This window comes from Solihabitans fulvus (assembly GCF_008386585.1).
Classification (GTDB): Bacteria; Actinomycetota; Actinomycetes; order Mycobacteriales; family Pseudonocardiaceae; genus Solihabitans; species Solihabitans fulvus.
Genome location: NZ_VUOB01000010.1, coordinates 1 through 229,033, shown reverse-complemented (window position 1 = coordinate 229,033; position 229,033 = coordinate 1). Strand labels below are relative to the sequence as shown.

Here is a 229,033-nt window from a genome sequence, read left to right as displayed (position 1 = left end):
CGCCGCCCTGAGGCGCAGCACCGAGTTGGCGCTGGGCCTCCTGGAAGCGCAGGAACTCCTGGTACTGCTGGAACTGCCGGAACTGTTCCGCGTCGATCGCGGGTTCCCTCGGCTGTTCGGTGTCGGCCACGTCACCATCATGCCGTGCCTGGCGTGCCGCGATTTGGTCCGCCGGGCGGTGTCCCGTACTCTTGACCCCAGTTCCACCAAAGACCGCTGGTTTTCTCGTGCCCTGGCAACCGGGCAGGAGAACGAAGGTCCCGCTCAGCGGGCGGCCCGCGCAGGAGGACGAGGCAGAAGCCAGTGTGCCGTCGAGCACCTGATCTCTACGCCCCGCGCCGACTGCGCCGGGGCGTTCGTCGTTTTCTGGGCCTTCGGTCGATCAGCTCCCGTACCAGCCCAGAGAGGAGGCGACCATGGCGAAGCCAGTCAAGGTGGAGGCCGTCGCCGAGATCGCGGAGAAGTTCCGCGGTAGCTCGGCCGCTGTCGTCACTGAATACCGCGGCCTCTCCATGTCGCAGCTCACCACGCTGCGTCGCGCTCTCGGCGCGGGCACCACGTACACCGTCTCGAAGAACACGCTGGTCAAGCGTGCCGCGCAGGAAGCCGGTCTACAGGGTCTCGATGACCTGCTCGTCGGCCCGACCGCCATCGCCTTCGTTGAAGGCGAGCCGGTGGACGCGGCGAAGGCCCTGCGTGACTTCGCGAAGGACAACAAGGCCCTGGTCATCAAGGGCGGCTACATGGATGGCCGCCCGCTCACGATCGACGAAGTCAACAAGATTGCTGACCTCGACTCTCGTGAGGTGCTGCTCGCCAAGCTGGCGGGCGCGATGAAGGGCAACCTGGCCAAGGCTGCCGGCCTGTTCGCCGCGCCGGCCTCCCAGGTCGCTCGCCTGGCTGCTGCCCTACAGGAGAAGAAGCAGGCCGCGCAGGCGCCTGCTGCCGACTCCGCCGAGAGCTGACCAACCCCCACGCACTCCGCGCCCGACCTTCGGCCGGGCGTTGTAGCCAGAAAGGAACGCCACCATGGCGAAGCTCAGCACCGACGAGCTGCTCGACGTCTTCTCGGAGATGACCCTTCTCGAGCTCTCCGAGTTCGTGAAGCAGTTCGAGGAGAAGTTCGAGGTCACCGCGGCTGCTCCGGTCGCCGTCGCCGCCGCCGGCCCCGCCGGCCCGGTTGCCGCCGAGGCCGAGGAGAAGGACGAGTTCACCGTCGTCCTCGAGTCCGCTGGTGAGAAGAAGATCCAGGTCATCAAGGTCGTTCGCGAGATCGTCTCCGGCCTGGGCCTGAAGGAGGCCAAGGAGCTCGTCGAGGGCGCCCCGAAGCCGGTCCTGGAGAACGTCGCCAAGGACGCGGCCGACGCCGCCAAGGAGAAGCTCGAGGCTGCCGGCGCCAAGATCACCCTCAAGTGATCTAGCGCGGCGTCCCTAGGACGTCGCACCGCGCCTCTCGCGCCAAAGCGGGGCGGTCACCCACACGGGTGGCCGCCCCGCTTTTTTCGTCGGGACGGAATCTTCCGAACCCGCGAGTAACCCATACGCAGCACGCTCGTTGCACCTGTGTGACGCCGGTCGCGCCGGCGTTGTTGACGTTGCGCGAGCGGAGCTGCCCCCTGGAGGTGCGATGGGCGTCGAGGTGGTCGTCGAGGATCTGAGTAAGTCCTTTGGCCGGCAGTCCATCTGGAAGGACGTCTCGCTCACGTTGCCGCCCGGCGAGGTGAGCGTGATGCTCGGGCCGTCGGGCACGGGCAAGTCGGTGTTCCTGAAGACGCTGGTCGGCCTGCTCAAACCCGAGCGCGGCCGGATCGTCATCAACGGCACCGACCTGGTCCGCTGCTCGGAGCACAAGCTCTACGAGATCCGCAAGCTGTTCGGGGTGCTGTTCCAGGACGGCGCGCTGTTCGGCTCGATGAACCTCTTCGACAACGTGGCGTTCCCGCTGCGCGAGCACACCCGCCGCAGCGAGGCGGAGATCCGCCGCATCGTGTTGGAGAAGATGGAGATGGTCGGCCTCGTCGGGGCCGAGCGGAAGCTGCCAGGCGAGATCTCGGGCGGCATGCGCAAGCGCGCTGGCCTGGCCAGGGCGCTGGTGCTGGACCCCGAGATCATCCTGTGCGACGAGCCGGACTCCGGCCTCGACCCGGTCCGCACCGCCTACCTCAGCCAGCTGCTGATCGACCTGAACGCGCAGATCGACGCGACCATCCTGATCGTCACGCACAACATCACCGTGGCCAGGACGGTGCCGGACAACCTCGGCATGCTGTTCCGCCGCGAGCTGGTCATGTTCGGCCCGAGGGAGGTGCTGCTGACCTCGGAGGAACCGGTGGTCGAGCAGTTCCTCAACGGCCGCAGGATCGGCCCGATCGGGATGAGCGAGGAGAAGGACGAGGCCACGATGGCCGCCGAGATCGCGCACCGCGACGCGGGGCACTCGGACGGCTCGCCGGACGAGGACATCCGGGGCATCGTGCCGCAGCTGGAACCGACCCCCGGCCTGCCGGAGCGGATGGGCGTGCGCCGCCGCAAGGACCGCGTCATGCGCATCCTGCACACGCTGCCGCCGCAGGCGCAGCGGGGCATCATCGAGAGCCTCACCCGGGACGAGCAGGTCCGCTACGGCGTGTTCGCCGGAGCCGGGGTCGGCGGCCAGGGCGCTACGGCCGTGACCGGCACGCTGGTTCAGGAGCCGGTGACCGGGCCGATTTCCGTGGTGCCGCCGCAGCCGTCGCCACGGCCGAGGCCGGTGCCCCAGCAGGAGGTCGTCCGGCTGCCCGACTCGGAGTGGCAGCCGCAGGCCGGCCAGCTCGGCGAGCCCGAGCAGGCGGAGCAGCCCGAACCGCCCTCGGCGGGCAGCCGGCACCGGCGTCGCTGGCTCGGCAGGGGAGGCGGCGCATGAGCAGCCCGACCTCGTCGTTCCCCGGTGCCGGCGCGCTGCGCGAGACCGGCAGGCTGTTCGCGCTCGGCCTCGACGTCACCAGGTCCACGATCAAGCGGCCGTTCCAGCTCCGCGAGTTCATCCAGCAGAGCTGGTTCATCGTCAGCGTGACGATCCTGCCGACGGCGCTGGTGTCCATCCCGTTCGGCGCGGTGATCGCCCTCCAGCTCGGCTCGCTGACCAGGCAGATCGGCGCGCAGTCGTTCACCGGCGCGGCCAGCGTGCTGGCGATCATCCAGCAGGCCAGCCCGATCGTGACCGCGTTGCTGATCGCCGGGGCTGGCGGCTCGGCGATCTGCGCCGACCTCGGCTCGCGCACGATCCGCGAGGAGATCGACGCCATGGAGGTGCTCGGCGTCTCGCCGATCCAGCGCCTCGTGGTGCCGAGGGTGCTGGCCGCGATGCTGATCAGCGTGCTGCTCAACGGCATGGTCAGCGTGGTCGGCGTGATGGGCGGCTACTTCTTCAACGTGATCCTGCAGGACGGCACGCCCGGCGCGTACCTGGCCAGCTTCTCCGCGCTTGCCCAGCTGCCCGACCTGTGGATCAGCGAGATCAAGGCCCTGATCTTCGGGTTCATCGCCGGCATCGTGGCCGCCTACCGGGGACTGAACCCGTCCGGCGGCCCGAAGGGCGTCGGCGACGCGGTCAACCAGGCCGTGGTCATCACGTTCCTGCTGCTGTTCTTCGTGAACACCGTGTTGAGCGCGATCTACCTCCAGGTCATTCCGGCGAAGGGGAGTTAGCCGTGAGTATCGCCGGCGACCGGGTGCGGAAGGTCGCGAACAAGCCGTTGGAGACGCTGGACACCTTCGGGGACCAGTTGTCCTTCTACATCAGGGCGTTGGCGTGGGTGCCGAGGTCCCTGCGCCGCTACCTGCGGGAGACGCTGCGGCTGCTGACCGAGGTCGCCTTCGGCAGCGGCGCGTTGGCCGTCATCGGCGGCACCATCGGCGTGATGGTCGGCATGTCGATCTTCACCGGCACGGTGGTCGGGTTGCAGGGCTTCACGGCGCTGAACCAGATCGGCACCTCGGCGTTCGCGGGGTTCGTCTCGGCGTACTTCAACACCCGCGAGATCGCCCCGCTGGTGGCCGGCCTCGCGCTGTCCGCGACGGTCGGCTCCGGCTTCACCGCCCAGCTCGGCGCGATGCGGATCTCCGAGGAGATCGACGCGCTCGAGGTGATGGGCGTGCCGAGCCTGCCGTTCCTGGTGACCACCAGGATCATCGCGGGTTTCATCGCGATCATCCCGCTGTACGTGGTCGGGCTGCTCACCTCCTATCTTGCGGCGAGAACGATCACGGTCGAGGTGTACGGGCAGTCGGCCGGCACCTACGACCACTACTTCAACCTGTTCCTACCCCCGATAGACGTGCTCTGGTCGTTCGCCAAGGTGCTGGTCTTCGCCGTGGTGATCATCCTGGTGCACTGCTACTACGGCTACCGCGCCAGCGGCGGCCCGGCCGGCGTCGGTGTCGCGGTCGGCCGCGCGGTGCGGACCGCGATCGTCACGACGAGCCTGCTGGACTTCTTCCTGAGCCTGGCGATCTGGGGCACCACGACGACGGTGCGGATCGCCGGATGACCCTGCAACCACGGACCGAGGCGGTGACATGAGCGGCAGGGACACGCTGTCGAAGGCGCGCACCAGGATGCTCGGTGTCGTGTACGTCGCCGTGATCGCGTCCTTCCTTGCACTGACGATCGCGTTGTACCAGAACGCGTTCACGCCGTCGGTGCGCGTGTTGCTGCGCACCGACCACATCGGCAACCAGCTCCAGACCGCCTCCGACGTCAAGGTGCGCGGGCTGATCGTCGGGTCGGTGCAGCAGATCCACACCGTTGGCGATGGGGCCGAGCTCGAGCTGGACCTCCAGCCGGACAAGGTCGGCCTGATCCCGGACAACGTCTCGGCGCGGCTGCTGCCCAAGACGCTGTTCGGCGAGCGGTACGTGAACCTGGTGCTGCCGCAGAACCCCGCGCCGAGGCATCTTGCCGCGGGCGACGTGATCAGCCAGGACCGGTCGGGCAGCGCCATCGAGGTGGAGAAGGTGCTCGGCGACCTGATGCCGGTGTTGCAGGCGGTGCAGCCGGAGAAGCTGTCCACCACGCTCACCGCGCTGTCGCAGGCGTTGTCCGGCAGGGGAAAGCCGCTCGGCCAGACGCTCGTGCAGCTCGACCAGTACCTCGGCCAGCTCAACCCGCAGCTGCCCAACCTCGACGCCGACCTGGTCAAGCTGGCGCAGGTGGCCGACACCTACAGCCAGGCCGCGCCGGACCTGGTGCAGGCGCTGTCGGACCTGACGGTGACCAGCCGCACGATCGTCGACCAGAAGGCGAACCTGGAGACTCTCTACGCGAGCCTGACCACCGCGTCGGGCGACCTGACGGGTTTCCTGCGCGCCAACGAGAACAACCTGATCCAGGTGGCCGCGGCCAGCAGGCCGACGCTGGACCTGCTGGCCAAGTACGCGCCCGAGTACCCGTGTTTCCTCCAGGGCCTCGCCAGCTTCGCGCCGATCATCGAGAAGGCGTTCGGCAAGGGCACCGACAAGCCCGGCCTGCACATCACCATGGAGATCACCAACAACCGGGGCAACTACAAGCCGAACCAGGACGAGCCGGTGTACGGCGACAAGCGCGGCCCGCGCTGCTACGACATCACGCCGAGGCCGACCCCGTTCCCGCAGTACCCGCCGGAGGGCCCGGTGAAGGACGGCTCGAAGGCGCCGCCCGCTGCCAGGTCCGCGAACGACGGCGTGCTGCCGCCCGCAGGAATGGCCACCGCGCCGTCCTCGGCGAGCACGGGCCTCGGCCTACCGAACTCGGTGCAGGAGCGGGACTTCCTCGCCGCGATGCTGGCGCCGTCGATGGGCGTCGAGCCCAAGGACGTGCCCGGCTGGGGCAGCCTGCTGGTCGGCCCGCTGTTCCGGGGAGCTGAGGTGAGTTTCAAGTGAGGAGCCTGGTCGCCCCGCTGGTCAAGCTGGGCGTCTTCCTGGTGGTCACGGTGCTGGCCACGACGGTGCTCGCGGTGACCATCGCCAACACGGGTCTCGGCGACTCGACCGGCTACGTCGCGAGGTTCACCGACGTGACGGCGCTGAACCAGGGCGACGACGTGCGCATCGCCGGCGTCCGGGTCGGGCAGGTGGATGGCATCAGCGTCGTCGACCGCCGCCAGGCCGAGGTGCGGTTCTCGGTGACCGGCGACCGCAAGCTGCCGGCGTCGGTGACGGCGACGATCAAGTACCGCAACCTGGTCGGCCAGCGCTACGTCGCGCTGGAGCAGGGGGTCGGCACGCCGGGCAGCGTGCTGCCGGCCGGCGGGCTGATCCCGTTGGAGCGCACCAAACCCGCGCTGGACCTGACCGTGCTGTTCAACGGATTCAAGCCGTTGTTCCAGGCGCTCTCGCCCAACGACGTGAACAAGCTGTCCTACGAGATCATCCAGGTGTTGCAGGGCGAGGGCGGCACGATCGACAGCCTGCTCGCGCACACGGCGTCGCTGACGACCACGCTGGCCGGCAAGGACCAGGTGATCGGCGAGGTCATCACGAACCTGAACTCGGTGCTGGACAACGTGAACTCGCGTGGTGACGAGCTGTCCAACCTCGTCACCACGCTCCAGCAGCTCGTGACGGGGCTGGCCCAGGACCGCCAGCCAATCGGCGACGCGATCAGCGCGCTCGGCGGCCTGACGACCACGACCGCCGGGCTGCTCGACCAGGCCCGCCAGCCGCTCAAGGACGACATCGCCTCGCTCGGCGTGCTGTCGAAGAACCTGGCGGACAGCTCGGACGTCGTCGAGTCGGTGATCGCGCACCTGCCGCACAAGCTGGAGTCGATCACCAGGACGGCGACCTACGGCTCCTGGTTCAACTTCTTCCTGTGCGAGGGGAGCGGTCAGATCGCCGTGCCACCGATCATCAACAACCCGATCAGGCTGACGGTGCTGCCGGCGACCCAACCGAGGTGCCACCGATGAAGCCGTTCCGCGAGCGCAACCCCATCGTCATCGGCGTGGTCGGGCTGACGGTGATCGTGTTGGCGACGCTGGCCGCGTTCTACTCCGACGACCTGCCGATCATCGGCGGCGGCACCACCTACACGGCGGACTTCAGCGAGGCGGCCGGTCTGGTGCCGAGCAACGAGGTCCGCGTCGCCGGGGTGAAGGTCGGCAAGGTGACGAAGGTCGAGCTGGCCGGCGACCACGTGCAGGTGAGCTTCAAGGTCAAGGACGCCTGGGTCGGCGACCGGACGACCGCGATGATCCGGATCAAGACGCTGCTCGGCCAGAAGTACCTCGCGCTGGATCCCCAGGGCGCACAGGCGATGAACCCGTCGCAGGCCATCCCGAGGGACCGCACGATCGCGCCGTACGACGTGACCGAGGCGTTCAACGGGCTGGCGACCACCGTCGGCCAGGTGGACACCAAGCAGCTCGCGGACAGTTTTCAGGTGCTCACCGACACGTTCAAGAACTCGCCGACGAGCGTGAAGGGCGCGCTGGACGGGCTGTCCTCGCTGTCGAGGACGATCTCCTCGCGGGACCAGCAGCTGGCCACGCTCCTCGCGAACACCAGGCAGATCTCCACCACGCTGGCCGATCGCAACGACCAGTTCGAGAAGCTGTTGTCCGACGGGAACCTGCTGCTCGGTGAGGTGCGCAAGCGCAAGGACGCGATCAGCGCGCTGCTCACCGGCACCCGCAACCTGTCCACCGAGCTGGCCGGCCTGGTGACGGACAACAACCAACAGCTCAAGCCGGCGCTGGAGCAGCTCGGCAAGGTCACCGACGTGTTGCAGCGCAACCAGGACAACCTGTCCAAGGGCCTCCAGCTGATGGCGCCGTTCTACCGCGTGTTCGCCAACACGCTCGGCAACGGGCGCTGGTTCGACAACTACATCTGCGGGCTGCTGCCGCCCTCGGTGAACCTCGGCGTGTTCGGGTTCAACCAGGAAGGCTGCCTGCCACCTGGGGTGCAGAGGGGTCCGCGATGAGCGAGCGTAGCGAGCGAGTCATCAAGCACAGCGCGCTTTGTGTCTCATCGGCGCCCGCAGCGAAGCGAGGACGTCGATGAGTGCAACCACCAAGGCGGGCAAGGATCTTGGGCGGGCGGTGGCGATCGCCTGTGTGTTGGTGTTGCTCGCGGCCGCCGGGTTCTGGTGGATGTTCTCCGGCGGCACCAGCAACAAGGTCACGGCCTACTTCGGCGCGGCCGTCGGCCTCTACCAGGGCTCGGACGTGCGGGTGCTCGGGGTGAAGGTCGGCACCATCGACGAGGTCGTGCCGCAGGGCCAGCAGGTGAAGGTCACCATGTCGGTCGACCGCGGGGTGAAACTGCCGGCGGACGCGCAGGCCGTGGTGGTCTCGCCGAGCGTGGTCAGCGACCGGTACGTGCAGTTCACGCCCGTCTACACCGGCGGGGCCACGCTGGCGGGCGGCGCGGTCATCCCGAGGGAGCGCACCGCGACCCCGGTCGAGCTGGACGAGCTGTACTCCAGCATCGACAAGCTGACCACCGCGCTCGGGCCGAACGGCGCGAACGCCAACGGTGCGCTGTCGAACCTGCTCAACACCGCCGCCGCGAACCTCCAGGGCAACGGCAAGGCCCTCAACGACACGATCAAGCAGCTCGGCGACGCGACCAGGACGCTGTCCGGCTCCAAGGAGGACCTGTTCGCCACGGTGGACAGCCTCCAGAAGTTCACCAGCATGCTGGCCGCCAACGATGGGCAGGTGCGCGACCTCAACTCGCAGCTGACCGACGTGGCCGGCTTCCTGGCGGGCGAGCGGCAGGACCTCGGCTCGGCGCTGACCGAGCTGGCCGGCGCGCTCGGCCAGGTGCAGGCGTTCATCCGCGACAACCGCGACGTCATCAAGTCCAATGTGGACAAACTGGCCGGCATCACCAAGATCCTGGTGGACCAGCGGGCCGCGCTCGCCGAGGTGCTCGACGTCGCGCCGCTCGCCGTCGGCAACCTCCAGAACGCCTACAACGCGTCCTCGGGGACGCTGGACGCCCGCGCCGACATCAACGAGCTCAACCAGCCGCCGATCACGTTGGTGTGCAAGCTGATCCAGCAGGCGACGCCGCCGGCCCTGCCGCCGGTGCTGTCGGACGTCTGCAAGCAGCTGGAGCCGGTGGTGCAGGGCCTGCTGCCGCTGCCGACCCCGGCCCAGACGATCAGCGCGTTCAGCCAGGGCAAGCTGCCGCCGCTGCCGCTCCCGGTGGTTGGCACGCTGTTCGGCTCGCCCGGCGCGGTGCAGGGAGGCCACTGATGCGCAAGGGAATCCCTGTTCTGGTGACGCTGCTGGCGGGCCTGACGCTGGCGGGCTGCGGCGCTGGCGGCTTCGACGGCGTCTACAACATGCCGCTGCCCGGCGGCGCGGACCTCGGCTCCCGGCCGTACCGCGTCAAGGTCGACTTCAAGGACGTGCTCGACCTGGTGCCGCAGGCCGGCGTGAAGGTCAACGACGTCCCGGTCGGCAAGGTCGAGCAGATCGACGTGGCCAAGGACGGCTGGACGGCCGAGGTGACCGTCGCGGTCAACGGCGACGTGTCGCTGCCGGCCAACGCGGTGGCCAGGCTGCGCCAGTCCAGTCTGCTCGGCGAGAAGTACGTCGAGCTGGCCAAGCCGGACCAGTCGACGCCGGCGCAGGGCAGGCTCGCCGACGGCGCGACCATCCCGGTGGACCGGACCAACCGCAACCCCGAGGTGGAAGAGGTCTTCGGCGCGCTGTCGCTGCTGCTCAACGGCGGCGGCATCGCGCAGCTCCAGAACATCACCAGGGAGCTGAACTCGGCGGCCGAGGGCAACGAGCCGCAGCTGCGTTCGCTGCTGGGCAACGTCAACACCTTGGTCTCCGACCTGGACGCGCACCGGGGCGACATCACCCGCGCGCTGGACGGCGTGAACAAGCTGGCCGGCACCCTCAACGCGCAGCGAGACAAGGTCGGCAACGTGCTGGACAACCTGGCGCCCGGCCTGAAGGTGCTGACCGACCAGCGCGACCAGCTGGTCAGCATGCTCCAGTCGCTCCAGTCGCTGTCCGGGGTCGCCGTCGACACCATCGACAGGAGCAAGGCCGACCTGGTCGCCGACCTGCGCGCGCTCACGCCGACGTTGCAGAAGCTCGGCGAGGCCGGCAAGAACCTGCCCAACGCGTTGCAGCTGCTGCTGACCTACCCGTTCCCCGACGCGACGGTCGACGGCGTCAAGGGCGACTACACCAACCTCTACCTCGATCTCGACCTGAACCTCGGGCACATCCTGGACAACCTGTCGCTGTCGCGGCAGAGCCCGCTGCCCAACATCCCCGGCCTGTCCGGGCTGACCGGCGGCACCACCACGGGCAACTCCTCGAACGCGCCTGCGCTGCCGTTGCCGCCGCTGCAACTGCCCGGCGTCGGCACGCAGACCGCGCCGCCGGGTCAGGCGACGCAGGGCAGCGGGCTCGCCGGCCTGCTCGGCTCGCTGCTGGGAGGTGGCCACTGATGTTCACCCGCAGAATGCGGCTCCAGGTCGGCGCGTTCGTGCTGATCGCGCTGGTCGGCATCAGCTACGTCGGCGCAAGGTACGTGGGGCTCGGCAGGGTGTTCGGCGCCACCGGCTACGTGGTGCAGGTCCGCCTCGCCGACTCCGGCGGGATCTTCAGCAACGCCGAGGTCACCTACCGGGGCGTGACGGTCGGCCGGGTCGGCCCGCTGCGGCTGACCGCCGACGGCGTCGAGGTCGACCTCGACATCGACCCGTCGGCGCCGCCGATCCCCGCCGACCTCGAGGCCGTGGTGGCCGACCGGTCCGCGGTCGGCGAGCAGTACGTCGACCTGCGGCCCAAGCACGAGGGCGGCCCGTTCCTGGCGTCCGGCGCGGTCATCCCGCAGTCGGTGACGAAGACGCCGCCGCCGGTGGACAGCCTCCTGACGAACCTGGACAGCCTGGCCACCTCGGTGCCGACCGACTCGCTGCGCACGGTCGTCGACGAGCTGGACACGGCCTTCCAGGGCGCTGGCCCGAACCTCCAGGTGCTGCTGGACAACACCCGCAGCTTCACCAAGGCCGCGGCGGAGCACCTGCCGCAGACCACGAAGCTGCTCGCCGACGGCCGCACCGTGCTGACCACCCAGGCCGACGAGTCCGCCGCGATCAAGTCGTTCAGCGGCAACCTCAGGCTGCTCGCCGAGCAGCTGAAGAACTCCGACGGCGACCTGCGCAAGCTGATCGCCGTGACGCCCCAGGTGTCCGAGCAGGTCAGCGGCTTCCTGCGGGAGTCGGGCCCGAACCTCGGCGTGGTCGTCGCGAACCTGCTGACCACCGCGAACATCCTGTCGACAAGGCGGGACGGGCTCGAGCAGATCTTCGTGACCTACCCGCTGGTGGTGGCTGGCGGCTTCACCGTCGCGCCCGGCGACGGCACCGCGCACTTCGGCCTCGCGCTCAACGTGTTCGACCCGCTGCCCTGCACGGTCGGCTACGAGGGCACCACGATCCGGCCGGCGAACGGCACCTACACCGACAACGCCGGCACCAAGCGCAACGCGACCGACCCGGCCCCGCTGAACACCCAGGCGTACTGCGCGCTGGCCAGGGGCAGTTCCAGCGCGGTGCGCGGCGCGCAGAACGCGCCCTACGGCGGCCAACCGACCACGCCGCAGGGCAACCAGACCGAGCCGCAGCCCAGCCAGGAGGCCACCCACCAGGGCCAGCTGCCCGGCGTGCTCGGGCTGCCCGGCATCGGCTCAGGGCTCAACAGCCTCGCCAAGCTGCTCGGCCTGCCCGGCTAGGCGACCAGCGACACAGCGACCACACGCACCATCCCTACCCTGGAGCACCATGAACGAGCGGGTCAGGTCCGACGGCAGGCCGTCCTTTGCGCACCCCGCCGTGCTGGCGGCGGCCGCGGTCGCGGTGGTCGCCGCCGTGTTCGCGGCCTGGTTCGGCTGGTCCTGGTACAGCGCGGCGCACGACGACTCGCTGCGCTACGCCAGCACCCGCGACGACGTGCAGCGCGCGGGCGAGGTGGGGATCGACAACTTCACCACCCTGGACTACAAGAAGGTCGACGAGGGCCTCGACCGCTGGTTGGCCTCCTCGACCGCGCAGCTCAACGACGAGGTCAAGCAGGGCAGGGACGCGAGCAAGAAGCAGATCGAGGCGGCCAAGACCGTCACCAAGGGGAAGGTGCTCGAGTCGTCGGTGACCGACCTGGACGACCGCGCCGGCAAGGCCACCCTGATCGCGGCGGTGGAGATCGTGGTCACCCCGGACGGCGGCCAGCCAACCACCAAGCGCGACCGCTACCAGGCCAACCTGACCAGGACCGACGCGGGCTGGAAGCTCAGCGCGCTCGGCCAGGTCGCGGTCGGCACGGCGTAGCCGGCCGGCCAGCACCGCGACACTCGAGAGGATCAGGGAAGTGCCACCGACCCGCCGCCGCCCGACCCAGCCGAACCAGCCACCGGCCCGCCGGCCGCGCGTGGCCGGCCTGACCAACCGGCCGAACCCCGCTGGCGACGAGACCGAGCGGCTCGAGGCGACCCAGGAGTCCCAGGAGTCCCAGGACACGGCAGGCGGTTACGCCGCGCCCGGCTACCAGCCGCCCGGCTACCGTGCGCCGCAGCAGCCGGCGAGGCCTCAGGCCGAGGAGCCCCAGGAGCCCGAGCCCGCCGAGCCCGAGGCCACCGAGTCTGAGCCCGCCGAGCCCGAGGCTGCCGAGCCCGCGCCCGAGGCCGACGACGTGATCTCGCCGTCGGTGATCGGCGCCGAGGACGCTGAGGACGCCGCAGCCGAGGACACCGCGACCACCAAGACCGCCAAGACCATCGCGACCACCAAGGTCGCCGAGGACGCTGAGACCCCGCAGGAGGCTCCGGAGGACGCGTCGGACGGCGACTCCGGGACGTCGGTGCGGCCCGTCGACGAGCCGCGCCCGACGCGCAGGCCCCGGCTGGTCACGCTGGCCGCCCTGCTGCTGCCCGCCGTGCTGTTCGCCGGCCTGGCGGTCTGGTTCCACGGCGAGGCCGAGCACCTCACGTCGAACTCGGGGCAGAACGGCGCGCTGGTGGACACCGCGCGCACCAGCGAGGTGACCGGCCAGGTCAAGGACGCCATGGAGAAGGCGTTCTCCTACAACTTCGCCGACACCGCCTCCACCGAGAAGGCGGCCAAGGACCTGCTCACCGGGGCGGCGGTCGACCAGTACAACAAGCTGTTCGAGCAGGTGAAGAAGCTGGCGCCGGAGCAGAAGCTGGTCGTGTCGGTGCGCGTGGTGTCCAGCGGGGTGCGGCTGCTCAACGGCGACCGGGCGGAGCTGCTGGTGTTCCTTGACCAGACCAGTACCAGGACCTCGGACAACCAGAGCAGCGTCGGCGCGACCATGGCGAGCGTCACCGCGCAGCGCACCGACCGGTGGCGGATCTCCGATCTGAAGATCCTCAACTGATCAACACGGTGATCGACTCTCGGTGAGAGCAGTGCCACATTCGGGTCAGTTCAACCGACACTACGGAGTGTCGCCGCGTGGTTGCATCCACGGTGTTCAGGGCGTTTCCCCAGGTCAGCGTGACTACGCCGGGTGATTTGGGCTTCGTCCAGCGGGGTGATCGAGGCGTGGCGTCTTGACTGTCACGCCTGCCAGGGTCACTCTGTCGGTGAGCACGAGACCGGCCGTTCCAGGGGCCTCTCGACAGTCGCCGTCTCTGTGGCTAGACTGCTCCTTTGCGCTGCCCACTTTCCGCATGCCCTTCGCCGAGAGCTAGGATTTGGGCACCACTGCACCCTTGACAGCTTAGTTAGCTGCTTGCTAGCTCGGCTGCGCCAGCTATTTAGTCCCTGGAAGGACGCATCTTGGCAGTCTCCCGCGCGACCAAGGCCACTGCTGCGACCAACTCCATGTCGGGGATCCCGGGAGCGCCGAAGCGGGTCTCGTTCGCGAAGATCCGTGAACCGCTCGCGACGCCCAACCTGCTCGATCTGCAGATCAACTCGTTTGAGTGGCTCACCGGCGACGAGGCGTGGTTCCAGCGCCGCATCGACGAAGGTGACGAGGCCCCCACCGGTGGCCTGGAAGACGTGCTCAACGAGATCTCCCCGATCGAGGACTTCTCCGGCTCGATGTCCCTGTCCTTCTCCGACCCGCGCTTCGACGAGGTCAAGGCCTCCGTCGAGGAGTGCAAGGACAAGGACATGACCTACGCGGCACCCCTGTTCGTCACCGCGGAGTTCACCAACCACACCACTGGTGAGATCAAGAGCCAGACGGTGTTCATGGGCGACTTCCCGATGATGACGGACAAGGGCACCTTCGTTATCAACGGCACCGAGCGTGTCGTCGTGTCCCAGTTGGTCCGTTCGCCCGGCGTCTACTTCGACACCTCGATCGACAAGACGACGGACAAGGACGTCTTCAGCGTCAAGGTCATCCCGAGCCGCGGCGCGTGGCTCGAGTTCGACGTCGACAAGCGCGACACCGTCGGTGTCCGCATCGACCGCAAGCGCCGCCAGCCGGTCACCGTGCTGCTGAAGGCGCTCGGCTGGACCACCGAGCAGATCCGTGAGCGGTTCGCGTTCAGCGAGACCCTGCTCACCACCCTGGAGAAGGACCACACCGCCGGCACCGACGAGGCGCTGCTGGACATCTACCGCAAGCTGCGCCCTGGCGAGCCGCCGACGAAGGAGAGCGCGCAGGCCCTGCTGGAGAACCTGTTCTTCAAGGACAAGCGCTACGACCTCGCCAAGGTCGGCCGGTACAAGGTCAACAAGAAGCTGGGCCTCAGCCTGCCGTTCACCACCGGCGTGCTGACCGAGGACGACATCGTCACCACCATCGAGTACCTCGTCCGGCTGCACGCGGGCGACACCTCGATGAAGGTCGGCGAGACCGAGGTTCCCGTCGAGGTCGACGACATCGACCACTTCGGCAACCGGCGCCTGCGCACGGTCGGCGAGCTGATCCAGAACCAGATCCGGGTCGGTCTGTCCCGGATGGAGCGCGTGGTCCGTGAGCGGATGACCACCCAGGACGTCGAGGCGATCACGCCGCAGACCCTGATCAACATCCGCCCGGTCGTCGCGGCGATCAAGGAGTTCTTCGGGACCTCCCAGCTGTCGCAGTTCATGGACCAGACCAACCCCCTCGCGGGGCTCACCCACAAGCGCCGCCTGTCGGCGCTCGGCCCGGGTGGTCTGTCCCGTGAGCGGGCCGGCATGGAGGTGCGCGACGTGCACCCCAGCCACTACGGCCGCATGTGTCCGATCGAGACGCCGGAAGGCCCGAACATCGGCCTGATCGGCTCGCTGTCCTCCTACGGCCGGGTCAACCCGTTCGGCTTCATCGAGACGCCGTACCGGAAGGTCGTCGACAGCCAGGTCACCGACGAGATCCACTACCTGACCGCCGACGAGGAGGACCGCTTCGTCAAGGCGCAGGCCAACTCGCCGATCGACGACGACGGCAACTTCCTCGACCCGCGCGTGATGGTCCGTCGTAAGGGCGGCGAGACCGACCTCGCGGACCCGAGCGTCGTGGACTACATGGACATCTCGCCTCGGCAGATGGTGTCCGTCGCGACCGCGATGATCCCGTTCCTCGAGCACGACGACGCGAACCGCGCGCTGATGGGCGCGAACATGCAGCGCCAGTCCGTGCCCCTGCTGCGCAGCGAGTCCCCGCTGGTCGGCACTGGCATGGAGCTGCGTGCCGCGGTCGACGCCGGTGAGGTCGTCGTCGCCAAGAAGGCCGGCGTCGTCGAGGAGCTGTCCGCCGACTACGTCACGATCATGGCCGACGACGGCACCCGCCAGACCTACGGGATGCACAAGTTCCGCCGGTCCAACCAGGGCACCTGCATCAACCAGAAGCCGATCGTCAACGAGGGCGACCGGGTCGAGGTCGGGCAGGTCGTCGCGGACGGTCCGTGCACCGAGAGCGGCGAGATGGCGCTGGGCAAGAACTTGCTCGTCGCGATCATGCCGTGGGAGGGGCACAACTACGAGGACGCGATCATCCTGTCCCAGCGTCTGGTGCAGGACGACGTTCTCACCTCGATTCACATCGAGGAGCACGAGATCGACGCCCGCGACACCAAGCTGGGTGCCGAGGAGATCACCAGGGACATCCCGAACGTCTCCGAGGAGGTCCTCGCCGACCTCGACGAGCGCGGCATCATCCGGATCGGCGCCGAGGTCCAGCCCGGCGACATCCTGGTCGGCAAGGTCACGCCCAAGGGCGAGACCGAGCTGACCCCGGAGGAGCGCCTGCTCCGCGCGATCTTCGGCGAGAAGGCGCGCGAGGTCCGCGACACCTCCCTCAAGGTGCCGCACGGCGAGTACGGCAAGGTCATCGGCATCCGCGTGTTCAGCCGCGAGGACGACGACGAGCTGCCCCCGGGCGTCAACGAGCTGGTCCGCGTCTACGTGGCCCAGAAGCGCAAGATCCAGGACGGCGACAAGCTCGCCGGCCGCCACGGCAACAAGGGTGTCATCGGCAAGATCCTGCCGGCGGAGGACATGCCGTTCCTCCCGGACGGCACCCCGGTGGACATCGTGCTGAACACGCACGGTGTGCCGCGTCGTATGAACATCGGCCAGGTGCTGGAGACCCACCTCGGGTGGATCGCCAAGCAGGGCTGGAGCATCGACGGCCTCGCCGACTGGGCGAAGAACCTGCCGGAGGAGCTCTACGAGGTCGACCCCGGCACCAAGACGGCCACTCCGGTGTTCGACGGTGCCAGCGAGACCGAGATCACCGGCCTGCTCGGCTCGACGATCCCGAACCGGGACGGCGAGCGGATGGTCAAGGAGAACGGCAAGGCGCAGCTGTTCGACGGACGTAGTGGCGAGCCGTACCCGTTCCCGGTGTCGGTCGGCTACATGTACATCCTGAAGCTGCTGCACCTGGTGGACGACAAGATCCACGCCCGCTCCACCGGCCCGTACTCGATGATCACCCAGCAGCCGCTCGGTGGTAAGGCGCAGTTCGGTGGCCAGCGCTTCGGTGAGATGGAGTGCTGGGCGATGCAGGCCTACGGGGCGGCGTACACGCTCCAGGAGCTGCTCACCATCAAGTCCGACGACGTGCTCGGCCGCGTGAAGGTCTACGAGGCCATCGTCAAGGGCGAGAACATCCCTGAGCCCGGTATCCCGGAGTCCTTCAAGGTGCTGCTCAAGGAGCTCCAGTCGCTGTGCCTCAACGTCGAGGTGCTCTCCAGCGACGGCGCTGCCATCGAGATGCGCGACGGGGACGACGAGGACCTGGAGCGGGCCGCCGCCAACCTCGGTATCAACCTGTCCAGCCGTCCCGGCTCGGACTCGCTCTCGGTCGACGACGTCGTGAACTGACCTCGCTGTTCGCCTGACGGGGGCTGGCCTCCCGCCATCCCCCGTCGGGCGACACGACCCCTACCCCCAGGCAGCAATCAACGAAGGGGAGAAGAACCGACGTGCTCGACGTCAACTTCTTCGACGAGCTTCGCATCGGCCTCGCAACGGCCGACGACATCCGCCAGTGGTCGTTCGGTGAGGTCAAGAAGCCAGAGACCATCAACTACCGCACGCTCAAGCCAGAGAAGGACGGCTTGTTCTGCGAGAAGATCTTCGGTCCCACCAGGGACTGGGAGTGCTACTGCGGCAAGTACAAGCGCGTTCGCTTCAAGGGCATCATCTGTGAGCGCTGCGGCGTCGAGGTGACCCGCGCCAAGGTGCGTCGTGAGCGGATGGGCCACATCGAACTGGCCGCGCCCGTCACGCACATCTGGTACTTCAAGGGCGTCCCCAGCCGGTTGGGCTACCTGCTCGACCTGGCCCCCAAGGACCTCGAGAAGATCATCTACTTCGCCGCGTACGTGATCACCGCGGTGAACACCGAGCTGCGCCACAACGACCTGCCCACGCTCGACAACGAGATGCAGGTCGAGCGCAAGCGCGTCGAGGCCAAGCGCGACGCCGACATCGAGGGCCGCGCGCAGAAGCTCGAGGCCGACCTCGCCGAGCTGGAGGCGGAGGGCGCGAAGAGCGACGTCCGTCGGAAGGTCAAGGAGGGCGGCGAGCGGGAGATGCGCCAGCTCCGCGACCGCGCCCAGCGCGAGCTGGACCGGCTCGACGAGATCTGGAGCACCTTCACCAAGCTCGAGCCCAAGCAGCTGATCGCGGACGAGCTGCTGTACCGCGAGCTGTACGACCGCTACGGCGACTACTTCACCGGCGCCATGGGTGCGGAGTCGATCCAGCAGCTGCTCGGCATCTACGACGTGGACGCCGAGGCGGAGATCCTGCGCGAGACGATCCGCAGCGGCAAGGGGCAGAAGAAGCTCCGCGCGCTCAAGCGGCTCAAGGTCGTCGCGGCGTTCCAGGCGACCCGCAACAACCCGCAGGGCATGGTCCTCGACTGCGTCCCGGTGATCCCGCCGGACCTGCGGCCGATGGTCCAGCTCGACGGTGGCCGCTTCGCCACCTCGGACCTCAACGACCTGTACCGCAGGGTCATCAACCGGAACAACCGCCTCAAGCGACTGATCGACCTCGGCGCGCCCGAGATCATCGTCAACAACGAGAAGCGGATGCTCCAGGAGGCCGTCGACGCGCTGTTCGACAACGGCCGCCGCGGTCGCCCGGTGACCGGGCCGGGCAACCGGCCGCTGAAGTCGCTGTCCGACCTGCTCAAGGGCAAGCAGGGCCGGTTCCGCCAGAACCTGCTCGGCAAGCGCGTCGACTACTCGGGCCGTTCGGTCATCGTGGTCGGCCCGCAGCTCAAGCTGCACCAGTGCGGTCTGCCCAAGCAGATGGCGCTGGAGCTGTTCAAGCCGTTCGTGATGAAGCGGCTGGTCGACCTCAACCACGCGCAGAACATCAAGTCCGCCAAGCGGATGGTCGAGCGTGCGCGCCCGGCCGTGTGGGACGTGCTGGAAGAGGTCATCACCGAGCACCCCGTGATGCTGAACCGCGCACCAACGCTGCACCGCCTGGGCATCCAGGCGTTCGAGCCGCAGCTGGTCGAGGGCAAGGCCATCCAGCTGCACCCGCTCGTCTGTGAGGCGTTCAACGCCGACTTCGACGGTGACCAGATGGCGGTGCACCTGCCGCTGTCGGCCGAGGCGCAGGCCGAGGCCCGCATCCTGATGCTGTCCAGCAACAACATCCTGTCGCCTGCCTCCGGCAAGCCGCTGGCGATGCCGCGTCTGGACATGGTCACCGGCCTGTACCACCTCACCCGCCACAAGGAGGGTGACCTCGGCGAGGGCCACGCGTACGCGTCGCCTGCCGAGGCCCTGATGGCGTTCGACCGCAAGGCCCTCGGCCTTCAGTCGATGGTGAAGATCAGGCTGACCGACCGGATGCCGCCGAGGGGCCAGGAGCCCGAGGGCTGGGAGCCGGGCCAGCAGTGGCTGGCCACGACCACGCTCGGTCGCGTGCTGTTCAACGAGCTGCTTCCCGCGGACTACCCGTTCATCAACGAGGTCATGCCGAAGAAGCGCCAGGCGACGATCATCAACGATCTCGCCGAGCGGTACCCGATGGTGACCGTGGCTCGGACGCTGGACAAGCTCAAGGACGCCGGCTTCTACTGGGCCACCAGGTCCGGTGTGACGGTCGCGATCTCCGACGTGCTCGTCCCGGCCAAGAAGTACGAGATCCTCGACCAGTTCGAGAAGCAGGCGGACGCGGTCGAGAAGCGCTACCAGCGCGGTCAGCTCTCCTACACGGAGCGCAACAACGAGCTGGTGAAGGTCTGGACCCAGGCGACAGAAGAGGTCGCCGAGGCCATGGAGGCCAACTTCCCCGAGGACAACTCGATCCGCATGATCGTGCAGTCCGGGGCGGCGGGCAACATGACCCAGGTCCGGTCGCTGGCCGGCATGCGTGGTCTGGTGACCAACCCGAAGGGCGAGTACATCCCGCGCCCGATCAAGTCCTCGTTCCGTGAGGGCCTGTCGGTGCTGGAGTACTTCATCGCGACGCACGGTGCCCGCAAGGGTCTTGCCGACACCGCGCTGCGCACCGCCGACTCGGGTTACCTGACCCGTCGTCTGGTGGACGTCTCGCAGGACGTCATCATCCGCGAGGTCGACTGCGGCACCAGCCGTGGCGTCATCCTGCCCGTCAGCCAGGACGGCGGCGGCAAGATGTCGCTGCACGAGTTCGCGCAGACGGCCGTGTACGCCCGCACGCTCGCCGAGGAGATCTCGGACAGCGACGGCAACGTGCTGCTCAACCGCGGCGACGACCTGGGCGACCCGGCACTGGAGAAGCTGGTCTCGGCCGGCGTCGCCAGGGTCAAGGTCCGCAGCGTCATGACCTGCGAGTCGGCTGTCGGTGTGTGCGCGAGCTGCTACGGCCGCTCGATGGCCACCGGCAAGCTGGTGGACGTCGGCGAGGCCGTCGGCATCGTCGCCGCCCAGTCCATCGGTGAGCCGGGTACCCAGCTCACGATGCGCACCTTCCACCAGGGTGGTGTGGCCGGTGACGACATCACGACCGGTCTGCCCCGTGTGCAGGAGCTGTTCGAGGCTCGGGTGCCCAAGGGCAAGGCGCCCATCGCGGACGTCGACGGCCGGGTGCGCATCGAGGACGGCGAGCGGTTCTGGAAGATCACCCTCACCCCGGACGACGGGAGCGAGGAGATCATCTTCGAGAAGCTGTCGAAGCGTCAGCGGCTCGCCAACACCCCGAGCGGTCCGTTGGCCGACGGCGACCACGTCTCCGTCGGGCAGCAGCTGCTGGAGGGCACGCCCGACCCGCACGAGGTCCTTCGCGTGATGGGTCCCCGTGAGGCTCAGCTGCACCTGGTGGACGAGGTCCAGAAGGTGTACCGGGCGCAGGGTGTGGCCATCCACGACAAGCACATCGAGGTGATCGTCCGGCAGATGCTGCGCCGGGTCACGGTCATCGACTCCGGTGCGACGGAGTTCCTGCCGGGTTCGCTCGTCGAGCGCAGCGAGTTCGAGTCGGCGAACCGTCGGGTCGTCGCCGAGGGTGGCGAGCCTGCCTCGGGTCGTCCGGTGCTGATGGGTATCACGAAGGCGTCGCTGGCCACCGAGTCGTGGCTGTCGGCGGCCTCCTTCCAGGAGACCACGCGTGTCCTCACCGATGCCGCGATCAACGGCAAGAGCGACAAGCTGGTCGGCCTGAAGGAGAACGTGATCATCGGTAAGTTGATCCCGGCTGGTACGGGCATCAACAGGTACCGCAACATCCAGGTGCAGCCGACGGAGGAGGCGCGGGCCGCGGCCTACGCGATCCCGTCCTACGACGACGGCTACTACACGCCGGACGTCTTCGGCACCGGCACGGGTGCGGCGGTTCCGTTGGACGACTACGACTTCGGTCGCGACTACCGCTGAAGTTAGCGTGCTGACGGGGGCTCGGGACAACTGTCCCGGGCCCCCGTTTTCTTTGGCGCGCAACCGAAGCGACACCGAAGGCTGCCCCTTCGACTGGAGGTGGCCGGACCTTTGGGTAGACCACGCGGGAAGTGCGCCACCTGGGCGATTGACTTGTTAATTTCTGCGCGTGCCTGATCTTGTGCCGTTCACCGACAACTACCGCGACCTCTCCAACTCCGAGGGCTACCAGTTCGAGTTCCACTGCGAACGGTGTGGCAACGGCTACCGCTCCGCGTACGTGCGGGACAAGGTGGAGATGGGGCGCGGCCTGCTGCGGTCCGTCGGCTCGCTGTTCGGTGGCGCAGCGGAGAACCTGAGCCGCTCGGTCGAGCAGTGGCGCTACGACCGCGCGACGAACTCCCCGGCCAAGGACCGCGCGCTGACCGACGCGGTTGCCGAGGTGTCGCCCCAGTTCCGGCAGTGCCGGGGCTGCGGGCAGTGGATGTGCGCGGCGATGTGCTGGAACGACGACATCGGCCAGTGCCTGTCCTGTTCCCCGGCGGTCGCCGAGGAGATGTCCCGCGCGCAGGCCAGCGCCCAGCGCGAGCAGATCTGGGACAAGGCCAGGAACACCGACTGGACCGAGAACCTCGACCTCGGCACGCGAACCAAGGTCGAGTGCCCGAGCTGCAAGGCCAAGGTCGACGGCGGCAAGTTCTGCTCGTCCTGCGGCGGCCAGCTCGCCATCGAGGTGCGCTGCGGCGGCTGCGGCTCGACCACCAATCGTCCCGGCGCGGTGTTCTGCTCCGACTGCGGAAAACAGCTCTAGCATTCCGAGCGGAATCCGGAAACAGGTCGACGGCACGCCGTGGCGACGGTTGTTGGACTCGATTTCGCGGGGTAGTGGCGCGTCGGCTCGGTTCGGTTTCAGCCGATTCTTCGCAATCCGCCGGCGGGACGGACCCACGACGCGGTTGGCGGCGTCGGGGGAGAGGTTTGCGCAGGTCAGCTAGCTGGTCTTGCGGATCGCGTTGACCAGTCGACCCGTCCAGGGGGTCACGAAACCGATCTGGTCGCACTCGGGCTCGACGAGCGAATACAGCTCTCGGTCAACCTTGAAGGATTGGTTGCCAATGGTGATGGTGTAGACGCCGCGAGATTGGCGCAGTTGCTTGGGTGGCGTCGGAGCGCCGGACATCCGAAGGTTGTATCGGGGGTCCTCGACCTGTGCGTGCACCCAGCCGGTAATCGGTCGTACTCGTCCGACGAGCAGTTCAAGAACAGGCCGCCCCGCCGACCAGAGCGCATACGGCAGGCACACGACGAGCGGGACGAGCAGCACCCACGGATTGGTGTTCCTGGAGATCGGGTAGAGCACCGCCGTCACCACGGCGATGCCGAAGCAGGCCATGCCGGGGCCCGAACCCGCCAGGACGCGCCGCCGCTGGTTGGGGTGGAGCCGGCCGGCCAGGTTCGCCCGGTTGATCTCGTCCTGGTCCGACACGGCTCGTCCTCCACGGCTACTCGTGCTTGGCGGGCTCGGGCTGCCGACTCACTCAGCAGGCCACGAGTACTGCTCGGATCCCGCGTTCGTGTCCTCGACCTGTTCGCCCCTCGGCGCGGACTCGCCTTCCGGGCGCGCCTGCTCGTACGACTTGTTGGCGCTCTCCCAGCGGTCGAACTGCTCGTTCTCCTGCCGCCTGCCCTCGGCCGCGACGCCGATCGTGTCGGCCGAGTTCCACTGTGGACGCTGGAACTCCCAGCCGTCCCTGCGAGTGTGATCGACGGCCTGCTGCCACGAATCGGGCTTGAGGAAGCTCCTGCCGTCCTCGCTGGCCTTCGCCGCCGCGCCCTCCAGCGACTCAGGGGCGGTGTGGCTGGACCAGGATTTCTTCCACTCCTCGGCCTTCTGCTCGGCGGCCGTGCGGACGTGCCCCTCGGCCTTGGCGGCGTTCTCCAGCTCTTCCCTGGTCCTCGCGCCCGCGGCCTTGAGCGTCTTGGCCTTCTCGCTGGTCTTGACGGCCGTCTCGAGGCCCTTGTCGGCCAGCTTGCTGAAGCCCTTGCCGACCTTCTTCAGCGCGTTCGCCGCGGCCTCGATGATGCCCTTGGACTTGCCGGCCGCCTGGGCCAGCTTGCCGAGCTTCCCGACCACCTTGTCGATCTTGGTGGCGATCTTCTCGGCGAGGCTCGCGCCCTCCATCACCGTGTCGGTGATGAACGCCGCGATGCTGGCGCCGAAGGAGCACCACGAACTGGCCAGCGCCGCGAGGGCCTTGACGATCAGCCCGCCGACGAAGGACGAGATCAGGTCCCGGATCAGCCCGCGCTCGGTGCCGACCAGTGCCGCGCCGACGTTCATCGCCGTCGAGGCGGACTGCGCGTGGGTCGACGCGCCGCGCAGCGTCGCCGCGTAGTCCTTCGCCGCCTGCTGGTAGCCGTCCGCCGCCGCGCCCCGGTACGAGCCAGCCAGGTTGCCGGCCGACTGCTCGTAGCTGGTCGCGCTCTTCTCCAGCTGCTTTGAGATGTTGCTCCAGGTGACCGCCTTGGCGGTGACCGCGTCCGGGTTGCCGGCGAGCTTGTCCAGGCCGTCCTTGAGGAAGCTGATGTGCTCGATCAGCCAGCCGACGCCCGCGCTGGCCAGCGTGTCGAGCGGGTTCATCGCCGCGCCGAGCAGGTCGAGGCCGTCGGTGACGACGTCGCCGGCCAGGTTCGCCCAGTCGCCGTTGCTGGCGTCCTTGAAGGTCGCCGCGGCGTCGTTGAGGATGCCGGAACCACCGGTGGCCGACACCGCGGCCTCGCCGGAGTCCTTGCTGAAGTCGCCGAGCCCGACCAGCGTGTCCGAAGAGGACTCGGTCGTCGCGACGAGCGGGTTGCCGCCTTCCGCCATGCTCACACACCCCCGCAGATCTGGTCGAAGTTGTCCGCGTGCTCCTGGTCGGTGCTCTGGTAGGTCTCGCGCGAGTCCTTGAGCCGGTCGGCGACCTCGTGCCCGACGGTGGCCGCCTGCTGGAGGAAGTCGACGGCCGCGTCGACCCACCCCTGGATCGGCAGCGCGAAGATCTGCCCGACGATGCCGAAGGCGTCGATGTCGAACGCCGCTCCGCCGGAGTCCGACGCGCTGACCGCGGTGTCGACGTCAGCCGCGATGCCGCGCACGTCGGTCTCGTGCTGCTTGAGCTGCTCGAGGTCGACCTCGGTGCCTGCTCCGCCCATCACCAACCACCTCTCTTCAGGACCGGCCCGTGGCCCTCGTCCTCGTCGCCGTCGGTCTGCGGCGCCGGGGGGCGAGGCGGGGCGGCGGGGGGTGCGGGGCGGAATTCGGACGCCCGTTCCTCGTTGAAGACCACCCGCTTCTCGGGCTCGGACGCAGGCGACTCCTCCTCCGGTTCCTCCGGGGTCGGAATCTGTTCCTCGAGGAACTTCATGGCGTCGCTGTCCGTGCCGATCAGCGGCGCCATCACGGCGGTGACCTGCCGGGCCGCCGCCGCCTGGGCGCGGTGCGCGGTGGCCACGATCGCGGCGGCCAGCTGGGCGCGCGGGAGCTCGTCGGCCCGCGGCCCGAAGGACAGGTTCTGCAACGCGCCGCTGGCGTTCACCGTCACGGTGACCGCGCCGTCCTTGCTGGTCAGCGTGCTGGCCACGAGTTGTAGCTGCGCCTTGGCCTGCTCGGCGGCCTCGGCGATGTTGCCGACCTCTGCCCCGTAGGAGGCGACCCAGTCATTGGTAGCCACGGTGAAACCCCCGCGTCGTTCGTCGTCGATGTCTGCTCTGGCGATGGTTGCGGAATGTAGTCCGCCCGGCTACGCGACGCGTCGAGATCGGCATTTTCCCGATCTCCTCGGCCGGTTGTCTGCCCGTCGGCACTCGTGCCGACCGTCCTGCGGGTAACCTTGCCGCCGTCGACGATCGGTCCTCCGCCGTGTCCGGCCGGTGCGAGTTCGACCACACTTCGGCCCCTGTTGGCCCCTGTGACCGACCCCGTTTTGACCCGCGAGACAGCGGGAAGGTATCTTTGCTACTCGTGCCCGACCCATGTCGGGCCGCTCCGCGTGCCTGTGAGTGGCAGCTTGTTCGAAGCCGTCACGCCGGTAGGCGGCAGTCCTCCTGAATCCCGCTGGGACGCCACAGGTGCCTACCGGGCCGAGACTTGGGCGACACGCCCGACCTCGGGATACGGAGGGATCAAGTACACAGAGCTCGCTAGTAACGAGACGCGAACGGAAGAAGCAGCCGGTCTATGCCCACGATCCAGCAGCTGGTCCGCAAGGGCCGCCAGGACAAGGTCGCCAAGACCAAGACTGCGGCTCTCAAGGGGAGCCCGCAGCGACGCGGCGTGTGCACCCGCGTCTACACCACCACCCCCAAGAAGCCGAACTCGGCGCTCCGCAAGGTCGCCCGCGTGAAGCTGACCAGCGGCATCGAGGTCACGGCCTACATCCCGGGTGAGGGCCACAACCTGCAGGAGCACTCCATGGTGCTCGTCCGCGGCGGCCGTGTTAAGGACCTTCCGGGCGTCCGCTACAAGATCATTCGCGGTTCCCTTGACACCCAGGGCGTGAAGAACCGCAAGCAGGCTCGCAGCCGCTACGGTGCGAAGAAGGAGAAGAGCTAATGCCCCGCAAGGGTCCGGCCCCGAAGCGGCCGCTGATCTCCGACCCTGTCTACAGCTCGCCGCTGGTGACTCAGCTCATCAACAAGGTGCTGGTCGACGGCAAGCGCTCGGTCGCCGAGAAGATCGTGTACGAGGCGCTCGAGGGTGCCCGCGAGAAGACCGGCACCGACCCGGTCGTCACGCTCAAGCGCGCGCTGGACAACGTCAAGCCGGCCCTGGAGGTGCGCAGCCGCCGAGTCGGTGGCGCCACCTACCAGGTTCCGGTCGAGGTGCGCCCGGTGCGCTCCACCACGCTGGCGCTGCGCTGGCTGATCACCTTCTCCCGGCAGCGCCGTGAGAAGACCATGGTCGAGCGCCTGATGAACGAGCTGCTCGATGCGAGCAACGGTCTCGGGGCGAGCGTGAAGCGCCGCGAGGACACGCACAAGATGGCCGAGTCCAACAAGGCCTTCGCCCACTACCGCTGGTGATCTCGCGCCCGGCCCACCCGGCCGGGCACGTCCAGCCCCAGTGAGCGCGACCAGCTGCTCAAGACAAGGGACGAGACTCGTGGCACAGGATGTGCTGACTGACCTGGCCAAGGTCCGCAACATCGGGATCATGGCCCACATCGACGCGGGCAAGACCACCACGACCGAGCGGATCCTCTTCTACACGGGGATCAGCTACAAGATCGGCGAGGTGCACGACGGCGCTGCGGTGATGGACTGGATGGAGCAGGAGCAGGAGCGCGGCATCACGATCACGTCTGCCGCGACGACCTGCTTCTGGAAAGACCACCAGATCAACATCATCGACACGCCGGGCCACGTCGACTTCACCGTCGAGGTGGAGCGGAACCTGCGCGTTCTCGATGGCGCGGTTGCCGTCTTCGACGGCAAGGAGGGCGTTGAGCCCCAGTCCGAGCAGGTCTGGCGCCAGGCCACCAAGTACGACGTGCCGCGAATCTGCTTCGTCAACAAGATGGACAAGCTGGGTGCGGACTTCTACTACACGGTGAAGACCATCCAGGACCGGCTCGGCGCCAAGCCGCTGCCGATCCAGCTGCCGATCGGCACGGAGAGCGACTTCATCGGTCTCGTCGACCTGGTGGAGATGCGCGCGCTGACCTGGCGTGGCGAGGTCCAGAAGGGCGAGGACTACACGGTCGAGGAGATCCCGGCCGACATGGCCGAGATCGTCGCCCAGTACCGCGAGCAGCTGCTCGAGGCCGTCGCCGAGACCGACGACGACCTGATGGAGCGCTACCTCGGTGGCGAGGAGCTGACGGTCGCGGAGATCAAGGCGGGCATCCGCAAGATCGTGACCAACCGCTCCGCGTACCCGGTGATGTGCGGTTCGGCGTTCAAGAACAAGGGCGTTCAGCCCATGCTCGACGCCGTGATCGACTACCTGCCGTCGCCGGTGGACCTGCCGCCGGTCGAGGGCACGCTCCAGGACGGGGAGACCCCGGCCTTCCGCGCGCCCACCACGGCGGAGCCGTTCGCCGCGCTGGCGTTCAAGATCGCCACGCACCCGTTCTTCGGCAAGCTCACCTACGTCCGGGTCTACTCGGGCAGGGTCGCCGCCGGTACCCAGGTCATCAACTCGACCAAGGACCGCAAGGAGCGCATCGGGAAGATCTTCCAGATGCACGCCAACAAGGAGAACCCGGTCGACGAGGCCATCGCCGGTCACATCTACGCCGTGATCGGTCTGAAGGACACCACCACCGGTGAGACGCTCTGCGACCCGCAGGCGCCCATCGTGCTGGAGTCGATGACCTTCCCCGACCCGGTCATCCAGGTGGCGATCGAGCCGAAGACCAAGGCTGACCAGGAGAAGCTGGGCACCGCGATCCAGAAGCTCGCGGAAGAGGACCCGACCTTCAAGGTCAACCTCGACCAGGAGACCGGCCAGACCATCATCGCCGGCATGGGCGAGCTCCACCTGGACATCCTGGTGGACCGCATGCGCCGCGAGTTCAAGGTCGAGGCGAACATCGGCAAGCCTCAGGTGGCGTACCGGGAGACGATCCGCCGCAAGGTGGAGAAGTACTCCTACACCCACAAGAAGCAGACCGGTGGTTCCGGCCAGTTCGCCAAGATCCTCATCAACGTCGAGCCGCTGGAGAGCACCGACGGTGCCCTCTACGAGTTCGACAACAAGGTCACCGGTGGCCGCATCCCCAGGGAGTACATCCCGTCGGTGGACGCGGGCGCCCAGGACGCCATGCAGTACGGCGTGCTTGCCGGCTACCCGCTGGTCGGCATCAAGGTGACCTTGGTCGATGGTTCCTACCACGAGGTCGACTCCTCCGAAATGGCCTTCAAGATCGCCGGTTCCATGGCGCTCAAGGAAGCCGCTCGGCAGGCGAGCCCCGTGCTGCTCGAGCCGGTGATGGCGGTCGAGGTGACCACGCCCGAGGACTACATGGGTGAAGTCATCGGTGACCTGAACTCCCGCCGTGGCCAGATCCAGGCCATGGAGGAGCGCAGTGGTACCCGAGTCGTCAAGGCTCAGGTTCCGCTGTCGGAGATGTTCGGGTATGTCGGCGACCTGCGGTCCAAGACCCAGGGTCGTGCCAACTACTCGATGACGTTCGACTCTTACGCCGAGGTTCCCGCGAACGTGGCGAAGGAGATTATCGCGAAGGCGACGGGGGAGTGACCCCTAACCGGAGCACCGCACATTAGTGTGGGCTCTCCGGGGTGCCCCCCGGGGTCCGCACAATCGACCCTGACATGTCGTCGTCCGGCACCACCTAGTCGGCTCGGCGGAAGAAAAAGAAGTCCAGGAGGACAATCCAGTGGCGAAGGCGAAGTTCGAGCGGACCAAGCCGCACGTCAACATCGGCACCGTTGGCCACATCGACCACGGTAAGACGACTCTTACCGCGGCGATTTCCAAGGTGCTGCATGACAAGTACCCGGATCTGAACCCCTTCACGCCGTTCGACGAGATCGACAAGGCGCCGGAGGAGAAGCAGCGCGGCATCACCATCTCGATCGCTCACATCGAGTACCAGACCGAGAAGCGCCACTACGCGCACGTCGACTGCCCGGGTCACGCGGACTACATCAAGAACATGATCACCGGTGCCGCCCAGATGGACGGCGCGATCCTCGTGGTCGCGGCGACCGACGGCCCGATGCCGCAGACCAAGGAGCACGTGCTCCTGGCCCGCCAGGTCGGTGTGCCCTACATCGTTGTCGCCCTGAACAAGGCCGACATGGTGGACGACGAGGAGATCCTGGAGCTCGTCGAGCTCGAGGTTCGCGAGCTGCTCAGCGAGTACGAGTTCCCGGGCGACGACCTCCCCGTGGTTCGCGTCTCCGCGCTGAAGGCCCTCGAGGGCGACGCCGAGTGGGGCGCCAAGCTGCTCGAGCTCATGGACGCCGTGGATGAGAGCATCCCGGAGCCGATCCGTGAGATCGAGAAGCCGTTCCTGATGCCGGTCGAGGACGTGTTCACGATCACCGGTCGTGGCACCGTCGTCACCGGTCGTATCGAGCGCGGCGTGGTCAACGTCAACGAGACGGTCGAGATCGTCGGCATTCGCGAGAAGTCGATGTCGACCACCGTCACCGGCGTTGAGATGTTCCGCAAGCTGCTCGACCAGGGCCAGGCCGGCGACAACGTGGGTCTGCTGATCCGCGGCATCAAGCGCGAGGAGGTGGAGCGTGGCATGGTCGTCGTGAAGCCGGGCACCACCACCCCGCACACCGAGTTCGAGGCGCGGGTCTACATCCTGTCGAAGGACGAGGGTGGCCGTCACACCCCGTTCTTCAACAACTACCGCCCGCAGTTCTACTTCCGCACCACCGACGTGACCGGCGTCGTGACCCTCCCTGAGGGCACCGAGATGGTCATGCCGGGCGACAACACCGACATGAAGGTGCAGCTCATCCAGCCCATCGCGATGGACGAGGGTCTGCGCTTCGCCATCCGCGAGGGTGGCCGCACCGTTGGTGCGGGTTCGGTCAACAAGATCATTAAGTGATCTCGCTCAAATAAGTAGTCCCAATTTGGACTGCCACACTCCGGTGTGGCATCCTTAACGGGTTGCTCGGTGGGGCGGTCGGTCGTGTTCGACTCGGCCGCCCCACCACGAGCGGCCCGCGCCCTGATCCCGTTTGGGACCCACAGTTCGTTGCGGGAAGCGGCTCGCGAGAGTCGGGTCAGGGTGCACCGGGTCACAAGACTCATCCCACGGGGCAAGTGCTGTGGGACCGGTTTGTGCGCAGGGCGCGACACGCCCGACCGCGTGGACCGGGCACCGTGACATCTGAACAGGGGCGGAGCGCGCCTGGGTCCCCCAGTGGCCCCCGCAAGGCACCCGCACCGCAGCGGTACGAGAAGAGGAACGGCAAGCCATTATGGCGGGACAAAAGATCCGCATCCGGCTCAAGGCCTACGACCACGAGGCGATCGACGCGTCCGCGCGCAAGATCGTCGAGACCGTGACGCGCACCGGCGCTCGGGTCGTCGGGCCGGTGCCGCTGCCTACCGAGAAGAACGTCTACTGCGTCATCCGCTCGCCGCACAAGTACAAGGATTCGCGCGAGCACTTCGAGATGCGCACGCACAAGCGTCTGATCGACATCCTCGACCCGACGCCGAAGACGGTGGATGCGCTCATGCGCATCGACCTGCCGGCGAGCGTCGACGTCAACATCCAGTAAGCGTGCGGCGCACAGTGTTCGATTCCCTTTGGGGCGGAGAGTAACGAGACCGATGTCTGACAGGCAGATGAAGGGGATCCTGGGTACCAAGCTCGGCATGACCCAGGTCTTCGACGACAACAACCGGATCGTTCCGGTGACCGTCGTGAAGGCTGAGCCGAATGTGGTTACCCAGGTTCGAACCCAGGAGAAGGACGGCTACTCGGCCGTGCAGTTGGCCTTCGGCGCGATTGACCCGCGCAAGGTCAACAAGCCCGTGACGGGCCACTTCACCAAGGCTGGCGCGACTCCTCGCCGCCACTTGGTGGAGCTGCGCACCACGGACGCAGGCGAGTACGAGGTCGGCCAGGAAGTCACCGCTGAGGTGTTCGAGGCCGGCGCTGTGGTCGACGTTGTCGGCACCAGCAAGGGTAAGGGCACCGCAGGTGTCATGAAGCGTCACGGCTTCAAGGGTCTGAGCGCCAGCCACGGCACCCAGCGCAAGCACCGTTCGCCCGGCTCGATCGGTGGCTGTGCCACCCCGGGTCGCGTCTTCAAGGGCGTGCGGATGGCCGGTCGCATGGGCCACGAGCGCGTGACCACGCAGAGCCTGACCGTGCACCGGGTGGACCTCGAGGCCGGGTTGATCCTGGTCAAGGGCGCCATTCCCGGGCCAAAGGGCGGTCTGGTGTTCGTCAAGTCGGCCGCGAAGGGCGGTGCCTGATGACCACGGTTGACGTTCGCACCCCGGACGGCAAGACCGACGGCTCCGTCGAGCTGCCCGCCGAGGTGTTCGACACCCAGGCGAACATCGCGCTGATGCACCAGGTCGTCACGGCCCAGCTGGCCGCGGCTCGCCAGGGCACGCACAGCACGAAGACCCGCGGCGAGGTTCGCGGTGGCGGCAAGAAGCCCTACCGGCAGAAGGGCACCGGCCGCGCCCGTCAGGGCTCGACCAGGTCGCCGCAGTTCGCCGGTGGTGGCATCTCGCACGGCCCGCAGCCGCGTGACTACAGCCAGCGGACCCCGAAGAAGATGAAGGCCGCCGCCCTGCGCGGTGCCCTCTCCGACCGGGCCCGCGCCGGCCAGCTGCACGTGCTGTCCGGCCTCGTCGAGGGCGAGAAGCCGTCGACGAAGTCGGCGCGCAAGATCCTGGAGACCGTGACCGAGGCCCGCAAGGTGCTCCTCGTGCTGTCCCGCGCTGACGAGGTCAGCTGGGTCAGCGTGCGCAACCTCACCGAGGTGCACGTGCTCGCGGTCGACCAGCTCAACACCTACGACGTGCTCGTCAACGACGACGTGGTGTTCACCAGGGATGCGCTTGAGCTGTTCCTCGCCGGCCCGGCCCGTGGCCGCTCGGCGAAGGCGACCGCGCGCTCCAGCGAGGTTGAGGAGGAGGTCAAGTGATCCCCGACCCGCGTGACATTCTGCTCGCGCCAGTGATCTCCGAGAAGTCCTACGGGCTGCTCGAGGAGAACAAGTACACCTTCGTGGTGGCGCCTGGCACGAACAAGACCGAGATCAAGATCGCGGTCGAGAAGGTCTTCGGCGTGAAGGTCGTGAGTGTTAACACGATCAACCGCCAGGGCAAGCGGAAGCGCACCAAGACCGGCTACGGCAAGCGCAAGGACACCAAGCGCGCAATCGTGACGCTGTCCGCCGAGAGCAAGCCGATCGAGATCTTCGGCGGCCCGGCCGCGTAAGCGACCGGCCGCACCGACGACGAGGGACTGCTACAGAGATGGGCATCCGCAAGTACAAGCCGACGACGCCAGGTCGTCGCGGCTCAAGTGTCTCCGACTTCGCCGAGATCACTCGGTCGACGCCGGAGAAGTCGCTGGTCCGTCCGCTGCACGGCCGAGGCGGCCGCAACGCGCACGGCAAGATCACGACGCGGCACAAGGGCGGCGGTCACAAGCGGGCTTACCGCCTGATCGACTTCCGCCGCAACGACAAGGACGGCGTGCCGGCCAAGGTCGCGCACATCGAGTACGACCCGAACCGCACCGCGCGGATCGCACTGCTGCACTACTTGGACGGCGAGAAGCGTTACATCGTCGCGCCGGAGAAGCTGCGCCAGGGCGACATGGTTGAGAACGGCCCCAAGGCCGACATCAAGCCGGGCAACAACTTGCCGCTGCGCAACATCCCCGTCGGCACCGTGATCCACGCGATCGAGCTCCGCCCCGGTGGCGGCGCCAAGATCGCGCGGTCCGCCGGCGTGAGTGTGCAGCTCGTGGCCAAGGACGGCCCGTACGCCCAGCTGCGGATGCCTTCGGGCGAGATCCGCAACGTGGACGTGCGCTGCCGGGCCACGATCGGGGCGATCGGCAACGCCGACCACTCCAACATCAACTGGGGCAAGGCCGGCCGCATGCGCTGGAAGGGCCGCAAGCCCACCGTGCGTGGTGTCGCCATGAACCCGGTCGACCACCCGCACGGTGGTGGTGAGGGTAAGACCTCCGGTGGTCGCCACCCGGTGAACCCGGCTGGTAAGCCCGAGGGTCGTACTCGCCGCCGCAAGCCAAGCGACAAGCTCATCGTCCGGCGTCGTCGCACCGGTAAGAAGCGCTGAGCAGGGAGGGAGTGAAGGATGCCACGCAGCCTTAAGAAGGGCCCCTTCGTCGACGACCACCTGCTCAAGAAGGTGGACGTGCTGAACGAGGCGGGTAAGAAGACCGTCATCAAGACGTGGTCCCGTCGGTCCACGATCATTCCGGACATGCTGGGGCACACCATCGCGGTGCACGACGGCCGCAAGCACGTCCCGGTGTTCGTGTCCGAGGCCATGGTGGGGCACAAGCTGGGCGAATTCGCCCCGACGCGCACCTTCAAGGGCCACATCAAGGATGACCGCAAGTCGCGCCGCCGCTAGAGCGGGCCAGTGACGAGAACTAGCAAGAGCAAGGGGTAGCAGCGATGAACGCCCGTAACGACGCCAGCGGCGCGGAGGAGCTTCCGCGCGCCGTGGCTCGGGCTCGCTACGTCCGCGACACGCCTATGAAGGTGCGCCGCGTGGTCGAGCTCATCAGGGGCCGCAGCGCAAGCGAGGCCCTGGCCGTGCTCCAGTTCGCGCCGCAGGCCGCCAGCGGTCCGGTGGCGAAGGTGCTCGCCAGTGCCGTGGCCAATGCCGAGAACAACCTCTCCCTCGACCCCGACACCCTCTGGGTGAGCCGGGTCTACGTCGATGAGGGTCCGACGCTGAAGCGTTTCCGTCCGCGGGCCCAGGGCCGCGCGTACCGGATCCGCAAGCGCACGAGCCACATCACGGTCGAGGTGGAGTCGAGGCCGACCGAGAAGAAGACGGCCGGCAAGCCTCGTAAGACCAGCGCGAAGGGAAGTGCCCGGTAGTGGGTCAGAAGATCAACCCGCACGGCTTCCGGCTGGGGATCACCACCGACTGGAAGTCCCGCTGGTACGCAGACAAGCAGTACGCCGAGTACGTCGCGGAGGACGTCAAGATCCGCAAGATGCTCGGCCGTGGCATGGAGCGTGCTGGCATCTCCAAGGTGGAGATCGAGCGCACCCGTGACCGGGTTCGGGTCGACATCCACACCGCACGGCCGGGCATTGTCATCGGTCGCCGCGGCGCGGAGGCCGACCGCATCCGCGGTGAGCTGGAGAAGCTCACCAAGAAGCAGGTGCAGCTCAACATCCTCGAGGTGAAGAACCCCGAGTCGGACGCGCAGCTCGTGGCGCAGGGCGTCGCCGAGCAGCTGTCCAACCGGGTCGCCTTCCGTCGGGCGATGCGCAAGGCCATTCAGTCGGCCATGCGCTCGTCGCAGGTCAAGGGCATTCGCGTGCAGTGTGGCGGTCGTCTCGGCGGTGCCGAGATGTCCCGCTCCGAGCACTACCGCGAAGGCCGAGTGCCGCTGCACACGCTGCGCGCCGACATCGACTACGGCTTCTTCGAGGCCCGCACCACGTTCGGCCGTATCGGCGTGAAGGTGTGGATCTACAAGGGTGACGTGGTCGGTGGCCGTCGCGAGTCTGCCGCCGTCGCGGAGGCCCGCCCGCCGCGCCGCGAGCGCAGCGAGCGTCCGAACCGCGCTCGTCGTTCCGGTGCCTCCGGCACCACGCCGACGAGCACCGAGGCTGGCCGGGCCGCGGCCGAGGCACAGGCCGAGTCCGCCACCGCCGCCAGCGAAGCCGTCGCCACTGGCGCGGCCGAGAAGACGGAGGGCTGAGTCGTGCTCATCCCGCGGAGGGTCAAGCACCGTAAGCAGCACCACCCGGGTCGCTCGGGCGCTGCCAAGGGCGGCACGAGGGTGACGTTCGGCGAGTTCGGCATCCAGGCTCTGGAGCCGGCCTACGTCACGAACCGACAGATCGAGTCGGCTCGTATCGCGATCAACAGGCACATCCGCCGTGGCGGCAAGGTCTGGATCAACATTTTCCCCGACCGCCCGCTGACCAAGAAGCCTGCCGAGACCCGCATGGGTTCCGGTAAGGGTTCGCCGGAGTGGTGGGTGGCCAACGTCAAGCCGGGACGGGTTCTGTTCGAGATGAGCTTCCCGAACGAGACCGTGGCCCGCGAGGCACTGCGCCGCGCGATCCACAAGCTCCCGATGAAGTGCCGCATTGTCACGCGTGAGGGTGGTGAGTTCTGATGGCAGCGGGTTCCACCGCTTCTGAGCTGCGAGAGCTCACCGAGGAAGAGCTGGTGCTGCGTCTGAGGGAGGCGAAGGAGGAGCTGTTCAACCTCCGCTTCCAGATGGCCACCGGTCAGCTCGACAACAACCGGCGCCTGCGCACGGTCCGGCATGACATCGCCCGGGTCTACACCGTGATGCGGGAGCGGGAGCTCGGTCTTTCCGTGTCCCCCGATGCGGTTTCCACTGGTGAGGGTGCGGCATGAGTGAGCAGACGAACGAGACGGTGAACCGCAACGACCGCAAGGTCCGCGAGGGCCTCGTCGTGTCCGACAAGATGGACAAGACGATCGTCGTGGCGCTGGAAGACCGTAAGAAGCACCCGCGGTACTCCAAGGTCCTGCGCAGCACCACCAAGGTGAAGGCGCACGACGAGGGCAACACCGCTGGTGTCGGCGACCGTGTGTTGCTGATGGAGACCCGTCCGCTGTCGGCGTCCAAGCGCTGGCGGCTGGTCGAGATCCTCGAGAAGGCCAAGTAAGCTGGAAAGGTTGGCAAGCGGCCTCCGTGCCGCTTGCCGCCTTTCTGTGTAAGCGACCGAGCCTGTCAGGTCGGAAATCTGGCAGGCCATCGATGGTCAGGAGTTGAAGTGATCCAGCAGGAGTCGCGACTCCGCGTCGCCGACAACACCGGTGCGAAGGAAATCCTCTGCATCCGTGTGCTCGGCGGTTCGGGACGGCGCTACGCGGGCATTGGCGACATCATCGTCGCCACTGTCAAGCAGGCGATCCCGGGTGCGGGTGTCAAGAAGGGCGATGTGGTCAAGGCCGTCATCGTCCGCACGGTCAAGGAGAAGCGTCGTCCGGACGGTTCCTACATCCGGTTCGACGAGAACGCAGCGGTGCTGATCAAGAACGACAGCGAGCCGCGCGGCACGCGCATCTTCGGGCCGGTCGGCCGCGAACTGCGCGACAAGAAGTTCATGAAGATCATCTCGTTGGCGCCGGAGGTGCTCTGATGAAGGTGAAGAAGGGCGACACTGTCGTCGTTATCGCCGGCAAGGACAAGGGCGCCAAGGGCAAGGTCATCCAGGCCTACCCGGACACCAACAAGGTGCTGGTCGAGGGCGTTGGCCGGATCAAGAAGCACACGCGGGTCACGCAGACCCAGCGCGGCGCGCAGTCGGGTGGCATCGTCACCCAGGAGGCGCCCATCAACGTGAGCAACGTGATGGTCGTCGACTCCGACGGCAAGCCGGCCAGGGTTGGCTACCGCACCAACGATGAGGGCCGCCGCGTTCGCGTTTCCCGTCGCAACGGGAAGGACATCTGATCATGACCAGCACTGAGAAGGTCCTTCCCAGGCTCAAGACCCGGTACCGCGCGGAGATCACGGCGGAGCTGCAGAAGCAGTTCTCGTACGCGAACCCGATGCAGATCCCGGGTGTCGTGAAGGTCGTCGTGAACATGGGTGTCGGCGACGCCGCCCGCGACGGCAAGCTGATCGAGGGCGCGGTCCGCGACCTGTCCACGATCACCGGTCAGCGGCCCGAGGTCCGCAAGGCCCGCAAGTCCATCGCGCAGTTCAAGCTCCGCGAGGGCATGCCGATCGGCGCGCGCGCCACGCTGCGCGGCGACCGGATGTGGGAGTTCCTGGACCGCCTGCTGACCATCGCGCTGCCGCGTATCCGCGACTTCCGCGGCCTGTCGCCCAAGCAGTTCGACGGCAACGGCAACTACACGTTCGGCCTGAACGAGCAGTCGATGTTCCACGAGATCGACCCCGACTCGATCGACCGTCCGCGCGGCATGGACATCACCGTCGTCACCACCGCCACCAACGACGAGGAAGGCCGGGCGCTGCTCAAGCAGCTGGGCTTCCCTTTCAAGGAGAACTGACGTGGCCAAGAAGGCGTTGATCAACAAGGCCGCCGGTAAGCCGAAGTTCAAGGTGCGCGGCTACACCCGGTGCCAGCGCTGCGGGCGTCCGCACTCGGTGTTCCGCAAGTTCGGCCTGTGCCGGATCTGCCTGCGCGAGATGGCCCACCGCGGTGAGCTTCCGGGCGTGAGCAAGTCCAGCTGGTGACCCAGCCGCGAGGCTGATCACCCGCTGGACCGCTTCTGCCAGATTTCCCACTTCGCTGTAGGCCCGCCCACGACCGTCTCGGACCCTGGGCTGGGGAACCGCAGTGAGAAAGGTTGACAAGGTCACCATGACGATGACCGACCCGATCGCAGACATGTTGACGCGTCTGCGGAACGCCAATTCGGCATACCACGACGAGGTCGTGATGCCGCACTCCAAGTTGAAGGCGCACATCGCCGAGATCCTCCAGCGCGAGGGCTACATCGCTGGCTTCCGCAGCGTGGACGGCGACGTGGCCAAGAACCTGGTTGTCGAGCTCAAGTACGGGCCGAACCGGGAGCGCAGCATCGCGGGCCTTCGGCGCGTGTCCAAGCCCGGTCTCCGGGTCTACGCGAAGTCGACGAACCTGCCCAAGGTGCTCGGCGGACTTGGCGTGGCCATCATCTCGACCTCCGGTGGTCTGCTGACCGACCGGCAGGCCGGCAAGCAGGGTGTAGGCGGAGAAGTTCTCGCCTACGTCTGGTAGAGGGGGCTAGACATGTCGCGCATTGGTAGGTTGCCGATCACTGTCCCCGCCGGGGTCGAGGTGACCATCGACGGTCAGCTGGTGAGCGTGAAGGGCCCCAAGGGCACCCTCGCGCACACCGTCGCTGAGCCCATCACCGTCGAGCGGGCCGAGGACGGCACGCTCGAGGTGAAGCGGCCCAACGACGAGCGGCTCAACCGCTCGCTGCACGGGTTGTCCCGCACGCTGGTCCACAACATGGTGGTCGGCGTCACGCAGGGCTACGAGAAGAAGCTCGAGATCCACGGGGTCGGCTACCGCGTGCAGCTCAAGGGTTCTGACCTTGAGTTCGCGCTGGGCTACAGCCACCCGGTGAAGGTCGAGGCCCCCTCGGGCATCACCTTCGTCGTCGAGAACCCCACGCGGTTCTCCGTCCAGGGGATCGACAAGCAGCAGGTTGGCGAGATCTCGGCCAACATCCGCAAGCTGCGCAAGCCCGACCCGTACAAGGGTAAGGGTGTCCGCTACGCGGGCGAGAAGATCCGCCGCAAGGTCGGAAAGACGGGTAAGTGACATGAGCGAGTCGACTGCTACGAAGCGCAAGCCGGTGGGCAAGGACATCTCCACGAAGCGCCGTGTCGCCAAGACCCGACGTCACTTCCGCCTCCGCAAGAAGGTCGATGGCACCCAGGAGCGTCCGCGCCTGGCCGTGCACAGGTCCTCGCGGCACATCACCGTGCAGATCATCGACGACCTGACCGGGCACACCCTCGCGTCGGCCTCCAGCCTGGAGGCAGACGTCCGGGCGCTGGAAGGCGACAAGAAGGCCAAGGCAGCGAAGGTCGGCGAGTTGGCCGCCACGCGTGCCAAGGGCGCCGGCATCAGCAAGGTCGTGTTCGACCGTGGCGGCAACAAGTACCACGGCCGGATCGCCGCCCTGGCGGACGCCGCCCGCGAGGCTGGGCTGGAGTTCTGAGACACATGCACATCACTGGAATTGAGAGGGACGCCTGATGCCAGGACGCACGCGTCGCGAAGGCGGAGGGGGCGAGCGCGGAGAGCGCCGCGACCGCCGGGACGGTGGCCGCGGCGGGGCGGCCCAGGAGAAGACCCTGAACCTGGAGCGCGTGGTTGCTATCAACCGCGTCTCCAAGGTCGTCAAGGGCGGTCGTCGGTTCAGCTTCACCGCTCTGGTCGTCGTCGGTGACGGCGACGGCATGGTCGGTGTCGGCTACGGCAAGGCCAAGGAAGTTCCGGCCGCCATCGCCAAGGGCGTCGAAGAGGCCAAGAAGAGCTTCTTCCGCGTGCCGAGGATCGCCGGCACCATCCCGCACCCGATTCAGGGTGAGGACGCCGCTGGCGTCGTGCTGCTCCGCCCGGCGAGCGCCGGTACCGGCGTCATCGCCGGTGGCGCGGTTCGCGCCGTGCTGGAGTGCGCCGGGGTGCACGACGTGCTGAGCAAGTCGCTGGGTAGCGACAACGCCATCAACATCGTGCGGGCCACCGTGGCGGCGCTCAAGGGCCTTCAGCGGCCCGAGGAGGTCGCTGCTCGCCGTGGCCTGCCGCTCGAGGACGTTGCTCCCGCCGGCATGCTCCGCGCTCGCGCAGGGCAGGGGGTGTGACCGCGATGGCACAGTTCAAGGTCACCCAGATCAAGAGCACCATCGGCACCAAGCAGAACCACCGGGATTCGCTCAGGACGCTCGGTCTGCGCAAGATCCGCCAGTCGGTGGTGCGTGAGGACACTCCGGTCGTCCGCGGTCTGATTCACACCGTGCGGCACCTGGTGACTGTCGAGGAGGTCAACTGATGACCATCAAGATTCACCACCTGCGCCCGGCGCCTGGCTCGAAGACCGCCAAGACCCGCGTTGGTCGTGGTGAGGGCTCCAAGGGCAAGACCGCTGGTCGTGGTACCAAGGGCACCGGCGCGCGGAAGAACGTGTCGCCGAGGTTCGAGGGCGGGCAGATGCCGCTGCATATGCGGCTGCCGAAGCTCAAGGGCTTCAAGAACCCGTTCCGCACCGAGTACCAGGTCGTGAACGTCGGCGACATCGTTCGCCTGTTCCCGGAGGGTGGCGCTATCGACGTCGCCGCCCTCGTCCTGGCCGGCGCGGTCCGCAAGGGCCAGCTCGTGAAGGTGCTCGGCAACGGCGACATCGCCGGCGTCAAGCTCGACATCACGGCGAACGCCTTCTCCTCCAGCGCGGTGGAGAAGATCGCTGGCGCTGGTGGGACCACCACCAAGCTCTGAAGCTAGTTCAACGAAGCGGCCGGCAGGGTGCCCCCTGCCGGCCGCTTCGTCGTATCTTCGTGAGTGTGTCGCTCAGTCGATCGTGCCTCGTGGGACGACCCACTGGTGTTGTTGCCCGGTCATGTCCGCGATGAGCTCGAAGTCGCGGTCGTAGTGGAGCACCGTGAGGGCGTGTCGCTCCGCGACCGCGGCGATGAGCAGATCGGGCACCTTCCTGCCCTTGAGCCCGTGTTCGGCGAGCGCTCGCTGAACACCGCTCGCCCGGGTGTAGTCCTCGGGCTGCACGGTCACCTGCTGGAACAGTCTGACCGCGCGATTGATCTGATCCCACTCGTCGGCGTTTCGCGCGGAGAAACCCAGTTCCAGGTCCGACATGCCGCAGCGCCCCACGCGACGCTGGCTGAGGAGCTCACCAAGGACCTGCCGCACCGGCGCGGCCTTGAGCCTGGTGAGAACGCTCGTGTCGGCCAGGTGAGTCAGTGCCACGCAGCAGCCCTGTCGTCGAAGTCGAACGAAGCCAGGACGTCCAGGCTCGCGTTGACCTCGGGTCTCTCGACGTCGGATTCCGAGGCGAGTTGCAGCGCGGCGTTCACGGTGTCCTTGATCGTCTTGGTGCCAAGATGATCGCGCGCTGTCGCCAATGCGTCCTCGTCGAGATCCACCAGGTGCTTCATCCGTCGAGTATATATCCTGCGGGTGCCGTATATCCACGGTAGCGTCGGCCGGGTGTCGATCGAGCAGGAGCGGGGTGACCGGGTGACTGACGTACCGGCGGGCGTCCCCGAGGACCAGCGGTGGTTCTGGACGCCGGAATGGCAGGCCGGCGAGCGGGAGGCCAGCGAGGAGCTTGCGCGGGGTGAGGTGACCTTCTTCGCCGACGCCGACGAGCTCTTCGCTTACCTGACGGGCCCGATCGAGGAGTGAAGCCTGCCGCGGTGCGCCCGTTCGGCGGTTGCGGCAAAAGATCGTTACCCGGGAACCATGACTGGCTTCGGGGATGGCCTTCCCTGCTGTTAGAGTCGCTGGCTGTACCCGGGTGCGCCCGGGTCGGTTCTGGCTACCTGCTCGGAACCGCTTCAACCGTCGGCAAGTCGCTCGGCGGCCGGTGACACACCTCCGGCTGACGGGACGGCCATGCTCAGGAGGTCTCGCGTGCTCGGCGCCTTCCGCTCGGCTCTCGCGACGCCGGACCTGCGCCGCAAGATCCTGTTCACACTCGGGATCGTTGTGGTGTACCGGCTGGGTGCCACGCTGCCCGCACCTGGCGTGTCGTTCGCGAACGTCAAGAAATGCGCGGCTGCGGTCGACCAGCAGGGCATTTACCAGCTGATCAACCTGTTCAGCGGTGGCGCGCTGCTACAGCTGTCGATCTTCGCGCTGGGCATCATGCCCTACATCACCGCGAGCATCATCATCCAGCTGCTCACCGTGGTCATCCCGCGGTTCGAGCAGCTGAAGAAGGAAGGTCAGGGCGGGCAGAACAAGCTGACCCAGTACACCCGCTACCTCACCATCGCGCTGGCGATCCTCCAGTCGACCGGTGTGGTGGCGCTCGCGACGCGCGGTCAGCTGTTCCCGAACTGCCAGGACCCGGTGATTCCCGAGCAGGGCACGTTCAACCTGATCGTCCTGGTCGTCACCATGACCGCCGGCACCGGCGTGATCATGTGGCTCGGTGAGATCATCACCGAAAAGGGCATCGGCAACGGCATGTCGATCCTGATCTTCACCGGCATCGCGGCCCGCATCCCCGCCGAGGGCTCGAACATCTGGACCAAGGGTCCGCTGACCTTCACCGCGATCTGCCTGGTCGGCCTCGCCATCATCGCCAGCGTCGTGTTCGTCGAGCAGGGCCAGCGCCGCATCCCGGTGCAGTACGCCAAGCGGATGATCGGCCGCAGGATGTACGGCGGCACGTCGACCTACCTGCCGCTGAAGGTCAACCAGGCCGGCGTCATCCCGGTCATCTTCGCCTCGTCGCTGCTCTACCTGCCCGACCTGGTCTCGCGGCTGGCTGGCTCCAGCACGACGCCGTCGGGCTGGCAGCGCTTCGTGCAGACCTATCTCTCGCAGCAGTCGAGCTGGGTGCACATCCTCGCGTACTTCGCGCTCATCATCTTCTTCACCTACTTCTACGTCGGCATCACGTTCAACCCGGACGAGCGTGCCGACGAGATGAAGAAGTTCGGTGGGTTCATCCCGGGTATCCGACCGGGTCGACCCACCTCCGAGTACCTCAAGTTCGTGCTCGGGCGGATCACGCTGCCGGGCTCGATCTACCTTGGCATCATCGCGATCCTGCCGAACATGTTCCTGGACATCACTGGCCAGGGGCAGAACCAGAACTTCCCGTTCGGTGGCACCGCTGTGCTGATCATGGTCGGTGTCGGTCTCGACACCGTTAAGCAGATCGAGAGCCAGCTCATGCAGCGCAACTACGAAGGGTTCCTCCGCTAGTGCGACTCGTTCTCGTTGGCCCGCCCGGAGCGGGCAAGGGCACTCAGGCTGCCGTGCTCAGCGACCAGCTCGGCGTGCCGCACATCTCGACCGGAGACCTCTTCCGCGCGCACATCAGCCAGCAGACCGAACTCGGCCAGGAGGTACAGCGGTACCTCGACGCAGGCGAGCTCGTGCCGGACACGCTCACCAACGAGATGGTGCGCGAGCGGCTTGGCCAGGACGACGCCCAGCACGGCTTCCTGCTCGACGGCTTCCCCCGCAACGTGGCCCAGGCCGACGTGCTCGGCGAGATCCTGTCCCAGCAGGGCCACAGGCTCGACGCGGTGCTCGAGTTCCGGATCGACGAGGACGTCGTGGTGGAGCGCCTGCTCACCAGGGGGCGCGCGGACGACAAGGAAGAGGTCATCCGCCACCGCCAGAAGATCTACCGCGACGAGACCGCGCCGCTGCTCGACTACTACCGGGACATCCTGGTGACGGTCGACGCGGTCGGCGACGTCGAGGAGGTCACCGCGCGCGCGTTGGCCGCCCTGCGTGGCAGGCAGTGACTCGTGGCGGACTGCTCGATGTCCTTCGCCGGGCCGTGCCTGGCGGGCGTGACCGCATGATCGAGATCAAGAGCCGCGGCGAGCTGGAGGCCATGCGGGCCGCCGGCCTCGTCGTGGCCCGCACGCTCGCCCTGGTCGCCGAGCACGCCAGGATCGGCGTCAGCACGGCCGAGCTGGACGAGCTGGCCGAGCAGAGCATCAGGGACGCGGGCGCCGTCCCGTCGTTCAAGGGCTACCACGGCTTCCCGGCCAGCATCTGCGCGTCGGTCAACGAGCAGATCGTGCACGGCATCCCGGCCAGGACCCAGGTGCTCGCCGACGGCGACCTGATCTCGGTGGACTGCGGCGCGATCCTGGACGGCTGGCACGGCGACTCCGCGGTCACCCTCGCCGTCGGCACGGTGTCCGAGGCCGACCTGGCGCTGTCCGAGGCGACGCGGCTGTCCATGCTGGCCGGCATCGAGGCGGTGCGGCCGGGCGGTCGGCTCAGCGACATCTCCTTCGCGGTCGAGTCCGCGGCCGTGGCGGCGGGCGAGCGGGACGGCGTCGAGTACGGCATCGTCGCCGAGTACGGCGGCCACGGCATCGGCACGCAGATGCACATGGACCCGTTCCTGCCGAACTTCGGCAAGCCGGGCAAGGGCCCGAGGCTGAAGGTCGGCATGGCGATCGCCATCGAGCCGATGCTGACGCTGGGCAGCGAGCAGACCAAGGAGCTGGACGACGGCTGGACCGTCATCACCTCCGACGGTTCGCGCGCGGCGCACTGGGAGCACTCGGTGGCGATCACCGAGGACGGCCCCTGGGTGCTGACCGCCCCCGAGGACTGATCCGGTCCTGCAACGTCTCGAAGGGGCCATCCGGACGCGGGTGGCCCTTTCGTCGTCCTGACCACCACCGGTAGTGGTCAACTAGCCCCTCAACCGGTCGATTTGGGTTGACGGCGCGAACTGCGTACACTGGGGCGGTGGCGCACACGTCGCGCCCGTTCCGTCGTGCCCGTGGTGGTGTCGGTCGACCTTGTGTCGCCGGGCCTGCCGCGTAGCTGAAGCAGGTGGGCATCGGAGTCGGGTCGTCGCGTGCCCACGTCCGGCAGGTGAACCCTCACGGGCCGGGCAGTCGGATGAAATACCACCGTCACGAAACGCGGAGGACATGGGCAAGAAGGACGGGGCCATTGAGGTCGAGGGCCGCGTAGTCGAGCCGCTCCCCAACGCGATGTTCCGCGTCGAGTTGGAGAACGGTCACAAGGTCCTGGCGCACATCAGCGGCAAGATGCGACAGCACTACATCCGCATCCTGCCCGAGGACCGGGTTGTCGTGGAGCTCTCGCCCTACGACCTGTCCCGCGGCCGCATCGTCTACCGCTACAAGTGACCTCCACGGTGTCCGGGGCAGTGGCTCCGGGCACGCGGCCGAGCAGGAGAGCACGACCGTGAAGGTCCAGCCGAGCGTCAAGAAGATCTGCGACAAGTGCAAGGTGATTCGCCGTCACGGCCGAGTCATGGTGATCTGCGAGAACCTGCGTCACAAGCAGCGTCAGGGCTGATCGTCACCGCACTTCGTCGCCGATACGACGACAACTAACAGAAGCCTCCTCGAACCTGCCACGCGGCGTTGATCATTCGATGCCGCGCGGATCACCCCCGGACTCCAGGCCGGGGCCGGGACACCAACCGCGAAAGTGGTTGGAACGGCGATAGCGAGTCGGTCCCGGGATTGGTCGAGGAGAAGACCTGGAGTTACAACAGTGAGGAGCAACCGCCGAATGGCACGACTCGCTGGCGTCGACCTTCCCCGCGAAAAGCGGATGGAGATCGCGCTGACTTATATCTTCGGCATTGGCCGGACCCGCTCCAAGGAGCTCCTGACCGCGACCGGCGTGAGCCCGGACCTGCGCGTGAAGGACCTCTCTGACGACGACCTCGTCAAGCTGCGGGAGTACATCGAGACCAACTTCAAGGTCGAGGGTGACCTCCGCCGCGAGGTTCAGGCCGACATCCGCCGGAAGATCGAGATCGGCTGCTACGAGGGTCTGCGGTGGCGTCGCAACCTGCCCGTTCGCGGGCAGCGCACGAAGACGAACGCCCGCACCCGTAAGGGCCCGAAGAAGACGGTCGCCGGCAAGAAGAAGGCCGGAAAGAAGTAAGACCTCGCGTCACTAGCTAGGAGACCACCCAAGACATGCCACCCAAGTCCCGCACTGGCGCCGGGGTCAAGAAGGTCCGGCGCAAGGAAAAGAAGAACGTCGCGCACGGTCACGCGCACATCAAGAGCACCTTCAACAACACCATCGTGTCCATCACGGACCCGACCGGTGCTGTGATCGCGTGGGCCTCCGCCGGCCACGTCGGTTTCAAGGGCTCGCGTAAGTCGACGCCGTTCGCCGCGCAGATGGCCGCCGAGAACGCCGCCCGCAAGGCGGCCGAGCACGGCATGCGCAAGGTCGACGTGTTCGTGAAGGGCCCCGGCTCCGGCCGGGAGACCGCGATCCGTTCGCTTCAGGCAGCCGGCCTCGAGGTCGGCACCATCCAGGACGTGACCCCGCAGCCTCACAACGGCTGCCGCCCGCCCAAGCGGCGCCGGGTCTGAGGAACGGGGAGGAGTAACCAAAGATGGCTCGTTATACCGGCCCCGCAACTCGCATTTCTCGCCGGCTCAAGGTTGACCTTGTCGGTGGCGACCAGGCGTTCGAGCGTCGTCCCTACCCGCCCGGCCAGCACGGCCGCGGTCGGATCAAGGAGAGCGAGTACCTGCTTCAGCTTCAGGAGAAGCAGAAGGCTCGCTACACCTACGGCGTGCTCGAGCGTCAGTTCCGTCGCTACTACGAGGAGGCGGTTCGTCGCCAGGGCAAGACCGGCGAGAACCTGCTCCAGATCCTCGAGTCGCGCCTGGACAACGTGGTTTACCGCGCTGGCCTCGCCCGCACTCGTCGGCAGGCCCGCCAGCTGGTCGCGCACGGTCACTTCATCGTGAACGGCCAGAAGGTCAACATCCCGAGCTTCCGGGTGTCGAAGTTCGACATCATCGACGTGAAGCCGAAGTCGCTGCCGACGCTGCCCTTCGAGGTCGCCAAGGCCACCTTCGGTGACCGTCCGATGCCGGCGTGGCTCCAGGTCGTGCCCTCGACGCTGCGGGTGCTCGTGCACCAGCTGCCCGAGCGGGCGCAGATCGACACGCCCGTCACGGAACAGCTCATCGTCGAGCTCTACTCGAAGTGATTCGTGCCGGGGTGGCCGCACTGCGCGGCCGCCCCGGTTTCGAGTCTGGTGGCGGCACGCAGGGTGTGCCGTCGCGGCGCCGACAGTTCCAGGGTCGGCGCAATCTGTATGCAACGGCGTCATATAGCGGGCGTCGATACGGAAGGAAGACCCAGTGCTTATCTCACAGCGACCCTCGCTCGCGGAGGAGTCGGTCAACGACACCCGGTCCCGGTTCGTCATCGAGCCGCTGGAGCCGGGCTTCGGCTACACCCTCGGCAACTCGCTTCGCCGCACGCTGCTGTCCTCGATTCCCGGCGCGGCCGTGACCAGCATCCGCATCGACGGTGTGCTGCACGAGTTCACCACCGTGCCCGGCGTCAAGGAGGACGTCACCGACGTCATCCTGAACCTCAAGGAGCTCGTGGTCAGCTCCGAGGAGGACGAGCCGGTGACGATGTACCTGCGCAAGCAGGGTCCCGGTGCGGTCACCGCGGGCGACATCGTGCCGCCGGCCGGCGTCACGGTGCACAACCCCGACCTGCACATCGCCACCCTGAACGGCAAGGGCAAGCTGGAGATCGAGCTCGTCGTCGAGCGCGGTCGCGGCTACGTCCCCGCCGTGCAGAACAAGCAGGCAGGCGCCGAGATCGGCCGGATCCCGGTCGACTCGATCTACTCGCCGGTCATGAAGGTGACGTACAAGGTCGAGGCGACGCGTGTCGAGCAGCGGACCGACTTTGACAAGCTGATCCTGGACATCGAGACCAAGCCCTCGATCACCCCGAGGGACGCGGTCGCGTCGGCCGGCAAGACCCTGGTTGAGCTGTTCGGTCTCGCCCGCGAGCTGAACATCGACGCCGAGGGCATCGAGATCGGCCCGTCGCCGGCCGAGGCGGACACCATTGCGGCGTTCGCGATGCCGATCGAGGACCTGGACCTCACGGTGCGGTCGTACAACTGCCTCAAGCGTGAGGGCATCCACACGGTGGGCGAGCTCGTCTCGCGCAGCGAGGCGGACCTGCTGGACATTCGCAACTTCGGTGCGAAGTCGATCGACGAGGTCAAGATGAAGCTCGTCGGCCTCGGCCTCGCGCTGAAGGACAGCCCGCCCGGGTTCGACCCGTCGGCCGCCGCTGCGGACTACCCCGCCGAGGGCTGGTCCGAGGGTGGCGCGGACGGTCACGACGACGGCCAGGACTACGCCGAGACCGAGCAGCTCTGACACCCTGCCGTCCACTGTGGACGGCAAGGTTGGGCCGGAGCACAGGATCGTTAGAAGTTATCCGAGGAGCAAGCAATGCCCACCCCCACCAAGGGAGCCCGGCTCGGTGGCTCGCCGGCCCACGAGCGGTTGATCCTGGCCAACCTGGCCACGGCGCTGTTCACCCACGGCCGCATCACCACCACCGAGGCGAAGGCGAAGCGGCTGCGCCCGCACGCCGAGAAGCTGATCAGCAAGGCCAAGATCGGTGACCTGCACAACCGTCGCGAGATCATGAAGACGATCCGCGACAAGGACGTCGTGCACAAGCTGATCGCCGAGATCGGTCCGTTCTTCGCGGACCGTAAGGGCGGCTACACCCGCATCACGAAGACTCTCCCTCGCAAGGGCGACAACGCGCCGATGGCCGTTATCGAGCTCGTGAGCGAGAAGACCGTGACGGCGGAGGCCGAGGCGGCGCGCAACACCAAGTTCGCCAAGGACGAGCCGAAGGCCGTCGAGACCGCGGTGGTCGAGGAGACCGCCGAGGTCGAGGCTCCTGCCGAGGACGCGGTGGTCGAGGCCACCGACGCCGAGGCCGAGGAGAAGGCCGTCGAGGACAAGAAGGACGAGTCCTGACGGTTCCGCACCGCATCGACGAGCCCGTCGCTCCCACTGGGGGCGGCGGGCTCGTTCGCGTGCCCTCCGCGCCGACGCGGCGGGTGCGCCTCGACCTCGGTTACGACGGCACGGAGTTCTCCGGCTGGGCGCGGCAACCGGGGCGGCGCACCGTCTGCGGCGTGCTGGAGGACACCATGTCCATGGTGCTGCGCGAGGACGTCCGGCTGACGGTCGCCGGCCGCACCGACGCAGGCGTGCACGCCTCGGGGCAGGTCGCGCACGCCGACCTGCCGTCCACTGTGGACGTTGAAGGACTGTCGCGCAGGCTGGCCAGGGCGCTGCCCGCCGACGTGCGGGTGTTCGCCGCGCAGGTGGTGCCGGCCGAGTTCGACGCCAGGTTCTCCGCGTTGCGCCGGCACTACGAGTACCGGGTCGCCGACGCGGACTTCGGCGCGAACCCGTTGCGCCGCCTGGACACCCTGGCCTGGCCGCGCCCGCTGGACCTGGCCGCGCTGAACGAGGCGTCCGACCGGCTGCTCGGCGAACACGACTTCGTGGCGTTCTGCAAGCGCAGGGACGGCGCCACCACCATTCGCCAGCTCCAGCGCCTTGACTGGACGCGCGGCGCAGACGGCGTCCTGCTGGCCAGGGTCTCCGCGGACGCCTTCTGCCACTCGATGGTTCGCAGTCTGGTCGGCGCGCTGCTGGCCGTCGGCGAGGGCCGCAAGCCGGCCGCCTGGCCCGGCGAGCTGCTCAGCACGGCCGAGCGCTCCAGCCAGGTCACGGTCGCGCCGCCGCACGGCCTGTGCCTGGTGCGGGTGGACTACCCGGCCGACGAGGACCTGGCCAGCAGGGCCGTGCAGACCCGAAACGTGCGCGTCCTGGGCTGCTGACAGGTCCGCGAACGCTACGCGTGTCACACGATCGGGGGACGCCCGGGCTGGGCGGTATCCCGATCCGATCCTTGGGCTCTGACAGGTACGCGAAATCCGCGTGATCGCGGTCGTCCGTCCGACGGCGGCCCTGATCCATTGGAGGTCACCATGTCACAGGACTACTGGTCGTTTCAGTCGGTGAACTTCCCCGACAGGTTCATCCGGCACCGGGACTTCAAGGGCGAGCTGACCGTCAAGGACGATCCGGGCGAGGACTTCGCCTTCGCGCTGGTGCATGGCCTGTCCGGGTCGGGCTACTCCTTCCAGTCGCTCAACTTTCCCGACCACTACCTCAGAAACCTCAACTCCCGCGTGGTCCTGCACGTGCTCCAGACCGACGCGTCGTTCGCGAGGGAGGCGACCTTCCACAAGGTTGCGGGCCTGACGGGCGCCGGCGTGTCCTTCCGCGCCGACGCCCTCTCGGACTTCTACCTCCGGCACCGCGACTTCCAGCTCAGCGTCGCCTGGGACGGCAGGCGCGACCTGGCCGCCGACGCGACCTTCATCCAGCAACAGGCCCGGTGGCGGCCCTACGGGATCATCGGCGACCGGTGGCGCGAGATGGGTGGCGAGCATGGTCCGCTCGGCTGGCCGATCACCGCCGAGTACGACGTCACCGACCAGTTCGGAGTCGTCCTCGGCCGGCGCTGCGACTTCGAGAACGGACAGCTGGCCTACAGCCCGAACCAGGGACAGCGGATGGTGCTGTCCGTCTACCGGCGAGACCACACCGCGGTGTTCGAGTGGGGGCCGACGGACCCGTTCGGCTACGACTTCTTCATCGTGCGGTGGAGCGTCACCGGCGGCCAACCGATTCCGCCCACCGCGCAGGAGAACGTCACCCAGGACTCGCCGGGGCGCACCAGGACCTCGGGGTTCTTCCTGACCGACCTACCCGACAACGCGGCGGGTTCGGACGGGAAGAGCGCTGGAGTCAGCTTCGTCGTCGAGGGGTGTGACGGCGGTCCCGGCTCCTCGACCTGCCGGCAGGGCTGGACCTGTCCGATCGCGTGTCGCCTCTGACCGGCGTCAGCCGGCGCCTCAGAGATCCGGCAGCGGGTCGGCGGGCATCGCGTCGGTCAGCGAGCGCTCCGCGTTGGCCGCGCTGATCACCGCCAGGTACTCCTCGTCGACGTCGTAGTCGATGCCGCCGAGCACGAACCCGGGCACGCCGCCGACGTCGAGCAGCTCCAGCGGCGTGTTGACCGGATAGGTCGCCCACACCGACTTCGGCGCGTCCCGGTCGAGATACCTGGTGGACAGCACCCGCACCGCGCGGTCGGTCACCACCACGACGACGTTCGGGAACACGCTCCTGGCGATGGTGGCAGGGAAGACGTAACGAAGATCTTCCCCGGGGTCGAGCAGCGCCCTGACCCGCTCGCGGTACTGCGACGACATCGGCATGCCCTAATCACCCCGGCGAACGGCCCCGAGGATCTGCTGTTCCCTCGGCGTGGTGACCAGCCGCATGGGCCGCCACAGGTTGCGGCCGAGCGCGATCACCTGGTCGTCCTTGAGCGTGGTGAGCTGCTGCACCATCGGCGGCGGCAGCCGCCAGATCCGGCCGGCGAGCTGCGCCTGGCCGACCGGCAGCCGCTGGAGCAGCACCAGGTCGGCAGAGTTGGCCGTGCCGCCCGCCTGCGGGTGCAGGTAGGGCAGCACGTACATGGTGGTCTGCCACGGCGACCTCGGCGGGAACAGCTCCTGCGGAACGTGGCCGCCGTCGTGCACCACGAGCAGCGGGCCGTCCTCGGTCGGCCTCGGCAGCTCGACCGGGCTGAGCCTGCGGATCTGCACCAGCGGCGACGGCCGCCCGTCCGGGCCCTCGCCGGCGGCCCTTGCCACGGGCTGCCAGGCGGCTGGCCTGCCGGTGGCGATGGTGATCCACGCCCCGGTCGCCATGGCGCGCAGCGCGACCTGGCGGGCCAGGTAGAGGCCGCCGACCATGACGACCCTGGTCGGCGCCGAGCGCAGCACCGAGATGGTCAGCGGCTCGCCCTGCATCCCCGACCCGAGCACCATGCCGCCTCGGTCACCGGACGGGCTGACCACGTCCAGCATCTCCGGCGAGACCAGGAACTCGGGCGCGACGCCCTTCGTCTGCCCCTGAGTGTCGAGAAGTCGACTTCTGCTCACGCGACACCTCCGAGCGGCAGCGTGGCGGCGAGGCCGGCCACCTGGAGGCCGCGCAGCGGGGTCAGGGTCGTGCCGAGCCGCTGGCCCAGCTTCTGTAGCTGGTCGTCGGCCCGCTCGAGCTCGCTCGGGGTCCGCGCGCTGACCCGGACCAGGCCGCGCATGCCGACCTGACCCTCCTCGCCGCTCGGCGAGATCGAGATGGCCAGCGTCGAGGACAGCGCCCGCACGCCGGTCAGCGCGTTGAGGTTGTTGCGCATGCCCTTGCTCGGCCACCCGGTGATCGCGTAGCTGGCGTGACCAACGCCACCCGCCGTGACACCGCCCCACCGCTCGCGCAGTGAGACCGGCTGGTTCGAGCCGGCCTGGCCGGTCAGTTCGGCGGCCGAGATCCCGGCCCGCAGCAGCTCGTCCGGGTCGAGCGGCCGGATCGGCACGCCCTTGGACTCCAGCGCGTTGCGGACGCGGGACAGCGCGCCGATCAGCGCCCGGTGCGCGCCGACGACGCCGCCGCCGCGCTCCCGGATCGCGGCGGGACACCGCTTCGGGTCGAGCCGCACGGCGACCCAGGTGGTGCGCCGGGAGGCGGCCGGCAGCGGGCCGAGCACCTCCATGTACGAGCTGAGCGCAGGCGAGGTGGTCGGCAGCGCCGCGCTGCCGGGGTAGCAGTGCCAGATCATCTGGATGGCGTCCAGCACGACGCCGCGGTCCTCCAGGCACGGCGCGAGCGCGCCGAGCGGCAGGCTCGGCGCGCTGCCGACGGCCGTGACCAGGTCGGGCGTGGGGTCGACCAGCAACACCGCGGTCCAGGCGCCCTGGTGCCAGGCGAGGCCGAGCGGCCGCCGCTCGTGGTCGACGCCGTGCGCGACGACCAGGTCGGGCACCGCCAGCCGCAGCAGCGCGACGCGCGAGTCCTCCGGGCCTGTGATCGTTGTCTCTTCCTCGGCCGGCGACTTCGCCGAGGGCTGCGCGCGCCGGTCGGCGACCCTGCCGTGCGACCGGAAGGTGTACCGGGCGGTGAGCCCGATCCACTGGGTCAGCCAGCGGCCCTTGGACCGGGTGAACGCGAGGATCAGCGCCACCAGCAGCACTCCGGCGGCGACGTACAGCAGGGTCTGCCGGTTGATGGTGAGCAGCACGAGCGCGATGCCGACACCGACCTCGAGCACGACCAGGTTCGTGACCGGCAGCGCGCCCAGGCTCGCGCCAACGGTGCGTCGTCGGGCGCGGACGGCGGGACGCGCCGGACCGGCGCTCGCCGCCGCCTGCTGCGCAGGCATGCCGGGCTGCGGCGGGGCCTGACTCGGCGGGGCCGGGCGTGGAGTGGACACGGACATCCGTTCGGTCTCTTTCCCCTCGATGGTTGCTGCGCCTCGACGACGAGGAGGACACCGACACAGCGCCGAGTCCGACCAGGTCTTGCCAACCCTGCCATGGACCGTCCCCTATGCGGCTATCCTGCGGAACCGTACCGCGACGGGGAGGGCGACAGGCCGAGAATGGCATCAACACCTACCACCAAGTCACAGGTCCAGGCGTATCGCTTCGTCCTGCGCAGGATGCAGTCCGCGTTGGTCCGTAAGGACGCGGTGATGCTGCACGACCCGATGCGCAATCACTCCCGGGCCACCGTCATCGGCGTGGTCCTCGGCTGCGTGGGCCTGCTCGGGTTCACCGTGTTCGGGTTCTTCTCGCCCTCGCCGCAGCCGCCCGACGAGGGCATCGTGATCAGCAAGGAGTCCGGGGCGGTCTACGTCGTCCAGAAGGAACCGCACCTGCTGATCCCGATGACCAACCTGGCCTCCGCGAGGCTGTTCCTGTTCGCCCAGCAGACGCCCGACGCCGCGCAGGCGAACGGGCAGGGCGGCGGCGACGCCCCGGCGGGCGCGGTCGGCAGCAACGGCCCCTCCGGCGGCGCGGTGAAGGTGGTCAGCGAGGCGTCGCTGAGCAAGCTCGCGCGCGGCCGCCTGACCGGCATCGCGGACGGCCCCGAGCTGCTGCCGACGCCGGACCAGCGGATCGGCTCGAACTGGATGGTCTGCGACCAGACCCAGCTCGACCAGAGCCTGCCCGACCCGACCCAGCAGAAGAAGTTCACCACCACCGTGCTGGCCGGCGTCAGCGGCGGCGGCGACTCGCTGGACGGCACCAAGGCGCTGTTGTTGGTGGCGCCCAACCAGAAGGCGTACCTGGTGTACCGGGCGCCCTCGACGTCCGTGCACCCCAACGCCAAGGCGGTGCGGGCCGAGATCGACCTGGCCGACGCGGCGGTGAAGTCGGCGTTCAACCTGACCGGCAAGTCGCCTCGGCCGGCCAGTGCCGGCCTGCTGAGCGCGATCCCCGAGGCGAGCAAGCTCACCGCGCCCACCATCGCGGGCCGGGGCAGCCAGGCGGACTACCTGGCCAGCACCACGATCGGCGACGTCATCGAGGTCGACCGCACCGGCGGCGCGAAGGAGTTCTATGTCGCGCTCCAGGACGGTCTCCAGAAGGTGCCGCAGGCCGTCGGCGACCTGATCAGGTACAAGTACTCCAGCGGCAGCCAGCCGAGGATCGTCCCGCCTGACCAGATCGCGTCCGCCAAGATCACGGCGAGCCCGCTCAAGCTGGAGGACTACCCGACCGAGGTGCCGCAGGTCGTCGACACCACCCCGAGCAACCAGGCGGTGTGCCTGGGTTGGAGCGCGCAGGGCAAGGACGAGCGCACCGAGGTGCTGACCGGCAGCAAGCTGCCGATCTCGGCCGACACCCCGCCGGTGATGATCAACCAGCCGGGCGCGGACGGCCAGACGCTGGCGGGCTTCTTCATCACCCCCGGCAAGGCGGCCGTGGTGCGCAGCACCTCGTCGAGCCAGGACTTCGACCGGGGTCCCATCCAGCTGATCACCCCGCGCGGGGTGAAGTTCGGCATTCCCGACACGAAGACGAGCGCGGCGCTCGGGCTCGGCGACAACAACTTCGCCGCGGCCCCCGACGCGATCCTGCGGTTGTTGCCGGCCGGGACGGAACTGAACCGGAACGGCGCCATCCGCAGCTACGACTCCATGCAGGTGCAACCCGGTGTCCTGGCGAGCAATCTGAACCAGGGACAGGGACGCTGACGGTCGGTCCCGGCCGCCGGAACCAACGGCGGGCCGGGACCGTCTGATCCCTTGCAGGGAAGGGGGACGGCATGAATTCGTGGGTCGAGCAGCGTGGTGGGGTCTCGCCTGTCCGCGCGCACCAGCTTCGGCCGGCCAGGAAGCCAGGAGCGGTCCGCGTGGACCCGGACTGGGTGGTCGGCTACGCCAAGAAGGTCGACGAGGCCGCGCAGGACATCGACACCGCGCGCAAGGCGCTCGGCGAGGCCCCGCTGCGCGCGGAGAGCTTCGGCGAGCTCGGCCGCACGCTGCGCACCGCGGACTCCTACGCGAAGGCGGCCGACGTGCTGCGGCAGCAGCTTGCGCGCGCCGCCGAGGTGCTGACCTCGGCCGGCACCGGGCTGCGCGCGGTCGCGCACCACTACGGCGCGCACGACGAGGAAGCCGCGCGGGCGATCACCAAAGCGGACCACCGGGCGTAGGGGATCGTCGTGCACCCTCACCCGACCGCCGCCAGGAGCGGCAAGGACGGCCACGAGATCGCCAGGGAGGTCGGCGACCACCTCGACTACCTGTCGCGGCTGGCCCGCAGGCTCGGCGTCCTCGACCCGGTCGAGGAGCACTTCGCTCCCGTCCTCGGCAAGTGGAACGACCTGCACGAGGAGGCCGGCCGCTGGCGCGACGCCGCCAAGGCCGCCGAGGACATGACCGACCGGCTGGCCGGCTCGCTCGGCGGCCTCGACGCCGCCTGGCAGGGTGCCGACGCCGACTCGTTCGTCGCCTACATCCAGAAGGCCGGGCTCGCCGGCCACGACATGTCCGACGCGATGTCCGCGATGGCCGACGCGCTGGACCACACCGCCGACGCGATCCGGTCGATCGTCCGCGACCTCGCCGACGTGCTCGCCGACGCCGCCGAGTCGGTGTCCGGCGGGCTGGTCGTGCCGCTCGAGGGCGACGGAAGGGCCCGCCGGTTCCTCGATGACCTGTCGCGGCCGACCAGGGAGCACTTCGAGGCGGCCAGGGACGTGCTGGAGGCGTTCGGCCGGCTGTGCAGCGGTGTGCACGGCGAGCGCGCGGGCGCGAACGTGACGATGAAGCACAAGTTCCCCGAGCAGAACTGGGCCTACCACGAGCCTGCCGCGGCGAAACCGGTCGCGCCGCCGGCCACGGCGCAGCCTCCTGCCGGCGCGCCCGCCGTGCCTGCCGCGGCCCAGCCAGCCGCCGAGCAGCACAAGCCCGACGCCCCGGCCGCGGCCGCGCCTGCCGCCGCCGGCACGGGCAGCGGCCACGCCGGCGGCATGCCGGCCGGCATGGGCAGCGGCTCTGGTGTCGGAGCCGGTGTCGGCGCTGGGACGCCGTCAACGGGGAGCACCGGCGGGAACCTGTCCTCCGGGGCGTCCTCCTACGTCCTGCCGCCGCAGCAGCCCGCAGCGGGCGCGTCGCACGCGGCGGCGGCCGCCGGTGCGGCCGGCGCGCCAGGCGGTGCGCCTGCCGGCGGTGGCGCGCCGATGGGCGGCATGCCGCCGATGGGCGGCGGGCACGGCGGCAAGGGCGGCGGGGACACCGAGCACAAGAGCAAGGCCAGGACGGTGACCGACCCGACGGACCTGTTCGGCAAGCCGGAGATGACGGTCCCCCCGGTCCTCGGCGACGACCGCCGCTGACCGCAAAGTCCGGGAACGACACCGAACATCACGAAGAACGCCCTCGGGACACTGGATGTCCCGAGGGCGTTCTTATGACGTCGCTGGTTAGGACTGCTTAGGCGCGGGCTCCGGAACCCTCGCGCCGGGTGCGGACCCGGTTGATCGTGTGCATGATGAACAGCGTCAGCAGCAGCAGGCCGACGCCGATGCCGGTGCCGGAGAGCGCGACCACCATCGGCATCCAGTTCTTGTCCGGCACCTGGTTGAGCGAGGTGTTGACGGGCGTGGGCCTCGCGGCCGCGACGCCCTTCTCGTCGGGCAGCACGGCGGTCAGCGCGGCGATCGGGTTGACCATGCCGTAGCCGACCTTGTTGTCCCGCCCGCTCGGGTTGCCGGGGTGCTGTGCGGTCCGCTCCAGCCTGGACATCACCTCTCGCGCGCTGAGCTCTGGGAAGCGTTCCCGCACGAGCGCGGCGACCCCGGCGACGTAGGGCGAGGCGAAGCTGGTGCCCTGCAACGCTTCCGGCTTGTTGTTCCGCACCAGGCTGTTGGTCAGCCCGCTGCTGCCGGGACCGGGGTCGAGGCTGGTGATCTCGGTGCCGGGACCCGCGATGTTCACCCACGGCCCCCACACCGTGAAGCTGGCGGGCTCGCCCGACCTGGCGATCGCGGCGACCGAGAGCACGTCGTCGGAGAACCACGGCGGGAGCGCGATCACGTGCACGTTGTTGGGGTCCGGGTCGTCGTTCTGCGCCGGGCAGCCCTCGGGGTCGACGTTGCCGGCGGCGGCCACCACGACGACGTCGTGCTTCTCCACCGCGTCGTGGATCGCCGCCTGCACCGCGAGCACGCTGTCCACCGGCGTGTAAGGCGCGTTGACGCACAGCGTCACCGACATGTTGATGACCTTCGCGCCCTGGTCGGCCGCGTAGTGGATGGCCTTGGCCAGCGCGATGAGGTCACCGGCGCCCGCGGCTGCCGTCCCGTTGGGGGTCTTCAGCGCGAAGTTGCCGCTGGTCTGGCGCAACGCCAGGATCTTCGCGTCGGGGGCCACACCGACGAAGCCGGTCTTCGGGTCGCGCCCCGCCGCGATGATCCCGGCGACCTCGGTGCCGTGCCCGTCGCAGTCCGTCGGCGTGGTGCCGGGCGCCGCGACATAGTCGCCGCCCTGGGTGAGCCGGTCCCCGAAGCGCGGGTGCGGGTTCACTCCGGTGTCGATCACCGCGACGGTCTGCCCCTTGCCGGTGGCGAACCGCTGCGCCTCCTCGATCTGGAGCTGCTGCTGACCCCACGGCTTGTTCGCCAGGTCCGTGGTCACGTTGGAGGTGATGCAGGCGTTCTTCAGCTCGTAGTCGCCCGCCTTGGCGGGCTTCTCGACGGGCGCGAGGGCCAGCTTGCTCATGTCCACCGGCGGCGGGGTGGCCGGGGTCTTCGCGGTCGGGCTCGCCGAGCTGCCGGTGGACGGCTTGCTGCTCTGCGCCATCGCCTGCGGGGTGCCGCCGAGCCCGGCGAGCAGGATCAGCGCGGTGGCGCCGGCCGCGAGCGACTTCCTGCCCCGTGGGCCCGGCGTCATGGCGAGTGCCCTCATCCGTGTGCTGCGCATGTCGTCCTTGCCCGTCAGCTCGGGATGAGCTGGCGCATCACGGTGTAGAGGTCCATCACGCCGAGGGCGAGCGGCAGCACCGCGGCGATCATGAGGGCCTCGAGGACGTCGACCGTGCGGCGCAGCACGGGGGAGAACCGCTGGCCGGGGAAGATCACCCCGAGGACCAGGGCGCCAGCGCCGACGATCACCAGGGTGCCGAACACGAACAGCAGCCGGTTGGCGGCCGGGGTCTCCCACAGCCAGCCGATCAGCACCCCGGCGCCGGCCAGCATGCCGCTGGCGAGCAGGGCGACGGCCTGGCTGCCGTTGGCGTAGGCGCGGCCCCGCATCAGCAGGACGATCGTGACCACCACGGCGAAGATCGGGCCGAGGACGGAGCCGGAGCTGGCGGCGATGATCGAGGCGAGCGCGGTCACCACGCCGGAGCCGACGATCATGCCCGTCATGTACTCGTGCGCGAGCCCGGCGCGGCGTTCGATCACCGCGTAGTCCGGGAAGCCGGTGTCCTCCTTGAGGTCCTCGGCGCTGCCCGGCACGGTCGGCAGTGGGAGCTTGGCCAGCGAGATGGTGAATCTCGGCAGCAGCGAGAGACAGGCGAGCGCCACCGCGGCGGTGCCGGCGGCGATGCCGGGCAGCGGCTCCTTGTCCATCAGCGTGGCCGCGAGGAAGGCCAGCGCGCAGATCGTGCCGCCGGTCGCGGCGGCCACGAAGGTGGTGACGCCGGTGCCGAGCAGCATGATCGCGGCCGAGGCGAAGATCAGCACCAGCACGCTGGCGAGCAGCAGCGAGGCCCTGCCCGGCACGCCGGGGACGATGTAGAGGCCGGCGACGAAGGCCATCGGCAGCCCGCCAGCCGCGGCCACCAGCACGCCGGTGGCCGGCGCGGCGTAGGCCCGCACGATCACCGCGCCCGCGGCGATACAGGCCACAGCGGACACTCCCGCGGTGATCGCCGCCGCGAGCCCGCTGCCGCCACTGATCGGCCCGGCGAGCAGCACGGCAACGGCGGCGGTGAACAGCGCCAGCGCGCCGGCGATGTGGCCGAAGCGGCGGGCGGTCTCCTTGGTCCACGGCCGGTAGCTGTCCGGAGTGGACTCCGCGATGGCGTCGACCACGTCGTCGTACAGCGGGGGCGGCGGGTTCTCGTTGCGGCGACGCAACTGGAGCATGTCGCCGTCGACGACGCCGAGGGAGGCCAGCGTGCGGCTCGGGTCAAGTGGACTGTCGCCAAGCTTGGCCAGGCACCAGCCACCGTGTCGAACGCCACCGTCCGGAGTGGCCTCCTTGGCCATGTCCAGCAGCATCGGCAGCAGGTCGGCCACCGCGACATCGGCCGGCAGCGCGACGTCGATACGCGTCCGCGGCGCTACCACCGTCACCCGGCTGAACACCGTCGTACCGGTCGCCACCAGCGCCCCCTAAGGTCCAAGGTCGGTCGTGCTCGTGTGTGTCGGGCCGCCGGGTCCGCCGTCGGCAGACCGACCCTATTGCGCGCCCACGTGACGGAACCAGTCGGCCGGTATCGGCGAACCGCCCCCGCGTCGGTGGTGAGCGCCCCTAGTATGGCCGCACCGGGTGTGCCGGCACTGCCGGTTCCGGTGAACATGTCCGAACGGGTTTCCTCGGTCAACCGCAGGCAGGTCGGCCACGGGGATCGGGCGGTCGGCCACCCCGTGACGAAGTCCAGACGAGATGAAGAGGTGCCTGTTCGGTGAGCACGCTGCAATTTAAGCGATCGCCGCGCCTTGCTGCCCCGCGCCCGCCGGGCGGTGAGGTCCACCTCGAACCACCGCCCGAGATCCCCAGGGTGATCCCGGGCAACATCCTGATGAAGATGATGCCGATCGTGATGATCGGCGCGTCCGTCGGGATGGCGGTGCTGATGTTCTCCACCAGCGGCCGCAGCCCGGCGGCGATGATCTTCCCCGGCATGATGATGATCTCGACCATCGGCATGATGGCCGGCGGCGGGGGCGGCGGTAAGGGCCAGAAGAAGGCCGAGATGGACGAGGACCGCAAGGACTACCTGCGGTACCTCGGCCAGATGCGGGAGCGCGCCCGCGAGGCCGCCGACGAACAGCGCGCCGAGCGCGAGTGGATCCACCCGGACCCGCAGATGCTGTGGTCCATCGCGACGACCAGGCGGATGTGGGAGCGCAGGCAGGCCGACGCCGACTTCTGCCAGCTGCGGGTCGGCCGCGGCTCGCAGCGCCTCGCCACCCGGCTGGTGCCGCCGCAGACCGGTCCGGTCGAGGAGCTTGAGCCCATCGCGACGCTGGCGCTGCGCCGTTTCGTGCGCGCCCACTCGCTCGTGCCCGACCTGCCGATCTCCATCGCGCTGCGCGGCTTCGCCGCCGTCGGCCTCATCGGCGACATCGAGCACACCAGGGGCCTGGCCAGGGCGATGATCGCCCAGATGGCCACCTTCCACACCCCGGACGACCTGCTGATCGCGGTCGTCACCACCGGCCGCACCAAGACGCTGTGGGAGTGGGCGAAGTGGCTGCCGCACGTGCAGCACCCGACCCAGCTCGACGGCATCGGGCAGCGGCGGATGATGGCGGGCTCGCTCGCCGAGGTCGAGCAGATGCTCGACGACCAGCTGCGGGACCGGCAGCGGTTCACCCGCAACGCGCCGCCGCAGTCCGACCAGCCGCACGTGGTGATCGTCATCGACGACGGCGACGTCACCAGGGAGGAGCAGATCCTCCTCGAGGAGGGTCTGGTCGGCGTCACGCTGCTCGACCTGTCCGAGTCGCTCGGCAACCTCACCGCCCGCCGCGGCCTCCGCCTGGTCGTCGAGGACGACAAGCTCGGCGCCCGCAGCGCCAGCGGCGTCGAGTGGTTCGGCAAGCCGGACTGGCTGTCCGTGGTCGAGGCCGAGGCGCTGTCCCGCAAGATCTCGCCGTACCGGATCGGCGGCCAGGACGCGGGTTCCGGCGACGAGGACCCGTTGTCCTCGAACCCGGCGCTGCTCGAACTGCTCGGCATCCCGGGCGACCCGATGACCTTCGACATCCAGCAGGCGTGGCGGCCGAGGCCGGTGCGCGACCGCTACCGGGTGCCCTTCGGCATCGGCGAGTTCGGTCAGCCGGTCGAGCTGGACATCAAGGAAGCCGCGATGGAGGGCATGGGCCCGCACGGCCTGTGCATCGGCGCGACCGGTTCCGGTAAGTCGGAGTTCCTGCGCACCCTGGTGCTCGGCATGCTCGCGACCCACTCGTCCAGCTCGCTGAACATGATCCTGGTCGACTTCAAGGGTGGTGCGACGTTCCTCGGTCTGGACGCCGCGCCGCACGTCGCCGCGACCATCACCAACCTGGCGGGCGACCTCACCCTGGTCGACCGCATGAAGGACGCCATCGCGGGCGAGGTCTCGCGGCGCCAGGAAGTGCTGGCCAAGGGCAACTACAAGAACGTCTGGGACTACGAGAAGGCCCGTGAGAACGGCGCCGACATCGACCCGCTGCCCGCGCTGTTCATCTGCATCGACGAGTTCTCCGAGATGCTGACCGCAAAGCCCGACTTCATCGACATCTTCCTCCAGATCGGTCGAGTCGGCCGGTCGCTCCAGATCCACATGCTGCTCGCCTCGCAGCGACTGGAGGAGGGCAAGCTGCGCGGCCTCGACACCTTCCTGTCCTACCGGATCGGTCTGAAGACCTTCTCCGCGGCCGAGTCCCGCGCGGCCATCGGCGTGCCGGACGCGTTCGAGCTGCCGCCCATCCCCGGTTCCGGCTACCTCGGCATCCAGGGTTCGCCGCTGGTCCGGTTCAAGGCGCTGTACGTGTCCGGCCCGTACCGGCCGTCCGGCATCCAGACGTCGGGGCCCGCCGCGCCGGTCAGCGGCGACAAGCGGCCGAGGTACTTCGTGCCGGACTACATCGAGATCCCCAAGGAGCCGGTGCGGCCGATCGAGGCGGCCCCGGTGGAGAAGCCCAAGGAGGAGAGCAACGAGCCGAGCGAGCTGGAGGTCATCGTCGGCCGGCTCATCGGCCAGGGCCCGCCCGCGCACGAGGTGTGGCTGCCGCCGCTGAACGAGCCGCCGTCGCTGGACACCATGTTCCCGCCGCTCGGCCCGACCGAGGACCGGGGCGTCTCCGCGCCCGGCTTCCCGGCCAACGGCAGGCTCCAGGTGCCGCTCGGCGTCGTGGACAAGCCGTTCGAGCAGCGGCGCGACCTGCTGTGGGCGGACTTCTCCGGTGCGTCCGGGCACGGTGCGATCGTCGGTGGTCCGCAGTCGGGCAAGTCGATGATGCTGCGAACGCTGATCACCTCGATGGCGTTGACGCACACGGCCGAGGAGGTGCAGTTCTACTGCCTCGACCTCGGTGGTGGCACGCTCGCCTCGCTGGAGAACCTGCCGCACGTCGGTGGCTTCGCCGGCCGTCTCGACCCGGACAAGGCGCGCCGCATGGTCGCCGAGCTCAGCACGCTGATCACCGAGCGCGAGGCCAGGTTCCGCGAGCTGGGCATCGACTCGATGACCGAGTTCCGCAACCGGAAGCGGCGCGGCGAGGTGCCGGGCGACTCGTTCGGTGACGCCTTCCTGATCGTCGACGGCTGGATGAACTTCCGGCAGGAGTTCGAGGCGCTGGAGGCGCAGGTCCAGGCGCTGGCCGCGCAGGGCCTGTCCTACGGCGTGCACCTCGTGCTCGCCGCGAACCGCTGGGCGGAGATCCGGCCCGCGGTCAAGGACCTGCTCGGCACGAGGTTCGAGCTGCGGCTCGGTGACCCGAGTGAGTCCGACATCGACCGCAGGACGGCCGTCAATGTGCCGGCCGGCCGGCCGGGCCGCGGCCTGACCACCGACAAGCTGCACTTCCTCGTCGCGCTGCCGCGCATCGACGGGTCCTCCGACCCGGAGAACGTGGCCGCCGGTGTCGCCGACATGGTCGGCAAGCTCAACGGCGCCTGGCGGGGCAGGCGCGCGCCGCAGGTCCGCCTGCTGCCCGACCTGCTGCCCTACGAGCAGATCCTGGCCGTCGAGCAGCAGCGTCCCGCCGGCAAGCTGGTGCCGATCGGCGTCAACGAGGACGAGCTCGCGCCCGTCTACCTCGACTTCGACTCGGAGCCGCACTTCCTGGCCTTCGCCGACGGCGAGTCCGGCAAGACGAACCTGCTGCGCAACATCGTGCGCGGCATCATGGACCGCTACACCTCCAGCGAGGCGGTCATCCTGTTGGTGGACTACCGGCGCACCATGCTGGGGTTCATCAACACCGACCACCTGTTGGGCTATGCGGTCTCGTCGAACCAGCTCACCGACATGGTCAAGGACGTCCGGGGCTCGATGGTCAACCGGCTGCCCGGCCCGGACGTCACACAGGAGCAGCTGCGGAACCGGTCCTGGTGGAAGGGCCCCGAGTTGTTCGTCATCGTCGACGACTACGACCTGGTGGCGACCCAGTCGGGCAACCCGCTCCAGCCGCTGTCGGAGTTCCTGGCCCAGGCGAAGGACGTCGGCCTGCACCTGATCGTGGTGCGGCGTTCCGGTGGTGCGTCGCGGGCGCTGTACGACCCGATCATCGGCAAGCTCAAGGAGATCTCCAGCCCCGGCATCGCGATGAGCGGCAGCAAGGACGAGGGCGTGCTGCTCGGCAACGTCAAGATGTCGCCGCAGCCGCCCGGCCGAGGCACGCTGATCAGCCGCAAGGTCGGCCAGCAGCTCGTCCAGGTGGCCTGGCTGCAAGAGGAGTGACCCAGGGCGTGTCCCGCCCGGTTGTGAGCCGCGGGGTGCGGTCGGGTAAGCATGTTCGCTGCCCGGTCGCACCCCGTTGGTGCGTTGAACGAACCTGGGGGGTTCCGCTATGACCCTGCGCGTCGCCGTCGACTTCGGCACGTCCAGCACCTGCGTCGCCGTGTCGGTCGACGGTCGGGAGCCGCAGCTCGTCGTGGTCGACGGCGGGGCGCCCGTGATGCCGTCCGCCGTGTTCGCCGCGGTGGACGGCACGCTGTTCGTCGGGCAGGAGGCCGAGCGGCACGCCGCGGTGGACCCGGCGCGCTACGAGCCGCATCCCAAGCGCCGGATCGACGAGGGCGAGCTGCTGCTCGGCAGTTCCGTGCTGCGGGTGCTCGACGTGGTGCGGGCCGTGCTGACCAGGGCCGTCGGCGAGGCCCGCAGGGTGGCCGGCGGCGCGCCGGTCGACCTGCTGGTGCTGACCCATCCCGCCGACTGGGGCGCGGTGCGCACCGGGGTGCTCCGGCAGGCGGGCGGAGGTCTGTCCAGGGAGCTGGCGCTGGTGCCGGAGCCGGTGGCCGCCGCGCTGTTCCATTCGGACGCCCTCGGCAACACCATCCCCGACGGCACGGCGCTGGCCGTGCTCGACCTCGGCGGCGGCACGGTGGACGCCAGCGTGGTGCGCCGCAGCGGCGGCACCTTCCAGGTGCTGGCCACCAGGGGCGATCCCACCTTCGGCGGGGCCGACGTCGACCAGCTGCTGCTCGAACACGTCGGCGGGCTGGTCGGGCGCGAGGACCAGGGCGCGTGGCAGCAGCTCGTCGAGGGCAGGGAGATGAGCGACCGGCGCAGGCGGCGGGTGCTGCGGCAGGACGTGCGCGGCGCGAAGGAGACGCTGTCCAGGCACACCTACACCGACGTGCCGATGCCGCCGCCGTTCCCCGACGCCCACGTCACCAGGGCGGACCTGGAACGGATCGTGGCCGGGCCGTTGGACAGGGCGGCGGCGCTGGTCGCGGCGACGGTCGCCGAGGCGGGTCTGGACCCGCAGCGGCTGGCCGGGGTGTTCCTGGTGGGCGGTTCGAGCCGGATACCACTGGTGGCGAGGTTGGTGCACGAGCGCACCGGCATCGTGCCGACCAGCATCGACCAGCCAGAGACCGTCGTGGCCAGAGGAGCGTTGCGCGCCGTGAGCGTGGACCCGCAGCACACCGGCAGCACACCGATGCAGCAGTACCCGGGCCAGTCCGGCCCGCACGCCGTGCCCGGCACGCCGCCGGGCGGCTTCGGCGGCCAGTTCCCGCAGCCTGCCCCGGTCGGCACGTCCTTCCCGACCTCGTCGTTCCCCAGCAGCGTCCCCAGCAACGCCCCGAGCAGCGCGCAAACGCTTGCCAAGCCGCCGCGCAAGCCAGTCAACCCGTGGCTCGTGGTTGGCGCCGTGGTGGCGGTGGTGGCGGTGGTCGGCGCGGTCATCGTGTTCCTGTCCCGGTCCAACGGCGACCAGCCGCAGGGCAAGCAGTACGCCCAGTACGAGTACAGCTTCACCGCGCCGGCGGACTGGACGCAGTCCGGCGGCGACCCGGCGTCGAGGAAGGTGCAGCTCAAGCCGCAGGCCGGGGGTTCGGACAGCAACCTGATCGCGGTGCAGGAGACGAAGCTGAACTACGACGCGACGCAGGAGCGCACCCGCGCGGTCAGCTACCTCAAGAGCCTCTACGACAAGGGCACGAACCTGTCGGATTACAACGACAAGGCCAGCTACGGCGGCAAGGATGTCGTGTACTACCGGGAACAGTCCAGCGGCGGCACCGTCGACTGGTACGTCCTGTTCCAGGCCAAGACGCAGGTGCTGGTCGGCTGCCAGTACGCCGACGCGGGCCGCGACCAGGTCAGGTCGGCCTGCGAGCAGGTGGTGCGCACGATGAAGATCACGGGGTGATGGGGTCTGATGACCGGACCACAGGGCATGACCGAGGGGTTCGCGAGGTTCCGCAGCGACCTGGACGCGGCCGTCAGCCGAGGCAAGCGGGCCTCGGCGGAGGCGAACGAGCGCACCGAGGCGTTTCGGGGCAGAACGCGTGAGCTGACCGACCAGGTGCGCGCCCGCAAGACCAAACCGGACCCGGGCCAGCTCACCACCGACGACCTCCGCCGCGTGGCCACCGGCTTCCGCACCAGCAAGCGCCTCCCGGTAGAGCAACTGCCCACCGGCGCCGAACTCCTCGCCCCGAGTTCCCCGAGTTCACCCGAAAACGTCGCCAAGGACACCCTCCGTTCCGGCAACACTCCCGGTGTGGGTGGTAGACCACCTCGTCCGGACGACGATGACGAGGACTTTTCGCAAGAGCGAATCCTCTCGTAGCTGCGGTTCCCCGTTCTCGCGTTCACTAGCGCAACTACTTGCGAAGAACTAGCGACATCATGGAACCGACCATGGCAGTGTCGTCGTCACAAGAGGCGTACGAAGCAGGAACGCGTACGACCACGTTTCATCTATGAAGGGGGTCACACCCAATGGCTGACGGTTACTCCACTGGTAGTCAGGAACTTCTCGACCTGGCGAAGAACATCCACCAGGTCGACTCGGACACGCAGGCCACCCTGAAGAGCCTGGCTGGCAAGCTCGAGCCGCTGCAGAGTGCTTGGGGCGGCGCCGCGGCGACCGCGTTCCACCAGCTCATCGAGCGCTTCAACGACGACGCCAACAAGCTCAGCCAGGCGCTGAACTCGATCGGCGAGCAGATGTCGGGGTCGGCCGCGACCTACCTGCAGCAGGAAGAAGAGCACTCGCAGTCGATGTCGACCATCACGAATCGCCTTGGCTGAGTTTCGACTCTTTGTTTCGCCGCAGTACAGCTTGGTTCCGCATCCTTGACTGTTTTGTTTGCTAGGGGAGAACTATGAGTGACATGCAAATTAAGGTCAGCTTCGGCGCGCTTTCCAGCGCTGCCGGCGACATCGCCACCGCCGCGTCGCAGGTGGAGCAGCAGCTTTCCGACCTGAAGTCCAAGGTCGCCCCGGTCGCCGCCCAGTGGGCTGGTGGTTCGTCCGAGGGTTACCAGCAGGCTCAGAAGAAGTGGGACGACTCCGCCGCTGACCTCCGGTCGGTTCTTGCCGCCATCGGCACCGCCGTGCAGCAGGCCGTTGAGTCCTACCAGCAGGCCGAGCACCAGAACACCAACCGCTGGCAGGGCTGATTTCTCCGCACGACCTTCGTGGGCCCTGGGACTCGTCCCGGGGCCCACGTGCGTGTTTGACCGGTAGGTAAGGATTGACCGGTGACGAGCATCGACTTACGGCTGTTGGGTCCGTTGGAAGTCGCGGTCGATGATCGGGCAATCGTCATTTCGCGAGGCAGCCTCCGTGCGCTCCTTGCCGTGCTGGCTCTGCGTGCGAACTCCACCGTCACGGTCGCCGAACTGGTCGAGTGGCTCTGGGGCGAGTCGCCGCCTGCGGATGCGCGTGCCGCCGTGCAGACCTACGTCATGAGACTGCGCCGTCTGCTCGGGCCGGTCGGGGTGCTGATCCGGACGGCCGCCGGCGGATATCTCCTTTGCCTGGAAGCCTCGCAGGTCGATGTTGCCCGCTTCGACCAGTTCGTCGACGAGGCGGATCGAGCCAACGCGAGCGGTGACGCTGCCACTGCCTCGGCTCGATTCGGCGCTGCCCTGGCGCTGTGGCGCGGCCAGCCACTGTCCGACGTGCCGTCGGAGTTGGCACACCGCGAGGTCGTGCCCAGGCTGGCGGAACGCAGGCTGTACGTGCTGGAACGGCGAATCGACGCCGATCTTGCTCTGCACCGCCACGCGGAGGTCGTCGGCGAGTTGCGCGCGCTGACCGCCGAGTATCCGTTCCGCGAACGGTTCTGGGCCCTGTTGATCCGCGCGCTGAGTCGCTCCGGCCGAGCGGCCGAGGCGCTGACCGCCTATCGCGAAGTCCGCGAGTTGCTTGCCGAACAACTGGGCGTCGAGCCGGGCGCCGAACTTCGTGAGTTGCACGAGCGGCTGCTTGCCGAGGATGCCATTTTCGTCGCCCCCGAGCGCAACACTGTTCCTGCTGAGCGGACTCCGCCGAGGTCGGCCGCCGTGCCCGCGCAACTACCCAGCGACATCCCGGATTTCGTCGGTCGCGATGACGCCGTCCGATCCATCGAGTCGTCGGGCGCACCGATCGTGGTGCTGTCCGGGCCGCCGGGCGTCGGAAAGACCGCGCTCGCGGTGCATGCAGCACATCGCCTACGGGCGCGGTTTCCTGACGGGCAGCTCTACGTCGATCTGCGTGGCTACTCTCGTCGATCCGGACTGTCCACTGTGGATATTCTGGCCAGGTTCCTGCGTGCGCTGGGCGTGCCGCCGGAACAGCTCTCGCTGGAACAGGACGAGTTGGCGGCGTTGTATCGGTCGACGTTGGCTGGCCGGAGGGTGTTGGTGGTGCTCGACAACGCCGCCGCAGCCGAGAGCATCCGACCGCTGGTCCCTGGCGAAGCTGGCTGTCTGGTCCTGGTCACCAGCCGCGACACTCTGCGAGGTCTGACCGCCTCGCACGGTGCGGGCCGCGTCGACGTGCCGGTGCTGGACGAGAGGGCAGCCGGTGACCTGGTCGCCGGCATCGTCGGCGACCAACTCTCGCAGGCCGAGCCGGCCGCCGTGGCGGACCTCATTGAGTTGTGCGACAGGTTGCCGTTGGCGCTTCGCATCGCGGCCACCAACCTGATTGATCGCCCGCAGTTGTCGGTGGCGAACTACGTCGACGAGCTGCGCACGGGAGGCCGGCTCGCGGCGCTCGTCATCGAAGGTGATGACCAGGCCGCCGTTCGCGCCGCCTTCGATCTGTCGTACTCGGCGTTGAAGCCAGGGCAGGCGCGAATGTTCCGCCTCGCGGGAGTCGTCCCCGGGACCGACTTCTCGATCGAGACCGCAGCTGCGTTGAGTTCGACTGAGGCCGGTGAGGCTGGTCGGTTGCTGCGTCAGCTCACGGCGGCCAATCTCGTGCAACAGCGGGTCGCCGGTCGCTACCAGTTCCATGACCTGCTGCGCGTGTACGCACAGGAGAGAGCCGAGGCCCAGGAGACAGCAGAGCGACCTGTCTGCGAGCATCGCCTGTTCGTGCACTACCTGGTCAACGTGGAAAAGGCGGTTCGTACTCTCTATCGGGATCTGCTGCCGATGAACGTTGCTCCCGAGGGTCACACTTTCGCAGACGAGTCCGCGGCGTTGACCTGGCTGGATGAGGAGCGGTCCAACGTCGTCGCCGCGATTGACCGAGCGGTTGAGCAGGGTCTGACCTCCATCGCAGCTCAACTGACGCTGATGCTGTTCGGCTACTTCTATGCCTCACGACGAGACACGGACTGGCTCGCGACAGGCACACGAGTGCTCGCGCTGGCCCGACGCGAAAAGGACAGCTACATCGAGGCGAGCGTGCATCGGAGTCTCGCCGGCCTGAGTTTCTGCCAGAGTGACTACGGGGCTGCCATCAGGCACGGCAATCAAGCACTCACGTCATGTCGTGAGGTTGGCTGGACCCTGATGAGCGCGACATGCCTGGCGGATCTTGGGATATATCATGAGTATCTTGGCGAGTTTGACGCTGCTTTCGATGCGTTCACGATCTCACTCCAGATCAAGAGACAGGCCAAGGTGATCGGAGGGGAGGCCACGGTATTGCTCAACCTCGGCGTGCTGTCCTGGATGACTACCAAACTTCGCGCTGCGATCGACTATCTGGAAGAGGCACTGACGCTCTACCGCGCGATGGGTTCGACGGGTGCGGAGGCGATGTGCCTCGCAAACCTTGGCTCTCTGTACGCCGAACTGGCTATGTTCGACGAGTCGCGTGGTGCGACTACCGAAGCCCTCGCTCGACTTACTGGCATCGGTGACAGAGATACCGAGTCGCAGGCACTTGAAACGTTGGCGAAGATCCATTTGGAACGCGGCGAGTACGCGCAGGGTATGGAACTTGCTCGACTCGCCCTCGAGCGGGCGGTTGAGGTAAGCGGGCAACTGAAGGAGACCTCGGCACTGATCGTCCTTGGTGTCATCCTGCTGAAATCCGGGCGCCCGAAGGAGGCCGAAGAATCGTTGGCTAATGCGCTCGCCCTGGCAAGGCAGATCTCCGAGACGCGCGAGGAGGTTGAGGCGATCGTGGGGTTGACGGATGTTTGTCGCGCTTCCGGAGACTTCGTCGAGGCACGCAAACTGGCCGAGACTGCCGTCCGCGTAGTCGAATCGGGAGCCGCTGATCTCCGAAAGAGTGTCGCGTATCTCGCTCTGGCGCGTATCGATCTCGACATCGAGAAGTTCGATGATGCCGTTGTCCACGCCGAACTGGCGCTGGCAACTGCGCGGGAAACCGGACAGCGGCTCGTCGAGGCGAGAGCGCTGCACGTGCTGGGTCTTGTCAGGCAGGCGACAGGGGACACGCATACCGCACGAGACTGCTGGGGACAGGCACTCGCCATCTTCGAGGCAGTCGGAACGTCAGAAGCGGCGGAGGTCAACGCACTGCTTACGTCCTAGTCAAGTTTGGCCCGCACTTTCTGTGCGGCCGGATGCCCCAGTTCATCCAAGATGATCAGTGCCGCACTCCATGCTTCCTGTGCCGCTTCAGGATCGCCAGTCGCGTGATGGACATCGCCGATGTTCGCCAGTACATCCGCCCGCTTGTATCGGTCACGCTGCTCGTCGTACAGCTCGGAGGCTCGTATGAGGCTGGCCAAGGCCTGTGGATGGTCGCCGAAGTGATAGTGAATGTAAGCAAGGCTGTTCATGGCATCGCCTTCATCTCGTCGAAGGCCTGCTGCCCGGCAAGCCTCGATAGCTCTTGCTGCATAGGAGAGTGCACTCTGTTGATCTCCGAGATTGGCGTGGCTAACGCTTATTGCATTAAGTGTGCTACCCACGTCTTCTGTTCTTCCTATGGACTTGAACAAAGCGAGAGCCTGCTTACAGTGTGCCACTGCGCCAGCTGGGTCGTTCTGCAAATCGCATGCCCAACCAAGAGCTCGATGTGCGGACGCCTCGCCAGCGACATCACCGAGTTGACGGGCCAGCTCCAAGGCACTCTGGAGGCTCAGTCGCGCTTCGTCGAGCAGCCTGAGTGCGGCGCACGCGTGACCGAGGATCAAGTGCGTACGCGCCTGTGCCTCACGATCCTGTAGGCGCTGTGCTGCTAGCAACGCGATCCGCTGCGTGGAAACCCAGCTGTTCGGGTGTCCCTGCCAGTCGAGATAGGATGCGAGAGTCCAAGGGATCTGCCACGCATGCATGTTGAATCCGCACTCCAGGGCTTTATCGATGCTCGCGGTCAGCACCGGAAGCTCCGCGTCGAACCAAGCCAACGCCTGTGCGGAGTCACTGATTCGTTCCGTCAGCGCATGGGAGTGCGGCGGAGGCAACGTGATCGGAAGCCGCGTCGGATGCATGACCACGTTGGCGGCGTGACCGGTTTGCAGGTAGTGGTCCAGGGTTCGCGCGATCGCCGCGTGCCGCTCATCCTCGCTGTCGACTGATCGGGCCCGTTCGGTGGCATAGACGCGGAGCAGATCATGGAAGGTGAACCTGCCAGGTACGTGCTCGGTGAGCATGTGGGCTCTGGTCAACTCGGCCAACAGCGGTCCTGTCCGGGCAGTTGGCATGCCGGCCAGGCTTGCCGCTGCCGGCAGTGAGATGTCGGGCCCAGGGTGCTCTCCCAGGAACCGGAACATGCGCGCAGCCTGCGAGGAGAGGTGCGCATACGACCAAGAGAACACCGCGCGCACGTTGGTTTCGCGATCTCCTGCGTCAAGAATGTTGAGGCGGGTTCGAGCGTCTCGAAGGTCCTCGGCGAGCGTACGCAAGGGGAGCTGTGGGTTGAGTGCGGCACGTGCTGCGGCGATGGCCAGGGCAAGCGGCAACCTCGCGCAGTGCTCGATCACAGCCGAGACCGCTTCGGGCTCGGCGGTGACGCGGTCCTCGCCGAGGTAGCGCGCCAGCAGCGCCACGGCCTCCTCGCGGCTCAACACGTCCAGCGTCAGCGGCCTGGCGCCCTCGTGCGCGACCAGGCCGGCCAACTGGTTGCGGCTGGTGATCACCACCACGCAGTTCGGGCTGCCCGGCAGCAGCGGGCGGACCTGGTCCGCGTCGCGGGCGTTGTCCAGCACGATCACCATGTGGCGGTCGGCGACCAGACTGCGGTACAGCGCGGCCTGCGCGTCCGGGTCGGGCGGAATCCGTTCGGGCGGCACCTCGAAGGCGTTCAGCAGTCCCCGCACGGCGTCCTCCGGCCGCGTCGGGGGCCTGCTCGGGTCGAAACCCCTGAGGTTCACGAACAGCTGACCGTCGGGAAACCGTTCGGCGGTCTGACGCGCCCAGTGCACTGCCAGGGTGGTCTTGCCGATCCCGGCCGAGCCGTCGACCGCGGAGATCACCACAGTGCCTCCGCCGTGGGCCGCCGAGTCCAACAGTCCTGTCAACCGATGGAGTTCCTTGGCGCGACCGACGAAATGTGCCGTGTGCGCCGGAAGTTGACGTGGTGTCACGCGATGCGGGACTGCGGGCGTCACGTCGGGCGCGTCGAGTGCCGCGTCGCCGGACAGGATGCGTTGGTGCAGTTCGCGAAGCTGGGCGCCTGGATCGATGCCGAGTTCGTCGGCGAGGATCCCGCTGACAGCGCGGTAGCTGTCCACCGCCTCGGCCTGGCGGCCGGATCTGTACAGCGCGAGCATTCGCTGGGCCCAGAACCGTTCCCGCAGCGGGTGTCTCGCCGTCAGCTCCCGAAGCTCGGTGCCAAGGTGGGCGTGCCGGCCGAGTTGGAGGTCAGCCTCGATGCGGTGTTCGATCGCGGCGAGCCGCTTCTCCGCCAACGGCGGTACGAATTCTCGATGCAGGACGTCGGAGGGGACGTCGGCGAGCGGCTCGCCGTGCCACAACGACAGCGCCCGGCCGAGCAGGCCCGATGCGCTTCCGGCGTCGCCGTCGGCGAGCGACGATCTGGCTTGGTGCGCCAGGGTGTCGAACTCCGTGATGTCGAGGGCGCTGTCGGCGACCGCCAACGAGTAGCCGTCAGGCTGGGTGGTGATCGGGTCGTCGTGTCCTTCCCCGGCGAGGGTCCGGCGAAGGCGCACCACGTGTTTCTGGAGCGTGTTTCGGTTGCCTTGCGGTGTTTCCGGTCCCCACACGCGGGCGATCAGGGTGTCGACCGGGACGTTGCGGTTTGGGTCGACGAGCAGCGCGGCGAGCAGCGCGCGTTGCTTGGCGGCGGTGATGGGCACCGGTGATCCGTTGCGCAGCACCGTAAGCGGCCCAAGAAGCCGGTACCGGAATTCCGTTCTCACCGCTGTCCTCCCCGACAGCTCACCGAGCCGCGCTAACACCGCCGGACACCGAGTGCCGGCCTCAACCCCCTCAGGCACCCTGCCACAGCACCGGGTGAGCGTCGAGTGACTAGTCGACCACCGAGAGTTCACCGGGCCCCATCCCGGGATCAGTGATCGGCCCTGTCCCGCCGGTCAGCGAGATGGCAGCGCTTGGTCAGCGCGGCCTGACAGGGTCTGGACCTCTGAGTGGATCGTGGTACTCGATCGGGGATCCGCTCACGCGGCTGACGGCGGGCCACTGAGGAGTCTGTGGGGTCTGCTCAGCGGCAGAGGTCGGGCGGGGGTGCGTCCGGCGTCGTCTGGCTGCCGCCCACAGGGAGACCCCCAGCTCCTGTCGGCGGCCCCGGCCCATCCGTGGTCGCGGCGCAACCACGGCTGCGGATGGGCGTCTGGGGATTTCGGGGACGACGCGGCGACGCGTGTTGTTGTGGGCAGTATTCCAGGGGAGGACGAAAAACCGTGCAGAAGCTTGCGGCAAGGGATGCGTGGAACTCGGCTCCGGTGCCGAATCCGCGCAATGAGAGAAACGAACGGGACGACAGCCAGATCATGGCTACCAGGGTGGGGCTGCAATTCCCGGACGGCCTTCAGTTCGAGGACTGGCAGGACGCCGGCCCCAAGATCTTCCGGGTCGCGACCTCGTCCGCCTGGTGCCTCGGCGACTGGCTCGTCTACGGCCAGGAGCGATACGACAACCGCTACCGCCGGGCCATCGACGCCGCCGGCCTCGACTACCAGACGCTGCGGAACTACGCGTGGGTCGCGCGGCGCTTCGACATCTCCCGCCGGCGCAGCGACCTGAGCTTCCAGCACCACGCCGAGGTCGCCTCGCTGCCGACCGCCGAACAGGACAGGTGGCTGGACCTCGCCCAGCAGCACAAGTGGTCCCGCAACCACCTCAGGAAGCAGCTGCGCGGCGGACCGGCCGAGGTGGCGGAGCTGCCGCCATCGGTCTCGGCGCTGCCTCGCCTTCAGGTCGCCCGCGAGCGCCTGGACGGCTGGCGCCGGGCCGCGGAGGAGTCGGGCAGCGAGCTGGAGCACTGGGTCCTCGCCGCCCTCGACCGCGCCGCGGCGCAGGCGCTGGAACAGCAGGCGCTCGAACAGCAGGCGCTCGAACAGGGCGTCGACGCCTGAGACCCGGCCGGGCGGGTCGCCGTGGGCCAGCTCACGGCGACCGGCCCTGCCCCCGCCTGACGCTGCGTGCCCGGCCTCCCGTTAGGGTGGTCTCGACCGTTGTCACACTGGTCCCGGCGGGGGCCGTTTTGACCCCGGCTACACCCAACCGGTATCTTCCTACGTTGTTGTGCGGTACCTAGCGCGACGCGTTGTGCCGTATCCCAAGTTCGGCCCACTGCGATCTGGCTGGTGCGGCCGCCGCAATGACACCCCAGACGCAAGCGACGACGAGGTAGACCCGTGCGCACGTACAGCCCGAAGCCCGGCGAGGTGACCCGCACCTGGCATGTGATCGACGCCCAGGACGTGGTGCTCGGCCGGCTTGCCACGCAGGTCGCGACGCTGCTGCGCGGCAAGCACAAGCCCACCTACGCCCCGCATGTCGACACCGGCGACTTCGTCGTCGTCATCAACGCGGACAAGGTGGCGCTCACCGGTAACAAGCGTGACCAGGAGTTCGTTTACCGGCACAGCGGCCACCCCGGCGGCTTGAAGAAGCGGTCGTTCGGTGAGGTGCTCGACACCCACCCGGAGCGGCTGGTGGAGAAGGCGATCAAGGGCATGCTGCCCCACAGTCGCCTTGGCCGCGCGATGGGCGGAAAGTTGAAGGTCTACGCAGGCCCCAACCACCCCCACACCGCGCAGCAGCCGCAGCCCTTCGAGATCACCAAGATCGCCCAGTGACCGGCGACGAGCACACCGAGGAAGTCCCTGTGACCACTCCAGACACCGAGGCCGTTGAGGCCGTCGAGGCCGAGGTCGTCGTTGACGACGCGACCGAGACCCCGGAGGCGGTAGAGGCCTCCGAGGTCGAGGAGGAGGCCGCCCCGGCCGCCGAGCAGCCCGTCGTCCGGACGCTGCCGGCCGGCGCGCACCACCTCGCGCAGACCGTTGGTCGCCGCAAGGAGGCGATTGTCCGCGTCCGGCTCATCCCGGGCAACGGCAAGTTCACCCTCAACGGCAAGACCATGGACCAGTACTTCCCCAACAAGGTGCACCAGCAGCTCATCCGTGAGCCCCTGGTCATCCTGGAGAAGCTCGAGTCCTTCGACGTCATCGCCACCCTCACCGGCGGCGGCACCTCGGGTCAGGCCGGCGCGCTGCGCCTGGCCATCGCCCGCGCCCTCATCGAGGTCGAGATCGAGGACCGCCCGGCCCTGAAGAAGGCCGGCTTCCTCACTCGTGACCCGAGGGCCAAGGAGCGCAAGAAGTACGGCCTGAAGAAGGCCCGTAAGGCGCCTCAGTACAGCAAGCGCTGACAACTGGCTCCCTGGACAGGGAGCCGGCACAGATCCATCCTGCGGGAGCAGCAAGTTCATCGGAACTGCTGCTCCCGTAGTGTTTTCCGAGGTAGTTCGGCCAATATCGCGGAGGTTGCTTCGATCATGGCCCGCCTGTTCGGCACCGATGGGGTGCGCGGCCTAGCCAACGCCGACCTGACTCCGGAGCTGGCGCTTTCGGTGGCCGCCTCGGCCGCACGCGTGCTCGCCGAGCACGACCGGTCGCACCGGCCGGTCGCCGTGCTCGGCAGAGATCCCAGGGCGAGCGGTGAGATGCTGGAGGCGGCCGTCACCGCGGGCCTCGCCTCGGCGGGCGCCGACGTGCTGCGGGTGGGGGTGCTGCCGACGCCCGCGGTCGCCTACCTGGTCGCGAACCTGGCCGCCGACCTCGGCGTGATGATCTCCGCCTCGCACAACCCGATGCCGGACAACGGCGTGAAGCTGTTCGCGGCGGGCGGCCACAAGCTCCCGGACACCGTCGAGGACGAGATCGAGCAGTGGCTGGACAACCACGGCGACCGGCCGGTCGGCGGGGCCGTCGGCCGGGTCCGTGACGTCGCCGACGCCGTGACCAGGTACGTGGACCACCTGCTCTCGGCGTCCCCGCAGCACCTCGGCGGGCTGCGCGTGGTGGTGGACTGCGCGAACGGCGCCGCGTCCTTCGCGGCCCCCGAGGCGTACCGCAGGGCGGGCGCCGAAGTGATCGCCATCCACGCCGACCCCGACGGCGTGAACATCAACGACGGCTGCGGCTCCACCCACCTCGACGTGCTGCGCGCCGCCGTCCTCGAGCACGGCGCCGACCTCGGCATCGCGCACGACGGGGACGCCGACCGCTGCCTCGCCGTCGACGCGACCGGCGCGGCCGTGGACGGCGACCAGATCATGGCGGTGCTCGCGCTGGCCATGAAGGACGCTGGCGAGCTGGTGCAGGACACGCTGGTCGCGACCGTGATGAGCAACCTCGGATTGCACCTGGCGATGCGCGAGCACGGGGTGACGCTGCGCACCACCTCGGTCGGCGACCGGTACGTGCTCGAGGAGCTGCGAACCGGCGGCTACTCGCTCGGCGGCGAGCAGTCCGGGCACGTGGTGCTGCCCTCGCACGCCACCACCGGCGACGGCCTGCTGACCGCGCTGCGGCTGATGGGGCGGATGGCGGCCACCGGCCGATCCCTCGCCGACCTCGCCTCGGTGATGCGCCAGCTGCCGCAGGTGCTGGTGAACGTGCAGGTCAGCGACAAGGCCGCGGTCGCGGCGGCCCCCTCGGTGAGCGAGGCCGTCGCCGCCGCCCAGGCCGAGCTCGGCGAGCAGGGCAGGGTGCTGTTGCGCCCATCGGGCACCGAGCAGCTGGTCAGGGTCATGGTGGAGGCGGCGAGCCAGGAGGACGCACAGGCCTTCGCCCAGCACCTCGCCGGGGTGGTCTCCTCGGTGCGCTGAGCCGTCCGCCCCACCCGAGTCGCCGACGAGGCCGCTCCGCGCGTTCGCGGGGCGGCCTTGTGGCGTCGTGCTTGGGTTTCCCGGATTTGGGGCGCGCGAGGGCAAGGTTCCTGTCAGGATCGGAAACCAAGTCGCCCGCGTCTGCGTCGAAGGTCCAGGTCGGCTTGGCCGAAGTAATCTGTGCGTGGTGCGCGTGACTCACGTGCCGCGGAGGGGAGTGGGGTCCGGTGGCGGGTTACGAGACTAGTACCGAGGCGATGGGGACGGCGTCGAAAGCCATCTCCAACACCGCCACGGACACCGGCAAGACGCTGGAGAAGATCGCGCCGACGCCGATCGCGGACGCGGACTTCGGGGTGAAGCACACGTCGCACGCCGCCGACTACAAGGCCGGCATCGACCAGCTCGGCGCGGCAGTGAAGGGCATGGACGGCGCGTGGACCGGCTTCGCGGCCTCGCTCGCCGGTGCGGGTTCCACCTACGGGAGCACCGAGGACAACAACTCCAGCACCTTCAACAACAACAAGGGGTAGGCGATGGCCAACAAGAAGTGGGAAGACGTCAAGGCCGTCCTCGACAACCCCGACGTCTCGCCGGACAAGAAGAAGGAACTGCTCCAGGCGTGGACGATGAACACGCCGCCCAAGGACATTCCGAAGGACACAGACAACTACATCAAGGAATACAACGCCCAGAACTACAACTATGGCGGCGGTAGGTACGGCGGCGGCATGGGCTCCGGGTCCTACGCCGGGCACATGGACAAGCAGGTCGACGACGCCTACAACAAGGCGCAGAGCGAGGCCACCGATCGCGGCTACAACGCCAGCGAGCAGGGCAAGGCCGTCGACCAGGGCAAGAAGGACCTCCAGGCCAAGACCGCGCCCGCTTCCGGCGGCGTCGGCACGAAGACCTCGGACGAGATCTTCGATGCGGTCAAGTCCTCGTTGAAGGTCTTCGACACCTGGATCCCGATCTGGAACAAGATCCCGGCCGACTGCGTTGGCACCACGAACAAGCTGGACTACGGCAAGGACATCGAGACCCGCTACAACGAGCAGCGGGGGATCAACTTCGGCAAGTTCATGACCGAGTCCGACGAGCTGACCAAGGCCAAGGGCACCGTCGAGACCGCGACGACGGACGTCAAGAACGACCTCAACACGCTGTACGGCCAGTGGTCCGGCCAGGCGGCCAAGGCCTCCTACGACCACTACGACAAGGACATCGCGCCGCACCTGCCCGAGCTGTCCACCCAGCTCGGCGGCACCGGGACGCTGATCGCGACCACCGTCAAGAACGTCTTCGACTCGTGCAAGAACAAGGCCGACGAGGTCTCCAAGCTCTACGCGAACGAGATGGGCGCGGCGACCACGTACATGGCCGAGAAGGTCATCGACATCGCCAACGGCGGTGACATCAACCGCGACAAGCTCAACGACATCGCCGCCTGGGTGGACGCCAACGTCCCCGGCAGCACCCTGCGCCAGATGCTCAACGACGACAGCTGCGGTCTGAACGACGAGACCAAGGACTACGCGAAGGGCCAGTGCAAGAAGTGGGTCAGGGAGTCCTTCAAGACGGACTTCTGGGACGGCCACTACCAGATGTTCAAGAAGATCTGCGACGACACGATCACGCAGGTCGACGGGTACTGGCAGACCCTGACCGACTACATGAAGCAGTACCAGAACAACTTCCCGGCGGCCGGCAACGGCGGCGGCAACAACGGCATCACCGCACCGAGCGGCTCCGGTAGCGGCAGCGGTTCTGGTTCTGGCTCTGGCGGCGGTTCCGGCTCCGGCGGTGGCAGCGGTTCCGGCGGTGGCGGCAGCCACCCGAGCGGTGGCGGCGGCGTCCCCGGCGGCGGCAGCGGCTCCGGTTCTGGTGGCGGCAGTGGCTCCGGCGGCGGTGGCGGCGACGACGCCCAGAAGAAGGCCGAAGAGGCGAGGAAGAAGGGCGAGGAAGAGGCGAAGAAGGCCCAGGACGACCTCAAGAAGAAACAGGACGAGCAGCTCAAGCAGCTCAAGGACCACGGCGGCGGCGTGCCTGGCGGCGGCGGTGACGGCAGCGGCGGCGGCGGCAAGGAGACCGGCACCCCCGGTAAGGACGACCACGGCGGCGGTGGCGGCTCCGGTGGCGGCGGTGACCAGAACGGCGGCCCGGGTGGCGGCGGCCTCCCCGGCGAGCACAAGCCGACCGACAGCGTGCAGATCAAGGACGGCGACAAGCAGATCAAGGTCGGTGAGCCCGACAAGCAGACGGGCCACACGGAGATCACCGTCACCGGTCCCGACGGCAAGCCCAAGACCTACGACGTGGACTTCGGCAACGGCCAGCAGGGACAGCCAGGCCACCCGGGGCCTGGGCTGCCGGGACAGCACCACGTGCCTGGCCAGATGATGCCCGTCGGCGTCAGCACGGGCGGGGGCCTGACCCACCCCGGCGCGGTCGGTGTGCCAGGCACGGTCGACGCGAACGGCGACATCCCGATCAAGGCCGGTCCCGACGGCAAGGCCGTCATCCACGACGGCAACATGACGATGATCGCGGAGATCGACCCGAAGACCGGCGACGTGAAGCTGCACGTCGACAACGGCGACGGCAAGCCGGCCAACGACTACGACGTCGGCTTCGCGGACAAGGACAAGGCGTCCGGCGCGGGTCCGGTGGACGGCAGGCTCCACGAGACGCACCCCGTGCTCGGCCGCATGCAGCCGGGCATCGGCATGCCCATCGGCACGGAGATGCCGGCGGAGTTCGGCACCTCGGCGCAGGGCGCGTCGTTCGGTCCCGACTCGTCGTTCACCAGCATCCAGGACCAGGCGGCCCCCGGTGACCCCGGCACGGCGAGCAGCGGCGTCGCGGGCGGCGAGGTCGGCGCCCCGACCGCCACGCCCGTCGGGGCCAGCCTCCCCGGCGGCTCGCCCGTCGGCGACGGAGCGCCGTGGCACACCGGCTCGTCCGGGGTGGTCCAGGACCCCGGCTTCAGCCAGTGGACGACGCCGTCGCACGAGGCCATGCCGATGCACGAGGCCATGCCGTTGCACGAGGCGCAGGCCGGCCACATGTCGATCGGTCAGCCGGTCGAGCACCCGCTGGCGACCACGGCGTCCGGCGCGTCGCTGCTCGGCGACTCCGGCGGCTCGGCGTCGAGCTGGGCGAGCCCCGGCGACAACGCGCACCACGCCATGGGGGCGGGCGGCAACAGCGCCTGGGGCGCCCTGTCCAGCGAACAGCACTGGCAGGACCACTCGCCGCAGCACCAGGGCCTCGGCGACACGCACGCACAGCAGGTCGGCGACCAGGGCGGCGCGCCGTCGCTCGGCTCCATGCACGACGACCACGCCGGCGCCGCGCCCGCCCAGCAGGGCGCGCCGTCGATGGGCGGCATGGGTGGCGGTATGGGCGGCGGCATGCCGCCGATGGGTGGCGGCGGGCACGGCGGCGGCGGTGGCGGCGACCACGAGCGCGGCGCGAGCCAGTGGCGCACCACGGGCAAGCTGTTCGACGACGAGGACGACCCGGCCAAGCGCAGGGTGCGTGGTGGCGTTCTCGGCGACGACCGGCGATGATCGAAGGCAGGGGCGGGCCGGGGCGGCGCCGCGGTAGCGAGGAGTAGGCATGAGCGAGCTTGCGAGCGAATCATTCAACGCAGCGCGCCACCGTGCGCTCATGCCCTCGACGAGCGCTAGCGAGGAGACGGCATGAGCGCGGAAGATCGGCTGAACGCGGCGCTGGCCAAGCAGGACGTGATCACCCGCGAGCACGCGGAGCGTCGGGACCTACGGGAGCGGCGCGGCAATGAGCTGGCGGCCCAGTCCAAGGAGGGCTTCGCCAAGCAGGGCCAGCTCATGGGGAAGTTCTTCGAGCGCATGCAGGAGATGAACAAGAAGCAGAAGGCGGCGGGCGGCTGGGGCACCTCAGCGGCGACGGAGAAGGACTCCGGCGTGCTCAACATGGGCTTCGAGGACGACACCGAGCAGCCCAAGGACGAGTTCGACGACTACCGGCCCGCGCCGGGCGGCTGGGGCGCGCAGCCCGAGCCGGTCGTCGAGGCGCCCGCGCCGCCTCCGCCGCCCCCGGCGGCCCCGACCCGCGCGTCGCGGCGGTCGGTGCAGCACTCGGACGACGATGACGACCTGTCCGGCCAGAGCTGGCTCACCTGAGCCGACACCTGCGATTGGCTACACCACGACCCGGCACCCGGTGTGCCGGGTCGTGGCGCGTTCGGGTCGTGGTGCGGTCGAGTCAGGAGGACGCGCTGAGGCGCGGGGTGAGCGGGCCCCGGCCGTAGCTGAGTTCCGCGCCGCGCACGTCGTTCTGTAGCAACGCGTCGTAGGTCTTCACACCGGTGAGCGCGCGCAGCAGGAACGCGGTCAGCAGCGCCCTGCCCAGCCGCTGCGTTGCGCGCTCGGCGTGGCCGTCGAGCAGCAGGTCGCTCCAGTGCCGTCCCTCGACGACGCCGAGGTGGCTGGCCTTGGTGAGGCTGCGCAGCTGGACCGAGCCGCCCCACGCCTGCGCGATGGCCTCGGCGTGCCCGACCGGCGGCGCGATGCGATCCTGGCCGGCGGCCAGGTGCAGGCCGGGGACGGTGCACCGCCGCGCGGCCTCCAGCGCGGACGGCCTGGTCTCCGCGGCCGCGACGGTGGCGACGGCCTTGACCCGGTCGTCCTCGGCGGCGGCGAGCACGGCGCAGCCGCCGCCCATCGAGTGGCCGACGAGTGCGAGCTTGCTCTCGTTCACGCTGATCGCGCCGTCGCCGAGGCGCACGCCGGTGCACACGTCCAGGGTGGTGCGCAGGTCGGCGGCGAACAGCCGGTGCGAGGGCAGCGGGCCGCGCTGGGTGGCGGGCGCCGCGGCGACGAAGCCCCAGGACGCGAGGTGCCGAAGCAGTCCCCGGTAGCGGGTCGGCGGCTGGAGCCAGCCGTGTCCGAAGGCCACCGCGGGCAGTCCGAGCCCGGATTTGGGCGTGAACACGACACCAGGCATGCCCACCAGGGCCAGGTCGCCCCGCAACACCTCGTGCGGTCCTGGCCGGCTGAGCTCGTCAAGGGACTGTTTGGCCGTGTGCGCCATGACCGGAAACGCTAGCCGATCCCCGGCCGGGCGCGCCGGTCGCGTCCGGGACCGCGGGCAAGCCCGCGAGCGGTGTCATTGGTCTATACCAAAGGAGTGATCGACACGGTCGTTACCAGCGGAAACCGAGACCCTTGACACTTTCGAGTTACCGCTGTGGTCTAGCTACGCTGTGCCGCGTGTGCGGAATCGTGGGTTACGTGGGGCATCGGTCGGCGTTGGACGTCGTGTTGGACGGGTTGCGGAGGCTGGAGTACCGGGGTTACGACTCGGCCGGCGTCGCGATGCTGGACGGCCAGGGCGGGCTGAGGGTGGAACGCAAGGCCGGTCGGCTGGCCAACCTCGAGGCGCGCCTGGACGAGGTCGGGCGGGACGGCCTGGCCGGCACGACCGGCATCGGCCACACCCGGTGGGCCACGCACGGCGCGCCGATCGACAAGAACTCCCACCCGCACCGCGACGCGACCGGCCGGGTCGCCGTCGTGCACAACGGCATCATCGAGAACTTCGTGGCGCTGCGGTCGGAGTTGGAGGCCGAGGGCGTCGAGCTGTCCAGCGACACCGACACCGAGACCGCGGCGCACCTGGTCGGCCGCGCCTACCGGGACGGGGAGACCGCGGGCGACCTGCCGGCCAGTGTGCGGGCGGTGTGTCGCCGGTTGGAGGGCGCGTTCACGCTGGTGGTCACCCACGGCGACGAGCCGGGCATGGTGGTCGCGGCGCGGCGGTCCTCGCCGCTGGTGGTCGGAGTCGGCGACGGTGAGACGTTCGTGGCCTCCGACGTGGCGGCGTTCATCGAGCACACCCGCGACGCGGTGGAGCTGGGTCAGGACCAGGTCGTGGTGATCACCCGCGAGGGTTACGAGGTGACCGACTTCCACGGTGAGCCGGCGCGGGCCACGCCGTTTCGGGTGGACTGGGACCTGTCGGCCGCGGAGAAGGGCGGGCATGAGTACTTCATGCTCAAGGAGATCGAGGAGCAGCCCGAGGCGTTGGCCAACACGCTGCGCGGGCACTTCGTCAACGGCCGGATCGTGCTCGACGAGCAGCGCATGTCCGACCAGGACCTGCGGGACGTCGACAAGGTCTTCGTGATCGCCTGCGGCTCCAGCTACCACGCGGGCCTGGTCGCGAAGTACGCGATCGAGCATTGGTGCCGGCTGCCGGTGGAGGTGGAGCTGGCCTCGGAGTTCCGCTACCGGGACCCGGTGCTGGACCGGGACACGTTGGTGGTGGCGATCTCGCAGTCCGGCGAGACCGCCGACACACTGGAGGCCGTGCGGCACGCCCGGGAGCAGAAGGCGCGGGTGTTGGCGATCTGCAACACCAACGGGGCGCAGATCCCGCGGGAGTCCGACGCCGTGCTCTACACGCACGCGGGTCCGGAGATCGGGGTGGCCTCGACCAAGGCGTTCCTGGCCCAGATCGTGGCCAACTACCTGGTCGGGCTCGCGTTGGCGCAGGCGCGGGGCACGAAGTATCCCGACGAGGTGGCGCGGGAGTTCGCCGAGCTGGAGGCGATGCCCGACGCCGTCTCGCGGGTGTTGACCACGGTGGAGCGAGTGCGGGCGCTCGGTCGTGAGCTGGCCGATTCCAAGGCGGTGCTGTTCCTGGGCCGGCACGTCGGGTTCCCGGTCGCGTTGGAAGGTGCGCTCAAGCTGAAGGAACTGGCGTACATGCACGCGGAGGGCTTCGCCGCTGGCGAGCTCAAGCACGGCCCGATCGCGTTGATCGAGGAGGGTCTGCCCGTCGTCGTGGTGATGCCCTCGCCGAAGGGGCGGGCGGTGTTGCACTCGAAGCTGGTGTCCAACATCAGCGAGATTCAGGCGCGGGGCGCGCGCACGATCGTGATCGCCGAGGAGGGTGACGAGACGGTGCGGCCGTTCGCGGATCACCTGATCGAGATCCCGGCGGTGCCGACGTTGTTGCAGCCGTTGGTGTCCACGGTGCCGTTGCAGGTGTTGGCGGCCGAGATCGCCCGCAGCCGGGGCTACGACGTGGACAAGCCCCGCAACCTCGCCAAGTCCGTCACCGTCGAGTAGGGCCTGCCCTGAACGACGCCTCCATGACCTTCGGCGACGGGCGTGGCAGGCTCGGGGCATGACGGGCGTGTGGACGGTGGACCACGTGCGGGCGGCCGAGGACAAGGTGCTCGCCAGGACCCCGGACGGCGCGCTGATGCGCCGCGCGGCGTTCGGCGTGGCCACGGCCGCAGCCGGGATGCTCGCCGAGCGCGTCGGCGGTTTGCGGGCTGGCGGCTCGCGGGTCGGTGGCGTGCCGGGTCGGCGGGTCGTGCTGCTGGTCGGCGCCGGCAACAACGGCGGCGACGCGCTGTTTGCCGGCGCGTTCCTGCGCAGGCGCGGGGTGCGGGTCACCGCGGTGCTGCTCGACCCCGAGCGCGCGCACGCCGCCGGGCTCGCCGCGCTGGTGCGGCTCGGCGGCCGGATCGCGCCTGCCGACGACTGCCCCGGCGTGCTGGAGTCGGCCGACCTCGTGGTGGACGGCATCGTCGGGCTGTCCGCGCGCGGCCCGCTGCGGCCGGCCGCAGCCGAGCTGGTGCGCCGGATCTCGGCGCCGGTGCTCGCCGTCGACCTGCCGAGCGGCGTCGACCCGGACACGGGCGCCGTGGCCGGCCCCTCGGTGCGCGCGGACGTCACCGTGACCTTCGGCTGCCGCAAGCCCGCGCACGTGCTCAGCCCCGGCGCGGCGCGCTGCGGGACCGTGCGGGTGGTGGACCTCGGCCTGCTGCCCGAGCTCGGCGAGCCGGACCTGGTGCTGCTCGACCCGGCCGAGATCGGTCGCCGGTGGCCGGTGCCGGGACCGGCCGACGACAAGTACACCCAGGGCGTGACGGGGGTGGCCGCCGGTTCGGCGGCGTACCCGGGAGCCGCGGTGCTGGCGACCGGATCCGCGCTGCTGGCCACCTCGGGCATGGTGCGCTACGGCGGTCACGCCGCGGACGCCGTGCGGGCGCACTGGCCCGAGGCGGTCACCACCGGGTCGATCGCCGACGCGGGCCGGGTGCAGTCCTGGGTGGTCGGGCCGGGTCTCGGCACCGGCTCGGGAGGGGCCGAGGCGCTGTCGACGGTGCTCGGGGCCGGTGTGCCGGTGTGCGCGGACGCCGACGCGATCACCCTGCTCGGCGCGCACCCGGAGCTGTGGGACGCCAGGGACCCCGACACGCCCATGGTGCTCACCCCGCACGACCGTGAGTTCGCCCGCCTCGCCGGGGACGTCGGCCCCGACCGGGTCGCGGCGGCGCGCCGGGCGGCCCGGCGTTTCGGCGCGGTGGTGCTGCTCAAGGGCAACAGCACGGTGGTGGCCGCGCCGGACGGCCGCGTGCTGGTGAACAGCGCGACCACGGCCTGGGCGGCGACGGCGGGCTCGGGCGACGTGCTGTCCGGGCTGATCGGCGCGCTGCTCGCGGCCGGGGTGGATCCGTGGTTCGCCGCGGGAGCCGCCGCGCGGCTGCACGTGCTCGCGGCCGAACTGGCCGCCGACGGCGCGCCAGCGCCCGCCTCGGCGCTGATGCGCTCGATCCCGGCCGCGATCCGCGCCATCCGCGCCGAAGCGCGGTGAGCGCGGGCATCGGCCCTGGTCCGAGCGTCGGCGTCGGCGCAGGTAGGAGCGCGGGCGCCGGGGCTCGGGGACGCGGGTCACGGCGGGCACTCAGTCTCTTGTGGAACCATGAAGGCGTCATGACTGCCACTCAGCTCGCTCCGGCGCGCGCAGAGGTCCTCGTCGACCTCGACGCCCTCCGGCACAACGTCGCCCTGCTCGCCGACCTCGCCGCCGGGTCCGGCGCGGCCACCATGGCCGTGGTGAAGGCCGACGGCTACGGGCACGGCGCGGTCGAGGTGGCCAGGGCCGCGCTGGCCGCCGGGGCCACCTGGCTGGGGTCGTGTTCGCTGGCCGAGGCGCTGGCCCTGCGCGCGGCCGGCATCACCGCGCCGACGCTGAGCTGGCTGGACGTGCCCGGCGAGGACCTATCGGCAGGCGTGGCCGAGGACATCGACCTCTCGGCCTCCTCGCCGGACGGCCTGCGCGCCGTCGTGGCCGCGGCCCGCGCCGCCGGCCGCCGCGCCAGGGTGCACCTCAAGATCGACACCGGCCTGTCCCGCAACGGCTGCCCCCCGGCGGACTGGCCAGCGCTGGTCGCCGAGGCCAAACAGGCCCAGGACGACGGGGACGTCGACGTCGTCGCGGTCTGGTCGCACCTGGCCTGCGCCGACGAACTCGACAACCCCGTGACCGACGACCAGGCGCGCTGCTTCGCCGAGGCCTACCGCGTCGCCGTCGCCGCCGGGCTGCGGCCGATGCGCCACCTGGCCAACTCCGCCGCCACGCTGACCAGGCCGGACCTGCACTTCGACCTGGTCCGGCCGGGCATCGCGATCTACGGCCTCAACCCGGTGCCCACGGCGACCCCGCTGCGGCCGGTGATGAGCTTCCGCTCCTCGGTGGCGCTCACCAAGCGCGTGCCGGCCGGGCAGTCCGTCTCCTACGGCCACACCTGGACCGCCGAGCGCGCGACCACGCTCGCCCTCGTGCCGGTCGGCTACGCCGACGGCGTCCCGCGCATGCTGTCCGGCCGCATGCAGGCGTGGCTGGCCGGCCGCCGCCGCCAGGTGGTCGGCCGGATCTGCATGGACCAGCTGCTGGTGGACTGCGGCGACGACCACGTCGAGACCGGCGCCGAGGTGCTGCTGTTCGGCCCTGGCGACCGTGGCGAGCCGACCGCCCGCGAGTGGGCCGACACGCTCGGCACCATCGACTACGAGATCGTCACCGGCATGTACCGGCCAAGGGTGCGCCGCGTGTACGGCGGAACCCCGTGAGCTCGGTCTGGAAGACCGTCGGCTGGGTCGGCGGCGTCGTCGGCGCGGCCGCGACCGGCGCGGTGGTCAGCGTGGCCGCGCACAGCGCGCGGGTGTCCTCGCAGCGCCGCAAGGCCGACGACCCGCTCGCCGAGGAGCCGCTCGGCGAGCTGGCCCCGGACCGCGAGTCCACGGTGGCCGCCGACGACGGCGTGCCGATCTCCGTCGAGGAGGTCGACCCCGACGACGGCGGCGAGCCCGAGCTGACCGTCGTGCTGGTGCACGGCTTCTCCCTGGACCGCCGCTGCTGGCACTTCCAGCGCCGCGACCTCGCCGCGCTGCACGAGCCGAGGGTCCGCCAGGTGCTCTACGACCAGCGCGGGCACGGCCGGTCCGGGACGGGCACGACCGAGGCGAGCACGATCGACCAGCTGGCCAGGGACCTGGACGCGGTGCTGCGCGCCGTCGTCCCGGACGGCCCGCTGGTGCTCGTCGGCCACTCGATGGGCGGCATGACGATCATGGCGCTGGCCGAGCAGCGCCCGGAGCTGTTCGTCGAACGCGTGCGCGGCGTCGCCCTGATCGGCACCTCGGCGGGCGAGGTCGGCGGGGCCGGGTTGCCGGCGGCCATGCTGTCGCGGCACAACCCGGTGACGCTCGGGCTCGGCAGGCTGGCCGGCTGGCAGCCCGGTGTCGTCGAGTGGGCCCGCCGCACCGGGGACCAGCTGACCTGGAGCGCGATCCGCTCGCTCGCCTTCGGCGACCGCAAGGTCAGCCCGGCGCTGGTCGACCTGATGCAGCGGATGATCAACGGCACCCCGGTGCGGGTGCTCACCGACTTCCTGGAGACTCTCGGCACGCACAACCGGTACCGGGCGCTGGTCGGCCTCCGGCACTGCGAGGTGCTGGTGATCAGCGGCGACGCGGACCGGCTCACGCCGTCCTCGCACGCCGAGCGGATCGCCGAGGAGATCCCCGACGGGGAGCTGGTCGTGGTGCCCGGCGCCGGGCACATGGTGATGCTGGAGCAGCCGGACCTGGTCACCGGGCACCTGGTCGGCCTGCTGCGACGAAGCGCCGCCGCCGGACCGGCGGACGAGCCGCGACGGTGGTGGAGACGAGCGTGAACGTGAGCGAGATGGACACGACAGTCGTGCGGACGCTGCGGTTGCCGGAGGTGACCGACACCGAGCGGTTCGGCGCGCGGCTCGGCGGGCAGCTGCGGGGCGGTGACCTGGTGTTGCTGTCCGGGCCGCTCGGCGCAGGCAAGACGGCCCTGGTGCGCGGCCTCGCCGTCGGCCTCGGGGTGACCGGGCGGGTCAGCTCGCCGACGTTCGTGATCGCGCGCGTGCACCAGCCAGCGCCGGACGGGCGCGGGGTGCCGCTCGTGCACGTGGACGCCTACCGGCTCGGCGGCCGCCTCGACGAGCTGGACGACCTCGACCTCGACACCGACCTGGTCGACGCGGCCGTCGTGGTGGAGTGGGGCGAGGGCGTCGCGGACCGGCTGTCCGCCGACTACCTGCTGATCCGGCTGGAACGGCAGGACGACGACGTGCGCATCGCCAGCCTCGAACCGCACGGTTATTGGCTCGATCGGGACCTGACCGCGCTCTAGGCTCGCCGCATGCGGGCAGTGATCTTCGACTGGGGCGGCACGCTCACCCCGTGGCTGACCATGGACCACCTGGCCATCTGGCGCAGCTACGCCGACGTCGTGCACCCCGACGACCCGCTCCGCGCCGCCGAGCTCGCCTCGGCCCTGTTGACCGCCGAGAACGCGGCGTGGGACGTGGCGCGGGTCGAGCACCGGGCGTTCACGCTCGGCCAGGTGCTGGCCGCCGCCGAGGCGCCCGAGCTGGCCGAGGCGCTGGCCGCGTTCTGGCTTTCCTGGCAGCCCGCCACGCACACCGACCCCGACGTCGCCCCGCTGCTCACCGCGCTGCGCGAGCGGGACATCCGGGTCGGCGTGCTGTCCTCCACCGCGTGGCCGGCCGCCTGGCACGAGGAGGTGCTGCGCCGCGACGGCGTGCTCGACCTGTTCGACGCCTGCGTGTGGAGCAGCGATCTGCCCTGGACCAAGCCGCACCCCGAGGCGTTCCGCGCCGCGATGGCCGCCGTCGGCGTCACCGACCCGGCCGACTGCGTGTACGTGGGCGACCGGCCCTACGACGACATCAGCGGGGCCAAGGGCGTCGGCATGCGCGCGGTGCTCGTGCCGCACAGCACGATCCCCGCCGAGCAGCAGGTGCCCGTCGACGCGCGGCCCGACGCGGTGATCCAGCGGCTGGCGGACCTGCTGCCCGTCGTCGACGGCTGGCGGTCCCGCTAACCGGTCAGCCGCCGAGGGAACGCTTGAGCACCTTGCCCATGTCGTTGCGCGGCAACGCGTCCAGGAACCGGACGACCCTCGGCCGCTTGTGCGGGGTCAGCAGCCTGCTCACGTGGTCGGCGAGCTCCTCGGCGGCGGGCGGCGTCCCGTCGGCCGGCACCACCCAGGCGACGATCCGCTCGCCGAGGTCGGGATCGGGCTCGCCGGTGACGGCGACCTCGGCGACCCCCGGGTGTTCCAGCAGCGCGTTCTCGATCTCGCCGGCCCCGATCTTGAAGCCGCCGCTCTTGATCAGGTCGGTGGCCCGCCGGCCAACGATGCGCAGGTAGCCGTCCTCGGACCTGGTGGCGACGTCGCCGGTGTGGAACCAGCCGTCCCGCAGCGCGGCCGAGGTGGCGTCCGGCCGGTTCAGGTACTCCAGGAACAGGTTCGGCCCCCGGACCACGATCTCGCCGACCGTCTCGTCGTCGCCGCCCTCGATCGTGTTGCCTGCCTCGTCGACCAGCCGGACCTCGACGCCGTCGACTGGTTGGCCGACGGTGCCCGGCCTGCGGTCGGCCCAGGCCCGCACGCTGGCGATCATCAGCGTCTCGGTCATCCCGTAGCGCTCGAGCACCCGCTGCCCGGTCGCGCGCGCGATCCGCTCGTGGTCGACGGCCGGCAGCGCGGCGGACCCGGACACCAGCAGCCGCGCCCGGCCGACCGCCTCGGCGATGCCGGCGTCGGCCTCCGCGTCAGCGGCCAGCCGGTGGTACATCGTGGGGACGCCGAACATCATCGTCGCCGGCCCGGCTAGCTCGGCGGCCATCGCGGCCGAGGAGAACCGGCCGAGGTGGCGCACCGCGCCGCCGCGCCGCAGCGGGCCGAGCACGCCGAGGATCAGGCCGTGCACGTGGAACAGCGGGAGCGCGTGCGCGAGCACGTCGTCCTCGGTCCACTCCCAGGCGTGCGCCAGCGCGTCGAGGTTCGCGGCGATCGCGCCGCGCGGCAGCACGACGCCCTTGGGTGGGCCGGTGGTGCCCGAGGTGTAGACGATCAGCGCGGGCGTGCTGGCTGGCGGCTCCGGCGGCAGGGCCGTCGGGTCAGCGGGACCGGGGGTCACGTCGACGTCGATCCGGCGCGGCGCGGCCAGCGCGTCGGGCAGCTCGACGCCGGGTGCGGCGAGCACCAGCTCGGGCGAGCTGTCGCCGACGATGTGCGCGAGTTCCCGCTCGCCGCTCTTCGAGTTGATCGGCACGACGGCGACCCCGGCCAGCAGCGCGCCGACCACGGCCACACAGGTCTCCATTGTCGACGTCGCCAGCACGGCCACGCGCCGCGCGCCGGCCAGCTCACCGGCGACGCGGCCGGCGACCGAGGCGAGCTGCGGGTAGGTCAGGGAGTGGTCGCCGAAGCGCAGCGCCGCTCGGTCGTCGGGGCGGGCGAGCGCGGGGAACAGGTGGTCCGACACACCCGCATTCTGGCCCGCGCCGCGCCCAACACCCAGGCGATCTGGACTACCTGTCCGTCACAGGTGCGGTTCGAGCCAGGACAGCAGGGCCGACTTGGACCTGGCGCCCACGATGATCTGCACCGCCTCGCCGTCGCGGAACAGCTGGAGCGTCGGCGCGGCCATCACCCCGCAGTCGCGCGCGGTCGCCGGGTTCTCGTCGATGTCGATCTTCGCGATGGTGAGCCTGCCGGCCAGTTCGGCGGCGAGCTCCTCGAGCACCGGCGCGATCATCTTGCACGGCGGGCACCAGGTGGCCCAGAAGTAGGCCAGCACGGGTCCGTCGCCGCCGACGACGGCGTCCGCGAAGGTCGCGTCGGTCACCGCGACGGTGGTGCCTGGCTGCTCAATCGTGCGCATGGCGTCTCCTGATGGGCAAGGTGCGCGGTGGTCTCGCACACGGGTTGGGTCGCCTCGAGTGCGACGAGCGCGGCCGGCCCGGCGACCTGGCTCAGCTGGTCCCGCAGCCGGCCCCGGACGTCCTGGAGCCGATCGATGCAGGCGTCCAGCTCGGCCAGCTTCCGCTGGTAGACCGCGACCGAGGCCGGGCACACGTCGCCGGCCTCGTTGCCGGCCCGCAGGCAGTCCACGAACGGCCGCGTCTCCTCGAGGGCGAAGCCGATCCCCTGGAGGGACCGGATCTCCTGGATGAGCCGGAGGTCGCCCTCGTCGTACTCGCGGTGGCCGTTCGCGGCCCGCTTGGCCATCAACAACCCCTGTTGCTCGTAGTAGCGCAGCGCGCGCGTGGTCGTGCCGGCCAGGTCCGCAAGCTCTCCGATACGCATTCGGCGTCCTCCTCGGTGCCCATGCTGCGCCTTGACGCCGACGTCAAGTCCAGCGCGCCGTACTCTTGTCAATCGTGCTCGTGCTTGCCCTGGACACCGCAACACCCGCCGTCACCGCCGGCGTCGTCGTGCTGGACGGCGACTCGCCGCCCCGCACGCTCGCCGAGCGGGTCACCGTCGACGCCAAGGCGCACGGCGAACTGCTCACCCCGCACGTGCAGGCCGCGCTGGCCGAGGCGGGGCTGTCGTTCGCCGACCTGGACGCCGTCGTCTGCGGGGCCGGCCCTGGACCGTTCACCGGGCTGCGGGTGGGCATGGTCACAGCCGCCGCGCTCGGCCAGGCGAGGGGTCTGCCCGTCTACCCGGTCCCGACGCCAGACGCGATCGCCGTGGACGTGCGCGCCGCCGGCGCGGGTCGCCCGCTGCTGGTCGCCACGGACGCGCGCCGCCGCGAGGTCTACTGGGCCGCCTACGACGCGGCGGGCCGCCGCACCGAGGGCCCTGCCGTGGACCGGCCGGCCGAGCTGGCCGCGCGGCTCGCCGACCTCGGGGTCGAGGTCGCGGCGGGACAGGGTGCGGAGCTGTACGCCGACGTGCTCGGCCTGCCCGTGGTGGGGTCGGGATATCCGTCACCTGCCGGGCTGGTCGCGGCGGCCGCCGAGCAGCTGCTGGCCGGCGCCGAGCCCGCGCCGCTGACCCCGCTGTACCTGCGCAGGCCGGACGCGGTCGAGCCCGCGGCGCGCAAGCGGGTGGTGCCGTCGTGAAGCCGCGAAACAGCACCGTGACGATCGGCCCGCTGCGGCACGAGGACGTGCGGCGCTGCGCCGAACTGGAGCGCGAGCTGTTCCCCGGCGACGACCCGTGGAGCGAGAACGCCTTCCACGCCGAGCTGGACCACGGCAACTACTACGTGGCCGCGTCGCTGCCGGACGGCCAGCTGATCGGCTACGCCGGGCTCGCCGTCGCCGGCCGCGAGCCGTTTCTCGAGGCGAGCGTGCACACCATCGCGGTCGCGCCAGCGTTTCAGGGCAGCGGCATCGGCACGACCCTGCTGCGCACGCTGCTGATCAGGGCGGACGAGGTGCACGCCCCGGTGTTCCTCGAGGTGCGCACCGACAACGTGCGGGCCATCGCGCTCTACCTGGCGCACGGCTTCGAGAAGCTCGGCCTGCGCCGCCGCTACTACCAGCCCTCCGGCGCGGACGCCTACACGATGGGGCGTCCCGCGCAGAACCTCACCGAGGACGACAGTGCCTGACAAGATCATTCTGGGGATCGAGAGCTCCTGCGACGAGACCGGCGTCGGCATCGTCCGGCTCGGCGCGGACGGCAGCCTGGAGCTGCTCGCCGATGAGGTGTCCTCCAGCCTGGAGCAGCACGTCCGGTTCGGCGGGGTGGTGCCGGAGGTGGCCAGCAGGGCGCACCTGGAGGCGATGGCCCCGGCGATGGGGCGGGCGCTGGAGACCGCCGGCATCGGCCTGCCCGACGTGCACTCGATCGCCGTGACGGCAGGCCCCGGCCTGGCCGGTGCGCTGCTGGTCGGGGTGTCGGCGGCCAAGGCATACGCGGCGGCGTTGGACAAGCCGCTCTACGGCGTCAACCACCTGGCCGGCCACGTCGCGGTGGACACGCTGCAACACGGCCCGCTGCCCGAGCGCTGCCTCGCGCTCCTGGTCTCCGGCGGCCACACCCAACTGCTGCTGGTGGAGGGCATCGCCAGCTCGATCACCGAGCTGGGTTCGACCATCGACGACGCGGCCGGCGAGGCGTACGACAAGGTCGCCAGGGTCCTCGACCTGCCCTACCCAGGCGGCCCACCGATCGACCGCCTGTCCGCCCAGGGCGACCCGGCGGCGATCGCGTTCCCGCGCGGGCTGACCGGGCAGCGGGACGCGAAGTTCGACTTCTCCTTCTCCGGGCTCAAGACGGCCGTGGCCCGCTGGGTGGAGCAACGCGAGCGGGCCGGTGAGCCGGTGCCGGTCGCGGACGTCGCCGCGTCCTTCCAGGAGGCCGTGGTGGACGTGCTGACCGCGAAGGCGGTGCGTGCGGCGCGCGAGTACGAGGTGGACACGCTGGTGATCTCCGGCGGCGTCGCGGCCAACTCGCGGCTGTCCGCGCTGGCGGCGGAGCGCTGCGCCGACGCCGGGATCACCCTTCGGGTGCCGAGGCCGAGGCTGTGCACCGACAACGGCGCGATGATCGCCGCGCTCGGCGCGCACCTGGTGGCGGCCGGCGCGAAGCCGTCGCCCCTGGACCTGTCGGCCAACCCCGCGTTGCCGGTCGGCACCATCCAGATCGCCTGAGGCTCACCTCGTGCAATTGCATGACGCTGCGCTACACGATGCGGTGAACCAAGCGCTCTAAGTGATGCGGTCGACCGAAGTAAGGGCATGGTGTGGGCCACACCAGTGCTTCGGGAGGCGTGACTATGGGCGTGGACGGCAGTCCGGTGTTGCAACGGCGCAGGCTCGGCCACGAGCTGCGGCGGCTGCGCGATGCGGCGGAGAAGAAGCTGGACGAGGTGGCCGAGCATCTGGAGTGCTCGGAAGCCAAGATCAGCCGCATCGAGACGGGCAAAGTGCCGGTGCTGGCTCGTGACGTGCGGGACATGCTGGAGCTGTACGGCATCGACGGCGAGAAACGAGACTCGCTGCTCGGCCTGGCCAAGGACGCCAAGCGAGAGGGTTATTGGGAGCGGTTTGCTGAGGCGGCACCCAGGCGTTTCTCCACGTTCTTCGGGCTGGAGGCCGCAGCCGTCGAGATGCTGAACTACGAGCCCCTGATCATCTGCGGACTTCTCCAGACTCCCGGCTACGCCCGTTCCATGATGCTGGCCAACATCAATGTCGATCCGGACCAGGTGGAGAAGCGGGTCCAACTGCGGATGGAGCGGCAGAAGCGTCTCACCGACCCGGACAACCCGCTGAGGCTGCATGCGATCATCGACGAGGCGGCGCTGAACCGACAGGTCGGCGGCCGGCAGGTCATGCAGGAGCAGTTCGAACATCTGGTGAGGATGGCCGAGCTGCCCAACGTCACCATTCAGTTCATCGACGTGGACGAGGGCGCCTATCCCGGCATGGGCGCGCCGTTCGTACTGCTGGGGTTTGCCGACCCCGGGGACCCGGATGTGGTGCATCTGGAGCAGAACAGCACCGCACTGTTCTTGGAGGCTCCGGCCGATGCCGAGCGGTATAGGTTGCTCTTCGATCGGATGCGGAAGGCAGCGATGGGCCCGAACGACACGGCTGAGATCGTTCGCGGCATGATCGATCGACGTTTCTAGGAGGAGGACCGCGTGTCCCAGAACCTCTCCAACATCGTCTGGCGCAAGAGCAGTCGCAGCGGTCAGGACGGCGGTAACTGCGTGGAGATCGGCTTCGCAGGCACCCGGGTCGGGGTGCGCGACTCCAAGAACGCCGATGGTCCGGCGTTGGTCTTCCCCGAGCGCGGCTGGACCGCCTTCCTCGCCTCCGGCAAGGCCGGCTCCTTCGACCTCGGCTGAACCGGGCGCGATTCCTTCTCCTCGGGTGATCCGAGGTCACTCGATGCCGTGAACGGTCCGTTTCATGCTTGACGTGCACTGTTGTGCCGCCGCCATGCTGCGTGGCATGGCCGGGTCGGTGTCGGCCACAGTCGCGACGAGAGGGCGTGATGAGGACCGCGATTGGTGCGCACACTGGGCCGTGGACGATCGAGGACGTCGAGGCTCTCGAAGATCACGGGAATCACACTCGATACGAGATCCTTTTCCCTGGCATCCTGACGGTGAGCCCCGCGCCAGGAACCGTCGTTCATCAGCGGGCATCGCGGAACCTGGCGAACCTGCTCCAGACCGCTGCCACCTCGGTCGGCGCGAGTGTGGAGGTCCTGGCAGCGGTCAACGTCGAGATTCCGGGTGGCCTGCTCACCACGCCCGACATCGTCGTCGTGGACGGCGAGTACTCGGACAGCAACCCGCCTCGCTGTCAGCCGGAGATGGTCCTGGCAGTGGTTGAGATCGTCGCTCTGAACAGTCGGTCGCAGGACCGAGTGATCAAACCTCGGCTCTACGCATCGGCTGGGATCGCCTCATACTGGCGACTGGAGCTGGAGAAGACCCTGCGGTTGATCGTCTCCGAACTCCGCCGGGGCCAATACGTCCACACGCTCACGGCGCCGGCTGGCGAACGGGCCGAGATCGAGCGCCCGTTCCCGGTGGTCGTCGACCCTGCTGACCTGGTCCGTCAGCGCCGTCCATAGTGGCGATGACCACCCTCGTTGAATGCCTGGCACTCGTATGGGTAGAGTGCTAATCGCACGGCACCAGACACCGCCCCGGCTCCCGCGACGGCGGGGTGGCAGGCGCCGTAGGTACCTGCCAACGCTTTCGACGACCCGTGGAGGTCACACCGGTGAGCGTGAACATCAAGCCGCTCGAGGACAAGATCCTCGTCCAGGCCAACGAGGCCGAGACGACGACTGCGTCCGGCATCGTCATCCCGGACACCGCCAAGGAGAAGCCCCAGGAGGGCAAGGTCCTGGCTGTTGGTCCGGGCCGGATCGACGACAAGGGCAACCGCGTCCCCGTGGACGTTGCGGTTGGCGATGTCGTCATCTACTCCAAGTACGGCGGCACCGAGGTCAAGTACAACGGCGAGGAGTACCTGATCCTCTCCGCGCGCGACGTGCTGGCCGTCATCAACTGACGTCCGGCTGACCTGACGCCAGGCGCCCCGGCGGCCCCATCCCGGGGCCTCCGGGGCGTTCTCCGTATCTGAACCGGCCTGCGCGCGAACATCCGCCGACGGCCGGCATGAGGAAGGCACGCAATGCCAAAGCAGATTCGCTTCGACGAGGACGCTCGTCGGGCTCTTGAGCGCGGCGTCAACCAGCTCGCGGACGTCGTCAAGGTGACGCTCGGCCCGCGTGGTCGCCACGTCGTGCTCGACAAGAAGTTCGGTGGCCCGACCGTCACCAACGACGGCGTGACCATCGCCCGTGAGGTCGAGCTGACCGACGCCTACGAGAACCTGGGCGCGCAGCTCGCCAAGAACGTCGCCACCAAGACCAACGACGTGGCCGGCGACGGCACCACGACCGCGACCGTGCTCGCCCAGGCCATGGTCCGGGTCGGCCTGCGCAACGTGGCCGCCGGCGCCAACCCGACCTCGCTCGGCCGCGGCATCCAGGCCGCCTCCGACGCCGTGGTGGAGGCCCTCAAGGCCAAGGCCACCCCGGTCAAGGGCCGCGACAACATCGCCCAGGTCGGCACCGTCTCCTCGCGGGACGAGTCCATCGGCGCGCTGCTCGGCGAGGCCATCGAGAAGGTCGGCGAGGACGGTGTGATCACCGTCGAGGAGTCCTCGACGCTGGCCACCGAGCTCGAGATCACCGAGGGCGTGCAGTTCGACAAGGGCTACATCTCCGCGTACTTCGCCACCGACCCGGAGGCGCAGGAGGCGGTGCTGGAGAACACCCAGATCCTGCTGCACCGCGAGAAGATCTCGGCGCTGGCCGACCTGCTCCCGCTGCTGGAGAAGATCGCCGAGAGCGGCAAGCCGCTGCTGATCGTCGCCGAGGACGTCGAGGGCGAGGCGCTGTCCACCCTGGTGGTCAACTCCCTGCGCAAGACGATCAAGGTCGTCGCGGTCAAGGCGCCGTTCTTCGGTGACCGCCGCAAGGCGTTCCTTGACGACCTCGCCGTCGTGACCGGCGCGCAGGTCATCGCCGCCGAGGTGGGCCTCAAGCTCTCCGAGGCCGGTCCCGACGTGCTCGGCCAGGCCCGCAGGGTCACCGTCACCAAGGACCTCACCACCATCGTCGACGGCGGCGGCTCCGCCGAGGCGGTCGCCGGGCGCGCCGAGCAGCTCCGCAAGGAGATCGAGGCCACCGACTCCGACTGGGACCGCGAGAAGCTTGCCGAGCGGCTGGCCAAGCTGTCCGGCGGCGTCGCCGTGATCAAGGTCGGCGCGGCCACCGAGACCGAGCTCAAGGAGCGCAAGCACCGCATCGAGGACGCGGTCGCCGCGACCAAGGCCGCGGTCGAGGAGGGCATCGTCACCGGTGGCGGGTCCGCGCTGATCCACGCCGCCAGGGAGCTCGACGGCGGTCTCGGCCTGGACGGCGACGAGGCGACCGGTGTCGCCATCGTCCGCGAGGCGCTGGCCGCCCCGCTGTTCTGGATCGCCGCGAACGCCGGCCTCGAGGGCGCTGTCGTGGTCTCCAAGGTCCGCGACCTCGACTGGGGTCAGGGCTTCAACGCCGCGACCCTGGTCTACGGCGACCTGATCGCCGACGGCGTCGTCGACCCGGTGAAGGTGACCCGCTCCGCGGTCGCCAACGCCGCCTCCATCGCCCGCATGGTGCTGACCACCGAGGCGGCCGTGGTGGAGAAGAAGGACGAGGAGCCCGAGGCGGCCGGTCACGGCCACGGGCACGGTCACGGGCACGGCCCCGGCGGTTTCTGATCGCCTGAGCTGGACCGCGTGAGCGACTGAACGACGAAGACGAAGGGGCGGCACCCGGTGGGTGCCGCCCCTTCGCGCTGTCGGTGCGTCTGGCCGTTGTCGGTGCGCCGGGTCAGAGCGCGTGTCGGTGCGGCGCGGCCGAGCGCCGACCGACCAGGAACCAGGCGATGCTGCCGACGAACGGCGCGAGCCACACCAGCAGCACCCACACGGCCTTCATGCCGCCGTCGAGCCGGGACCGCAGCACGCTCACCAGCGCGGCGACCACGAGCAGCACGTAGGAGAGGCCGATCAGCGCGAGGCCGACGGTCGCGGTTCCCGTGAAGACCTGTGCGACCTGCGATGACGCGAGCTGTGTGCTGACCACGTTTTCCTCCCACCCCTTGGCGACGAGAACCACGGTAGGCAGCCGCGATGTCATCTCGCCTCGGTCGCGAGGGTGGTCCCGATGTCCTGCTCAGGGCGCAGCGCCTGCGGCGAGACGTGCGACCTCAGGATGACGTGCGTGTCGCGGGCCCCGGGGCCTCCCAAGAGCCCGCGACACCGGTGATCAGGTGGTGGCCAGGACGAGCTGTCGCTTGCGGGACTTGATGATCGAGTCACGTTCCGACTCCGACAGCCCACCCCAGATGCCGTACGGCTCCTGCACCGCAAGCGCGTGGCGGCGGCACATCTCCAGGACCGGGCAGGCCAGGCACACGGCCTTGGCGCGAGCCTCCCGCCTGGCCCGCGCGGGGCCGCGTTCTCCGTCCGGGTGGAAGAAGAACGCACTGTCCATGCCCCGGCAGGAGCCTTGCATCTGCCAGTCCCACACATCCGCGTTGGGACCGGGGAGCCTCCGGGTGTCTGCCATCGAGAACGCCTCCTCAGGGTGGACCACCGAAGTGGGTTGCTCCATTTGGCTTAACGATGATCCACCGTAGAACCGCGCCAATACTTGTTCAAGAGGCTGACGGCTAGAAGTTGGTCAATTCAGCCGATGGGTCGGTATTGCGTCGTTTGTGTACGCAGCGGGGTCGGAGTTGCCGCACGGAAGAGGTGACCGGACCATGTCCCCGTGATGACGCGACCGGAACCGACCTCGGCCGGTAGTCACGCGTCCCCGACTTCGGCTCTCACCAGCGACGATGCCGCGGCGGACGACGGTGAGCCGAGGCTGTCCGTCGCCGCGGTCGCCCGCAGGCTCGGTGTGGCGCCCGCCACACTTCGCACCTGGGATCGCCGGTACGGCCTCGGCCCCAGTGATCACACGATCGGGCGGCACCGGCGCTACGGGCCGAGGGATATCGCCAGGTTGGAGCTGATGCAGCGGGCCCTGCTGCGCGGTGCCTCGCCCGCCGAGGCGGCCAGGTACGCGCTCACCGTGCCGGGACCGGCGCCGCGCGCGGTGCCGACGCTGGTCGGCTCGCTCGTCGGCGAGCTAGCCGAGACCTCGACGACCTCGGAGACCTCGCCGCAGCCGCGTGGTCCCGCCGGCGGGCAGGCGCGCCAGCCGGCCGCCGACCCAGGCACATCCGCGTTCGGCCCGTCGACCGGCCCGTCGGCGCACGGCGCGACGGGCCTCCCGCTGCTGGCGGGCGGCGAGTTCGAGCCGAGCGCGGCAGCCGTCGGCGGGCGCGGGCTGCGGATGCCGGACGCCAGCAGGCTGGCCAGGGGGTTCGGCAGGGCGGTCCTGGCGATGGACTCCGCTGCGGCGCAGCACCTGCTGGCCGACTCGCTGGCCGAGCGGGGCGTCCTGGCCACCTGGACCGCGGTGATCGCGCCGGTGCGGCAGGCGATCTCCGCGCGGTGGGAGCACTCCGGGTCGGGCCTGGAGATCGAGCAGCTGCTGCGGGAGTGCGTGCTGGCCGCGATGGTCCGAGTGACGCCGATCGTGTCCGCGCCGCGCAACCCGCGCCCGGTGCTGCTCGCCTGCATGCCGGGCGAGCGGCAGAACCTGCCGCTGTATCCGCTGTCCGCCGCGCTGGCGGGCCGGGGCATCGGGGTCAGGCAGTTGGGCGCGGCGCTGCCGTTCGAGGCGCTGGTCGCCGCGGTGCGCCGGACCGCGCCCGCCGCGGTCGTGGTGTGGGCGGACGTGCCGCGCTACGCCGACCCGATGGTGTTCGACGTGCTGCCGAGGACGCGGCAGCAGCTGCGGGTGTACGTCGGCGGCCCCGGCTGGCAGCGCTGCGTGGTGCCGGCCTCGGTCGAACGGATCGACGCCATCGCGGCGGGTGTCGAGCTGATCGAGCGGGCCGTCGCGGCCGTGGATCCGGCGTAGCGCACGCTGGTGGGGTGACTGGTCGAGAATCGCGCGCCGAACCCGGCTCCGCCGAATCCGACGCCTCAGACGCGTGGTTGCGTCGTGCCGCGTTCGGGGACCTGCCGGCGGCCGAGGTGTGGTCGGCGGCCGCGACGGGCTCGGCCCGGCAGCGCTGGCTGGCCGCCGTGGTGCTGGGCGGCCAGGGGCGCTACGCCGCCGCGGCCGCGCTGCTCGACCCGCTGACCCGGCACGCCGATCCGGTGCTGGCCGCGTTGGCCGGCAGCGCCCTCGCCTCGCACCACCGGCAGCTCGGCGGGCACGCGGCCGCCAGGCGGCGCGACGCCGCAGCACTCGGCCGCCTCGCGGTGCTGCCCGGCTCCGACCAGGCCACCGATCCGGACAGCGTCGATCCGGACAGCACCGATTGGGACAGCGTCAATCCGGACAGCGTCGATCTGGACGGTGTCGACGGGCGGGGTGCGCTGGTGGATGCCCTGCTCGGGCTCGCGGCCGACGCGCTCGGCCTCGGCAGGCTGGCCGAGGCGCGAAGGCTGCTGGCCAGGGCTCGCGGGCCGGCCGTCGGCTGGCGGGCCGAGGTCAGGATCGGCTGGGTGACGGCGGAGATCGAGTTGGCCGCTGGCCGGGCGGACCGCGCGGTGGCTCCCGCGGAGGCGGCGGCCGGGGTGGCGCGGGCGGCCGGCGCGGTGCGGCACTCGCTGAAGTCGGACCTCGTGCTCGGCACCGCGCTCGCCGTCGCGGGGACGCCCGCGGGACGGGATCGCGCCGCTCGGTTGCTCAAGTGTGTCCTAAGTCACACTCAGGTCCTACCGCCCCTTGTCTGGCCAAGTGGTCTAGTCCTTAACGCTTATGACCCGACCGGGGTAAGCGACGCTCTCGACCGGGCGACAGGGGCTCTCACCTGCGTGTTACGGAGAGCAGACGCGCACGGGCGGCGCCTCGCGTCGGCCTCGCCCTGGATGCCCACGACGCTGCTCCGTTCCGGGGACCCCCCGAACGCAGACCCCCGAACGAAGTTCTTGACGGATTAAGCACCGGATCGTGTCAAGGTTGGCACCCCAGCGTCCGATAGGGGAAGTGAAACGTCACTCGGCTGCAGGAAGGAGTCCCCGTGACGACGGTCCTGATTTGCGATGACCGGCGCAGCGTGCGGGAGGGTCTCACCCGTGTGATGTCGGCTGTCCCCGGGGTGAGTCGCATCGACTGCGTAGCGCACGGTGACGAGTTGTTGGCTCGCTTTTCCCGGCAGCCAGTCGACGTCGTACTGGTAGGAACCCAGCGCGCCGTACCGACCGGTGTGGAAGCGACGCGACGGCTCGTGTCGGCCAATCCGCAGGCGAACGTGATCGTGTTCGGCGCCCCCGACGACGCCGGCAGTATCGCGGCCGCCATTGCCGGCGGTGCCCGCGGCTACCTGCGCTGGGACGCCTCGCGTCCCGAGCTGGTCGCCGCCCTCGCTCACACTCTGGCCAGCACCTCGGTGCCGGCGCCCCGCCAGCCGTCGGACCCGGGGGTTCAGCTCACCGAGCGCGAACTCCAGGTGCTCCGCGGCATGAGCCAGGGCAAGAGCAACGGACAGATCGGGCGCGAACTCTATCTGTCCGAGGACACCGTCAAGACACACGCACGCAGGTTGTTCCGGAAGCTCGGCGTCCGGGACCGCGCCCAGGCAGTGGCCCACGGTTTCCGCCGTGGTCTGGTGTCCTGATCGCGCATTTCTGCCGGGCGCAAGCGTCCTGACAGAACGAAACCAAGCCCTCGCCCAGCCCGGTGACCTCGTCGCCGGGCTGGACTTGGTTGCGCCATCAGGCAACACTCTGTGTGCATCAGGTGGCTCAGGCCACCTCTGAGGAGCGTTCGTGCTGACCGGTACGGTGAACGCCACCGGTACGAGTGTCCTGTACCGCTCGTATCGTCGGACGGCGGTACGGCCGCACGTAACACCAGGGCTGTTGTCTGCGATGACGAACTTGGGGGACGGACTGGACGCCGAGGTGGGCAACGCTGTCCAAGGCGATCGCCCGTCGGTCGCGCGTCTTCTCGCGCTGATCCGTCCCTTGGTGGTGCGCTACTGCCGGGCCAGGGTTGGCCGGCAGGAGCGGTCCTTTGCTTCGGCGGACGACGTGGCTCAGGAGGTGTGTCTCGCGGTGCTGACGGCGTTGCCTAGCTACCGCGACCAGGGCCGGCCGTTCCTGGCATTCGTCTACGGCATCGCGGCGCACAAGGTCGCCGACGCGCATCGCTCGGCGGCGCGGAACCGATCCGAGCCGGTGCCGGAGGTGCCGGACGCCCCGGTCCTCGACGCCGGTCCCGAGCAGCGGGCCATGCAGGCCGAGCTGTCCGAACGGATGGCGCGGCTGCTGCGGGTGCTCCCGGACAAGCAGCGCGAGATTCTGTTGTTGAGAGTGGTCGTCGGGCTGTCAGCCGAGGAGACCGCTGACGCAGTTGGGTCGACTCCCGGTGCTGTGCGCGTCGCGCAGCACCGTGCGCTGACTCGGCTCCGCAGGACCCTGGAGCCGGAGGAGGTGTTCTGAGTGGCAGGCAGGCACGAAAGCGGTGAAGAGGAGTACGCGACAGGTGAACATCGCGGCACGGCGCTTACGTCGGACGACCCGTTGACCGAACCGACTCTCGGACCGGACGACCTGTCCGCGATCCAGGCCGACGACGCGTTGCTCGACACGCTCGGCGGCGCGGACCCGGACATCACCGGATCCCTGGCCGACCAGCAGCTCAACGCCCTGTTGCTGTCCTGGCGGCGCGAGGTGGACAGCACTCCCTTCGCCGACTTGGTCGACGTGGACACGGCGGTGGCGACCATCGAGGCGGCCAGCAAGCCGCTGTCGCCCCGGCACCGCCTGCTCGTGCCGCTGGCGACCGCCGCGGCCGTGCTCGTCATCGCGTTCACCGGCATGAGCCTGGTCGCACGGGACGCCCAACCCGGCGACGCCCTGTGGAGCCTGACCAGGGTGCTCTACGCCGACCACGCCCGCTCGGTCGAGGCAGCCGCCGCCGTGCGCACCGACCTGGACAGCGCCAAGATGGCGCTGCGCGAGGGTCGCCTCGACGACGCCAAGACCGCGCTCAACAAGGCGAGCGCGTCGCTGCCCGCCGTGGCCAGCGACGAGGGCAAGGCCGACCTGGCGCACCGGCACGAGGAGCTCGTCCAGCAGCTCACCGGCACGACCTCGGCCGTGCCGAGCACGCAGGTCAGCTCGTCGGTCCCGGTCTCGTCGACCACCGTGCCGCAGTCCTCGGCGACGCCGAGCAGCGAGCCGCCGACCTCGGCCGTCACGACCACGATCCCGCCGACCTCCGTCGTGCCGTCGACCACAGTGCCGAGCAGCCCGCCGCCACCGCCGACCCTGAGCAGCACGTTCAGCACCGGCCAGTCGCGCGGCGAGTCCTCCGGCCCGACCCTGGGCAACACGCCGGGCGGCGGCACCCAGAACGGCACCCAGAACGCCCCGGCCGGCGGGGGCGCCACGGGCACCGGCACCGCACCGGCGGGCTCGACCGGCTCCAAGTAGGCGGCAGGCGAGTCGTCCGCACAACGCGAGCTGACACCCTCGAAAGCCGGCTGTCGGGAAACCTTCGCGGAGACTCGACAGGCGGCGGAGCGGGTAGAGACGGCGCAGTCCGGTAGTGGATGGACCCCGGAACGGGTGCTAGTGGGCGCTCTCCGTCGCGGTGACGCCGTCGGCGAAGCCCCGGCAGTACTCCCAGCTCACGTAGGCCGCCGGGTCCGGGTCGTAGGCGGGCTCGTGCGGGCGCATCCGGCCGTCGGCGAGCAGCTGTTCGAGGCTCGACCGCAGCAGCGCCCAGTCGTGGTAGTGCGGTTCCTCACACTCGCCGCAGTCGACCACGATGCCGCGGATCGCGCGCGGCTCCAGCAACGCCTGGTAGACGGCGAGGTCGCTGAGATCGCCGACGAGCTCGGTCCGTTCTTCCTCGCCCATCGCGTGGGCCACGTCCTCGTCCGGCTCCCCGAGAACCCGCGCCGGGTCCTCCGGGTCGCCCTCGAAGGGGTCTGGGGGCAACGCATCGTGCGGCACGACCCCGCACGGTACCGGGAGAGGCCCCCCGCGCGTCCAGATACCATGGGTTGGACCGTCGCCGCCTGCGGAAACCCGATCACACGGGCGGCGCGACCAGCGCCCTACGGAAGGCTTGCCACCCGCCATGACCAGCGAGCTCACCGCTGCCGGAGTCCCGCCCAAGTTCGCCATGCTCGGACTCACCTTCGACGATGTGTTGTTGTTGCCGGCCGAGTCGGACGTCGTGCCGAGTGCGGTGAACACCGGCACCCGGTTCTCCCGCAACCTGAGGCTCGGCATTCCGCTGGTCTCCGCCGCCATGGACACCGTGACCGAGGGCAGGATGGCCATCGCCATGGCCCGGCAGGGCGGCCTCGGCATCCTTCAGCGCAACCTCTCCGTCGACGAGCAGGCCAGGCAGGCCGAGACGGTCAAGCGCTCCGAGGCCGGCATGGTCACCGACCCGGTGACCTGCTCCCCGGACGACACGCTCGCGCACGTCGACGCGCTGTGCTCGCGGTTCCGGATCTCCGGCGTGCCGGTGACCAACGCCGAGGGCGCGCTCGTCGGCATCATCACCAACCGGGACATGCGCTTCGAGGTCGACCACAACCGGCTGGTCAGCGAGGTCATGACCAAGGGCCCGCTGGTCACCGCCCAGGTCGGCGTCTCGGCCGAGGCCGCGCTCGGCCTGCTTCGCCGGCACAAGGTGGAGAAGCTGCCGATCGTGGACGGCGCGGGCAAGCTGCGCGGGCTGATCACGGTCAAGGACTTCGTGAAGACCGAGCAGTACCCCAACGCCACCAAGGACCGGGACGGCAGGCTGCTCTGCGGCGCGGCCGTCGGCGTCGGTGCTGAGGGCTTCAAGCGGGCCATGACGCTGGCCGACGCCGGGGTCGACGTGCTGGTGCTGGACAGCGCGCACGCGCACTCCCGCAACGTGCTGGAGACCGTCGCCAAGATCAAGCGGGAGCTGGGCGACCGGCTCGACGTCGTCGGCGGCAACGTGGCGACCCGCGCGGGCGCGCAGGCCCTGATCGACGCGGGCGCGGACGCCGTCAAGGTCGGTGTCGGCCCCGGCTCCATCTGCACCACGCGCGTGGTCGCGGGTGTCGGCGCGCCGCAGATCACCGCGATCTACGAGGCGAACCTGGCCTGTGGCCCCGCCGGCATCCCGGTGATCGGCGACGGCGGCATCCAGTACTCCGGCGACATCGCCAAGGCCATCGCGGCCGGCGCGAGCACGGTCATGCTCGGCAGCCTGCTGGCCGGCACGGCCGAGGCCCCCGGCGAGCTGGTGCTGGTCGGCGGCAAGCAGTTCAAGAGCTACCGGGGCATGGGCTCGCTCGGCGCGATGCAGTCGCGCGGCGAGGCCAAGTCCTACTCGAAGGACCGCTACTTCCAGGAGGACGTGCTCTCCGAGGACAAGCTGGTCCCCGAGGGCATCGAGGGCAGGGTGCCGTTCCGCGGCCCGCTGGCGCAGGTCGTGCACCAGCTCGTCGGCGGCCTGCGCGCCGGCATGGGCTTCACCGGCTCGCACACCATCGCCGAGCTCCAGGAGGCCCAGCTGGTGCGGATCACCGCCGCCGGCCTCAAGGAGAGCCACCCGCACGACATCACCATGACCGTCGAGGCCCCGAACTACACCACCAGGTAGTTCGGGTCCCTTCAACCCTGTTCGACGAAAGGAACAACGTGCGGGACCTGGTCGAGATCGGCATGGGTCGGACCGCGAGGCGGGCCTACGAGCTGGACGACGTGGAGATCATCCCGTCCCGGCGGACCAGGTCGTCGAAGGACGTGTCGACGGCGTGGCAGATCGACGCGTACCGCTTCGAGATCCCGCTGGTCACCCACCCCACCGACGCGATCGTGTCGCCGGGCACCGCCGTGGCGGTCGGCGAGCTCGGCGGGCTGGGCGTGCTCAACGCCGAGGGCCTGTGGGCGCGGCACGCTGACGTGGACGAGGCGCTGTTCCGGCTGGTCCGCGCGATGGAGGACGCCGAGGATCCCACCGCGGCGGTTCGCGTACTCCAGGAGCTGCACGCCGCTCCCATCCGGGTGGACCTGATCTCCGAGGCGATCAAGCAGATCAGGGAGTCCGGCGTGACGGTCGCGGTGCGGGTCAGCCCGCAGCACGCCGCCGAGCTGACCCCCGACCTGCTCGCCGCCGGGGTGGAGATCCTGGTGCTCCAGGGCACGATCATCTCCGCGGAGCACGTCTCCCGCGACGGTGAGCCGCTGAACCTCAAGCAGTTCATCGCAGACCTCGACGTGCCGGTGATCGCGGGAGGGGTCGGCGACTACCGCACCGCGATGCACCTGATGCGCACCGGCGCGGCTGGTGTGATCGTCGGCTACGGCTACACCCCTGGCGTCACCAGCACCGACGCCGTGCTCGGCATCGGCGTGCCGATGGCGACCGCGATCGCCGACGCGGCGGCCGCGCGCCGGGACTACCTGGACGAGACCGGCGGGCGCTACGTGCACGTGCTGGCCGACGGCGGGGTGCTGACCAGCGGCGACATCGCCAAGGCCATCGCGTGCGGGGCGGACGCGGTGATGCTCGGCGAGTCGCTCGCCGCAGCGACCGAGGCGCCGGGCCAGGGCCTGTACTGGACGGCGGCGGCCGCGCACCCGTCGGTGCCGCGCAGCCACGTGTCGGCCGGGGTGGACCAGGAGGTCGACCTGCGCAGCCTGCTGTTCGGGCCGGCGGCCGACCCGAGGGGCGTGACGAACCTGTTCGGCGCGCTGCGCAGGGCGATGGCCAAGACCGGGTACTCGGACCTGAAGGAGTTCCAGAAGGTCGGCCTGACGGTGCGCGGATGAGAACGGTCATTCGGTCCGCGAGCGGGCTCGATGTCGCGCTGGCCGAACCGGTCGACGGCGACGAGGACCTGCTCGCGGACGACGCGGACGGCCTGTTCAAGGTCGACGAGGACAGCCGACCGATGCCGTACCGGCCGCCTGCCGGGTTCCTGGTGGTGATCGCGCCGTCGACGGGCGAGCTGCTCGGCGACGTCGGCTGGATCGCGGTGCTGCACGGGCCGACGGCGGCCTGCGCGGCGTGGAACATCGGCATCGACCTGCGCCCGGCGGCCAGGGGCAGGGGTGTCGGCTCGGCGGCGCAGCGGCTGCTGGTTGAGCACCTGTTCGCCAGCACCGAGGTCGACCGGGTCGAGGCGTCCACCGACGTGGCCAACGTGGCCGAGCAGAAGGCGTTGGAGCGGGCCGGGTTCCGCCGCGAGGGCGTGCTGCGCGGCGGGCAGCTGCGCGGCGGGCAGCGCCGGGACCTCGTGCTCTACGGCGTGTTGCGCGGCGACCTCGGGTAATTAGCTGAAACAGAGGTCTAGGCGGAACCCGCGAGTTCCGCCTAGCCTCTCTGCATGACTGCCGAACCCGTCAGTAACAACCGTTCGAGCCGGGTGGACTACGACGTGGTGGTGGTCGGGTCCGGGTTCGGCGGCAGCGTCGCCGCGCTGCGGCTGACCGAGAAGGGCTACCGGGTGGCCGTGGTCGAGGCCGGCCGCCGGTTCGCCGACGACGAGTTCGCCAAGACCTCCTGGGACCTGCGCCGCTACCTGTGGGCGCCGAGGCTCGGCTGCTACGGGATCCAGCGCATCCACCTGCTGCGCAACGTGATGGTGCTGGCCGGGGCGGGGGTCGGCGGCGGCTCGCTGGTCTACGCGAACACGCTGTACCGGCCGCTCAAGCCGTTCTTCACCGACCGGCAGTGGGCGCACATCACCGACTGGGAGGCCGAGCTCTCCCCGTTCTACGACCAGGCCAGCCGGATGCTCGGGGTGGTGACCAACCCGACGACGACCCCGGCGGACGTGGTGATGCGCCAGGTCGCGCAGGACATGGGCGTCGCGGACACCTACACCCCGACGCCGGTCGGCGTGTTCTTCGGCGAGCCGGGCCAGCCGGCCGAGGACCCGTACTTCGGCGGGGCCGGGCCGGCACGGACGGGCTGCACCGAGTGCGGCGCGTGCATGTCCGGCTGCCGGGTCGGCGCGAAGAACACGCTGGTCAAGAACTACCTGTACCTCGCAGAGCGCGGCGGCGCCGAGGTGCTGCCGCTGACCACGGTGACCGAGCTGCGGCAGCGCGCGGACGGCACCTGGGGCGTCGCGGTCGCCCGCATCGGGACCAACCGGCAGCGCAGGGTGATCACCGCGGGCCAGGTGGTGCTGGCCGCCGGCACCTGGGGCACCCAGCAGCTGCTGCACCGGATGCGCGCCACGGGCACGCTGCCCCGGCTCTCGCCGAGGCTCGGCGAGCTGACCAGGACCAACTCGGAGGCCATCCTCGGCGCGAAGGCCCCGAAGGTGGACCCGAGCCGGGACTTCAGCCACGGCGTGGCGATCACCTCCTCGATCCACCCGGACAACTCGACGCACATCGAGCCGGTGCGCTACGGCAAGGGCAGCAACGCCATGGGGCTGCTCCAGACGTTGTCCACCAAGGGCGGCGAGCCGACGTCCCGGCTGCGCCAGCTGCTCGCCATGATGGTCAGGCGACCGCTGTTCACGCTGCGGAACCTGTCGGTGCGGCGCTGGAGCGAGCGGACGGTGATCCTGCTGGTGATGCAGGCGCTGGACAACTCGCTGACCACCTTCACCAAGCGCGGCCTGTTCGGCAGGCTGAAGCTGACCTCCAAGCAGGGCCACGGCGAGCCGAACCCGAGCTGGATCCCGGCTGGCCAGGAGGCGTCCGAGCGCGCGGCCGAGCACATCGGCGGCGTCGCGGGCGGCGCGTGGAGCGAGATCTTCGACATCCCGCTGACGGCGCACTTCATCGGCGGCTGCCCGATCGGCGCGGACGCGGACAGCGGCGTGATCGACCCGTACCACCGGGTCTTCAACTACCCTGGACTGTCCGTTGTGGACGGTTCGGCGGTGACCGCGAACCTCGGGGTGAACCCGTCGCTCACCATCACGGCGCAGGCCGAGCGCGCCTTTGCCTTCTGGCCCAACAAGGACGAGGCCGACCGGCGGCCGGCGCAGGGATCCGACTACGTGCGGATCCAACCCGTTCGGCCGAACCGGCCCTCGGTGCCGGAGCACGCGCCGGCCGCGCTGCGACTGCCGATCGTCGAGGTGAAGCAGGGTACCGATCAGGCAGGGGAACCCCGCTGAGTTGTGCACAACCGGCTGCGTCATCCACAGGCGGCCGTCTTTCGCCGGCCGAGGCTGGCCTGGGCCTTGTGGCTGGGATGGTCGGTGCCGTCCAGGGCGAAGTAGCGCAGCGCGGTGAACTGGGTCTCGATCCGGTTCAGCCACGAGCTGTTGGTCGGCGTGTAGGCGATCTCGACGTTGTTCGCAGCGGCCCAGTCCCCGACCTCGGTGTCCTTCTTCGTGGTCAGGTGCGGGCTGTAGTTGTCGCAGACGATCGCTATCCGGGTCTCGGCCGGGTGTAGGGAGCGCAGGTAGCGGCAGAACTCCAGGAACTGCACGCGCTTCTTGCGGGGCTTGACGTGCCCGAACAGCTTGTCGTCTATGAGGTTGTAGGCGGCAAACAGGTGCCGGACGCCGTCGTATCGGTTGTAGGTGGCGCGCATCCGAGGCCGGGGCTCGCGGTCGCGGTCCTTGTGCTTTCCGCCGCGCTCGGCCCATTGCCGGCCCGGATGCGGCATCAGGTTCAGCGGCCCGAACTCGTCCAGGCACCATATGACCTGCGGCTCGTCCTGATCGGGGACCACTTCGCCGTCGGCGATCGCATACAGGTGCTCCACGCGGGCCTTCTTCGCCTCCTGCCAAGTCTGATGAACGCCGCCCTGTCGGCCGGACACACCACACAGACAGGGCGAACGTTGCCTGCTACGGCACTAGCCTGGCCAAGGTCTCGCCCCCCTGAGGAGGGCGGGGTGTCTTTCCAGGTAGGTGACGGCACAGGCCCGGCTGACGGTCGTGGCCTCGCGGAGCGCTAACGTCCGTGCGGTGACCGATCGACGCAGCACCCGGCCCAGGGTCGGGCTGACCAGGGCCAAGGTGCTCGACGCCGCGCTCGCGCTGGTGGACGCCGACGGTCTGGCCAAGCTGTCCATGCGCCGGCTCGGGGCCGCGCTCGGCGTCGAGGCGATGACGCTCTACCACTACGTGCCGAACAAGGACGCGCTGCTCGACGGCCTGGTCGAGCGGGTGGTTGAGCTGGTCGAGTGGCCGGCCCCGGCCCAGGGCACGCCGTGGCAGGAATGGCTGCGCGCGCTGGCCGTCGACTTCCGCGCGGTGCTGCTGCGGCACCCCGCCGTGGTGCCGTTGGTGGCGACCCGCCCGGTGTTCGAGCCCGCCGGGCTCGACGCGGTCGAGCGCGCGCTCGCGGTGCTCCGCGCGGCCGGGCTGACCGTGCGGCAGGCGCTGCACGCGCTGAACACGGTGACCACCTTCGTCGTCGGGCACGTGCTCGCCGAGGTCGGCGACACGCCGGGGCACGAGGACGCCGCCACCGACCCGGCCGCGCGGCTCGCCGACCTCGACGGGGAGCGGTACCCGCTGCTGGTCGCGGCGCTGCGGGAAGGGGCCGCCGACGACCACGCCGACCGGTTCCGGTTCGCCCTCGACGCCCTCGTGGTGGGGTTTGCCGGCGTTTCCTAGGTCGTGTGGTCGCCGGGGTGCCACAGTGGACGCCATGGCCAAGCCGTTCGCGTCCAGTGCCGACACCGCAGCCAAGACCGAGGACTTCACCGAGCTCGCGGACGGCGTGTACGCGCTGACCGCCGAGGGCGACCCCAACGTCGCCGCGATCGAGGCCGACGACTTCCTGGTGTGCTTCGAGGCGAGGGCCACCCCGGTGGCCGCGCGCGGCTGGCTGGACCGGCTGCGCCGGCACACCGACAAGCCGGTGCGCTACCTGGTGCTCAGCCACTACCACGCGGTCAGGACGCTCGGTGCGAGCGCGTTCGACGCCGAGCAGATCGTCGCGCACGAGCAGACCAGAGCGCTGATCGCGGAGCGCGGCGCGGCCGACTGGGCCAGCGAGTACGGGCGGATGCCCCGGCTGTTCGTCGAACCCGCGTCCATCCCCGGCCTGACCTGGCCGACGGTGACCTTCTCCGACCGCATGACGATCCAGCTCGGGCCGGCACGCGGCGAGCTGGTGCTGCGGCACTGCGGCCGGGGCCACACTGCAGGCGACATCGTGGCGTGGCTGCCGCAGCAGCGGATCCTGTTCGCCGGCGACCTCGTCGAGTCGCAGGCCGCGCTCTACACCGGGGACGCGTTCCACGACGAGTGGGCGACGTCCACATTGGACACCGTGACGGCGTTGGACGCCGAGGTGCTGGTCGGCGGGCGCGGCGCGGTGGCGCGCGGGCGCGAACAGGTGTCGGCGGCCATCGAGCAGAGCAGGCACTTCCTCGACGAGCTGCGCAGGACCGTGCGCGCCGCGCACGACAGCGGCGGCACCGTGCGGACGGCTTTCCTTGCCGCGCACGAGGTTCTCGAACCCCGCTACGGCGGCTGGCCGATCTTCGAGCACTGCCTGCCGTTCAACGTGCAGCGGTACTGGGACGAGCTCGACGGCATCGACTGGCCGAGGATCTGGACCGAGGAACGGGATCGCGAAGTGTGGGCGGCACTTCAGGAACAGTGATGCCGCAGCCGCCGGATCGCCGTTTTCTCGGTGTGGCAGGGGAGGACGGCGACGAGCGGCCGGTGCTCGTCGCCGGGGGCGGTCCCGTCGGGCTGGTCGCCGCGCTGCTGCTGGCCCGCAGCGGGGTGCCCAGCGTCGTGCTGGAGTCCGCGCCGCGCTGGGTTCCCGTCGGCAGCCGGTCCATCTGCGTGCAGCGGGACGTGCTGGATGTGTTGGCGCGCATCGGGATCGGCGATCAGGTCGTGGCGGCCGGCGTGACCTGGCGCCGGGGCCGCACCTACTACCGCGACCGGGAGGTGCTCACGATCGGCTTCCCCGAGTCGGCGACCGACGCGTTCCCGCCGTTCGTGAACACCCCGCAGACCACGGTGGAGCGGCTGCTCGCCGAGCAGGTGCTGGCCGAGCCGCTGATCGACCTGCGCTACGGGCACCGGGTGGTCGGGTTGACCCAGGACGAGTCCGGCGTGCTGGCCACGGTGTCGACGTCCAGCGGCCTGCGCGCGGTGGCCGGCAGCCACTGCGTGGCGGCGGACGGGATGAACTCGACCGTGCGCACGCAGCTCGACCTGCGCTTCGACGGCCACTCCTTCGGCGACAAGTTCCTCATCGCGGACATCCGGGCCGAGCTCGACTTTCCCGCGCCGGAGCGGCGGTTCTACTTCGACCCGCCGTGGAACCCCGGCCGGCAGGTGCTGGTGCACCCGCAGCCGGACAACGTCTGGCGGATCGACTGGCAGGTGCCGGCCGACTTCGACCTCGGCGCCGAGCAGTTCAGCGGGGCGCTGGACAGCCGGATCAGGGCGGTGCTCGGGGATCGGGACTACGAGATCGAGTGGCTGTCGGCCTACCGCTTCCACCAGCGGCTCGCTTCGCGCATGCGGGTCGGCCGGGTGCTGCTGGCCGGCGACGCCGCGCACGTGATGAGCCCGTTCGGCGCGCGGGGCCTGAACTCCGGCATGTGCGACGCGGACAACGCGGCGTGGAAGATCGCGTTCGACCGGGCCGGCCTCGCCGGTCCAGGGCTGCTGGAGTCCTACGAACTGGAGCGCCGCGCGGCGGCCGAGGAGAACCTGCGCGTCACCGGCGACACCATGCGGTTCCTGGTGCCAAGGACCGAGGCCGAGCGGGCGCGCCGCCGCGCGGTGCTGGAACGCAGCCTGCGCGACGAGTCGGCGCGCGCGGAGATCGACTCCGGCAAGCTCGCCGAGCCATTCTTCTACCTCGACTCGCCGCTGACCACGCGGGGCGACCCCGCCGCGCTGGCCGCGTTTCCCCGCGAGCCCGGCGTGGCCAGGCCCGCGCTGCCCGGGGTGCTGTGCCCCGACGGCGTGCTGCCCGACGGTCGTCGCCTGCGATCGTCCTTCGGGCCGGGGTTCACGGTGCTGGGCGACACCGTGCTGGGCGACGCGGCGGGCGTGCCGGCCGGGGCGCGGCTGGCGACGGCGTTGGGCATCGCCGACGGGGGAACCGCGCTGGTGCGACCGGACGGGCACCTGGCCGCTGTGCTGCCGGCTGGCGCGTCGCTGGAGCCTGCGCTGCGCCGTGCCACGGGGTTTGGCTGAGTCGGTGGGTCAGTTCGATTGGTCAGTACAGACACCTGGCCGCCGTGCTGTCGGCGGGTGCGTCGCTGGAGTCCGCGCTGCGCCGCGCCACGGGGTTTGGCTGAGTCGGTCGGTCAGTTTCCTCGGTTACCAACGACCGAGCTCGCGATCTTCCACACGCCGCCCTCGTTGACCAGGCCGTAGGTGGTGCGCTCTGACTCGGTGTGCCCGTCCTTGTAGACGTACCCGATCGTCGCGACCACCGAGGACGGCGGGGTCGCGACGACGTCGGACACGGTCACGTGGTCGATCGGCCGCCAGAAGCCCTGGTAGCCGGCCCGCCCACCAGCGTGGTTCTGCTGGTAGTCGGTGGTCATCAGGCCCCAGCCCTGGTCGAGGTCGCCGGGCACGATGCGGTAGTAGTCGGTGATTGCGCTGGTCAACTGTGTCGCGAGGTCCTGGGTGGGCGGTGCCGCCGAGGTCGCCGAGGTCGGCGGGGCAGTCGACGGCGCCGGGTTGGCCGGGGCGCCGGTGCCCGCGGTGGTGCCGGTCGCCGCCGAGGGCGCTGGCGACTGGCCGGACGCGGACGTCGTGGCCGAGTTCTGCACCGAGACGCCGCTGCCCGCGTCGTTCCGCGACCCCGAGTTCAGCGCGTACACGACGACGCCGGTGACCACCAGCACGGCCGTGACGAGCGCGGCGACGACGGCCCGCCGCCGCGTGTGCGGTGGCTCGGTCCCGGCCGGCAGGGGCTCGATGGCGCTCCGGTCGGGTTCCGTCGGCGTCGGGCCGACGGGGTCGAGCACCACGGGGGCCTGCACGGTCGGTTGCTCGGCCGCGACCGGCGGCGTGCTGACCGCGGCGGCCTGCGGCGGGTCCGCGAGCTCCGCGAGGGCCTCCAGCACCTGCTTGGCGTCCGTCGCGGTCGGCCGTGCGGCGGGATCCCGCTGGAGCAGCCAGTCCAGCGTGGCGGTCAGCTCGCCGGCGCGCTCCGGCTTCGGGGCGTCGCTGGTGGCGATCCGGTACAGCAGGGCGATCGCGTTGTCGCTGAAGCCGAACGGCGGCGCGCCCTCCACCGCCGCGTACAGCGTGGCGCCCAGGGAGTACAGGTCGCTGGCGAAGCTGGCGTCGTGGCCCTGGGCGACCTCGGGGGCCAGGTAGGCGGGCGTGCCGGCGAGCATGCCGGTCGCGGTCAGGGTGCCGTCGCCGGTGGCCCTTGAGATGCCGAAGTCGGTGAGCTTGGCGGTGCCGTCGGCGGCCATCAACACGTTGCCCGGCTTGACATCCCGGTGCACGATGCCGGCCTTGTGCGCGGCGGCCAGCGCGGACGCGATCTGCGCGCCGATCGCGGCCACCTCGTGCACCGGCAGGGCGCCCCGGTCGGCCAGCGTCGCGGACAGGCTCAGCGACGGCACGTACTCCATGATCAGGCACGGCTTGCCCTCGTGTTCGACCGCGTCGTACACGGCGATCGCGTTCGGGTGGTGCAGCCGGGCGGCCAGCCTGCCCTCGCGCACCGCCCTGCGGTGCGCCTCCTCGGTCTGCGCCGGGCTCATCCCCGCGTGCACCAACAGTTCCTTCACGGCGACCGTGCGGCGCAGCCGTTCGTCCTCGGCCTGCCAGACCACGCCCATCGCGCCGCTGCCGATCCGCGAGACCAGTCGGTAGCGCCGGGCGATCAGGTCTCCGTCGTTGGCCACGGCCGTCCTTCCACTGGTTGAAGTCCCATCCTGGTTCATCGTGCGAAAAATCGCACGAACGGGTGACGGCGATTCGCGACCTCGGCTCGTGTTCCGCCTCGCATGTGGCGGATTCGCGGTTAACTGGTGCGACTCGCGAAGCGGAGGTGCGGTGCCGGTAACCAGACGAACGCTGCTGCTGGCGGCAGGCGTCGGCGTGGCGTCCGCCGCGTTGGCCGGCTGCTCCACCCAACGACCGGCGCCACAGCCGACCTCGTCGACCCCGGTGCCGCCGCCGCCCCCGACGACGACAACCGCGCCGCCCCCGCCGGACTGGAACGCCTTGCGCGGCAAGGTTTCCGGCGGGTTGGTGCTGCCAGGCGACCCGGACTACGCCACGGCGCGGCACGGCTACAACCCGCTGTTCGACGACCGCAAACCGGCCGCCGTCGCCCGCTGCGCGACGCAGGCGGACGTGCAGGCCTGCGTCGCGGTCGCCGCCGAGTCGAGGCTGCCCGTCGCCGCCCGCAGCGGCGGACACAGCTACGCCGGCTACTCCAGCCCCGACGACGGGCTCGTGCTCGACCTCGCCGGCATGGCCGATGTCCAGGTGCGGCAGGACGGCACGGCCGTGGTCGGCGCGGGCGCGCGGCTCGCGGACGTCTACGCGGCGCTCGCGAAGGCGGGCCGCTGCCTGCCGGCGGGATCCTGCCCGACGGTCGGCGTCGCCGGGCTGACCCTCGGCGGCGGGATCGGCGTGCTGGCCAGGAAGTTCGGCCTGACCTGTGACCGGTTGACCTCGGCCGCCGTGGTGACCGCCGACGGCACGGCCCGCACGGCCTCGGCTGACTCGGAGCCGGAGCTGTTCTGGGCGCTGCGCGGCGGCGGCGGCGGCAACCTCGGCGTGGTCACCTCGTTCACCTTCGCCACCGAGCCCGCGCCCGAGCTCGCCGTGTTCTCGCTGAAGTTCCCCGCTGGCGCGGCGGCCGACGTGCTCGGCGGCTGGCAGGGCTGGATCGCGAACGCCCCCGACGAGCTGTGGGCCAACTGCGTCGTGCACGCCGGCGGCTCGCCCCAGGTCAGCGGCTGCTTCGTCGGCGGGTCCGCCGGCCTGAACCCGCTGCTGGACCGCCTGGTCGCCGCCACGACCCAGCCGACGAACCGGTTCGTCAGGGACCAGGCCTACCTCGACGCGATGCGGTTCTTCGCCGGTGACGCGAACGCCCCGAGGGAGTCCTTCGTCGCCTCGGCGCGGATCCTGGGCGCGCCGCTGTCCGACCCGGCCGCCGCGGTCGCGTCGCTGTCCGGGCTGTCCGGGGTCGACCTGCTGTTCGACGGGCTCGGCGGCGCGGTCGCCAGGACGCCGGCCGACGCCACCGCGTTCCCGCACCGCTCCGCCCTGGCCAGCGTGCAGATCTACGCCAACGCGGCGGGCGGGGCGCAGCGGGCGACGCAGGAGGTCGACCAGGTCCGCGCCGCGCTCGGCAACCTGCTCGGCCCGTCCAGCTACGTCAACTACATCGACCCGACCCTGCCCGACTGGGCGACCGCCTACTACGGCGGCAACCTCGCCAGGCTCCGAGCGGCCGCGCATAAGTACGACCCGAACGGCGTGTTCGCCTTCGCCCAGGGACTCACCAAGGCCTGACGCGGCGATACGGGAAAGCCTGACGCCCCAACGGAAACCTAGAGTTCGATGCCGGTGAGCACCATGACCCGCTCCTCGGTGAAGTCCGCCATCGCCGAGCGCACGCCCTCGCGCCCGAACCCGGAGCCCTTCACGCCGCCGTAGGGCATCTGGTCGGCGCGGTAGGACGGCACGTCGCCGATGATCACGCCGCCGACCTCCAGCTCGGCCGCCGCGCGGAAGGCCACCCGCACGTCCCTGGTGAACACGCCGGCCTGCAACCCGAACTGCGAGTCGTTGACCTGCGCCAGCGCCTCCTCGACGCCGTCGACCACGGACAGCGCCAGCACCGGGCCGAACACCTCCTCGGTCCACACCTTCGCGTCGCTCGGCACGTCGGCGAGCACGGTCGGCTCGACCGTGGCCCCGTCGCGGCCGCCGCCGGCCAGCAGCTTCGCGCCCGCCGAGGTCGCCTCGGCCACCCACTCCTCGACGCGCTTCGCCGCGGCCTCGTCGACCAGCGGGCCGACCTCGACGTCGGGGTCGTGCGGGTTGCCGGTGCGCAGCGCCAGCACGGCGTCCAGCAGCTTCGGCACGAACTCCTCGGCGACGGCCGCGTCGACCAGCACCCGCTGCACAGCGATGCAGGACTGGCCGCCCTGGTAGTTGCCGTACAGCGCGATCCGCTTGGCCGCGAAGTCCAGGTCCGTCCAGTCGGCGCACACCACGGCGGCCGCGTTGCCGCCGAGCTCCAACACGACGTGCTTGCGCGGCGCGGCGTCCATCAGCGACCAGCCGACCGGGCCGGACCCGGTGAACGACACCACCGGCAGCCGCTCGTCGCGGACCAGCCTGCCGGTCTCGTCGTTGTCGACGGGCAGCACCGAGAACGCGCCGTCGGGCAGCTCGGTCTCGGCGAGCAGCTCGCCGAGCAGCAGCGCGGACAGCGGGGTCCTCGGCGCGGGCTTGACGATGATCGGCGCGCCGACCGCGAGCGCGGGCGCGACCTTGTGCGCCACCAGGTTCAGCGGGAAGTTGAACGGCGCGATGCCGAGCACCGGGCCGCGCGGCACGCGGCGGACGACCGCGAGCCTGCCGTCAGCGGCCGGGTCGGTGTCCAGCCGCTGAAGGTCGCCGGTGAACCGGCGCGCCTCCTCCGCGGCGATCCGGAACGTGGCGACGGCCCTGGTCACCTCGCCCATCGCCCACTTCAGCGGCTTGCCGTTCTCCGCCGTGATGGTCTCGGCGACCTCCTCGGCGCGCGCGTGCAGCGACCGCGACACGTGCTCCAACGCGGCCGCCCGCAGGTGCGCAGGGCTGCTGCGGAACTCCCGTGCCACCGAGGCCGCCGAGGCGACCGCGCGTTCGACCTGCTCGGGGCCCGGCACGGCGACGGTGGCGACCTCGGTGCCGTCGTACGGGTGGCGCACGGTCAGCTGCCGTGCGCCCTGCTCAGGCCGCCCTGCGATCCAGCACGGGCGAGGCTGCGGGGTGATCGCGTCCATGGGGAACACCGTAGGCCCGCGCGCCAGCCCGAGGCCATCACTGGCGAATGGGCTAGAATGTGCTCGGCAGACCGATGTTGGTGGCTAGGGTTCCGCCGTCGCTCGCGACGGGTCTGGTTCGAGCGCCACGGAAAGCCGGCGCTCCGCGTCGGCAGGCATCTCCGGGATAGAAACCCAGGGAGGGACCGGTCGGCACACGACTGTGTGCCGAGAGGGTCCCGATGCCGCATCAACGACCTTCTCTCGGCCCAACTCGGGACTATGGAAGGTGAGCCGTTGACCGCCAGTCAGCATCGGCCCGTTCTCGTCATCGACTTCGGCGCCCAGTACGCCCAGCTCATCGCCAGGCGGGTGCGTGAGGCGCAGATCTACTCGGAGGTCATGCCGCACACCGCGAGCGTGGCTGAGCTGTTGGCCAAGGACCCGGCCGCGATCATCCTGTCCGGCGGCCCGTCCAGCGTGTACGCCGACGGCGCGCCGAGCGTCGACCCCGCGCTGTTCGAGGCCGGCGTGCCGGTGTTCGGCATCTGCTACGGCTTCCAGGCCATGGCCGGCGCGCTCGGCGGTTCCGTCGAGCAGACCGGCACCAGGGAGTTCGGCCGCACCGAGCTTGCCGTGACCGGCGCTGGCGGGTCGCTGCACGAGGAGCTGCCCGGCCGCCACCCGGTGTGGATGAGCCACGGCGACAGCGTGACCAAGGCCCCAGACGGCTTCACCGTCACCGCGACCAGCGAGGGCGCCCCGGTCGCCGCGTTCGAGGACGTGGCGCGCCGCTTCGCCGGCGTGCAGTACCACCCCGAGGTCGCGCACTCCCCGCACGGCCAGGAGGTGCTGCGCCGCTTCCTGCACGAGATCGCCGGCATCCGCCCGCAGTGGACGACCTCGTCGATCGTCGGCGAGCAGGTCGAGCGGATCCGCGCCCAGGTCGGCGACGGCAGCGCGATCTGCGGGCTGTCCGGCGGAGTCGACTCCGCCGTCGCGGCCGCGCTGGTCCAGCGGGCCATCGGCGACCGCCTCACCTGCGTGTTCGTCGACCACGGCCTGCTGCGTGCCGGCGAGCGCGCCCAGGTCGAGCGGGACTTCGTCGCCGCGACCGGGGTCAAGCTGGTCACCGTCGACGCCCGCGAGCGGTTCATGTCCGCGCTGGCCGGAGTGACCGACCCCGAGCAGAAGCGCAAGATCATCGGCCGCGAGTTCATCCGCGTCTTCGAGCAGGCCGCCCAGGACGTGCAGGACGCGGCGGGCGAGCACGGCGAGACCTTCGGCTTCCTGGTGCAGGGCACCCTCTACCCGGACGTGGTGGAGTCCGGCGGCGGCGCGGGCGCGGCCAACATCAAGAGCCACCACAACGTCGGCGGCCTGCCGGAGGACCTCGAGTTCGAGCTGGTCGAGCCGCTGCGCGCGCTGTTCAAGGACGAGGTGCGCAGGGTCGGCCTCGAGCTGGGCCTGCCGGAGACGATCGTGCACCGGCAGCCGTTCCCCGGCCCCGGCCTCGGCATCCGGATCATCGGCGAGGTCACCGCGGAGCGGCTGGAGATCCTGCGGGCCGCGGACTCCATCGCCCGCGAGGAGCTGACCGCGGCCGGCCTCGACCGCGACATCTGGCAGTGCCCGGTCGTGCTGCTCGCGGACGTGCGCAGCGTCGGCGTGCAGGGCGACGGCCGCACCTACGGCCACCCCGTGGTGCTGCGCCCGGTGTCCAGTGAGGACGCGATGACGGCGGACTGGACCCGGCTGCCCTACGACGCGCTGGAGCGCATCTCGACGCGGATCACCAACGAGGTCGCCGAGGTGAACCGCGTGGTGCTGGACGTGACGAGCAAGCCGCCGGGCACCATCGAGTGGGAATGACCTGACCAACGCCTCGGCCCCGGTCGCCCTTGCGGGGCAACCGGGGCCGAGGCGTGTGCGAGGGGAGAGCGCGCTACTTGCGGCGGCGCAGCGAGCTGGCGAGGAAGAGGATCCCGACGAGGGTCGCGCCGCCGGCGATCAGCCACTTCGGGTTCGCCATCGGGAGCGACACCGCGCCGTCGGTGATGACGTAGGCCGACACCATCAGCGTGACGATGCCCGCGATCATGGTGAACACGTCCAGGCCCCTCGGCCTGCCCTCCACGTTGCGATCAGCCACGACGCACCTCCACGTCTCCTGAGCCGGCGTGCACGTCCAGCTCGATCTTCAGTCCACCCGAGCCGGGCTCGGTGACGTTCGCCCTCAGGTCGCTGCCGTTGCTCTGGTGGTCGAGGCAGTCGACCGCGCCGAACCCGGTCGAGCAGTGCACCTCGACGGCGGCGTTGGTCGGTACCTGCACCATCGCCTTGCCGACGCCGACGTCGACCTTCGTGTGCACGGTGCCGGTGCCGGTCAGCCCGGTCAGGTCGAGCTGGATGTCGCCGAGTGACTGCTCGTAGCGCGGCGCCACGCCCGCCACGGTGGTCGGCGCCGCGCGGAGCTCGCCAGCGCCGTTCCAGTGCTCGACGGTGGACGAGGTGAGGGCGATGCCGACGACGGACAGCGGCAGCGCCAGCCAGAACAGCCCCCGGCCGCCCCGCACGAACGAGCCGCCGACCATGCCGAGCCCGAGGATGGCGAGCACCACGCCGACCATGTGCCGGCCGGTGAGCCAGTCGCCGCCTGCCGCCGAGGCCACCAGCATGCCGGCGACGGCGAGCAGCGAGATGCCGACGGTCGCCGGGCCGACCTTGGACTTGCGGCGCGGCGGGGGCGGCGGTTCCTGCTGCGTTGGCGGCGCGCTCGGCTCCGGCAGGTCCCACGCGAACGGCGCGGCGCCGAGCGGATCCCACGCCGGCGGCGTGGTCGGCGCGTCGTCAGCGGGCCTGCTGTCGACGGGCGCGTCGACGCCGCTGCTTGCCGAGGCGGTGGCCGCGGTGGCCGCCGTGGACGCGGCCGGGGCGCCGGCGGCGCTTGGCGCGGACGACTCGGTCGGGGTCGGCCGGAACAGGTGGCCCCGGCTGCGGTGCAGCACGTAGGCGCCAGCGCAGACCAGCAGCACCGTCATCAGCGTGCCGAAGTCGCCGCCGAAGCCGCCGTGGAACAGGTAGCTGGTGGCGGGGATCAGCGCGATGCACAGCAGCACCGTGAACCCCGTCGAGGTGGAGCTGCGCCCCTTGTTGATCATCGACTCGAACGGCGAGACCTCGTCGTCCTCGTCGGCGAGGAACAGCCAGCCGAGCAGGTACAGCACGATGCCGATCCCGCCGTAGAACGCGCTGACCACCAGTGCGACCCGCACGATCACCGGGTCGATGCCGTAGCGCCGCGCGATGCCCGCCGCGACCCCGGCGACCTTGCGGCCCTGCCGTTGTCGCCGTGGTCGCGTCGACCAGAAGTCCTTGAGCGTGTCTTCCACGCTGCTCTGCGATCCGTCTCTCCCGCTCACGGTGACGAGCATGCGTCAGCACGCCGGTTCGTCGCATCGGGGACGCCCCTGATCCTCGCCCCGGAACCCTCTCGGGGGCGTTCCCTGATGACCAGCTCGCGCGCACGTGTGACCATTCGAGGGTGAGTTCCCAGGTGGAACCGGCCGAAGAGCCGGCGGAGGACCGTTCGCCCGTGCGCGTCGAGCAGACGCCGCTGCGGCGGCGGCGATCCGGGCGGGTGATCGCCGGGGTCGCCGGCGGGCTCGCCGACCACCTCGGCATCGAGGTGTTCTGGGTGCGCGCCCTGTTCGCCGTGCTCGCCGCGCTCGGTGGCGCCGGGGTGGTGGCCTACGGCCTGTTCTGGGCGTTCGCGCCGCAGGCGCCCCCTGGCGGCCGGGAACCGGAGACCACCGCCAAGGAACGCCAGCAGGCCATCGGCCTCGCCGCGCTCGGCGTTGGCCTGGCCATCGTGGTCGGGCTGATCAGCAGCACGGTCTCCGGCTGGGTGACCGGCCCGCTCGGCGTCACGCTGGTCGGCGCGGCGGTGGTGTGGCGCGAGGCCGACGAGACGCAGCGCCGCCGCTGGAAGGACGGCGCGCGGTCCGGCGTGTTCGGGGCCATCATCGGCAGCGGCGGCGGCCGCAGCGGCCTGGTCCGGATGCTGGCCGGTGTCGTGCTGGTCACCACGGGCATCGCGGTGTTCCTGATCAACAGCAAGAACCTCGACCAGCTCCAGTTCGTGCTGCTGGCCGTGTTCGCCACGCTGATCGGCGTCGCGGTGCTGACCGTGCCGTGGTGGCTCAAGCTCATGCGGGACCTGCGCGAGGAGCGGCGGGCGCGCATTCGCACCGAGGAGCGCGCCGAGATCGCCGCGCACCTGCACGACTCGGTGCTCCAGACGCTCGCGCTGATCCAGAAGCAGGCGGACGCGCCGCGCGAGGTGCTGCGGCTGGCCAGGGGCCAGGAACGGCAGCTGCGCGGCTGGCTGTACGGGCCGTCGGGCTACGGGCGCGGCCGGCCGGTCAACCAGGCGGGCGACGGCGAGGACGGCGCCCTCGGCACGCTGTCCGAGGCCGTCGCGGCGGCCTGCGGCGAGGTGGAGGACACCTTCGCGATCCGGGTGCAGCAGGTGGTGGTCGGCGACTGCCCGCTGGACACGACGCTGATCCCGGTGGTGCAGGCGGCGCGCGAGGCGATCGTGAACGCGGCCAAGCACGCCGGGGTCGCCGAGGTCAGCGTCTACGCCGAGGTCGAGTCGGACCGGGTGACCATCTTCGTGCGCGACCGGGGCAAGGGCTTCGACCCGGACACGGTCCCCGAGGACCGGCATGGGCTCGCCGACTCGATCCAGGGCAGGATGGGCAGGCACGGCGGCGAGGTCCGGCTGCGCACCGCGCCCGGCGAGGGCACCGAGGTGCAGCTGGAGATGCCGAGGAAGCTCACGAAGGAGGCCAAGGCGTGACGTCGACCGATGGACAGGCCGCACCGGCGAAGGCACCCGTCCGGGTCTTCCTGGTTGACGACCACGCGCTGTTCCGCGCCGGGGTGCGCGCCGAGCTCGACTCCATCACCAGCGAGATCGAGGTGGTCGGCGAGGCTGGCTCGGTCGGCGAGGCCGTCAGCGGCATTGCGCACCACAGGCCGGACGTGGTGCTGCTCGACGTGCACATGCCCGACGGCGGTGGCGCCGAGGTGCTGCGCAGGTCGCGCAAGGAGCAGCCAGACGTGGTGTTCCTCGCGCTGTCGGTGTCCGACGCCGCCGAGGACGTCATCGCGGTGATCAGGGCAGGCGCGCGGGGCTATGTCACCAAGACCATCTCCAGCCAGGAGCTGGTGCGCGCGGTGTGCCGGGTGGCCGAGGGCGACGCGGTGTTCTCGCCGAGGCTGGCCGGGTTCGTGCTGGACGCCTTCGCGGAGCGTCCAGGGGCCGCCCCGATCAGCGATCCGGAGCTGGACCTGCTGACCCCCAGGGAGCGGGACGTGCTGCGGCTGCTGGCCAGGGGCTACGCCTACAAGGAGATCGCCTCCGAGCTGTTCATCTCGGTGAAGACCGTCGAGACGCACGTGTCCAGCGTGCTGCGCAAGACGCAGCTGTCCAACCGCTACGAGCTGTCCAGGTGGGCGTCGGACCGTCGCCTGGTCTGACCGCCCACCCCCCTGACCCGCCCGAGTTCGGCCGCGGGCGCGGCCGGATCGGGCGGCGTCAGTTGGTGGAGGCGAGCCTGGCCAGCTCCTCGTCGAAGTCGACCCACAGGTGCTCGTCACCGGGCGGGACCAGGTCGTAGCTGCGGTCCAGGAAGTCGGCCAGGTCCTCGGCCGACGCGGTCAGCACGGCGTGCCCCCCTGGCGTGACCAGCTCGACCAGCACCAGCTCGGGGTCCTCGGTGGACGGGCGGACCCGGATGTCGCCCTCGCCGGCGGCCGCGATCAGGCCGTCGGCCAGCAGCTCGCGGGCGAACATCCACTCGACGACGCCCTGCCCGGTGTGGAAGCGGACGCCCATCGCGTAGGGGTCCTCGGTGTCGTACCGCAGCCGAGCGTCGATGGGCACGGCGGGTGTGCCGGGCGCCAGCAGGCCGAAGGTCATGGTCGCGTTGATGGCGGTGTGGTCGTTGGTCGCGCTGGTGTCGCTCATGATCGTGATCCTTCCCCTGTCGTCCCCGGTGGGGACTGACCCGTTACGACAGTGGGACGCGCGAACTCCCGTGCAGCTACGTCATTGCCCCGAAGACCACGCTTATGGATGAGACCGCCGTCTCAGTCGGCCCTCGCGGCGGTCGGCTGAACGGCCGAAGCGACCGCCTCAGCCGCCGTCACGGCGCCTGCCGGCTCGGAGGGCCCGGCGAGCGTCGTCACGGCGCTGTCGGCGGCCGGTGTCGGCGCGGCCTTGCGTCGCCTGGTCAGCGCGACACCGACCAGGACGACCACCATGCCGGCCACGACGCGCAGGTTCAAGTCCTCGTGCAGGAAAGCCGCCCCGAGTAGGACGGACACCACGGGCAGCAGGTAGCCGACGGTCGTCGCGTTCGTCGCGCCCTCGTCGGCGATGAGCCGGTAGTTGATCGCCTGCGCGATGCCGGTGCCGAACACGCCGAGGACGGCGACCGCGAGCAGCACGGCGGGGCTCAGGTGCATGGGCTGGAGGCCGGCGACCGGCACGACCAGCACGGTCAGCCCGGTCGCGAAGACCAGCGTCGCCGAGGACAGCGCGGCGGGCGGCAGCCCGAGGCCGGACAGGAACTTGCCGATGTAGGTGTAGGCGACCGCGTAGCTGGCCGCGGCGGCGAGGCACGCCACGGAGCCCCAGCTGGCCAGCCCGGCGGCCTGCCACGGCGCGAAGATCAGCAGGGTGCCGACGAAGCCGAGCACCAGCCCGACCAGCCGGACCGGGTTGAGCCGGCGTTCGAGGCCGGCCAGCACGCCGAACAGCAGCGCCCACAGCGGGGTGGTCGAGTTGAGCACCCCGGCGACGCCGGAGTCGACCGACTGCTCGCCGAGGGGGAACAGCACGAACGGGATCAGGCTGCCGAACAGCGCCACCGCGGCGAAGTGCTTCCACAGCCTCCGGTCGCTCGGCAGCCGCTGGCCGCGCGAGTAGCACAGGGCCACCAGCACGACGCCGCCGAGCGCGGTGCGGATCAGCGCGATCTGCACCGGGGACAGGCCGCCGAGGGCGAGCTTGATCCACAGAAAGCTGGAACCCCACATCAGAGCCAGCAGCCCCATCCGGATCAGTGACCCCGGTGACCCCATGACCTTGCCCCTTTCGCCTCCCATACTTTGCGTGGGGAAACTGAGAAGGACAAGTGAATAGAACTACAGCGACCGTTAAGGACAGCTGTAATGTCGCGGCCATGCTCGACGTGCGCAGAATGCAGGTGCTGCGGGCCGTGGTGACCTCCGGCTCGATCACCGCCGCCGCGACGAACCTCGGCTACACGCCGTCCGCGATCAGCCAACAGGTTGCCACACTGGAGAAACAGGCCGGCGTGGCGCTGCTGGAGCGGGTCGGCAGGGGCGTCCGGCCGACGGCGGCAGGACGGCTGCTTACCGAGCACGCCGCCGTCATCACCGACCAGCTCGCCGAGGCGGAGACCGCGCTCGCCGACCTGCGCGCCGGGCGCACCGGGCTGCTGCGCGTGCGGTACTTCGCCAGCGCGGGCGCAGCCCTCGTGCCGCCAGCCGTCGCCGCGTTCCGGCGCGACTACCCGGATGTCCGGCTCGACCTGAAGGTCACCGAGCCGGACGACCCGCTGCCCGAGGTCGAGGCTGGCCGCGCCGACCTGGCGATCGTGGTGTTCCCGCGAAGCGTCGAGCCGGCGCGCGGGGTGCGGCTGGTGCACCTGCTCGACGACCCCTACGTGGCCCTGCTGCCGCGCGGCCACGAGCTGGCCCGCAAGCGGGTGGTCGACCTCGCCGACCTGGCCGAGGACCAGTGGGTCGACGCGATCTTCCCGGCCGGGCCGTGCCGCGACCTCATGCGCAACGCCTGCGCCGAGGCCGGGTTCACGCCGAAGGTGGTCGTCGAGGGCGACGACTTCCCGACCTCGCAGGGGTTCGTCGCGGCCGGGCTGGGTGTGGCGATCGTGCCCAAGCTCAGCCTCGGCAGCGTGCACCCCGGCGTGCTGGTGCGGCGGCTGCGCCGCCCGCAGCCGCTGCGCAGCATCTACGCGGCCGTGCGCGACGAGGCCGCCGACCAGCCATCGGTGCGCGGCCTGATCGACGCCCTGACGATGGCGGTCAAGGCGGCCGACTAGCAGCTCGCTAGCTCTGCGGCATCTGCCTGTCGCGGCTGATCAGCAGCCGTTGGTCGGTGTACTGGAGGGACATGTCGTGCTTCTCGGCATGCTCCTGGCCGTCCTTCTTGTAGCGCACCTCGACGATCTGCCAGTAGGCGCCGTCGCCGCCGACGACGCTGACCGACAGGTTCTTGGCCTTGGCCCACTGCTGCGTGAAGCCGGCGAGGCCGCCCGGCGCGGCGCCCTGCGCGGTCGAGTTCAGCATCGCCCACGCCTGGTCTGGCTTGCTGGCCGCCAACACGAAGTAGTTCTTGATCGCGGCCTGCATGTCCTGCGGCTGCGGGTCGCCCGAGAAGGTCGGCGCCGCCGCGCTCGGCTCCGGCTCGGAGGGCTGCGTCGCGGACGAGCTGGTGGACGAGCTGGTGCCGGCCGCGTGGTTGGCGTTGCCGTTGTTCTTCGAGCTGAGCATGTTGGCCATCAGGATGCCGACGATCGCGGCGGCGACGATCGCGACACCCGCCACGATCTTGGAGTTCTTGCTCCTGCTCGCCGAGGACGCCGGCTTGGCCGAGGGCCGCGCTGGCCGCGCCGGGGCGCCGTGCGCGATGGTCGCCGCGCCGGCGTGTCTGGAGTCCGCTGCGGGCTGGCCGACCGGCCGCGCGTCCAACCTGGTGTTCTGCTGCCCAGCCCGGTTCCCGTTCGACTGCGACCGCGCGGCGACCGCAGGCGGGGCGCCCCGCCACGGCTGCGCCAGCGGCGGCCCGGCGGCCAGCGCGTTGTCCGGGATGGATCGGCCGGCCGCGACCGCGGCCAGCTCCTCCTTGGCCTGCGCCATCGTCGGCCGGTCCTCTGGCTCCGGCCGCAGCAGCTTCATCAGCATCGCGGTCAGCGGGCCGGCTTGCCTCGGCGGCGTGATCTGGCCGGAGGCGACCTGGTGCAGCAACGCGATGGTGTTCTCGTTCAGCCCGAACGGCGGCATGCCCTCGATCGCCGCGTAGAGCGTCGAGCCGAGCGAGAACACGTCCGACGGCGGGCCGGGGTCGTAACCCTTGGCGACCTCGGGGGCGAGATAGGCGGGCGTGCCGGCGAGCATGCCGGTCGCGGTGACCGTGACGTCGCCGGTGGCCCGCGAGATGCCGAAGTCGGTGATCTTGACGGTGCCGTCGTCGCCGAGCAGCACGTTGCCGGGCTTGACGTCCCGGTGCACGATGCCGGCGTTGTGCGCGGCGGCCAGCGCGGACGCCACCTGCGTGCCGATCCTGGCCACCTCGCGCGGCGGCAGCGTGCCGCGCTCGGACAGCACCGCCGACAGGCTCTTGGACGGCAGGTACTCCATGATCAGCCAGGGCTGGCCGTCGTCCTCGGCGACGTCGTAGACCGCGATGGCGTGCGGGTGCTGGAGCCGGGCCGCGATCCGCCCCTCCCGCATCGACCGCTGCTTGGCCTCGTCGGACTCCGCCGCGCTCAGTCCGGGCTGGAGCAGGAGCTGCTTGACCGCGATCGTGCGGTGTAGGCGCTGGTCCTGTGCCTGCCAGACGATGCCCATCGCCCCGCTGCCGATGCGCTTGCCCAACAGGTAGCGACCAGCGACCAACCGGCCATCGTCGCTCACAGCCCCTCCTTCACGTAACGCCTACTTCCGGTTCAGCTGGTCGAACAGGGGCTGTCCGCCGCTGCTCGAAGGACGTGAACACCCCACGACCTGGTTGCTGTGTGCGCGCCCACACTCGCGCGCGCAGCCCTCGACCCTACGGCTACGGCGTCGTGGTCGTCGTCGTTGTGGTCGTCGTGGGCGGCTTCGTTGTCGTGGTGGTGGTCGTTGTCGTGGTGGTCGTCGTGGGCGGCGGCTTCGTCGTGGTGGTCGTCGTGGTGGTCGGCGCCTGCCGGGTGGTCGTGGTCTCGTCGGTCGGCGACTGCGGCGGCGGGACCTGCTGGAGCGTGTCCGGCCTGGACGCCTCGCTGGTCGGCGGCAGCACGGGCTGCGAGTTCTGCCCGGTGTCGGGGTTGTTGCCGGTGGTCGTCGGCGGCCGGCTGGTCAGCGCGTTGGCCAGCAGGATGCCGCCGACCGCGACCAGCACGACGAGCACGAGCACGCCGAGCAGCAGCGGCCGCCGGTCCTTCCGGGGCGCCGCGGCGGCCTCCGCGACCCGCGTCCGGCCGGTCTGCGGACCGATCACCTGGGTGCGCTGCGTGTCACCGACGAACGCCGTCGGGGCGTCGGCGGCCACCGGAATCCTCGGCAACGTCGGGTTGCGGCCGGTCGCGACCGCGCCGAGCAGGTCGCGGACCTGGACCATGGTCGGCCGGTCGTCGGGTTCCGGGCGGAGCATCAGCAGGATCACGTCGATCAGCGGCCCGACCTGCGACGGCGGGTTGATCCGCCCCGCGGCGACCGCGTGCAGCACGGCCAGGGTGTTCTCGTTCAGGCCGAACGGCGGCTCGCCCTCCGCCGCCGCGTAGAGCGTCGAGCCGAGCGAGAAGACGTCGGAGGCCGGGCCGGGGTCGTAGCCCTTGGCGATCTCCGGCGCGAGGTAGGCGGGGGTGCCGGCGATCAGGCCGGTCTTGGTGACGGTGATGTCGTCGTTCGCCCGCGAGATGCCGAAGTCGGTGATCTTGACCGTGCCGTTGGCCGCCAGCAGCACGTTGCCCGGCTTGACGTCCCGGTGCACGACCCCGGCGACGTGCGCGTCGGCCAGCGCGGCGGCCGCCTGCGCGCCGACCCTGGCGACCTCCAGCTGCGGCATGGGGGCGCGCTCGTGCATCACGTCGGCGAGGCTGCGCGAGGGCAGGTACTCCATGACCAGGCACGGCGCGCCGTGCTCCTCGACCACGTCGTAGATCGCGATCGCGTTGGGGTGGTGCAGCTTGGCCGCGATCCGGCCCTCGCGCATGGCCCGCTGGACGGCCTCGTCGGTCTCCTCGGCGCCAAGCCCCGGCTGGAGCAGGAGCTGCTTGACCGCGACCGTCCGCCCGAGCCGCTCGTCCCTGGCCTCCCAGACGACTCCCATCGCGCCGCTGCCGATGCGCCTGACGAGCCGGTAGCGCCCCGCGACCAGGCCACCGTCAGCGGCGCTCACGCGGACTCCCCACCGACGTGCCGGGGTACTGCGCAGGGCTCACGCTGTGGCTCCTCGTCGTGCGGCGCGAACGGTCTCCGACCGGAGACGGAGCAGCCTGGCGACAGGGTTGCCCGGCACGATCGTGCGCCCTGGTCAGGCACCGCGAATCGCCGCGTGGTCAGCAGTCGGTAGCCGTCATCCCACGTGTAGGTGACAACTGCCCGCAGAGGCTACCCGGTTCCGGCGCGGGACCGCCCGCAGCCATCGGGTCGGCGTGCGCGAATCGGCGGTTAGCGCCCATAACCCTGCGACCGGCCGTGCGCTTCGTCACGGGACCGGCTCAGTTCCGCTGGGCGGACAGGATCTCCGAGTTCGCGATGCGCGGCGGGGTGTCCTTGGTGAGCCAGAACAGCTGCTCGACGCGCAGCCAGTGATCGTCGGGGCCGAGCATGGAGACCGCGGCGAGCACCGAGCCGTCCGGCCTCGGGTCGACGCGGTCCAGGGTGATCGCCTTGACGGCGTGCCAGGACTGCACGAACTCGGTCGGGTCGGTGCCGAGCAGGCCGGGGTCGACCAGCGCGAACGCCTCGGCCGGCGCCGTCCTGAGCAGTTCGTAGAAGTGCTTGATGGCCGCGACGGTCGTCGGCGAGCCGCTGGTGACCCGGACCGGCGGGGTGCTGACGGGCGAGGACGGCTGCTCGGCGGACGGAGACGGCTGGGCGGCCTGCGGCGGCGCGTTCCTGGTGGCGTCCGGCGGCGAGGCAGGCGCCGGGACCGCCAGCGGTGAGCTGTCCTGGCCCCGGCCGAGCTGGGCGCTGAGCATGTCGGGACGCAGCGCGCTGCCGCCGGTGATCTCCACCGGCGCCGGCCCGCTGCCCGGCTCGTTGTCGATGCGGTGGTTGCCGGCGACCACGGACGCGGCGGCCACGGAGGCGCACAGCACCACGGCCCCGGTCACCAGGCCGACGAGCTTGGCCGTGCGGTTCGGCCGGGCGGCGCGCGCCTCGTCCGGCCCTGGCGGCCCGAGCAGGTCGTGCACGAGGCCATCGGTGGCGGCCTCGTCGCTCGACGGGATTCGGACGGGGCTCGGCTGCTGTCTGATCAGCTCTGCCACGGTGATCGCACCGGCGCGGGTGTGCCGGCGACCGGTTGACGGACGCTGCACAGGCGACTCCTCCGTACCTTCTGTGGTCGGTGGAACTCGTACCGTGGTGGGACCCCGTGAAGCCAGCCGAGAGCCAGAGTTCACCTTTTCGTGGCGGCCAGCGGTCGGGTTTTCTCGTTCGTTCGGGTTAATTCCGACCGTTCGTCGACAACCTGTGCGTTCGGGAATCACCGCTGGCCGTCGGACGCCTGCCGCTCGTCGCTGATCAGCGGGAGGTGGTCCAGGGTGAACTTCAGCTGGCGCTGTTCGGTGCTGGTGGCGCCGTCCTTCTTGGTCACCTGGAGGGTGCTGACGGTGATGCCGCTGCCGGGGTCGACCGAGACGCCCTTGAGCTGGATCGAACTCACGTCCGCGTAGTGCTCGGTCAACACTGCGGCCGCGTTCGCCCGGAACGTGTCCGTGGTCATCGCCAGCGCGGTGGTGGTGTTGCTCACCACCTGCCCGTAGAACTCCACGGTCCGGCGGGTGATCGCGTCGCCGTCGACGATCGGGGCGTCCCGGTTGGGCACGGTGGTCACCGTCGGCGGCGCGCTGTCGGTCGGCGCGCCGGGCCGGCTGCCGGTGGTCGGCGGGCGCGCCGACGAGCCGCCGCCCTGCGAGGGGCTGGTCGAGCCGCTGCCGCCCCCGGAGGTCGCGACGGTGGTCCCGGCGTCACCGGGGGCACCCTGGGCGGCAGCGCCGTCCTGAGCGGGCCTCGCGTCGCCGCTGTGGCCACCGGTGGGGTGCTTGTTGTCCACCGGCCGGATCGCCACCGAGGTGGCCGGCGCGGTCGGGGTCGGGTTCAGGCCGCTGAGGATCTGCACGTCGCTGGGGTAGCCGGGTAGGCCGATCCGCTCGAGCGGGCCGGCAGGGCCGACCAGCTTGGCCGCCGCCAGCGCCAGCGCCAGCAGCACGCCGACCGACGACAGCACCGCGAACCAGGCGGCCCGCCGCCAGGTGCGCGGTGGCGTCACCGAGGCCGGCACGAGGCCGATGTCGAACTTCCGCAGCCCGTGCGCGTCGGTGTCAATCAGCGGGTCGTGCCGCGCGGGCTCGGCCCGGCCCCACGGCGGCTGGTCCGCCAACTCCTGCTGCGGCTGCTGCTCGCCCAGCTGTTGCTCGTCCGGCTGCTGCTGGCCTGCTCGCTGCTCGTCCGGCCGGCGCGACCGCCGCTGCGCCGGCAGGCCGGCCTCGGCGCCCTGGTCGACGCTCTGGTCGACGCCGGTTAGGGGACCGCCGTCGCGCTGGCGGTGCCGGCCGTGGTCTGGTTGGTGTCGAAGTGTGGAATCCGCCCGACTGTCCATGTCTCGAAGACCCTTTCCGCCCCCCACCCTGACGCGATGACTCGCTCGCTCAGGCCGTGTTCACCACCTGGAACGCTTCAGCCAGCCGGCCACCCGGCAAACCGTGACGCTCCGCAGTCGCGGCAAGGTACGACCGGATGTCGTCGGCTAACTCGGTCAGGTGACCCGTCTGCGAGCTGTGAGCGCGCAGCGCCGCCAGCTTCCGGTCGACGGTGTCGGTCACGTCGACGGCGTGGTTACGCAGCCCCGCAGGGCTGTCGGCCAGCCACAGCTCGCCGGTGGCCCAGGGTTCGAGCCCCTCGTCGGCGAGCAGTTCCGGGTGCGCGTGCGGGTTGCGCGCGTCGGGGTACACGGCGGCGAGGGTCGCCTCGCCGGCCGCGCGGTGATCGGGATGCGAGGTGACGATGTGGTCCCAGTTGATCTCCGGCGACCAGGTGAGCACCCGATCCGGGCGGAACTGCCTGATCACTCGGCTGATGTCCCTGCGGAGTTCGAGCGAGGCGGTCAGCCTGCCGTCGGGGTGGCGCAGGAAGGTGACCTGCTCGACGCCGACCGCCTTGGCCGCGTCGCGCTGCTCCTGCTCGCGCCGCGCGGCCACCTCGGCCCGGTCCGCTCCGGGGCCGCCGCTGGCGTCCCCCGAGGTGCAGACGCAGTAGGCGACCTCGATGCCGGCCGAGGTCCAGGCAGCCACCGTGCCTGCGGCGCCGAAGTCGACGTCGTCGGGGTGCGCGGTCACCACGAGCACACGGCTGACGTCGTCGCGTGGCACCAGGGTCGTCACCTACCCAAGGGTAGGCGGCGACGTTCCCGGTAGCGCTTCGGGTCGCCCCGGTGACACGGGGTGACACCCGGTGGGGTGTAAGTGCTTGACCTCGGGGTTCTCAGGCTCCCCGGTCCAGGCGCTTGCGGGTCTGCTGGATGGACTGCGTCGCCGCGAGGCCCGCGCCGCCGGCGAGCAGGATGCCCAGGATGTCCGGCACGACTCCGCCGCTGGTCAGCAGCAGGCCGAGCACGGCGGCCCCGACGGTCACCCCGGCGACCATCCAGCGGCCGCGCACGTACTCGACGACCGGGCCGCCGCCGGCCCGCTTGCGAGCGACGGAGTTCAGCATGCCCAGGTAACCGGCGTGCGCGAGCGTCGCGAGGAGCCCGACCAGGGCGATGATGGTGGCGATAGCGCCGATGACGGTTCCCATGCGTCCAGTGTGCCTGTGTTTTGTCCGGACCGGCCATCCGTGATCGCCCTGATATCCACCGGTTAGCGTGCGCGTATGCAGGTCTTCTGGCACGACGACTGCCTGGCGCACGACACCGGCGAGGGTCTGTGGGAGCTGCCGGGCGAGTGGCCGTGGTTGGACGTCGCCGAACCGCACCCCGAGAACGCCGCGCGGCTGCGCACGTTCCGTACCGCGCTGCTGCGGGGCCCGATCGCCGACCGGCTGACCTGGCGGGAGGGCAGGGCGGCCACCGAGGCGGAACTGGCCAGCGTGCACTCGCCCGAGTACCTGGCGCGGCTGCGCGCCGCGTGCGCCGGGCCGGACCGCGTGGCCGTCGAGGTGAACACCGTGGTCGGGCCGGGCTCGTGGCCGGCGATCGTGGCCGCGGCCGGGACCTCGCTGGCCGCGGCCGAGGCCGTGCTGTCGGGTGAGACGGGGATGGCCTACGCGCTGGTGCGGCCGCCGGGGCACCACGCCCAGCCCGACCTGCCGGACGGGTACTGCCTGGTCAACAACGCGGCGCTGGTGGTCCGCGCCGCGCAGCGGGCCGGCCTGCGCCGGATCGCGGTGCTGGACTGGGACGTGCACCACGGCAACGGCACCCAGGAGACCTTCTACGCGGAGCCTGACGTGCTCGCCGTGTCGCTGCATATGCGGCACGGCGCGTGGGGAGCCAACCACCGGCAGACCGGCGCGCCGACCGAGGTCGGCGTCGGGGCGGGGGTCGGCGGCAACGCCAACGTCGAGCTGTCGCTCGGCGCGGGCGACGAGGCGTACCTGCGCGCGCTGGACGAGGTCGTCGCCCCGCTGTTGCGCGAGTTCCGGCCCGAGCTGCTGGTCTGCCCGTCCGGGTTCGACGGTTCCGGCTTCGACCCGAACGGCCGGCACAACCTGAGCGCGGCGGGCTATCGGCGACTCGGCGCGACCGTCGCCGGGTTGGCGGAGGAGCTGACCGATGGACGGATCGTGCTGACCCAGGAGGGCGGCTACCTGCGCGGCTACTCGGCGCTGTGCCTGCACGCGCTGCTGGAGGGGTTGCTGCGGCTGCCGGAGCCGCTGCTGGCCGACCCGCTGGCGTACGTGCCGGACGACTCGGCCCTGTATCCGGCGCGCACCACAGCCGACCTGGCCGCCGTGCGCGCCGCACTCGCTCCCTACTGGCCCGACGCCTTCCCGTCCTGATCGCCCGCCTGCCGATCGCCCGCCTGCCGTTCGACCGTCAGCCGGCGGCGCACGCGACTGTCAGTTGTCAGTCGAAGGACTGCCGGTTCGAGATTGCTGGTTCGACTCAGCGCCTCCGAGTCAGCGCCCCAGTGGGCCGCGTCCCATCCGCAGCAGGGCCATCGCCAGTTCCCTGCCGTCCTTGCCGAGTTCGCGGTAGCGCGCGAGCACGTCCATCTCGCGGTTGTAGACGATCTTCGTCCCGCCGGCCGCCATTCGGGCCGCACCGATGATCTTGGATACCTCGACGCGGCGCTTCACCAGTCGCAGGATCTCGGCGTCGAGGTGATCGATTTCCTCGCGCAGCGCGGCAATATCCTCCGGCGGCGCAGCCTCCGTGCCGTCGTTCGTGCTGTCGTTCCCCGACTGCGCGTTCGAGTCCGGCTGGGCGGGTGCGGTGGCGTTCATGTCGGTGACCCTTCGACTCTGTGGTCGGAGCCCGGTCCCGAAGCAACGAAGCCCCGGGTCCGAGGACTCCGGGGCTTCGTGGTGGTGTGCGGTGCTACGCGACCACGGGAGCCGGAGTCCGGATCCCGTAGAAAAACTCGAAAGCTCGCGTCAGCACGCCACGAGTGTGCCACAACGGCCTCCGTTGCCGCACGACGCCCACCGCGAGCGGCGTCGCGACTCCCGTCACATGGCGTGGCGTCCGGCGGCCGTCCTGGTGCCGTTCCTTGCGACGGCCGTCAAAATCTGTCGGTGGGCGCGAGTACCGTTGTTGCGCGATGAGTAGCGAGCTTGCGAGCGAATCAATGTATGCAGCGTGCCACCTGGCATTCATGCCCTCGACGAGCGCCAGCGAGGAGACGGCATGAGTGCCTTGTTCGATCTGCCGCAGCCCACCACGCCCGCCCGCCCAGCTGCGGCCGTCGCGGCGTTGGTCGACGACCTCAATCCCGCGCAGCGCCAGGCGGTCGAGCACAGCGGCTCACCGCTGCTCGTGGTCGCCGGCGCCGGCTCGGGCAAGACCCGCGTGCTCACCAGGCGAATCGCCTATCTGCTCGCCGCGCGGGGGGTGCATCCCGGCGAGATCATGGCGATCACCTTCACCAACAAGGCCGCGGCCGAGATGAAGGAACGCGTCAGCGAGCTGGTCGGGCCGCGCGCCCGCGTCATGTGGGTGTCGACCTTCCACTCCATGTGCGTGCGGATCCTGCGCCGCGAGGCCAAGACGCTCGGCATGTCGTCCAGCTTCTCGATCTACGACAGCGACGACTCGCGTCGGCTGATCACGTTGGTGGCACGAGATCTCGACCTCGATCCCAAGCGCTACCCGGCCCGCACGTTGGCCGTGCACATCTCCAACCTCAAGAACGAGCTGGTCGACCCTTCCGATGCGACCTCCCGCGCTACCAACGATCTCGAGCGCAGGGTCGCCGAGGTGTACCGGACGTACCAGGAACGGCTCGGCCAGGCCAACGCGCTGGACTTCGACGACATCATCATGCGCACCGTCGAGCTCCTCCAGGCGTTTCCCGACGTGGCTGAGCACTACCGGCGGCGCTTCCGGCACGTGCTGGTCGACGAGTACCAGGACACCAACCACGCGCAGTACACGCTGGTGCGGGAGCTGGTCGGCACCGGATCGGACGGCGTCGGGCCTGCCGAGCTGTGCGTCGTCGGCGACGCGGACCAGTCGATCTATGCCTTCCGTGGCGCGACGATCCGCAACATCGTCGAGTTCGAGCGGGACTACCCGCAGGCCAGAACCATTCTGCTGGAACAGAACTACCGCTCGACGCAGACGATCCTGTCGGCCGCGAACGCGGTGATCTCGCGCAACCCCAACCGCAGGGACAAGCGGCTGTGGACCGAGTCTGGCGACGGCGAGCGGATCGTCGGCTACGTCGCGGACAACGAGCACGACGAGGCGGCGTTCGTCGCTGGCGAGATCGACCGCCTTGTCGACTCCGGCGAGGTCAGCAACGGCGACATCGCGGTCTTCTACCGCACCAACAACCAGTCCCGCGTGTTCGAGGAGATCTTCATCCGGCTCGGGCTGCCCTACCGCGTGGTCGGCGGGGTGCGCTTCTACGAGCGGCGCGAGGTGCGCGACGCGCTGGCCTACCTGCGGGCGCTGGCGAACCCGGACGACACGGTGAGCCTGCGCCGGATCCTCAACGTGCCCAAGCGGGGGATCGGGGACCGCGCCGAGGCGTGCGTGTCGCTGCACGCCGAGCGCGAGCGGATCGGCTTCGGCGCGGCGCTGCGGGACGCGGTCAGCGGTCGGGTCGCGATGCTGAACCCGAGGTCCCAGAAGGCGATCGCCGGTTTCGTCGAGCTGATGGACGAGCTCGGCGAGCAGGTCGAGCGCGGCGAGGACGTGGCCGACATCCTCGACTCGGTGCTGGACCGCACCGGCTACCGGGGCGAGCTGGAGGCCAGCGACGACCCGCAGGACGCGTCCCGGCTAGAGAACCTGAACGAGCTCGTCACCGTGGCGCGGGAGTTCACCGAGGTCGCCGTGCGCGCGGTCGACCCCGAGGTTCCTGACGACGAGATCGTCGACGACGACGAGGCCGCCGGCGCGCCCCGCCAGGGCTCGCTCGCCGCGTTCCTGGAGCGGGTCTCGCTGGTGGCCGACGCCGACTCGATTCCGGACGCGGACTCCGACGGCGTGGTCACCCTGATGACCCTGCACACCGCGAAGGGGCTGGAGTATCCGGCGGTGTTCTGCACCGGCTGGGAGGACGGCGTGTTCCCGCACATGCGGGCGCTGGGCGATCCCGCCGAGCTGTCCGAGGAGCGCAGGCTGGCGTATGTCGGGATCACCAGGGCCCGGCAGCGGCTGTACCTGTCCCGCGCGATGGTGCGGTCCGCGTGGGGGCAGCCCGCGACCAACCCGGCGTCCCGGTTCCTCGACGAGATTCCCGCCGAGCTGATCGACTGGCGGCGGGTGGAGCCCGACCGGGCGGGCCCGAGCGTCACCACGACCTGGGGCCGCCGTTCCTCGGCGACGGGCGGCGACTCCGCGCAGGCCGGCCTCGCCGCGCGCGGCATGCGGTCGACGTCGTTCAAGGGCTGGCAGGACACCCCGTCGGTGCAGCTGGACGTCGGCGACCGGGTCAACCACGACAAATACGGCCTCGGCACGGTCGTCGCCACCGACGGCTCCGGCCCGAGGGCCACGGCGACCATCGACTTCGGCTCGGCCGGCAAGGTCCGGCTGATGCTCATCGGCGGCCTGCCGCTCGTGAAGCTGTAGCCCGGTCTGTTCTCACCCGAACGAGTGATCTGGATCTCCCGCGCAACCTCGCGCCGCGCCCCGCGTCATTACTGGTGAGATCAGCGTTCGGGGCGCTGACCTCGGGTGACGGCACCGATTCGGGGTCGGTGCCCAGCAGGGGAGAAGACGCGGTCAGTGCTCGCCGACTCGGGGTCGACGGGGGCTGGGCGCGGTCACGGAATAGCAGTAGCCGGACTCCACGGCGCACGCGGGAGGTCGGGGCAGGTCGCCGCAAGGCGGCGTGCCCCGCTGCCCCGCCTTTCATCTCACGCTCTCGGATCCCGTTCGGCACGTCGTCGCGCCGGCACCGATGAGGCAGCGCTGCCGGCCCCTTGGCGCGAGCCTGTGTCACCGCACCCGGAACTGTCGGTGCCCTGGTGTTTGATCACCGTGGGCTTCGAGCGGGGGTGTTGACGGTGGATGACGTGTTGTGGGGTTTGCTCCGCGAGCGCATTGGGTACTTCCTGGATGCGGCCGATCGGGCGGCCGCGTCTCAGTGGTCCGGGGGACCGCTGGAAACCCGCCGGCTGGTGGCCGCCTGGCGCGCTCTGCTGCGTCAGCACCGGCCGGCGCGGCGGGGCGGCTGCCTCGGCTGCGGGCGGCGCGGCGGAGGCATGTGCGGGGTCTGGCGGGTCGCCAGCGCCTACTTCGTGCACCGGTTGCCGCTGACCCCTGCCACGAACACGATCCCGGAGAGCGGCGGTTCCTAGACGCTGACGCCGCGCTCGTTGAGCCACGGCAACGGGTTGATCTTCATGCCGCCCGGCTCCCAGACCTCGAAGTGCAGGTGCGGGCCGGTGGAGAAGCCGTTGTTGCCGATCCAGGAGATCAGGTCGCCGGCCTTCACGCGCTGGCCGACGTGCACGTTGAACTTGTACATGTGGCCGTAGACGTTGATGGTGCCGTCGTCGAGCCGGACGCGGATCCACATACCGAAGCCGCTGGCCGGGCCCGCGTCGATGACCTCGCCGTCGGCGGCGGCGACGATCGGGGTGCCCAGCGGGCCCGCGAGGTCGATGCCGGCGTGCAGGACGCCCCAGCGGGCGCCGAAGCCGGAGCTGAACACGCCGTCGGCGGGCTTCACGAAGAGGGGGCGCCGCGCCTCGGCCTCCTTGGCCGCGCGCTGGTCGCTGATGCGCTGGCTCTTGGCCAGCTTGCTGGCCTCGCTGGCCGGGTCGACGCTGCGGGCCACGGGCATGATCTCGGGCGCGGCGGGGGCGTTTCCGCCGACGCCGAACGCCGCTGCGGCGTCACGACCGTTGGCCAGCGGCGTCACACCGTCGGACGGGGACGCGTGCGCTGCCTGAAGCGTTTGCCCGGCGCCGGCTGCCGCGAAGGCGCCGATCGCGACTGCGGCCACGACGACGCGGCCTCGCAGCACGGACGGCGGCGCGGGGAGCCGGTGCGTGCCTCTGGCCCGAGTCGGGGCGTAGTCGATCGACTCTTCGAGCGCCAGAGATCCTTCTTCGCCGCCGGGGGAGCGGTGTCGAGACAAAGCCTGCCCTTCCGTCTTCGGGGAGTCTGGCCGGAACGCCGGGCGGGGGATCCCGGTGAGTCGGTTCGGGGGCGACCAACTCGCTGTTCCGCTTGTGACCAGACCGTGACATCGGACCCGGGGACAGTAACCAAGGGAGACCCTTAGGGGCAAACCCCTGGGGCAAAGATCTGCCAAATGGACGTCAGCCAGAAGGTTGGGACTGCGCTGATTGACGCTCGGTAGTCCCCGGGCCGGCAGAACCGTCGCCTACGGCCACGACCGGGGCATTAACAGTGTCATTCGATTGGGTGATCGCGGTCACGATGACCTGAACGGCCCGCCGGTCGACGGGCAGCGACAGGTGACCTGAATCACGTATCTGGTGCTCCTCGACGTGCAACTCGGGGTGCACCAGCCGGGCGTTCCCCTGCGGCACCACGATCTGGTCCATCGCGCTCCACACCACCACGAACCGGGTCCGGCAGTCCGGCGCGGGCTCGGCCAGCTCGGTCAGCAGCTCGGAGCCCGGCCGCAGCTGCCGGACCAGGTTCGTCGGCAGCAGGTAGGCGGTCAGCGTGCCGCCGTGCGGGGTGCCGAGCGTGACGAGCGTCCGCACCCGCCGGTCGCCGCCGAGGCGCTGCACGTAGTACCTGGCGATCAGCCCGCCGAGCGAGTGGCCGACCACGTGCACCCGGTCCGTGCCGGTCTGCTCGCAGATCCGCTCGATGTGCGCGCCGAGCAGCGCGGCGGACCGCCGCACGTCCCCACTCAGCGCGGTCAGCACGCTGTAGTTCACTGCGTGCACGAACCCGAAGCCCCTGCGCCGCAGCGTCGAGGCCAGCAGCGCGAACGCCGACCGGTTGTCCACGATGCCGTGCACCAACACGATCGGGGTGCCGGCCGCGTCCATGGCGGACACCATCAGCCCGCGCTGCCGTGGCGGCAGGTCGTCGGTGCGGTAGTGCCGGTACGGGCCGTCCTGGCGCAGCTGCTCGGCGACGGCGCCCCACGGGTAGAGCACGGTGTGCGCGGCCAGCCAGGTCGTCTCGACCAGCACACCGCGCAGGCCGCCAGGGCTGGCCACGGCGCGCAGCGCGCCGAGCACCTGTCCGAGGCCGCCGTTGCCCATGGAAAAGACGGTAGGTGATGTTGTCACCAACTACGTGAAAGTTGTGCCGTTTTGTCACCCCCGCGCGCCCGTTCCGGCATGCCGTTCTGCCTTCCCGCCCCGGCTTGCTAGCGTCCAGGGCGATGACTGAGCGGGCACGTTCGACGCGATCCAGCTCGGCTGCGCCGGGGCAGGCCCAGGACGACCACTCCGCCGTGGTCGACCGGATCGACCAGGCGACGCCGGCCACCGGCAGACTCCGGCTCGCGGCCGGCATCGCCGGAGTCGGCGCGCTGCTGGTCGGTCTCGGCGCCGCGCTCGGCGTCGCCGCCGGTCAGGACGCGCCGCCTGCCTACACCTCCTGGCCGCTGCTGGTCCTGCTCACCCTGCTGCCGCCTGCCGTCGCGGCCGGGCTCCTGGCACGGGGACACGCCCGCACCTCGGCCGCCGTGCTCGCCGCGAGCGCGCTGTTCGCGCCGGGCCGGATCCTGGTCGACCTCCAGGTCGCCGTCGACTCCAGCAGGGCGGGGACGCCCGAGCTGACCCGGCAGCACTCCCTCGCGCCGCTGCACCCGACGGCCGGCCTGTGGCTGCTCGTCGCGGGCTGGCTGGCGGTCCTCGCGGCCGGGGTGCTCGCCGCGGCCCTGGCCGGTGAGCGCGCCGAACCGACCGAGGGCTTCGACGCCTCCGACGACGATCGCCGCAAGCAGGGCAGGCTCGCCGGACTGCTGTTCGTCGGGTTGCTGGCCGGCGCCGGCCTGCTCGGCCCCTCCTTCGCCTCGACCGACCCCTACCTGCTCGGCGTCGGCCCGCTCGACTCGCCGGCGACCGCGCTGGTCGGCGGGCTGCTGCTCGCCGTGGCCGCGCCGCTCGGCCTCGCGCTGGCCGCCAGCGCCGGCGAGCCGGCCGCCCGCCGGGGCTGGCTGCTCGGCGTCGCCGCCGGGCTGGCCGGGGTCACCGTGCCGCCGATCGTCGCCGGGGTCACGGTCGCCGGGCTCGACGTGACCTGGGGACCGCTGACCGCGTTGGCCGTCGCCGTGGTGCTCGCCGTGCTGTCGGGAGTCGTCGGTCGGACCGAACCGGCCTCGGCCGACGGCGAGACGCGGCGGGACGCGGCGGTGTCGCTGCCCGGCCAGTCCCGGTCGCAGCTCGCCGCTGGCGTGCTCGGCCTGCTGGCCGCGCTGGCCGCCCTCGGCGGCGGGCTCGGCCCACAACTCGACGTGCCGGTCGGCCTGGCCGCCCCGGACGACTACGCCGCAAGGCTGCTCGGCCCGGCCGCCGGCGTGCTCGTCGCGCTGAGCCTGCCGCTGCTGTTCCGCGGTGCCGCCGCCGCCGTCCGGCCCGCCTTCCTGGTGGCGCTCGCCGTGTTGCCGCTGGCGGCGGGCGGGCAGCTGGACGCGGCGATCACCGCGACCCAGTTCGGCGCCATCCAGCCGGGGCTCGGCGTGTGGTCCACGGTGCTCGCGCTGGTGCTCGGCGTCGCGGCGGCCTGCTGCGCCGGGCTGGCCGGCGCGGCCGAGCGCGAGGAGGTCGACCTCACCGGCATCACCCCGCGCCTTGACTTCGCCGCCCCGGCCTTCGCCGCCGCGCTGTTCACCATCGGCGCCTTCGGCCTCCCGACGCTGCGCGCGCCCGGCTACGTCGCGCCCGGCCTGTGGTCGGACTTCCGCACCGCGTCATGGGGCATGCTGCTCGCGCTGGTCACGGTGCTCGTCGCGCTGGCGCTTGGCACGGTCAGCAGGCCCCCGCGCGCGGCCGCGCTGCTGCTCGGCGCGGCGGCCGTGCTCCTCGTCCGCGCGCTGGAGGCGCCGCTGACCTCGGCGCGCACCCCGGGGTCCTCGGTCGGGCCTGGCACCTGGCTCGCGTTGGCCGCCGTGGCGGCGCTGGTGGTCTCGGCGGTGCTGGCCGCGCGTAGGTCAACTTCGGCCACGCGCGGGGCGTAGGCCGCATAATGCGCTGAGACGACGTGGTTTCCGGGCCCACAAGGCGCTGGCTACTGGAGGATTCTGATGAGCGGTCGTATTCGTGTGGTCGTGGCCAAGCCAGGCCTCGACGGGCATGACCGGGGCGCGAAGGTGGTCGCCCGCGCGCTGCGCGACGCCGGCATGGAGGTCGTCTACACCGGCCTGCACCAGACGCCGGAACAGGTCGTGGAGACCGCCCTCCAGGAGGACGCCGACGCGGTCGGCCTGTCCGTGCTGTCCGGCGCGCACATGACGCTGTTCGCGAAGGTGATCGAGCTGCTGCGGGAGAAGGGCGCGGAGGACGTCGTCGTGTTCGGCGGCGGCATCGTGCCGGAGGAGGACCTGCCCAAGCTCGCGGAGCTCGGCGTCGCCAAGATCTTCACCCCCGGCGCGACCACGACCGAGATCGTCGACTGGGTGCGCTCGAACGTGGCGCAGGCGGCCGACGCCTGAAGCTGTCGGCCTCCCTCCTAACTGGACGCGCAGGCCGGCACGGTTCAGAAGCCCGCACGTCCGAGGGTGTCCCACACCACAGGCGTGATCCGCCTTACTGGTGTGTTCGCGCACGGTGACAGACCTCACCGGGTACGGCGTGCGGATGGTCCACGCAGGTCGATAGTGTCTGCCAAGGCCGCGTCCACGGTCCCGAATGACGGTTCAGCCGGCGCTTCAGGTCTTGCCTGGTGCGTATGAGCTTTCCGGGATCGCATCCAGGCCCTGCCTGGAGCGCCGGACCCAAGGACCACCCCTGGGACGCGGTCGAAGTCCGACACCGACGTCGCAGGAGACTCGAGTGGACCTGTACGAGTACCAGGCGAAGGATCTCTTCGCCGCCCACGAGGTCCCGGTACTGCCGGGAGACGTGGCAACCACCCCAGCCGACGCCAAGGCCATCGCCGAGCGCCTCGGTCAGACCGTGGTCGTCAAGGCCCAGGTCAAGACCGGTGGGCGGGGCAAGGCCGGCGGCGTGAAGCTGGCCGAGACCCCCGAGGAGACCGAGGCCAAGGCCGAGGCCATCCTCGGCCTCGACATCAAGGGCCACACCGTGCACCGCGTGCTGGTGACCCCGGCCTCCGACATCGCGGAGGAGTACTACTTCTCCTTCCTCCTCGACCGCACCAACCGCACCTTCCTGGCGATGGCCTCGGTCGAGGGCGGCATGGAGATCGAGGAGGTCGCCGCCACCAAGCCGGAGGCGCTGGCCAAGATCCCGGTCGACCCGATCACGGGTGTCGACCTGGCCAAGGCCAACGAGATCGTCGCCGCGGCGAAGTTCCCGGCCGAGGTCGCCGACCAGGTGGCCAACGTGATCGTGAAGCTGTGGGACACCTTCGTCGCCGAGGACGCCACGCTCGTCGAGGTGAACCCGCTGGTGCGCGACCCGCAGGACAAGATCATCGCGCTGGACGGCAAGGTGACCCTTGACGACAACGCGGCGTTCCGCCACCCGGCGCACGCCGACCTGGTCGACAAGCAGGCCGAGGACCCGCTCGAGGCCAAGGCCAAGGAGAAGCACCTCAACTACGTCAAGCTGGACGGTCAGGTCGGGATCATCGGAAACGGTGCCGGCCTGGTCATGTCCACTCTGGACGTTGTCGCGTACGCGGGCGAGAAGCACAACGGCGTCAAGCCGGCGAACTTCCTCGACATCGGCGGCGGCGCGTCGGCCGAGGTGATGGCCAACGGGTTGGACATCATCCTGCACGATCCGGACGTGCGCAGCGTCTTCGTGAACGTCTTCGGCGGCATCACCGCCTGTGACGCGGTGGCCAACGGAATCGTGGCCGCGCTGGGGATCCTTGGCGACGAGGCCACCAAGCCGCTCGTCGTCCGCCTCGACGGCAACAACGTGGAGGAGGGTCGCCGCATTCTCGCGGAGGCCAACCACCCGTTGGTGACCGTGGTCGACACGATGGACAACGCGGCCGACAAGGCCGCCGAGCTCGCAGCAGCGGGGGCGTGACCGATGGCTATCTTCATCACCGAGAACAGCAAGGTCATCGTCCAGGGGATGACCGGCTCCGAGGGCACCAAGCACACCAAGCGGATGCTGGCCTCCGGGACCAACATCGTCGGTGGCGTCAACCCGCGCAAGGCCGGTGAGAAGGTCGACTTCGACGGCACCGTGCTGCCGGTGTTCGCCTCCGTCGCCGAGGCCATGGAGGCCACCGGCGCGGACGTGACCGTCATCTTCGTGCCGCCGGCCCACGCCAAGGGCGCCGTGCTCGAGGCCATCGACGCCGGCATCGAGCTGGCCGTGGTGATCACCGAGGGCATCCCGGTGCACGACAGCGCCGCCTTCTGGGCGCACGCCGTCGCGACCGGCAACAAGACCCGGATCATCGGGCCGAACTGCCCCGGCGTGATCAGCCCCGGCAAGTCCAACGCCGGCATCATCCCGGCGAACATCAGCGGCTCCGGCAAGATCGGCCTCGTGTCGAAGTCCGGCACGCTGACCTACCAGATGATGTACGAGCTGCGGGACTTCGGTTTCTCCACCGCGGTCGGCATCGGTGGCGACCCGATCATCGGCACCACGCACATCGACGCGCTCCAGGCGTTCCAGGACGACCCGGAGACCGCTGCGATCGTGATGATCGGCGAGATCGGTGGCGACGCCGAGGAGCGGGCCGCCGACTACATCAAGGCGAACATCACCAAGCCGGTGGTCGGCTACGTCGCGGGCTTCACCGCGCCGGAGGGCAAGACGATGGGCCACGCGGGCGCCATCGTGTCCGGCTCGGCCGGCACCGCCGCCGCGAAGCAGGAGGCCCTCGAGGCCGCCGGGGTCAAGGTCGGCAAGACGCCGAGCGAGACCGCCGCGCTGATGCGGGAGATCATGCAGTCGATCGGCTGATCCCGATCGTCACACGCCGGGCCGGTCATCCGAATGGGTGGCCGGCCCGGCGTGCTTCGTCGTGGATTTGGCCGGTTGGGGGAACCTGGTCGCTCCGGTGTTCGTCCCATCGGGTGGATCAGCTAGCGTTTTGTCGCACAGTCACGTGTGACTTCTGGGTGGAGGAGGAGACCTCGCCATGTCCGTGCCATACGGCGCGCCTCAGCAACAGGCCGGCGGTTCGGCGTCACCGCTCGGCGGTATGAACCTCGGTCAGTTGATCGGCTTCGGGGTAACTCTGCTCGCCTTGGTGAGCTACTTCTGTGCCTTTGCAGGCGAAGCGTCCCTCGTCGGCATCACGGTGTACGTGCTGCTCGCCGGCGGACTGCTCGCCGCCCTGCCCGCGCTGCCCAAGGCGCCGGCGTCCGCGCTGCCGGTCGGCGCGCTGCTCAGCGTGATCGGCGCCCTGTGGGTGCTCCAGGTCGTGGTGAACTACTCCGGTAGCACGCCGGCGATCGTGGTCGTCATCCTGATCGCCGCCATCCTCCAGATGTTCGCGGCCGTCGGGGCCGTGCTGGCGGACGCGGGCATCCTCAAGCTCCAGCCGAAGCCGGCCGCGCCGTACGGCCAGCCGGGCGGCTGGAACCCGCAGTCCGGCGGCTTCCCGCAGGGCGGCCCGCAGACCGGCCAGTTCGGTCAGCAGCCCGGCCAGCAGCCGCAGCAGCCCGGCCAGCAGCCGCAGCAGCCCGGCCAGCAGCCGCAGCAGTTCGGCCAGCAGCAGCCGCCGGCCCAGCCGCAGCAGCCGCAGGCCCCGCAGCAGACCTCGTTCATGCCGCAGCCCGGCCAGTTCGGCCAGCCGGGACAGGTGGCCCAGCCCGGTCAGCCGCAGCAGTTCGGTCAGCCGGGCACGCCGCCCGGTGGCTTCAACGGCCCGACCCAGGGCTGAATCGCCGCGACGCCTCGGGCCCGTAACACCGCGCTGACCGCCGGTGTTGCGGGCCCGAGGCGTGTATGTCCGGACCTGATCAGCGGCGTGGCTCACCCGGACGGCCCAACTGAACTGCCAGAGTGGGAGGGTGCCGGTGCTCCAGCCCATGCCGCACGGAATCGCCGAATCCGTGCGTACGACCACCGAGCTGTCGCGCGCCGAACGGGCGCGCGTGCTCGGCCTGGCCGCCGCCGGCTCGGTGCTGCTGAGCTACGCGGCGATCGCCGCGCTGCTCGCCCTGGTCGCCTCGACGGCGGCGCAGGGCCGGTTCTCCCTCGCCGGGGTGCTGGCCGGCGCGATCCCCGGCTGGCTCGCCGCCCACCACGTCCCGCTGCGCCTTGACGGCGGTCAGCTCGGCGCGTTGCCGTTGCTGCCCATGGCGATCGTGCTGCTGCTGGCGGCGCGGGCCGCCGCGCGCGCCGCCCGACGGCTGCACCTCGACCAGCCGGTGCAGGCCCGACCCGTGGTGTTCGCCATCGCCGGGACGCACGCCGCGGCGGGCGGCCTGCTCGCACTCATGCTCGCCGACGCGCCGGTGAAGGCGACACCGGCGGTCGCCTTCTTCGGCTGCGGCGCGGTCGCCGGCCTGGCCGCCACGCTGGGGCTCGCGCGGCGCTGCGGGTTGCTGCGCGCCGCGCTCGACCGGCTCGACCCGGTGGCCCTTCGCGGCCTGATCGCCGGCGTCCTCGGGCTGTTCGCGCTGCTCGCGGCCGGCGCGGCGATCGTCGCCGTCAGCCTGCTGTCGTCCTGGTCGACGACCAGGACGCTGTTCGCGGCGGCCGGGCCGACGATGGGCGTTGAGTTCGGTGTCTGGCTGCTGTGCCTCGGCTACCTGCCCAACGCGGTGATCGCCGGGATGTCGTTCCTCGCCGGTTCCGGCCTGTCCATCGGCCACGCCACGATCAGCCCGCTGGAGTTCGTCGGCGGCTCGGTGCCCGCCGTGCCGTTGATGGCCGCGCTGCCGACCAGGCACGTCGGCTGGCTGCCCGTCGTGCTGGTGCTGCCAGCGCTGGTCGGTGGGCTGGTCGGCTGGAGCTGCCGCAGCGCCGCCGTCACCCCCGTCGGCCGCTTGCGTGCCGTGCTGGTGGCCGCCGTGGTGGTGGCGGGCGGCGGCCTGGTGCTCGCGGCGCTGGCCGGCGGGCGGCTCGGCGCGGGGCCCTTCGATCCGGTCACCGTGCCGGCCGGCCTGTTCGCGGTGCTCGGCTTCTGCTGGATCGCGGTGCCAGGCGGCCTGGTCGCCTGGTTCGTCCGGCCGCGGGACGTGCCGGCGCCCGTCGAGGTCGACGAGTCCGATGTGGACGAGTTCGACGCGGACGAGGACCTGGCCGGGGACGACGAGGAACTCGAGGCGTTCGAGGACGACCTGATCGGCCAGTTCGACGACGAGTTCGCCGAGGAGTTCCCCGCGGACTGGGACGCCGAGGACCTGATCGTCCTCGACGAGGAATCTGACGCAGAGGAGTCCGCAGAGGAGTCCGCCGTAGGGGAGTCCGCCAACGAAGAGCCCGTCGCCGAGGACGGCGGGTCGGGTTTTGCGGGCAGGTCGGCCGACTCGGCTGTGGACGCTGCGGACGCCGAGGAAGCCGGGGAATCGCCTGCGGGGGCGCGCACGGAGCGCGATCCCGCCGCCCGGCCGGACCTGGCGGACAAGAGCGACTAGCCACCGCTTACGCTGGTCGCGAGCTTTCGACGCGACCCGCCAGGAGATCACGCTGAGCGCAACAGACCAGCACAGCAACCGGCTCACCCTGCCGGTGCCGGCCAGAATCGTCGTACTCGTCTCCGGTTCGGGCACCCTGTTGCAGGCCCTGCTCGACGCGGCCGCCGACCAGGACTTCCCGGCACGGGTGGTCGCCGTCGGCGCGGACCGGTCCGACATCGAGGGGCTGGCCAGGGCCGAGCGGGCCGGCGTGCGGACCTTCGTGACCCGCCTGCGCGACCACGAGGACAGGACGGCGTGGGACACCGCGCTGACCGAGGCCGTCGCCGCGCACCGGCCGGACCTGGTGGTGTCGGCGGGATTCATGAAGATCGTCGGCCCAGCCTTCATCGCCGGTTTCGGCGGTCGGCTGGTGAACACGCACCCCGCCCTGCTGCCGGCCTTCCCCGGCGCGCATCCGGTGCGGGACGCCATCGCCTACGGTGTGCGCGTCACCGGGGCGACCGTGCACCTGGTGGACGAGGGCGTGGACACCGGGCCGATCCTGGCCCAGGAGGCCGTGTCGGTGCGTCCAGACGAGGACGTCGACGGCCTGCACGAACGGATCAAGGCGGTGGAACGTCGGCTGCTCGTCGACGTCGTCGCCAGGCTGGCCCGCGAGGGCTGCACCGTGAACGGACGAAAGGTGAGCATTCCGTGACCGCAACCCACTCCGCGGGGACTGTGCACGAACGGCGGCCGGTTCGCCGGGCACTGATCGGGGTTTCCGACAAGGCGGGGCTTGCCGAGCTGGCCGCCGGGTTGCACGCGGCCGGCGTGGAGATCGTCTCCACCGGTGGCACCGCCAAGGCGATCGCCGAGGCAGGCCTGCCGGTGACCCCGGTCGAGCAGGTGACCGGGTTCCCCGAGTGCCTCGACGGCAGGGTGAAGACCCTGCACCCGAAGGTGCACGCCGGCCTGCTCGCCGACACCCGGCGGCCTGCGCACGTCGAACAGTTGGCGCAGCTGGGCATCGAGCCGTTCGACCTGCTGGTGGTGAACCTCTACCCGTTCACCCAGACCGTCGCCTCCGGCGCCTCGCAGGACGACTGCGTCGAGCAGATCGACATCGGCGGCCCCGCCATGGTGCGCGCCTCGGCGAAGAACCACGCCAGCGTGGCCGTCGTGGTCGACCCGACCAGCTACGACTGGGTGCTCGACCAGGTGCGGGCAGGCGGCTTCACGCTCGCCGACCGGCAGCACCTCGCGGTGGCGGCGTTCCGGCACACCGCGTCCTACGACGTGGCCGTGGCGTCCTGGCTCGGCAGCTCGCTTGCCCCCGACGACGAGGGCTCCGGGTTCCCCGGCTGGGCGGGCGCGACCTGGCAGCGTTCCTCGGTGCTGCGCTACGGCGAGAACCCGCACCAGCGGGCCGCGCTCTACGTGTCGGCCGCCGACCCTGCCGGGCTGGCGACCGCGCAGCAGTTGCACGGCAAGGAGATGTCCTACAACAACTACGTTGACGCCGACGCCGCGTGGCGGGCCGCGTTCGACCACGACGAGGCATGCGTGGCGATCATCAAGCACGCCAACCCGTGTGGCATCGCGGTGTCCACTGTGGACGGTGCGGGCGCGATCGCGGACGCGCACCGGAAGGCGCACGCCTGCGACCCACTGAGCGCGTTCGGCGGCGTGATCGCGGCCAACCGCGAGGTCACCGTCGAGATGGCCGAGCAGGTCGCGGAGATCTTCACCGAGGTCGTGGTGGCGCCGTCCTACGCCGATGGCGCGGTGGATGTGTTGACACGCAAGAAGAACGTCCGCGTGCTGGTGGCGGAGCCCAGGGTGCGCGGCGGGGTCGAGCTCCGCGCGGTGTCCGGCGGCCTGCTCATGCAGACGGTCGACACCATCGAGGCCGACGGCGACGACCCGAAGAACTGGTCGCTGGCCTGCGGTTCGCCGGCCGACGAGCAGACGCTCGCCGACCTCGCCTTCGTCTGGCGGGCCTGCCGCGCGGTCAAGTCCAACGCGATCCTGCTCGCGCACGACGGCGCGACCGTCGGGGCCGGCATGGGCCAGGTCAACCGGGTCGACGCCGCGCGGCTCGCGGTGGCGCGGGCCGGCGACCGGGCAGGCGGCTCGGTGGCCGCCTCCGACGCGTTCTTCCCGTTCCCCGACGGCCTCCAGGTGCTGTTGGACGCCGGAGTGCGTGCCGTGGTGCAGCCGGGCGGCTCGGTGCGGGATGCCGAGGTGATCGCGGCGGCCGAGGCGGCCGGCGTGACGCTCTACCTGACCGGCACCCGCCACTTCGCGCACTGATCGGACCCTCTCGACCCTTTCGACCCCCGAGGCGGGCCCGGCACGCGATGCGCCGGGCCCGCCTCGACCGTTCGGCCCGCGTCCGCGCGTCGTTCGCTGATTCCTTTGTTGCGGGAATTCTCCGATCACCGGCAACCATGTGGGTGACGAATTCTGCGCGCCCGTACATTTCGGCTGGTACCTATTTCTGTCGACTGACGCAAACTCCGCCGGGCCGCCCACCGAATGGGCACCAGTCGCCCGTCCGTCCCGCCGGCGGGCCGGCCTGCACGTCGAGCGACTGCGTGACCTACGACCTGTCCACGCAGCTCACCTGCAACGAACACACCTCGGGGCCGACCTACGACGCCAGGTGGAGCACCGGCCTGTCCAGCAGGGTCGACGAGGCCGTCCTCGGCGGCCACATCACGGCGTTCAAGCTCCAGTACTTCAGCGGCGGCTGGTCCTCAGCGCTGCCCGAGCACGTCCTGCGCGGCCAGCTTCGTGATCCGCTCGCCCTCGTCGACCGGGAACGGTGTGTTGCCGAAGAAACCGCGGTTCTCGCCGATGTACTCGAACTTGTAGACGATCGAACCCTTGCGGATCACCAGGTCGACCTCCTGGCTGCCGGGCACCGGCGGCAGCGAGTAGCTGGCCTCGTCGCCGAGTCCCGGCACCTTCTTGACCGTCTCACCGCTCACCGGGTGGTCGGCGAAGCCGCTGTAAGCCTTGCCGGCCTGCTTCTCGGCGTCCTCCTTGAAGCCGCGGTAGTCGGTGACCAGGATGGCCAGCACGCGGCGGTCCGTGCCGTCCTTGCCCTCGGTCTGCTCCCACGAGCAGGTGGTTGACGGCACGAGGTCGTCCGGCTTCGACTTGGCCTTGAGGAAGAAGTTCGTGGTGTGCGCCTGCGCCTGGGTCTGCTCGCTGATCTTGCACTCGGGCGGCGGCTGCTGGCCGCTCGCCGCGCTGCCCTGCGCCTTGGAGTACGCGGAGTACAGGTAGAAGAAGTAGCCGCCCGCGCCGAGCAGCACCACGACGACGATCGCCAGGGTGACGATCAGTCCGGTGCGGCTCCTGCGTTTCGGCTGGCCGTACTGCGGTGGCTGGCCCGGCTGCGGCTGGCCCTGTTGCTGCTGGCCCTGCTGCTGCGGGTAGCCGTACGGCGGCTGGCCCTGCGGCTGCTGTCCCCAGCCCGGCGGCGGTGGTGCGGTCATGATCCCCCCTGGGATGAGCGCGGTGTGTCCGCGCGAGAGTCTGTCATCCGCGTATCCCCGCTGTTACCCAGAGTGGGGTTTTCCGGTCACCTAGTGGTGGTCCGGGTCGCGTTGAATCTCCCCCGATCAGGTGACCGGAACCCGTTGACAGCCAACCGGGCACACCAGCTACGATTCCCTTGTTCGTTCGAACGTATGTTCGATAACCAGGGTGGCCACCCTCGCGGACCGGCCATCCAACCACCGACTTCCTCACGGTGGTCCGTGCTTCAGGGGTGCTGCACGGCACACAGGAGGAGGGCTGGTGTCCAGGTCGGCTACGGCGTCGTTGACTGCGCTCCACGGGGTGAGTGCGGCCAGCGGGCTGACCACGACACCGGCTGATGTGGTCACGGGGCGGGTCCTGCCGGTGCACGCGGAACTGGCAGGCCTGCTCCCGTGGGGAGGATTGCGGCGCGGCAGCACGGTGTCGGTGCGCGGATCGACATCGTTGCTGCTGGCGCTGCTGGCCGTGGCGACGGCCGAGGGTTCGTGGGCCGCGGTGGTCGGCCTGCCCAGCCTCGGCGTGCTCGCCGCAGCCGAGCTTGGTGTGGCGGTGCACCGGCTCGCACTCGTCCCGCGCCCAGGGGCGGAGCTGGTCGGGGTGGTCGGCGCACTGCTCGACGGAGTGGATCTCGTCGTGGTCGCCGTCCCGGAACACTCCCAGCAACCCCACGGCCAGCGTTCCCACAGCAGGTCATCCCGCCCGCAGGTGATCACCGCCGATGTGGCTCGACGGCTCTCGGCCAGGGCACGGCAACGGCGGTCCGTGCTCATCCCGCTGGGGCCGTGGCCAGGGGCCGACCTCGAGGTCAGCTGCTCGGCGGGGCAGTGGCGCGGCCTCGGTCACGGTCACGGGCTCCTGCGGGAGCGGGACGTCGTGGTCAGCACCAGGGGCCGCGGCGCAGCGGCCCGCCCGGTGCGCCTCGACCTGCGGCTGCCCACCGAGGGCGGCTCGGTCCGACTCACGCAGGAACCGGTGCCGCAGTCGTTGATCCCCGACACCCTCGGCATCCCCGACGCCCTCAGCACCGCTGACGCTCTCGACACCGCCGGCAGCCGGGGCAACACCACTGGCAGCCCGGGTGCCTTCAACACGGCCGGCACCCCGAAGCGAGGTGACCTCCACCTTGCCTAACCAAGTCCTCCCCAACCAAGTCCTCCCCAACCAAGTCCTCCGCGCCCACGGTCCGGCCTCGGCGGCCTCGGCGGCCTCGGCGGCCTCGGCGGCCTCGGCGGCCTGGGCACCGGCCAGGCAGCGCCGCACGCTGCCCTCGCCGACGGAGCTGACCTGGGCACAACTGCTCGGCCCCGTCGCGGCTGGGCCGGCGCGGGGTCGGGTGCTTGGTCCTATCGCGGCTGGATCAGTGCGGGGTCGGGTGCTTGGTCCCGTCACGGTTGAGCCGGCGTGGGAGCGCGTGCTTGGCTCCGTCGCAGCTGGGTCGGCGCGGGAGCCTGTGTCTGGCTCAGCCGCTCGGCGGCGGGGTGGTGCGCCGCTCGGCGTCGCGCCCCTCACCGCTGTGCCCCTTACCGCTGTGCCCCTTACTGCGCCGCCCCTTACCGCTGCGCCGCTTGGGGGTGTACGGCCTGGGCGCGCGCGGGGCGGCGTCCGGTGGGGTGGCCTTTCGTCGAGCGCGCTGGATCAGCCATATTGCGACGCCGGCGAAGACCAGGTCGCCGGCGGCGATGGCGGCGCCCCAGCCGTACTGCCCGGCGAGAGTCGTGGCCGACCAGCCGAGCCAGCCGGCGATCGTCCCGGCCAGGACGATCCCCCGGCCGGCGAACAGCGCCATGATCGGCGGCACGCTCACGACCACCCCCAGGGCGGCCACCACCACTTCGGGGATCGTGTAGCTGTGCTGGAACCGGCTGCTCGACCTGGGCGGGCCGCCGGTCATCAACATCGGCAGCAGGAACAGGATGGGGACCAGCCCGAGGCCGCGAACCCACAAGGGCAGCCGGCTGGCGTAGTGGCCCTTGCGCGGTCCGGTGCTGTCGCCGAGTTCCTCCTCGTTGGCGCGGCCGTAACGCTGGACCCACCACAGGACACCAACCACCGCCGCCGCCGTGATCGGGCCGCTGATCCACAGCGGGAGGACGTCCTTGTTGAGGACGGGAGCGCTGCTGCTGGAGCCGCGCAGGCCGATCAGGAACGAGGCGGACACAGCGATGAACACGATCAGCCCGATGATCCCGGCGAACACCCCGAGGCAGCCGAGAAACGACAGATCCTGCGGCGATGTCGGTCGTCTGCCACGCCTGTTCATGGCGCGCATGTTAGGCCAACCGGCCTCCTGACCTGGGGCAATCGCCCGAAAAACCCCGGCCACCCCGAGAAGCACGGCGAACAGATGCCTGGTGAACCGTCCGACCGAACCCCACCTGCCCAGACGTTGGTCGTCTGGTGCCCCGACTGGCCGGTGGTCGCGGCCGCCGCCGAGGCCGGGCTGCCGCCCCAGATCCCGGTCGCGGTGCTCGCCGCCAACCGGGTGATCGCCTGCTCGGCCGTGGCCAGGGCCGAGGGAGTTGCCAGGGACATGAGCAAGCGCCCGGCCCAGGCCCGCTGCCCCGAACTGGTCGTGTTCGAGGACGACCAGGGGAGGGACGCGCGCCTGTTCGAGCCGGTGGCCGCCGCCGTCGAGGATCTCGCGCCGGGCATCGAGGTGTACCGGCCGGGAGTGGTCGCGGTGCCGGCGCGCGGTCCGGCCGGATACTTCGGCGGCGCCGAGGCGGCGGCCGAACGGTTGGTCGACCACGTCGCCGCGGCGGCCGGAGTGGAGTGCCAGGTCGGCGTCGCGGGCGGCCTGTTCGCCGCGACGCTGGCCGCGCACCGGGGGCTGGTCGTCCCCGACGGCGATACCGCGGCCTTCCTCGCGCCGCTGGGGATCGGCGAGCTGGACCAGCCGGCTGAACGACGCGGCAAGGGCCGGACCGAGCTGGTCGACCTGTTGCGCAGGCTCGGACTGCGGACCCTCGGCGCGTTCGCCGCGGTGCCCGAGCGGGACGTCGCGTCCCGGTTCGGCGGCCCAGCCGTGCTCGCGCACCGGCTGGCCAGGGGGCTGGAGGAACGCCCGCCCGCCCGCCGTCGCCCGCCTGCCGACCTGGCGGTCACCGAGGAACTCGATCCGCCGATCGAACGGGTCGACACGGCGGCCTTCGCGGCACGGGCGCTGGCCGAGCGGTTGCACGAGAAGTTGGCCGGCAGAGGACTCGCCTGCACCCGGCTGGCCATCCACGCCAGGACCGAGCGGGGCGAGGAGCTGTGCCGGGTCTGGCGGTGCGCGGAACCGCTGACCCCGGCGGGCCTCGCCGACCGGGTGCGGTGGCAGCTCGACGGCTGGCTCACCGGCCGGGGCCTGCGTCGGACGGCCGGGCCGAGCGCCGGCCTGACCCTGCTGCGGCTGGACCCCGAGGAGGTGGTCGACGCGACCGCGCTCCAGCTGGGGTTGTGGGCCGGGGCGGGCCAGGACCAGGGGGAGAACGCCGAGCGGGCCGGTCGGGTTCTGGTGCGGGTGCAGGGAATGCTCGGCCCGGAGGCGGTGGTCACCCCGGTGCTCGGCGGCGGGCGCGGCCCGGCCGACCGGGTGCGGCTGGTGCCGTGGGGCGACGAACGCAGCCCTGGGACGGATCCGGAACTGCCGTGGCCCGGCCGGCTGCCGCCGCCGTTCCCGGCCACGGTGCCCGACGAGCCGATCCCCGTGCAGGTGTTCGACGAGGAGGGGACGGAGGTCGGGGTGACCGGGAGGCACCGGTTGACCGCCGAGCCGTACCGCGTGGCGGTGGACGGGAGGCCGCCGCGTCGAGTGCGCGGCTGGGCGGGCCCGTGGACGGCTGACGAGCAGTGGTGGGAGCCGGCGAAGGCGCGCAGAAGGGCGCGGATCCAGGTGGTGCTGGCCGGGGAGCCGGGGAAGACGGAAGAGACGGCGTTGCTGCTGGTCCGCGAGGGCGGCCGGTGGACTGTGGAAGGGGAGTACGACTAGCCATGTCCGAGGACTTCTTGACCGAGGTGACCAAGCTGCTGGCCGGTTTGGAAACGCCCTGCCCCGAGCTGCGCGTGGACAGGGACGGAAGCAGGGACAGGAACAGGGATTGGGGCGTGGTCGGGGACGGCGCGGGTCCGGCTGTGTCGTGGCCCGGGTTGCGGGTCGGTGGGGATGGTGGGGATGGTGCCGGTCCAGCGTCGGCCTATCTCGAGTCGCTCCGTCCTGAGTCGGCCCGTTCCGAGTCGTCGTGGGTCGAGCCGCGCGTTGGTGGGGACAGTGCGGGTTCGACGGCGCCCCGCCCTGAGCCGCACGGTGACCGCGCGGGCCAGGCCGTGCCCCATCCCCAGCTGCGTCCCCGTCCACGGCCGCGCAAGAACAGCGCAGGCTCGGGTGTGCCGTGGCCGGGGCTGCGGATCAGCAGGGACAGCCTTGGTTCGATCCCGGCCTATCCAGCCGCGTTCGGGTGGAAGCCCTTGCCGCCCAACGTGATCCCGTTGCCCCGCAGTCCGCACGGCGAGGCCTGATGGGCTGGAACAACCCACCCATCCGGTGGGGCGAGCTGGAACGCGCGTTGTCCGGTCGGCCGCCGTTGCCGGGCCAGCAGCCCGGCGACGGCAACGACAGCCCGGCGTGGACGCGGCACCGGGACAGGTACTCGCTGCCCGAGGACATCGACCTGCCCGGCGCGGACGACCTCTGCGGCGTCGCGCGGGAAGACCGGCCCTCCGCCGCGTCGGAACGGCGGCCCTACGCCGAGCTGCACTGTCATTCCAACTTCAGTTTCCTCGACGGCGCCAGCCACCCGGAGGAACTGGTGGAGGAGGCCGCCAGGCTCGACCTGGACGCCATCGCGCTGACCGACCACGACGGCATGTACGGGGTGGTGCGTTTCGCCGAGGCGGCAAAGGAACTCGGCGTGCGCACGATCTTCGGCACGGAGCTGAGCCTGCACCTGCCCGAGCCCCAGAACGGCATCGCCGACCCGGTGGGCGAACACCTCCTGCTGCTGGCCGACGGAGCGTCCGGCTACCACGCTCTATGCAGGACCATCACCACGGGCCAACTGGCCGGCTATCCCGAAGAGTCCGACAACAACAGCAACCACCACGAGCACGACGCGAACCACTCCCAGAAGGGGCAACCGGTCTACGACCTGGACCGGATAGTCGCCGAGACCAGAGACCACTGCCTGGTGCTCACCGGTTGCCGCAAGGGCGCGGTCCGCCGCGCGCTGCTCCGCGACGGCCCGGCCGCGGCCGCCGACGAACTCCGCCGCCTCGTCTCGATGTTCGGCCGCGACAGGGTCTTCGTCGAGCTGATCGACCACGGCCTGCCCGAGGACAGCACGCACAACGACCTGCTCAACGGCATGGCGCGGGATCTCGGCCTGCCGACCGTGGCCACCAACGCCGTGCACTACGCGACGACCCGGCGCGCGCGGCTGGCCGCAGCCATGGCTGCGGTGCGGGCGACCAGGGGACTGGACGAGATGGCCGGCTGGCTGCCGCCCGCCTCCACCGCGCACCTGCGGTCCGGTGCGGAGATGGCCGAGCGGTTCCGCCGCTATCCCGGCGCGGTGCAGCGGGCCGCGTTGCTCGGCGTCGGCTGTGCCTTCGATCTTCGGCTGGTCGCCCCGAAGCTGCCGCCCTTCGACGTGCCGCAGGGCCACGACGAGGACAGCTACCTGCGCGACCTCACCTACACCCGCGCGCCCGCGCGGTTCGGCACCGCGACGGAGAATCCCCGGGCGTACCACCAGCTTGAGCACGAGCTGAGGGTCATCGAAGGCCTCGGCTTCCCCGGTTACTTCCTCGTGGTCGAGGACATCGTGCGGTTCTGTCGGAACAACGACATCCTGTGTCAGGGCAGGGGATCGGCGGCCAACTCCGCGGTCTGCTTCGCGCTCGGCATCACCCAGGTCGACGCGGTGCGGCACGAGCTGCTGTTCGAGCGCTTCCTGGCGCCTGCGCGGGACGGCCCGCCGGACATCGACCTGGACATCGAGTCCGACCGCCGCGAGGAGGCCATCCAGTACGTCTACCGGAAGTACGGCCGCTTGCGCGCGGCGCAGGTCGCCAACGTCATCACCTACCGGGCGCGGTCGGCGGTGCGGGACATGGCGCGGGCGCTCGGCTACACCGCCGGCCAACAGGACGCGTGGAGCAAGCAGATCGACCGTTGGGGTCCGCTTGAGTCCACAGTGGACGAAAGCGATATCCCGAGACCGGTGCTCGAACTGGCCGCGCAGTTGGAGAACTTCCCGCGCCACCTCGGCATCCACTCCGGCGGCATGGTGATCTGCGACCGCCCGGTGAGCGAGGTCTGCCCGGTGGAGCGCGCCAGGATGGACGACCGCACGGTGTTGCAGTGGGACAAGGACGACTGCGCGTCCATCGGCCTGGTCAAGTTCGACCTGCTCGGGCTCGGCATGCTCTCCGCCCTGCACTACGCGATCGACCTGGTGCGCGAGCACGAGGGCGTCCACGTGGACATGGGCGCGCTCGACCTGACCGACAAGGGCGTCTACGAGATGCTGCAACGGGCCGACTCGGTCGGCGTCTTCCAGGTGGAGAGCCGCGCCCAGATGGCCACGCTGCCTCGGCTGAAGCCGAAGAAGTTCTACGACCTGGTGGTCGAGGTCGCGTTGATCCGGCCAGGCCCGATCCAGGGCGGGTCGGTGCACCCCTACATCCGCCGGCACAACAAGCTGGAGGATGTCACCTACGACCATCCGCTGCTGGAACGCGCGCTGCGCAAGACGAAGGGCGTGCCGCTGTTCCAGGAGCAGCTGATGCAGATCGCCGTCGACGTGGCCGGGTTCAGCCCGGCCGAGGCCGACGAGCTGCGCAGGGCGATGGGCGCGAAGCGGTCCACCCAGCGGATGGAGCGGCTGCGCGAGCGCTTCCACGCCGGGGCCGCCGCCAACGGGATCACCGGTGAGCTGGCCGAGCAGATCTACCGGAAGCTGTTGGCGTTCGCCAACTTCGGCTTCCCGGAGAGCCACGCGCTGAGCTTCGCGCACCTGGTGTTCGTCAGCGCCTGGTTCAAGCTGCACCATCCCGCCGCGTTCTGTGCCGCGCTGCTGCGGGCGCAGCCGATGGGGTTCTACTCGCCGCAGTCGCTGGCGGCCGACGCCCGCCGGCACGGCGTCGAGGTGCGCGGCCCGGACGTCAACGCGAGCCTGGCGCATGCCACTCTCGAACCGAGGACACCGGACAGCTCGGAGCAGGCCGTGCGGATCGGCCTCGGCGTGGTGCGCGCCATCGGCCAGGATCTCGCGGAGCGGCTGGTCACCGAGCGGCGGCGGGGCGGCGACTACCGGGACATGGCCGACCTGGCCAGGCGGGTCCGGCTCAGCACGCCGCAGGTCGAGGCGTTGGCCACGGCTGGGGCGTTCGGCTGTTTCGGCGTGGACCGGCGGCAGGCGCTGTGGGCGGCGGGTGCGGTGGCCGGCGAGCGGCCGGATCGGTTGCCCGGCACCACTGTCGGCCTGCGCGCGCCCGCGCTGCCTGGGATGGACGAGGTGGAGCTCGCGGTCGCGGATGTGTGGGCGACCGGCCTGTCGCCGGACAGCTTCCCGACCCAGTTCGTCCGCGGCCGGCTCGCGTCACTCGGCGCGCTGCCGGCCGCCGAGCTTGCCAAGGTCGACGACGGCAGCCGGGTGCTGATCGGCGGCGCGGTGACCCATCGGCAGCGGCCGGCCACCGCGGGCGGGGTGACGTTCCTCAGCATCGAGGACGAGACGGGCATGGTGAACGTGGTCTGCTCACCCGGCCTGTGGGCGCGCTACCGGCGGGTGGCGCGGGCGAGTCCCGCGCTGCTGATCCGGGGTGTGGTGGAGAAGGCCGACGGCGTGGTGAGCCTGCTCGCGGACCGATTGCAGCATCTCGATCTCCGCATTCCGTCCCGCTCCCGCGACTTTCGTTAGCCGCTTTCCCGTCAGTCGGATTCCGTCAGTCGGGTTTCCGTCGGCGCGATTTCCGTGAGTGGGTTTTCCGTTGGCGCGCCCGAAAACCGTTCGTCAAATGGTCCTGGAGTCTCGCGTGCCGGAACTGGTAGACCGCGCCGGCCTGACGCAGCACGCCCCGCTGATAGGCGTCGTCGAGGAAATCGGTCACCGCCAACGGCAGCCGTCCCCTTAGCGGCAGCCAAATGCGCGCCAGCGCCACCCACCGGCCCCAGGCGGTCAGGCTGATCGCGTAACCGATCCCGCCGCCGATCCCGCCGACGAGCCCCCACACGATGCCGCCAAGCACGGTGAACACGAGCGGGCCGAGGATTCCCTGGAGAAGCGCGACGGAGAGCACGCCGCCAAGCACGACCGTGAGCCCGAACACCGGCACCCACACGAGCAGTTGGAGGCCGACGGTCCTGCGGTTGGTGTTCAGCAGTTCGGTGGGGCTGGCGGCCAACCTGATGTCCAGCGGCGCCTCAAGCCAGCTCATCAGCCCGTACACGAGCCCGGCGCCGAGCCCGAAGACGAGCCCCCACACGGACGCGTCGATGAGCCCCGCCCGCAGCCACGTCTCGAGGTAGCCGGACAGGATTCCCTGCACGCCCCCGAAGACCAGGCCGTAGCCGACGCCGAACATCAGGCCGCCGGCCAGGCCGACCACGATCCGGCGGGCGAGGCGTCGCCTGACCTTCCTGGTCGAGCCCCGGAACTGGATGTGCACGCGCGAGGGCTCGAAGGTCGTGCCGCCGGGCCGGCTGGTCAGCCAGTGCATGGACCCGAAGGCGAGCCCGGCCGTGCCGCCCACGATGAGCGCGTCCGCGAGGCTGTACCGCAACCAGACGCCGAAGCCGACGTCGAACCCGCCGAGGAACCCGCCGAGGACGCCGGCGACGAGCCATTCCACGATGCCGATCAGCAGCCCGGCCAGGACACCGACCGCGGCCGCGCGCGACGAGCGGCGCATGCTCGTGCCGAGCTGCCACCAGGCGAGGTCGTGCGTGCCGAGCCGGTGGAGGTGTCCGGCGAGGTAGCCGAGCCAGTGCTCGGCGCGGTCGGGGTCCCACTGCCGGCGTCGGGGCCGGTGCTGCCCGGTGTCGGGCTGGTAGCGGTAGACGGTGGGGATGAAGCTGTCCAGCAGGTGGTCCTCGAGGGCCTCCGGAGTGCCGAACCGCCCGGTGTCCAGCAGCGTCGCCGGATCGTGGTCGGGGGTGTTGCTGTAGATCGTGCGGGCGAGCATGACCATCAGCGGCGTGGTCAGCACTGCGGCGAGGTTGACGCTGGCCGCGCTGTCGGGCCGTTCGCGCAGCTCGGCCAGCACGGGATCCCAGACGGTCGCCTCGGCCGAGGTCCTCCTGGTGGTGCGCGGCAGGTAGTTGACCACGTCCGTCAGGGTGAGGTCGACCAGCTCGACGCAGGCCGCCGAGGTCAGCACGTCCGTGCCGGCCACGGCGGCGGCATACTCGGCGGGCCGGCTGGTGAGCAGCATCGGCAGGGTGGTGGCGTTGAGGGCCTCCAGCGCGGCGCGGTGCAGGCCATGGGCGATCTCGTCGAACCCGTCGAGGACGGGCAGCACCAGGTCGGCCTCGACCAGCGCGGCGGCGAGCGTCGACCCGCCGGGGCCCGGCGCGGCCAGGCCGGGGTAGTCGCGCACGAGCTGGCCGGTCAGCCATTCGCGCAGCGAGGTGGTGGTCGGGCTCCACGAGCCGAGGTTGAAGATCACCGGCACGGCGTTCGCGCGGGCCCGCTTCCTGAGCAGGTCGAGGACGAACCGCACGGTCAGGATCGTCTTTCCCGAGCCGGCCCTGCCGAGCACCACCAGGCGGCCGGACGGTAACCGCTGGTAGGCGTCGAGGATCCCGTCCAGCTCGCCGGCGAGGTCGAGCGGGCCGGGGCGCTCGCCGGCCGGGGCGCGGCGGATGTTGGCCCAGTGGTCCATCAGGTGTTCGTCCGCAGCCTGCCACCGCACCGGCAGCGGGAACGGGTCCTGGATCTGCCGCTGCTCCTCCTCGCGCTGCCAGCGGGTGCCCACCGTCAGCGCGAGCTGGTCGGCCGTCTCGGCCAACGTGTCGTGCAGCGCCGAGCGAGACCGCCCGGCCGAGGCCCCCGGTTCCGGCCGGTGCTCGGACACGTGCCCGGTGCCGCCCGCCTCCGGCGGTGCCGACGGCTCGGGCCCGGTCGGGCCCGCCGCCGCGGCCAGCAGCTCGTCCCGATCGGCCGGGGCGAGCGCCAGCGCGTCGGCCAGCATCCGTACCGTCGCCACCCTGGGGTCGGTGCGCTCGCCGGTCTCGAAGCCGCGGATGGTCCGGACGCCGATGCCGGACCGTTCCGACAGCCGCTCCTGGGTCAGGCCCGCCTGGCGCCGCAGCCGCCGGAGCAGCGCGCCGAACTGGTTCGTCAAGCCGGCGGCCCTTCCGTCATGGCGTCTGTTCCCAGGTGCGAACTCTAGTGCTCAGTACTGATGGGCCTACCGGCCATAAACGGCCGGTTCCCTGGCCTGGCCCGTTGACCGGCCCGAACGCCACGATCAGGACTCCGGCCACATCGCGAAGAACGGGGAGTCCGCCATGGCGCCGACCACATCCGCCGACCAGCTGCTCGGTGCCGCGGTGCGTCCGGCCGCCGCCAGAATGCTCACGGTCCGCGAGCACGAGGTGCTTCGGGTGGTCGGCAGGGGCCTGACCAACTCCGAGATCGCGGCCCGGCTCGGCATCTCCGACGTCGCCGTGGCGAGCCACACCGCGCGGATCCTGACCAAGCTCGGGCTGCGCGACCGGGCCGCCGCCATCGTCTACGCATTCGACCACGGGATCGTCATCCCCGGCCAGTGGCCTGCTCCGGTCGGCAAGGGCCAGGCGGTGTGGGCGGAGAAGCCGGCGGGCCAGGCGCTGCGGATGACCTTCCGGGAGCCGGCGTTGCCGCCGGTCGCGTCGAGCGTCGTGTCGGTGTCGGTGCCCGCGCAGGCCCCGGCCCCGGTCAAGGGGCCCCGGCTTCGGCTGTCGGTGCTCGGCCAGTTGCGGGCCTGGTGCGACGACGAGCCGCTCGACCTCGGGCCGGTCCGCCAGCAGGCGCTGTTGGCCGCGTTGGCGCTGCGCCCGGACGTGACGGTCAGCCAGCGGGAGCTGCTGGACGGGGTCTGGGGGCTGGAGTCGCCGGTCGGGAACGTCGTGCCGGTGTACGTGTACCGGCTGCGCAAGTGCCTCAAGCTCGGCGACAGCAGGCCCGACTCGGTGATCAGCCGGGACAGGTGCGGCTACCGCTTCGTCGGCGCCGGGATGTCGCTCGACTCGACGCGGATGGAGGAGATCGTCGCCGAGTCGGACCGGGTGCAGCGGTCCGGCGACCTGGCCGAGGCGGTCGCCGGGTACGCGAGGGCGCTCGACCTGTTCCAGGGCGAGCCGCTGGCCACGCTGCCGGGGCCGTTCGCCGAGCTGGAGCGGCTGCGGCTGACCGAGCGCAGGATGGCGCTGTCGCTGCGGAAGCTGTCGTGGCAGCTGCGGCTCGGCCGGCACGCCGAGGCGGTCGGCGAGCTGTGGGCCCTGGTGCCGGAGCACCCGCACAGCGAGCCGCTTGCCGTGTTGCTGATGCACGCCATGTACCGCAGCGGCCGGCGGGCCGACGCGCTGGCCGTGTACACCCAGACGCGCCGCAGGCTGATCGACGACCTCGGCATGGAGCCCGGCTCGGTGCTCCGGCGGGCGCAGCAGGCGGTGCTGCGCGGCGACGACACGCTTTTCGGCGACGAATAGCCGCGCCTGCCACCGGTTTTTCCCCAGAACGGGATCAGCAGAACGGGATCGCCGGACCATTCCGGGCGATCCCGTTCCGCGTAGCCGGGAAATGCTGACTCAGGAAATGCGGCGGATGCGTCGGACGGCGAAGTAGGCCAGGAGCACCACGAGGACGAGGAAGATCCCGGTCTCGATTCCCTGGAAGGCCCAGAATCGGCTGCCCGGTTGGAAGAGCTGCCAGTTGTACGAGCCAGCTCCGACGCCCATGTCAGCGCCGCAGCTCGCGCCGGGGCCCGTCGCGTTCGGCGGGCACATGATCTCCGCGTTGGCCGCGACGAGCTTGCCGGCGGCGTCCCGGACGCCGTGCGACAGCACCCAGTCGCCGAGCGCCGTGTTCGGTTGGACGATCGCGCCCTGCACGGGGTAGGTGAGCGTTTCGGCCGGCAGGTAGTTCGGCCGGGCCAGCGTGGTGAGCGCGACTCGCACACCGACGAAACCGGCCAGGGTGGCGGCCATCGCGGGCAGCACCTTCGGCCAGACGGTGCCGGCGAACACGCCGAGCGCGACCGCGAAGAGCGTGTAGCCGATCGGCGCGAGGCCCTGCATGTCGAAGTAGAACACGTCGAAGCGGGTCAGCTGCCCTGCCTGACTCAGCGGGGTCATCCACCAGGACACGCCGAACCCGTAGAGCGCCGAGGCCACAAGCGTTGCGGCGCCGACCATTCCGAACTTCACCAGCGCCCAGTGCCGTCGGCTGATGCCCTGCGTCCAGACCAGCCGATGGGTGCCCTGCTCGATCTCGCGGGCGACCAGCGGCGCGCCCCAGAACAGCCCGACCACCAACGGCAGGAACAGGAACAGCACGCCGATCATGCCGAACACGCGGTACTGGCCGTTGAACTCGCGGAACGCCGCGTCGCAGGTGCCGGCGCCGATGGGGGTCTGGGACAGCTGGGCGGTGCCCAGCTTCGCGACGCAGTCGGTCAGCCCGAGCCGGTCGAAGGTGCCCCGCATCGCGAGGCCCGTCGGGATGATCAGCGCGGCGAGGACCGCGAGCCCGATGGCGGTGAACAGGGCCTGCTTGCGGTGTTGCCGCCAGGTCAGCCAGATCATGCCGGCACCCCCCATGCCTCGTGGTTCGTGTTCGTGTCGCCGTCGGCGAGGTAGGCCAGGATGAGGTCCTCCAGCGTGACCTCGTGCACCGTCCACGCCGGATCGTTGATGGATCCGTTGGTGCGGACCAACAAGGTGGACTGCCGGTCGGTGTGGCTGGCCCGCACGATCTCCGCGACGCCGCGGATCGGCTCGCCGCCGTGCCGGGGGCCGACCAACTGCCGGTGCCCGTCGACGATTTCGTCGACGGAGCCGGATAGCCGCGCCCGCGCGGTGCTCAGCACGATCACGTGGTCGCAGACGCGTTCGAGGTCGGCGAGCAGGTGCGAGGACAGCAGCACGGTGGTGCCGGCTTCGGCGACGCTGCCCATCAGCGACTGGAGGAACTCCCTACGCGCCAACGGGTCTAGGCTGGCGACCGGCTCGTCCAGCAGCAGCAGCCGGGGCCGTTTCGCCAGCGCGAGGGCGAGCGCGACCTGTGCGCGCTGCCCGCCGGACAGCCGGCCGACCGGCTTGTCCGGTGGGATGCCGAGCTGCGCAAGCCTGGTGCGGGCCAGCGTCGCGTCCCAGCGCTCGTTCAGCTTGCCGCCCATGGTGACCAGCTCGGTCGCGGAGAAGTCCCGGTACACCGGGGTGTCCTGGGCGACGAAGCCGATGTCGGCCAGGATGGAGGTGTTGGCGTAGGGGGATTCGCCGAAGATCCGCACCGTCCCGGCGTCGGGGCGTAACAGCCCGACGGCCAGGTGCAGGAGCGTGCTTTTGCCAGCGCCGTTGGGCCCGACGAGCGCGGCGACGCGTCCGGCCGGCAGGTGCAGCGAACAGTCCCGCAGCGCCCAGTTGCCTCCGTAGCGTTTACCCAGTTGGTCGGTCTCCAGCACCATGTCCATGTCGTGCCTCTCACGTGGTTTTCGGCTGCGGCGATTCGGCGGGGAGCGTGGCGCGCATCGTCGTCTCGACCAGGGCGGTGACGTCCTCGTGCGTCAGCCCGGCGGCCTGCGCCCGGTGCAGCCACGCCACCAGGTCGGCGCGCAGCTCGGACTGGTTGGGCAGGGACGCGCCGGCGAGGGTGCGCGTGACGAACGTGCCCACCCCCGGCCTGCCCTCCGCGAGGCCCTCGATCTCCAGCTCGCGATACGCCTTCAGCACCGTGTTCGGGTTGATCGCCAGTGACTGCGCGACGTCGCGCACCTTCGGCAGTCGGTCCCCCGGCGCGAGCAGACCCACGCGCAGGGCCTGTTTCACCTGCTGCACGAGCTGCATGTAGGTGTTCACCTTCGACCGGCCGTCCAACACGAACTCGATCACTCGCGACGGCCTCTCTGTTGTCCTATGACAGTAGGACTATGGGACAGCCTGATCGTCGGGCGACACGCTGTCAAGGTCGACTTGGGTTTCGTGGGCGGCGGGTACCGCCAGTCGGCCGCCAGGCCCGTGGTGAGCTGGGATTCCTTGGCGGGCAACGGAAATTAAGAAAAAACTAAATGGAAACTAGCTGAGCCAGCCGCCGGCGATGGTCACCGAGATGACCGTCATCGCGATCCCGAACAGCAGGTAGATCAGCACGTCGACGCCACGCCGCCGGATCGCGAGCAGGCCGGCCTGCTCGTCGGACATCAGCACCCGCAGCACCGCCGCCACCAGCAGGGCGAAGCCGATCAGCACCGCGCCCTGCCGCCAGTGGTACTGCACGATCCGGACCAGACCGCCGCCGGTGATCGCGAGCACCAGCGCGAACGGCAGGTGCGCCGCCGCGCCGGACCGCCGGTGGTGCTGCCCGCCGGCCGACTCGCCGGTGCCGGCCTCCGGCTCCCGAACTCCCGGGTTGTGCCTCATGACGCGGCGGGCCCGCCCAGCGCACGCTCGGCGATCTCGACGGTGTTGGTCAGCAGCATCGCGATCGTCATCGGCCCGACGCCGCCGGGGTTGGGCGAGAAGAACCCGGCGACCTCGCGGACGGCCGGGTCGATGTCGCCGGCGATCTTGCCATCGGCGGTTCGGCTCACGCCGACGTCGAGCACCGCGGCGCCAGGCTTGACCATGTCCGCGGTGATCAGCCCCGGCTGGCCGGCCGCCGCGACGACGATGTCGGCCCTGCGTACCTCGGCGGCCAGGTCCTTGGTGCCGGTGTGGCACAGCGTCACGGTGGCGTTCTCGGTGCGCCTGGTGAGCAGCAGCCCGATCGGGCGGCCAACGGTCACGCCGCGGCCGACGACGGTGACGTGCGCGCCCGCGATCGGCACCTCGTAGCGACGCAGCAGCGCGACGATGCCGCGCGGGGTGGCCGGCAGCGGGGCCTGCTCGCCGAGCACCAGCTTGCCGAGGCTCACCGGGTGCAGGCCGTCCGCGTCCTTGGCCGGGTCGATCCGCTCGAGCGCGGCCCCGGCGTCCAGGTGGCCGGGCAGCGGGAGCTGCACGATGTACCCCGTGCACGCCGGGTTCGCGTTCAGCTCGTCGAGTACCGCGTTCAGCTCGTCCTGGGTGGTCTCGGCCGGCAGGTCGCGCCGGATCGAGGTGATGCCGACCTTGGCGCAGGCCGCGTGCTTGCCCTTGACGTAGGAGTGCGAGCCCGGGTCGTCGCCGACCAGCACGGTGGCCAGGCCGGGCACCGCCCCGCGTTCGGCGAGCGCCGCGACCCGCTCGCGCAGGTCGTCGAAGATCGCGTCGCGGGTGGCCTTGCCGTCGAGAGTCGTCGCGGTCACGACCGCCATCATCGCAGAGCGTGTGTTCGGTCCGCTCGGCGCGTGCGGACGGCCGCGACGCCGACCGCGACCAGGGTGAGACCCGTGCCGATCAGGCTGGACGGGCCGAGCCGGTGGCCTGCGGTCGGCGCGAACAGGTCGAGCAGCAACGAGCCGACGAGCTGGCCGGACACCGAGCACAGCCCGACCATCAGCACGCCGATCAGCCGCACCGCCCCGACCGACGTGCCGATGGCGACGATCGCCAGGCATCCCGCCGTGTACAGCCACCACTGGCCGGGCGGGGCGGCCGGCGTGCCGCGCAGCAGCACGTCGACGCCGAACACGAGCAGCAGCGCGCCGAACCCCACCGCGAAGTTGACCATCGCGGCGACCGTCGTGTTGCCGGCGGCCCTGCGGACCAGGCCGTTGACCGCCTGCTGCCAGCCGACCGCCACGCCGGCGAGCGCCGGGAGCACGGCCAGCCACAGCACGCTCGGCCTGCCGAAGTCGCCGGACACCGCGACGCCGACGGCGACCACCGCGAGGGCCGCGCCGGCCACCCTCGGCCCGGTCAGCGGCTGCCGGCCAGCGGGCCCGACCCCGGCCCGGTCCACCACGAGGCTGCTCACCACCTGCCCGGCGACCACCGCGACCGTGAAGACGGCGACGCCGAGCAGCGCGATGGTCACGCCCTGGCTGGTCACCAGGAACGCGCCGCACACCCCGCCGAGGCACTGCCACCAGCGCAACCGGCCGCCGCGCAGCTCGGCGCGCAGCCGCGCCGCGCCCCGCCGGCCGGCCGGCAGCGCGGCGACGGCGGCGACCAGCAACAGCAACCCGGAGCCGAAGGTGAACAGCGCGGCGGCGACGCCGTCGCCCAACTGGGCGCCGAGCTGGCCGTTGACCCTGCCCTCCCCGGCCACCGCCAGGCCGCCGATCCCCGCGAGGGCGGCCCCGGCGACCCTCCGCACTGTGCTGAAGTCGGTCTCGGACTCGACGGCCTCGGCCTGCGACTCATCGGTGGCACGCACTGACCTAGTCTCGGGGAGTTCGACCGACCTCGATGCCCAGTTGATCAAACCCGGGCCGAATTCGACGTGACCTGTGTCGAACGCGAGGTTGTCGGAAAGTCGCCGGAACCGCGCGGGCTGTTCTAGCGTCAACTCCACACGAACGGCCGATTGAGGGGATAGCCGTGAGCGAACCAAGCGGACTCAGGGCGGAACTCGAAGCCCGCAACGCGGCGATGCGCGAGCAGGTCGACGGCCTGCTGGCCGAGCTGCGCAAGAAGACCGACGAGCTGAAGGACACGCAGGCGAAGGCGTTCGCGGTGACCGCGGACGCGGTCTCGCCCGACGGCACCGTGCGCGCCTCGGTCGACGCGACCGGCGTGCTCACCAAGCTGGAGTTCGCGCCGAGCTCGTTCGAGCGCAGCACCCCGGAGAAGCTGGCCAGGACCGCGACCGAGACGATCCTCCAGGCCGCGGGCAAGGCGCGCGCCCAGGTGTCCGAGGCGTTCGAGCCGCTCCAGGACGGCCCCTCGATCGACCTGTCCGAGATGCTGCCGGGCCTGCCGTCGATGAAGGACCTGATCCCGCCGGTCCCGCCGCTGCCGCAGCCAAGCGCGGAAGCGCCGCAGCGGCGCGCTCGCCCGGCCGATGACGACGAAGAGGGCGGCTTCATGGAGAGGACTTCGTGGTGAGCGGCGGCGGGTACGAGGTCGATGTCGCCGCGCTGCGCAGCGGCGGCGACAGCTTCACGCACACCGGCGACGCGATCGAGGCGGTCCGGTCGACGCTCCAGAACGCCCTGGACAGCGAGGGCACCTGCTGGGGCGGCGACGACTCCGGCAAGGCGTTCGTCAAGGAGTACGGGCCCAACTCGGCCAACGCGCTCGACGCCTTGAAGAGCATGGTGCAGGCCATGAACGACATACGCACCGGCATTGACCAGTCGGCTGACGCGTACGGCGGTTCGGACGCGGGCAACGCCCACGGCGTCAAGTCGACTTACTAGATCTGGGGAGCAATCCGGTGGGAATCGAGATCCCGAGCGAGGTCACCTGGCTCTTTCCGATCGTGGTCGGGCAGAGCTGGCCGGAGGGCGACGAGACCGCCCTGCGCAGATTGGCCGATGCCTGGAAGGCTGCGGCCGCCGGCATCAAGGAGACCATCGACGAGGGCAACAAGTCCGCGAGCATGGTGGTGGCCGCGCAGACCGGCCAGGCCGCGGAAAACTTCCAGGAGTACTGGAAGAAGTTCACCGACGGTGACGATTCCTACCTGCCCAAGCTCCAGAAGGTCTGCGAGCAGCTCGCGGACAGTTGCTCGAACTCCGCGCTGGAGATCGAGTACACGAAACTCTCGATCATCGCGTCGCTGATCATGCTGGCGATCACGATCGCCACACTGATCGCCAACGCCATCGAGACCTTCGGCGCGTCGACCGCCGGCATCCCCATCGCCCAACAGGCGACCAGACTCGTCGTCCAGTTCGCGTTCAAGGAACTGGTCATGGCGATCATCAAGAACGTCGTGATCTCGGTGGGTATCGACGCCGCGATCCAGGGCGTGCAGATGCTCAAGGGCGACCGCAAGAACTGGGACTGGGACAAGACCAAGGGCGCGGCCATCTCGGGCGCGATCTCGGGCGCGGTCGGCGGCCTGTCCGCGGGCGTCAAGCTGCCCGGCACCGGAATGCTCGGCGCGACCGCGTTCGGCGCGGCGAAGGGCGCCGTCGAGGGCGTCGCCATCACCGGCCTCACGGCGGCGGCGACCGGCCAGTCGATCGACGCGAAGGGCCTGCTGTTCGGCGCCACCTCCGGAGCAGTCGGCGGCGGCGTCGGCGGCGCGGCGGAGCACCTCAAGGTCGACCCGGTGCACGTCGGGACGCCGCCTGGTGAGTCGGCGCCGACCGGCGCGCCCGGCCACGGGTCCGGCTCCGGCCACGAGCCGGGCAGCGGCGAGTCGGGTTCTGGTTCTGGCTCCGGCTCGGGTTCTGGTTCCGGCTCTGGCTCGGGTTCCGGCTCCGGCGGGGGCCACGTGTCCGAGCCGCCGACCGTGCACGAGCCCTCTGGGACCGGCGGCGGTTCCGGCTCCGGTGGCGGCACCGGTGGTGGCACGGGCGGCGGCGGCACCGGTGGCGGCGGCGCGGTCAACCGCGAGGGCCTGAACCCGGTCGGCACCCACGAGTCGCCGAGCACCAGCACCTCGGGCGCGACCGCGACCGCCGAGCCGAGGGTGCGCGAGACGCCGACCATCGGGAGCAACGGCGGCGGAGAGCAGCACGTGCCCTCCGGCGGCGGAGGGATTCCTTCGCAGGGCGGCGGCGGGTTCTCCGCGCCGGGCGGCTCCGGCGGCCACGCGTCGACCGAGTCGAGGCCCTCCACGGGATCCACCGGGTCGACCGGGTCGTCCGGCGCGAGCAGGCCGAGTGTCGCGGAGCGTCCGGCGGCCGCGTCCGAGCGTCCCGCTGCGGCGTCCGAGCGTCCGGCGGCGAGCGCCGGCACGCCGCGGGCGAGCGACCCGGCCCAGGGCAGCGCGCCACGGCAGTCCGGCGGTACCCCTGCTGGCGAGCGCGTCGCGGCCGGATCCGACCGGCCGTCGGCCGGTTCCGGCGCGCCGAGGATGGGCGGTGGCGGCGAGCGCGCCGCGACCGCGCCCGAGAACACGGGCGCGCCGAGGCAGTCCGGTGTCGGCGGCGGTGAGCGCGCGCCGATCGGGTCCGAGCGGCCGGGCGGCCAGCCGGCCGGCGGCGGCATGCGGCCGACGCCCGAGCGGCTCGGCGGCGGCGTGCCAGGCGGGTCCGAGCGCGCGCCGAGCAACTTCGCGGGCGGTTCGCACCAGACCAGCGACCGGCCCCTCGGCGGGACCGGCGCGCCGAGGACCGGCGAGCCGGCACTGGGCGGTTCGTCGAACGGAAACCATGCGCCGCAAGGGGATCCGGCCGCTGGCCGGCCGATGCCCGGCGGTTCGGCACACCCCGAGAGCCAGGCACCCGTGCCCGGCCACCCCGGCGGCCAGGCGCCGACGCCAGGAGTCCAGCACCCCGGCGGCCAGGCACCCGTGCCCGGTCACGTGGGCGGCCCGACCCCGGGAATCTCCCACCCCGGCGGCGAGGCGCCCGTGCCCGGTCACCCCGGTGGCGAACCGCGCCCGGCAGCGGCCAGCGCGGCCTCCGCGCCGGTTGACAACCGTCCGGCCCCGACCGGCGGCAACGGCTTCGAAACGCACCCCGGCGAGCAGCAACGGCCCGGCACGGCCGGTCCCGGCGGCGCTCCGGGAGGTGCGCCAGGCGGCTTCATGGGCGGCGGCGGCGCACCCGGTGGCGCGGCGGGCGGCGGAGCTGGCGGCGGTGGCCGTGGCCCGTCGGCGCAGTCCTCCAACTTGTTCGCGCACTCCGAGGGCTCGCTGAACTCCGGCGGCCCGCGCAACCAAGGCTTCACGCCGCCAGAGCAGACCGGCGGACGGCGATCGCAGGGCACCGAAGCGGCGGGAGCCAGCGCGGAGCCCATCGCGCCGAGCCGTCCCTACGGCGACGGCGGGCAGCAGCCGGCCATGCCGGAACAGCGCGGCCCAGCCAACCAGGGGTCGTCCTTCGGTCCGACCGGGGAGTTCGGCCCCACCGGCGGCGGCGGTTTCGGCCCCACCGGCGCGCAACCGCATCCCGGCGAGTCCGGCCCGCGCCCCGGCCCGGCCGCGACGCGTGCCGGTCAGGACTCCCCGCGCGTCGGCGAGAACACGCCGCGTCCCGGTGAGTCCGGTCCGCGTCCGGGTTCGGCGGCGACGCGTGCCGGTCAGGACACGCCGCGCGTCGGCGAGAACACGCCGCGTCCCGGTGAGTCCGGTCCGCGTCCGGGTTCGGCCGCGATGCGTGCCGGCCAGGACACGCCGCGCGTCGGCGAGCCCGGTCAGCGTCCCGGTGAGGCGACACCGCGTCCTGGTTCGGCCGCCATGCGTGCCGGTCAGGACACCCCGCGCGTCAGCGACACCGCTCCCCGACCTGGCGACGGCACGCCGCGCCCCGGCGAGTCGGGTTCGCGTCCCGGCGAGGGGACCCCGCGCCCTGGCTCGGCGGCGATGCGTGCCGGTCAGGACACGCCGAGGGTCGGCGAGAACACGCCGCGTCCCGGCGAGTCCGGCCCGCGTCCCGGCCCGGCCGCTACGCACGTGGGCGAGAACGCCCCACGTCCCGGCGAGACCGCCCCGCGCCCGGAGGGCACGCAGCCCCGTCCGGAGGGCACTGGCCCGCGTCCCGAGGGCACGCCGCGTCCGGAAGGCACGACCCCGCGTCCCGGCGAGACCGCGCCGCGACCCGAAGGCGCGACTCCTCGTCCCGAGGGCACAGCGCCGCGCCCCGAAGGCACCGGCCCGCGTCCCGAGGGCACGCAGCCGCGCCCAGAGGGCACGACTCCTCGCCCTGGGGAGACCGCGCCGCGTCCCGAGGGCACCGGTCCTCGTCCGGAAGGCACTGGCCCCCGTCCGGAAGGCACTGGCCCGCGTCCGGAGGGCACGCAGCCGCGTCCCGAGGGCACGACTCCGCGTCCTGGCGAGAACACCCCGCGTCCCGAGTCCGGCCAGCCCGGTCGCGAGGCGCCCGCCGGCCGGCACGCGGCCGACGAGGCTCCCGGTCAGCGTCCCGAGGGCCAGCGCCCAGAAGGCACGCGTCCCGAGGGCTCGCCGGCGCACGAGCAGCCCGCCGGCCAGCACGAGCAGACCGGCACTCCGCACGAGCCAACCAACGGCAACCACCTGGTCGACGAGAACCTGCAACACGCTGCGGCGCAACACGAAGGCGCGACCGGCGAGCACCAGTGGCCGGACCACCCGACCGACGGCCAGCACGCCCCGGCCGGGCACGAGCCCGACCTCGCGCCGGCTTCTCGCGGCCCGGCTCCCGACCCGAGCAGCCTGCCGCACAAGAACTTCGACGGCGACCCGATGGGCCTGCACGAGCACGCGCAGCCCGGCGACTTCCACTCGCTGCACGACAGCACCGGACCCAACGACCGGGTGATCGGCACCTACGACGAGCGCGCCGCCGCGCTCGTCGAGCCGGACTACACGCCGTGGGGCAAGGACCACGACAGCCGCGAGTCGTTCAACGACGAGTTCCAGCCTGGCGGTGACTTCAGCAAGACCGACTGGCCGCCGAACGAGGGCGCGCTCAAGCCGCCGGAGATCGTGGAACTGCCGGCGGGCACGGTGTTGGACCGCTTCGGCGGCCCGAACGGCGAGTTCCTGTCGCCGCTGCGCCCGGACGGCACGCCCTACGGCTACGGCGAGCGGGCGATCCTGCCGGACAGCATCGGCAACGGCTACCACGTCTACGTCCTCGACCGGCCGATCAAGGTCAGCATGGCCGAGGTCGCCCCTTGGTTCGGCCAGGAGGGCGGCGCCCGCCAGGTCAAGCTGGTGTTCGATCCGGCGCTCGCGGCCGACGGCGCGAAGAACCTGACGGTCAAGGATCTGTTCCGCAACGACATGATCCACGAGGTCGACCACATCCCGACGGACGGCAAGGTGCTGCCGGCGGAGTTCGGCACCCGGGACGCGGACGGCAACCTCCGCACCCCGCCCGAGGTCAACGTCTCCGACGCGAAGACCCCGCACCCCGACCAGCCGACGGCCACGCCGCCCGGCGAGCAGCACCCCTCGACGACCGGCGAGCACCCCACCACCGAGCCGCCGACCACCGAGACGCCGACCACCGAGACGCCGACCGGCGAGCACCCGACCGGCGAGCACCCGACCACCGAAACGCCGACCGGCGAACACCCGACCGGCGAGCACCCGACCACCGAAACGCCGACCGGCGAACACCCGACCGGCGAGCACCCCACCACCGAGTCGCCAACCCAGGAACACCCGACCGGCGACCAGCAGCACCCGGACCAGCAGCACCCGGACCAGCACGAGGCGCCGACCCACCTCACCGGCCCCAACGGCGAGATCGGCCCCGAGCTGCCGAAGGAACTCCACGCGGCGGCGGAGGTCGGCAGGGTCACGGACGGCGGACGGTCGTTCCACACCGAGGAGAACCTCCGGCGGCTGGGCGACCTGGTCGCACCCGACGCGGACGGGCGCTTCTCGCTGGACATGCACGGTGACCGCAACGGCGGGTTCATCGGCGGCAAGCATTACTCGATGGACGAGATCGAGACGCTCCTGCGGAGCGACCCGACCTACCGCGAGGGCCAGCCGATCAGGGCGTTGATGTGTGACGCGGGCGCCGACCCGCGCGGGTTCGCCGCCGAGCTCTCCCGCAGGATGGGCGTCGAGGTCATCGCGCCGGACAACCTGTTGTGGTCGGACAAGGACGGCAACGTCTACTCGGCGGGCGGCCACGAGGTCAACGGCCGCACGGAACCGAACATCCCGCCGGACGGCGGCTGGCAGTCGTTCCACCCGGACGGCACCGCGGAGCCCATCGGCGAGCACGGCTTCCCGCCCGGCCACACGCCGACCGGCGACCTGGCCGACCACTTGCAGCACGGCGACGACCACGCGCACCCCGGCGACGCCGGCGAGCACGGCCCCGGTCACGCCGACGATCTCGGGCCGCAGGCGCGGTCGGCTGATACGTGGGAGCCGCCGCTCACCCTGAACCACGAGGACGTCACGACGCTCGGCCACGACGAGTCGATCTTCCGCACGGACAAGGTGACGCTCGAACCGGACACCACCTACACCGTGCACGACGCGGACGGCAACGTCCGCAGCAAGGTGTACGTCGACGAGAACGGCAACGTCTCGGTCGAGGCGAACAATCCCAACAAGCGCAGCGAGACCAACCCGGAGATCACCCACCCGATGCCCGGGGCCGAGTACCGGGTGCACAGCGGGAATCGGGACCAGGCCTTCGTTTCCGACGGCAACGGCGGGTACGTCAGGGATAACACGGGCGGCGTCTCCAAGCCCAAGCTCATCGAAACGCCGCCGGAGCCTGTCAACCGGGAGACCAGGCAGGCCTCGATGCCGGGGGAGACGTTCAGCGACCGCACCGACCTGCCCAAGAACACCCGCATCACGGTGGAAGACCACGACGGCAACCACCAGGCGACGATCCAGACCGACGCCAACGGTGCGGTCAAGTGGGTGAGCGCGCCGGAGCGGATCGACGGCGTCGGCGCCAACCCCGAGCTGGCGAACCAGATCAAGGACACCAACTACCGCGTCGAGAAGGGCCCGCTCTACCAGCAGTACCGGGTCGAGGCGAACGGCCACTCCGAGCCCGCGGTGCCCGACAACCGGCCGACGGCGACCAAGACCACCGACGTCGACTCGACCGCCCCGAAGAAGATTCAGGGCCTTCAGCCGACCGACCGCACGGCCTTCAGTGACAAGCAGGAGACCGCGGCCGGCAAGCCGAAGCTGGACGCCAACACCGAGTACAACGTGAAGGACAAGAACGGCCAGCCAAGGGGCACGTTCATCACGGGCGACGACCGGCGGATCGAGTACATCGACACGCACTCCGGGCAGCGCGCCAGGACCAACCCCGAGATCGGCAACGCGCCGGCGCACGCGCAGGTCACGCCGGACGGCTTCTACGGGATCACCGGGCGCGACGGCACCCCGATGGGCAAGGACCCGGCCAGCGGCTGGCCTGCGCCGGCCAAGGGCGAGGTGGAACTCACCCAGTCCGAGGGCCGCGACGCCAACAACAAGAAGATCAAGGTCGTCACCCCGACGGACGGCGACACGACGCATTGGACGGCCGACCAGCAGCGCGACGCCCTCTCGCCGTTCGGGGGCAACAAGACCTTCTCGGACCGGGAGCTGCCGCCGGACACGCGTTTCAACCTCGTCGACGAGGACGGCCACGGGTACGGCACGTTCCAGACCGACGCCAACGGCGAGGTCGCGTTCGTGCACACCTACGCGCCGTTCAACGCGGACCTCAACAACCTCCCGCCCAACACCACGGTCCGCGTGGACGATGGCGCGACGATGTTGCGGACCAACGAGAACGGCCACACGGAGGCCACGACCAGCAGGCTGGAACCCGGCAACAACATGGACATCCGCCGGGACGAGTCGGCCCAGGGCGAGGTCGGTCGGCAGGCCGGCCGGGAGGTCCAGATCGACAAGGCAACGGGCCTGCCCAAGACGCACCTCGACCGGCAGTCTGGTCTGCAAGTGGAGGATCTCAAGAACGTGGCCGACGGCGGTCACCACAAGGGCAACGAGTTCGGTGGTCCCGGTGAGGGCGGCAACCAGTCCACCCAGCAGCGCGACCAGAACCAGGCCAACAACCGGCCTGCCTTCGTCCCGGAGGAGACCTGGTGGCAGATGGAACGGGACGTGAGCGACTTCCTGGATAACGGCGGTAAAGTCGATCAGTTCAACACGTTCGCTCTGTACGACCCCGGAGCGGATGTGCCGCACACGTTCGAGGCACGCTGGGTGCAAGAGTGGCCGAACGGCGACGTCACGATCACGATCAGGAGTTACCTGAATGAGCACAATGCCGCCCTCTGGCCAGCCAACTTCTGAGCAGCTGCGGCGCCAGGACCTCATGCAGCAGATCGGCATCGCGTTGCTGGATGTCGCGCCGGACAACTGGCGGCGCATCGACCTGCTCGCCAGGATGACCTCGACGGTCCAGGACCTCGCGCTGACCGTGTACCTGGCGGACACCACCACGCCCGAGGTGGTGCCGCCGCGCGGCATCGGCGTCGCGCTGGCGGAGCTGCGCCAGCTGATGTACGAGCCGGGGCGCGGAACCTGGTTCTCGGCCCGCTGCACCATCGACCCGCCAGGGAAGTTCAACATCAGCTACAACACGGATCACGACCCGAACTGGAACCCGCCGCTGCTTGCCGAGCCGTGGGTCCGCGACCTTCAGGCGTACCCGAGGGACGACGAGCACACCCCGGACTGGCTGCGTGCGAAGCTGACCGACGCGCGCCGTGAGGAGCAGAACTGATGACCGCGCCGCAGGGGCCGCTGCACCCGGAGGAGCAGACAGAGCTGCTCCGCTCGCTCACCGTCCTGTTCGTGCACGCACTCCCGGGTGACTGGGGCCAGCTCTGGGTGGACTTCCGCTCGGTCGGCAGCCACGTCGAGCTGACCGGCACCGTGCTGAACGTCTTCGGCCACACGGACGAGTGGACTCCGCCGGACGAGGCGGTGGCGTACTTCACCCGGCTCCGCGCCGGCATGTACCGGCCGGGCGAGGGCACCTGGACCAGCGCCAAGTACCACCTGGCCCACCCGGACACGTTCTCGGTCGACTACGACTGGAAGAACGAGCCCGACTTCGACCTGCCGGTGTCGCAGGCCTACTTCCGCGAGGAGCTGGCGACCTTCCCGCGCGCCGAGGAGAACATCCCGGAGTGGCTGCGCGAGAAGGCGGGCCTCGGCCCGGCGCCGGAGCGGCCTGCGCCCGCGGCCCGGTCGGGCTTCTACCTCGCCCCCGTGTTCGACGGCACCTCCGAGCAGGGACAGCCCGTCGTCGACCGTCCCGCGATGCACCCGCAGGACCTGTCGGCGGTCCTCGACTACCTCAAGAGCGCGCCGGTCGTGCTCGCCGCGCGCGGCTACGGCAGGAACGCGTTCGCGCCCGACGCCGAGCCGACCGTGCCGCTGACCTACCACACCGACGGCACCTGGGTGTGGGCCGGCGCGACCCCGTACTACCTGGAGACGCGGCGCGTGCCGCCGCCCCCGCAGCTGGTCAAGCACATCCGCGAGCTGCACCACCAGGTCCCCGAGGTCGACGAGGACACCCAGTCGGCCGCGATCGCGGTGGCCACCGGACAGGCCGAGCCGCTGCCCATCCCGCCGTACCAGCCCAGGGTGATCGACGACCGCGAGCGCGGCGTCCTGGACAAGCTGCGCAGGCGGCTGGACAAGTTCCACGTCAGGCCGCACGAGTACGCGATCCTGGAGCCGAAGCCCGACGCCATGGTGCTCGAGCCGGTGCCGGACGGCGAAGGCTGGCAGATCAGCTACTGGGACCCGGACCGTGGCCCCAGCCCGAGGGGCGTCTACCCGAACGTGGGCTCGGCCGCGACCTGGCTGCTCGGCGACCTGCTCTTCCAGGAGGAGGAGGACGGCACCCGGGAACGGTTCTGGGCGTCGCAGCAGGCCGCCGATCCCCAGGCCGCGCCTGCCCAGCCCGTCCAGGCCCCGGCAATCGTGCCGCTGCCCGACGAGCCGCCGCTGTCGCTGTTCAAGGACCGCCAGCAGGTGGAGCTGCCGGCCGGCACCGAGGTGGACCGGTTCGGCTACTCGACGGGCAACCTGGCCTACGCGGCTGGGACCCGCTACGCGAACCGGTCGCTGCCGCCGGACTGGATCAACCGGGGCTACCACATCTACCGGTTGGAGCGCCCGCTGCCGGCGGTCACCGGCGTCGCGGTGCCGTGGTTCGGGCAGCCCGGCGGCGGCCGCGCGTTCCTGCTGCCGCGCTCGATCGAGGACCTCCTCGCCGACGGCAGCCTCGTGGAGATTCGTGAGGCGACGACCCAGCCGCCTGCTCCGCAACAGTGATCAAGCATTGTGCCTGGTAGGGAGCCTGTGTTAGAAGTGGGCAGCGGGTCGTCGTGTGGACCCGCTGCCCTTCGGGGGAAGATGTGCTGGTGTCCGAGCCCACGCCGTTGAACCCAACCGAGCAGGACGCCCTGGTCAAGCAGATCGGGCTGACCCTGATGCGGGCCGCTCCCGACGACTGGCGTCAGGTCGTCGCGGAGTACCGCGCCACGGGGCGGTACTTCGAGCTGGCCGCCGAGCTGCACGCCGCCGACGGCTCCGTCCGGGGCTGGACGGTGCCCAAGGAAGTCGCCCCGCTGTTCGCCCGGTTGCGCGCCGGGATGCACCGGGAGGGCCGGGGCAGCTGGTTCAACGCGCGCTACAACCTGGACTACCCGTCCAGCTACAACCTGGACTTCGATCGCGCCGAGCCGAACTGGCAGGCGCCGCCCCCGCCCCAGGCGTACTTCGACGAGCTGCGGTTCTTCCCGCGCACCGAGGAGAACGTGCCGGACTGGCTGCGCCGCAGGGTCGTCCCGCCGCAGCCGGTCCCGCCGCAGGCCGGGCCGAAGCCGGGGCGCAGCTTCCGCACCGCGCGGGTCTTCGACGGCGCTGGCGCCGACGGTCGCCCCTCGGTCAACCGGCCCCCGGTGCCCGAGCACGAGCGCGAGCTGCTGCTCGACTACCTCGACCGCGCTCCGGTCGCCGTGGCGGGTCGGGGCTACGACGCCGACGTCCTCGACCTCGCCGCACCCTCGGTGGTGCCGGTGGCGTTCCAGACCGACGGCAGCTGGATCTGGCCCGCCGCGGTCGGCTACTACCTGCGGACGTACGGCGTGCCGCCGGAGCCCGAGCTGGTCGACCGGATCAGGGCGAACGACTTCCGCGCGCCGGAGGTGCCCGAGGAGGCGAGGGCCGCCGCGGCGGCCAGCCTCGGCGCGCCGCCGGCCCCGCGCGACACCGCCATCGAGCCCGCCAAGCCCCGGCCGGACGCCGCCTCGCCGCCGCACGCCGACGCACACGGCCAGGCGACGGCCCTGCTGGCCACCCAGGAGCCGCGCGAGCACGCGCCGGCCTCAGACCCCGGGGCCGAGGTTCCCGGCGGCCTGGAGGGCGTCGAGGACACCGCGTCCCTGCTCGGGCTCTCGCCGTCGTTGGCCGAGCACGAGCGGGCGCTGAGCGAGCCCGAGGTCGGCGAGCCAGGGCTGTCGGCCGAGGAGCCCGCCGAGGACTGGCACTCCGCCGCCGACGAGGGCACGGGCGTCGAGGCAGGCGACACCCACGCGCTGTCGGCCGACCCGTTCGGCCAGGACTACGTGGCGCACCGGGACGAGCTGCCGGAGGGCGGGCACGAGCACGACGAGGTGAGTGCCGACCACGCCGAGCCGGTGGAGGCGGTCCACGGCCGTCACCCGACCGACGACGAGCCCGGTCTGAGCCACGCGGAACCGGGGCCCGCCGCTGACCCCGAGCCCGCCAGCCACGCGCCGGTAGACCACGACGCCGACGACCTAGGTGACCTCGCCGACCTCGACCGTCCTGGCCACGAGCACGCCGGCGGCTCCGCCGAGGCCGACTTCGAGCCGGTGGCGGCCGAGCGGCCCGCCGAGGCCGCGTCGGCGTTCGAGCGGCACGAGGACGTCGTCGCCCCGGCGGCATCGGACCTCGACGCGGCCGAGGACGACGGGCCGCCCTACCGGGTGCGGTTCGACACCGAGGACGACGACCGCGACCGAAGCAGGAACCGGCGCGTGCAGGCCAGCGATCCGGTCGACCTGTTCGCGCCGCAGCACTTCGACTCCTGGACCGAGTCCGAGGCGCCCGACTGGCAGCGCGCCGAGTCCGGCCACACCGAGTCCGGTCACACCGAGGCCGGCCACACTGAGTCCGGCCGCGCCGAGTCCGGCCGCGCCGAGTCCGGCCACACCGTGTCCGGTCACCCGGAGGCGAGCCACCCTGACGCCGGTCACCCCGAGGCCAGTCACCCCGAGGTGCTGGCGGCGCGGGCGGACCGCTCCGGGCACCGGTACCTCGACGAGCCTGCCGAGGAGCCGCAGGCGCTCGGCGCGGACCAGGGTGTCGGCTACTTCGACGTGTCCCACCGGAACCGCCGGGCCGAGCCAGCCGCAGACCGTTGGTCGGACCGCGATCCTGCGGTCGGGCGCGGTGGCGCGCCGGGCAGCGAGACGGACCGTTCCGTCTCGTCCGGCGGGGGCGACGAGCGCCCGCACCAGGTGGATTCCGCCGGCGACCGTTGGGCGGACCGTGATCCCGCCGAGGCCCGCAATGGCCGCGAGGCGCGCACCCCGGGGTCCGGGCCTGCCGCTGACCGCTGGGCTGACGCCGATCCCGCCGAGCCGCTCGACGGCCGCCAGGCGCGCACCCCGGGGTCCGGGCCTGCTGCCGATCGCTGGGCCGACGGCGATCCCGCCGAGTCGCGCGACGGCGGCCTCGAGGTGAGGTCGGGGGCCGACGCCGAGCGTGCCTTCCTCGCCGACCCCGGCCGGGACCACCCGCGCCAGTCTGACTCCGCCGCTGACCGCTGGGCGGACCGTGATCCCGCCGAGGCCCGTAACGGCCGCGAGGCGCGCACCTCGGGATCCGGGTCCGCTGCCGACCGTTGGGCCGACGGCGATCCCGCCGAGCTGCGCGACGGCGGCCCCGAGGCGAGGCCGGAGGTCGACGCCGAGCGCGCCTTCCTCGCCGACCCCGGCCGGGACCACCCGCGCCAGCCGGAACCCTCGGCCGACCGTTCGGTCGACCGCTGGGCCGACCGGGAGACCGGCGGCAGGGAGTCCGGCAGCCGCGAGTCCGGTGGCAGGGAGCATCCGCGCCAGCCGGAATCGCCTGCGGACCGCCGGTCGGACCGGGACCCGGCCGAGCGCCGCAACGGCCGCGAGCTGCCGCCGTTGCCGGAGCGGCCGAGGCTGACGCCGACCGAGGAGCAGCACGAGCTGGCCACCATGCGCCGGGTGCTCGACGAGCTGGAGGTGCCGCCGACGGCGTACAGGTTCGGCGAGCCCGCCGAGCGCGCCTGGTGGGTCCGCGCGGTCGGCGACACCTGGGAAGTGGCCTGGTACGAGCAGGGCCCGACCAACACCGTGCGCTTCGACCGGGTGGACGACGCGGCCGCGTACCTCGTCGGCAAGTTCGTCCTCGGCGGCAGCCGGTCGAGGCAGATCCCCGGCCGGCCGGGACCGCTGCCGGGCCAGCCGTCATTGCCGGGCCAGCCGCAGCTACCGGGCCAGTCGCCGTTGGCCGGGCAGCCGCCGTTGCCAGGTCAGCCGCCGTTGCCTCGGAACGGTCTTGGTCCGCAGTCGCCGCCACGCGGCCAGGCCCGTCCGCAGCGGATGCCGGTCGCCGCACCGCCTCGGCCGGAGCCGGTGCGGCAGGAGCAGAACCGTGCGGAGGCGGACGGACCGGCGCAGCCAAGGAGCTGGCCGATCAAGCCGCTGAACGGCGAACCGCCGCTGACCCTGTTCCGGCACAAGCGAATGCTTGAGCTGTCGCCCGGCGCCGAGCTGGACCGGTTCGGCGAGTTGGAGGGCAACCTCGTCTACGAGGCCGGCACGCCGTTCCAGCAGCGTTCGCTGGTCCCGTCCTGGGTGAACCGCACCTACCGGGTGTTCCGGGTGCGTCGTCCCATGGAGGTGCTGACCGGCGTCGCGGTGCCGTGGTTCGAGCAGCCCGGCGGCGGCACGGCTTTCCTGCTGCCCAAGCCGATCGAGGACCTGCTCGCCGACGGCGCGCTCCAGGAGATCCCGGCGGGCGACCCGCCGGCCTGAGCGCTCGGAGTCGAGCAGCGGGATGCCCCTGGCGCTACGGCGTCAGGGGCCGCCGAGTGAAGGCGGCGAAGGCGGTGGCGGGGAAGACGAGCATCGGCCCGCTGGGATTCTTGGAGTCGCGCACCGCCACCGCGTCGGGGAGCGGAGCCACCTCGACACAGTCGACGTCCTTGTCGTCGGCGCCGCTGCGGCTGCTCTTCCGCCACGCGATCTCGATGCAGTTGACGTTGCCTTCGTTGCCGCCGCTGTGGCTGCTCTTGCGCCACGCGATCTCGACGCAGTTGACGTTGCCTTCGTGAGCGCCGCTGTGGCTGCTCTTGCGCCAGATCAGGTCACCGGAGGCCATTCGTCGTCGCCTGCTTCCGCGTCGAAGTCGTTGGCCAGCTCGGTCATCCGCCTCAGCGAGTCCTCCTCGCCAAGTGCGAGTGCCAGCAGCCGCTCCTCACGCCGATGGTAGTCCGCGATGTCTGGGGTTTCCTCCAGGTAAATGTCGCCTGGTACGTAGACGATGTTGCGATGCTGGCCAATTCGAAAACGGACGAAGGAACCCTGCATGCCGGGGTGGCCGTGCCGCAGTCTGGGAAGTACACGGATGGTGATGTTGGTCCACGCAGCCATCTCGATCAGGTAGCCGAGTTGGGCGCGCATGACGGCTGGCCCGCCCACAGGGTTGCGTAGTGCGATTTCGTTGATGATCGCGGTATAGCTGGGTGCGTCAGGTCCGCTCAGCACGCACTGTCGAGCCAGTCGCGAGGTGACCCGATTGTCGATCTCTTGAAGGTCGGTCAGCTCCCCAATTTCGCGCATGACCGCCTCGATGTACGGCCTGGTCTGAAGCAGTCCAGGAATCAGCTCCGATTGGTAGGTGCCAATCGAGGTGGCGCGGGATTCGTAGGTGGAGATGGTCTGCAAAGCACGTTCGTATGGAGTGCTCGGTGGCTGCCAGAGGCCCGGCTTGGCGGCCTCGCGCGTGCGCCTTAGTAGGTCCGCGCGTGCGGGGCCGACAACTCGGTAGAGCGTAAGCAGTCCCGCCACATCCTCGACCTGTGGCATCTGCCGCCCTGCCTCCACATTGCAGATCTTGCTGGGGCTCGCGCCGATCAACATTCCGGCATGCTGTCCCTGCATTCCGGCCTGTTCGCGATACCGGCGCAGCTCCGCGCCGATCAGCTCGGACTGAACGGTGATGCGGTACATGGGCGACATCGCTCCATCATGGAGCCATCACCGCCGAAAAGCCCTTGGCACCAGGCACATCAACCGAAATCCACCCGAAGGTCGGAGACCGTTTCGCCGACCAAAACTAGTCGACCACCAACCCGTGCGCCCCGGCAAAGGCAACTGCCGTCCCGAGATCGATTCTCGCCCCGGCGAGTTTGGCCTGTACCAAGGCATTCGCGTCCAACTTCGCCCCGCGCAGGTCCGCGTCCGCCAACTTCGTGCCGAACATCCGCGCCCCGGTCAGGTCCGCGTCCCGCAGGTCCGCCTTGCGCAGATCCGCATCCGTCAGGTTCGCCTCGCGCAGCCGCAACCCTCGCAGGCTCAGGCCGCGCAGGTCCGCGTTGCTGAACCCCGCCAGCGTCAGGTCCGTCTCCACCAGCGTCCACGGCCGCAGCCGACACTGCGAGAACATCGACCCGAGCAGCGTGCTCGACTCGAACCGACTGTCCGCCAACACCGCCCGGTCGAACGTGCACGAATGGAACGCGGCCAGCGAATGCCGCGAATCACCAAGGTCCGCCCTGGTGAAGTCGCACCGGGTGAAGGTGCAGCCCCTGGTCACCAGACCGCGCAGATCGGCCTCGGTGAAGTCGCACTGCTCGAACGCCCGCCGCTCCCATTTCTCCCCGGTCAGCACGGCGTCGCTGAAGTCCTCGCCGACGACCTTCTCCAGCGGCTCGGTCACGGCACCACCACCACCGGACGCATCGAGTGCGCCAGCAGTCCCTTGGGCACCGTGCCGAGCAGCCCACCTCGCCGCCGCGACTTGCCGACCACGATGCAGTCCGCCTTCAGCTCGTCGGCGACCGACTCCAGCGCGGTCGCCGGGTCGCCGCGCTGGTGCACGACCTCCCAGTGCACGCCGTGCTCGCTGAGGTAGTGGCCCGCCGTCTCGCGCAGCTCGGCCAGGTACGCCTGCGCGGCCTCGGTCGCCGAGGCCATCCCCAGCGGCGTCCAGTAGGCAGCGCTGGTCACCGGCTCGACGTAGACGAGCACGAGCGTCGCGTTCTCCCGCCGCGCGAGGCCGGCCGCCCACGCCGCCGCGTTGAGGCTCGGCGGGCTGCCGTCAACGCCGACGACGACGCTGCTCACCCCGTCCTTGCCGATCTCGAACCCGGCCTTAGCAGCTTCTTCCGGCACGTCAGTGATCGTAGGCGTCAGGTCAGCCGAGTCGAGCCAGCACCTCCGTGGCGGCCCGTTCGCCCGATTGGATGGCCCCGTCGATGTAGCCGGTCCACTCGGTCGCGGTCTCCGCCCCGGCCCAGTGCAGCGGGCCGACCGGCTCCCGCAGCAGCGGGCCGTACCGGGTGAGCGCGCCGGGTGTGGCGAACGCGCCGTAGCCGCCGAGGCTCCACTGTTCGGCCGTCCAGTCCTGCTCCAGGTACGCCCGTGGGCTGCGCGCCCGTGGCCCGAAGAACTCGGCGAGGTCGTCGAGCACGGCGGCCCTGCGGTGCGCGGGCCCGAGTTTGGCCAGCGCGGTCGCCCTCGGCCCCTCGGAGAACGCGACCAGCACGCCGACCTCGCCGTGCTGCGGGGAGTTGTCGAACGTCATGTTGGTCAGCCGGTGATCGCTGACGAACTGACCGGAAAGCCCTGCGGCGCGCCAGAACGGCTCGTCGTAGACGACGTTGATCTTCAGCACCGAGCCCATCGGCAGCCGCCGCCGCAGCGTGACGTGATCGACCGGCAACGCCGGCTCGAACGCGATCCGGTCCACCAACGGCGGCGGCACGGCGAGCACGGCGGCACGCGCGACGAACTCCTCGCTCCCGGACCGCGCCAGCACCTGCCCGCCGTCCCAACGGATCGAGTGCACCGGGCACTCCGTGCGGACGGCCTCGCCGAGCCGTTCGGCAAGTAGTTCGGCGATCCGTTGGCTGCCGCCGACCACGCGCGCGTCCTGCGCGCCGCCCCTGGTGTTGATCAACGGGTCGAGCCCGCCCGCCGATGCGAAGTAGCTCAGCGCCCACAGCGCCGAGATCTCGCTCGGATCGGCGGAAAACGTTGCGTGGCAGATGATCTCGAAGAACGTGCGCCCGCCCTTGGTGCGCGCGGTGCGGCGGATCCAGCTGGCGAACGTCTCGCCGTCGAGCCGGATCGCGTCGCGGCTGTGCCACGGTTCCGCCGGGTTGATGCCGCGCAGCTGCCTGCCGAGCCGCAGCTGCGTCTGGCCGATGTCGGCCAGCGTCACCGCGCCGAGGAACGGGATCCGCGCGGACGTCTGAACGCGCCTCCCGTGGAACTCGATGATGTGCTCGCCGTCGTCGTAGGTGGGAAACGTCTTCAGGTCCAGCTCGGCGAGCAGCCCGAGCACCCGGTGCTGACCGGGGCCGACCCACTGGCCGCCCATCTCGACGACCGCGCCGTCCACGTCGGGGATCGGCGCGTTGAGGGTGCGGCCGCCGACCCGGTCGCGCGCCTCGAGAACAAGGACATCCAGTCCTTTGTGGACTAACTTTGTTGCGGCCGTGAGACCGGCCACCCCTGCACCCACCACGATGACGTCATGCATGGCACGCCCACCCCAAGTCGATGAACGTACGAAGGTATTGCGTTTCGGGTCACAGCGGAACCCGTGTGTCGCCGCGTACGGTGCTTGCGTGCTTCCTGCCGAAATGGTCGACCCTGCCCGAATCAACTGGCCGGTTCCCGAGCCCGAGCTGCCGGAAGGCGTGCACCTGGCCCTGGTGGAGGCCGCGCAGGCCGCCGCGACGGCCTATCGCGCCGCCAGGCACAGCCACGGCAGGGCCGACCTCGGCGCGACCGTGGCCGACGGCGCGGACGGCACGCCGACCATGCGGGTGGACGCCCTGGTCGAGGACGCGATCGCCGAGTCGGCGCACCGCAACGGCGTGAACCTGCTCAGCGAGGAGGCCGGTTTCCTCGACCACGGCTCGGCGGTCACGCTGGTCGTCGACCCGCTGGACGGCTCGTCGAACGCGGCGAGCGGCGTGCCGCTGTCCTGTTTCTCCGGGGTGGTGACCACCGACGGCGTGGCCAGCGAGGCGCTCACGGTCTGGCTGGACACCGGCCGCGCCTGGTGGGCGGAGGCGGGCCGGCCGACGCCGTACCGCACCAGCGGCCGGACGACCCTGGACGGCGCCTCGGTGAACCTGCACCGGCCCAAGGCCGGCAGCATGGACGGCTGGCACCGGTTGATGGGACGGATCGGGCGGCTTCGGGTGCTCGGCACCACGTGCCTTGAGGCGGCGCTGGTCGCGGAGGGCTCGATCGACGCCTTCGCCGACCCCGGCTCGGACGCGCACCGGCTCGTCGACCTGGCCGCCGCGCTGGTCATGCTGCCGTCGGCGGGCGGGGTGGTGCTCGACGTGCACGGCCGGCCGCTGACCTTCGACCCGGATCTCACCCGCAGGTGGTCGGGCGTGGTCGCGGCCACGCCGCAGCTCGGCGAGGACCTGGTCGCCGCGATCCTCGGCTAGCCGGCTGACGGCCGTCAGTCAGTCGCTGCTGGTCCGGGGCTCGACCAGGCAGTCGGGCCCCGGGTAGACCAGGCCCTCGTGCCCGTCGGCGAACCGCACCACGTACGGGGGCTCGCCGTCCTGGCCGCGCACCTCGACGATCTCGCCTTCGCGCTCCACGATTCCGACCACTCGGCTGTGCACGTGCAGTCGGTCGCCCACTGTCGCTCGCATGGCAACACACCTCCGCTGTTCGCCAGGGTAGGCCGGAACCGTTCCTCCGGACAGGCCCATGAACAGGGTGACTCAGCTGCACGCCTTCCGCAGCGTGTCCAGGTCGCTGACCTTGGAGTTGACCCAGTTCTGCACCGACTGGGGGTCGAAGTCGGAGACCTTGACGCTGGTCAGCTTCTGCGCCATGCCCTTCAGCGCGTCGCGGAGCGTGGTGTCGCCTGCCTGGTCGGCGAGCTTGCCGAGCTCCTCGGCCTTGCGGTGCGCGTCCTCGACGGACTTGGCCGGGTCGGACAGGTCCGGGGTGAACCCGCCCAGCTTCAGCGCGTCGACGCACACGCTGGCCTTGTCCTTCGCCTCGGCGGCGGCCGAGCAGCCCACCAGGCCGCCGGCCAGCCCGACCGCAGCCAGCGTGACCGCGATCGAACGTCCGTTCAGGCGCATGATGTCCCCCTGCTTCCGTGATCTTGCCGGTACTCCACGGTAGCGGGCTCAGCCGCGTCGCCGTCCGTACAGCCTGCGCACCACGTCGTCGATCGCCGGTTCGACGACCGCGATGTCGTGCACGTCGGCGCGCCCGGCGACCTCGGCGATCAGCTTCGCCGCGGTGGTCAGCTCGCGCCGGAACGCGAGGTGGTGGCGCAGCCCGCCAGCCTCGGCGCGCGCCGACACCACGCCGGGCAGGCCGTCGAGGTCGGCGACCGGCCGTTCGAGGTCCACCACCAGCACGCGCTCCGGGCTGACCTCGTCGCGCAGCTCGTCGAGCGGGCCGTCGGCGAGCACGGTGCCGTGGTCGATCACCATCAGCCGCCGGCACAGGCGCGCGATGTCGTCCAGGTCGTGGGTGGTCAGCAGCAGGGTGGTGCCGCGCCGCACGTTCAGTTCGGCGAGGAACTCGCGCAGCCGCTCCTTGGACTCCAGGTCGAGCCCGATGGTCGGCTCGTCGAGCACGAGCAGCTCGGGGGAGTGCAGCAGCGCGGCCGTCACCTCGCCGCGCATCCGTTGGCCCAGCGAGAGCTGCCGCACCGGCGTGGCCAGAAACGGTGCCAGGTCGAGGAGTTCGACGCACTCGGCGAGCCTGGCCGCGTGCTCGGTCCTCGGCACCCGGTAGATCTCCCTGAGCAGGTCGAAGCTTTCCGCGAGCGGCAGGTCCCACCACAGCTGGCTGCGCTGGCCGAAGACGACGCCGATCCTGGCGGCCAGTTCGCGGCGCTGGCGGGCCGGATCGAGCCCGCACACCCGGACGCGGCCGGAGCTTGGCACCAGGATGCCGGTCAACATCTTGATGGTGGTGGACTTCCCTGCCCCGTTGGGTCCCACGTAGCCGACGGACTCGCCGGCCGCGATCTCGAAGGAGACCGCGTCGACGGCGACGACCTTCCGATAGGTCCGCCGGAACCGGCCTGCCTGGCTCGCGACCGTGAACTCCCTGCGGAGATCGGCAACCTCGATCATGACCCCGTCCCTCGGTAGTGTCGAACGGCGAAGCGCCACAGCCATCCGGCGGCCGTCATGGCGACCAGGGCGACCACGGGTGACAGCCAGCTCACCCAGCCGGGCGCGCCGAGCGGGTCGGGCCGGCCGAGCACGGCCAGCGTCGGGTAGTAGGACACGAACGCGCCGGGCACCACGAAGGCGAGCAGTTTCCGCAGCCAGCCGCCGAACACGGTGATCGGGTACGAGGTGAACATGCCGCTGCCGTAGGTGAGCGTGTTGGGCAGTTCCGAGCTGTCGACCAGCCAGAAGGTGACCGAGCAGGCCGCGACCCAGATCGAGGCGAAGATCGCCGTGCCGGTGATCGGCGTGAGCACCACCAGGAACGCGCGCGGCGCCGTCCAGTCGATGTCCATTGTGGACAGTGCGTAGCCGAGCACGGCGAGCCCGGTCAGCGCCCGGCCGAGGCGGCGCAGCTGCACGTCGGCGACCATCAGCTGCGGCAGCGTGCCGAGCGGACGCATCAGCAGCACGTCGAAGTCGCCGCTGCGGATGTACCGCGACAGCCGGTCGAGGTCGCCGATGACGAGTTCGCTCAGCCCGAAGGAGATCGACGCGAACGCGTACATCACCAGCACCTCGCGCACCGCGAACCCGCCGAGCGCGCTGACCCGGCCGAACAGCACCAGGATCGCGATCATCTCCATGGCCTGGGTCAGCGCCTGGCCGAGGCAGTCGAGCGCGAAGGACACCCGGTAGGACAGCTGGGCGCGCAGCTTGGCGGCGATCAGCATGCGGTACAGCCGGACACTAGTGCGGTGTCCGGGAGCGTCACTAGCCACCCTGCACCACCACCCGCCGCGCCGCGCGCCGCAGCACGACCCGGCCGGCCACGATCAGCAGCACGACCCAGAAAGCCTGCCGCGCCACCAGGTTCGCGACGTCGCCGCGTTCAAGGAAGACGTCGATCGGGCTCTGCATCAGCGCAGGAAACGGGGTGTAGGACAGCGCCGTGCTCGCCCAGTCGGGGAAGAACGCCAGCGGCAGGGTCAGGCCGGACAGCAGCGCGGAGGTCACCCCGTACATGCTGAGCACGCCCCGGTTGTCCAGCAGCCAGAACGTGAGGATGCTGAGCAGGAAGCGGATGGCGAAGCTGACCAGCAGCGCCAGCACGGCCGCGACCGCGAACAGCGGCCAGGTGGTTGCCCGCTCGGGCCAGCGGAACGGGAAGAACAGGGCGCCGAACACCAGCGGCGGCAGCAGCCTGGTCAGCGCGGCGTGCCCGGCCCTGCCGAGGTCGGCGGCCAGCTGCGCGGCCTGAAGGTCCCACGGCCGGTACAGGTCGACCACGACGTCCCCGCTACGGATCCGTTCGGCGAGTTCGTTGCCGCCCCACAGCAGGACGAACGCGATCATGCCCTGGCCGAGCCACACGTAGGTCGCGGTCGACGCGCGTGCAAGGCCGCTGATGGTCGCGTGGTTCGGCGCCGCGTCGAGCGCGGCGAACAGCACGGCCACCCGCATCAGGCCGAACACGACGTTCGTCGTGAGCCCGGCAGCGGTGGCCTGTCGGTAGGTGGAGTATCGGCGGAATCCGGCGAGCGCGACCCTGGGGTAGCAGCCAAGCCGCGAGGGCACGTCTTTCTACGCTAGGAACGGGGGCAACTCGTTTTTCGGCACGCCGGTCCCGCCTGTCTCGCCGCCGCCCGGTCGCCTCGCCCGCTGCCTGGGGTCAGGCGTTGGCTGCGGTCGAGGTCAGTCCCGCGAGCACGCCGCCAAGCAGCCCGGGGAACAGCGCGTCGAGGTCGTCCCTGCGCAGCGTGGTCATCCGGTAGGTGCCCTCGGGGTCGACGCGGATGACGCCGGCCTCGCGCAGCGTCCTGATGTGGTGGGTGCGGGTGGACTTGGTGACCGGCAGGGCGATCGACCCGCACGGAATTGGTTTGCCAACCTCAGCGAGTTCGCGCACCATTTGCAGTCGCATCGGGTCAGCGAGGGCGTGCAGCACGGCCTCGATGCGGATCTCCGACCTGTCCGGGTGGGGCAGCTCGGGTTGTGCCTGGGGTGCCATCGGACCTCCTTGTCCAGGGTGCATAGTACGACCAATTTCGTAGTTCGACATCTGACGTAGTACGGTGCTCATCGTACTACGGTGAACGTCGAACTCCTGGGGTGCGACGGCTCATCAGCCGCACACTCCGAGGAGTCCCGTGTCGTCACGCACCTACCTACTGGCCCTGGGCACCTTCGCCGTCGGCACCAGTGGTTACATCGTCGCCGGAGTCCTGCCAGCCGTCAGTTCCGAGCTGCGCGTCTCGCCGTCCACCGCGGGCCAGCTGATCACGGCGTTCGCCATCGCCTACGCGATCGGTTCCCCGCTGCTCGCCGCCGCCACCGGCCGATGGGAGCGTCGCACCCTGCTCATCGCGGCCCTGCTGGTCACCGGCCTCGGCAACGCGTTCGCGGCGTTCGCGCCCAACTACCCGACGCTGCTGGTGGCCAGGGTGGTGACCGCGATCGGCGCCGCCATCTACACCCCGGCGGCCACCGCCGTCGCCGCCCAGCTCAGCGACCCGCACCGCCGCGCGCGGGCCATCTCCATCGTGTTCGGCGGGCTCACCTTCGCGCTGATCATCGGCGTTCCGCTTGGCAGCCTGTTCGGCCCGATCATCGGCTACCGGGGCGTGTTCGGGCTGGTCGCCGTGATGTCGGTGGCCGCGGCCGTCGCCGTCTGGCTGGCCGTGCCGAGGATCGCCGCGCCGCCGGTCGTCGGCCTGCGCGCCAGGTTCGCCGCCGTCGGCGACCGCAGGGTGGTCGCGGTGCTGGCCATCTCGCTGATGGGCTGCCTCGCCGCGTTCACCGTCTACACGTTCATCTCGCCGCTGCTCAGCCAGTCCGCGGGCGTGCACGGCAACACCCTGAGCCTGCTGCTGTTCGGCTACGGCGTCGGCGGCGCCATCGGCAACCTCGCCGGCGGCAGGCTCACCGACCGGTTCGGCAGCCGTCGCCCGCTGATCGTCGTCTTCGCGCTGCTGACGCTCGTGTTGGCAACCATGCCGCTGACGACCGGCACCGTGCCCGGCGCGGCGATCGCGCTGTTCCTCTGGGGCCTGTTCACCTGGTCGGTCAACCCGCCGATCCAGAACCGCCTGGTCGCGCTGTCGCCGCAGAACAGCGGCCTGCTGTTGTCGCTGAACGCCTCGGCGATCTACCTCGGCGTCGGGCTGTCCGGGATGGTGGGCGCCGGCGTGATCGGCGGGTTCGGCCTGACTTCGCTGGCCCCGGTGGCCGCCGTGCTGTCCGGCGGCGCGCTGATCGTGGCGATCGCGTCGGGCCGGCAGCGTGCCGGGGCGCAGGAGTCGGCGTCGGTGCTGGAGCCCGTCGGCTGAGCCGGAGGACTACGGTGAACGGTGATGAAACAGCTCACGTCCACCGATGGTCCTGTCGTGCTCAGTCGAGTGTCCGGCCTCTGCGGTGAGCTGGTGCTGCGCCGAGTCGGCGCGGACTTCGAGATCATCGGCAACGGCACGTTCCTGATGGACACCCGCAACGGCGAGTCGGAACGGCTGCTCGTGCACGCCGCCGCCGAGGCGATGCCCGCCGGCAGCCCGATGGTCATCGGCGGCCTCGGCGTCGGCTTCTCGCTGCGGGCCGCGCTCGACCATCCTCGGATCGGCGAAGTCGTTGTGGTGGAACGGGAATCCGCCGTGGTGGAGTGGAACAGGGGGCCGCTGCGCGAGGTGCACGGCGACGCGCTGGCGGACGACCGGGTGGTCTGCGTCGGTGCGGACCTGCTCGACTGGTTGGCGGAGCGGCCGAGGCGCGCGTTCGGCGCGATCTGTCTTGACATCGACAACGGTCCTGAGTGGACAGTGTCGGACGGGAACTCCCTGCTGTACGGGGAAACCGGCCTGAACCTGATCGCCGGCAACCTCGCCCCCGGCGGCGTGCTCGCAGTGTGGAGCGCCGCCGTCAACCCGGCCTTCGAGGCGCGCCTTGCGGCCAGGTTCGGCGGCGCCAGCACCATCGAGATCCCGGTGCCGAGGGGCGAGCCCGACGCCGTCTTCCTGGCCACCCACCCCCGAAATCCTTGATTCGATCGGCTGTGCTATGCTCCTAGCGGAGTCGTATGCTCCTCCTTGTGGCGTATGGCAGACTGCCGCCATGACTACGGAGACGATCACTGCCGCGAACGCCGGCACCTGGCAGCTCGGCGACCTGACGGTCAACCGGATCGGCTTCGGCGCGATGCGCCTGACCGGCAGCGCGGCCTTCGACCTCGGCACGCCGAGCAACCGCGAGCGCTCCATCTCCGTGCTGCGGCGCGCGATCGACCTCGGCGTCAACCACATCGACACTGCGGCGTTCTACTTCTCGGCGACGCGCTCCGCCAACGAGCTGATCAACAGCGCGCTGGCGCCCTACCCCGACGACCTGGTGATCACCACCAAGGTCGGGCCGGGCCGCGACCCGTCCGGCGAGTGGCTGCATGCCGGCCCGGCGCAGCTGCGCGGCCAGGTCGAGGAGAACCTGCGTCAGCTCGGCCGCGACCACCTCGACGTGGTGAACCTGCGCATCGTGGGCACCGATTCGATCGCCGAGCGCTTCGGCGCGCTGGCCGACCTGTGCGAGGCGGGCCTGATCCGCCACCTCGGCCTCTCCAACGTCGTGCTGGCGCAGCTGGCCGAGGCGCAGGCGATCGCCCCGGTGGTCTGCGTGCAGAACCAGTACGGCATCGGCTCCAGGGTTGGTGAGAAGGGCGAGGCCGTGCTGCGCGCGTGCGGCGAGCATGGCATCGCGTTCGTGCCGTTCTACGCCATCGCCGGCGCGGGCCGCGAGGCTGGCGCCGCCGCCACGGCCGACGACGCCGTGCTGGCCGTCGCGCGGGCGCACGACGCGTCACCCGCGCAGATCCGGCTGGCCTGGACGCTCCAGCGCGGCAGGCACGTGCTGGCCATTCCCGGCACCGGCAACCCGGACCACCTGGTCGCGAACGTGGCGGCCGGCGCGATCCGCCTCACCGAGGACGAGGTCGCCGCCCTCGACGCGATCCGCGACGAGTCCTGACCTGCCGGTCGCCCTCGGCGTTCCGTCCGCACGGCCCGCCGAGGGCGACCGGCCCGTCCGTGCCAGCCATGCCGGGCGACCGGTCCGCAGCCGAGCCAGCCGTCCCGGCGAGGCGCGTGTCCGCGGTCGCGCGCCCCGGCGTCAGCCGTTCTTCGCGGCGGCCTTGACGGCCTTCTTGAAGTCGCGCACCTCGGCGAGCGTCTTGCCGTCGATCACGTCGGCGACGCTGCGGCGCGACTTCGCCTCGCCGTACGCGCCCGCAGCCTCGCGCCAGCCCGTCGGGCGGACGCCGAGCTGCTTGCCGAGCAGGGCAAGGAAGATCCGGGCCTTCTGGTCGCCGAAGCCCGGCAGCTCCTTGAGCCGCCTGAGCACCTCAGCGCCGTTCGGCTTGGGGCGGCCGGCCGTCCAGACGGCCTCGACATCGCCGTCGTAGTGCTCGACCAGGAACCGGCTCAGCTCCTGGAGCCGCTTCGCCATCGAGCCGGGAAAGCGGTGGATGGCCGGCGGCGTCGACGCGATGGCGGCGAACTCCTCGGGATCCATCTCCGCGATGCGATGCACGTCCAGTGTCCCGAGCCGGTCGGCGATCACCTTCGGCCCCTTGAACGCCTTCTCCATCGGAATCTGCTGGTCCAGCATCATGCCGAACAGCACGGCAAGCGGGCTCGCGGACAGCAGCGCGTCCGCCTCCGGCTCCTGCGCCAGGCACAGCGTGCGGGTCATGGGGCAATGGTGGCATCTCGCGCCGCGGCCCGCGTGATCAGTACCGTGACTGGCCACATAGCCGAAACGGACAACGGGGGGCAACCGTGTACGCGGCCTTCATGCTGGCGTCGGGGGTCTTCTGGACCCTGACCTACCTGCTGGTCATCCGGCGCGGCCTCGCCGACCGCAGCTACGGCATGCCGGTCGTGGCCCTGTGCGCGAACCTCAGCTGGGAGTTCCTGTTCGCGGTGGTCCGGCCGGCGAACGGCGTCCAGGAGGTGGTCAATCTCGTCTGGCTCGCCCTCGACCTCGTCATCGCCTTCACCGTCCTGCGGTTCGGGCCGCGCGAGTTCGCCGGGGTGCCCAAGGCCGTCTTCTACGGCGGCTTCCTGTTCACCCTGGTCACCGCGTACCTCGGCGTCCTGTTCGTGTCCGACGAGCTCAACGCCGGCCAGGGCACCTACGCCGCCTTCGGGCAGAACCTGTTGATGTCCGGGCTGTTCCTCGCGATGCTGCTCAGCCGGCGCTCGCTGCGCGGCCAGTCGCCGGCCATCGCGGCGGCCAAGCTGCTCGGCACGGCGTGCGCCTCGGCCGCCTTCTACTTCTACGGCACCGGCTACGCCGGCTCGCGGCTGCTGCCGCTGCTCTACCTGTCGATCCTGGCGGTCGACCTCGGCTACCTCGCCGCAGTGCTGGCCGTGCGCCGCAACGAACGGCGAACCCAGGCCGGCTAGGAGACCACCTGCGCGAGCACGAGGCGGAACAGCTCGCGGTCCACGGTCGCGGGCTCCTCGGCCAGCCACGCACCGATCTCCTCCACGAACTGCCTCGGGCTCATCGGCGGCGCGGGCACCTCGGGGGACTCGCCGCTGGTGATCTCGCCGGCCCGGCTCGGATAGATCAGCACCGCGCCGCGCACCTCCACGTCCGGCAGCAGCTCCCGGAACGCCGACACGCCCTCCGGCAGCCGGACCGCGCCGCCGCGGAACGGATGACCGTTGCGCCACAACGCTCCCTCGTCGTCGGCGACGTAGTGGCCCGGCAGCCACATCTTCGACTCGATCAGCACCAGTCGCTGCCCGCACAGCACGGCGTGGTCCACGTCGGCGAACACCGAGTCGGGCCAGGCGAGACCGTGGAAGATCCGCACACCGGGCAGCCTCGTCAGGTACTGCGCGAGCAGCTTCGCGGTCAGCCGCTCGGCCACCTGCGCGGCCTCCTTGCCCGGCCGGCCGAAGATCGGGTGGCCGCCGAACTCCGTGGTGAACTCCCGGTCCTCGCGAACGGCGGCGAGATAGTCGCGGCCGAGCCACACCGTGGCGACCAGTGCCGCGGCCAGCAGCACCAGCGCCCCGACCAACAGCGGCACCGGCAGGTCGACCACCAGGAGCAGCACGGCCAGCGCCAGCGCCGCGCCGAGCGCCGCCAGCAACGGCCGGTGGCCGGGCCCGACGAGCGGGACGAGCCGGACCCGCTGCCTGATGTCGACGTTCTGCCACCACGAGATGGCGCTCGGGTCGAGGCGGGGCTGCGGCGGCACGAAGTTGGGATCCTCGCCGAAGTCCTTGGGGCGGCTCGGTTTCCCGGTCGCGCGCGGCCTCGGCCTCGGCCGCGCCGGGGCGGTCGGGGTCGCCTGCGGGGGCTGGGGCGGCGCGGCGCGGCTCAGGTCGTAGACGGCCCGTTGGGCCGGATCGTTCAGCGTCTCGTAGGCCTGCTGGAGCAACCGGAACGTGCCGGACGTGCCGCCCGCGTCCGGGTGCATGACCTTGACCAGGGACCGGTACGCCGACTTGATCTCCGCGTCGGACGCGGTTCGCGCCACGCCGAGTAGTTCGTAGTAGTCGACACCGTGCACGACTCCACCCATCTCCCGCGCCTGGGCCGACACGATATGGGGTCGCCACCGGCCGGGACAGCCGGCGTCCTGGGTGTTGGCGGGTCCCGCGGAATTATCCGCCCGGCCGACCCATCCCGCCGTCGCCCAGTGGTGTGCTCCGGTTGCCGGTCAGGCGGGCCGGGCGCACCCTTTCCGATGCGTGAACCCGAATGCGACGATCGGAAGGAGTTCGCCCATGGCGACCTGTGACGTGTGCGGGAACGAGTACTGGATGGCCTTCGAGGTGCGCACGGTCAGCGGCGGTCGGCACACCTTCGACAGCTTCGAGTGCGCCATCCAGCGGCTCGCGCCCGAGTGCGAGCACTGCCGGTGCCGGATCGTCGGTCACGGCGTCGAGGTGGAGGGCCGTTTCTTCTGCTGCGCGCACTGCGCCCGCTCCGGCGCCAAGCGTATGGGCGACCAGATCCGCGACGCCGTCGGCGCGCACCCGGGCTGATCGGGGACCCCGCGCCCGGCTACCCCGAGTTAGCAGTACGCTTGTACCGCTAAACGAGGTCGCGCGACAGGAACGCGAGAGGAGCACCCCGCCACCATGGGCAAGATCAAGGTTCAGGGCACCGTCGTCGAACTCGACGGCGACGAGATGACGCGGATCATCTGGCAGTTCATCAAGGACAGGCTCATCCACCCGTATCTCGACATCAACCTCGAGTACTACGACCTGGGCATGGAGCACCGGGACGCGACGGACGACCAGGTCACCGTCGACGCCGCCAACGCCATCAAGAAGCACGGCGTCGGCGTGAAGTGCGCCACCATCACCCCGGACGAGGCGCGGGTCGAGGAGTTCGGCCTGAAGAAGATGTGGCGGAGCCCGAACGGCACGATCCGCAACATCCTCGGTGGCGTGATCTTCCGCGAGCCGATCATCATCTCGAACATCCCGCGCCTGGTGCCGAGCTGGACCAAGCCGATCATCATCGGCCGTCACGCGCACGGCGACCAGTACAAGGCCACCGACTTCAAGGTGCCCGGCCCCGGCACGGTCACCATGACCTACACCCCGGCCGACGGCAGCGAGCCGATGGAGTTCGAGATCGCGAACTTCCCCGAGGGCGGCGGCGTCGCCATGGGGATGTACAACTACCGGAAGTCCATCGAGGACTTCGCGCGCGCGTCGCTGAACTACGGCCTGCTGCGCAACTACCCGGTCTACATGTCGACCAAGAACACGATCCTCAAGGCCTACGACGGCATGTTCAAGGACGTGTTCCAGGAGATCTTCGAGTCGGAGTTCAAGGCCGAGTTCGAGGCCAAGGGTCTGACCTACGAGCACCGCCTGATCGACGACATGGTCGCCGCCGCGATGAAGTGGGAGGGCGGCTACGTCTGGGCGTGCAAGAACTACGACGGTGACGTGCAGTCCGACACCGTGGCGCAGGGCTTCGGCTCGCTGGGCCTGATGACCTCCGTGCTGATGACGCCGGACGGCAAGACCGTCGAGGCCGAGGCCGCGCACGGCACGGTCACCCGGCACTACCGGCAGCACCAGCAGGGCAAGCCGACCTCGACGAACCCGATCGCGTCGATCTACGCCTGGACCGGCGGCCTCAAGCACCGGGGCAAGCTGGACGGCACCCCCGAGGTCACCGCCTTCGCGGAGACCCTGGAGCGGGTCGTCATCGAGACCGTCGAGAGCGGCAAGATGACCAAGGACCTCGCGCTGCTGGTCAGCCCCGACCAGCCGTGGCAGACCACCGAGGACTTCCTCGGCTCGCTGGACGAGAACCTGAAGAAGGCCATGGCCTGACCTGTTCTCGGAGGCATCTGTTCTCGGAGGCATCTGCTTTCGGAAACCCGAACGGGCCCGGTCACGCTCCGTCGTGACCGGGCCCGTTCGTTGTCTCCTGCGGGTGGTTTACCCGCTTCGCGCCGCTGGGCGGAGCCCGACTGCGTTATACCTGGTCAGAACTGGCCCGAACGGCGCTGGAACCGGGAGCGTGCGGCATGTTGGGGATTCCGACGCGGAAGCTGGTCGTGGTCGGCGTGCTGGTGGCGGCCGCGGCGCTCTGGTACGCCAACAGCGGCAAGCGGTTCGAGCTGCCGTCCACGGTCGCGAATACCACCCAGTGCAAGGTGACGGTGACGGCGGACATCCTCAACATCCGGTCAGGGCCTGCCGACGACCAGCCCATCGTGGCCACGATGCTGCGCGACACGGTGACCCCGGCGCAGAAGACCGTGCAGAACGGCTACCGGATGCTGGCGGACGGTCGGTGGGCGCACCAGGACTTCCTCTCCCCGACCTCGGACAGCAACTGCGGCTGACGCTGCGGGCGCGCGGCCGGGCCGTCGGGACGCGCCGTTAGGCTGCTCGCCGTGCTGACTGTCTCGACCGTGAACGTCAACGGCCTGCGCGCCGCCGCCAAGAAGGGCTTCGTCGAGTGGCTCGCCGCCACCGAGGCCGACGTCGTGTGTCTCCAGGAGACCAGGGCCGAGCCCGCGCAACTGCCCGGGGAGGTGCGCGATCCGGCGGGCTGGCACGTCGTGCACGCGCACTCCGAGGTCAAGGGGCGCAACGGGGTCTCGCTGCTGACCAGGGAGGCGCCGGAGGCCGTGCGGGTCGGTTTCGGCGTTGCCGAGTTCGACGCCAGCGGGCGGTATGCGGAGGTGGAGCTGCCCGGTCTGGTGGTGGCGAGCCTGTACCTGCCGAGCGGGGACGTGGGCACGCCGCGCCAGGAGGAGAAGGAGCGGTTCATGGCCGCGTTCCTGCCGTACCTGGCCGAGCTGCGCGAGAAGGCGGCGGCCGACGGTCGCGAGGTGCTGGTGTGCGGGGACTGGAACATCGCGCACCGCGAGGTGGACCTGAAGAACTGGAAGACCAACCAGAAGTCGTCCGGCTTCCTGCCGGAGGAGCGGGCCTGGCTGGGGCGGGTCTTCGACGAGGTCGGCTATGTCGACGTGGTGCGGCGGCTGCATCCCGAGGGGCCGGGGCCGTATTCGTGGTGGTCCTACCGGGGCAAGGCGTTCGACAACGACTCTGGCTGGCGGATCGACCTGCACGTGAGCACTCCGGGCCTGGCCGAGCGGGCCGTGTCAGGGACGGTGGAGCGAGCGGAGACGTATGCGGAGCGGTGGTCCGACCACGCGCCGGTGACCGTTCGCTACGAGTCCTGAGCGGGCTCGCTGGTCGTTGACGTGGCCTGCGGCGGCGTCACAGCTGGGATCTCAGCACGTCGACCTCGCAGCCTGGCGTGGCCGGGTCGAAGCCGTGCTCGATGAGCCAGCGGACCCCCAGCAGGCTCCGCAACGACCACCAGGCGCGGATCAGGTCAAGGTCGACGTCGGTGCCGTAGCCGGCGGCGACGTCGGCAAGGTGCTCCTCGTGTCCGAGCGTGAGGGTGGCGAGGTCGGCCATGGCGTCGCCCCGGGCCGCCTCGGACCAGTCGAGCACGCCGGTGACCTCGTCGCCGTCGACGAACACGTGGGCGACCTGGAGGTCGCCGTGCGTGAACACCGGTGTCCACGGCCGGAGCGCGGCCTCGGCGATGCCGCGGTTGCGCGTGACCAGGTCGGCGGGAAGGACGTCATGTGTGAGGAGCCACTCGCACTCGTCGTCGAGGTGCGCGGCTAGCTCGTCGGCGCTCCGACCGGGCCGTGGCGGCAGCGGCGCGTCGTGCAGCATCCGTGCGGCGGCACCCGCCGCGGCCCACGCCGCAGCAGACGCGGTCGACGGCTCGCCAAGGCGGCCGAGTGCCGTCCCCGGGAGGGCGGCGAGCGCGAGCACGGGCGGCTTCCGCCACAGCACCTCCGAAGTCGGGATCGGCGCCAGCTCCATCGCCTCGACCTCGGCGTCGGTGCGCGCCTGATCAGCGTCGATCTTCAGGAACACGTCGCCGACGCGCAGGGTCGCCCGCTCGTGATGCGCGACGACGACCTCGACCTTGTCCACGTCCTGCACGTCCTCCACATCGGTCACTATCGCTGGACGACCATCGACGTCGCCACGGGTTTATCGCGGGTGGGTGCGCGGGAGTGCAGGGCTGTGGTGAAGGGGCGCAGTGAAGGGCTGCGGTGAAGGGGCGCGGCGTGTTTGGGCGGTTTTCATCGGTGCTTCATGGACTCGCCGAGTCAATCGTGAAACTCTTTCATGCGCGGGACGGAACCGGCACGCGATCCTTCGGGAGACAGCTGATGGCTGCGCTGAACCGACGTCACTTCCTTCGCACCGCCGGGGCCGCCGGCATCGGGCTGGCCTGGGCGCTCAACTCGCACCTCCCCGCCTCGGCGCTGGACCGCGCCCTGGCGCGCACCGCGCGGCGGGCCGTGACCACCGCCGGCACCACCCTCGACACCGTCGCCACCCCGCTCGGCGTCACCGGCTACCGACGACTCGCCTCCGGACCCGGCTGGCCGCTCGTCGTCCGCACCGACCTCGCCGCACCCGGCAGCACGCGGGACGACCGGCGGACGCCGCTCGCCTCCTTCGTGCAGTTCACCGACCTGCACGTGGTCGACGCGCAGAGCCCGGCACGCTTCGAGTACCTGCACCCGCTGATCGGGGCCGGCGCGTTCCGGCCCCAGGAAACCCTGTCGCCGCTCGGCGCGTCCGCCTTGGTGCGCAAGGTGAACAGCCTGCCCGGCGGGCCGTTCACCGGGCGTCCGTTCGACTTCGTCGTCACAACCGGCGACAACACCGACAACCACGAGCACGCCGAGCTCGACTGGTTCCTCACCGCGCTCAACGGCGGCGCCATCACCCCCAACACCGGCGACCCCGCCCGCTACGAGGGCGTGCAGGCCGCAGGCTCCGACACCTACTGGAACCCCGACACCGCGCGGAACGACCGCTACCAGGCCGCCGGATTCCCCGTCCTGCCAGGACTTCTCGACGCGGCCATCCGGCAGTTCCAGAGCCCCGGCCTCGGCGTCCCCTGGTACTGCACCTTCGGCAACCACGACGACAGCGTGGTCGGCACGCTGCCGGACGGGCTCCCGATCGTCGACGCGCTCTACACCGGCGACCGCAAGATCATCGGCCTGGACGACGGCGCGACCCGCACGCTCGCCGCCGCCATGACCGACCCGAGCAGGGCGCTGGACGCGGCCGCCGTGCTCGCCTCCGGCGCCGGCGTCATCCGCACGGTGACCCCGGACGACCGGCGGCGCCCGTTCAGTACCGCCGAGTTCGTTCGGGAGCACCTCGATCCCCGGCGCACCGGGCCTGGGCCGGTCGGCCACGGGTTCACCGCGAACAACGCCGACGGGGTCGACGTCTTCTACACCTTCCCGATCGCGCCCGGCGTCACCGGCATCAGCCTCGACACCACGACCCTGGCGGGGCTCGCCGACGGCTCGATCGGCCTGCACCAGTACAGCTGGTTGGAGAAGGTGTTGCGCGCCAACAGCTCCCGCTACTACGACTGGTTCGGCGGGCTGGTCAGGCAGTCGGTCACCGACGAGCTGTTCGTGCTGTTCAGCCACCACAGCAGCGGCACGATGGGCAACCTGCTGCCCGACCGCCGCCGCCCGCTCGACCCTCGGCTGGACGGCGCCACACTGGTGAACCTGGTGCAGCGCTTCCCGAACGTGCTCGCCTGGGTCAACGGCCACACCCACCGCAACGAGATCATCGCGCACCGGCACGCCGAGCCGACGCGAAGCTTCTGGGAGATCAACACGGCCTCGCACGTCGACTTCCCGCAGCACGCAAGGATCATCGAGATCACGGCCAACGGCGACGGCACGGTCTCGCTGTTCACCACCCTCGTCGAGGCCGACAGCCCTTACCAGGTCGACTACGACGACCGGTCCCCGCGCGGCCTTGCCTCGCTGTACCGGGAGCTGTCCTTCAACGACCTGCACGCGAACCTCGCGCAGGTGGGCGCGGCCGCCGACCACAACACCGAACTCGTGCTCAGCGTGCCGGGTCGGTAGCGACACCGGTGGCCGGACCGGGGCTGGCGTGCGCGGCGACGGCCGCCCACAGTTCGGCGACGCCGGCCGCGTGTCGGGGATCCGCGCCGGTGCGGATTGCGGATGAAATCGTCGAAGGTACAGCGCGCCCCGGCACGAACCGGGGACTGGCCTGGATGGGTGATCAGCGCACGACGGCCAGCGCCCCTGCGGGGCGCGACATCGAGGTCGTGGTCGGACGCATCGACCAAGGAAGCCAGGTATTCCCGCCGGTCGTGTCGTATTTACCACCGGATGGGCCGCCGTCGGCTCCCCTACGCTGGTGCGGGTGCGCCAGGACATCAGCATCGCCCCGCCAGAGCCGCAGCCCTCCGACGCCGCCATGCGTCGCGCGCTGCGCCGAGCCGCCGACGGCGTCGCGCTCGATGTCACCGAGGCCGCCGTGCTGCTGCACGCGCGCGGCGAACACCTCGACGCGCTGCTCGCGGCCGCGGGCCGGGTCCGCGACGCGCACCTCGTCGCCGAGGGGCGACCGGGGATCGTCACCTACAGCCGCAACGTGTTCATCCCGCTGACCAGGCTGTGCCGGGACCGCTGCCACTACTGCACGTTCGCCACCGTGCCGCACAAGCTGCCCGCCGCGTACCTGGAGCGCGACGAGGTGCTGGAGATCGCCAGGCGCGGCGCGGCGGCCGGCTGCAAGGAGGCCCTGTTCACCCTGGGTGACCGGCCGGAGGAGCGCTGGCCCGCGGCCCGCGAGTGGCTGGAGGCGCGCGGCTTCTCGTCCACCCTGGACTACGTCCGCGCGTCCGCCATCGCCGTGCTCGAGGAGACCGGGCTGCTGCCGCACCTCAACCCCGGCGTGCTGAGCTGGGAAGAGCTGCAACGGCTGCGCCCGGTGGCCTCCAGCATGGGCATGATGCTGGAGACCACGGCGACGCGGCTGTGGAGCGAGCCGGGCGGCCCGCACTACGGCAGCCCGGACAAGGAGCCCTCGGTCCGGTTGCGGGTGCTCACCGACGCCGGCCGGGTCAACGTCCCGTTCACCACCGGCATCCTGGTCGGCATCGGCGAGACGCTGACCGAGCGGGCCGAGTCGCTGTTCGCGATCCGCTCCTCCGCCCGCCAGTACGGGCACATCCAGGAGGTCATCGTCCAGAACTTCCGCGCCAAGCCGGACACGGCGATGCGCGGCATGCCCGACGCCGACCTGCACGAGCTGGCCGCCACCGTCGCCGTCGCGCGGCTGCTGCTCGGGTCGGGGGTCAGCGTGCAGGCCCCGCCGAACCTGGTCGGCGACGAGCACCTGCTGTTGCTGCGGGCCGGCATCGACGACTGGGGCGGCGTGTCGCCGACGACCCCGGACCACGTCAACCCGGAACGCCCGTGGCCGGCCATCGAGGAGCTGGACGCGCTGACCTCGACCGCGGGCTTTGAGCTGCGCGAGCGGCTGAACGTCTACCCGCGCTTCGTCACCGCGACCCCCGGCCAGTGGATCGACACCCGGCTCGCCGAGCACGTCGCGGCCCTCGCCGAACCGACCGGCCTGGCCAACGCGGACGCCGAGGTGGTCGGCCTGCCGTGGCAGGAGCCGGACGGCGGGCTCGTCACGAGCGGCCGCGCCGACCTGCACGCCGCCATCGACACCGAGGGCCGCACGACCGACCGGCGCGGCGACTTCGACAGCGTCTACGGCGACTGGGACGAGCTGCGCAGCCAGCTGCCGGTCGCGCCGGAACGGCTGTCCACCGAGCTGAAGCAGGGCCTGCGGCTCGCCGAGGAGGACCCGGCCGCGCTGGTCGATGAGGCCAACGCGGAGGCGGCGATGGCGCTGCTGACCGCCGACGGCGAGGCGCTGGAGACGGTGACGCGGCTGGCCGACCAGCTGCGTGCCGAGGTGGTCGGCGACGATGTCACCTACGTGGTCAACCGCAACATCAACTTCTCCAACGTCTGCTACGTGGGGTGCCGGTTCTGCGCGTTCGCGCAGCGCGACCGGGACGCCGACGCCTACCGGCTGTCCGTCGACGAGGTCGCCGACCGCGCCGAGGAGGCGTGGCGGCTCGGCGCGACCGAGGTGTGCATGCAGGGCGGCATCGACCCCAAGCTGCCGGTGACCGCGTACGCGGACATGGTGCGCGCCATCAAGGCGCGCGTGCCCGGCATGCACGTGCACGCGTTCAGCCCGATGGAGATCGTCAGCGGCGCGGCCAAGGCGGGCGTGAGCGTGCGGGAGTGGCTGACCGACCTGCGCGAGGCCGGCCTCGACTCGATCCCCGGCACGGCCGCGGAGATCCTGGACGACGACGTGCGCTGGGTGCTGACCAAGGGCAAGCTGCCGGCCGCGACCTGGATCGAGGTGGTCGGCACCGCGCACAGCCTCGGCATCCGGTCGTCCTCGACGATGATGTACGGGCACGTCGACCACCCGGGGCACTGGCTCGGGCACCTGCGCACGCTGGCCAGGATGCAGGAGGAGACCGGCGGGTTCACCGAGTTCGTCGGCCTGCCGTTCGTGCACCGCAACGCGCCGATCTACCTGGCCGGGCTGTCCAGGCCGGGGCCGACGCGGCGGGACAACCGGGCCGTGCACGCGGTGGCCAGGCTGGCGCTGCACGGGCGGATCCACAACATCCAGTGCTCCTGGGTGAAGCTGGGCGACGAGGGCACGGCCGAGGTGCTGCGCGGCGGCGCGAACGACCTCGGCGGGACGTTGATGGAGGAGACCATCAGCCGGATGGCCGGCTCGGAGCACGGCTCGGCCCGCACCGTCCGGCAGCTGGAGGCGATGGCCGCGCTCGCCGGCCGGCAGGCCCGCCAGCGCACCACGACCTACGGCGCGAGCCCGGCGGTCTGACCAGCGGTCTCGGCTCGCGGCACCGCGGAAAATCGGTGTCGCGGGCCGACAAAAGCCCTGCGGTGAACGGGTTAACACGTTGGGCCACTCGGCCCAGCATGATCATTACCGGCCACCCCGAAACCGGGTGGAATCGGCCCGTCGCTACGCTGCCGCAGGGCCGAAACCCGTTCCGGCAAACCGCCTCCGGCGGCGCACCGAGTTCGGTACGTTCTCGGCCGGAGACCACAGAGATGTCACCCCGCAATGCGGATATGGATGCCTCGGGAGGCCATGCGGTGCGCACTTCGGTCGCGCGTCACGGTGCAACGCTCGCGGTAGCCGTCGGCACGGCGGTGGCGCTGGTTCCCGTCGGAGCCGGGGTCGCCGCCGCCACTGAGTCGCTGGCGGTCGAGAGCATGATGTCGGGCAGCCTCAGCGCCCCGGTCGGCCTGAGCGCGGTCGTGCTCGGCATCGGCGGCCTGGTGCTCGGCCTGGTCCGCCGCCGTCGCGCCGCCGTCCTGCGCGCGACGCTCGAGCGCCCGGCCGAGGACGTGGACTCGCGCAGCACGGCCGCCGGCCCCACCGGCGCCACGCGCTGAGCCTGGCGCACGGAGTCGGCGGACCGGTCGCTGGTCCGTCGGATGACCCGCCCCGCCCTCGGGGCGACCAGCCTGGGAGAATTCGCCTCGTGTCGACCGAGAACGCAAGCGCCGCCGAGAACACCGCGACCGTCGAGGGCGCCGGGGACGCGGGGAGCGCCGGAAACGTGGGGCAGCAGGCCACGCCGCAGCGTCGTCCGCGCGTGCTGTCCGGCATCCAGCCGACCGCCGATTCCTTCCACCTCGGCAACTACCTCGGCGCGCTGCGGCAGTGGGTCGCCCTCCAGGACACGCACGAGGCGTTCTACTGCGTTGTCGACCTGCACGCGATCACGGTCGAGCAGGATCCCAAGGTGCTGCGGGCCCGTACCCGCGCGTCGGCCGCGCAGCTGCTGGCGATCGGCATCGACCCGGAGCGTTCCTCGCTGTTCGTGCAGTCGCACGTGCCGGAGCACGCCCAGCTCGGCTGGGTGCTGGAGTGCCTGACGGGCTTCGGCGAGGCCGGCAGGATGACGCAGTTCAAGGACAAGTCGGCCCGCCAGGCCGCCGACCGGATCAGCGTCGGGCTGTTCACCTACCCGATCCTCCAGGCGGCGGACATCCTGCTGTACCGGGCGGACTTCGTGCCCGTCGGCGAGGACCAGCGGCAGCACCTCGAACTGACCCGCGATCTCGCGCAGCGGTTCAACACCCGCTTCGGCAAGACCTTCAAGCTGCCCGAGCCCTACATCGTCAAGGACACCGCGAAGATCTACGACCTCCAGGACCCGACGGCGAAGATGAGCAAGTCGGTGCCGGCCGGCATGGTCGAACTGTTGGAGGACCCGAAGCGGTCCGCGAAGAAGTTCCGCTCCGCCGTCACCGACACCGGCCGGGAGATCGTCTACGACCCGGCCGAGAAGGCCGGCGTGAGCAACCTGCTGGTGATCTACTCCGCGCTGTCGGGCCGCTCGATCGACGACCTGGTCGCCGACTACGACGGCAAGGGCTACGGCGACCTCAAGAAGGATCTCGGCGAGGTCTTCACCGAGTTCGTCGCGCCGATCCAGCAGCGGGTGCGCGGATATCTGGACGATCCGGCCGAACTGGACAAGGTTCTCGCGCGCGGTGCCGAGCGGGCCAGGGAGGTCACCTCCGGCGTGCTGCGGGCCGTGCACGAGCGCGTCGGATTCCTGCCGCCGACGAGTTGATCTGTCCACAAAGGACTCGCGTTGCGGGTGATCACGGCCCTCGTTAGCGTTCAACTGTGACCGAGCGCACGCCAGCGACGAAGCCATCCCTGCTCCAGCGGCTGCGCGAGCGGCACGCCTGGCTCGATCACCTGCTGTGCGCCGCCGACCAGTACACCGAGCAGCACGGCTCGCACTACGCGGCCGCGGTCACCTACTTCAGCGTGCTCTCGTTGGTGCCGCTGCTGATGATCGCGTTCGCCATCGCGGGGTTCGTGCTGGTCGGGCAGCCGGACCTGCTCAACCAGCTCCAGGCGAGCATCGCCAAGGCGGTGCCCGGCACGCTCGGCAACACCATCAACGAGGCCGTCAGGCAGGCGCTCCAGTCCAAGGGCACGGTCGGCGTGGTCGGTCTGCTCGCCGCCGCCTACTCCGGGCTCGGCTGGATGAGCAACCTGCGCGAGGCGCTGACCGCGCAGTGGGGTCACCACAAGCAGAAGCCGCCGTTCCTCCGGACCGTGCTGCGGGACCTCCTCGCGCTGCTCGGCCTCGGCGGCGCGCTGGTGTTGTCCTTCGGCATCACCGTCGGCGGCGCCGCGTTCGGCCACACACTGCTCGAACTGGTCGGCCTCCAGGACACCGGCTGGGCCACCAGCCTGCTGTGGCTGCTGACGATCGTGCTGGCCCTGCTGACCAACTGGCTGGTGTTCCTGTGGGTGCTGGCCAAGCTCCCGCGCGAGCCCGTCAGCTGGCGCAGCGCCGTGCGCGGCGCGCTGGTGGCGTCCGTCGGCTTCGAGATCCTCAAACAGGTCGCCACCGTCTACCTCGCCAAGGTGACCACCTCGCCGGCCGGCGCCGCGTTCGGCCCGATCATCGGTGTGCTGGTGTTCGCGAACCTGGTCGCCCAGTTCCTGCTGTTCGTCACGGCGTGGACGGCGACCGCGCGGGACAACCTGCGGTCCGACCCGCCCAAGCCGCCGCCGCCCGCGGTGATCCGGCCGGTCGTCGAGGTGCGGGAAGGACCGAGCGTCGGCGCCACGGCCGGGCTGCTCGGCGTCGGCGCCGTGGCGGGCCTGGCGCTACGGAGCGTGCTGCGCCGCCGCTGAGTCGGTGATGTCGCGACCCTGCCCGGTGAATCGCCGTGATCGGCCTTCCCGGTCTGCCGGGTCGTCCCTAGCGTCGGCGTCGCCTCTGCTGAACCGATCCGGTTGGAGTCGACCGTGCGACTGTCCCGATTCGTGCCAGTAACCGCCGTGGCTGCCGTTGGGCTCCTCGCCGCGGTCGCGGTGTCCGCCGCCGGGGCCGAGGCGAGGTCCTCGGACGGCGAGCAGTGCCTCGCGTCCTGGTACGGCGACCCCGACCAGCCGGTGCACACCGCGAGCGGCGAGCTGCTCGACCCCGCCGCGCTCACCGCCGCGCACCGCACCCTGGTGTTCGGCAGCCGGATCCGGGTGGTCAACCGCAACGACGGCCGGGCCGTCGAGGTGCGGATCAACGACCGGGGCCCGCACACCGAGGGCCGCTGCGTGAACCTGACCAGGGCAGCGTTCGAGGCGATCGCCCCGCTGTCGGCCGGGGTGGCGCCGATCACCGTGCAGGTGCTGTCCGGCGAGGACGACCCGGCCATCCCGACCACGACGCCGCCTAGCCCGCCGGCATCGCCGACGCCCGCCGCCGCCGCGTCGTCGCCGTCATCCACTGCGCCGAACGGGTAGCTGTGCTGGCCCGTGCGCGATCCCGGCGACGGTCCTGCGACCGCGAACCGGCCAAGGCCCGTTGCGGGCCGCAGCGGGCGGCTCAGGGGCCGCTCTGCGCCGCCCTTGCCGCGCGGGCCGCCCGCGCCCGGCGCTTGCGCAGGACCATCAGCAGGGCGACCACGAGGAAGAGCCCGGCCGCCACGGTGAGCGGGCCGCCCGCGTTGCCGAACGCGACCGTCATCTGGTCGGGGGCGGCGTTGGAGTGGTTGGACTGCGGCAGCGTCTCGGCGGCGTGGGCCGGCCGCACGTCCTCGGTCTTCGGCGGGGTCGCCGCGGCCGGGTCGACCAGCTTGCCGATGTCCGAGGTGGTCTTCATGGCGAAGCCGTAGTCGAGCAGCCTGCCAGCTTGCTCGGTGATCTTGACCGGGGTCTGCTCGGCGCGCAGCAGCACGACGGCGAGCTTGTGCCCGTCCCGCTGGGCCGAGCCGACGAAGGTGTACCGCGCGTCGTCGGTGAACCCGGTCTTGCCGCCGATCGCGCCCTGGAAGCTGGTCAGCCACGCCTTGTTGTCGTTCTGGACCTGGATTGTCCCCCTGCCGACGCCGGCCAGGTCGGCGCGCTGGAGGCCGATCGCGGTGGCGAAGTCGGGGCTCTTCATCGCCGCGCGGAAGATCACCGCGACGTCGTAGGCCGAGGTGGTGTTCATGCCGGGGGCGTCGAGGCCGGACGGCGTCGCCGCCCTGGTGTCCTGCGCGCCGATCTCCCTGGCCAGGGCGTTCATCTTCTGCATCGCGCGGGGCGCGCCGCCGAGCGCCCTGGCGAGCGCGTTGGCCACGTCGTTGCGGGAGGAGAGCAGCAGCGCCTGGGTGAGCTGCGCCACGGTGTACCCGGTGCCGGGCACGATCTTGGTGCAGTTGCACTCCTGGGCCGCGTCGTCCTGGGTCGCGGTGACGACCGTGTCCTGCTTGAGCTCGCGGTTGACCACCATCGCGAGCAGGACCTTGATCACCGAGGCTGGCCGCTGCCGGCCGTGCGGGTCGTTCGCGGCGAGCACCGCGCCGGTGTCCAGGTCGGCGAGCAGCCACGACTGGGCGGTGATGTTGTCCGGCGGCTGCTGGGCGTTGGGCGGCAGCACCAGGCCGCACTCGCCCAGCCTCGGGCCGCCGATCGGCGTTGCCGGCACCTCGAGCGGGACCGGCGGCTTCGCGCCGGCCGGCGGGTTCTCCGAGGTGTCGACCGCGGCTGGCGGCGCGTCGCGGTTCGGGCACGCTGCGTTGTCCTGGGCGTGGAATCCGCCAGGGCCGACGGGGGCCGCCATGGCGGCGGGCGCGGCGAGCACCCCGGCGGTCACCAGGGTGCAGAGTGCGACGACCAGGGCAGCGACGGGCCGGCGAGCAGTGGAGGGCACGAAAACAGGCTAGCCACCCCGGTTGAGTGACCGACACCCACCACGTCGGATACTGAGCGTGTGAAGCTCTCCCGAGGCATGTCCCTGTTCCTGCTTGCGTTCGGGGTGTGGTCCTGGGTGATCTGGCCGACCTTCCTGAGCAACATCTGGAAGGACTCCCGTTCGTGGGACGCGGCCGGCGGCGCCACCGGGTTCTTCACCGTGCACCTGGTGCTGGTGCTCGTCTCGCTGACGTTGGGCACCGTGATCGGGGTCCTCGGCCTGCGCGGCGTCCTCGCCGCGCGGGCGGCCAGCCGATAGCCTCCCGGCCGGCCGCAACCCACCACAGAGGAGCCTTCCGATGGAATTCCTGCGTCACCTGCTCGTGTTCCTGCACCTGCTCGGCATGGGCATGCTGGTCGCGATGTTCTTCGTGCAGCGTCGGGCCGGCGCGGACGCCCCGCTGAACAAGGGCTGGCTGCACGGCTCGGGCCTCCAGCTGATCACCGGCGTGGCCCTCGTCGCGCTGTCGCCGGTGACGCACAAGGAGTACGACCACGTCAAGATCGCCGTCAAGCTGGCGGTCCTGGTCGCCATCGCGGTGCTGGCCGTGCTGTACCTGAACAAGAAGCGGATCCCGAGCTGGCTGGCGCCGGCCATGGGCGGGTTGGTCGTGGTCAACGTGGGCGTCGCCGTCTTCTGGGCATAGGCCGCGATTCTCGCCGTGTCGGACGCGTAACGGATCGCGCCGCCGCACCGATCAGGTGGTCAGTGGAGGGTTGCGGCCGTGTTCGCCGCCGCGCCCCGACTGGGGACTGTCAACACCTGATCAGCAGGCTGAGTGCGGTTTCGCCGCACCCGTGTGCCCGCGACGGCGGATGCAGGGCCGCCTTCGCGTGGGAGAGCGGAGAAGGGGCACCAGGTCGCTCCTGGCGCCCCTTCTCCTTGCCCCAGGCCGTCAACGCCTCGGACGAGGGCCTAGGGTCAAAGCTTTGGGTCAGGCCACGCAGCGCATCGGGCCGCCGTTGAGGGCGACCGCGTCGGCGAACGCCGCCAGCAGGTCGGGTTCCTCGCCGCGCTCCTCGGCGTAGGCGCGGTGCAGGTTCAGCACGATCCGCTCCCGGTCGGGCAGCCCGGCGAACTCGCCGAGCTCGCAGTCGAGCGCCGCCTCAAGCGGCGTCCGGCCGGCGGCCAGCCCGGCCAGCGCGGTGGCCCGCACCAGCCCGTAGTAGCGGCGGTGCGCGTCGAGGACGGCGGGCAGCGCGTCGCCGTCGATCAGCGGGCCGTGGCCGGGCACGACCGTGGCGGGGGCGAACCGGGCCAGCCAGTCCAGCGAGGCGATCGCGCCAGCGACGGACCCCATCAGCAGCAGCGGCGTCACCCCGTGGAACAGCAGGTCGCCGCTGAACAGCACCCGCTCCGCCGGCAGCCACGCGACGACGTCGCCCTCGGTGTGCGCCGGGTGGCCGGGGTGCCGAAGCTCGATCCTGCGCTGCCCGGTGTGCAGCGTCAGCTCGTCCCGCAGGGTGACCGTCGGCGGGCGCACGGCGGTGACGCCCCAGTCCGGCAGCGGCGACCAGATCGGGGGCGTCGCGGCCAGGATGAAGTCGGCAAGCAGGCCGGCGCGGGTCCGCTCGTGCGCGACCAGCACCGTCGACTCCGGCAGCAGCGCGTTGCCGTAGGTGTGGTCGCCGTGCAGGTGCGTGTTGACCGCGAGCCGGATCGGCGCGTCACCGGAGGCCGCCGCGACGGCGGCGAGGAACCTGGTGGTGCGCCGCGCGGTCGCGCAGGTGTCCACCAGCACGACGCCGTCCTCGCCGAGCACCGCGCCCGCGTTGTTCACCCACCACGAGCCGTCCGGCTGGATCCACGCGTGCACCCCGGCCGCCACCTCCCGCAGGCTCGCCGCGTCGGGTCGAGCGCTGTCCTTGTCCGACATTCGGGCATCGTCAGAATTCCGGCCATCGTCAGACATCCGGCCACCGTCAGGCATCCAGGCACCGCCGTTTCCTCGTTCCGTGGACTGACCGGGCCAGCCTGGCAGGCGACCTCCCGTCGGGACAGCCCCGAAACGCGACGGCCCCCGACACCGTGGGGTGTCGGGGGCCGGCCGTGCTGGCGGGGTCAGACGCGCTTGAACAGCAGCGCGCGCTTGACCTCCTGGATCGCCTTGGTGACCTGAATGCCGCGCGGGCAGGCGTCCGTGCAGTTGAACGTGGTGCGGCAGCGCCACACGCCGTCGACGTCGTTGAGGATGTCCAGGCGCTCCTCGGCGGCCTCGTCCCGGCTGTCGAAGATGAAGCGGTGCGCGTTCACGATCGCGGCGGGGCCGAAGTAGGAGCCCTCGGTCCAGTACACCGGGCACGAGGTCGTGCAGCAGGCGCACAGGATGCACTTGGTCGTGTCGTCGAAGCGCTCGCGGTCCGCCGCGGACTGGATCCGCTCGCGGGTCGGCTCCTGGCCGTAGTTGATCAGGTACGGCTTGACCGCGCGGAACGCCTCGAAGAACGGCTCCATGTCGACGAGCAGGTCCTTGTGCACCGGCAGGCCCTTGATGGGCTCGATGGTGATCGTGGTCGCCTTGCCGCCGCCGGCCAGCAGGTCCTTCACGAGAACCTTGCAGGCCAACCGGTTCACGCCGTTGATGCGCATGGCGTCGGACCCGCAGATGCCGTGCGCGCAGGAACGGCGGAAGGTCAGCGTGCCGTCCAGGTACCACTTCACGTGGTGCAGCAGGTTCAGCACCCGGTCCGTCGGCAGCGCGGGAACCTGGAAGGACTCCCAGCGCGGCTCGTCGTCGAACTCCGTGTTGAACCGGCGGATCTTCACCGTGATGGTGATGGCGCCCTCCGGCACCGGGGGCTGCGAGCCCCTGGAACCGGCTGCGTTGGTCTTGTCCTGACCCGCCGACGTGTTGTCCTGCGCGGAGGCGGCGGAAGTTGCTGAAGCGGTCATCAGTACTTGCGCTCCATCGGCTGGTACCGGGTAAAGGTCACAGGCTTGTAGTCCAGCCTGATGTCGGCGGTGAGCCCCTCGCCCTGCTTGTACGCCATGCTGTGACGCATGAAGTTCGTGTCGTCGCGGTTGGGGTAGTCCTCGCGGGCGTGCCCGCCCCGCGACTCCTTGCGCGCCAGCGCGCCGGTCACCAGGATCTCCGCCAGTTCGAGCAGGAAGCCGAGCTCGGCCGCCTCGAGCAGGTCGGTGTTGAACCGCTTGCCCTTGTCCTGCACCGAGATGTGCGCGTACCGCTCCTTGAGGGCCTGCACGTCGTGCAGCGCCTGCTTGAGCGTCTCCTCTGTGCGGTACACCGAGGCGTTCGCGTCCATCGTGGCCTGGAGCTCGATGCGGATGTCCGCGACGCGCTCGTGGCCGTGCTCGGACAGCAGCAGCGCGAGCTGCTCCTCGACGACCTTGGTGGGGTTCTCCGGGATGTCCACGTGGTCGTGCGCGAGCGCGTACTCGGCCGCGGCGATGCCGGCCCTGCGGCCGAACACGTTGATGTCCAGCAGCGAGTTCGTGCCGAGCCGGTTCGCGCCGTGCACCGAGACGCAGGCGCACTCGCCGGCCGCGTACAGGCCGGGGATCACGTTCTCGTTGTCCCGCAACACCTCGGCGTGAATGTTGGTCGGGATGCCGCCCATCGCGTAGTGCGCGGTCGGGTACACCGGCACCGGTTCGGTCACCGGGTCGACCGCGAGGTAGGTGCGGGCGAACTCGGTGATGTCGGGCAGCTTGGTCTCCAGCACCTCGGCCCCGAGGTGCGTGCAGTCCAGCAGCACGTAGTCCTTGTTCGGGCCGGCGCCGCGACCCTCCAACACCTCGAGCGCCATCGACCTCGCGACGATGTCGCGCGGCGCGAGGTCCTTGATGGTCGGGGCGTAGCGCTCCATGAACCGCTCGCCGGAGGCGTTGCGCAGGATCGCGCCCTCGCCGCGCGCGCCCTCGGTGAGCAGGATGCCGAGGCCGGCAAGGCCGGTCGGGTGGAACTGGTAGAACTCCATGTCCTCAAGGGGAAGGCCCTTGCGGAACACGATGCCCATGCCGTCGCCGGTCAGCGTGTGCGCGTTCGAGGTGGTCTTGAAGACCTTGCCGAAGCCGCCGGTGGCGAACACGATCGACTTCGCCTGGAACACGTGGATCTCGCCGGTGGCCAGCTCGTAGGCGACCGCGCCGGTGCAGACCGGGCCGTCCTCGCCCTCGGTGAGCAGGACGTCCAGCACGTAGAACTCGTTGAAGAACTCGATCCCGTGCTTGACGCAGTTCTGGTACAGCGTCTGGAGGATCATGTGGCCGGTGCGGTCCGCCGCGTAGCAGGCGCGCCGCACGGCCGCCTCGCCGTGGTTGCGGGTGTGGCCGCCGAACCGCCGCTGGTCGATCTTGCCCTCGGGCGTGCGGTTGAACGGCAGGCCCATCTTCTCCAGGTCGAGGACCGCGTCGATGGCCTCCTTCGCCATGATCTCGGCGGCGTCCTGGTCGACCAGGTAGTCACCGCCCTTGATCGTGTCGAAGGTGTGCCACTCCCAGTTGTCCTCCTCGACGTTGGCCAGCGCGGCACACATGCCGCCCTGTGCCGCGCCCGTGTGGGACCGCGTGGGGTAGAGCTTGGTCAACACGGCGGTGCGGGCGCGCTGGCCGGACTCGATGGCCGCGCGCATACCGGCGCCGCCGGCTCCGACGATGACGACGTCGTACTTGTGGAACTGCATTCCGGCTTCTCCCTGGACGCCCGGTGCGTAACGTGGTGGGGCGGCGTCAGTTGGTGATGTTCGGGTCGAAGGTGAAGATCACGAGCGTGCCGAGCGAGACGATCAGCACCATCGAGACGTAGAGCGCCATCTTCAACCAGAACCGGGTGGCGTCCTTGCGGGCGTAGTCGTTGATCACGGTGCGCAGGCCGTTGCCGCCGTGCAGCTGGGCCAGCCACAGCATGAGCAGGTCCCAGAGCCGCCAGAACGGCGACGCCCAGCGGCCGGCGACGAAGCCCCAGTTGATCCGGTGCACGCCGCCGTCGAGGATGTTCATGATCAGCAGGTGGCCGAGCACGAGGATCACCAGCGCCATGCCGGAGATCCGCATGAACATCCAGCTGTACAGCTCGAAGTTGTTGCGGCGGGCGGCGGGGCGGCGCGGGGCGCGCGGCCGGGCGAGGACCAACTGCTGGTCGGTCGTGGTGGCCATCACTTGCCCCCGAACAGGTTGCTGACGGTGCGCTCGAGCATGAAGTACGCGCCGGGGATCATCACGACGACCCAGATCGCGAGGATGATCCAGAGCATTGGGCGCTGGTACTTGGGGCCCTTGGACCAGAAGTCGACCAGCATGACCCTGATGCCGTTGAGGGCGTGGTAGAGCACCGCGCCGACAAGGCCGAGCTCGAACAGGTTCACGATGGGGTTCTTGTAGGTCTCGATGACCTTGTCGTACGCGTTCGGCGAGACCCGCACCAGGGCGGTGTCCAGCACGTGCGCGAACAGGAAGAAGAAGGTGAGCACCCCGGTGATCCGGTGGGCCACCCAGGACCACATGCCCAGGTCGCCGCGGTAGAGCGTGCCGCCGCCACGGGAGTCGCCCGCCCGTTCGGTTGCGCCCGCCGCTGGGGCGGTGGTGCTGGCCACGGTGAACGGCCTCCAACGTCGCTGATGGACTTCGGTCCGCAGCACCGCACCACGACTGGCAGTACGTCTGTACGGGACCTTTGACGCACCGGATGCTAGACCCGGGTGCTGCGGCTGACCCAACGACGTGCACCGCTGTGTGACTCATGAGACACACAGCCATCCGATCGAGTGGTTCTGCACCGATCCGGTGATCGACCACGGCGACGGGCCCGGCACCCCGCGAAACAGCCGGTGTGCCGGGCCCGTCGCTCAGAGGGCAAACGTTTGCGCTCGCGCCTTTCAGCGCTGTGCAGACGTCGCGCTAGTGGCGCCCCTCCTGATCCCACGCCTTCTGGGCGTTGGCCTGGATGCCGGACATCTTCTTGATGATCTCGAAGGCGGGCTTGCCGACCCAGCCCTCCCACTCCTTGGCGCTCTTGATGTTGGCCGCAGGCTTCAGGAACTTGTTGTAGGCGTCCGGGAAGTCCGCCTTCAGCTTGTCCTCCAGCGTCTTCATCGTCTTGTACGAGTCGGGGAACTTGTTCTTCAACCAGGTCTCATGCATCTTCATCCACGGCCCGGTGTGCTCGATCGGTGGCGTAGGCCCGGTCGGCGGCGCGGCCGGGTCGTGCCCGCCCGCGGGCGGCGCGGCGGGGTCGTGCCCACCGGGAGGTGCCGCCGGGTCATGACCGCCGGGAGGCGCAGCCGGGTCGTGACCGCCGGGGGCCGGCTGGTGGCCGGGCGGCGCGGGCGCGGGCCGTGGGTTGGTGAAGGGCTCGTGCGGTTGCCCTGTTGGCGGGTGGCCGGGCTGCGTCGGCGGGTGGCCGGGCGGCGCGGGTGCGGGCCGTGGGTTGGTGAACGGTTCGTGCGGTTGCCCTGTTGGCGGGTGGCCCGGTTGCGTCGGCGGGTGGCCCGGAGGAGCCGGTGCCGGGCGCGGGTTGGTGAAGGGCTCGTGTGGCTGCCCTGTCGGCGGGTGGCCGGGAGGAGCCGGCGCGGGCCGTGGGTTGGTGAACGGCTCGTGCGGCTGCGCGCCGCCAGGCCGGCCGCCGGGGGGAGCCGGCGCGGGGCGCGGGTTGGTAAACGGCTCGTGTGGCTGCCCGCCGCCGGGTCGGCCGGGCGGCGCGGGTGCCGGGCGTGGGTTGGTGAAGGGCTCGTGCGGCTGCGAACTGCCCGGTCCCGGACGCGCTGGGTTGCGCGGCGGGATCGGCGGTGGCCCGCCCTGCGGGTTGCCCGGTCCCGGACGCGCTGGGTTGCGTGGCGGGATGGGTGGCGGCGTGCCCTGCGGCGTGGTGTGCGGGGCGTTCGGCTCGTGCACGGTCGGGTTGCCGGTCGGCCTCGGCGGGGCCGGCGGCCGGGGCGGCACGGGACCCGTGCCCTGCGGCGCGGTGTGCGGCGGCGCGGGCGCCGGGCGCGGGTTGGTGAACGGCTCGTGCACCGGTGGGCCGCCGGCCGGTGTGTGTGTCGGCGGGGCCGGTGCGGGGCGCGGGTTGGTGAAGGGCTCGTGCGGCTGCGTCACCGGGGGCGCGCTGCCCTGCGGGGCGGTGTGCGGCGGCGCGGGCGCGGGCCGTGGGTTGGTGAAGGGCTCGTGCACTGGCGGACCGCCGGCTGGCGTGTGCGTCGGCGGTGCGGGTGCGGGGCGCGGGTTGGTGAAGGGCTCGTGTGGCTGCGTCACCGGGGGCGCGCTGCCCTGGGGCGTGGTGTGCGGCGGCGCGCCCGTCGGGCCGCCGTGCGGGTCGGGCGGGGTGTGCACCTGACCGCCTCCGCCGCCACCGGACGGACCGGTGTGCGGGGCGTTCGGGCCGCCGTGCGTGATCGGCCCCATCGGGATCGGCTCGTGCACGTTCGGGCCGTGCGGCGCGGACGGACCGTGCGCGCCGCCGCCTCCGCCGTGCGGGATCTTGCCCTTCATGGTCTTGGCAATGTCGGCGATCTTCTTGGCGGTGCGGCCGGCCAGCGCGATGAGCGCGGCCAGCTTCTCGCCGAGCTGGATGCCGGTCGCCGTGGCCCAGCCGACGCAGGTGGCCAGCCCGGCCGGGATCGACGCGCCGAACGTCGGGATGGCAGCGGCGAGCGCGATCAGCATCGTCGCGATGATGTCGCCGAGCACCGACGTGATCAGGTCGCGGAACAGGGCGCGCGCGGCCGAGATGACCGCCATGTTGGCGTACAGCACATAGCCAGCGGCGTCCACGGCGGTGCCGGCGTCGTCGATGGCGGTGGTGTGCTCGGCCATCTTCTTGCGGAAGGCGTCACCGGCGTCGCCGGTCCACTTCGCGATCTCGCCCTGGAGCGCGGTCGTGTTGTCCTTGGCCGTGTTGTGCAGCGACTGGCCGACCTCGTGCATCTGGCTGGCCAGCTTGCTGATCTCGTCGGGGTTGCCGGCCAGCGCGTCCAGCGGTATCCGCAGGAAGCTGACGTGCTCGATCAGCCAGCCGAGGCCCGCGGAGATCAGCGAGGCCAACGGGTTGAAGATGAACTTGATGGTGTCGAGGACAACGTTGACGACGCCCAGCCCGATGCCGATCGCGGTCTCGGCGGTGTCCTTCTTGCCCGCGTCCCTGATCGAGTTGATCAGGCCGGCGTAGGAGTCGACGAACCCGGCGCCGGAGGTCGTGTTGTCGGCGGTCACGTTGAGCACTGCCATCGAGTCAGCCCCCGAACTTGCTGCTGTTGTTGGCGTCGGTCTCTCGGTAGTGCGCCGCGGTGTCCCTGGTCAGCTTGGCGGCCTCGTCCATCGAGCCGGCCACGCCGGAAACCTTGTCCTGCACCACTTTCAGCGCGATCCGGCTCGGCACCGCGAGCACCTGGCCCATCACCGCGCCGAACGCCTGGAAGTCGAAACCGTTGGCGGCGCCCACCTTGTCGGCCGCGCCGTGCACCTCGGCCGCGCGCTTGTCGAGTTCTCCGGCGAAGCTGTCCAGCACAGTCGGGTCGACGCCGAAACCCGGTCCGTTCACCACAGCGGCTCCTCGTCGTCTTCCTCGTAGTTCCGCTTCGCCGGCTTGGCGGGACGCGGCGGGGCCTGCGGGCTCGGCGGCCCGGTCCGCTCGTTCTGCTCGTCCTCGTTGAGCGCGTCGGGGGCGGGCTCCGCGTCCACCGGCTCCTCGTCGGGCACGGGCGGCGGCAGGAACTGGTTCACCACGTCCATCACCTGGGTGCCAGCGGCCATCGGCTGGAGCGCCTCGACGACCAGTTGCGACGCCTGCTGCTGGGCCCGCGCGGCCGTGCTCATGATCAGCTGGGCGAGTTCGGCGGGACGGCGCGTCATGGCGCGCTCGGTCAGGGCCAGGTTGTCCAGGGCGCCGCTCGGGCCGATGGTGACGGTCACGCTGCCGTCGGGTGAACTCGCCGTCCCCGACGCCTCGGCTAACCGCTCCTGGAGTTCCGTGCTCTTTTGTTGGAGGTCCGCCACGTGCCGCTGGAAGTCGTCGAGCCAGCCCTGCGGATCGACCTGTGGGTCCATGCCCTGCACTATCGACTGATCAGGTGATCAACCGACCACGCTCAGGTGAACGTTGCAGGAGTGGCCGCGCTGTGCACGGGATCCGTTGCCCGAACGCCCAACGCCGCGCGGTTGGTCGGGCAGCGGGGATCGTCCAGCTGGCCCAGACTTGGCTGCGCGGTGCACTGGCTGGAAGGAGACCGTCACCTTGGGTGGCCGCCGTCAACGATTCGGTCACGTGCCAGCAGGTCGTTGGGAACCTCCCCTTACCGAGGGGTACGGTTCGCCACTCGGAACTCGACAACGCTGTCGGGTCGTGGCTGCTCAGTGAGCAGGGAGGAGACGAGCGTGCGTCGTCGTATGCGTGGGGTCGCGGTAGTCGCGGTCGCACTGACCAGCGCCCTGTCGCTGGCAGCTTGCGCCAAGGACAGCGGTAACTCCAGCAACAACAACAATGCGTCGGGCAACCCGAGCAGCGGATGCAAGCTGGCTGACAAGCCCGCTGCCGCGCCGGCCGGCTCGACCAGCGCCGATGCCGGCGGCAAGGTCGACGGAAGCGCGCTGAAGATCGGTCTCGCCTACGACATCGGCGGCCGTGGCGACGGCTCCTTCAACGACGCGGCCGCGGCCGGCCTGGACAAGGCCATCTCGGACATGGGCGTCAAGAAGGACAACACCAAGGAGCTCACCGCGAGCGCCAACGAGAGCCCGGCGGACAAGGAGACGCGGCTCCGCCAGCTCGCGACCGGCGGCTACAACCCGGTGATCACCGTCGGCTTCGCCTACGCCGACGCGCTCAAGAAGGTCGCCGCGGAGTTCCCCGGCACGAAGTTCGCGATCGTCGACGCGACGGTCGACGGCGCGGCCAACGTGACCCCGCTGACCTTCACCGAGGAGCAGGGCTCGTTCCTGGTCGGCGTCGCGGCGGCGTACAAGAGCAAGGGCTGCCACATCGGCTTCGTCGGCGGCGTGGACGTCCCGCTGATCCAGAAGTTCCAGGCCGGGTTCGCGCAGGGCGCCAAGGCGGCCGCGCCGGACATCAAGATCGAGTCCAAGTACATCAGCCCGGCAGGCGACTTCAGCGGCTTCCAGGACCCGAACAAGGGCAACGTCGTCACCAAGGGTGAGCTGGACGCCGGTGCGGACGTCGTCTACCAGGCGGCCGGCAAGTCCGGCGAGGGCGTGTTCGCCGCTGCCAAGGCCGCGAACAAGCTGGCCATCGGCGTCGACTCCGACCAGTACAACCAGCCGACCGTCGCGGCGAACAAGGACGTCATCATCACCTCGATGGTCAAGCGCGTCGACGTCGCGGTGTACGACTTCATCAGGGCCTTCGCCAAGAACGACCTGACGACCGTGCCGAAGGTGTTCGACCTGAAGGCGGACGGCGTCGGCTACGCCACCTCCGGCGGCAAGATCGACGACATCAAGGACGTGCTTGAGGCCTACAAGGCCCAGATCGTCGCGGGGAAGATCACGGTGTCGGCGACTCCGACCAAGTAGTTCGCCAGCCAGCAGACGCGTGGGGCCCGGGAGAGGAGCACTCCTCCCCGGGCCTGACGCGTCGTTGCAGACGTCTTTTCGAGGAGTGCCGATGAGCACCGTCGCCACCGAGCGGGCCGCCCCGCAGGAGTCCGAGCGGGCGCCGGCCGTCGTCCTGACCGGCATCACCAAACGTTTCCCCGGCGTCGTGGCCAACCGCGACGTGGCCCTCACCGTGCGCCAGGGCGAGGTGCACGCGCTGTGCGGCGAGAACGGCGCTGGCAAGTCGACCCTGATGAAGATCCTCTACGGCATGCAACAGCCGGACGAGGGCACCATCGAGGTCGAGGGCCAGGAGATCAGGTTCCGGTCGCCGACCGACGCGATCAAGGCCGGCATCGGCATGGTGCACCAGCACTTCATGCTCGCCGACAACCTGACGGTGCTGGAGAACGTCGTGCTCGGCGCCGAGAAGCTGCACGGCATCGGCGGGAAGGCCCGCCGCACGCTGGTCGAGCTCGGCAGGACCACCGGCATGCGGGTCGACCCCGACGCGCTGGTGGAACGCCTCGGCGTCGCCGACCGGCAGCGGGTGGAGATCCTCAAGGTGCTCTACCGGGGCGCGCGGATCATCATCCTGGACGAGCCGACGGCCGTGCTGGTGCCGCAGGAGGTCGACGAGCTGTTCGACACCGTGCGCGGCATGCGGGACCAGGGCTTCACCTTCTTGTTCATCTCGCACAAGCTCGACGAGGTGCGCACCATCGCCGACAGCGTGACGGTGATCCGGCGCGGCACCACGGTCGGCACGGCCGACCCGAAGGCGATCAGCTCCCGGCAGCTCGCCGAGATGATGGTCGGCAGCGAGCTGCCCAGCCCGGAGACCCGCGAGTCCACGGTCACCGACCGTCCGGTGCTCAGCGTCGAGGAGCTGACCCTGCTGGCCGAGGACGGCTCTGGCCGGCCGGTGCTTGACGCGGTCGACCTGGTGGTCCGGTCCGGCGAGGTGCTCGGCATCGCCGGCGTCGAGGGCAACGGGCAGACGGAGCTGGTCGAGGCGATCATGGGCATGCGCGCGAGCAGCGCGGGCCGGATCGTGCTCACCAGCGCCGACGGCACGCGGACGGACCTGACCAAGCTCGGCACCCTGGCCCGCCGCGAGGCCGGCATCGGGTACGTGCCGGAGGATCGCACCAGGCACGGCCTGCTGCTGTCGGAGCCGCTGTGGCTGAACCGGGTGCTCGGCTACCAGACGCGACCGCCGGTGTCGAAGGGCCAGTGGCTCGACATCGAGGGCGCGCGGGCCGACACCAAGCGCATCGTCGAGGAGTTCGACGTCCGCACGCCGAGCATCGACGTGCCGGCCGCGGCGCTGTCCGGCGGCAACCAGCAGAAGCTCGTGGTCGGCAGGGAGCTGTCCGGCGACCCGGTGCTGCTGATCGCCTCGCACCCGACCAGGGGCGTCGACGTCGGCGCGCAGGCGCTGATCTGGGATCAGATCCGCAACGCCCGCGCGAGCGGCCTCGCGGTGCTGCTGATCTCGGCGGACCTGGACGAGCTGATCGGCCTGTCCGACACGATCAAGGTGATGCTGCGCGGCCGGCTGGTCAGCGACGCGGACCCGGCCACCGTCACGCCGGAGGAGCTCGGCTCCGCGATGACCGGCGCCGGCGACGACCCCGACACTGCGCCACCAGCTGAACCCGCCGAACCCAAACCGTCCACAGTAGACAGTGCGGGTCAGGCGGCAGAGACGACCGCCCCGGCGCGCGCCGAGGACGAGGCAGAGGGAGGTGACCAGGCATGAACCTGTTGCGGGGCAAGCTGATGCCGCCGTTGTTGGCGATCGTGTTCTCCGCGCTGCTGTGCTCGGTCGCACTGGTGATCTCCGGGAGCAACCCGGGCACGGCGTTGTCGGCGATGGTGTCGCAGGTCGGCCACGGCACGACCGCGGTGGACATCGTGAACAGCGCGTCGGTGTACTACCTCGCCGGGCTCGCGGTGGCCATCGGCTTCAAGATGAACCTGTTCAACATCGGTGTCGAGGGCCAGTTCCGCGTCGCCGCCGTGACCGCCGCGGTGGTCGGCGGCGCGCTGCGGCTGCCGCCGGTCCTCGACGCCATCGTGATCCTGCTGGTCGCGGTCCTGACCGGCGCGCTGTACGCCGCGATTCCCGCCGTGCTGAAGGTGACCAGGGGCGTCAACGAGGTCATCTCGACGATCATGCTGAACGCGATCGCCATGGGCATCGTCGCGTACATGATCCGCCCGGACGTCTTCGGTGTGCTGCACGGCAACAACATCAGCACCGCCGAGATCCCGACGGCCGGCCAGGTGCCCGGCATCAGCTTCGGCAGCGGCGGCACGGTGTTCGGCCTGGTGATCCTCGCCGCCGCGATCGGCGTCGGCTACTGGGTGATGATGAACCGCAGCCGGTTCGGCTTCGAGCTGAGGGCCTCCGGCGAGTCGCCGACGGCGGCCACCGCAGGTGGCGTCAACGCCAAGAAGATGGTGCTCACCGCGATGCTGCTGTCCGGCGGCATCGCCGGCCTGGTCGCCATGCCCGAGCTGCTCGGCCGCGACCACAGCTACGGCATCATCTCGCCGGCAGGCTACGGCTTCACCGGCATCGCGGTCGCGCTGCTCGGCCGCAACCACCCCGGCGGCGTCGCCTTCGGCGCGCTGCTCTGGGCGTTCCTGGACAAGTCCGCGCTCGCGCTGGACAACGTCGGCGTGCCCAAGGAGATCGTGACGATCATGCAGGGCACCATCGTGTTGTCCGTCGTGGTCGCCTACGAGATCGTCCGGCGCGTCGAGCTGGCCGCCGAGCAGCGCAGGGTCGGCCGCGAACTCGGCAACACCGGCGGCACCCCGCCGCAGCCCGCCGTCGCCAGCGCAGGAGGCGAGTCGTGACGACGATGACGAGCAACCCGGCCGCCGCCCCGCTGACGGTGGCCGTGCCGCCGAGGCGCAGGAAGCTGCCGGGCTGGGCCAGCGGCATGATCTGGGTCGCGCTGGCCGTCGCCGTGCTCACCACGGCCTCGTACCTGACCGGCGTGCCGCAGCTGACCTCGTCCGGCACCACGCAGACCGCCGTCGTGCTGGCGCTGCCGATCCTGCTCGCCGGCCTCGGCGGTCTGTGGTCGGAGCGGGCCGGCGTGGTCAACATCGGCCTCGAAGGCATGATGATCTTCGGCACCTGGGGGGCCGCGTACGGCGGCTACTACTGGGGGCCGTGGGCCGGCCTGGCCTGCGCGGCCGCGTTCGGCGCGCTCGGCGGCCTGGTGCACGCGATCGCCACGGTGACCTTCGGCGTCAACCACATCGTCTCCGGTGTGGCCATGAACCTGCTCGGCGCGGGCATCGCGAAGTACCTGTCCACGCTGATCTTCGAGCCGCTGTCGCACAACCCGAGGTCCTCGCCGACGGTGCCGAAGTTCGACACCTACTCGGCGTCCGGGCTGTCGGACTGGTTGCAGCAGCTGGAACAACAGCAACGCGTCGGCATCTCCGACGTGGCAGGCCTGCTGCGCGGGATCGTCACCGGCGTGTCGCCGATGACGATGGTGACCATCGCGCTGGTGCCGATCACGTTCCTCGTGTTGTGGCGCACCAGGTTCGGCCTGCGGCTGCGGTCCTGCGGCGAGAACCCCGTCGCGGCCGAGTCGCTTGGCGTGAACGTCTACCTGCACAAGTACGTCGCGGTGATCGCCTCCGGCGCGCTCGCCGGCATGGCGGGCGCGGCCCTGGTGCTCAACCCGGGGCAGTCCGGTTACCTGGAGGGCCAGACCAACGGCCGAGGCTACATCGGCCTCGCCGCCATGATCTTCGGCAACTGGCGGCCCGGCGGCCTGCTCGGCGGCGCGGCCCTGTTCGGCTACTCCGACGGCCTCCAGCTCAGCAGCGGCGGCAAGACCGTCCTCGCGCTGATCTACGGCGCGGTGCTGCTGCTCGCGGTGCTCGTGATCGTGCAGTTGGTGCGCCGCAAGTGGTTGGCCGCGAGCGTCGGCTTCGTCGCGGCAGGCGGCCTGTACGCGGTCTACTGGAGCGTGGACAGCCTGCCGACCGAGTTCACCCCGTACCTGCCGCACTTCGTCACCCTGATCGTGCTCACGGTCGCCTCGCAGCGACTGCGACCACCGGCGGCGGACGGCTTCATCTATCGACGCGGACAGGGAGACTAGGACGTGGGTGCTCCGGTCGATTCCCCGGTGGTGGACTGGGATGCGTTGCGCGCCGCGGCCGTTCGCGCCGCGCAGGACGCGTACTGCCCGTACTCCGGGCTTCAGGTCGGCTCGGCCGCCGTGTGCGACGACGGCCGGGTCGTGGTGGGGTGCAACGTGGAGAACGCGGCGTACGGCGTCGGGTTGTGCGCGGAGTGCACGATGGCGGGCCAGCTGCGGTTGACGGGTGGGGGCCGGTTCGTCGCGGTGGCCTGCCGCAGCGGATCCGGTGACCTGCTGATGCCGTGTGGCCGGTGCCGCCAGGTGCTCTTCGAGCTGGGCGGCCCGGACTGCCTGGTGGACACCGCGCGCGGGGTGCTGCCGATGAGCGAGGTCCTGCCGGACGCGTTCGGTCCGGCCGACCTGCCCGCGTGACGCTGTTTTCGTTGTTTCGTAAGGAGTTCCTGTGAGCCGTGAGCCCTTCTCCGCCGTGGACGTCATCCGCGCCAAGCGCGACGGCGTGGTGTTGACCGACGACCAGATCGACTGGGTGGTCGACGCGTACACCAGGGGCGTCGTCGCGGACGAGCAGATGTCCGCGCTGGCCATGGCGATCTTCCTGAACGGGATGCGGCAGACCGAGACCTCGCGGTGGACGAACGCGATGGTCCGCTCGGGCGAGCGGCTGCACCTGTCGGTCGACCGGCCCACCGTGGACAAGCACTCGACGGGCGGCGTCGGCGACAAGATCACCCTCCCGCTCGCGCCGCTGGTCGCGGCCTGCGGGGCGGCGGTGCCGCAGCTGTCGGGGCGGGGCCTCGGGCACACCGGCGGGACGCTGGACAAGCTGGAGTCCGTGCCGGGGTGGCGGGCGAACCTGTCCACGGCGGAGATCACCAGGCAGCTCAGCGAGGTCGGTGCCGTGGTGTGCGCGGCGACCGAGGGCCTGGCGCCCGCGGACCGCAAGCTCTACGCGCTGCGGGACGTGACCGGGACCGTCGAGTCGGTGCCGCTGATCGCGAGCTCCATCATGAGCAAGAAGATCGCCGAGGGTGCCGAGGCGCTGGTGCTGGACGTGAAGTTCGGCTCTGGCGCGTTCATGAAGACGCTGTCCGACGCCCGGACCCTGGCCGAGGCGCTGGTCGGCATCGGTGTCGCGGAGGGGTTGAAGATCAGCGCCCTCCTCACGGACATGTCCGTGCCGCTGGGCCGCGCGGTGGGCAACGCCGTCGAGGTCGCCGAGTCGGTCGAGGTGCTGCGCGGCGGCGGCCCGGCGGACGTGGTCGAGCTGACCGTGGCGCTCGCGCGGGAGATGCTGTCTCTGGCGGGTTTGCCGGACGTGGACCCCGCGAAGGTGCTGGCCTCTGGCGCGGCGTACGAGACCTGGGCGCGGATGATCAGCGCGCAGGGCGGCGACCCGGAGGCCGCGTTGCCGAAGGCGTCGCACGTGCACGTGGTCGAGGCGCCGGAAAGCGGCGTGCTGGCCTCGCTCGACGCGTACGCGGTCGGCGTGGCCGCGTGGCGGCTCGGGGCCGGGCGGGCGCGCAAGGAGGACCCGGTGCAGGCGGCGGCTGGTGTGCTGTGCCTGGTGAAGCCGGGCGAGCCGGTGGAGGCCGGGCAGCCGCTGCTCGAACTGCACACGGACACGCCGGACGCCGTGGCCGGGGCCCTGGCGGCGCTGGAGGGCCAGTACGCGGTGGCCGATTCCGCCGCCGAGCGCGGGCCGATGGTGGCGGAGACGATCCGGGGCTGAGGTGGTCGTGGGTCGGGGTGCGGGGACACCGACGACCCGACCGCAAATCAACCCGTGCCGACCGCTACGGCAACTTCGGTTCCACCAACTGCGCAACCTGTACCGCGAAAGGACATGTGTCGTTGTCGCTGTAGTGGGTGATGACGTCGACCCGTGCGGATGACGTGACCCCAATGGCAATGGTGCAGCTACCGGTCGTGTCCACAAGCTGTTTGGCTAGGTGGTTGCCGACCTTGGTGTCGGTTATCTGGCCGCCGTTGGGTTGCATCCCGGCCAGACCTACGTTCGTGCGGATGCCGATCCCCAAACTCCCGTTGGCAGGCTGAAGCTGACAGGTGTCGGCGGAGCCGATCTTCTTCCGTTGCGGCTGGCCGGAGATACCCAAGCCAGCGACCTCGTGCTGCGACAACAGCGAGCAGGGGTCCCGGCTCTCCAACGAGCTGCCGGCGCTGTTCGAGATCGATGAACTACCGGAGTTACTGCTGGGCGAGGGGTCCGTCGCAGCGCCACCTGGCGCGGGCATGGGCTGGCCCGTTGTCGGTCCACCGCACGCCGTGGCAACAAGCAGAGAGGCGGCTGTCAAACCGAGCAGGACGATGCGACGTATCACGTGTGTTTCCCCTGGGTGGTCAAACGGAGTAGGTGGGGCCGGCTGCCCTGTGCAGGCCCTGCTTACCGCTCTGATCCGTGGCTTGGTAGGACTCCATCGACTGCTGGATCGAATCCTTGGTGTCCTTCAAGTCCTGCTGTAGTTGCTTCAACGCCGGTACCAGACCCTGCTCAGGGTCGGTCGCGATGGTCGCCAGGAACGGCTTGTACACCTGCGCAGCCGGTGTCAGCCCCAACGGCGGTTCCTGCCCGAGAATCGATGCTTGCTGCAGCGCGCTGTCGAGCTTGTTGCTCAAGGTATCGATGGCCTTGATCAGGGCCTGGCCTCCGGCGTCGCTGATGGCGAAGCCTTCGGCGGCGGCTGCCTTGAGGCCGGTCACTGCCTGGCTGATCCCCGCAAGTCCTCCGGCGAATTCCCCCATGTATGCCTGCGGCATGCAGGATCACCCTCTCCGTAACTGGAGACCAACTCTGCGTGAGCAACCGTAGCAAGTCGAGAATCTCGGTGTCCGGTAGTTCGACGCTTCACCGCGGCCGACCGTTCTTCAGCGGACCCGGCCAATAGGGCAGCTCCCGCGCCCACGACGACATGCGTGTCATCGCATCGCCCTGGACATGGCTCGGGCCCGTGACGCCGTGACAACACCGGCGTGACGGGCCCGAGAACCAGACGGATCAGGCGCCTTCGGCGGCCAGTTCGTCGGTGTCGATGTCGATGTTCTTGTCGTTGAGCTTCGTGCCGTTCTTGCGGGTCCGACGCTGCGGCCTGGGCAGCGCGGTCGGCGCGGGCGGCGGGGTGGGGGCGCCGCCGCCGAGGATCAGTTCGGCGAAGGTGGCCATGGCCTCGTCCAGCTGGCCACCGATGCGCTGCTCGGACTCCTGGTTGCTCTTGCGCACCAGGCTGGTCAGCGAGTCCGTGGTTGGCCGCTCGGTGAGGGTGCCGTGCACGGTGTGCAGGCTCTGCTCCACGGAACCCGCCAGCTCGCCGATGCGCGCCGACACGCCGTCCTCGACGGTGTCGAGGCGGCCGGCCAGCTCGTCGAGCCTCGACGTGACCTGCTCGAGCCGCTGCGCGAGCGCCTCGAGCCGGTCGGTGCCGTCCACGGCGTCGCGAGTCTCCTCGATCGCCGCGTGCAGCGCCTGCCTGCCCTCCTGCACCTTGCCGTGCACGCTGTCGCGGGCCTCGACGACCGACTTGGCCAGGCTGTCCCTGGTGGCGTCGAGGTTGTCGCGCGCGTCGTCCAGCCGGCCGTGCACGGCCGTCGTGGACTCCGTGACGGTCCGCTGCAACGCCTCGCGGGTGCCGTCGAGGTGCTCGTGCACGCCCTCGTCCACCTCGTCGATGCGGCCGCGCAGCGTGGTCTCCAGCGCCTCGATCCGCTCGCGCAGCGGCGCGTGCACGGCGCCGGGCAGCGCCTCGAGCCTGCCGTCCTGCTTGTCGAGGTGGAGGTCGAGGTCGTCGAGTCGCTTGTGGATGTGCGACAGCTTGTCCTCGAGGCCGTCCATCCGGCCTGCGACGCCCTCGAAGCGGCCGGCGACGCCGTCGAGCCTGCCGTCCAGCTGCGCGAACGGCTTGGCCAGCTTGTCGATGAGTCCCTCGACAGTCCTGCCGAGCCCCGCGATGGCCCCGTCCTGCGCCTCCAGCCTGGCCAAGGTCTCGTCCAGCCGCTCGGCCAGCACGCTGACCTCGGTGCGGTCGGGCAGTTCGGACAGCCGCTTGCGGACCGAACCCAACGACTCGAGCGGGGACATTCGCGCGTGGATCTCGTCCAGCGCGTCGAAGATCTGCTGCTGTTCGCTCTCACGAATCTCCGCGGCGCGCGACAGCATGTTGCGCATCCGGTCGAAGGACGGCGTGGAGTTGTGGTTGTTGTCGTTCACAGCTGGTGGCCTTCGTCCAGGGGAGGGGAGACCTCCGGGAGCCTAGCCACTTCCGGGCTCCGCTCCCTAGCGCCCCCTGCCCCAACTTGCTCGCAGAGTGGCCGACTTTGCTCCGTTCGGGTGACAAAGCATGGGTCTGAACGGGTGTAGCGAATGATCTTCATGTTGGCGCGGCAAGGAGACTTCCGCCGTGTGAGTGACTAAAGGGCCAAGTTTGATTGCGCACAGTGGCGCACGGTCGCCGCAACCGCCTTAAGGCGGGCGTGCGTGCATACGACAGGGTGGTTTTCCGGCCATCCCGTAACAGTGCAGGTGATCATACCCGCGCAAGATCGTTCAGTGGGGTCAGGACACGCCGACACCGAGGTATACCGTGTCGGCCATGCCGACCCCGTTGACCCCCGAGGCCATTCGCAGCGCGCCCAAGGTGCTGCTACACGACCATCTCGACGGTGGCCTTCGCCCGCAGACGGTGATCGACCTGGCCGAGGAGTCTGGATATCAGGGACTGCCGACCACCGACGCCGACCAGCTCGGCACCTGGTTCCGCGACGCGGCCGACTCCGGCTCGCTGGTCCGCTACCTGGAGGGCTTCGCGCACACCTGCGGCGTCATGCAGCAGCGGCAGGCCATGGTGCGGGTCGCCGCAGAGGCCGCCGAGGACCTGGCCGCCGACGGCGTCGTCTACGCGGAGGTCCGCTACGCGCCCGAGCTGTTCCAGGAGGGCGGCCTGAGCCTCGACGAGATCGTCGACGCCGTGCAGGAGGGCTTCCGGCTCGGCGAGCGCCGCGCGGCCGAGGCCGGCAGGACGATCCGGGTCGGCACGCTGCTGTGCGCCATGCGGCAGAACGAGCGCTCCCTGGAGATCGCCGAGCTGGCCGTGCGGCACCGCGACTCCGGCGTCGTCGGCTACGACATCGCCGGGCCCGAGGCCGGCTTCCCTCCGACCAAGGGGCTCGACGCGTTCGAGTACCTGCGGCAGCAGAACGCGCACTTCACCATCCACGCTGGCGAGGCGTTCGGGCTGCCCTCGATCTGGGAGGCCATCCAGCACTGCGGCGCGGAACGGCTCGGCCACGGCGTGCGGATCATGGACGACATCAAGATCGACGAGAACGGCACCGCGCATCTCGGCCGGCTCGCCTCCTACGTGCGCGACCGACGGATCCCGCTGGAGATGTGCCCGACGTCGAACCTCCAGACGGGCGCGGCGACCTCTATCGCCGAGCACCCGATCGGCCTGCTGGCCAAGCTGCGCTTCCGCGTCACCCTGAACACCGACAACCGGTTGATGAGCCACTGCTCGATGTCGAGCGAGTTCGCGGCGCTGATCGACGCCTTCGGTTACGGGTGGGCCGACCTCCAGTGGTTCACCGTCAACGCGATGAAGTCCGCCTTCATCGACTTCGACGACCGGCTGTCGCTGATCAACGACGTGATCAAGCCCGCCTACGCGGAGCTGCTGGCCTAGAAGTGTCCTGAAGAT

At 70.6% G+C, this 229,033-nt stretch carries 217 protein-coding genes (1 of these 217 cut by a window edge); 146 read left to right on the top strand and 71 right to left on the bottom strand.

What is annotated here, in order from left to right; genetic code table 11:
• Positions 1–130, bottom strand: partial view of a hypothetical protein gene (locus tag F0L68_RS06645; protein WP_149848560.1) — the start only. 728 nt of this gene lie to the left of the window's left edge; the window shows 130 of its 858 coding nt (coding positions 1–130); its start codon is at positions 128–130; its stop codon lies beyond the left edge, outside the window.
• A gap of 286 nt (positions 131–416) precedes the next feature.
• On the opposite strand from F0L68_RS06645, the gene rplJ reads away from it, so the two are divergent.
• From rplJ to F0L68_RS06560, 16 genes are all read left to right on the top strand, one after another.
• Positions 417–965 carry a 50S ribosomal protein L10 gene (rplJ, locus tag F0L68_RS06640; RefSeq protein WP_149848559.1) on the top strand — a complete coding sequence of 183 codons (549 nt, stop codon included), beginning with the start codon at positions 417–419 and terminating at the stop codon, positions 963–965.
• Between the two features lie 64 nt (positions 966–1,029).
• On the top strand, positions 1,030–1,416 hold the full coding sequence (rplL, locus tag F0L68_RS06635; RefSeq protein ID WP_149848558.1) for a 50S ribosomal protein L7/L12: 387 nt from the start codon (positions 1,030–1,032) through the stop codon (positions 1,414–1,416).
• A gap of 211 nt (positions 1,417–1,627) precedes the next feature.
• The gene (locus F0L68_RS06630; RefSeq protein ID WP_149848557.1) at positions 1,628–2,902 is read left to right on the top strand and encodes an ABC transporter ATP-binding protein; all 1,275 of its coding nucleotides are present in this window, start codon (positions 1,628–1,630) and stop codon (positions 2,900–2,902) included.
• Positions 2,899–3,687 carry an MlaE family ABC transporter permease gene (locus F0L68_RS06625; RefSeq protein WP_149848556.1) on the top strand — a complete coding sequence of 263 codons (789 nt, stop codon included), beginning with the start codon at positions 2,899–2,901 and terminating at the stop codon, positions 3,685–3,687. The genes F0L68_RS06630 and F0L68_RS06625 overlap by 4 nt, the downstream gene beginning before the upstream one ends.
• A gap of 2 nt (positions 3,688–3,689) precedes the next feature.
• A complete protein-coding gene (locus F0L68_RS06620; RefSeq protein WP_149848555.1) occupies positions 3,690–4,529 on the top strand; it encodes an MlaE family ABC transporter permease in 840 nt (279 codons plus the stop codon).
• 28 nt (positions 4,530–4,557) lie between these two features.
• Complete coding sequence (locus F0L68_RS06615; protein ID WP_149848554.1) at positions 4,558–5,901, top strand: MCE family protein; 1,344 nt, start codon at positions 4,558–4,560, stop codon at positions 5,899–5,901.
• A complete protein-coding gene (locus tag F0L68_RS06610; RefSeq protein WP_149848553.1) occupies positions 5,898–6,929 on the top strand; it encodes an MCE family protein in 1,032 nt (343 codons plus the stop codon). Before F0L68_RS06615 ends, F0L68_RS06610 begins: the two co-directional genes overlap by 4 nt.
• Positions 6,926–7,945 (top strand): MCE family protein, encoded by a 1,020-nt coding sequence (locus F0L68_RS06605; protein WP_149848552.1) that lies wholly within the window; start codon positions 6,926–6,928, stop codon positions 7,943–7,945. The genes F0L68_RS06610 and F0L68_RS06605 overlap by 4 nt, the downstream gene beginning before the upstream one ends.
• A gap of 76 nt (positions 7,946–8,021) precedes the next feature.
• Positions 8,022–9,227: an MCE family protein gene (locus tag F0L68_RS06600; RefSeq protein WP_149848551.1), complete on the top strand. Its 1,206-nt coding sequence runs from the start codon at positions 8,022–8,024 to the stop codon at positions 9,225–9,227.
• The gene (locus F0L68_RS06595) at positions 9,227–10,444 is read left to right on the top strand and encodes an MCE family protein (protein WP_149848550.1); all 1,218 of its coding nucleotides are present in this window, start codon (positions 9,227–9,229) and stop codon (positions 10,442–10,444) included. The genes F0L68_RS06600 and F0L68_RS06595 overlap by 1 nt, the downstream gene beginning before the upstream one ends.
• A complete protein-coding gene (locus F0L68_RS06590; protein ID WP_149848549.1) occupies positions 10,444–11,733 on the top strand; it encodes an MCE family protein in 1,290 nt (429 codons plus the stop codon). The genes F0L68_RS06595 and F0L68_RS06590 overlap by 1 nt, the downstream gene beginning before the upstream one ends.
• Before the next feature lie 49 nt (positions 11,734–11,782).
• Positions 11,783–12,325 (top strand): Rv1363c family protein, encoded by a 543-nt coding sequence (locus tag F0L68_RS06585; protein ID WP_149848548.1) that lies wholly within the window; start codon positions 11,783–11,785, stop codon positions 12,323–12,325.
• Positions 12,326–12,365: 40 nt separating this feature from the next.
• Positions 12,366–13,391, top strand: a complete 1,026-nt coding sequence (locus F0L68_RS43385) for a hypothetical protein (protein ID WP_223198549.1) — start codon at positions 12,366–12,368, stop codon at positions 13,389–13,391.
• 404 nt (positions 13,392–13,795) lie between these two features.
• Complete coding sequence (gene rpoB / locus F0L68_RS06570) at positions 13,796–17,287, top strand: DNA-directed RNA polymerase subunit beta (RefSeq protein WP_149848546.1); 3,492 nt, start codon at positions 13,796–13,798, stop codon at positions 17,285–17,287.
• Between the two features lie 101 nt (positions 17,288–17,388).
• Positions 17,389–21,285 carry a DNA-directed RNA polymerase subunit beta' gene (locus tag F0L68_RS06565; RefSeq protein ID WP_149848545.1) on the top strand — a complete coding sequence of 1,299 codons (3,897 nt, stop codon included), beginning with the start codon at positions 17,389–17,391 and terminating at the stop codon, positions 21,283–21,285.
• 169 nt (positions 21,286–21,454) lie between these two features.
• Positions 21,455–22,096, top strand: a complete 642-nt coding sequence (locus F0L68_RS06560; protein ID WP_223198548.1) for a zinc ribbon domain-containing protein — start codon at positions 21,455–21,457, stop codon at positions 22,094–22,096.
• 180 nt (positions 22,097–22,276) lie between these two features.
• Here the strand turns inward: F0L68_RS06560 and F0L68_RS06555 are convergent, their stop codons facing one another.
• The 4 genes from F0L68_RS06555 to F0L68_RS06540 are packed head-to-tail and all read right to left on the bottom strand — an operon-like array spanning position 22,277 to position 24,998.
• Complete coding sequence (locus F0L68_RS06555; protein ID WP_149848544.1) at positions 22,277–22,771, bottom strand: hypothetical protein; 495 nt, start codon at positions 22,769–22,771, stop codon at positions 22,277–22,279.
• 48 nt (positions 22,772–22,819) lie between these two features.
• Positions 22,820–24,154, bottom strand: coding sequence for a WXG100 family type VII secretion target (locus F0L68_RS06550; protein WP_223198547.1), 1,335 nt, complete (start codon positions 24,152–24,154; stop codon positions 22,820–22,822).
• A gap of 2 nt (positions 24,155–24,156) precedes the next feature.
• Entirely contained in the window at positions 24,157–24,480 is a 324-nt protein-coding gene (locus tag F0L68_RS06545; protein ID WP_149848543.1) for a type VII secretion target, read from the bottom strand.
• Positions 24,480–24,998, bottom strand: a complete 519-nt coding sequence (locus F0L68_RS06540; protein WP_149848542.1) for a YbaB/EbfC family nucleoid-associated protein — start codon at positions 24,996–24,998, stop codon at positions 24,480–24,482. The genes F0L68_RS06545 and F0L68_RS06540 overlap by 1 nt, the downstream gene beginning before the upstream one ends.
• A 506-nt stretch (positions 24,999–25,504) precedes the next feature.
• Between F0L68_RS06540 and rpsL the strand changes: the two genes are divergently transcribed.
• From rpsL to rplO, 25 genes are all read left to right on the top strand, one after another.
• Positions 25,505–25,879, top strand: a complete 375-nt coding sequence (gene rpsL / locus F0L68_RS06535; RefSeq protein WP_025361387.1) for a 30S ribosomal protein S12 — start codon at positions 25,505–25,507, stop codon at positions 25,877–25,879.
• Entirely contained in the window at positions 25,879–26,349 is a 471-nt protein-coding gene (gene rpsG / locus F0L68_RS06530) for a 30S ribosomal protein S7 (protein ID WP_149848541.1), read from the top strand. The genes rpsL and rpsG overlap by 1 nt, the downstream gene beginning before the upstream one ends.
• Positions 26,350–26,428: 79 nt before the next feature.
• Entirely contained in the window at positions 26,429–28,528 is a 2,100-nt protein-coding gene (gene fusA, locus F0L68_RS06525) for an elongation factor G (protein ID WP_149848540.1), read from the top strand.
• A gap of 139 nt (positions 28,529–28,667) precedes the next feature.
• Entirely contained in the window at positions 28,668–29,861 is a 1,194-nt protein-coding gene (tuf, locus tag F0L68_RS06520; protein WP_149848539.1) for an elongation factor Tu, read from the top strand.
• Positions 29,862–30,237: 376 nt separating this feature from the next.
• Positions 30,238–30,543, top strand: a complete 306-nt coding sequence (rpsJ, locus tag F0L68_RS06515; RefSeq protein ID WP_003938093.1) for a 30S ribosomal protein S10 — start codon at positions 30,238–30,240, stop codon at positions 30,541–30,543.
• Positions 30,544–30,595: 52 nt separating this feature from the next.
• A complete protein-coding gene (rplC, locus tag F0L68_RS06510; RefSeq protein ID WP_149848538.1) occupies positions 30,596–31,246 on the top strand; it encodes a 50S ribosomal protein L3 in 651 nt (216 codons plus the stop codon).
• A complete protein-coding gene (rplD, locus tag F0L68_RS06505; protein ID WP_188316444.1) occupies positions 31,243–31,929 on the top strand; it encodes a 50S ribosomal protein L4 in 687 nt (228 codons plus the stop codon). Before rplC ends, rplD begins: the two co-directional genes overlap by 4 nt.
• Entirely contained in the window at positions 31,926–32,225 is a 300-nt protein-coding gene (rplW, locus tag F0L68_RS06500) for a 50S ribosomal protein L23 (protein ID WP_149848536.1), read from the top strand. Before rplD ends, rplW begins: the two co-directional genes overlap by 4 nt.
• Before the next feature lie 38 nt (positions 32,226–32,263).
• Entirely contained in the window at positions 32,264–33,097 is an 834-nt protein-coding gene (gene rplB / locus F0L68_RS06495; protein ID WP_149848535.1) for a 50S ribosomal protein L2, read from the top strand.
• An 18-nt stretch (positions 33,098–33,115) separates the two neighbouring features.
• Positions 33,116–33,397, top strand: coding sequence for a 30S ribosomal protein S19 (rpsS, locus tag F0L68_RS06490; RefSeq protein ID WP_149848534.1), 282 nt, complete (start codon positions 33,116–33,118; stop codon positions 33,395–33,397).
• 44 nt (positions 33,398–33,441) lie between these two features.
• Positions 33,442–33,873, top strand: coding sequence for a 50S ribosomal protein L22 (gene rplV, locus F0L68_RS06485; RefSeq protein ID WP_149848533.1), 432 nt, complete (start codon positions 33,442–33,444; stop codon positions 33,871–33,873).
• Complete coding sequence (gene rpsC, locus F0L68_RS06480; protein ID WP_149848532.1) at positions 33,873–34,709, top strand: 30S ribosomal protein S3; 837 nt, start codon at positions 33,873–33,875, stop codon at positions 34,707–34,709. The genes rplV and rpsC overlap by 1 nt, the downstream gene beginning before the upstream one ends.
• A gap of 3 nt (positions 34,710–34,712) precedes the next feature.
• Positions 34,713–35,132, top strand: a complete 420-nt coding sequence (gene rplP / locus F0L68_RS06475; protein WP_149848531.1) for a 50S ribosomal protein L16 — start codon at positions 34,713–34,715, stop codon at positions 35,130–35,132.
• Positions 35,132–35,380: a 50S ribosomal protein L29 gene (gene rpmC, locus F0L68_RS06470; RefSeq protein WP_149848530.1), complete on the top strand. Its 249-nt coding sequence runs from the start codon at positions 35,132–35,134 to the stop codon at positions 35,378–35,380. The genes rplP and rpmC overlap by 1 nt, the downstream gene beginning before the upstream one ends.
• Positions 35,377–35,655, top strand: a complete 279-nt coding sequence (rpsQ, locus tag F0L68_RS06465) for a 30S ribosomal protein S17 (protein WP_149848529.1) — start codon at positions 35,377–35,379, stop codon at positions 35,653–35,655. Before rpmC ends, rpsQ begins: the two co-directional genes overlap by 4 nt.
• A 108-nt stretch (positions 35,656–35,763) precedes the next feature.
• Positions 35,764–36,132, top strand: a complete 369-nt coding sequence (rplN, locus tag F0L68_RS06460) for a 50S ribosomal protein L14 (RefSeq protein WP_149848528.1) — start codon at positions 35,764–35,766, stop codon at positions 36,130–36,132.
• Positions 36,132–36,446, top strand: a complete 315-nt coding sequence (gene rplX, locus F0L68_RS06455; protein WP_149848527.1) for a 50S ribosomal protein L24 — start codon at positions 36,132–36,134, stop codon at positions 36,444–36,446. Before rplN ends, rplX begins: the two co-directional genes overlap by 1 nt.
• A gap of 2 nt (positions 36,447–36,448) precedes the next feature.
• Positions 36,449–37,012 carry a 50S ribosomal protein L5 gene (gene rplE / locus F0L68_RS06450; RefSeq protein WP_149848526.1) on the top strand — a complete coding sequence of 188 codons (564 nt, stop codon included), beginning with the start codon at positions 36,449–36,451 and terminating at the stop codon, positions 37,010–37,012.
• Position 37,013: 1 nt separating this feature from the next.
• The gene (locus F0L68_RS06445; protein WP_149848525.1) at positions 37,014–37,199 is read left to right on the top strand and encodes a type Z 30S ribosomal protein S14; all 186 of its coding nucleotides are present in this window, start codon (positions 37,014–37,016) and stop codon (positions 37,197–37,199) included.
• Between the two features lie 127 nt (positions 37,200–37,326).
• Entirely contained in the window at positions 37,327–37,725 is a 399-nt protein-coding gene (gene rpsH / locus F0L68_RS06440; RefSeq protein WP_149848737.1) for a 30S ribosomal protein S8, read from the top strand.
• A 12-nt stretch (positions 37,726–37,737) separates the two neighbouring features.
• Entirely contained in the window at positions 37,738–38,277 is a 540-nt protein-coding gene (rplF, locus tag F0L68_RS06435; protein ID WP_149848524.1) for a 50S ribosomal protein L6, read from the top strand.
• 1 nt (position 38,278) lies between these two features.
• On the top strand, positions 38,279–38,680 hold the full coding sequence (gene rplR, locus F0L68_RS06430) for a 50S ribosomal protein L18 (RefSeq protein WP_149848523.1): 402 nt from the start codon (positions 38,279–38,281) through the stop codon (positions 38,678–38,680).
• Positions 38,681–38,717: 37 nt separating this feature from the next.
• Positions 38,718–39,326, top strand: a complete 609-nt coding sequence (rpsE, locus tag F0L68_RS06425; RefSeq protein ID WP_149848522.1) for a 30S ribosomal protein S5 — start codon at positions 38,718–38,720, stop codon at positions 39,324–39,326.
• Positions 39,327–39,331: 5 nt separating this feature from the next.
• Complete coding sequence (rpmD, locus tag F0L68_RS06420; protein ID WP_149848521.1) at positions 39,332–39,514, top strand: 50S ribosomal protein L30; 183 nt, start codon at positions 39,332–39,334, stop codon at positions 39,512–39,514.
• Positions 39,514–39,957, top strand: coding sequence for a 50S ribosomal protein L15 (rplO, locus tag F0L68_RS06415; protein WP_149848520.1), 444 nt, complete (start codon positions 39,514–39,516; stop codon positions 39,955–39,957). The genes rpmD and rplO overlap by 1 nt, the downstream gene beginning before the upstream one ends.
• A gap of 72 nt (positions 39,958–40,029) precedes the next feature.
• Here the strand turns inward: rplO and F0L68_RS06410 are convergent, their stop codons facing one another.
• Both F0L68_RS06410 and F0L68_RS06405 read right to left on the bottom strand, forming a co-directional pair.
• Positions 40,030–40,443 (bottom strand): PIN domain nuclease, encoded by a 414-nt coding sequence (locus tag F0L68_RS06410; protein WP_188316423.1) that lies wholly within the window; start codon positions 40,441–40,443, stop codon positions 40,030–40,032.
• Positions 40,434–40,631, bottom strand: a complete 198-nt coding sequence (locus F0L68_RS06405; protein ID WP_149848519.1) for a hypothetical protein — start codon at positions 40,629–40,631, stop codon at positions 40,434–40,436. Before F0L68_RS06405 ends, F0L68_RS06410 begins: the two co-directional genes overlap by 10 nt.
• A gap of 52 nt (positions 40,632–40,683) precedes the next feature.
• Here F0L68_RS06405 and F0L68_RS06400 point away from each other — a divergent pair, with 52 nt between their 5' ends.
• The 13 genes from F0L68_RS06400 (at position 40,684) to F0L68_RS06340 (ending at position 49,948) form a co-directional block, all read left to right on the top strand.
• The gene (locus F0L68_RS06400) at positions 40,684–40,881 is read left to right on the top strand and encodes a hypothetical protein (protein ID WP_149848518.1); all 198 of its coding nucleotides are present in this window, start codon (positions 40,684–40,686) and stop codon (positions 40,879–40,881) included.
• A gap of 228 nt (positions 40,882–41,109) precedes the next feature.
• Entirely contained in the window at positions 41,110–42,414 is a 1,305-nt protein-coding gene (gene secY, locus F0L68_RS06395; RefSeq protein ID WP_149848517.1) for a preprotein translocase subunit SecY, read from the top strand.
• On the top strand, positions 42,414–42,965 hold the full coding sequence (locus F0L68_RS06390) for an adenylate kinase (protein ID WP_149848516.1): 552 nt from the start codon (positions 42,414–42,416) through the stop codon (positions 42,963–42,965). Before secY ends, F0L68_RS06390 begins: the two co-directional genes overlap by 1 nt.
• Positions 42,966–43,021: 56 nt before the next feature.
• The gene (gene map / locus F0L68_RS06385; protein ID WP_149848515.1) at positions 43,022–43,795 is read left to right on the top strand and encodes a type I methionyl aminopeptidase; all 774 of its coding nucleotides are present in this window, start codon (positions 43,022–43,024) and stop codon (positions 43,793–43,795) included.
• Between the two features lie 325 nt (positions 43,796–44,120).
• A complete protein-coding gene (gene infA / locus F0L68_RS06380; protein ID WP_005166804.1) occupies positions 44,121–44,342 on the top strand; it encodes a translation initiation factor IF-1 in 222 nt (73 codons plus the stop codon).
• A gap of 58 nt (positions 44,343–44,400) precedes the next feature.
• Positions 44,401–44,514: a 50S ribosomal protein L36 gene (gene rpmJ / locus F0L68_RS06375; protein ID WP_010148647.1), complete on the top strand. Its 114-nt coding sequence runs from the start codon at positions 44,401–44,403 to the stop codon at positions 44,512–44,514.
• Between the two features lie 219 nt (positions 44,515–44,733).
• Positions 44,734–45,114, top strand: coding sequence for a 30S ribosomal protein S13 (rpsM, locus tag F0L68_RS06370; RefSeq protein ID WP_149848514.1), 381 nt, complete (start codon positions 44,734–44,736; stop codon positions 45,112–45,114).
• A 35-nt stretch (positions 45,115–45,149) separates the two neighbouring features.
• Positions 45,150–45,557: a 30S ribosomal protein S11 gene (gene rpsK, locus F0L68_RS06365; RefSeq protein WP_149848513.1), complete on the top strand. Its 408-nt coding sequence runs from the start codon at positions 45,150–45,152 to the stop codon at positions 45,555–45,557.
• A 23-nt stretch (positions 45,558–45,580) separates the two neighbouring features.
• A complete protein-coding gene (rpsD, locus tag F0L68_RS06360; protein WP_149848512.1) occupies positions 45,581–46,186 on the top strand; it encodes a 30S ribosomal protein S4 in 606 nt (201 codons plus the stop codon).
• Positions 46,187–46,340: 154 nt separating this feature from the next.
• Positions 46,341–47,390 (top strand): DNA-directed RNA polymerase subunit alpha, encoded by a 1,050-nt coding sequence (locus F0L68_RS06355; protein WP_149848511.1) that lies wholly within the window; start codon positions 46,341–46,343, stop codon positions 47,388–47,390.
• Between the two features lie 75 nt (positions 47,391–47,465).
• Positions 47,466–48,008 (top strand): 50S ribosomal protein L17, encoded by a 543-nt coding sequence (gene rplQ, locus F0L68_RS06350; RefSeq protein WP_149848510.1) that lies wholly within the window; start codon positions 47,466–47,468, stop codon positions 48,006–48,008.
• 59 nt (positions 48,009–48,067) lie between these two features.
• On the top strand, positions 48,068–48,883 hold the full coding sequence (truA, locus tag F0L68_RS06345; protein ID WP_188316422.1) for a tRNA pseudouridine(38-40) synthase TruA: 816 nt from the start codon (positions 48,068–48,070) through the stop codon (positions 48,881–48,883).
• A gap of 150 nt (positions 48,884–49,033) precedes the next feature.
• A complete protein-coding gene (locus F0L68_RS06340; RefSeq protein ID WP_149848508.1) occupies positions 49,034–49,948 on the top strand; it encodes an AbfB domain-containing protein in 915 nt (304 codons plus the stop codon).
• Positions 49,949–49,966: 18 nt separating this feature from the next.
• Here the strand turns inward: F0L68_RS06340 and F0L68_RS06335 are convergent, their stop codons facing one another.
• The 3 genes from F0L68_RS06335 to eccE form a co-directional block, all read right to left on the bottom strand.
• Positions 49,967–50,332, bottom strand: a complete 366-nt coding sequence (locus F0L68_RS06335; protein ID WP_149848507.1) for a hypothetical protein — start codon at positions 50,330–50,332, stop codon at positions 49,967–49,969.
• A gap of 3 nt (positions 50,333–50,335) precedes the next feature.
• Positions 50,336–50,989 carry a hypothetical protein gene (locus F0L68_RS06330; RefSeq protein WP_223198571.1) on the bottom strand — a complete coding sequence of 218 codons (654 nt, stop codon included), beginning with the start codon at positions 50,987–50,989 and terminating at the stop codon, positions 50,336–50,338.
• A 71-nt stretch (positions 50,990–51,060) separates the two neighbouring features.
• A complete protein-coding gene (gene eccE, locus F0L68_RS06325) occupies positions 51,061–52,398 on the bottom strand; it encodes a type VII secretion protein EccE (RefSeq protein WP_149848505.1) in 1,338 nt (445 codons plus the stop codon).
• Between the two features lie 162 nt (positions 52,399–52,560).
• Between eccE and eccB the strand changes: the two genes are divergently transcribed.
• The 3 genes from eccB (at position 52,561) to F0L68_RS06310 (ending at position 55,808) form a co-directional block, all read left to right on the top strand.
• Complete coding sequence (eccB, locus tag F0L68_RS06320) at positions 52,561–54,162, top strand: type VII secretion protein EccB (protein WP_149848504.1); 1,602 nt, start codon at positions 52,561–52,563, stop codon at positions 54,160–54,162.
• Positions 54,163–54,233: 71 nt separating this feature from the next.
• Positions 54,234–54,623, top strand: coding sequence for a DUF2563 family protein (locus F0L68_RS06315; protein WP_149848503.1), 390 nt, complete (start codon positions 54,234–54,236; stop codon positions 54,621–54,623).
• Positions 54,624–54,632: 9 nt separating this feature from the next.
• Positions 54,633–55,808, top strand: coding sequence for a WXG100 family type VII secretion target (locus tag F0L68_RS06310; protein WP_188316421.1), 1,176 nt, complete (start codon positions 54,633–54,635; stop codon positions 55,806–55,808).
• 97 nt (positions 55,809–55,905) lie between these two features.
• Here the strand turns inward: F0L68_RS06310 and mycP are convergent, their stop codons facing one another.
• Both mycP and eccD read right to left on the bottom strand, forming a co-directional pair.
• Positions 55,906–57,393, bottom strand: a complete 1,488-nt coding sequence (gene mycP, locus F0L68_RS06305) for a type VII secretion-associated serine protease mycosin (RefSeq protein ID WP_149848502.1) — start codon at positions 57,391–57,393, stop codon at positions 55,906–55,908.
• Positions 57,394–57,407: 14 nt separating this feature from the next.
• The gene (gene eccD, locus F0L68_RS06300; protein WP_149848501.1) at positions 57,408–58,805 is read right to left on the bottom strand and encodes a type VII secretion integral membrane protein EccD; all 1,398 of its coding nucleotides are present in this window, start codon (positions 58,803–58,805) and stop codon (positions 57,408–57,410) included.
• Between the two features lie 302 nt (positions 58,806–59,107).
• Here eccD and eccCa point away from each other — a divergent pair, with 302 nt between their 5' ends.
• The 6 genes from eccCa to F0L68_RS06270 all read left to right on the top strand — a co-directional run bounded on the left by eccCa (position 59,108) and on the right by F0L68_RS06270 (position 69,597).
• Positions 59,108–63,097, top strand: a complete 3,990-nt coding sequence (gene eccCa, locus F0L68_RS06295; protein ID WP_149848500.1) for a type VII secretion protein EccCa — start codon at positions 59,108–59,110, stop codon at positions 63,095–63,097.
• A 109-nt stretch (positions 63,098–63,206) separates the two neighbouring features.
• Positions 63,207–65,015, top strand: coding sequence for a type VII secretion-associated protein (locus F0L68_RS06290; protein WP_149848499.1), 1,809 nt, complete (start codon positions 63,207–63,209; stop codon positions 65,013–65,015).
• A gap of 9 nt (positions 65,016–65,024) precedes the next feature.
• On the top strand, positions 65,025–65,438 hold the full coding sequence (locus F0L68_RS06285) for a hypothetical protein (protein ID WP_149848498.1): 414 nt from the start codon (positions 65,025–65,027) through the stop codon (positions 65,436–65,438).
• A 152-nt stretch (positions 65,439–65,590) separates the two neighbouring features.
• The gene (locus F0L68_RS06280) at positions 65,591–65,902 is read left to right on the top strand and encodes a WXG100 family type VII secretion target (protein ID WP_149848497.1); all 312 of its coding nucleotides are present in this window, start codon (positions 65,591–65,593) and stop codon (positions 65,900–65,902) included.
• 74 nt (positions 65,903–65,976) lie between these two features.
• Positions 65,977–66,273 (top strand): WXG100 family type VII secretion target, encoded by a 297-nt coding sequence (locus F0L68_RS06275; protein ID WP_149848496.1) that lies wholly within the window; start codon positions 65,977–65,979, stop codon positions 66,271–66,273.
• 81 nt (positions 66,274–66,354) lie between these two features.
• Positions 66,355–69,597, top strand: coding sequence for an AfsR/SARP family transcriptional regulator (locus F0L68_RS06270; protein WP_149848495.1), 3,243 nt, complete (start codon positions 66,355–66,357; stop codon positions 69,595–69,597).
• Here F0L68_RS06270 and F0L68_RS06265 read toward each other — a convergent pair.
• Positions 69,594–72,392 carry an AfsR/SARP family transcriptional regulator gene (locus F0L68_RS06265; RefSeq protein WP_149848494.1) on the bottom strand — a complete coding sequence of 933 codons (2,799 nt, stop codon included), beginning with the start codon at positions 72,390–72,392 and terminating at the stop codon, positions 69,594–69,596. The two genes, F0L68_RS06270 and F0L68_RS06265, sit on opposite strands and share 4 nt — an antisense overlap.
• 591 nt (positions 72,393–72,983) lie before the next feature.
• On the opposite strand from F0L68_RS06265, the gene F0L68_RS06260 reads away from it, so the two are divergent.
• The 7 genes from F0L68_RS06260 (at position 72,984) to F0L68_RS06230 (ending at position 80,499) form a co-directional block, all read left to right on the top strand.
• A complete protein-coding gene (locus F0L68_RS06260; RefSeq protein WP_149848493.1) occupies positions 72,984–73,568 on the top strand; it encodes an LmbU family transcriptional regulator in 585 nt (194 codons plus the stop codon).
• A gap of 282 nt (positions 73,569–73,850) precedes the next feature.
• Entirely contained in the window at positions 73,851–74,294 is a 444-nt protein-coding gene (gene rplM, locus F0L68_RS06255) for a 50S ribosomal protein L13 (protein ID WP_149848492.1), read from the top strand.
• A gap of 29 nt (positions 74,295–74,323) precedes the next feature.
• Positions 74,324–74,869, top strand: a complete 546-nt coding sequence (gene rpsI, locus F0L68_RS06250; RefSeq protein ID WP_149848491.1) for a 30S ribosomal protein S9 — start codon at positions 74,324–74,326, stop codon at positions 74,867–74,869.
• A 126-nt stretch (positions 74,870–74,995) separates the two neighbouring features.
• Complete coding sequence (glmM, locus tag F0L68_RS06245; protein WP_149848490.1) at positions 74,996–76,330, top strand: phosphoglucosamine mutase; 1,335 nt, start codon at positions 74,996–74,998, stop codon at positions 76,328–76,330.
• A 257-nt stretch (positions 76,331–76,587) separates the two neighbouring features.
• Positions 76,588–76,863, top strand: a complete 276-nt coding sequence (locus F0L68_RS06240) for a hypothetical protein (RefSeq protein WP_149848489.1) — start codon at positions 76,588–76,590, stop codon at positions 76,861–76,863.
• 3 nt (positions 76,864–76,866) lie between these two features.
• On the top strand, positions 76,867–79,905 hold the full coding sequence (locus F0L68_RS42185) for a WXG100 family type VII secretion target (protein WP_188316420.1): 3,039 nt from the start codon (positions 76,867–76,869) through the stop codon (positions 79,903–79,905).
• Positions 79,906–80,037: 132 nt separating this feature from the next.
• Entirely contained in the window at positions 80,038–80,499 is a 462-nt protein-coding gene (locus F0L68_RS06230; protein WP_149848488.1) for a hypothetical protein, read from the top strand.
• Between the two features lie 82 nt (positions 80,500–80,581).
• Here the strand turns inward: F0L68_RS06230 and F0L68_RS06225 are convergent, their stop codons facing one another.
• Complete coding sequence (locus F0L68_RS06225) at positions 80,582–81,409, bottom strand: dienelactone hydrolase family protein (RefSeq protein ID WP_149848487.1); 828 nt, start codon at positions 81,407–81,409, stop codon at positions 80,582–80,584.
• Positions 81,410–81,588: 179 nt separating this feature from the next.
• Here F0L68_RS06225 and glmS point away from each other — a divergent pair, with 179 nt between their 5' ends.
• The 6 genes from glmS (at position 81,589) to F0L68_RS06195 (ending at position 88,558) form a co-directional block, all read left to right on the top strand.
• Complete coding sequence (gene glmS / locus F0L68_RS06220; protein WP_149848486.1) at positions 81,589–83,451, top strand: glutamine--fructose-6-phosphate transaminase (isomerizing); 1,863 nt, start codon at positions 81,589–81,591, stop codon at positions 83,449–83,451.
• 58 nt (positions 83,452–83,509) lie between these two features.
• Positions 83,510–84,988, top strand: coding sequence for an NAD(P)H-hydrate dehydratase (locus F0L68_RS06215; RefSeq protein ID WP_149848485.1), 1,479 nt, complete (start codon positions 83,510–83,512; stop codon positions 84,986–84,988).
• Positions 84,989–85,107: 119 nt separating this feature from the next.
• Positions 85,108–86,247 carry an alanine racemase gene (gene alr, locus F0L68_RS06210; protein WP_149848484.1) on the top strand — a complete coding sequence of 380 codons (1,140 nt, stop codon included), beginning with the start codon at positions 85,108–85,110 and terminating at the stop codon, positions 86,245–86,247.
• Positions 86,244–87,353 carry an alpha/beta fold hydrolase gene (locus F0L68_RS06205; RefSeq protein ID WP_188316419.1) on the top strand — a complete coding sequence of 370 codons (1,110 nt, stop codon included), beginning with the start codon at positions 86,244–86,246 and terminating at the stop codon, positions 87,351–87,353. Before alr ends, F0L68_RS06205 begins: the two co-directional genes overlap by 4 nt.
• Before the next feature lie 11 nt (positions 87,354–87,364).
• A complete protein-coding gene (gene tsaE / locus F0L68_RS06200; protein WP_149848482.1) occupies positions 87,365–87,844 on the top strand; it encodes a tRNA (adenosine(37)-N6)-threonylcarbamoyltransferase complex ATPase subunit type 1 TsaE in 480 nt (159 codons plus the stop codon).
• Between the two features lie 9 nt (positions 87,845–87,853).
• Positions 87,854–88,558, top strand: coding sequence for an HAD family hydrolase (locus F0L68_RS06195; protein ID WP_149848481.1), 705 nt, complete (start codon positions 87,854–87,856; stop codon positions 88,556–88,558).
• A gap of 4 nt (positions 88,559–88,562) precedes the next feature.
• On the opposite strand, the gene F0L68_RS06190 is transcribed toward F0L68_RS06195, so the two are convergent.
• From F0L68_RS06190 to F0L68_RS06180, 3 genes are read right to left on the bottom strand one after another with little or no spacing between them, the layout of a single operon-like run.
• Positions 88,563–90,008, bottom strand: coding sequence for an acyl-CoA synthetase (locus tag F0L68_RS06190; protein ID WP_149848480.1), 1,446 nt, complete (start codon positions 90,006–90,008; stop codon positions 88,563–88,565).
• Between the two features lie 57 nt (positions 90,009–90,065).
• On the bottom strand, positions 90,066–90,407 hold the full coding sequence (trxA, locus tag F0L68_RS06185) for a thioredoxin (RefSeq protein ID WP_149848479.1): 342 nt from the start codon (positions 90,405–90,407) through the stop codon (positions 90,066–90,068).
• Positions 90,368–90,832, bottom strand: coding sequence for a MerR family transcriptional regulator (locus tag F0L68_RS06180; RefSeq protein ID WP_149848478.1), 465 nt, complete (start codon positions 90,830–90,832; stop codon positions 90,368–90,370). Before F0L68_RS06180 ends, trxA begins: the two co-directional genes overlap by 40 nt.
• A 74-nt stretch (positions 90,833–90,906) precedes the next feature.
• Between F0L68_RS06180 and tsaB the strand changes: the two genes are divergently transcribed.
• The 8 genes from tsaB (at position 90,907) to groL (ending at position 97,281) form a co-directional block, all read left to right on the top strand.
• Complete coding sequence (gene tsaB, locus F0L68_RS06175) at positions 90,907–91,596, top strand: tRNA (adenosine(37)-N6)-threonylcarbamoyltransferase complex dimerization subunit type 1 TsaB (protein WP_149848477.1); 690 nt, start codon at positions 90,907–90,909, stop codon at positions 91,594–91,596.
• 17 nt (positions 91,597–91,613) lie between these two features.
• The gene (gene rimI / locus F0L68_RS06170) at positions 91,614–92,090 is read left to right on the top strand and encodes a ribosomal protein S18-alanine N-acetyltransferase (protein ID WP_149848734.1); all 477 of its coding nucleotides are present in this window, start codon (positions 91,614–91,616) and stop codon (positions 92,088–92,090) included.
• A complete protein-coding gene (gene tsaD, locus F0L68_RS06165; protein WP_149848476.1) occupies positions 92,083–93,135 on the top strand; it encodes a tRNA (adenosine(37)-N6)-threonylcarbamoyltransferase complex transferase subunit TsaD in 1,053 nt (350 codons plus the stop codon). The genes rimI and tsaD overlap by 8 nt, the downstream gene beginning before the upstream one ends.
• Before the next feature lie 125 nt (positions 93,136–93,260).
• Positions 93,261–94,118, top strand: coding sequence for a helix-turn-helix domain-containing protein (locus F0L68_RS06160; RefSeq protein WP_149848475.1), 858 nt, complete (start codon positions 93,261–93,263; stop codon positions 94,116–94,118).
• A gap of 12 nt (positions 94,119–94,130) precedes the next feature.
• A complete protein-coding gene (locus tag F0L68_RS06155; RefSeq protein WP_149848474.1) occupies positions 94,131–94,337 on the top strand; it encodes a DUF397 domain-containing protein in 207 nt (68 codons plus the stop codon).
• A gap of 149 nt (positions 94,338–94,486) precedes the next feature.
• Positions 94,487–95,074, top strand: a complete 588-nt coding sequence (locus F0L68_RS06150) for a Uma2 family endonuclease (protein ID WP_149848733.1) — start codon at positions 94,487–94,489, stop codon at positions 95,072–95,074.
• A gap of 152 nt (positions 95,075–95,226) precedes the next feature.
• Positions 95,227–95,520, top strand: a complete 294-nt coding sequence (groES, locus tag F0L68_RS06145) for a co-chaperone GroES (protein ID WP_149848473.1) — start codon at positions 95,227–95,229, stop codon at positions 95,518–95,520.
• 123 nt (positions 95,521–95,643) lie between these two features.
• Positions 95,644–97,281, top strand: coding sequence for a chaperonin GroEL (groL, locus tag F0L68_RS06140; protein WP_149848472.1), 1,638 nt, complete (start codon positions 95,644–95,646; stop codon positions 97,279–97,281).
• Positions 97,282–97,393: 112 nt separating this feature from the next.
• Here groL and F0L68_RS06135 read toward each other — a convergent pair whose 3' ends face one another.
• The gene (locus tag F0L68_RS06135; protein ID WP_223198546.1) at positions 97,394–97,648 is read right to left on the bottom strand and encodes a PLD nuclease N-terminal domain-containing protein; all 255 of its coding nucleotides are present in this window, start codon (positions 97,646–97,648) and stop codon (positions 97,394–97,396) included.
• Between the two features lie 183 nt (positions 97,649–97,831).
• Positions 97,832–98,134, bottom strand: coding sequence for a WhiB family transcriptional regulator (locus F0L68_RS06130; RefSeq protein WP_149848470.1), 303 nt, complete (start codon positions 98,132–98,134; stop codon positions 97,832–97,834).
• 207 nt (positions 98,135–98,341) lie between these two features.
• On the opposite strand from F0L68_RS06130, the gene F0L68_RS43380 reads away from it, so the two are divergent.
• The 5 genes from F0L68_RS43380 (at position 98,342) to F0L68_RS06105 (ending at position 103,071) form a co-directional block, all read left to right on the top strand.
• Entirely contained in the window at positions 98,342–99,541 is a 1,200-nt protein-coding gene (locus F0L68_RS43380) for a MerR family transcriptional regulator (RefSeq protein WP_438672253.1), read from the top strand.
• Positions 99,542–99,555: 14 nt separating this feature from the next.
• Positions 99,556–100,572, top strand: a complete 1,017-nt coding sequence (locus F0L68_RS06120; protein ID WP_188316418.1) for a hypothetical protein — start codon at positions 99,556–99,558, stop codon at positions 100,570–100,572.
• Positions 100,573–100,652: 80 nt separating this feature from the next.
• A complete protein-coding gene (locus F0L68_RS06115) occupies positions 100,653–101,249 on the top strand; it encodes a response regulator transcription factor (RefSeq protein WP_015805222.1) in 597 nt (198 codons plus the stop codon).
• A gap of 253 nt (positions 101,250–101,502) precedes the next feature.
• Positions 101,503–102,075: a sigma-70 family RNA polymerase sigma factor gene (locus tag F0L68_RS06110; RefSeq protein WP_149848469.1), complete on the top strand. Its 573-nt coding sequence runs from the start codon at positions 101,503–101,505 to the stop codon at positions 102,073–102,075.
• 81 nt (positions 102,076–102,156) lie between these two features.
• Positions 102,157–103,071: an anti-sigma-D factor RsdA gene (locus F0L68_RS06105; protein WP_188316417.1), complete on the top strand. Its 915-nt coding sequence runs from the start codon at positions 102,157–102,159 to the stop codon at positions 103,069–103,071.
• A gap of 138 nt (positions 103,072–103,209) precedes the next feature.
• Here the strand turns inward: F0L68_RS06105 and F0L68_RS06100 are convergent, their stop codons facing one another.
• Complete coding sequence (locus F0L68_RS06100) at positions 103,210–103,596, bottom strand: DUF5319 domain-containing protein (RefSeq protein ID WP_149848467.1); 387 nt, start codon at positions 103,594–103,596, stop codon at positions 103,210–103,212.
• A 127-nt stretch (positions 103,597–103,723) separates the two neighbouring features.
• Here F0L68_RS06100 and guaB point away from each other — a divergent pair, with 127 nt between their 5' ends.
• Genes guaB through F0L68_RS06080 form a run of 4 tightly spaced genes read left to right on the top strand, consistent with a single transcriptional unit; the run spans position 103,724 to position 108,719 of the window.
• The gene (gene guaB / locus F0L68_RS06095; protein ID WP_149848466.1) at positions 103,724–105,235 is read left to right on the top strand and encodes an IMP dehydrogenase; all 1,512 of its coding nucleotides are present in this window, start codon (positions 103,724–103,726) and stop codon (positions 105,233–105,235) included.
• 38 nt (positions 105,236–105,273) lie between these two features.
• Positions 105,274–106,407: a GuaB3 family IMP dehydrogenase-related protein gene (locus F0L68_RS06090; RefSeq protein ID WP_149848465.1), complete on the top strand. Its 1,134-nt coding sequence runs from the start codon at positions 105,274–105,276 to the stop codon at positions 106,405–106,407.
• Positions 106,404–106,910, top strand: a complete 507-nt coding sequence (locus tag F0L68_RS06085) for a GNAT family N-acetyltransferase (protein WP_149848464.1) — start codon at positions 106,404–106,406, stop codon at positions 106,908–106,910. The genes F0L68_RS06090 and F0L68_RS06085 overlap by 4 nt, the downstream gene beginning before the upstream one ends.
• Positions 106,911–106,964: 54 nt before the next feature.
• Positions 106,965–108,719 carry a GMC family oxidoreductase gene (locus tag F0L68_RS06080; RefSeq protein WP_149848463.1) on the top strand — a complete coding sequence of 585 codons (1,755 nt, stop codon included), beginning with the start codon at positions 106,965–106,967 and terminating at the stop codon, positions 108,717–108,719.
• A gap of 20 nt (positions 108,720–108,739) precedes the next feature.
• Here F0L68_RS06080 and F0L68_RS06075 read toward each other — a convergent pair whose 3' ends face one another.
• Positions 108,740–109,315, bottom strand: coding sequence for a transposase (locus tag F0L68_RS06075; RefSeq protein WP_223198544.1), 576 nt, complete (start codon positions 109,313–109,315; stop codon positions 108,740–108,742).
• 205 nt (positions 109,316–109,520) lie between these two features.
• Here F0L68_RS06075 and F0L68_RS06070 point away from each other — a divergent pair, with 205 nt between their 5' ends.
• From F0L68_RS06070 to F0L68_RS06060, 3 genes are read left to right on the top strand one after another with little or no spacing between them, the layout of a single operon-like run.
• Entirely contained in the window at positions 109,521–110,174 is a 654-nt protein-coding gene (locus tag F0L68_RS06070; protein WP_223198543.1) for a TetR/AcrR family transcriptional regulator C-terminal domain-containing protein, read from the top strand.
• Between the two features lie 34 nt (positions 110,175–110,208).
• Positions 110,209–111,171, top strand: a complete 963-nt coding sequence (locus F0L68_RS06065) for an MBL fold metallo-hydrolase (protein ID WP_149848462.1) — start codon at positions 110,209–110,211, stop codon at positions 111,169–111,171.
• A complete protein-coding gene (locus tag F0L68_RS06060; protein ID WP_149848461.1) occupies positions 111,171–112,733 on the top strand; it encodes an FAD-dependent monooxygenase in 1,563 nt (520 codons plus the stop codon). The genes F0L68_RS06065 and F0L68_RS06060 overlap by 1 nt, the downstream gene beginning before the upstream one ends.
• Before the next feature lie 113 nt (positions 112,734–112,846).
• Here the strand turns inward: F0L68_RS06060 and F0L68_RS06055 are convergent, their stop codons facing one another.
• Positions 112,847–114,412, bottom strand: a complete 1,566-nt coding sequence (locus F0L68_RS06055; protein ID WP_149848460.1) for a serine/threonine-protein kinase — start codon at positions 114,410–114,412, stop codon at positions 112,847–112,849.
• 151 nt (positions 114,413–114,563) lie between these two features.
• Between F0L68_RS06055 and F0L68_RS06050 the strand changes: the two genes are divergently transcribed.
• Positions 114,564–116,039 carry an FAD-binding oxidoreductase gene (locus tag F0L68_RS06050; protein WP_149848459.1) on the top strand — a complete coding sequence of 492 codons (1,476 nt, stop codon included), beginning with the start codon at positions 114,564–114,566 and terminating at the stop codon, positions 116,037–116,039.
• A 38-nt stretch (positions 116,040–116,077) separates the two neighbouring features.
• On the opposite strand, the gene F0L68_RS06045 is transcribed toward F0L68_RS06050, so the two are convergent.
• Positions 116,078–117,523 carry an aldehyde dehydrogenase family protein gene (locus F0L68_RS06045; protein ID WP_149848458.1) on the bottom strand — a complete coding sequence of 482 codons (1,446 nt, stop codon included), beginning with the start codon at positions 117,521–117,523 and terminating at the stop codon, positions 116,078–116,080.
• A 276-nt stretch (positions 117,524–117,799) separates the two neighbouring features.
• On the opposite strand from F0L68_RS06045, the gene guaA reads away from it, so the two are divergent.
• The gene (guaA, locus tag F0L68_RS06040) at positions 117,800–119,374 is read left to right on the top strand and encodes a glutamine-hydrolyzing GMP synthase (RefSeq protein WP_223198542.1); all 1,575 of its coding nucleotides are present in this window, start codon (positions 117,800–117,802) and stop codon (positions 119,372–119,374) included.
• A 73-nt stretch (positions 119,375–119,447) separates the two neighbouring features.
• Here guaA and F0L68_RS06035 read toward each other — a convergent pair whose 3' ends face one another.
• Together F0L68_RS06035 and F0L68_RS06030 are read right to left on the bottom strand one after the other, a co-directional pair.
• Positions 119,448–119,654 (bottom strand): hypothetical protein, encoded by a 207-nt coding sequence (locus F0L68_RS06035; protein WP_149848456.1) that lies wholly within the window; start codon positions 119,652–119,654, stop codon positions 119,448–119,450.
• Complete coding sequence (locus F0L68_RS06030) at positions 119,647–120,924, bottom strand: PspC domain-containing protein (protein WP_223198541.1); 1,278 nt, start codon at positions 120,922–120,924, stop codon at positions 119,647–119,649. Before F0L68_RS06030 ends, F0L68_RS06035 begins: the two co-directional genes overlap by 8 nt.
• A 122-nt stretch (positions 120,925–121,046) precedes the next feature.
• On the opposite strand from F0L68_RS06030, the gene F0L68_RS06025 reads away from it, so the two are divergent.
• Both F0L68_RS06025 and F0L68_RS06020 read left to right on the top strand, forming a co-directional pair.
• A complete protein-coding gene (locus F0L68_RS06025; RefSeq protein WP_149848454.1) occupies positions 121,047–122,366 on the top strand; it encodes a PspC domain-containing protein in 1,320 nt (439 codons plus the stop codon).
• Positions 122,363–123,049, top strand: coding sequence for a response regulator (locus F0L68_RS06020; protein ID WP_149848453.1), 687 nt, complete (start codon positions 122,363–122,365; stop codon positions 123,047–123,049). Before F0L68_RS06025 ends, F0L68_RS06020 begins: the two co-directional genes overlap by 4 nt.
• A 58-nt stretch (positions 123,050–123,107) precedes the next feature.
• On the opposite strand, the gene F0L68_RS06015 is transcribed toward F0L68_RS06020, so the two are convergent.
• Both F0L68_RS06015 and F0L68_RS06010 read right to left on the bottom strand, forming a co-directional pair.
• On the bottom strand, positions 123,108–123,539 hold the full coding sequence (locus tag F0L68_RS06015) for an SsgA family sporulation/cell division regulator (RefSeq protein ID WP_149848452.1): 432 nt from the start codon (positions 123,537–123,539) through the stop codon (positions 123,108–123,110).
• Positions 123,540–123,661: 122 nt separating this feature from the next.
• Positions 123,662–124,657, bottom strand: a complete 996-nt coding sequence (locus F0L68_RS06010) for a DMT family transporter (protein ID WP_149848451.1) — start codon at positions 124,655–124,657, stop codon at positions 123,662–123,664.
• Positions 124,658–124,758: 101 nt separating this feature from the next.
• On the opposite strand from F0L68_RS06010, the gene F0L68_RS06005 reads away from it, so the two are divergent.
• Positions 124,759–125,661 carry a LysR family transcriptional regulator gene (locus tag F0L68_RS06005; protein WP_149848450.1) on the top strand — a complete coding sequence of 301 codons (903 nt, stop codon included), beginning with the start codon at positions 124,759–124,761 and terminating at the stop codon, positions 125,659–125,661.
• Between the two features lie 7 nt (positions 125,662–125,668).
• Here the strand turns inward: F0L68_RS06005 and F0L68_RS06000 are convergent, their stop codons facing one another.
• The 6 genes from F0L68_RS06000 to F0L68_RS05975 form a co-directional block, all read right to left on the bottom strand.
• The gene (locus tag F0L68_RS06000) at positions 125,669–127,255 is read right to left on the bottom strand and encodes a serine/threonine-protein kinase (protein WP_149848449.1); all 1,587 of its coding nucleotides are present in this window, start codon (positions 127,253–127,255) and stop codon (positions 125,669–125,671) included.
• Between the two features lie 142 nt (positions 127,256–127,397).
• Positions 127,398–128,720 (bottom strand): serine/threonine-protein kinase, encoded by a 1,323-nt coding sequence (locus tag F0L68_RS05995; RefSeq protein ID WP_223198539.1) that lies wholly within the window; start codon positions 128,718–128,720, stop codon positions 127,398–127,400.
• Positions 128,721–129,042: 322 nt separating this feature from the next.
• A complete protein-coding gene (locus tag F0L68_RS05990; protein WP_149848448.1) occupies positions 129,043–129,867 on the bottom strand; it encodes a hypothetical protein in 825 nt (274 codons plus the stop codon).
• A 167-nt stretch (positions 129,868–130,034) separates the two neighbouring features.
• Positions 130,035–131,150 carry a hypothetical protein gene (locus F0L68_RS05985; RefSeq protein WP_149848447.1) on the bottom strand — a complete coding sequence of 372 codons (1,116 nt, stop codon included), beginning with the start codon at positions 131,148–131,150 and terminating at the stop codon, positions 130,035–130,037.
• Between the two features lie 49 nt (positions 131,151–131,199).
• On the bottom strand, positions 131,200–131,931 hold the full coding sequence (locus tag F0L68_RS05980) for a PIG-L deacetylase family protein (protein WP_223198538.1): 732 nt from the start codon (positions 131,929–131,931) through the stop codon (positions 131,200–131,202).
• Between the two features lie 100 nt (positions 131,932–132,031).
• Complete coding sequence (locus F0L68_RS05975) at positions 132,032–132,346, bottom strand: hypothetical protein (RefSeq protein WP_149848446.1); 315 nt, start codon at positions 132,344–132,346, stop codon at positions 132,032–132,034.
• Positions 132,347–132,421: 75 nt separating this feature from the next.
• On the opposite strand from F0L68_RS05975, the gene F0L68_RS05970 reads away from it, so the two are divergent.
• Complete coding sequence (locus F0L68_RS05970) at positions 132,422–133,549, top strand: arginase family protein (RefSeq protein ID WP_149848445.1); 1,128 nt, start codon at positions 132,422–132,424, stop codon at positions 133,547–133,549.
• Positions 133,550–133,669: 120 nt separating this feature from the next.
• Here the strand turns inward: F0L68_RS05970 and F0L68_RS05965 are convergent, their stop codons facing one another.
• Complete coding sequence (locus F0L68_RS05965) at positions 133,670–133,996, bottom strand: chorismate mutase (protein ID WP_149848444.1); 327 nt, start codon at positions 133,994–133,996, stop codon at positions 133,670–133,672.
• Between the two features lie 403 nt (positions 133,997–134,399).
• On the opposite strand from F0L68_RS05965, the gene pcrA reads away from it, so the two are divergent.
• The gene (gene pcrA, locus F0L68_RS05960) at positions 134,400–136,793 is read left to right on the top strand and encodes a DNA helicase PcrA (protein WP_149848443.1); all 2,394 of its coding nucleotides are present in this window, start codon (positions 134,400–134,402) and stop codon (positions 136,791–136,793) included.
• A gap of 437 nt (positions 136,794–137,230) precedes the next feature.
• Positions 137,231–137,524 (top strand): hypothetical protein, encoded by a 294-nt coding sequence (locus F0L68_RS05955; RefSeq protein WP_149848442.1) that lies wholly within the window; start codon positions 137,231–137,233, stop codon positions 137,522–137,524.
• On the opposite strand, the gene F0L68_RS05950 is transcribed toward F0L68_RS05955, so the two are convergent.
• Together F0L68_RS05950 and F0L68_RS05945 are read right to left on the bottom strand one after the other, a co-directional pair.
• On the bottom strand, positions 137,521–138,174 hold the full coding sequence (locus F0L68_RS05950) for a M23 family metallopeptidase (protein WP_223198537.1): 654 nt from the start codon (positions 138,172–138,174) through the stop codon (positions 137,521–137,523). The genes F0L68_RS05955 and F0L68_RS05950 overlap by 4 nt on opposite strands.
• A gap of 319 nt (positions 138,175–138,493) precedes the next feature.
• Positions 138,494–139,420 (bottom strand): esterase/lipase family protein, encoded by a 927-nt coding sequence (locus F0L68_RS05945; protein ID WP_149848440.1) that lies wholly within the window; start codon positions 139,418–139,420, stop codon positions 138,494–138,496.
• 122 nt (positions 139,421–139,542) lie between these two features.
• Here F0L68_RS05945 and F0L68_RS05940 point away from each other — a divergent pair, with 122 nt between their 5' ends.
• From F0L68_RS05940 to purH, 8 genes are all read left to right on the top strand, one after another.
• The gene (locus tag F0L68_RS05940) at positions 139,543–141,342 is read left to right on the top strand and encodes a hypothetical protein (RefSeq protein ID WP_149848439.1); all 1,800 of its coding nucleotides are present in this window, start codon (positions 139,543–139,545) and stop codon (positions 141,340–141,342) included.
• 66 nt (positions 141,343–141,408) lie between these two features.
• Positions 141,409–141,816 (top strand): coenzyme B12-dependent isobutyryl CoA mutase small subunit, encoded by a 408-nt coding sequence (icmB, locus tag F0L68_RS05935; RefSeq protein ID WP_149848438.1) that lies wholly within the window; start codon positions 141,409–141,411, stop codon positions 141,814–141,816.
• 340 nt (positions 141,817–142,156) lie between these two features.
• Positions 142,157–143,326 (top strand): ADP-forming succinate--CoA ligase subunit beta, encoded by a 1,170-nt coding sequence (sucC, locus tag F0L68_RS05930; RefSeq protein WP_149848437.1) that lies wholly within the window; start codon positions 142,157–142,159, stop codon positions 143,324–143,326.
• Between the two features lie 3 nt (positions 143,327–143,329).
• Entirely contained in the window at positions 143,330–144,220 is an 891-nt protein-coding gene (gene sucD / locus F0L68_RS05925) for a succinate--CoA ligase subunit alpha (protein WP_149848436.1), read from the top strand.
• Positions 144,221–144,398: 178 nt separating this feature from the next.
• Positions 144,399–145,145 (top strand): DUF5336 domain-containing protein, encoded by a 747-nt coding sequence (locus F0L68_RS42180; RefSeq protein WP_188316416.1) that lies wholly within the window; start codon positions 144,399–144,401, stop codon positions 145,143–145,145.
• A gap of 130 nt (positions 145,146–145,275) precedes the next feature.
• On the top strand, positions 145,276–146,847 hold the full coding sequence (locus tag F0L68_RS05915) for a cell division protein PerM (RefSeq protein ID WP_149848435.1): 1,572 nt from the start codon (positions 145,276–145,278) through the stop codon (positions 146,845–146,847).
• Positions 146,848–146,941: 94 nt separating this feature from the next.
• On the top strand, positions 146,942–147,547 hold the full coding sequence (purN, locus tag F0L68_RS05910) for a phosphoribosylglycinamide formyltransferase (RefSeq protein WP_149848434.1): 606 nt from the start codon (positions 146,942–146,944) through the stop codon (positions 147,545–147,547).
• Positions 147,544–149,145 carry a bifunctional phosphoribosylaminoimidazolecarboxamide formyltransferase/IMP cyclohydrolase gene (gene purH / locus F0L68_RS05905; protein WP_223198536.1) on the top strand — a complete coding sequence of 534 codons (1,602 nt, stop codon included), beginning with the start codon at positions 147,544–147,546 and terminating at the stop codon, positions 149,143–149,145. Before purN ends, purH begins: the two co-directional genes overlap by 4 nt.
• Positions 149,146–149,591: 446 nt before the next feature.
• Here the strand turns inward: purH and F0L68_RS05900 are convergent, their stop codons facing one another.
• Positions 149,592–150,338, bottom strand: coding sequence for a flagellar basal body-associated FliL family protein (locus tag F0L68_RS05900; RefSeq protein ID WP_149848433.1), 747 nt, complete (start codon positions 150,336–150,338; stop codon positions 149,592–149,594).
• Between the two features lie 346 nt (positions 150,339–150,684).
• Here F0L68_RS05900 and imuA' point away from each other — a divergent pair, with 346 nt between their 5' ends.
• Positions 150,685–151,515: a DnaE2-dependent mutagenesis accessory factor ImuA' gene (gene imuA', locus F0L68_RS05895; RefSeq protein WP_306463143.1), complete on the top strand. Its 831-nt coding sequence runs from the start codon at positions 150,685–150,687 to the stop codon at positions 151,513–151,515.
• Between the two features lie 328 nt (positions 151,516–151,843).
• On the opposite strand, the gene F0L68_RS05890 is transcribed toward imuA', so the two are convergent.
• On the bottom strand, positions 151,844–152,644 hold the full coding sequence (locus tag F0L68_RS05890; protein WP_149848432.1) for a hypothetical protein: 801 nt from the start codon (positions 152,642–152,644) through the stop codon (positions 151,844–151,846).
• 84 nt (positions 152,645–152,728) lie between these two features.
• Here F0L68_RS05890 and F0L68_RS05885 point away from each other — a divergent pair, with 84 nt between their 5' ends.
• Both F0L68_RS05885 and F0L68_RS05880 read left to right on the top strand, forming a co-directional pair.
• The gene (locus F0L68_RS05885) at positions 152,729–154,357 is read left to right on the top strand and encodes a DNA polymerase Y family protein (RefSeq protein ID WP_149848431.1); all 1,629 of its coding nucleotides are present in this window, start codon (positions 152,729–152,731) and stop codon (positions 154,355–154,357) included.
• Between the two features lie 526 nt (positions 154,358–154,883).
• Positions 154,884–158,288, top strand: a complete 3,405-nt coding sequence (locus F0L68_RS05880; protein ID WP_149848430.1) for an error-prone DNA polymerase — start codon at positions 154,884–154,886, stop codon at positions 158,286–158,288.
• 25 nt (positions 158,289–158,313) lie between these two features.
• Here F0L68_RS05880 and F0L68_RS05875 read toward each other — a convergent pair whose 3' ends face one another.
• Positions 158,314–160,713 carry a helix-turn-helix domain-containing protein gene (locus F0L68_RS05875; protein WP_149848429.1) on the bottom strand — a complete coding sequence of 800 codons (2,400 nt, stop codon included), beginning with the start codon at positions 160,711–160,713 and terminating at the stop codon, positions 158,314–158,316.
• 166 nt (positions 160,714–160,879) lie between these two features.
• Between F0L68_RS05875 and F0L68_RS05870 the strand changes: the two genes are divergently transcribed.
• Complete coding sequence (locus tag F0L68_RS05870) at positions 160,880–162,061, top strand: AfsR/SARP family transcriptional regulator (RefSeq protein ID WP_223198535.1); 1,182 nt, start codon at positions 160,880–160,882, stop codon at positions 162,059–162,061.
• A 99-nt stretch (positions 162,062–162,160) separates the two neighbouring features.
• Here the strand turns inward: F0L68_RS05870 and F0L68_RS05865 are convergent, their stop codons facing one another.
• From F0L68_RS05865 to F0L68_RS05840, 6 genes are all read right to left on the bottom strand, one after another.
• Positions 162,161–163,156 carry an ABC-2 membrane transporter-related protein gene (locus F0L68_RS05865; RefSeq protein ID WP_149848428.1) on the bottom strand — a complete coding sequence of 332 codons (996 nt, stop codon included), beginning with the start codon at positions 163,154–163,156 and terminating at the stop codon, positions 162,161–162,163.
• On the bottom strand, positions 163,153–164,043 hold the full coding sequence (locus tag F0L68_RS05860) for an ABC transporter ATP-binding protein (protein WP_149848427.1): 891 nt from the start codon (positions 164,041–164,043) through the stop codon (positions 163,153–163,155). The genes F0L68_RS05865 and F0L68_RS05860 overlap by 4 nt, the downstream gene beginning before the upstream one ends.
• Positions 164,044–164,053: 10 nt before the next feature.
• A complete protein-coding gene (locus tag F0L68_RS05855; RefSeq protein ID WP_149848426.1) occupies positions 164,054–164,461 on the bottom strand; it encodes a GntR family transcriptional regulator in 408 nt (135 codons plus the stop codon).
• Between the two features lie 183 nt (positions 164,462–164,644).
• Positions 164,645–164,989: a DUF3017 domain-containing protein gene (locus F0L68_RS05850; RefSeq protein WP_149848425.1), complete on the bottom strand. Its 345-nt coding sequence runs from the start codon at positions 164,987–164,989 to the stop codon at positions 164,645–164,647.
• Positions 164,986–165,855, bottom strand: a complete 870-nt coding sequence (locus F0L68_RS05845; protein WP_188316415.1) for a bifunctional methylenetetrahydrofolate dehydrogenase/methenyltetrahydrofolate cyclohydrolase — start codon at positions 165,853–165,855, stop codon at positions 164,986–164,988. The genes F0L68_RS05850 and F0L68_RS05845 overlap by 4 nt, the downstream gene beginning before the upstream one ends.
• An 8-nt stretch (positions 165,856–165,863) precedes the next feature.
• The gene (locus F0L68_RS05840; protein ID WP_149848423.1) at positions 165,864–166,868 is read right to left on the bottom strand and encodes a DMT family transporter; all 1,005 of its coding nucleotides are present in this window, start codon (positions 166,866–166,868) and stop codon (positions 165,864–165,866) included.
• Positions 166,869–167,032: 164 nt separating this feature from the next.
• Here F0L68_RS05840 and F0L68_RS05835 point away from each other — a divergent pair, with 164 nt between their 5' ends.
• The 6 genes from F0L68_RS05835 (at position 167,033) to F0L68_RS43370 (ending at position 181,099) form a co-directional block, all read left to right on the top strand.
• Positions 167,033–167,539, top strand: a complete 507-nt coding sequence (locus tag F0L68_RS05835) for a YbaB/EbfC family nucleoid-associated protein (RefSeq protein ID WP_149848422.1) — start codon at positions 167,033–167,035, stop codon at positions 167,537–167,539.
• Positions 167,536–167,853 (top strand): WXG100 family type VII secretion target, encoded by a 318-nt coding sequence (locus tag F0L68_RS05830; protein ID WP_188316414.1) that lies wholly within the window; start codon positions 167,536–167,538, stop codon positions 167,851–167,853. The genes F0L68_RS05835 and F0L68_RS05830 overlap by 4 nt, the downstream gene beginning before the upstream one ends.
• A gap of 17 nt (positions 167,854–167,870) precedes the next feature.
• A complete protein-coding gene (locus F0L68_RS44515) occupies positions 167,871–175,334 on the top strand; it encodes a WXG100-like domain-containing protein (protein WP_188316413.1) in 7,464 nt (2,487 codons plus the stop codon).
• Complete coding sequence (locus F0L68_RS05805) at positions 175,297–175,767, top strand: hypothetical protein (protein ID WP_149848417.1); 471 nt, start codon at positions 175,297–175,299, stop codon at positions 175,765–175,767. The genes F0L68_RS44515 and F0L68_RS05805 overlap by 38 nt, the downstream gene beginning before the upstream one ends.
• Positions 175,767–177,335 carry a TNT domain-containing protein gene (locus tag F0L68_RS05800; RefSeq protein ID WP_149848416.1) on the top strand — a complete coding sequence of 523 codons (1,569 nt, stop codon included), beginning with the start codon at positions 175,767–175,769 and terminating at the stop codon, positions 177,333–177,335. Before F0L68_RS05805 ends, F0L68_RS05800 begins: the two co-directional genes overlap by 1 nt.
• An 89-nt stretch (positions 177,336–177,424) precedes the next feature.
• Complete coding sequence (locus F0L68_RS43370; RefSeq protein WP_223198534.1) at positions 177,425–181,099, top strand: glycohydrolase toxin TNT-related protein; 3,675 nt, start codon at positions 177,425–177,427, stop codon at positions 181,097–181,099.
• Between the two features lie 34 nt (positions 181,100–181,133).
• Here the strand turns inward: F0L68_RS43370 and F0L68_RS05790 are convergent, their stop codons facing one another.
• The 5 genes from F0L68_RS05790 to F0L68_RS05770 form a co-directional block, all read right to left on the bottom strand.
• The gene (locus F0L68_RS05790; RefSeq protein ID WP_149848415.1) at positions 181,134–181,445 is read right to left on the bottom strand and encodes a DUF397 domain-containing protein; all 312 of its coding nucleotides are present in this window, start codon (positions 181,443–181,445) and stop codon (positions 181,134–181,136) included.
• Positions 181,427–182,296: a helix-turn-helix domain-containing protein gene (locus F0L68_RS05785; protein WP_188316412.1), complete on the bottom strand. Its 870-nt coding sequence runs from the start codon at positions 182,294–182,296 to the stop codon at positions 181,427–181,429. The genes F0L68_RS05790 and F0L68_RS05785 overlap by 19 nt, the downstream gene beginning before the upstream one ends.
• Positions 182,297–182,402: 106 nt before the next feature.
• Positions 182,403–183,005, bottom strand: a complete 603-nt coding sequence (locus F0L68_RS05780; protein WP_223198533.1) for a pentapeptide repeat-containing protein — start codon at positions 183,003–183,005, stop codon at positions 182,403–182,405.
• Positions 183,002–183,460: a universal stress protein gene (locus tag F0L68_RS05775; RefSeq protein ID WP_223198532.1), complete on the bottom strand. Its 459-nt coding sequence runs from the start codon at positions 183,458–183,460 to the stop codon at positions 183,002–183,004. Before F0L68_RS05775 ends, F0L68_RS05780 begins: the two co-directional genes overlap by 4 nt.
• A gap of 22 nt (positions 183,461–183,482) precedes the next feature.
• Positions 183,483–184,832 carry a flavin monoamine oxidase family protein gene (locus F0L68_RS05770; protein WP_149848412.1) on the bottom strand — a complete coding sequence of 450 codons (1,350 nt, stop codon included), beginning with the start codon at positions 184,830–184,832 and terminating at the stop codon, positions 183,483–183,485.
• A gap of 88 nt (positions 184,833–184,920) precedes the next feature.
• Here F0L68_RS05770 and F0L68_RS05765 point away from each other — a divergent pair, with 88 nt between their 5' ends.
• Positions 184,921–185,760, top strand: a complete 840-nt coding sequence (locus tag F0L68_RS05765; RefSeq protein WP_223198531.1) for an inositol monophosphatase family protein — start codon at positions 184,921–184,923, stop codon at positions 185,758–185,760.
• 18 nt (positions 185,761–185,778) lie between these two features.
• On the opposite strand, the gene F0L68_RS05760 is transcribed toward F0L68_RS05765, so the two are convergent.
• The 6 genes from F0L68_RS05760 to F0L68_RS05735 form a co-directional block, all read right to left on the bottom strand.
• Positions 185,779–185,973 carry a DUF1918 domain-containing protein gene (locus tag F0L68_RS05760; RefSeq protein ID WP_149848411.1) on the bottom strand — a complete coding sequence of 65 codons (195 nt, stop codon included), beginning with the start codon at positions 185,971–185,973 and terminating at the stop codon, positions 185,779–185,781.
• Positions 185,974–186,045: 72 nt separating this feature from the next.
• Positions 186,046–186,414: a bacteriophage spanin2 family protein gene (locus F0L68_RS05755; RefSeq protein WP_149848410.1), complete on the bottom strand. Its 369-nt coding sequence runs from the start codon at positions 186,412–186,414 to the stop codon at positions 186,046–186,048.
• A 48-nt stretch (positions 186,415–186,462) separates the two neighbouring features.
• Positions 186,463–187,425: an ABC transporter ATP-binding protein gene (locus F0L68_RS05750; RefSeq protein ID WP_149848409.1), complete on the bottom strand. Its 963-nt coding sequence runs from the start codon at positions 187,423–187,425 to the stop codon at positions 186,463–186,465.
• Positions 187,422–188,198 (bottom strand): ABC transporter permease, encoded by a 777-nt coding sequence (locus F0L68_RS05745; protein WP_149848408.1) that lies wholly within the window; start codon positions 188,196–188,198, stop codon positions 187,422–187,424. Before F0L68_RS05745 ends, F0L68_RS05750 begins: the two co-directional genes overlap by 4 nt.
• A 40-nt stretch (positions 188,199–188,238) precedes the next feature.
• A complete protein-coding gene (locus F0L68_RS05740; RefSeq protein WP_149848407.1) occupies positions 188,239–189,042 on the bottom strand; it encodes an ABC transporter permease in 804 nt (267 codons plus the stop codon).
• 94 nt (positions 189,043–189,136) lie between these two features.
• On the bottom strand, positions 189,137–189,475 hold the full coding sequence (locus tag F0L68_RS05735) for an ArsR/SmtB family transcription factor (RefSeq protein WP_223198530.1): 339 nt from the start codon (positions 189,473–189,475) through the stop codon (positions 189,137–189,139).
• 139 nt (positions 189,476–189,614) lie between these two features.
• Between F0L68_RS05735 and F0L68_RS05730 the strand changes: the two genes are divergently transcribed.
• The 3 genes from F0L68_RS05730 (at position 189,615) to F0L68_RS05720 (ending at position 192,471) form a co-directional block, all read left to right on the top strand.
• The gene (locus tag F0L68_RS05730; protein WP_188316411.1) at positions 189,615–190,793 is read left to right on the top strand and encodes an MFS transporter; all 1,179 of its coding nucleotides are present in this window, start codon (positions 189,615–189,617) and stop codon (positions 190,791–190,793) included.
• Between the two features lie 24 nt (positions 190,794–190,817).
• The gene (locus F0L68_RS05725) at positions 190,818–191,498 is read left to right on the top strand and encodes a spermidine synthase family protein (RefSeq protein ID WP_149848405.1); all 681 of its coding nucleotides are present in this window, start codon (positions 190,818–190,820) and stop codon (positions 191,496–191,498) included.
• 70 nt (positions 191,499–191,568) lie between these two features.
• Positions 191,569–192,471 carry an aldo/keto reductase gene (locus tag F0L68_RS05720; protein WP_149848404.1) on the top strand — a complete coding sequence of 301 codons (903 nt, stop codon included), beginning with the start codon at positions 191,569–191,571 and terminating at the stop codon, positions 192,469–192,471.
• 141 nt (positions 192,472–192,612) lie between these two features.
• Here the strand turns inward: F0L68_RS05720 and F0L68_RS05715 are convergent, their stop codons facing one another.
• Positions 192,613–193,194 (bottom strand): HhH-GPD-type base excision DNA repair protein, encoded by a 582-nt coding sequence (locus F0L68_RS05715; RefSeq protein WP_149848403.1) that lies wholly within the window; start codon positions 193,192–193,194, stop codon positions 192,613–192,615.
• Positions 193,195–193,280: 86 nt separating this feature from the next.
• Between F0L68_RS05715 and F0L68_RS05710 the strand changes: the two genes are divergently transcribed.
• Positions 193,281–193,910, top strand: a complete 630-nt coding sequence (locus F0L68_RS05710) for a transmembrane-type terpene cyclase (protein WP_149848402.1) — start codon at positions 193,281–193,283, stop codon at positions 193,908–193,910.
• Here F0L68_RS05710 and F0L68_RS05705 read toward each other — a convergent pair.
• Entirely contained in the window at positions 193,907–195,043 is a 1,137-nt protein-coding gene (locus tag F0L68_RS05705) for a J domain-containing protein (RefSeq protein WP_223198529.1), read from the bottom strand. The two genes, F0L68_RS05710 and F0L68_RS05705, sit on opposite strands and share 4 nt — an antisense overlap.
• A 205-nt stretch (positions 195,044–195,248) precedes the next feature.
• Between F0L68_RS05705 and F0L68_RS05700 the strand changes: the two genes are divergently transcribed.
• The 4 genes from F0L68_RS05700 (at position 195,249) to F0L68_RS05685 (ending at position 198,190) form a co-directional block, all read left to right on the top strand.
• Positions 195,249–195,509 (top strand): metallothionein, encoded by a 261-nt coding sequence (locus F0L68_RS05700; protein WP_149848401.1) that lies wholly within the window; start codon positions 195,249–195,251, stop codon positions 195,507–195,509.
• Positions 195,510–195,605: 96 nt separating this feature from the next.
• The gene (locus F0L68_RS05695; protein WP_149848400.1) at positions 195,606–196,823 is read left to right on the top strand and encodes an NADP-dependent isocitrate dehydrogenase; all 1,218 of its coding nucleotides are present in this window, start codon (positions 195,606–195,608) and stop codon (positions 196,821–196,823) included.
• A 197-nt stretch (positions 196,824–197,020) separates the two neighbouring features.
• Positions 197,021–197,341 (top strand): SH3 domain-containing protein, encoded by a 321-nt coding sequence (locus F0L68_RS05690; protein WP_149848399.1) that lies wholly within the window; start codon positions 197,021–197,023, stop codon positions 197,339–197,341.
• A gap of 51 nt (positions 197,342–197,392) precedes the next feature.
• Positions 197,393–198,190 (top strand): exodeoxyribonuclease III, encoded by a 798-nt coding sequence (locus F0L68_RS05685; protein WP_149848398.1) that lies wholly within the window; start codon positions 197,393–197,395, stop codon positions 198,188–198,190.
• A gap of 37 nt (positions 198,191–198,227) precedes the next feature.
• On the opposite strand, the gene F0L68_RS05680 is transcribed toward F0L68_RS05685, so the two are convergent.
• Positions 198,228–198,992, bottom strand: coding sequence for an aminoglycoside phosphotransferase family protein (locus tag F0L68_RS05680; protein WP_223198528.1), 765 nt, complete (start codon positions 198,990–198,992; stop codon positions 198,228–198,230).
• A gap of 215 nt (positions 198,993–199,207) precedes the next feature.
• Here F0L68_RS05680 and F0L68_RS05675 point away from each other — a divergent pair, with 215 nt between their 5' ends.
• The 6 genes from F0L68_RS05675 to F0L68_RS05650 all read left to right on the top strand — a co-directional run bounded on the left by F0L68_RS05675 (position 199,208) and on the right by F0L68_RS05650 (position 207,251).
• A complete protein-coding gene (locus F0L68_RS05675; protein WP_149848397.1) occupies positions 199,208–200,950 on the top strand; it encodes a TIGR03767 family metallophosphoesterase in 1,743 nt (580 codons plus the stop codon).
• 361 nt (positions 200,951–201,311) lie between these two features.
• Positions 201,312–203,786: a bifunctional FO biosynthesis protein CofGH gene (locus F0L68_RS05670; protein ID WP_240542953.1), complete on the top strand. Its 2,475-nt coding sequence runs from the start codon at positions 201,312–201,314 to the stop codon at positions 203,784–203,786.
• 278 nt (positions 203,787–204,064) lie between these two features.
• On the top strand, positions 204,065–204,367 hold the full coding sequence (locus F0L68_RS05665; RefSeq protein ID WP_149848395.1) for a hypothetical protein: 303 nt from the start codon (positions 204,065–204,067) through the stop codon (positions 204,365–204,367).
• 167 nt (positions 204,368–204,534) lie between these two features.
• Positions 204,535–205,557 (top strand): tryptophan--tRNA ligase, encoded by a 1,023-nt coding sequence (gene trpS, locus F0L68_RS05660; RefSeq protein WP_149848722.1) that lies wholly within the window; start codon positions 204,535–204,537, stop codon positions 205,555–205,557.
• 56 nt (positions 205,558–205,613) lie between these two features.
• Positions 205,614–206,642, top strand: coding sequence for an inner membrane protein YhjD (gene yhjD, locus F0L68_RS05655; protein WP_149848394.1), 1,029 nt, complete (start codon positions 205,614–205,616; stop codon positions 206,640–206,642).
• A gap of 147 nt (positions 206,643–206,789) precedes the next feature.
• Positions 206,790–207,251, top strand: a complete 462-nt coding sequence (locus F0L68_RS05650) for a septal ring lytic transglycosylase RlpA family protein (protein ID WP_223198527.1) — start codon at positions 206,790–206,792, stop codon at positions 207,249–207,251.
• 82 nt (positions 207,252–207,333) lie between these two features.
• Here the strand turns inward: F0L68_RS05650 and F0L68_RS05645 are convergent, their stop codons facing one another.
• Positions 207,334–208,641: a D-alanyl-D-alanine carboxypeptidase family protein gene (locus F0L68_RS05645; protein WP_223198526.1), complete on the bottom strand. Its 1,308-nt coding sequence runs from the start codon at positions 208,639–208,641 to the stop codon at positions 207,334–207,336.
• A 60-nt stretch (positions 208,642–208,701) separates the two neighbouring features.
• Here F0L68_RS05645 and F0L68_RS05640 point away from each other — a divergent pair, with 60 nt between their 5' ends.
• Together F0L68_RS05640 and F0L68_RS05635 are read left to right on the top strand one after the other, a co-directional pair.
• A complete protein-coding gene (locus tag F0L68_RS05640; RefSeq protein ID WP_149848392.1) occupies positions 208,702–208,941 on the top strand; it encodes an SCO4848 family membrane protein in 240 nt (79 codons plus the stop codon).
• Positions 208,942–208,981: 40 nt separating this feature from the next.
• Positions 208,982–209,329: a hypothetical protein gene (locus F0L68_RS05635; protein ID WP_149848391.1), complete on the top strand. Its 348-nt coding sequence runs from the start codon at positions 208,982–208,984 to the stop codon at positions 209,327–209,329.
• A gap of 288 nt (positions 209,330–209,617) precedes the next feature.
• Here F0L68_RS05635 and F0L68_RS05630 read toward each other — a convergent pair whose 3' ends face one another.
• The 8 genes from F0L68_RS05630 to F0L68_RS05595 all read right to left on the bottom strand — a co-directional run bounded on the left by F0L68_RS05630 (position 209,618) and on the right by F0L68_RS05595 (position 217,680).
• On the bottom strand, positions 209,618–210,559 hold the full coding sequence (locus F0L68_RS05630; RefSeq protein WP_149848390.1) for an MBL fold metallo-hydrolase: 942 nt from the start codon (positions 210,557–210,559) through the stop codon (positions 209,618–209,620).
• A 185-nt stretch (positions 210,560–210,744) separates the two neighbouring features.
• Positions 210,745–211,575: a succinate dehydrogenase iron-sulfur subunit gene (locus F0L68_RS05625; RefSeq protein WP_223198525.1), complete on the bottom strand. Its 831-nt coding sequence runs from the start codon at positions 211,573–211,575 to the stop codon at positions 210,745–210,747.
• On the bottom strand, positions 211,575–213,326 hold the full coding sequence (sdhA, locus tag F0L68_RS05620) for a succinate dehydrogenase flavoprotein subunit (RefSeq protein ID WP_149848389.1): 1,752 nt from the start codon (positions 213,324–213,326) through the stop codon (positions 211,575–211,577). The genes F0L68_RS05625 and sdhA overlap by 1 nt, the downstream gene beginning before the upstream one ends.
• Positions 213,327–213,372: 46 nt before the next feature.
• Positions 213,373–213,798 (bottom strand): succinate dehydrogenase hydrophobic membrane anchor subunit, encoded by a 426-nt coding sequence (locus F0L68_RS05615; protein WP_149848388.1) that lies wholly within the window; start codon positions 213,796–213,798, stop codon positions 213,373–213,375.
• Positions 213,798–214,235, bottom strand: a complete 438-nt coding sequence (sdhC, locus tag F0L68_RS05610) for a succinate dehydrogenase, cytochrome b556 subunit (protein ID WP_149848387.1) — start codon at positions 214,233–214,235, stop codon at positions 213,798–213,800. Before sdhC ends, F0L68_RS05615 begins: the two co-directional genes overlap by 1 nt.
• A gap of 304 nt (positions 214,236–214,539) precedes the next feature.
• Positions 214,540–216,861: a WXG100 family type VII secretion target gene (locus F0L68_RS05605; RefSeq protein ID WP_149848386.1), complete on the bottom strand. Its 2,322-nt coding sequence runs from the start codon at positions 216,859–216,861 to the stop codon at positions 214,540–214,542.
• Positions 216,862–216,865: 4 nt separating this feature from the next.
• The gene (locus tag F0L68_RS05600) at positions 216,866–217,174 is read right to left on the bottom strand and encodes a WXG100 family type VII secretion target (protein WP_149848385.1); all 309 of its coding nucleotides are present in this window, start codon (positions 217,172–217,174) and stop codon (positions 216,866–216,868) included.
• Complete coding sequence (locus F0L68_RS05595; protein WP_149848384.1) at positions 217,171–217,680, bottom strand: YbaB/EbfC family nucleoid-associated protein; 510 nt, start codon at positions 217,678–217,680, stop codon at positions 217,171–217,173. Before F0L68_RS05595 ends, F0L68_RS05600 begins: the two co-directional genes overlap by 4 nt.
• Positions 217,681–218,019: 339 nt before the next feature.
• Between F0L68_RS05595 and F0L68_RS05590 the strand changes: the two genes are divergently transcribed.
• The 6 genes from F0L68_RS05590 to F0L68_RS05565 all read left to right on the top strand — a co-directional run bounded on the left by F0L68_RS05590 (position 218,020) and on the right by F0L68_RS05565 (position 225,057).
• Positions 218,020–219,162: a BMP family lipoprotein gene (locus F0L68_RS05590; RefSeq protein ID WP_149848719.1), complete on the top strand. Its 1,143-nt coding sequence runs from the start codon at positions 218,020–218,022 to the stop codon at positions 219,160–219,162.
• A 91-nt stretch (positions 219,163–219,253) separates the two neighbouring features.
• Entirely contained in the window at positions 219,254–220,948 is a 1,695-nt protein-coding gene (locus tag F0L68_RS05585; RefSeq protein WP_149848383.1) for an ABC transporter ATP-binding protein, read from the top strand.
• Positions 220,945–222,054 (top strand): ABC transporter permease, encoded by a 1,110-nt coding sequence (locus F0L68_RS05580; protein WP_149848382.1) that lies wholly within the window; start codon positions 220,945–220,947, stop codon positions 222,052–222,054. The genes F0L68_RS05585 and F0L68_RS05580 overlap by 4 nt, the downstream gene beginning before the upstream one ends.
• Before the next feature lie 5 nt (positions 222,055–222,059).
• Positions 222,060–223,325, top strand: a complete 1,266-nt coding sequence (locus F0L68_RS05575) for an ABC transporter permease (RefSeq protein WP_149848718.1) — start codon at positions 222,060–222,062, stop codon at positions 223,323–223,325.
• 30 nt (positions 223,326–223,355) lie between these two features.
• Positions 223,356–223,739 carry a cytidine deaminase gene (locus tag F0L68_RS05570; protein WP_149848717.1) on the top strand — a complete coding sequence of 128 codons (384 nt, stop codon included), beginning with the start codon at positions 223,356–223,358 and terminating at the stop codon, positions 223,737–223,739.
• A gap of 31 nt (positions 223,740–223,770) precedes the next feature.
• Positions 223,771–225,057, top strand: a complete 1,287-nt coding sequence (locus F0L68_RS05565) for a thymidine phosphorylase (RefSeq protein WP_149848381.1) — start codon at positions 223,771–223,773, stop codon at positions 225,055–225,057.
• A 64-nt stretch (positions 225,058–225,121) separates the two neighbouring features.
• On the opposite strand, the gene F0L68_RS05560 is transcribed toward F0L68_RS05565, so the two are convergent.
• The 3 genes from F0L68_RS05560 to F0L68_RS05550 all read right to left on the bottom strand — a co-directional run bounded on the left by F0L68_RS05560 (position 225,122) and on the right by F0L68_RS05550 (position 227,547).
• Positions 225,122–225,667: a DUF3558 family protein gene (locus F0L68_RS05560; protein WP_149848380.1), complete on the bottom strand. Its 546-nt coding sequence runs from the start codon at positions 225,665–225,667 to the stop codon at positions 225,122–225,124.
• Positions 225,668–225,686: 19 nt separating this feature from the next.
• A complete protein-coding gene (locus F0L68_RS05555; protein ID WP_149848379.1) occupies positions 225,687–226,103 on the bottom strand; it encodes a hypothetical protein in 417 nt (138 codons plus the stop codon).
• 238 nt (positions 226,104–226,341) lie between these two features.
• The gene (locus F0L68_RS05550) at positions 226,342–227,547 is read right to left on the bottom strand and encodes an apolipoprotein A1/A4/E family protein (protein WP_223198524.1); all 1,206 of its coding nucleotides are present in this window, start codon (positions 227,545–227,547) and stop codon (positions 226,342–226,344) included.
• Between the two features lie 382 nt (positions 227,548–227,929).
• Between F0L68_RS05550 and F0L68_RS05545 the strand changes: the two genes are divergently transcribed.
• Complete coding sequence (locus F0L68_RS05545; RefSeq protein ID WP_149848378.1) at positions 227,930–229,018, top strand: adenosine deaminase; 1,089 nt, start codon at positions 227,930–227,932, stop codon at positions 229,016–229,018.
• The last annotated feature ends 15 nt before the right edge of the window (positions 229,019–229,033 follow it).

Bases quoted from the DNA above. Each gene is read 5' to 3' on its own strand.
- rplJ (WP_149848559.1), top strand. From the start codon at position 417: ATGGCGAAGCCAGTCAAGGTGGAGGCCGTCGCCGAGATCGCGGAGAAG.
- rplL (WP_149848558.1), top strand. From the start codon at position 1,030: ATGGCGAAGCTCAGCACCGACGAGCTGCTCGACGTCTTCTCGGAGATG.
- F0L68_RS06630 (WP_149848557.1), top strand. From the start codon at position 1,628: ATGGGCGTCGAGGTGGTCGTCGAGGATCTGAGTAAGTCCTTTGGCCGG.
- F0L68_RS06625 (WP_149848556.1), top strand. From the start codon at position 2,899: ATGAGCAGCCCGACCTCGTCGTTCCCCGGTGCCGGCGCGCTGCGCGAG.
- F0L68_RS06615 (WP_149848554.1), top strand. From the start codon at position 4,558: ATGAGCGGCAGGGACACGCTGTCGAAGGCGCGCACCAGGATGCTCGGT.
- F0L68_RS06605 (WP_149848552.1), top strand. From the start codon at position 6,926: ATGAAGCCGTTCCGCGAGCGCAACCCCATCGTCATCGGCGTGGTCGGG.
- F0L68_RS06600 (WP_149848551.1), top strand. From the start codon at position 8,022: ATGAGTGCAACCACCAAGGCGGGCAAGGATCTTGGGCGGGCGGTGGCG.
- F0L68_RS06595 (WP_149848550.1), top strand. From the start codon at position 9,227: ATGCGCAAGGGAATCCCTGTTCTGGTGACGCTGCTGGCGGGCCTGACG.
- F0L68_RS06590 (WP_149848549.1), top strand. From the start codon at position 10,444: ATGTTCACCCGCAGAATGCGGCTCCAGGTCGGCGCGTTCGTGCTGATC.
- F0L68_RS06585 (WP_149848548.1), top strand. From the start codon at position 11,783: ATGAACGAGCGGGTCAGGTCCGACGGCAGGCCGTCCTTTGCGCACCCC.
- F0L68_RS06550 (WP_223198547.1), bottom strand. From the start codon at position 24,154: ATGGCGGAAGGCGGCAACCCGCTCGTCGCGACGACCGAGTCCTCTTCG.
- F0L68_RS06545 (WP_149848543.1), bottom strand. From the start codon at position 24,480: ATGGGCGGAGCAGGCACCGAGGTCGACCTCGAGCAGCTCAAGCAGCAC.
- rpsL (WP_025361387.1), top strand. From the start codon at position 25,505: ATGCCCACGATCCAGCAGCTGGTCCGCAAGGGCCGCCAGGACAAGGTC.
- rpsG (WP_149848541.1), top strand. From the start codon at position 25,879: ATGCCCCGCAAGGGTCCGGCCCCGAAGCGGCCGCTGATCTCCGACCCT.
- rpsJ (WP_003938093.1), top strand. From the start codon at position 30,238: ATGGCGGGACAAAAGATCCGCATCCGGCTCAAGGCCTACGACCACGAG.
- rplC (WP_149848538.1), top strand. From the start codon at position 30,596: ATGTCTGACAGGCAGATGAAGGGGATCCTGGGTACCAAGCTCGGCATG.
- rplB (WP_149848535.1), top strand. From the start codon at position 32,264: ATGGGCATCCGCAAGTACAAGCCGACGACGCCAGGTCGTCGCGGCTCA.
- rpsS (WP_149848534.1), top strand. From the start codon at position 33,116: ATGCCACGCAGCCTTAAGAAGGGCCCCTTCGTCGACGACCACCTGCTC.
- rplV (WP_149848533.1), top strand. From the start codon at position 33,442: ATGAACGCCCGTAACGACGCCAGCGGCGCGGAGGAGCTTCCGCGCGCC.
- rpmC (WP_149848530.1), top strand. From the start codon at position 35,132: ATGGCAGCGGGTTCCACCGCTTCTGAGCTGCGAGAGCTCACCGAGGAA.
- rpsQ (WP_149848529.1), top strand. From the start codon at position 35,377: ATGAGTGAGCAGACGAACGAGACGGTGAACCGCAACGACCGCAAGGTC.
- rplX (WP_149848527.1), top strand. From the start codon at position 36,132: ATGAAGGTGAAGAAGGGCGACACTGTCGTCGTTATCGCCGGCAAGGAC.
- rplE (WP_149848526.1), top strand. From the start codon at position 36,449: ATGACCAGCACTGAGAAGGTCCTTCCCAGGCTCAAGACCCGGTACCGC.
- rpsH (WP_149848737.1), top strand. From the start codon at position 37,327: ATGACGATGACCGACCCGATCGCAGACATGTTGACGCGTCTGCGGAAC.
- rplF (WP_149848524.1), top strand. From the start codon at position 37,738: ATGTCGCGCATTGGTAGGTTGCCGATCACTGTCCCCGCCGGGGTCGAG.
- rplR (WP_149848523.1), top strand. From the start codon at position 38,279: ATGAGCGAGTCGACTGCTACGAAGCGCAAGCCGGTGGGCAAGGACATC.
- rpsE (WP_149848522.1), top strand. From the start codon at position 38,718: ATGCCAGGACGCACGCGTCGCGAAGGCGGAGGGGGCGAGCGCGGAGAG.
- rpmD (WP_149848521.1), top strand. From the start codon at position 39,332: ATGGCACAGTTCAAGGTCACCCAGATCAAGAGCACCATCGGCACCAAG.
- rplO (WP_149848520.1), top strand. From the start codon at position 39,514: ATGACCATCAAGATTCACCACCTGCGCCCGGCGCCTGGCTCGAAGACC.
- F0L68_RS06405 (WP_149848519.1), bottom strand. From the start codon at position 40,631: ATGAAGCACCTGGTGGATCTCGACGAGGACGCATTGGCGACAGCGCGC.
- map (WP_149848515.1), top strand. From the start codon at position 43,022: ATGATCGAGATCAAGAGCCGCGGCGAGCTGGAGGCCATGCGGGCCGCC.
- infA (WP_005166804.1), top strand. From the start codon at position 44,121: ATGGGCAAGAAGGACGGGGCCATTGAGGTCGAGGGCCGCGTAGTCGAG.
- rpsM (WP_149848514.1), top strand. From the start codon at position 44,734: ATGGCACGACTCGCTGGCGTCGACCTTCCCCGCGAAAAGCGGATGGAG.
- rpsK (WP_149848513.1), top strand. From the start codon at position 45,150: ATGCCACCCAAGTCCCGCACTGGCGCCGGGGTCAAGAAGGTCCGGCGC.
- rpsD (WP_149848512.1), top strand. From the start codon at position 45,581: ATGGCTCGTTATACCGGCCCCGCAACTCGCATTTCTCGCCGGCTCAAG.
- rplQ (WP_149848510.1), top strand. From the start codon at position 47,466: ATGCCCACCCCCACCAAGGGAGCCCGGCTCGGTGGCTCGCCGGCCCAC.
- F0L68_RS06340 (WP_149848508.1), top strand. From the start codon at position 49,034: ATGTCACAGGACTACTGGTCGTTTCAGTCGGTGAACTTCCCCGACAGG.
- F0L68_RS06335 (WP_149848507.1), bottom strand. From the start codon at position 50,332: ATGCCGATGTCGTCGCAGTACCGCGAGCGGGTCAGGGCGCTGCTCGAC.
- F0L68_RS06330 (WP_223198571.1), bottom strand. From the start codon at position 50,989: ATGCTGGACGTGGTCAGCCCGTCCGGTGACCGAGGCGGCATGGTGCTC.
- eccE (WP_149848505.1), bottom strand. From the start codon at position 52,398: ATGTCCGTGTCCACTCCACGCCCGGCCCCGCCGAGTCAGGCCCCGCCG.
- eccB (WP_149848504.1), top strand. From the start codon at position 52,561: ATGGCATCAACACCTACCACCAAGTCACAGGTCCAGGCGTATCGCTTC.
- F0L68_RS06315 (WP_149848503.1), top strand. From the start codon at position 54,234: ATGAATTCGTGGGTCGAGCAGCGTGGTGGGGTCTCGCCTGTCCGCGCG.
- mycP (WP_149848502.1), bottom strand. From the start codon at position 57,393: ATGCGCAGCACACGGATGAGGGCACTCGCCATGACGCCGGGCCCACGG.
- F0L68_RS06290 (WP_149848499.1), top strand. From the start codon at position 63,207: ATGACCCTGCGCGTCGCCGTCGACTTCGGCACGTCCAGCACCTGCGTC.
- F0L68_RS06285 (WP_149848498.1), top strand. From the start codon at position 65,025: ATGACCGGACCACAGGGCATGACCGAGGGGTTCGCGAGGTTCCGCAGC.
- F0L68_RS06280 (WP_149848497.1), top strand. From the start codon at position 65,591: ATGGCTGACGGTTACTCCACTGGTAGTCAGGAACTTCTCGACCTGGCG.
- F0L68_RS06275 (WP_149848496.1), top strand. From the start codon at position 65,977: ATGAGTGACATGCAAATTAAGGTCAGCTTCGGCGCGCTTTCCAGCGCT.
- F0L68_RS06260 (WP_149848493.1), top strand. From the start codon at position 72,984: ATGGCTACCAGGGTGGGGCTGCAATTCCCGGACGGCCTTCAGTTCGAG.
- glmM (WP_149848490.1), top strand. From the start codon at position 74,996: ATGGCCCGCCTGTTCGGCACCGATGGGGTGCGCGGCCTAGCCAACGCC.
- F0L68_RS06240 (WP_149848489.1), top strand. From the start codon at position 76,588: ATGGGGACGGCGTCGAAAGCCATCTCCAACACCGCCACGGACACCGGC.
- F0L68_RS42185 (WP_188316420.1), top strand. From the start codon at position 76,867: ATGGCCAACAAGAAGTGGGAAGACGTCAAGGCCGTCCTCGACAACCCC.
- F0L68_RS06230 (WP_149848488.1), top strand. From the start codon at position 80,038: ATGAGCGCGGAAGATCGGCTGAACGCGGCGCTGGCCAAGCAGGACGTG.
- F0L68_RS06225 (WP_149848487.1), bottom strand. From the start codon at position 81,409: ATGGCGCACACGGCCAAACAGTCCCTTGACGAGCTCAGCCGGCCAGGA.
- F0L68_RS06215 (WP_149848485.1), top strand. From the start codon at position 83,510: ATGACGGGCGTGTGGACGGTGGACCACGTGCGGGCGGCCGAGGACAAG.
- alr (WP_149848484.1), top strand. From the start codon at position 85,108: ATGACTGCCACTCAGCTCGCTCCGGCGCGCGCAGAGGTCCTCGTCGAC.
- tsaE (WP_149848482.1), top strand. From the start codon at position 87,365: ATGGACACGACAGTCGTGCGGACGCTGCGGTTGCCGGAGGTGACCGAC.
- F0L68_RS06195 (WP_149848481.1), top strand. From the start codon at position 87,854: ATGCGGGCAGTGATCTTCGACTGGGGCGGCACGCTCACCCCGTGGCTG.
- trxA (WP_149848479.1), bottom strand. From the start codon at position 90,407: ATGCGCACGATTGAGCAGCCAGGCACCACCGTCGCGGTGACCGACGCG.
- F0L68_RS06180 (WP_149848478.1), bottom strand. From the start codon at position 90,832: ATGCGTATCGGAGAGCTTGCGGACCTGGCCGGCACGACCACGCGCGCG.
- F0L68_RS06160 (WP_149848475.1), top strand. From the start codon at position 93,261: ATGGGCGTGGACGGCAGTCCGGTGTTGCAACGGCGCAGGCTCGGCCAC.
- F0L68_RS06150 (WP_149848733.1), top strand. From the start codon at position 94,487: ATGAGGACCGCGATTGGTGCGCACACTGGGCCGTGGACGATCGAGGAC.
- groL (WP_149848472.1), top strand. From the start codon at position 95,644: ATGCCAAAGCAGATTCGCTTCGACGAGGACGCTCGTCGGGCTCTTGAG.
- F0L68_RS06130 (WP_149848470.1), bottom strand. From the start codon at position 98,134: ATGGCAGACACCCGGAGGCTCCCCGGTCCCAACGCGGATGTGTGGGAC.
- F0L68_RS43380 (WP_438672253.1), top strand. From the start codon at position 98,342: ATGACGCGACCGGAACCGACCTCGGCCGGTAGTCACGCGTCCCCGACT.
- F0L68_RS06110 (WP_149848469.1), top strand. From the start codon at position 101,503: ATGACGAACTTGGGGGACGGACTGGACGCCGAGGTGGGCAACGCTGTC.
- guaB (WP_149848466.1), top strand. From the start codon at position 103,724: ATGACCAGCGAGCTCACCGCTGCCGGAGTCCCGCCCAAGTTCGCCATG.
- F0L68_RS06085 (WP_149848464.1), top strand. From the start codon at position 106,404: ATGAGAACGGTCATTCGGTCCGCGAGCGGGCTCGATGTCGCGCTGGCC.
- F0L68_RS06080 (WP_149848463.1), top strand. From the start codon at position 106,965: ATGACTGCCGAACCCGTCAGTAACAACCGTTCGAGCCGGGTGGACTAC.
- F0L68_RS06065 (WP_149848462.1), top strand. From the start codon at position 110,209: ATGGCCAAGCCGTTCGCGTCCAGTGCCGACACCGCAGCCAAGACCGAG.
- F0L68_RS06060 (WP_149848461.1), top strand. From the start codon at position 111,171: ATGCCGCAGCCGCCGGATCGCCGTTTTCTCGGTGTGGCAGGGGAGGAC.
- F0L68_RS06045 (WP_149848458.1), bottom strand. From the start codon at position 117,523: ATGGACGCGATCACCCCGCAGCCTCGCCCGTGCTGGATCGCAGGGCGG.
- F0L68_RS06015 (WP_149848452.1), bottom strand. From the start codon at position 123,539: ATGAGCGACACCAGCGCGACCAACGACCACACCGCCATCAACGCGACC.
- F0L68_RS06010 (WP_149848451.1), bottom strand. From the start codon at position 124,657: ATGGGGTCACCGGGGTCACTGATCCGGATGGGGCTGCTGGCTCTGATG.
- F0L68_RS06005 (WP_149848450.1), top strand. From the start codon at position 124,759: ATGCTCGACGTGCGCAGAATGCAGGTGCTGCGGGCCGTGGTGACCTCC.
- F0L68_RS05985 (WP_149848447.1), bottom strand. From the start codon at position 131,150: ATGGACAGTCGGGCGGATTCCACACTTCGACACCAACCAGACCACGGC.
- F0L68_RS05975 (WP_149848446.1), bottom strand. From the start codon at position 132,346: ATGGGAACCGTCATCGGCGCTATCGCCACCATCATCGCCCTGGTCGGG.
- F0L68_RS05970 (WP_149848445.1), top strand. From the start codon at position 132,422: ATGCAGGTCTTCTGGCACGACGACTGCCTGGCGCACGACACCGGCGAG.
- F0L68_RS05965 (WP_149848444.1), bottom strand. From the start codon at position 133,996: ATGAACGCCACCGCACCCGCCCAGCCGGACTCGAACGCGCAGTCGGGG.
- pcrA (WP_149848443.1), top strand. From the start codon at position 134,400: ATGAGTGCCTTGTTCGATCTGCCGCAGCCCACCACGCCCGCCCGCCCA.
- F0L68_RS05945 (WP_149848440.1), bottom strand. From the start codon at position 139,420: ATGGGCAACGGCGGCCTCGGACAGGTGCTCGGCGCGCTGCGCGCCGTG.
- F0L68_RS05940 (WP_149848439.1), top strand. From the start codon at position 139,543: ATGACTGAGCGGGCACGTTCGACGCGATCCAGCTCGGCTGCGCCGGGG.
- icmB (WP_149848438.1), top strand. From the start codon at position 141,409: ATGAGCGGTCGTATTCGTGTGGTCGTGGCCAAGCCAGGCCTCGACGGG.
- sucD (WP_149848436.1), top strand. From the start codon at position 143,330: ATGGCTATCTTCATCACCGAGAACAGCAAGGTCATCGTCCAGGGGATG.
- F0L68_RS42180 (WP_188316416.1), top strand. From the start codon at position 144,399: ATGTCCGTGCCATACGGCGCGCCTCAGCAACAGGCCGGCGGTTCGGCG.
- F0L68_RS05900 (WP_149848433.1), bottom strand. From the start codon at position 150,338: ATGACCGCACCACCGCCGCCGGGCTGGGGACAGCAGCCGCAGGGCCAG.
- F0L68_RS05890 (WP_149848432.1), bottom strand. From the start codon at position 152,644: ATGAACAGGCGTGGCAGACGACCGACATCGCCGCAGGATCTGTCGTTT.
- F0L68_RS05885 (WP_149848431.1), top strand. From the start codon at position 152,729: ATGCCTGGTGAACCGTCCGACCGAACCCCACCTGCCCAGACGTTGGTC.
- F0L68_RS05880 (WP_149848430.1), top strand. From the start codon at position 154,884: ATGGGCTGGAACAACCCACCCATCCGGTGGGGCGAGCTGGAACGCGCG.
- F0L68_RS05870 (WP_223198535.1), top strand. From the start codon at position 160,880: ATGGCGCCGACCACATCCGCCGACCAGCTGCTCGGTGCCGCGGTGCGT.
- F0L68_RS05865 (WP_149848428.1), bottom strand. From the start codon at position 163,156: ATGATCTGGCTGACCTGGCGGCAACACCGCAAGCAGGCCCTGTTCACC.
- F0L68_RS05860 (WP_149848427.1), bottom strand. From the start codon at position 164,043: ATGGACATGGTGCTGGAGACCGACCAACTGGGTAAACGCTACGGAGGC.
- F0L68_RS05850 (WP_149848425.1), bottom strand. From the start codon at position 164,989: ATGAGGCACAACCCGGGAGTTCGGGAGCCGGAGGCCGGCACCGGCGAG.
- F0L68_RS05805 (WP_149848417.1), top strand. From the start codon at position 175,297: ATGAGCACAATGCCGCCCTCTGGCCAGCCAACTTCTGAGCAGCTGCGG.
- F0L68_RS05800 (WP_149848416.1), top strand. From the start codon at position 175,767: ATGACCGCGCCGCAGGGGCCGCTGCACCCGGAGGAGCAGACAGAGCTG.
- F0L68_RS05790 (WP_149848415.1), bottom strand. From the start codon at position 181,445: ATGGCCTCCGGTGACCTGATCTGGCGCAAGAGCAGCCACAGCGGCGCT.
- F0L68_RS05785 (WP_188316412.1), bottom strand. From the start codon at position 182,296: ATGTACCGCATCACCGTTCAGTCCGAGCTGATCGGCGCGGAGCTGCGC.
- F0L68_RS05770 (WP_149848412.1), bottom strand. From the start codon at position 184,832: ATGCATGACGTCATCGTGGTGGGTGCAGGGGTGGCCGGTCTCACGGCC.
- F0L68_RS05760 (WP_149848411.1), bottom strand. From the start codon at position 185,973: ATGCGAGCGACAGTGGGCGACCGACTGCACGTGCACAGCCGAGTGGTC.
- F0L68_RS05755 (WP_149848410.1), bottom strand. From the start codon at position 186,414: ATGCGCCTGAACGGACGTTCGATCGCGGTCACGCTGGCTGCGGTCGGG.
- F0L68_RS05750 (WP_149848409.1), bottom strand. From the start codon at position 187,425: ATGATCGAGGTTGCCGATCTCCGCAGGGAGTTCACGGTCGCGAGCCAG.
- F0L68_RS05745 (WP_149848408.1), bottom strand. From the start codon at position 188,198: ATGCTGATCGCCGCCAAGCTGCGCGCCCAGCTGTCCTACCGGGTGTCC.
- F0L68_RS05735 (WP_223198530.1), bottom strand. From the start codon at position 189,475: ATGGCACCCCAGGCACAACCCGAGCTGCCCCACCCGGACAGGTCGGAG.
- F0L68_RS05725 (WP_149848405.1), top strand. From the start codon at position 190,818: ATGAAACAGCTCACGTCCACCGATGGTCCTGTCGTGCTCAGTCGAGTG.
- F0L68_RS05720 (WP_149848404.1), top strand. From the start codon at position 191,569: ATGACTACGGAGACGATCACTGCCGCGAACGCCGGCACCTGGCAGCTC.
- F0L68_RS05715 (WP_149848403.1), bottom strand. From the start codon at position 193,194: ATGACCCGCACGCTGTGCCTGGCGCAGGAGCCGGAGGCGGACGCGCTG.
- F0L68_RS05705 (WP_223198529.1), bottom strand. From the start codon at position 195,043: ATGGGTGGAGTCGTGCACGGTGTCGACTACTACGAACTACTCGGCGTG.
- F0L68_RS05700 (WP_149848401.1), top strand. From the start codon at position 195,249: ATGGCGACCTGTGACGTGTGCGGGAACGAGTACTGGATGGCCTTCGAG.
- F0L68_RS05695 (WP_149848400.1), top strand. From the start codon at position 195,606: ATGGGCAAGATCAAGGTTCAGGGCACCGTCGTCGAACTCGACGGCGAC.
- F0L68_RS05690 (WP_149848399.1), top strand. From the start codon at position 197,021: ATGTTGGGGATTCCGACGCGGAAGCTGGTCGTGGTCGGCGTGCTGGTG.
- F0L68_RS05675 (WP_149848397.1), top strand. From the start codon at position 199,208: ATGGCTGCGCTGAACCGACGTCACTTCCTTCGCACCGCCGGGGCCGCC.
- F0L68_RS05670 (WP_240542953.1), top strand. From the start codon at position 201,312: ATGCGTCGCGCGCTGCGCCGAGCCGCCGACGGCGTCGCGCTCGATGTC.
- F0L68_RS05635 (WP_149848391.1), top strand. From the start codon at position 208,982: ATGGAATTCCTGCGTCACCTGCTCGTGTTCCTGCACCTGCTCGGCATG.
- F0L68_RS05630 (WP_149848390.1), bottom strand. From the start codon at position 210,559: ATGTCGGACAAGGACAGCGCTCGACCCGACGCGGCGAGCCTGCGGGAG.
- F0L68_RS05625 (WP_223198525.1), bottom strand. From the start codon at position 211,575: ATGACCGCTTCAGCAACTTCCGCCGCCTCCGCGCAGGACAACACGTCG.
- sdhA (WP_149848389.1), bottom strand. From the start codon at position 213,326: ATGCAGTTCCACAAGTACGACGTCGTCATCGTCGGAGCCGGCGGCGCC.
- F0L68_RS05615 (WP_149848388.1), bottom strand. From the start codon at position 213,798: ATGGCCACCACGACCGACCAGCAGTTGGTCCTCGCCCGGCCGCGCGCC.
- F0L68_RS05605 (WP_149848386.1), bottom strand. From the start codon at position 216,861: ATGGCAGTGCTCAACGTGACCGCCGACAACACGACCTCCGGCGCCGGG.
- F0L68_RS05595 (WP_149848384.1), bottom strand. From the start codon at position 217,680: ATGGACCCACAGGTCGATCCGCAGGGCTGGCTCGACGACTTCCAGCGG.
- F0L68_RS05590 (WP_149848719.1), top strand. From the start codon at position 218,020: ATGCGTGGGGTCGCGGTAGTCGCGGTCGCACTGACCAGCGCCCTGTCG.
- F0L68_RS05585 (WP_149848383.1), top strand. From the start codon at position 219,254: ATGAGCACCGTCGCCACCGAGCGGGCCGCCCCGCAGGAGTCCGAGCGG.
- F0L68_RS05580 (WP_149848382.1), top strand. From the start codon at position 220,945: ATGAACCTGTTGCGGGGCAAGCTGATGCCGCCGTTGTTGGCGATCGTG.
- F0L68_RS05575 (WP_149848718.1), top strand. From the start codon at position 222,060: ATGACGAGCAACCCGGCCGCCGCCCCGCTGACGGTGGCCGTGCCGCCG.
- F0L68_RS05555 (WP_149848379.1), bottom strand. From the start codon at position 226,103: ATGCCGCAGGCATACATGGGGGAATTCGCCGGAGGACTTGCGGGGATC.
- F0L68_RS05545 (WP_149848378.1), top strand. From the start codon at position 227,930: ATGCCGACCCCGTTGACCCCCGAGGCCATTCGCAGCGCGCCCAAGGTG.